Below are 195,062 nucleotides of genomic sequence, written 5' to 3'. Positions count from 1 at the left end.
GGAACACCCCCACCGACAAGCCCGTGAACACCGGCACCCACTCCGACCGGTCCGCACTGATCACCTGATCCACACCAAGATCATCGATCACACCGAGACAGCGTTACGGGACAACCTTTAGACCGGCGCGCACCCTTCGTCATCTGAGTCCGGAATCGGGTCATGAGTCTGAATACCAGTACGACCTGGTAATACTCTGTTCCGGCAGGTCACCGCAGCTGAGCGGCCGCGCATGGGGATCAGCTCCAAGGGCTGCAGCGACCCAACAGCCTTGGTTGCAGCCGAGCGGGGTCTACCCGATCGCGCCGGTGCCATGGGCTTGGCCTGTGCGGCCCCGGGAGCGGGTCTCGACCCTTTCCGAGCCTCGCACCACGATCACTGAGGTATCGCCGCGCCTCCGGTCTTCGGGGTGCTGTGTGGCAGTTGGTTTGCCAGCACGCGGAAGTAGGGCTTGTCCGCCCACGCCCGGCGGTCGCCGATGACGTAGAGCCTGCGTTTGGCGCGGCTGACGGCGACGTTGAGGAGGTTGGGTTTGCTCGCGGCCCACTGGCGGGCGCCCTCCCGCCGCGGGTCGCTGCCTAGGACCAGGATGACGATGTCGGCCTGCTTGCCTTGGGCCCGACCGGAGATCATGACCATCTGGGATGCGGCTCACGTGTCACACCGGGTTCCTCGAAGCTCAGTCCGGCAGCGAAGCCAGGTTGGTTGTAGCCGGAGCCTGCTGCCGCCCAATTCCGCGGTGAGGGCCGTGGTCGGCAGGCACCTCGACGGCGCCAGGGCGGCACTGGGCAGGAAGTACCTCGGCGAGCCCGCGATCGCCGTGCTGCTCGAACTGCTCCGGCAGGCTGTCACGGCGGTGTATCAGGTTCTCGATACGCCCGCGATACCCGGAATCCCGATGCCGCGCCGCCTGACCGCGCAGGTCCTGTGCCGCGCTCAATCCTCGGGACTAGCACTTCTCAGTGGTCAGTGAGGCGGACATGTCGCGCTTGGGCCACGGGCCTGCCGGGCCGCTGGTGACCTTGATCCTGCCGACCTTGCCCCAGATGCCGCGGTAGCCGTACCAGGGCTGGTCTTTGACGTTGAGCAGGGTGGTCGACGTGTCCCAGGCGAAGCCCTTGCCTGTGTGGTCGGTTCCCTGGTACCACGAGATGGGATGGTCGCCTTCGTCCGGATAGGACCCGTGGGAGCCCTTCGCGCTGAACACCTCGGCGCGGTTGCCGGACTTGGGCATGTCTTCCCACGGGGTGGAGCAGGCCGGGGCGCCGTGCTTCGCGAAGGCGACGCCGACCGGCCGGTCGCCCTCGACCTGGACCGCGACGCGCTCCCAGTCACCTTCGTGGCTGAGGCGGAATTCGTTGTAGGGGTAGAAGAACCAGTACAGGTACGCGCTGGCACGGCCGTCCTTCGGCGGGACGTACTCCCAGTACGCCGGGGCGTTCACCCGCTTGTCGGCGTCGGGGGTGTTGCCGGGCCTGGCCTCCTCGGGTGAGTCCAGGTAGAAGCCCCTCCCGCCGTTCTCGCCCTGTTCCGCGGGCGCGTTGGAGTGGAACGTCCGGCCGTCGTCGAGGTGCTTGCAGGGGTTGCGGATTCCCGAGCGGACCGCTTCCTTGTGCGGGTAACCCTCGCCCCGGCCGAGCCTGGTCTCGTCGAGGTCGGTGGCGACCGGCTCGTCGCCCTCCTCGCAGATGTCCCCGTGGTCGAACCGCAGCACCGACTCGCGGATGTAGTCCGAAGCGCTGCTGGGAAAGTTCTCCTCCTCGGGGTGCAGCCACACCGTCGGCGCGAAGCGCAGCGCCATCTCCTGCGTGCCGGGCGGGCTCGCCGGTGGTGTGCCGAGCTGCGGCGGGGTCCACAGGCGACTGACCTGGGTGCTGATCCCGGTCCGCTTTCCACCTTCCACCAAGGCGAGTGTCTTGCCTTCCGCGCCCCGGCCGAGTTCCAAGCTGCTCCCGGCGCCGATGTCGCGCACGCTGTCGAGGTCGCGTTCGTCGGTCCGCGCCCATTCGGCCCCGTCGTAACGCCATTGGGTGTGCGCGGACTGCTCACCGCACCGCGGCCCGCTCAGTCCGCCGTAGGTGCAGGACCAGGTCCACGCGGTTGTCCGCAGGGTCCCGTCCGACGCCCACCAGAGGTGGTCGCGGCCACTGTTCCAGTCGTCGTCGGCGATCTCCGGCGTCGTCTGCCGCAACTCCTGGTCGCTGGTCCGCACCTGCTCGGCCGGGCTGGCGGGGTCGAACCAGAACACCTCGGCCACCGCGGTCATCGCACCGGTCGACCCCGTGGTGGCGTAGGCGAACAGCGGCCCGCCCCACCAGCCGCGCGGGGTGAACGCGGTGTCCGCCACCTGGCCGACCTTGCCCGCGATCGTCTTCTTGCCGGTGGCCGGTTCGATGATGACCAGTTCGCTCTCGTCGCGGGCGCCGGTCGCGGTGATCTGGAACGTCACCAGCCGGTCACCGGCACCGGCGATCGACGTGGCGCCCTTGTCCAGTTCCAGCGGCCCCTGGGCCTTGAGGGTGGCGAGGTCGAACACCTTCAGCTCGGTCGCGCCGTAGTCCGCCGAGGCGTACACCTTCCCGGCCGCGACCGCGACGTCGTGGCAGGCACAGGCGGCTTTGGCGATCGCGCCGGTCCGCGCGTCGATCGAGACCACCTGGCCGCCCGCGAGGGCCACGAACCGCGAACCGTCCGGGACCCATTCCGCTTGCCCGCCCGCGTCAGCGTCGAGTTCGGCGACCTCGGCGCCTGCGCGCATCAGCCGGAGCTTGCCCTTCTCGGCGTAGGCGAAGAAGGGGGCGCCGGTCTCCGCGGGCTTGCTGTCCACAGAGTTCGGTGGAGGCGGAGGCGGTGGGTCCGGCTGGCAACCAGCCACCAACGCCAACGTCAGGACAAGGAAACGCGTGATCCACCCCATGCTCCGGCAGTCTAGGCAGACGGGCGCCGCCACCACGGAGGTTTCGCGGTGGTGGCCCCCGATCGAGGTGGAGAACAGGGCTTTCGATCCCTGGCCGCGCGGCCGGTCTCAGCGGTGCCCCGCCGGGTGGTCCGGCGGGGCACCGGGGTCAGCCGGTGACCGAGTTGAGCAGCGCCAGGTAGCCGTCGCGGTATCCCGCGCCGTTGGGGTGGAACGACTCCGCGAGCTGGAACAGCGAGAACGAGTTGACCCACGGCGAGGCGCCGCAGGCGCCGTGGCCTGCGAAGTGGGCACGGGCGTCGACGTAGCGGAAGCCCGCGGCGGCCGCCCGCTCGGCGATGACCTCGTGCAGGGCGTCCGCGCCCCGGTTCAGCGCCGCGCGCTTGGTGGAGGTCATGCACCGGCCCGCGGGCTCGACCAGCCGCGGGTACCCGAGCACCACGACGGTGGCGTCCGGGGCGCGGTCGCGGATCGTGGCGTAGGTGGCGTCGAGCTTGCGGGGCAGCGTGGTGCGCGCGTCCGCGATGCCGGTGTCGACGGCGCCGACGCAGCTTTCCGTGCTGCCGAGCACGCAGGTCACCATCGTGTTGGCGAAGCCGACGTCGTTGCCGCCGATGGTGATGGTGACCAGGTCGGTCCCGGCGTCGAGGGCGTCGAACTGGCCGGTCATGCTCTGCGTGGTCGCACCTCCGCAGGCGGCGTAGCGGAAGGACGAGACGTCGTGGCTGTTCGCCCAGAGCTGGGCGTAGCCGCGCGAGCTGCGGAAGCACGAGCCCGAGGTGTACGGGGGCGCTCCCGTCCCGGACGAGTACGAATCGCCGAGGGCGACGTAGTCGACGGGGGCCGCGGCCTGGGCCGAGGGTGCGATGAGCACGAGCGCGGTGATGGCGGACAGCGCCGCCCACAGGGTCTTGGTGCGCAAGTCGGTCCTTTCTCGAAGGACGGATCGAACATCCGCGCCGAAGTTACGCATGGGTATTGAGAAGCGACATGGGGTGATATTCTCGTTACCACCCAGTAACCTCGACTGGTTCCAGGACGCCGACGATGCCGATGCCGCGCCGCAGCGACGCCCGCCGCAACCGGGCGGCCATCATCCGGGCGGCCGCCGAGGTGGTCGGCAGGGGCAGGCCGCTGCCATCGGCGCGCGAGATCGCCCGGCTGACCGGGCTGGGGCTGGCGACGGTCTACCGGCACTTCCCGGACCGCAGGGGCCTGCTGCTCGCGATCACCGAAGAGCACATGGCGGTGTTGCGCCGAGCGGCCGGGCGGTCCGACCCGCCCGAACTCGCCGACCTCCTGGGCGCTGTGATGGCCTACCAGGCGAGGATGCGCGGCGTGGCCGACGAGCTGCGCCGGTGCCCTGCCGCCGACCAGCACCACCACGTGCGGATGCTGCTGGACACCCTGCGCGAGCCCTTCGCCCGCTCCCACGCGGCGGGACACCTCAACGCGAACGTGGTCCTGGACGACATCCCGGTCGTCCTGGCAATGTTCCAGACCGCGGTCGACCACCTCCAAGACCCGCGAGCACTCCAGCGCGTGGTCATGGTCCTGCTCGGCGGCCTGTTCCACACGGTTCCCCCGGAGCCGCCGCGGCTCGTCCCCATGGCCTAGGGATCGCTGATGCCCGGTCAGATGCTCCGCAACACCGAGACGACCACGCCGAGGATCACCGCGCCGTCGCCGTCGATGGGGCTGTAGGCGGGGTTGCGCGGTTCGAGGTGGACGCGGCCGTTGCGGCGGCGGAACACCTTGACGGTCGCCTCACCGTCGATCATCGCGGCGACGATCTGGCCGGTGTGGGCCTCGGGCTGGCTGCGGACGACGACGATGTCGCCGTCGCAGATGGCGGCCTCGACCATGGAGTCGCCGCGCACGCGCAGGCCGAAGACGCGGCCACGGCCGGTCAGCCCGCTCGGCAGGCGCAGGACGTCGTCGACGTGCTCGTCCGCGGTGATCGGGACGCCCGCGGCGATGTCGCCCATCACGGGGACGGCGACGGAGTCGTCGGACTCCTCAGTGGACGACGGACGCAGGAACAGGCGGACGTCGATCGGGCGGGTGACGGCCCGGCCGCGCCGGATGAACCCGCGCTCCTCCAGGCTCGCCAGGTGCTTGGAGACCGACGACGTCGACCGCAGGCCCACGGCGTCGCCGATCTCGCGGGTGCTCGGCGAGTACCCGTGCTCGACCACCCAGTCCCGCACCACGGCCAGGATCTCCCGCTGGCGCGGCGGGAGGGTGGAGGTGTCGAGGTCGTCCTCGTGGAAGCTCACCGACGGATCGTAGCGGTCCGCGCCCGCGCTCGTGGATCAGCGGGCATCCCGCGGGTCACTCCCGCTCGGTGTCCTGACAGGACGGCGGGAGTGCCACCCATGGGGCTGGAGTGGTGATGCCAGGTCAGCGCAAGCTGAGCAGGAGCACGGAGCTGTTCACTTGCCGACGCGAGCAGGACGGCGATCCAAGACCAAGAAGCGCCGACTCGGCGGGTTTCCTCTGCTCCCGGTGTTGTCGCGGGAAAGGCGCGGCTCGTTCTCGGCCTCCGCGGGTGCGCCAGGAGCGGGCCGACAACCACCGGGGCGATCGTCAGCTCTGGCAACCGCAGCCCGCCGCGGACTTCGCCTCGGCCACCGTGGTGGACGGGTCGGTCGCGGCCTCATCGGGGGTGCAGCACGCATCGACACCACAGCAGGAGTTGGCAGCGGGCTCCGGCGCGCGGTGGGAGTTCGCCGCGGCGGCGGACTGCGAAGCCGCAGACTGCGAGGCTGCGGCCGCGGGCTTGGCCGCGCGCACGATCACCGAGTGCATACCGTCGGCCACCTGGTGCGTCGGCGTGATCTCGACGTCGGTGAAGCCCGCCGATTCCAGGCCGGTCCGGTACTCCTCGAAGCTCAGGGCGCCCGCGACGCACCCCACATAGGACCCGCGCTCGGCGCGGTCCGCCGATGTCAGGCCGTTGTCCGCCACCACATCGGACACCCCGACCCGGCCGCCGGGCGTCAGGACCCGGAACATCTCGGTGAACACGGCGGACTTGTCCACCGACAGGTTGATCACGCAGTTCGAGATGACCACGTCGACCGTGCCCGCGGGCAGCGGGATCGCCTCGATCGTCCCTTTCAGGAACTCGACGTTGCCCACTCCGGCCTTCGCCTTGTTCTCCAGCGCGAGCGCGAGCATCTCCTCGGTCATGTCCACCCCGTAGGCCTTGCCCGTCGGCCCCACCCGCCGTGCCGAGAGCAGCACGTCGATCCCGCCGCCGGACCCGAGGTCGAGCACCCGCTCCCCCGCCCGCAACTCGGCCACCGCGGTCGGGTTCCCACACCCCAGTGATGCCGCGACCGCCTGGGCGGGCAGCCCTTCGCGCTCGTCGACCCCGTAAAGCCCGGCGCCGAACGCACCGTCCACCTCGACCTGGTCCGACCCGCAACACCCGCTCCCACCGGCCGCCACCGCCATCGCCGCGGCCGCGTACCGGCCGCGGACCTCCTCGCGCAGCGCACTCGCCTGGTCCGACATCGCACTCCCTTTCATTCAGTCCCATCGATAGAGTAGACCTCTACATCGATGGGAGTCAATGAAGCTCAGAGACGTTCGTGCGGCAGCGGTGGCAGGTCGCGGCTGCCGGGTCCGCCAAGTGCGCCCGGGTGTTCTCCGCCTCGGCGAACTCCGCTGAGCACAGCGCCAGGGCGCGTTTCCACCGGCCGCGGGCAGGTCGCCTCGGGCGAGGTGGGTCTCGGCGAGGCCGATGAGGGCGTCGCACCTCCAAGCGCAGGCACCGCGCGAGCGTCCTACATCGGATGAAATGTGATCTCGCAAGAGTGGGATTGACCGCACGTCGCTGCCCGCCCGGAGGCGATCGGCGTGTTCGGCGGTCTCAACCGCGACGGGGACGGGTACATTTCCCGGCAGGAATAACTGCCAATCCTGGCAGGAGTTCCCCTCCTCCGACGACCCGGCGCGCCGAGCTGCCTCTGCCTCGGCCGCAGCTGACCCTCGACAAGATAACCGTCGAATGCGGAGTTTGTTTAGGCAATCCTTAGCAATGGCCGGGTTGCGATCTTCGGAAAGCGGTGCGAAGGTCCGTCCTATCGGCATCGATACCGAGGAGGACGAGTCGTGACGACAACGGAAATGCCCGCGGTGAATGAGTGCACGGTCACCAAATGCTCCTACAACCACGACGGTTGCCACGCCTACGCGATCACCGTCAGCGGCATGAACGGCTCCGCCGACTGCGGCACGTTCGTCCCGCTGCAGGAGAAGGGCGGCCTGCCGAAGGTGGTCGCCCAGGTGGGGGCCTGCTCCCGCGCCGACTGCGAGTTCAACTCCGAACTGGAGTGCACCGCCTCCGGCGTCCGGATCGGCCCCGGCGAGGGCAGCCACGCGGCCAACTGCCGGACCTACCAGCCGACCTGAGGTCGGGAGTCCAAGAAGGACCACAGTTCGGTGGTCGCGTCGTTGGGGCGGCCGGGCCAGAAATGGCCGTCGCGGTCGGGGCCGCCGGTGTCGACCTGGTCGACGACGACATCAGGAGCCGTGGTGAAGCCCGTGCCGATCGAGGCCGGAAGCAGATGATCGAACGCGGCCACGGTTCGCGCGTCGATCTCGCCGGCCACCGTGAGCACCACTGCTTTCGTCGTAGTACAGCAGATCACCGTGATCTGCCGACCCGAGATGCTCACAGCGACACTCAACCATCGGATCGGGGAACGCGCGGCGCGGTCGCCGTCGCCGAAGGCGTGGTGCGGATCGTCAGGGCGTCCTGGTCGGTCGTGGTGGTGAGGCCGTGGAGGCCGGACAGCGCGAGGACGCGGGCGGGTGCGCCGGTCTCGGTGACGAGGACGGTCAGCGCGCGGCCCGCGGCGGTCGCGGTGGTGGCGGCGGCCAGCAGGAGCGCGATGCCCGAGCTGCTCAGGTAGCCCACGTCGGTGAGGTCGACGTCGACCGGGCGGGCGTCGTCGGCGCCGATCGCGGCGAGCAGGGCGGGCCGGAGGGTGGCGACGGTGTCGGCGGCGAGGTCGCCGCACAGGCGCAGCACCTGGAGCGGGGCGTCCGGCGCGGAGACCTCAACCAGGCCGACGGGGACGGGCGGGAGGGTGAACGCGGGTGCGCCCGCGGGCTCGGCGGGGTCGAAGTCGAGGTCGAAGGCGACAGTGGTGCCGTCGTCGTCGTGGGTGACGGTCGCGTTCCGCGCGATCGCGCGGATGATCTGGAGCCCGCGGCCGCGGTGACCGGGGTCGGCGAGGGGCGGGCGCCACCGCCCGCTGTCGGAGACCCGGGCGTGGATGCCGGTGGAGGTCACCGCGACCCGGTAGGTGAAGTCGCCCGCCTGCCGCGCGTAGGCGTGGTCAATGGCGTTGGCGGCGGCCTCGCCGAGCACGAGTTGGAGGTCGTCGAGCACCGGGGCGGTGATGGCGGTGGCGACGGCCCAGGCGGCGACGTCCCGCCGCATCGCGGCGAGGTCGCGGGCCTGGGCGGGGACGGTCCTGGTGAGCGGGCCGGGCAGACGCCTGGCGACGACCAGGGCGACGTCGTCGCTCTGGCCCCCGCTCAGCAGGGAAGCGGTGACGTCGTCGGCGAGAGCCGCGGGGGGCAGCGCGTGGGCCTTGCCCGCGACGTCGAGCAGGTGCTCCAGGCTGTGGTCGATGGGCGTGCCGCGGTGTTCGACGAGACCGTCGGTGTAGAGCAGGATCGAGGCCCCGGGCGGGAGTTCGGTGCTCGCCTCGCGGTAGGGCGCTCGGCCGGGCGCGCCGAGGACGGAGCCCGCGCCGCCTTCCAGGAAGCGGGGGGCGTCGGCGTCGACGACCAGCGGTGGGGGATGTCCGGCGAGCGCCCAGCGCAGCAGGCCGCTGTCCTGGTCGAGGATCAGGCAAGCGCAGGTGCTGCCCGCCGCGCCGGGGGTGCGGTGGGCGAAGGCGTCGAGCCGTTCCAGGGCCGCGGCCGGGGAGTGGCCGTCGAGCAGGTACCCGGCCAGGGCGCTGCGCAGCTGGCCCATGACCGCCGCGGCGGTGGGGCCCTTGCCGACGACATCGCCGACCGACAGCGCGACGGCGGAGCCGGTGAGCGGGAGGACCTCGTACCAGTCGCCGCCGATCTGGGCGTGGCTGGTGGCGGGCAGGTAGCGGGCGGCGATGGCGAGGTGCTCCAGGACGGGCAGCTCGCGGGGCAGCAGGCTGCGCTGCAGCGTCGCGGAGATCTCGTGCTCGCGGCGGGCCAGCAGCGCGCGCTCGGCCTCGGCGCGCCGCCGTTCGGTCACGTCGCGCCCGATGGCCTGCACGCCGGTCGGCGTGGCCTGCACGCTGACCTCGACCGACACCACCGACCCGTCGGCGCGCAGCATCTCCCACACCTCGGTCGCCGCCGCGGTCGCGGTCTCCGCGCCCAACCGCGCCAGCCGGTCGCGCTGCTCGCCCGCGAACCGCTCGGCCACGCCGGTGCCGACCAGCTCGGCCCGGCTCAGGCCCAGCAGGGCGCAGGCGGCCGGGTTGACCTCGGTGAAGCGCAGGTCGTGGTCGAGCACCCAGATCGCGTCGGTGGCCCGCTCGACGAGCAGGCGGTGCCGCTGCTCGCTCTCGCGCAGCGCCCGGTCCGCGTGCGCGCGGTGCAGCGACTCCCAGCACCGGTTGACCACGACCGAGACCAGGTCGACCTCCTCGGGCGTCCAGTGCCGCACCGACGCCTGGTGCACGGCCATCGCGGCGGCGAACCGCCCGCCGCGCAGCAGGGGCAGGCAGATCACCGCCCGGATGCCGGTGGCCCGGTAGGTGGCGATGTCGTCGGCGGTCAGGCGCGGGTCGTCGGCGCTGTCGGCCACCACCCACGGCTCGCCCGCGCGCATGGCGAGCAGCGCGCCGTCGCCGAAGGCCCGCATGGCGAAGCGGCCGGGCAGCGGCGGCAGACCGGTGGCGTGGTCGCCGCTCATCACGAAGTGGTCCTCGTCGTCCTCGGTCCGCGCGTAGGCGCAGCGGTCGACGTCGAGATGCTCGCCCAGCAGCCGGGTGGCCAACGCCATGATCTCCTCGGCGCCGTCGAGCCGCTGCAGGTCGCGTTCGAGGCCGGTCAGGAACCGGTGGCGCTCCTCCACCGCGCGCTGCGCGGTGACATCCACCGCCACGCCCCGCAGCGCGCGCCGGACGCCATCGGCGTCGCGCTCCACGTGCACCTGGTCGCGCAGCCACCGGGTCCGCCCGTCCGCGGTGATGACGCGGTAGGTGGTCTCGAAGTCCCCGGCCGTGACCGCGCGGCGCTCGTCCAGCACGCGCTCGCGGTCGTCGGGGTGCAGCAGCGAGCCGAAGAAGTCCGGCTCGGCCAGCCAGCGGCCGGTGGGGTGGCCCAACAGGGACTCGGCGTACCGGGAGACGAAGGTGAGCCGGACTCCGGACGCGTCCGCCTCCCACACCACGGCCGCGACGGCGTCGATGAGCCCCTCGGGGGGCGTCGAGCCGCCGCTCGGAGCTCCAGTCACGATCCAGCCTCCCTCACAACCATTTCCCGATCCCGGCGACGGCAAACGTCCGAGAACTCTAACGCTTCCGCCATAGGATACGGCGGTGGCATCCCAGTTCGTGTCGCCTCTGTCGAGGACACGTATGACGTGCTCGACAAATCACCTCCGCACCCGCAGAACCGGCGACGAAAGCAACAATGCCAACGTGAGAATCTCGTCGCGGTCACCGATACGAACGGTGATGATCCTGAGGAGATGTCCGGCACAGGTCGCAGCATCACCAGCAGTCCCCATTCGCCTGGTTCATAGAGCCAGATCCAACGCCGTTCGCACCGCTTCCACCGCGTTGAGGCCGTGGCCTGCGGACGCAGTCAGGCGGCGCCCGGACCGGCCGAGGCCGCTACCGGGCACCGCCGACGTCACGGGCGACCTGAGTCCATCCATGCCCGATTCGCAACTCCGCCATCTCGTCTGTGCTTGCGGCACCGAGCAGCCGCGTCGCCCTGTCCCGTGGTGCCAAGGGAAGACGGGAGAGCGTCATGGCCTCTATGTTGTCATCATGCTGGCACTCTCGTTGACCCCAGTTCCGAGAGTTGGCGAGATGGAACCAGGAGGTCGAGCGTCGATGATGCGGGCAGTGCGGAACGGCGAGATCCTCGCCGAAGCTCCGCGAACCGTATGGGTGAAGGGCAATCACCACTTCCCGCCGGATTCGGTTCGCCGAGAATTCTTCACCGGGAGTCCCTCGAGGTCGGTGTGCCCGTGGAAGGGCTTGACCCGTCACTACGCGGTGACGGTGGCCGGGGAGGTCAACGCGGACGCGGCCTGGTGCTACCCGCACCCCAGCCCGCCGGCGCGGCGCATCAAGGGACACGTGGCGTTCTGGTACGGCGTGCGGGTCGAAGGCGAGCCGGTAGGCCTGCGCGACCGTCTGCCCGCCTGGCTGGGCGGCACGAAGTGAACCGGGCTTCCGACACCTCGCGCTCCGTCAAGGCCGATCGGCTGCCGGTATGGCGGATGGGACTCACGGGCGGGTTCGTGGGCATCCTGTGCTGCGTCGGCCCCACTGTGCTGGCCCTGCTGGGCATCGTCAGCGCGGGGACGGCGTTCGCCTGGGCCACCGACCTCTACGACAACCACGCCTGGTGGTTCCGTCTCGGCGGGCTCGCGGTCCTGATCCTGCTGGTGTGGCTGTCGCTGCGGCGCCGCGACCAGTGCAGCGTCGCCGGAATGCGGCGCTGGCGGTGGCGCCTGCTCGGCGTGCTCGCCATCGCCGTCGGCACCTACGTCGCCCTGTACGCGCTCACCACGTGGCTGGGCACCTTCGCATGAGCGAGCATGCCGAGATCAAGTTCTACTGGCGGCCCGGCTGCCCCTACTGCCGCGCACTGCGCGGGCCCCTGCGCCGCAGCGGGCTCCCGCTGCGGGAGATCAACATTTGGGACGACCCCCGAGCGGCGGCCCGAGTGCGCTCGGTCGCTGACGGCAACGAGACGGTGCCGACGGTGTTCGTCGGCTCGCACGCGATGGTCAATCCCAGCATGGGGCAGGTGATGGCCGCGGTCCGAGACCACGCCCCTGGCCTGGCGGCATCGGCTGAACCGATGGCGCCTCGGTGGCAGCCCGTTGCGGCGGCGCTCCTCATCGCGGCGCTGTGGGCGGCCTTGGCGGTGGTCACCCCGACGACGACCTACCACCTCGCGCCTCTGCTGGTCGTCAGCGCTGCGCCGGTGACCCACCGCCTGCTGACTGGTATTCCGGTGCCTCCCCGTCGGACAGCGGTTCTGGCCGCGCTCGGAATGGTGATCGCCTCAGCCACCACGGCTGTGCTGGCGGCCCTGGGACTCTTGGCCGGAACCGACCTCCGCGGCGGCGACGAGCCGGTCCCGGAAACCGTGATCTTGATTGCGCTGGGCGCGGTGGCCGGGTGGTGGCTGGCCCGCCGTGGCAGCCGGAGGACACGGTCCTGACCGGACACGGCCGTCCACTCAGGAGTCGAGACAAACCGCGCGTCCTCGATGGCGCAGTGGAAGGTCGGTCTGGACCACTACCAGCGACGATGCCCAAAAGATCACGAAGTGCTGCTGGAGTAGTAGCCCCCGAAAGCGGCCAGGGCGGCGGCGATGCCCACGGCCAGGGCGAGCGTCCGTCCAGCGGTGTTGCGCACGGTTGGTCCTTCCCGCGCCCGGCCGGGTCGTGCTCGCAGGGTGGCCGGACGTCGAGATCCGCAGGGGGAGATCGAGCCGGCCCCTCAGCCGGCGACTCATCGTGCGCGGGGACGACCTGCTCACAACCGACGATCGGCGGGAGTTCCTCCGGCGTGGAGGCAGGTCGGCGATGTGTCCTACTGGGCGAGGCGTCCTACTGGACGGTGGAGGCGGTGACCGACGGGTCGGCCGCACCGAGGAAGAAGATTCCTTTGTAGCCCGCCGTCTCGAAGCCGGCGCTGGGGTTGCGGCGAAGCGTGGAGGACTCCACCGCCATCGTGCCGCTGCGGTCGTTGCTGACGAAGAAGACCGCGCCACCGCCCTCGTTGGCCTTGTTGTCCTCCAGGACGCTCCCGGCGATCCGAACGGTGAACGTGTTGCCGTCGGCGTAGATCGCGCCACCACTGCCGCCGCCGGGCGTGCCGGGACGAGCGGGGTTGGCGCCCCGGCCCACCGCGGAGTTGTTGCGCAGCACGCTGTTCAGCACCACCCACGACACGCCGATGCTGCCCAACGCCCCACCGTTCGCGCACGTGCCGCCGTCGAACGTGCTGCCGACCACGAACACCGGCCGGTTGTCGGACTGGCTGAGTACGCGCATCCCCGCACCGCCCAGGTCCGGCCCGTTCTGGTCGCACTTGTTGCGCAGGAAGGTGGAGTTCACCACCTTCACCCGCCCACCGCGCGCGAACACCGCGCCACCGCCCTCCGCGAGGCCGGCGGAGTCGCCGTCCGCCAGCGTGATGTTCTGGATGGTCAGTCGCGGGTGGTCCTGATCCTGGCAGTGGGACGTGGTGATGCCCCGCAGCGCGTCGCACGTGTTCTGGTAGAGGACGCGGCGCTGACCGGCGCCGCTGAGGGTGACCAGTCCCCCGCCGTCCAGCACGACCTCCGGCGCCGCGTCGTTGCGCACCTGCGCGGTCGACGTCATGGTGACGGTGACCGGGTCGGGGCCGCAGTCGAAGGTGATGATCCCGCCGCCCGCCACGGCCGCCACCACCGCTTGGGACGTGCAGCTCGCGGGTGTGCCGTCGCCGATCACCCGGGTCGGCCGGGACGTGTCCACGGCGGCGGCCTCCGGCGGCACTGGCGCTCGACCGGCCGGGTTGCCCGCCTGCGCGGCGGTGGCTTGCGTGCGCGAGGGCGTGGTGGTGGTGGTGGGAGCCGCAGTGGTGGGCACCGGAGTGGTGGTCGTGGCGGACGTGACCGTGGTGGTGGTGACGGTAGTCGTCGTCGGGGCCGGTGCGGCCGGTTCCGCGACCGGGGGTGACGAGCATGCGGTCAACAGCAGGAGCACAACGCCCAACACGCCACGGAACATGCGGAGGACCCTAACCGGTGAGGTCCGGGTGGTCGACACCCGCTCGGCTTCGGTCCGAACGCGTCGGTGAACGCCCCACCTCCGCGTTCCACCCGCGGTCCAAGCTGGCTGCCCAGATCTCATCACGCTCCCGCGCCACCGCGCCCAGTCCTCGGCGCCGCCCTGCAACTCGCCGAATCCGACTGCCCGGCCGAGGCCACCCAGCACATCAGCTTCGACGTCACGTGGTCGCGGGGCGGGCGTCGAGATCACGCTCAAAAGCAGAACTCCCGTGTGCCGCCGGAGGCTCCGGCGACACACGGGAACTGTGCTCAGCGCACGGAGTCGACGTGCTCGACTCCCGCGGTGCGGTACGCGCCGATCCTGGAGGTCACCTGGGCGGGGCTCACCACCTCGTTCTCGGCGAAGTACACCCAGTCGACCCGTTCCTGGTAGGCGCGGTCACCGGGCTGGCCGACCAGGCCCCCGGAGATGAACCACAGGTTGAAGTTGATCGACATCGGTGTCTCCGGGTAGTACCGGTCGCCGTGGTCGGCGAACAGGGTCCCGTCCACGTAGTAGCGCACCCGGCCGCCCGCCACCTGGATCACCAGGTCGTGCCAGCCGCTGAAGCTGGTGCGCCGCTCGGTGTGGATGTTGTCGGCGACCCACGGCTCGTTCTGGTAGGTCTCCCACGTGGTCGCGTACAGGATGTTCGCAGGCTCGCCCCAGCCGCCGTTGGGCAGGTACTCGAAGTCGAGCTCCCCGTAGTCCGGGGCCATCGGGGCGTCGAGCGGGGTGATGGTGAAGAACGTCTGCACCACGTGGTCCCCGTCGATGCCCCGCACCGGCGCGTCGGTGAAGAACACCCGTGCGGCGTAGGTGCCCTCGAAGAACTTGCGCTGGTGGTACATCTCGGTCTGCCGCGCGCTCGACCCGTTGTTCGACGACTCCAGCTGCATGACCTTGCTGCCGCCGACCGTCGGGAACGTGACGAGGGCCGGGTCCCACACCGCGCCGGGCACGCCGGGACCGCCACCGCCGGACCGCACGGTCCACCCGCGCTGGCCGATCCTCGGGTCGCTCGACGAGGTGTAGGAGAAGTCGTCGAAGAGGACCTCGCCGGTCGGGTCCGGCGGGTCGGGTGGTCCGTCGTCACCGGGGCTGGTGCCCCAGACCGTCGTCCCCCTGACTTGGACGGTCACCTTGGACGAAGGGGCGTAGGTGGTTCGGTTCACGTACGAGTAATCGTCGGCCTGGTTGATCGGGCCCCAGTTGCCGCGGTAGAAGCGCAGCTGCATGTCACCGGTGTTCTGGCCCGGCGAGAGCGTTCCCGAGGTGAACCCGACCTCCAGGTACCGGTCCGCGGTGGGCACCGGGGTGCCGAGCTGCCGGAACGTGCCGGTGATGGTACTGCAGCCGCGCACCGCCCACGAGCACGCGAAGCGGTAGCCGACGTCCGGGGTGTCGCCGCGGAAGTAGTACCGCAGTGTCACCTCGGAGAGCCGGATGGTGGTCGTGCCGGTGTTCGTGATGGTGAGCCAGGGCTCCACCTGGCTGGTGGTGGCACCCGTGGCGCTAGTCCGGTAGTTGGCGGTGAGCGAGTCCGCGGCGGCGGAGGCCGGCGTCGTGACGATCGTGACGAGTGTGGCAGCCGCCGCGATGGCGGCGAGGGATCTTCTGGACATTTCCTACTCCTGTACGTGCAGGGCCGGTACGGGTGGGGAGTGCCTCCTCTCAGGTCGTCGTGGTCAGGGACCGGCAGGCGACGGACAGCGCCGCCAGCCGGGGTTCGTGCGCCACGAGCGCGGTGCGGAACGCCGTCCAGTCGGGCCGGGCCGACCACAGCGCGTCGGCCAGTGCGCAGAGCCGGGGGAAGGCCAGGTACTCGACGTCCTCGGCGCGCGGTGCCTGCTCCGTCCACAGTTGACACTGGCTGCCCAGCACGGCCGGGACGTCCGGCACCCGCTGGTGGTACACATCGGACATGGTCACCACGCCGCCCGGCTGGCCGGGCCGCTCGCCGGGGTCCGTCGATTGTGGATAGTCGAGGTAGGTCGACCGGTACGGGGTGAGCACCACCCGGTGGCCGCGCTCGAGTGGGTCGTCGGCGGTGTCCTGCCACGGCATCACGACCACGCGGGGGTCGAGCGGGGGACCGTCGCCGTCCCAGCACACCGGCACCCGGCCATGTGCGAGCAGGAACTCGCCGACCCGGCCGAGGAACCAGCTCCGGAGTGCCCGCGGCCCGGCCAGCCCCTCCGCGGCGACCCGCTCGAGGGCGACTTGGCTGGCGGCCCACTCGGTCCACGGCACCTCGTCGCCGCCGATGTGCACGTGCTCGCCGGGGAAGACGTCCATCACCTCGCCGAGCACCGTGCGGCAGAACTCCAGGGCCTCCTCGGAAACTCCGAACACCGACTCGGAGATGCCCCACTGCGTCCACACCGGCAGACGCAGTTCCGGCCGGTTGCCGAGGTGTGGGTAGGCGGCGATCGCGGCGCGGGCGTGGCCTGGCATCTCGATCTCCGGCACGATCCGCACCCCGCGTTCCTCCGCGTAGTCCACCAGTCCGCGCAACTCGGCGGTCGTGTACGCGCCGCCGTGCGGCACGCCGTCGAACCGGTCGCTGCCCGCCGGGCCGAGCTGGGTCTGCGACCGCATCCCGCCGATCTCGGTCAGCGCGGGGTAGGCGGTGACCGGCATCCGCCAACCCTGGTCGTCGGTCAGGTGCAGGTGCAGGACGGTGAGCTTGTGCAGTGCGAGCAGGTCGACGAACCGGCGCAGGAACCGCACCGGCTGGAAGTGCCTGGCGACGTCGAGCATCGCGCCGCGCCACGGCACGCGCGGCGAGTCGGTGACGTCGACGCACGGCAGGGACCACCGGACACCGGCCACGGGTGCCTCGCCCAACGCCTCGACGGGCAGCAGCTGCCGGATCGTCTGCACCCCGTGCCGCAGCCCGGCGAGGCGGCGGGCGCGCAGCACCACGGCCTGTTCGCCGACGGTCAGCGCGTACCCCTCGTCGCCGAGACCGACCAGCTGGTCGTCGAGCGCGAGGAGCACGGTTCCGTTGGAGGACAGTGGGAGTGGCAGGCCAGTGGCGGGACGGAGGTAGCGCCGCAGCAGCCGGGCGGCGGGTTCGGCGCCCGGGGTGGCGCGCAGCGCGGTGTCCGGGCCGAACACGAACCGGCCCGCGCGCTGGACGAGGCGGGTGGGTCTTGGCAGGATCACGCGAACGCCTCCGGTTCAGCCCTTGACCGCGCCGCCGGTGATCCCGGCGGTCACCTTTCCTTGCAGCACCATGAAGATCGCCAGTACGGGCAGCATGAACAGGGTCGACGCGGCCATGGTCGCGCCCCAGTCGGTGCCGAACGTGTTGCTGAACGAGGACAGCCAGACCGGCAGGGTGCGGTCGTCCTGGTTCTTGATGATCAGCAGGTTGGCGAAGGCGAACTCGTTCCACGCGGTGATGAACCCGAACAGCGACGTGGCCAGCAGACCCGGTGCGAGCAGGGGGAGCACCACCCGCCGGAACGCCGCGGGCCGGTCGCACCCGTCCACCAGGGCGGCCTCCTCCAGTTCGACCGGCACGGCCGCGAGGAAGTTCCGCAGGGTGACGATCGTGAACGGCAGCGTGATCATGAAGTAGACGAGCGTCAGGATGAACAGCGTGTCGAGCATCCCCGTGTCCCGCGCGATGACGTACATCGGGATCAGCAGCGCCTCCCACGGCGTCATCTGCGCGATGAACACCATCAGGAAGAAGCCGCGCCTGCCCTTCCAGCGCAGCCGGGCGACCGCGTAGGCGGCGAGCAACGCCACCACCAGCGACAGCAGGACGGCGCCCCCGGCGACCAGCAGGCTGTTGCGCCAGAACGACCAGAACCCCTGTGCCTGCACGGCGGTGCCGAAGTGCTCGAAGGTCAGCGCGGACGGCCAGAACGTCGGTGTCTCCGCCTGGATCTCCCGCGCGGGCTTGAACGCGGTCAGCACCATCCAGTACACGGGGAACACCGACACCACGAACACGAGCAGTGCCAGCAGGTTGCGGGTGACTCGGCCAGTCATGTCGCGGCCTCCTGGCGGAACATGTACCGGAAGTAGAACAGCAGCACGAGCGCCAGCAGCAGAACCATCAGCATGGAGACCACGGCGCCGAGGTCGTAGCGGTGCAGTGACTGCGCGACCTGGTAGGCGTAGACCGGCAGCGTGGTCGTCGCCCGGCCGGGGCCGCCCTCGCTGATCACCCAGATCTGCACGAACGCCTTGCCGACCCAGATCACCTCGAGACAGGTGATGAGGCCGAACATCGGCGCCAGCACGGGGAAGGTGATCGAGCGGAAGGACCGGAGCGCGCCCGCGCCGTCGATGCGGGCCGCTTCGTACAGCTCGTGGGGGACCGTGGTCATCGCTGCGTACAGGGTCAGCGCGGCGAAGGGCACCGACTGCCACACGATCAGCACCACGAGGATCGCGAAGGTCTGCGGTCCGTCCGCGAACCAGGTGTGCCCCCGGAACTGCTCGAAGCCCAGCGACACCAGCGCCCAGTTCACCACGCCGAGCTCGGACTGGAACATCCACTGGAACACCGTGGTCGCGGCGATCATCGGCGTGGCCCAGGTGAGCACCAGCCCGCCGAGCACGACCAGCCGCATCACCCGGCCCAGCCGCACGACCAGCAGGGCGACCAGGGTGGACAGCACCATGATCAGCCCCACGTTGATCGCGGTGAACAACCCGGTGCGGCGGGCGACCGACCAGAACTCGGGGTCGGTGAGCACCGTGGTGTAGTTGGCGAACCCCGCGAAGCTCGCGCCGCCGCGGATCAGCTCCGCCAGCCCGAACTGCTGGAAGGAGATGATCACATTGCGCAGCAACGGGTACGCGAGCAGGTAGGCGGTCGCCAGCAGGGTCGGCGCGATCAGCAGGTACGGCCAGACGGCCCGGCGGCGGGTGCTGGTCCGCCGCCCCGGATTTTCCCGGGTTGGTCGCGTCCCGGCTGAGGTGCGGTACCGAGGTGGATGATGGTCGAGTGCCGTCACGTTCCCCTGAGACACCTGTTGGTCAGCGCTGGACTGTGCACGACGCTCCACGGGGCGGTCCTAGTTCGCGGTGTTGAGCGCCGCGGTGATCACCGTGTCCGCGTCCGCGGCGGCGGCTTTCGGATCGGCGCCCGTGAGCACCTTGGTCAGGAACTCCTTGATCGGGTTGCGTGCCTCGACGGCCGTCCAGTTCGGTGAGTTCGGCGTGGCGTGGCCGTTGGCCGCGCCGGCGGCCATCGCGGCGGCGCCGGGGTCGTCCTGGACGGCACTCGCGAGCGAGGTCCGGTTCGGCACGTAGTTCATGGTGCGGGCCAGTTCGGTCTGCCGGCGTTCGCCTGCCAGTTCCTTCACCACCGCGTAGGCGCCGTCCTGCCGGGGTGAGGCCACCGGCACGATCAGGTCGGAGCCACCGGTGAACACCGCGCCCGGCTCGCCCGCGGTCTTGCCGGGGATGGGGAAGAAGCCGAGCTTGCCATCGAGTTCCGGGTTGGCGGTGGTGACGAGCTTCGCCGCGCCGGGGACGGCGATGAACTGCGCGACGTCGCCGCGGGCGAACACGTCGGTCTGCTGCGGCTTGGCCTCGTCGGAGTCCTTCGGTCCCTTGCCCAGTGCCTGCAGTTGCCGGTAGAAGTCCGCGCCCGCCAGTGCTTCCGGGGTGTTGAGCGCGCCCACCCACTGGTCCCCGTCGCGGACGGCGAGGTCGCCACCCTCGTCCCAGACGAAGCCCGCGAGCACGTACCAGTTCTGGCCGGGCAGGTAGATGCCCTGGGTGCCGCCCTGGTTGAGCGCGGCCGTCGCCCGCAGCCACTCGGCACGAGTGGCCGGGGGCGTGATCCCCTTGGCCGCGAAGAGGTCCGTGCGGTAGATGACGACCCGGTTGGCCGCGTAGAACGGGATGCCGAACTGCTTGCCCCCGACCGCGCCCGGCTCGGCAAGCCCTGGCAGCCAGTCGTCGCCGTTCAGTTCGCCGACTTTGTCCGACAGGTCGGTGACCCCTCCGCTCGCCGCGTACTGCGCCACCTGGGTGTTGCCGACCTCGATCACGTCCGGCGGGTCGGTGCTCGCGAGCGCGCCGATGACCTTCTCGGTGATGCCGTCCCATTCCTGGATCTGGACGGTCAGCGCGTACTCGGGGTGGTCCCGCTCGAACTCCGCCTCGAAGTCGGCCACGAACTCGTCGGTCGCGGTGTCCTTCATGAGCCACACGGTCAGGTTCTCCGGCTCACCCGGGGCGGTGCCCTGGTCGGAGCCGCACGCGGCAACGGCGGGGAGGGTCAGGGCCAAGGCGAGCAGGGCAGTGGCGGCGCGGTGCGGCACGGGTCACCTCACGGGTGGTCGGGATATGACCAATTGGTAAGGTCCAGCGGTCGAAATCCAAAATGGCATAGACCAATCATGAAGTCAACCACCAGGTCGAACCATGTATTTTTGCAGATGTCCGTACCGGACTGGTCAATCCGACGAGCGTCCTCTGGTCAGGTTGTCATACTGTCGACATGGCCGGAGCGATCCTCAAGCGCGAGCGCGTGCGCGACTACCTGCTCGAGATGATCGAGACGCACCCGCCGGGCGCCCCGCTGCCCGCGGAGCGAATCCTCTGTCAGCGCCTGTCGGTGTCCCGGCCCACCCTGCGCTCGGCGGTCGACGAACTGGTGAACAACGGAATGCTCGTGCGCCAGCACGGCCGCGGGACCTTCGTCGCCTCGGCCAAGATCACCCAGGAACTGGTGTCGGACGACCGCGCGATGGTCCTGCCCCCGGCGGCAGGCACGTGGACGAGCAAGGTGCTGGAGTTCGCGACGATCGCGGCGGGCGCGCGCGTGGGCAGACGGCTGGGGATGTCACCCGCGGCCGAGATCTTCTACGTCGCGCGGCAGCGGTTCGTCAACGGTGCGCCCATGGCCATCGAGTACCTGCACGTCCCCGTGGCGGCGGCGCCACGGCTCTCCTTGGCGGACCTGGAGTCCGGCTGTCTGTACGAGCGCCTGAAAGAGCACGGGGTGCAGGTGCACGACGCGATCCAGTCCGTGGAGCCGACCGTCACCAACGACGCCGAATCCGAGTTGCTCGGCGTGCCGGTGCTCTCGCCCGCGCTGCTGTTCGAGCGGCTCACCAACGACGACACCGGCCGCCCCATCGAGTACGTGCACTCCCTCTACCGCGGAGACCGCTACCGCATCGTGTCCCGCCTCGCCCTCGGCCCAACCGCCACGACCTCGGGCTCAGCCGCCGCGGACGCGCACCACCCGGGCATCCCACCGGGAGACCTCACCGCCAGGGGCCTCGTCCGGTCGGCCACCGTCGGTGACATCCAGTGAAACGCGGGTAGGGGCCTACTCCTGCTCTGCGGTCGAGTTGAAGGCCGCTCAGCTGGTGGGGCTGCCGAACCTGATCCGGTTGCCGTCGGGGTCGGTCACGACGAACTCGCGCAGGCCGTAGTCCTGCTCGGCGATCTCGCCCACGCCCGCGGTGCCGCGGTCGCGTAGCTGCTTCCACAGCTTCACCGCGTCGGCGACGTGGACGAAGCACTGGCCGGGCGTCGGGGCGCTCTCGTGGGTGAAGTGCAGCTCGACCCCGCTGTTGCGCAGCAGCAGGTAGCCGTCGTGTCGCTCGGACTCGGTGAACCCGGCGGCGGTGTAGAACGCGGCGGTGCGGTCCAGGTCGGCGCTGGGCAGGATCGGGATCGCCGCCACGGCCGTTCCCGGTGTGGTGCGGCTACCGGTGAGCCTGCGCGCCAACGCGCCGAGCGGGGTGAACCGCAGCTGCCGCAGCGCGGCGACGGGACCGGCTCGCCCGGCGGCCCAGAGAGCGCAGCCGACGCAGATGAACACCCCGGGAGTGCTGCCCAGCTCGACGACCTCGCTGGTGGGGAGTTGGCGGCCGCAGCAGCCGCAGTGTCCATGATGGGATGTTCGGGTGTTCTCGGCGGCGGTCACGGCGGTCTCCTCGGGTTACAGGTACTGGAAGGTCCAGTCTGGCGTCCGCGCGCGGGAGCCCGGGTTCCACTGCGTGATCGTGGTGGAACCCGAGGTCTCCAGTTCTCCTCCAATTACCGTGATCGTCACCCTGGATACATATGGTGATGCGCGGTGTGAACTACCGGAGGGGGAAGACCGGGATGGTTCGATCGACGTTGCCGGGGCGGCGTGGCACACGGGCGGTGGACCCGGCGGGGGAGCCCGTGCTCTCGGTGGGGCGCACGGCGTGGTTCCGAAGACCCGCGTTCGTGCGGCGCTTCGGCGTCTCCGCCGCACTCGCCGTGCTGGGGCTGGTCGTGCTGCTGCTCGGGGGTGCGCTGACCCCGCCGGTCGAGTCGCTCCTGGTGGTCACCGGCCGGACCGGGTCCAAGGCTGACTTCTTCGCCGACCCCGAGGTCCGGCGGCTCCTGCTGCGCCACAACGTCGAGGTCCGCGCGACCCGCACCGGGTCGATCGAGTCGGCCACCACGGCGGTGCGCGGGGAGCTGGACTTCGTGTTCGTCTCCGGGCAGACCGCGGCGGAGCTGGCCAAGGACGACCACTTCGAGGTGACCTACCGCCCGTTCACCACCCCGCTGGTGCTGGCCACCTACCGGCCGCACGCCGAGTTGCTGGCCGCCGCCGGGATCGCCGAGCCCCGGGGTGACGGGGCCGGGATCTACTACACCTTGGAAATGAAGCGGTTCCTGGCGCTCTACCCGGGGACCACCTGGGCGGACCTCAGCGCCGAGTGGCCGGACCGGGAGCCGGTGACGGCCAACAAGATCGTCCTCGCCCAGACGACCAACATCTGCGACTCCTACGGCGCCGCCGCCTACGTGGGCCTGCTGGCCTGGGCGATGACCGGCGAGGTGGCGCAGGACCCGGCCGACGCTGACCGGCTCGGCGATAAGCTCGGCCCGATGTTCCGGGCGCAGGGCGACTCCCTGGTCAGCCCGACCGACGTCTACTTCTCCCCAGAAGGACCGGGCGTCGCGCCGATCGTGGTGATGTACGAGCACCAGTTCCTCGCCAAGCAGGTGGCCACCATTGAGGCCAAGGGCGGGCTGGACGACTTCCGCGTGCTGCTGTACCCGGATTCGGGCGTGCTGACCGAGCCGGAGTTCGTCGCCTACACCGAAGCGGGCCGGGTGCTCGGCGACCTGATCGCCGACGACCCCGAACTGGAGCGCCGGTCCCTGGAGCTGGGCTACCGCGTCCTGGACTCCGACGACAACGACAGCGACAAGCTGGACACCTACCTGGGCGAGCGCGGCCTGTCCCTCTTCCCGTTCGGCCTCTCGGCGACGCTGCCCGAGCCGGACCTGCACAACCGCATGGTCCGCAGGGTGCGGCCGTGCTGAGGCGGTGGGCGCTGGCCGCCGCGGCGGCCGTGGTGCTGTGCTCCTGCACCGCCCCCGCCCCGTCGGTGACCCTGAGCGTGCTGGCCAGCCCCGAGCTGGCCGACCTCGAACCGCTGCTGGAGGAGCTGCGCGAGGACACCGGCGTGCGGCTGCGGCTGCGGTACGAGGACACCCTGGCCGCGACCCGGGAGCTGGCGGGCGCGCACGACTACGACCTCGCCTGGCTGTCGACCGACCGCTATCTGCGCATCGGCCTCGGCGGCAAGCCCGAGGGCCCGCGTCCGCAGAGCACGTCGACCATGACATCGCCGGTCGTCGTCGGGCTCACCCGCGCCGCGGCGGAACGGCTCGGCGACCAGCTGTCCTGGGCCGACCTGGCCGACGCCGCCGCGGCAGGCCGCTTCCGGTTTGGCATGGCCGACCCGCACCAGGCCGACAGCGGGCTGGCCGCGCTGGTCGGGGTGGCCAGCGCCGCGGCTGCCACCGGCGGCGCGCTGCGGCCGGAGGACGTGACCTGCGACCGGCTCAGCGGGTTCTTCAGCGGGCACGAGCTGTCCGCGCCCAGCTCGGCGGAGCTGACCGCCCGGGTGCCCGGCCGCATCGGCGAACTGGACGGGGTCGTCGACCACGAGTCCGCGCTGGTGGCGCTCAACGCCCGGCTGCCCGAGCCGCTGACCCTGGTGTACCCGACCGACGGGATCGTGCAGTCGACCTACCCCCTGCTGCTGTTCGAGCCCTCCCAGCAGGCCGCCTACGACACCGTCGTGGCCTGGCTGCGGGAGCCGGGGGTGCAGCAGCGCATCGCCGAGACCACCGCGCGCCGCCCGGTCACCGCCGATGTCGCGGCGCCCCCCGGTCTGCCGCCGACCACCGGGACATCGCTGTACTTCCCGGACTCGCCCGAGGTCATCGAGATCCTGCTGGCCCACTACTCCGCCGAGGGCGTCCGGCCGCCGGAGCACACGGTCTTCGTGCTGGACTACTCCGGCTCGATGCGCGGGCAGCGGATCGCGGAACTGCGCGCGGCCTTCGCCGAGCTGACCGGGACGGCCGACGCTTCCTTCGTGCGGTTCCGGGTGGGCGAGCGGGTGACCGTGCTGCGCTTCGGCGGCACCGTGCTGGCCGAGCGCGCGGTCACCGTGACGGGCCAGGCGGACGTCACCGCGCTGGACGAGTTGCTGACCACCGAGTCCTTCGCCGACAAGACAGCGGTGTGGACAGCGGTGAACAGAGCCTACGACCTGGCCGCCCAGTCCTTCGAGCGCGACCCCGACCGACCGGTGTCGGTGGTCCTGGTGACGGACGGGGCGAACAACGCGGGCATCCCCGCGTCCGCGTTCATCGAGCGCTTCACCGCGCGCGGGCCGAAGGTGCCGCTGTTCGCGGTGCGCGCGGGCGACGCGGACGCGGCCGAGCTGTCCGAGGTCGCCGCGGCGACCGGCGGTCGCGTGGTCGACGCGGGCGGCGACCGGCTCACCGAGGCACTGGAGGTGCTGCGTGGCTGTGTTTGACGCCGACTGGTGGGGCGTGTGGTGGCCGTGGATGCTGGTGTGGCTGGCCGTCCTGGCCTGTTCCGCCACCGCGATCGCCACCCTCGTCGGCGGCTGGCTGGCCAACCGGGGCCGCGAGTCCGTCCGGGACGTGCCCAGCGCGCCGCTGTACCTGGACAAGGCCGAGGTCATGGCGATGTACCTGACCTACGGCGGCGCGCTGAGCCAGGAGATCGAACAGACGATCCGCCGCACCGACGACGCGAACCTCTCCGGCGAGCTGCCCACGCTCAAGGCCACCATCGGCGGCAGCAAGTCCGAGGAGGTCATCCGCCGCTACGTGGAGGACGCCGAGCCGCTGTCGGTGATCCGGGTGGTGCGGGAAGCGCTGGAGAACGCGCACGCGGTCGTCCGCGTCCAGCTGACCGACCTGGAGGTCACCGACAACCGCGCGCTGGCCGCCGCCGCCCGCCGCCGCGACATCAGGGGCGGGGTTCGACTGCACACCCTCGACACCGAGTTCGTGCTGCTGCGCGGCAAGTTCCGCCGCGTGCCCGCCGCCGACGGCCACATCGGCTTCACCGCCCCGTACGGCTCGCCCGCCTCGGGTGAGGGGCCGATGGTGCGGTTCGAGTGCAAGGAGGACGGCATGCTGCTGACGGTGCCGTCGGCTCCGTTCAAGGCCCGCTGCCTGTGCCGCGTCGACGAGTGGGACAGCGCAGCGCAGGTCTTGTCGGTCCGACCGATCGCGTTCTACCTCTGAAGCCGTCCCACCGAAAGGCTGAGGACGAACCTGGTCACTGCGGTGTGCTCTGCGAGGCCGGGTTGCGCAGCCCGCTCAACCACACCTGCACGCCCAGTTCGTTCAACCGGCGGACGACAGACCAGAACTGATCACCATGGAAGGCCCGCTCGCACTCCCCCACCACCACCGCATCGAACTCCCGACCCGGATGCTCCGCAGCCGTGAGCGGCGTAGAGCCAGCCTGGCGCTCCGGCCACGACCACCACAGCCACCCGAACAGAGCAGTCCGGCCAGCCGCACCACCGAAGCGGACGCCCCTGAGCATCGAAGAACTTCACATGCTTGAACATCCGATCTGCGGCATGAGCGGACGTTCGGGGGTTGTCTCCGCCGTCTGCCGACCCGTCGGCCGACGAGGTAGAACGCGCGAGACGCAATATGGCCCATGTGAGGATCGCGAAGCTCCCTCGGGCAGCGAGTGTTAGAAATTCAAGGACTGACCCGCACGCCAGCGTTCCAGACTTGGATGAACTGGTCGTAAATAATCAAACCAGTCGGGATCGCTGCTGTGTTCGATGCGGAAGGTGGGGCGAAGCTCATAGAGGGTCAGCACACCCGGGCACCGCGCGAATGAGTTGGTCACCGGCGACGAGATCATCTACTGCATCATCGCGAGTTTGGGCCAGCCCCCGAACGGGGTGCAGATCGTAGATCGACATAACGAAATCGTGTTGTCGATCATTGCTCGACAAGCTGGTCCTACTCCGTTCAGGTGCGAGCGATCGCCAGAACACATGCGGCGGTAACGGCGCGCCGTGCTCCTTCGATTTCCGGTTCAGGTCTGGGATCACCGCGCGAGGGGACTCAATATGTTCGAGCGTCGTGAGCTGACCGGCCGTCGTGCCGTTCCACTGTTGATCATATTGACGCTGGTGGTGGCGGGGCTCGTGCCCGCGAGCCGCCCGGTGCTGTCGAAACCGGAGTCGACTGCGGGCAGTGAAGCGATCGCTGTTCCTGAGCATCCGGAAGGCGCGGGTTTCAACCCGAACCAGATCAAAGATCTGGCGGCTGGTGATCCGAGCGCCCAGGTGGAGCTGATCAACGCTCCCGAGGCGTCGAGTTCGGGTGACGCGCGGTTGTCGTATCCGCTGTCGGTGCCGCCTGGCCGCGCTGGCCTGGAGCCGGATGTGGCGTTGCACTACAGCAGCGGCACTGGCAATGGGTGGGTCGGAGTCGGCTGGGATGTGCCGTCGTCGTCGATCACGCTGGACACTCGGTGGGGGGTGCCGCGCTACGACGGGGCGCTGGAGACCGAGACCTACTTGTTGAACGGCGAGCAGCTGACGCCGGTCGCGCACCGCGGCGAGCTGCTGCCGCGCACCGCGGAGAAGGTGTTCCACACCCGCGTGGAGGGCAGTTTCGCGAAGATCGTGCGGCACGGCGACACCCCGGCGAGCTACTGGTGGGAGGTCACCGACAAGGAAGGCACGGTGTCGACGTTCGGCAACGGTCCGATGTCGACATTGACCGACGCGAGCGGCAACGTGGGGATGTGGGCGTTGCGCGACGTACGTGACCTCAACGGCAATCTGATGCGGTTCCACCACACGTCGGTGTCCGACGGCGGGGTCGCGAACTCGACGGTGCCCGGCTCGAACTTGTACCTGCAGCGGATCACCTACACCGGGCACGGCACGGCCGAGGGTCGCTATTCGGTGTCGTTCGTGCGTGACCGTGACCGTGCGGAGAGCCGCCGGCCGGACGTGCAGATCGACGCGCGGCTGGGGTTCAAGCGGGTGACGGCGGATCTGTTGCGCCGGGTCGAGGTCAAGTTGGACGACACGTTGATCCGGGCGTACGAGTTGAACTACCGGACGGGCGCGTTCCACAAGACGTTGCTGGAGTCGGTGTCGCAGTTCGACGCGGACAACCGGTTGTTCACGACGCACTCGTTCGACTACTTCGACGACATCCGCGGCGCGGACGGCGGCTACGACGCGTTCGCGGCCTCGAGCGGGTGGACCGTGCCGGGTGACGGGCTGTCGGCCGGGATCGTCAACGGCGACGCGAGCGCAATCGCCGCGAACTCGACGGACAGCGCGGGCGGGCACCTGTACGTGGGGTACAGCCCGAACCCCTTGTCGCAGACCAAGACGGGCTCGGCCGGTGTCAAGGTGGGCCACAACTCCGGCTCGTCGGAGGGGCTGCTGGCGCTCGCCGACGTCGACGGCGACAACCTGCCGGACAAGGTGTTCCGCGCCGGCGGCGGCGTGCAGTACCGTAAGAACCTGTCCGGCCCCGGCGGCGAGCCGCGGTTCTCCGACACCGCGGTCCCGCTGACGAACCTCCCCGGTATCTCCTCGGACGAGTCGAGCGCCAACACGGTCGGCGTCGAATCGTACTTTGGCGTCGCCGCGCAGCTCGACTACGTGTCGACGACGACCACGTCGGACCGCTACTTCTCCGATGTCAACGGTGACGGGATCACCGACCTGGTGAACAACGGGGGTGTGCTGTTCGGCCGGTTGGACGCGAACGGCAACCCGGCGTACACGCTGAACAGCGCCGACACCCCGGCGCCGATCGGCCCGGGCGCGGTCAACGGCCCGGTGGTGGGTGACGGGACGGCGGAGTTCGAGCGGCAGGTCGACGCGTTCCCGCTGCTGGACGGCGTGCGGCGGTGGGTGGCCCCGTACGACGGCACGGTCGCGGTCGACGGTCGGGTGCGGCTGGTGGAGGACACCAGCGCGGCGCGGACCGCGTATCGCAAGGCCGACGGGGTGCGGGTCGCGATCCAGCACGAGGACGCCGAACTGTGGGCGCAGCGGATCGGCCCGGACGATTACCTCGAGTTCGCCCCGACCGGGGTCGGCTCGATCGCGGTGCAACGCGGCGACGCGGTGTACTTCCGGGTCCAGTCCGTTCTCGACGGACGGTTCGACCAGGTCGCGTGGGACCCGCGGGTCACCTACACCTCGATCCCGGCGTCCACGGACGTCAACGGTCTCGACAACCAGCGCTTCCTGGCGTCGCGTGACTTCACGCTCGCCGGCCGCGCGTCGCAGGTGGCGGCTCCGCTCACCGGCACGGTGCGCCTCACCGGCGACGTGGCGAAGACCGCGGCGACGACCGACGACGTGCGCGTGGTGATCACTCGGGGCGGCGCCGAGGTGTTCGCGCAGACCCTCGCCGCAGGCTCCACCGGCACGACGCCGCTGGACATCGACATCCCGGTGAACGCCGGCGACCAGTTGTCGTGGGCGTTGCGGGTCGACTCGCCGATCGACGCCGCCGCGTTGCGCTGGACGCCGCGGGCCCACTACACCGCGGCCGCAGGCGACGTGCCCGTCACCGACCCGGCCGGGAACCCGACGATCGCGATCAGCCCGCCCTATGAGCTCGACGTGTATCCCGCGACGACCCTGACGGCGCCGCAGCAGGCGTGGACCGCGCCCGCGGCTGGCACGGTGACGGTACAGCCGGCCCTCACTGTCGCCCCGGCGGCAGGCGCGGCGGACGCGACGGTCGTGGTCACCGTCAAGAAGCGCGGCGCGCTGCTCGCTAAGCGGACCGTGCCGGTGACCGCGGGTGGAGCCGCCGCGATCCCCGCGTTCGCCGTCGCCGTGACCGCGGGCGACGAGCTGTTCGTCGACTTCGCGACGCGCGACGCGGCCGTGTTCTCACGGGTCACCGCGCAGTCGGCGACGATCGACGGTGGCGCGGCCCCGACCGCGTTCCATGCCGCCGCACCGCACGGTGCGTTCGCGCAGCCGTACCGCGGCTGGGGCGCGATCGGCTACGACGGCAACCGCTCGCGCGCCACATCGCCGATCGCGCAGTCCGACCTAGTGATCGACCAGGACTTCGTCGACTCGCTGCCGGGTGCGCCGACCGAGGCCGACATTCCCGGCTTCAGGGCCGATCCGTCGGTGGCGACGCCGCGGATCGTCGTGTTTGCGCCGATGCCGGCTGAGAACCGGTGGGCAGGGGCGGACGCGAACACCTGGGTCGCCGCGAGCGGCGCCTCAAGCTCCCGTCTGGGCGCGGACACCATCGACGTCGTCAGCGACGCGGACTTTGCCGGCGCGTCGTCGGTGCCGCGTCGTGGTCGCACGGAGCAGATCTCCACGACCCTCGGGGTCGGCCCGCTCGGCGGCAGCCTCGCGACCGGCGACACCGAGTCGACGCTCGACTTCCTCGACCTCAACGGCGACCGGTTCCCCGACGTGGTCGGTTCCGGCGGGGTGCAGTACTCCGACCCCAACGGCGGCCTCGGCAACACCCGCGGCAGCGTCGGCGGCTCGGTGCGCGAGTCGGACTCGACCGCGTACTCGGTGTCGGCGAGCGGTGGCTCTCCGGCTCGAACCAGCGGCAACGCGCGCGGCCAGGACATGCCGACCGGCCACGGCTCGGCGAACACCAGCCGCGCGGGCCTGGAGATGCCCGGGCTCGGGTTCGGCGGCAACCTGGGTGGTGGCGAGTCCGAGGCGCGGCACGACCTGATCGACATCAACGGTGACGGCTTGCCGGACAAGGTGTTCGACAACGGCGACGCCGCGCTGAACCTGGGCTACTCGTTCGCCGGGCGTGAGCCGTGGCCCGGTGGCCCGCTGAACACCGGCGAGACCGAGAACGCCGGCGTCAATCTCGGCTTCAACACCGACTTCTACGGCTTCGCGGGCGGCGTGTCTGCGTCGACGGGCTCATCGGAGGCCGAGGCGTCGCTGATGGACGTCACGGGTGACGGCCTGATGGACCGGGTGTTCGCCGGGTCGCCGGTGACCGTCGCGATCAACACCGGCAACGGGTTCGCAGCGCCGTCGCCGTTCCGTGGGTCGCTCGACGGGCTCAACGCCGACGCCAACGCGAACTTCGGCGGCGGTGTCTACTTCACCTTCGGCATCCCGGTCGGGGCCGGTGCCATCATCTTCAACCCCGGCGCGGACACCTCGACCGGTGTCGGCCGCACCGAGCTGGCGTTGCGCGACGTCAACGGCGACGGTTACACCGACCACGTCCGCTCCGGCGACGACGGCGAGCTCGTGGTCGCGGAAAACCGCACGGGCCGAACGAACCTGCTCAAGACCGTCGACCGTCCACTCGGCGGCCGCATCGACCTCGACTACACCCGCGACGGCAACACCTACGACCAGCCCGAGTCCCGCTGGGTGCTGTCCAAAGCGGCCCTGTTCGACGGCCACGTCGGCGACGGCCAGGACACCCAGCTCACCACGTTCCGCTACGAGAACGGCCGCTACGACCGCTTCGAGCGCGAGTTCTACGGCTACGGCCGCGTCGCGACCGAGGTCCGCGACGCCGGAGCGGGCGACGCGCTCTACCGGACGCTGACGGCCGAGTACCGCACCGACAGCTACTACACCAAGGGTCTCACGACCAGATCGCTCACCACCGACGGAGCGGGCCGGCCGTTCACCGAGACCGTCAGCACCTATGCGCTGCGTGACGTCGCGACCGGCGCGCCCGCCGACTTGGCGAGCGCTGTCGCCACGGTGTTCCCACATCTTGTCCGCACTGTGGAGAACTTCTACGAGGGTCAGGCGACGCCGGGCAAGACGACGTCGAAGGACATGGCCTACGACGAGTTCGGCAACGTCAGTCGGCTGTTCGACGCGGCCGACGCCGGCACGGCGGACGATCTGGAGTCGCTGACCGGCTACTCGGGCGTCGACCCGGCGTGTCGTGCGCGGCACATCGTCGGCCTACCGACAACTCTGCGGGAGATCGCTACCGGCACGGGCACGCTGCTCCGGCGCCGCGAGGCCGTCGTCGACTGTGCGACGGCGAACCTGGCGCAGGTGCGTGAGCACCTCGCGGACGGTGCCGCGGGCACGGTCGCGGTCACCGACCTCGAGTACTTCCCCGACGGCAACCTGCGGTCGGTCACCGACCCCGTGACCAAGCACGGCCAGCGCTATCGCGTCGACTACGGCTACGACCAGGTCGTCGGCGTCCATGTGGAGTCGATCACCGACAGCTTCGGCTACCGCTCCACCTCCACTCACGACCTGCGGTTCGGCAAGCAGAACGACGTCACCGACAAGAACGGCCAGCGCATGGTGACCGCGTTCGACGCGGTCGGCCGGGTCGATTCGATGGCCGGACCGTACGAGCTGCAGGAAGACCGGCTCACGATCGACTTCGAGTACCACCCTGAAGCCACGGTTCCCTACGCGGTAACGCGCAACGTCGACCGCGCGGCCGACGGCGTGCGCGCCGACACCATCGACACCGTCACGTTCGTCGACGGCACGAAGCGCGCGCTGCAGACGAAGAAGGACGCCACCGTCGTGGCCACCGCGGGCGACACCCCGCAGTCGGTCATGACGGTGTCGGGCCGCAACAAGGTCGACTTCCTGGGCCGTGTCGTCGAGGAGTTCTATCCGGTCACCGAGCCCAAAGGTGGCGGCAACACGACGTTCAACGGCTCGTTCGACACGGTTGCGCCGACGCGGACGACCTTCGACGTCCTCGACCGCCCGACCCGGACGGTGCTGCCCGACGCCTCCGCGACCGAGCTGGCGCACGGCTTCGGCCAGGACCGCTCCGGCACGACCCGGTTCGAGACCGTCACCACCGACGCCAACGGAAAGCAACGCCGCACCTACCAAGACGTGCGGACGCTCACGACGGCGGTGAAGGAGTTCAACCCGGCCGGCGGGCAGCCGGTGATCTGGACCAGCTACGGCTACGACGCGCTCGGCCAGATCACCACGGCGGTCGACGACCGCGGCAACACCACGGCCTCGGCCTACGACAACCTCGGCCGTCGCACGATCATCGACAGCCCGGACGCCGGCCGCACCGAGACCCGCTACGACCTCGCGGGCAACATCACCTCGAAGATCACCTCGAAGCTACGCGCGGCGAGCAGGCAGGTCGAGTACGACTACCAGTTCAACCGGCTCGCCGCGATCCGCTACCCGACCTTCACGGCCAACAACGTCACCTACACCTACGGCGAGCCTGGCGCGGCCGACAACGGCGCCGACCGCGTCGTGCGGGTTGTCGACGGGGCGGGCACGGAGACCCGCGCGTACGGGCCGTTCGGCGAGCTGACCCGCGAGACCCGCACGGTGCCGGAGTCTGTGCTCAACGGCCCGGCCCGCACGTACACGACGTCCTACCGGTTCGACTCGTTCAACCGGGTGCTCACCATGACCTATCCGGACAGCGAGGTCCTGACCTACCGGTACGACACCGGTGGCCTCGCCGACCGGGCGACCGGGCGCAAGGGCACGTTCAACTACACCTACCTCGCCCGCCAGGACTACGACAAGTTCGGCCAACGCCTGCTCACCGACACCGGCACCGGCGTGCGCACCACCTACGCCTACGACGCCGAGGACCGTCAGCTCGCGAACCTGCGGGCCCAGCTCCCCGACGGGCACGCGTTCCAGAACCTCACCTACGACTACGACGACGTCGGCAACATCCTGTCGCTGCACAACGACGTCGCACTGCCGCACGGCAAGCCGATCGGCGGTCCCAGCACGCAGACGTACGGCTACGACGACCTGTACCGGCTCACATCGGCGCGCGGCGAGTACACCTACGCCGACAACAAGCTCGACCGGTACACGCTCGACTTGTCCTACGACTCGATCCACAACATCACCGGCAAGGACCAGCAGCACGAGATCGTCGTCAACCCGGCCGCGCCCGCCTCGGCGCAGTCGGCGGGCTTCGGCGAGGAGAGCCAGACCGCCAAGCCGACCGTCACCAGCGACCCGGCGACGACCGAGGACGTCTCGGACCCGTCGCGGCCGGTCGAGCCCGTCCCGTACCACGAGCAGTACCCGCCGCTCGGCGTCATCGAGGAGCCGGACACCGAGCCCTTGACGATGCCGGTCCCGATCGTGGACGACGGTCCGCCGCCGGTCGAACCGGCCGGTACCGAGTCGCAGCCCGCGTACGATAACGTCCCCTTCTCGACCCAGGCGAGCACCCAGGAGAACGTCCAGCCGCAGCGCAAGACCAGCTACGACTACGACTACGACTACGGCACCGCCGGCAGCACCAAACCGCACGCGCCCAGCCGGATCGGCCCGATCAACCAGGGCTACGACGCCAACGGCAACCTGATCGACACCGTCAACACCATGCCACCCGCCCCAGGCAAGCGGCGTCAGCTGGTGTGGGACGAGGAGAACCGCCTGGCCTGCAACCAGGACCACAACCGCAACCAGGTCATTCCGCAGGACCCCAGCACCTGCACCAGTCCCGGACAGCCCGCGACCGTCCGCTACTACTACGACGACGAGGGCACGCGCGTCGTCAAGATCGCCGGCTCGCAGCACATCTACCCCAACCAGCACTTCAGCGAGCGCAACGGCACCGGGTTCAAGCACATCTACGTCGGCGAGACGCGGATGCTGACCAAGACGGTCAAACCCGACACCACCTACGAGAACCACGTCTTCTACTTCCACAACGACCACCTCGGCTCCTCCGGCTACGTCACCAACGAGTTCGCCGCACTCACCGAGCACCTGGAGTACTTCGCCTCCGGCGAGACCTGGGTCAACGAGCACCCCGGCCAGCCGACCCCCGTGCCCTACCAGTACGGCGGCAAGGAACTCGACGAGGAAACCGGCCTGCTCTACTACGGTGCCCGCTACTACAACCCCCGCACCAGCATCTGGCAGTCACCGGACCCGGCACTGCCCGAGTACCTCGACGGCGAGCCCAACGGCGGCGTCCTCTCCTCGGTGAACCTCGCCTCGTACACCTACGCCAACAACAACCCGGTCAAGGTGACCGACCCCGACGGCCGGGTCGGCGTGGTGGGCTGTGTCGTCGGCGGGGCCGTTGGCGGGCTCGTGGGCGGCGGCATCCAAGCCGGAGTCAACTGGTGGAACGGCAAACCGGTGACGAGCGGCGTCGGCGCCGCCGCCGCCGGTGGTGCGGTGGGTGGCTGCGTGACCGCCGCCACCGCGGGCGCGAGCGTGATCTTCGGGCTTGCTGTCGGCGGAGCCGCCGGCGGTGGAACCGAAGCGGCCATCAACGGCGACAATGTTGCTCGTGGCGCCGCGATCGGCGCCGTCAGCAGCGTGGTCGGTGGCAAGGCCGGCGATTGGGCCGCGCGGCAGGCTCTTCTTCGCAGCCGCGCCGCCGCGGTCGCCGCGGGCGCCGGAGCGCCGGAGAAGTTCTCCTCCAAGACGCTCGCCGCCAGGCTCACGGCGGCAAACGCTATCCGGCCCGCGGGACGGGTAGACGCGCACCACATCGTGGCCGGTGGCGCCCAAGCGCCTGGACGATCCGCGGCGTTGGCCCGGACCGTCCTGAGTAAGTACGGCATCCGTATCGATGACGCCGCGAACGGTGTGTTTCTGACTAATGGTGTACACCACAGAGTGCATACACCTGCCTACTATCAGGCCGTGAACCGAGCGCTCGGCCAAGCCAGGAGCAAGCAGCAAGCTTTGCAGGTGCTGAACAACATCAGGCATCGACTTCAGACGACCGGCACGTATCCATGACCGCGGAGATCGTGACGGTGTACGAGCCCCGGGTGCAGCCCGGCTACGAATGGGTGGCCCCGGAGCTCGACACCGATCACGAAGTGTTCTGGAGCCTCGACGGAACACCCCTGGGCGCGACCTGGCGGCGGCTGCCCGTCGTCAGGTTCGCGTCCGAGGGCCGCGACGGCGGGTCCGTCGAGGCAGACCTGCCGTGGCTGGGCACGCACGTCCTCGTGCTCCGGCCACGCGCCGTCGACGTGCTCGGCCCTGTCCTCGTCGAGCACGGCGAGCTGTTGCCGCTGGCATGCCAGGACGCGGACCTGTGGCTGTTCAACGTGCTGACCGTCGTCGACGCACTCGACGAGGAGAGGTCCGACCTGGTCCGATTCGACGAGGGCAACGTCATGGAAGTGCGGTCATGCGCGTTCGTCGCCGATCGTGTCGTCGGCCTGCCGGTGTTCAAGGTGCCGCAGCTACTCCGGTGGTCGCTCTACTTCGGCCAAGACTTCGCTCGGCTGATCACCCGCTCAGGTCTCACCGGCCTCGGCCTCGCGCAAGTGTGGTCGGACTCCGGCTGACGCGGTCGGATCTTCGTAGCGAGCGCGACCTGATCTCAGAACCGGGCGGCGCCATTTGGGTTGGCAGCAGCGATCGCCCGACCGACAGCTGCGCCGCACGAGCATCGATCACGTCGGTCACCGGCAGGCCAGCCCAGGCAGGCAGGCTTTGGAATCCCGGCTGCACGACCAAGGTCGGAGCCGATGACTGGCCCTGCTGGCATGCCAGTGTAGGTGCCGCCGCCAAGAAAACTGCCTCTAGCGCTGCGATGTCCAGGGACGTTGTCCTGGGGTGAGTTGATCTCGGCCTGTCGTTGAGACAGGTGAAGGCCTCTGGTTGTGAGGTGGAGCTGTCTAGGAACCGCTTCACGAACCGGAGGCCTTCGTGTCCCACGTTAATGCCCAGTTGACTCCGCGCTCGTTTGCGTCTTGCTCGGCTTGTCATCGAGTCGGGTTGGACGTACTCGGCGGCGGCGAAGATGTTCATGGTCTCGCCGAGGACGGCAGCTAAGAGCGTGTCCAACGTGGTGGCTGCTCGTTGGTTGATCATGGTTGAGGGTCGTTGGTCGTGGATAGTTCCGCCGGGGCTGTGGGAGCTGGCGAAGCCCGCTGCTGCCGCCCTCCGGTGTGCGTCCGCAGGGCGGTGGGACGCAGAACATCGCTGATGAGGCGGTGTTCGCCGCGATCGTCTACGTGCTGGTCTCAGGATGCGCGTGGCGGGCGCTGCCGCCGTGTTTCGGGGCGGCGAGGTCGACGGTGCACCGCCGCTTCACCATCTGGGCGCGGGCCGGGGTGTTCGTCCGCCTGCACCGGGAAATCCTGGAGAGATTGCGCGAATCCGGGTTGTTGGACCTGTCGAGGGTGCTGCTGGACTCCGCCCACATCCGGGCTAAAAAAGGGGCGAACACACAGGTCCGAGCCCCGTGGACAGAGGTAAACCCGGCACCAAGATGCACATCTTGTCCGACCGGACCGGAATGCCCCTCGTCACCGCTGTCTCACGTGGCAACACCCACGACGCCAACGGCCTGAACCCGATGCTCGCCGCCCTGCTCGCCCGGCACGACCCCGACCGGGGACGGCACTGGAAACCGCGGAAACTCCACCCGGACAAGGCCTACGACACCACCGACCTGCGCCGGTGGCTGCGGCGGCACAGGATCCGGGACCGCATCGCCCGCAAAGGCGTCGACTCCTCCCACCACCTGGGCCGATACCGCTGGGTCATCGAACGCACCATCGCCTGGATGCTCGGCTGCCGCCGCCTCTCACCCCGCTACGAACGCAACCCCCGCAACCACCTGGCCTTCATCGACCTCGCCGCCAGCCTCACCTGCTGGAAACGACACCTCAGGACTCAACCATGATCAACCAACGAGCAGCCACCACGTTGGACACGCTCTTAGTGACGAGGCGGCATTGAAGGCCACGGCCAGGCCGCCGTCGTGGGGGGGCACATCGTCGCGACCGCTGGCGCCGACGTAACCGGACTCGATGACTCCGCCGCCACGTTCTGCTGGTCGGTCGGCAGTGGGATCGCACATGCGCGGGACTGGGCGGTTCTCGCCGCGCTCGGGCGTACCGAGGGCGAGTCAGTAGATGGCGTCACTCCTGTGACGTTGAGAGCAACTGAACAGTTCGTCACCACGCTGGCGCAGGCTGCTGCGCTCATGATCAACGAGGGTTGGCGGCTGTACGACTCTCGCGGCGAGAACCACATCTCGACGCTTGGAGTACTGCATTAGCTCCGTCGTCAGATCCACCGGTGGCCGCGGCCAGCGGCAACAGCAATGCGGCAGGATTCGGTTTGTGCGCGCCGATCACGTTGCCCGAAGATCCACATCCTCTATTCGGCAAGAGCGGACATTGAGACGCGCGGATCGCGGCAGAAGAGTGCGTCCCGCTGACGAAGGAACGTCGTTGCAGGTGTGGGCCGGTCGGTCCTAATCGCGCGGTGGAACTCGACCCGGGATACTTCGGTCATCTGTACGAAGGCTTGCTCGCTCACGATGACGGTGTCTGCAGGCGTCGGGCGTATGAAGCCGGGCCGGTGTGCGGGCGCGAGCGCCACAGCACCTTACGACGCCACCGTGGCCACGACCTCGACGCCGTACTTCACCTTCCGTGGCGGGCCCGCTTCAGACCACTGCCGAACGTGGAAGTCTGGGCAGCCCCTGGCGCGGGCGGGACGGGTGAGCGAGACTGCTTCGATGGTTTCCGAATACGTCCAGAGCGACCAATTCCGCGGTGCTCGCATCCACCTGTGCAACCTCGCCGGCCTCGAGATCCGCGATTGCGAGGTGAACGGTCTGAAGATCGTCGACTGCTACGGCAGCGACGTCTACCTCGGTGGCTACTTCGAGCGCCTCGTCGTCAACGACGTCGACGTGACCGCCTATGTCGAGGCCGAGCTCGACCGCCGGCACCCCGCGCGGGTGCTGGCGCGGGATGCGGCTTCTCCCGAGGACTACCGGGCTGCTTGGGACGCCATCGAGGCTTTGTGGGGCGCGACGCTCGACCGGGCGAGGCTGTTGCCCGAGGCCACACTGCACGAGCAGGTCGACGGCGAGTGGTCATTCGTCGAGACACAACGGCATCTGCTGTTCGCCTGCGACGCCTGGCTCGGCAACGCGGTGCTCGAGGAGAAAGCGCCGTACCACCCGTTGGGTTTCCCCGCCGGGGGGACGCCGCCCGAGGAGGCGGTGAAGCTCGGCCTCACCCTCGAAGCCACCCCGACGCTCGAGGAGGTGCTCGCGCCGCGGCTCGCCCGCATGGCCGCGATGCGGCGTGTCGTCGACGGGCTCACCGCGGCCGAGCTCGACCGGGTATGCGATCGCAAGCCAGCGGACATGTATCCCGAGCAGGAGTACGTCGTGCGCCGCTGCCTCAAGGTGGTGCTGAAGGAAGAAGCCGAGCACCACCGATACGCCGTGCGCGACCTAGCGGTGCTCGAGGCAGGTGTGCCTGAACGGCACTAGTTCCCGCGTGGACCCCGACCAAGTGGCGACGCGGTGTAGCCGCGAATGACCGCACGCTCATCGGCATGAGCGGACCTTCTCTGCGGCTGCTCCATGAGCAATGGGAGCACCGGCTGGGAGCAAATTGGGAGCCAATAGACACACATAACAGCACTGAACCGCGCTCAACCAACCTGAACGGACACCCTGTGACCTACGGAAGTTGCGTTCCTCAGGTCACAGGATCGCGTGATCTACTCTGACACAGTAGGGCTCTCCGCCACCTGCACTCGGTCATAGTCGCCAGCTGACGCAAGGCCACCCTCATGGCCTCCCAATGCCTCGCAGGCAACCCAGCATCACCGCGAGAGCTGGACATGCGCAGAAGCTCGGCCACTCCAAGCTGACCACCTTCACCGCTCAGGACGCTCAAAGAACCGCACCACGGCAAGAGTAGATGTTCGGTCCAGCGGATTGAGGCGACATATCTGCGTTCGGCGCGGCGTTTATCGCTCGCTGCCTGAGCGGACCGGCTTACCACTCGCGGTGGGTGTATCGGCCGCGAACCTGCACGACAGTCAGGCGCTCAAGCCCATGCTGATGGGCCGCTCATGGCGTGGCCCACGGCGCTTCCGGCCCGCGAAGCTCGACGCGGACAATGCCTATGACATCGACCTCCTCCGGCGATGGCTACGCCACCGCGGCACGATCCCACGCATCGCACATAAAAGGCATCGAGTCCTCCGACCGCCTCGGCCGACACCGATGGGTCATCGAGCGGCGGACGATCCGGACCAGGCGGGTCTCGGCGTCAGGAGGCGGGGCGGCGTCCCAGAGGCAGCGGGCGAGGTAGCCGACCGGGACGACCTCGCCGACACGGGCGGGCAGGACACCGAGGAGGATGCGTTGCTCGCGGGACTGGAGCAGGATCGGGCCGTCGTCGCCTGCCAGTTCGACCGGGCCGAGGATCGACGCGCGGTCGGCCGCCGGTCCCGAGGGGATCGGGCACTTCTATCCTTAATGGACTCAGAGGACGCCTTCGCGGATCGCGTAGGCCACCACATGGGCACGGTTGCGCAAACCCAGGCGGTTCAGCAGCCCGCGGACGATGTTCTTGACGGTGCGTTCGGAGTAGCGCAGACCGCGGGCGATCTCCGCGGTGTCGTAGCCGTCGGCAAGCATGTGCAGCAACTCCCGCTCGCGCGGCGACAGCGTCACCGCGTCGTCTTCGGCCACCCGGGCGGGCGGTCCGTCCTCCGCGCCCGGGATGACCGCGGCGATGACGGCGGTCGCCAGGGCGGCGGGCGTGGCGGCACGGCGGGCCACCACCCAGGCGACGCGGTGCCGGGCGAGGTCGGCCACGTCGACCCGGTCGGCCACCAGGACGATCGGGGCCGCCGACAATCGGGCCGCCCGGCCGAGGGCGGCCGTGTCCCCCGTGTCGGAGACAACCATCAGCACGTCGGCTTCGTTCGCCTTTTCCTCGGCCACGACGGACATCCGGGGGTCGTCCCGGAACAAGTGGGCGATCCCCGGCAGCATGAGCTTGTCGGCCGAACACACGGCGATCACTGTGGTTCCCACGGCCCCCTACAATCGCATGAGGACCGTCGCGGGCCCGCCGATACTTTCTCTCTACAATGGACAGAATCACATCAAGTGACACGAAGATGTGTCGATGTTCGTTTTTCGTTGGTTCACCGGCGATACACACCGCGAGCGCGTCACGAACCAGGCTGTGGCGGAAGGCCAGGCAGTCGCCCACCGCGTGGAGCAGGCGGGCGGTGAGCGCTTCGTCCAAGGCTTCGACCGCGTCGAGCAACGGCAGCCCGCTCACCTCGGCGAGGTCCTCGACGGTGAACTCGTCACGGAGCCGGGCGGCGTGTGCCAGGACGAACCGAAGCCGCCGCGGGACGAACGCCCGCCGGACGGCGGCGAACAGCGCGCGCCGCTCATGCGCCGGAAACCGGGTCGCGATCTCGGCGAGCCGGGGGTTTCCCGCCGCGACGGACGGCAGGCAGGCTCGCGGCAGCGCGTCGACGGCGAGCACGTGCGCGCCCGCCCGCACCGCGACCCGTCGCGCGCGGCCCCCGGCGCTGTCGGGTCGGACCGGCCGCGCGGCCCCGATCAGCAAAACCGGCGTGCCGCGGGCCAGCGCGACAAGCCGCTCCCACACTCCCGCGGCGCTCCGGTCGGCCGCGTGCAGGTCGTCCACCAGTACCACGACCGGTGATCCCTGCCCGTCGACAGCCGCCACAACCCGGTCCCCGAGCGTGTCTGGATCGCCACAGCGGACCGGGACGGTCTTGATGTCCGCCGCGGCCGTGTCGACGAGGACCGCTTGGAGCAGAGCGGACTTCCCTATCCCGGCCTCGCCCTCCACCCATACCACGCCGCCCTCGCCCGTTGTCAGGGCGGCGAGGCGTGCGCGCAGGAGCGTGTGTTCGGTCTCACGGCCGTCGAGGTCCGGGGCGGGGGCGGCGAGGAGGTCGCGGAGGGAGCGCAGGGGGTGGGCGGCGCCGATGCCGAAGGTGCTGGTCAGCGCGGTATCCGTGGTGCGGTGGGCGCGGAGGGCCGCGGGGGTGTCGCCGGTGGCGTGGAGGGCGCGCATGAGGAGGGCGCAGAGGGATTCGCGCGACGGGTGGGCGGCGGCGAGGGCGGTGAGGGAGGGGACGGCCTCGGACGCGCGGCCCGCGCGCAAGAGCAGTGCGGCGTGCTCCTCCTCGGCGGCGAGACGGGTCTCGGCGAGGCGGTCGCGGAGCCGGGCGGCGGCGGGACCGGGAACCCCGTTCAGGGCGGGGCCCCGCCAGCGGGCAAGAGCGTCGGCCAGGCGGTCCGCGGCGGCATCCGGCTCCGGGTCGGCCAGGGCGGCGGCGCGGACCCCGGCGAAGCGGGTGGTGTCCAGGTGGGCCGGGTCGAGGCGGAGCGCGTAGCCGCCGCCTTCGGAGACCAGGAGGCCGTCCGTCGACCAGCGGCGGCGGGCAGGGTCGACAGCGCGGCGCAGGCCGCAGATGTGGCTGTGGAGAACGGCCTCGGCGGTGGCGGGCGGGGCGTCGCCCCACACGGCCGCCACGATCTCCGCCCGCGGCACCGTGCGGCCCTCGTGCGCGGCCAGCAGGGCGAACACCGCGCGCCTGCGGGCAGGTCCGAGGTCCAGCTCGACGCCGTCGCGCCACGCGCGGAGCGGACCGAGGAACTGGACCCGGAGGGTGTCGCCGTCCATCGTCTCCTCCCGTTCTCCTACGTGCACGTAACCGCGCGGCCCGCGGTTCGCCGTCCGGCGGAAGATCCCGTGCAGGCGGTCGGATGACCATGGGGTGACCGGACGCGAGGAGGCCGACGATGGACGGTGTGCGGGTGGGGGTGCACGCGACGGACCCGGTGTCGCTGGCCGGGCTGGCCGGGACGCTGGGCGGGCGCGCCGGGCTGGTCTTGGCGGCCCGGCCGCCGCAGGACTGCGACATCGTCGTGCTGGCGGTGGACCGGCCCACGCCTGCGGCGCTCGCCGTGCTGCGGCGCTGGCGCGCCGAGTCGGACGCGCTGGTGGTGCTGGTGGCCGACGAGCCGAATGAGGCCGACCCCCGCACCCTGCTGGAATGCCGGGTGCGGGGGGTGCTGGCCCGCCGCGACGCCACGGCCGATCGGCTCGCCGGGTGCGTCCGCGCGGTGGCGGGCGGCGGGGCGGTGATGCCCGCGGACCTGCTCGGCGAACTGCTGCGCCATGCCGAGCGGCTGCCGCCCGCCGGGTCGCCCGGCCTGAGCCCGCGTGAGGCGGACGTCCTGCGGCTCATCGCCGAGGGTTGGGACACCGACACCGTCGCCGGACGTCTCGACTGCTCCGAACGCGCGGTCCAGAACACCGTCTACGCCCTCACCACCAGGCTGGGCCTGCGCAACCGCGTCCACGCGGTCGCCTACGCCCTTCGCGAAGGTCTGCTCTGACGCCGCCCCACCTCCCGGCGCAGCGCGTTCAGCAGCGGCGGGGCCAGGTCGGCGAGGACTGCCTCGCGCACGGCGTCGTCCCGGAAGGCGAGGACGGGACGCTCGACCAGGATGCCCGCCGCGAGGGCGTCGCCCAAGGCGGTGACGCGGCCTGCGACCCTGACAAGACCCGCTCTTGTCGGACGATCCATCAGCGCGACCCAGCGGAGGATGTCACGAGTCGCACGGGGAAGGCAGGCGAGCAGCTCGTCCACCTCGGACGGCGGAGGCGGTGGACTGACGGCGGAGAGCTCGGTGGCAGCCAGGGGGTCAACGGCGGCGCGAGGGCCGGTGGTAGTCAGAGGATCGGCGGTGGTCGCGCGGGCGGCGGCCGGAGCGCCGGGGGCGGCCGAGGGTTCGGCGGTGGTCGCGTGGTCGGAGGTGGGGACGGGGCGGGCGCGGACGAGGAACGGACGGGTGTCGGCGAGGGTGCGGGTGAGGGCGGCGCGCAGGTCCGGGCCTGGGGGGACGCCGAGGTCGGCGTGGAGGTCGCGGCGGGCCGCGTGGTAGGCGGTCAGCGCGTCGGCGCGGTGGCCTGCCCGGCGCAGGGCGGTGACCAGGGCGGCGCGGGTTCCCTCGTGCAGGGGGTCGGCGGCGGCCAAGGCGCGCAGGTCGGCGATGGCACGGACGTGGTCGCCCACCGCGCTGAGGGCTTGGGCGTGGTGCAGGCGCGCCTGGTGGTGCAGGGCGGTCAACCGGCTGCGTTCGGCGTCGGCGAAGGGACCGGGAATCCCCGCGTACGGTGCGCCGCGCCACAGGTCCAGCGCCGGGCTGAGCAGCCGCAGGACGGTCTCCGGGTCGCTCCGGGTCGCGGCCTCGGCGCAGGTGCGGGCGAACCGGACCGCGTCGAGGGCGCCGGGTTCGACGGCAAGGGTGTAGCCCGAGCCGGTGGTGGCCAGCAGGTGCGCGTGGGCGCCCAGGCACCGGCGCAGACCGCAGATGTAGGTGTGGACGCTGCCGTCCGCGCTCGGGGGCGCGGAGGCACCCCACAAAGCGGTCCGGATGCGCGCCCGGGGAACCACCCGGCCTTCCGCGGCCGCCAGCACCCCGAGCACCGCCCGCTGCCGCGGCGGCCCGACCCTGACTCCCCCGCCCGCCACCACCAACCGCACCGGCCCCAACACCTCGACGCGCACCGGAACCTCGCTCCCCCGCCAGGCGACACGAAACCCACCCGCACACCGTCCACGTACGAGAAGCCGAACCGGTTCGCCCACGAACGCGCGCACCGTTCACACGCGGGCAACCCGCTGCGGGCAGGGCGACGACCGTCCCCGAGCGGCACAGAGCGGGGAACAGCAGCAAAGACGTCAGGTCGCCGAGGATGGTCAACACCGGTTCGTCCGCCATGCCGCAGCCGCGATGACGCCGAAATGGCCGAAGACTGGTTCAGAGAAGCTCAGGCAAGGCGCGGACGACGGCCAGGACGATGGGTGGGACGGAGTGGCCGCCATCAGGGGCGGGGTCGATCAGGCTGGCGTCAGCCAGTTCGGGGACGGCCGGGTGGCGCGGGTCCACGACCGGGTTCGACGCCAAGGCGTGCAGGAGGGCGCGTGCGGCTGGGCTCAGGGTGCGGAAGTAGTGGGCGAACTCGTCGGCCACGCGGAGGTCGCCCGCGGTGAGGGTGGTGCGGCGGCGGGTGTCGTCGCGGAGTTGGGAGAGGAGGTGGGCGACCGCGCGGCGGGGTCGGGTGGCCAGGCGGTTGCCCGCGACGCGCAGGGACAGCGGGTGGTTGCCGCACCGGGCGGCCACCTCGGCGGTGGCGTCAGGGTCGGCCGCGGCACGGGTGGCGCCGACGATGCCTGCGAACAGGCGGACCGCCGCGTCGTCCGACAGCGGGCCGACACGGACCCGGGCGACCGGGTCCATGCGGGTCAGGGTGCGTCTGGCGGTCACTACGACCAGGCAGTTCGTGACGTCGGGAAGCAGTGGACGGACCTGGTCCTCGTCAAAGGCGTCGTCGAGTACCAACAAGATTTGCTTGTCAGCAAAGACGGAACGATAGATCTCAAATACCTCATCAATACTATGTGGACTATCCTTTACGGACATATCTTGGACAGCGGACACGAGCGCGCGCGCCGCGACCGACGGGGGCAGCGGGTCCGGACCGGAGCCGCGCAGGTCGACGAAGGCGACACCGTCGGGGAAACGGGAGGACAGCAGGGCGCAGGCACGCACGGCCAAGGTCGTCTTGCCCGCCCCCGGCACACCGTGCACCACCGCGACCGGCGCACCGGAGGTCCCGGCGAGCGAGGACAGCACCGACAACTCGGCGTCGCGGTCGACGAAGTCGGTGATGGCCACCGGCGGTTCCAAACCCGACAGCGGGGCGGGCGCGAGCGGGGCCGGGGGCAGCACGCCCTCGGCAGGCAGGCGGGCGGCGGCCCGGAAAGCGGCGCGCTCGTCCTCGTCCAGCGCGAGACCGGAGACCAGCGCGTCCACGGTGCGCCGCTGCGGTCGGCGGACCCGCCCGCCCTCGACGTCGCTGATGGCCCGCACGCTCACGCCCGCGCGCGCGCTCAACTGCTCCTGGGTGAGACCGGCGCGTTTGCGGTGCACCGCCAGCAACGCGTCCAAACCGACGGATGGCCGATCGCGACTCACCCGTTCGACCACGTCCCGATAGGGCTGGACGGCGGCATCGATGAGTCGGACACGGAAGCGGCTCCTCTCGGTCAAGCCGGGCGAGCGGCGTTTCAGCCACTGGCACAGCCACCAAGTTGATCCCCGTTCACCTTCTCCGTGTGACAGTGTCCCTCGTCACTCCGGCCGCCGGGAGGGCGGCGCGGAGCTGGCGGATGGCGCAGTGCGTGCGGGATTTGACCGTGCCGCACGGGATACCGAGGTCGGCGGCGGCTTCGGTGTGGGTGGCCCCGCGCAGGTACACGTGCTCGACGACCTGGCGGTGCTCGCGCGAGAGCGTGCCGAGGGCCTGCCCCACGACGACGGCGGCGACCACGGCGTCGGCGTGGTCGCGGGCGGCGGGTTCGACACCGGGGGCCTCGGCGACCTCGGGCGGCCGCGAACGCCGGGCCCGCACCCGGTCCACCACGATGTTGCGCACGACCGTGAGCAGCCAGGACCGCACCGAGCCGGGGCCGGAGACCAACGCGTCGGCGTGGCGCCAGGCGCGCAGCAGGGCCTCCTGGACGACGTCCTCGGCGGCCGCGTGGTCGCCGGTGAGCCGCACGGCGTAGGCCAGCATCGCCGGGGCGTTCTCCTTGTAGAGGCGGGAGACCACGGTGTCGGGGGCGGGCTGGCGTCCTGCCACGACGGACCTCCTCTGCGGGCCGAGTCCGGCGTCTCGATCCGCGGTGCCGCGGTTTGAACCGGTACGGAAGGCCAGTCTCTTCGCGGCGGGGCGGAGGGACCACGCGCAACAGGCGGCAGAAATCCGCCGCGGGAACGCCGGTTCAGCGGTCGGCGGGCAGGCCGAGCCGGGTGGCGGCCTCGCGGGCCAGCGCCCGCATGTCCGGGTGGTGGTGGCGGTCGGCGATGGACAGGGCGCGGACCAGGTGCTCGCGGGAGGAGTCCGGGTCGCCGACGGCGTCGCCGAGTTCGGCGAGTTTGAGCCGGATGCCCACCTCGCGCAGCGGGGCGAAGGGGTGCTCGAGGGCGGCGTGCAGCCACCGGCTCGCGCCCGCGTGGTCGCCCAGGGCCAGCAGGACGGTGCCCCGGTCCGTGTAGAGGTCGGTGTGGGCCGCGGTGACGGTGTCCTCGGTGAGGTGGGTCTCGGCCTCGTCCAGGGCGTCCAGGGCCTCCCGCCACCGGCTCCCGGCGCTGTAGGCGCCCGCCAGCCGGATGAGGGTGAGGGCGAAGTTGCGCTGGTCGGTGCCGCCGGGCACCACGGTGGCGCGGCGGCCATCGGCTTCGCGCGCCAGGACGGCCGCGGCCTCGTCGACCTGGCCCACGCGCAGAAGCAACTGGGTCCCGTAGGCGCGGGTGACCAGTTCGCCGGTGCGGTGGCCTGCCTCGCGGAACAGGGCGACGGCCTTGTCGACACGGTCGACGGCGGTGGCGATGTCGTTGGTGAACCGGTCGATGTCGGCGCGGTAGTAGTGCGCCCACGCCTGTTCGACGAGGTCGCCAGACGCCTCGGCGGCGCGCAGCGCCCGCTCGTGCATGACCAGCGCCTCGTCGGGGCGGGCCAGCAGGATGAGCAGGGTCCAGCACAGGAAGTTCGCCTGCACGGCCTCCTCGCGCGGGCTGCCGAGTGCGGTGGCCGCCTCGACGCCGAGGGAGAAGACCTCGTGCCACAGTTCGCCGCTGCCGCGCCCGTCGGAGTACCAGTGCATGGCGTTGGCCGTGTCGAGGACGAGGCGGTGCCTGCCGCGCCGGGCCGCGGTGCGCAGCGCGCCGACCCAGTTCCCGGTCTCGCGGCCCAACCAGGCACTCGCCTCGTCCCAGTCGGCGAAGCGGTCGTCCGGTTCCGGCGCGTGGCCGGGGTCGAACCACCGCGCGGCCGAGACGGCGGTGGGCAGCAGCCAGTCGGCGGCCGCGTCGCCGACCCGGTCGGCGGTGTCCGGGCCGTCGTGGGCGTGCAGGCTCTCCCGGGAGTACAGGCGCAGCAGGTCGTGGAAGGCGTAGCGGCCGGGGTCGGCGGCTACGGCGACGAGGCTGTTGTCCACCAGGTCCTCCAGCAGGGCCTCGGTGACGTCCACCGGCCGGTCCGCGAGGACCGCGGCGAGGTCGGCGGCGACGTCCTGGCCGGGCATGAGCGACAGCCGCCGGAACACCTCGGCGGCGTCGGGGTCGAGGTGGCGGTAGGACATGTCGAAGGCGGCGCGCACCCGCTCGTCGCCCGCGCTGAGCGCGGAGAGCCGGTTGTCCGCGTCGGCGAGGTCCCCGGCCATGCGCGCCAACGGCCACCGCCGCCCCGCCACCCGGTTCCCGGCGATGCGCACCGCGAGCGGCACCCCGCCGCACAGCGCGACGACGCGCCGCGCGGCCTCGGGTTCGGCGGCGACCCGCTCGGCCCCGGCGATCGCGCGCAGCAGGTCCAGGGCGTCGTCCTCGGCCAGCAGCGGCACCTCCAGGCGGTCGGCGGCCTCCAGGCCCGCCAGGGTGTTGCGGCTGGTCACCAGCAGCATGGAGCCCGGGGAGCCGGTCAGCAGCGGGCGGACCTGGACTTCCGCGGCCGGATTGTCGAGCAGCACCAGCACAGAGCGTTCGCGCAGCGTCGAGCGGTACAGCGAGAGCCTGCCCGCCTCGTCCGGCGGCACGGCGCCGGGCTCGTGGCCAAGGGCGGCCAACAACCGCGACGCCACCGTCGAGACGTCGGGCGGCCGCGCGTCCATGCCGCGCAGGTCGGCGAACACCGACCCGTCGGGGAAGCGCCCGGCCAGGTCCCGGGCGACCCGCACGGCCAGACTCGTCTTCCCCACACCCGGCGGACCGTGCACGACGACGACGCGCGGCACCGAACCGCGCAGGCACTCCTCCGCGATGCGGGTCAGGGCCGCGACCTCGGTGGCGCGGCCGGTCAGGTCGGGGACGGCGGGCGGTAGGGACTCGGCGGCGGCCGCGCGGGGCGGGGGTGGCGCGTCGGTGCCGCGGCGGGCTTTGTCGGCGAGGACGGCGGTCTCGGCCGCCACCAGGTCGAGCCCGCCCGCGAGCAGGTCGAGGGTCCGGCGCTGCGGGTGGCGGGCCCGGCCGCGCTCCATGTCGCGGATGGCGCGGACGCTGACCCCGGTCCGCTGGGCCAGTTCGTGCTGGGTGAGGGAGGCGCGCATCCGGAAGAACCTGAGGTAGTCGCCGAACGTCGTGCCAGCCATGCCCCGCCCCCTCGGTCAACACCTCCGGCGGGAGCCGATTGTGTCACCGGGTGGCGGCACCCGCAGGATCACGGTCCGGGGAGTGGGAGGGGTTGCGTGGGGTTTCCCCGTCGCGCGGTGAAGCCCCCCGGGAACGGGCCCGCCTGCCGTGGGGGCGGGCGGGACCAGGACGGGGGACCGGGGGGCTTCGACCGGGGGCGGCCGTCCGGCCGCTCCCTCCTGTACACGTATGGAGGCGGTGTCCGGTTCACGGTGTCAGACCGAGTACAGCACCAGAACGAGCGCGATGCCGGGTCGGGCGTCGAGGCCGGTGTCAGGCCGGACGGGATGCGCCGGTCACCGGGGAGGTCGCCAGGCCGTGCCTGCTGCGGCACCCGGTCCTGGCCAGCAGCCGGGTGATGTGCTTCTCCACGGTCGTCACGCTGATGTGGACAGTCGCGGCGATCTGCCGGTTGGTCTTGCCCTCCCGCACCAGTTCGACGATGCGCTGCTCCACCTCGGTGACGACGGCCCGGCGGGCGCGCGGGACCGGGACCCCGGAGTCCTCCAGGACCCGTTTGGCCCGGGTGGAGATCCACCGGACGCCGAGGGCCTTGGCCGCGGCCAGTGCCGCGTCGGCCCACGGCCGGGACTGGTCGCCGGTCTCGGCCAGCGTCAGACAGGCGACGGCCTGGTCGAACCGGTCGCCCCGGCGGCGCGCCAACCGCTCGGCGACCCGCAGTGGCAGCGGGTTGCGGTCCCGCAGACCGGTGGCGAGCAGCAGCGTCTCCCGCAGGCACGCCGTCCCGCTGCCGCGTTCGGCGGCGGCCTCGGCGACCGCGGCGGAGCAGGCCGCGTCGGGGGCGAGCACGGCCAGGCGGCGCAGCAGCCGGGAGCCGCCTGGCTCGTCACCGGAGCCTGCGTGCCGCCGGTACGCCCCCCACCCGGCGGCGAAGGCGCGGGCCGGGTCGTCTCTCGACAGGCCGCAGACGACCCAAGCGCGACCCAGCGGGAACGGCCCGTCGACGGGGACACCGGCCAGCCACGCCGACGCCTGCCGGTCCTCCCCCCGCCAGCTGGAGACCTCCGCGGCGACAAGCCGCGCCACCACCAGCGCGTCGATGTCCGCGCCGTCGAGTTCCAACCGCCGCACCGCGCCGACGGCGGTGGTCCAGTCGCCTGCGGCGTAGGCGGTGAGGGCGCGGTGGTGCCAGTGCGCCGGGCCGTCGAGCGGGGCGCCGTAGCGGGAACCCAACGCCGCCCGGAGAGCGGGGACCGGGTTGCGACAGGAGAACGCCGTCGCGGCCTCGTCATCGACTGTCCCGGCGGGCTCGGCGAAGGACGCGGCGACACGGGCAGGGTCCACCGGGACACCGGCGTGCCAGTCGCGGGCGAACTCCAGCGGCGCGGCCGCGACACCGGCCGCGGTGAGCGCGGCCGCGACAGGCCCCGGCACGGGTTGTCCTGTGTGGACGGAGGCCAGGGCGGCGGCGCGGGCCAGGACAGCGGCGCCCTCGTGGTCGAGGTCAGTCCCAGCGGCGGACACCGCGGTGGTGGTGAAGGCGGCCAGCGCCCGGTAGTCGCCCGCGCGGAGGAGCAGTGCGACGACCTCCGAGCGGAGTCGGTCGCGGTCGGGACCGGGCGGGGTGTGCCACCAGGCGGCTTGGCTCACGCGCGGGTCGTCGCCTGCCGTGCGGGCCAGGGGTGCGGACAGGTCGGGCTGGGGTGTGGCGGCTGTGCCCGCGGCGACGGCGTGGTCGGCCGCGCGCTCGCGGTCGCCTCGCTTCACCAGTTCGCAGGCCAGTGCGCCTCGGAGGGTGTCCGCGGTCCCCGACACCGCCGGGACAGCGCACCGCAGTGTGCCCCTGCCGTCGACGCGCAGCACACCCGCGGTCACCAAGGCGTCGGCGGCGGCGCCGTAGTCGACCACGCTCCCGCCTGTCACCGCGGCCAGCGCCGGGAGGTCGCCGATGGCGACGCCGACGTGGTCGTCAGCCAAGGCGACCAGTTCCCGGCCCGCCTGCCCGTACCGCTCCACGAGGGCCGCGGGCCAGCGGCCCTCGTGGAGCGCGACGGGCTGGTGCGGGTCCCGGAGCACCAGCACACCGTGCACCTTGGCCAGCCGTCCCCGGCCGCGCAGGTCGGCGACGGCGGCCAGCACAGCGGCGGGATTCCCGTACAGCGGGCCCAGGTCCCGGCGCAGGACCTCGGCCACACCCGGGTCGACCGGGCCGCCCGCGGCTCGGCGCACCAGGCTCGCGGTCGCGGCGTCGTCCAGCGGGGCCAGGTCCACCACCTGGTCGGCGGCGGCGCGGAGGCCGCGGGCCGTCCCCGGCGGGCAGGAGGCCACGACGAGGTGGCCTGCCCGGTGGACGGCGGTCAGCGCGGGCACCGGGTCGGCGATCAGGTGCGCGTCGTCCACGAGCACCGCGACCGGAGTAAGCGCCCGGACCCGGGCGAACAGCGACCCGATGGCGCTCAGCAGCACGTGCCGCTGCCAGGGCAGCGCGGGCGGGCCCGCGGCGGCGAGCCGGGCGACCGAGGCGAGCGTGTCCGCCACCGGGCCCGCCGTCGCCGTCTCCGCCCGCAGCGCGGCCAGCAGCGCGCCGACCCCGAGCGGGTCCGCCGCGCGGTCGCCCGCGGACACGGCGAGCACCGGCACCCCCGCCTTGCGCAGGGCCGACCCGGCCGCGACCAGCACCGCCGACCGTCCGCTGCCCGGCTCCCCCAGCACCAACCGGACGGCGGGCTCCCGCCCGTCCCACCGCAGTGCCGCCAAGTGCTCCCGCCGCCCGACCAACTCCCCCCGTTGACCGGCCATGCCCGCCACTCCCCTCCGCCGGGACCGCTCACCCGGGTTCGCCCCGCCCGCGGGGACTCCTGAGGTGGACACGTAGCCGGGCGGGGATCGGTTCTCGTGACGCGCGAGCGTTAACAAAGCGGTCCACGGATTGGACTGGCGGCGAAGCGGACAGACCTGTCGGGCTACTGTCTGCCGCGGATGATCGGCGCGGCGGACAGGAGGTCGCGAGGTGGCCGACGCCCTTTCGACGCCGGTGACACTGGTGACCGGCCCCGCCGGGACGGGCCGCACGACGCTGTTGGCGGAAGTGGCCGAGCGGACCGCCGGGACCGGCGGGTTCGTGGCGGGCATGCGGTTCGCCCGCACCGGGGAAGCACTTCCCGCCCGGTTCGAGCTGGTGGACGGACAGGCGCGCGTCCGGACGGCGGGCCCGGCGGGGGCAGTGGGCCCGTGGACGCCGGTCGGGCCGGTGGCGGGGGCGCGACACGATCCGGAGGTCGCCGCGCGGGGCGCGGCGGTGGCGGCGGGGCCGTTGCTGCGGGCCGGTCGCGGGGTGGTGCTGGTGGACGACGTCCACTGGGCCGACGCGGACTCCGTCGCCGTGCTGGCGGCGTTGGCGCGAGAGGTGGCGGGCAGCGGGGTGCGGTGCGTGTGCGCCGCGCGGACGCCCGCGCCGGTGGCGACCCCCCGCGTCCGGGCGCTGGTGGCGCGGTTGCGGGCGGAGGGGCTGCTGGAGTCGGTCCGGTTGGGTCCGCTGCCGCGGCGGACGGTGGCGCGGCTGCTCGCCGAGGAATTGCGGGCGACGCCGGAGCCCGCGCTGGTCGACCAGGTCCTCGCGGTGACCCGGGGGGTGCCCGCCGCGGTCCGGGCTGTGGTCAACGCGGTGCGGGAAAGCGACTCCCTGCGGGTGGTCGACCGGTGGGCTTACCTGACCGGGCCGCTCCCCCGCCGGGCCGGGCACCTGGCGGAGGCGGTGCGCGACCTCGGTCCCGGGGCGTGGGCGGCGGCGAAGGCGCTCGCGGTCGTGCACCCGCTGGGCCCCGGGGTGCCCGACCTGGTCGCGGAGGACGGTCTGGACCTCCTGGTCAGCGCCGGGGTCGCGCACCGGGGCCTGGGCGGGCGCTCGTGGCGGTTCACCATCCCGGTCGTCGGCGACGCCGTTGCCGCTGCGGCGGGGCCGTTCGAGCGGGCGGGCAACGCCGCCGCGGCGGTGTCGGCCGTCTGGTCGGGCGCCGCGCGCTGCGACCCCGGCGCGATGGCCGCGCTGAGCGCCTGGGCGGGTCCACTGCTCGATCCCGAGCGGGCCGCGCGGGAGCTGCTTGACCACGCCGATGACCGGCCCGAAGCGCTCGCCGCGGCCTTCGGCCTGGCGCGAGAACCGCGGACGCGGGTCGCCGCGGGCTTGCGGCTCACCGCCGCGCGCCACGCCGACGGCGACCACGCCGAAAGCCTCCGCCTGGCCTCGGCGCTCCTGGGCGGGGGCGGCCTGGCCTCGGACGACGCGCTCCTGTCGCGCATCACCATTGTCGAGTCGTTGTTCGCGCTCGGGGACACCGCGGCCGTGGCCGGGGTCGCCTCGTCCACGTGGGAGTGGCCGGACGCCGCCGACCCCGGTCCCGAGGTCGCCGCCCGCGCCCTCGCGCTGCTGGACCGCTGGACCGAGGTCGGCGCGCTCTCCGAGGACACCGGCCTGCTCGGCACGGCGGGGCTGTGGTGCGGCCTCCCCGGCCCGCCGCCGTCACGCACCGCCCTCCTCGTCGCGGGCGAGCCCGCGCCCCGGGCCCCGGTGGCCCGAGGCCCTGGGCTGCACGACGAGGTCATGGCGGCCGCCGCGCGCGGGGAGGCCGACCGTGCCGTCGACCTCGCACGGCGGGTCGCGGCCGAGGGCGGGCACCGGTACGGGCTCGGATGCACAGCCGCGCTGCACACCGCTGTGTCGCTACTGGTCGCCCAGGGGAGGCTGACCACCGCGCGCGCCCTGTTGGACTCCGGCGGGCCCGCGCCGCTGGGACACCTGCGCGACCTCGGCGAAGCGGTGGTGGCGGCCGCTCTCGGTGACTGGACGCGGGCAACGGCGCGGTTGCGGACCGCCTTGTCCTTTGCGGACAAGGGTGTCCTGGTGGGGTTGGAGCTGTGCTGGTCGGAGTTGGCCGCTGTGGCGGTGGCGACCGGGAACCGGGCAGTGGCCGCGCAGGCGCTGCGGGGGGTCGAGCGGGTCGCGACCGCGCTGGCGACCGGACGCGCGGAACTGCACCTGTCGATGGCCCGTGCGACGGTCTCGGGCGACCGCGCCGCGGGCGACGCCTGTCTGCGCGTGGCCCGGGAACGGGGGCAACCCGCCGAACTCGCGGCCGTGGTCCGCAGGCTGGTCGAGCACGGCGGGGCCGATCCCAGGCTCCTGCTGGAGTCCTACGACCTGCTGGGCGGCACGGGGGCGTTGCTGCACCGCTCCTGGACGCGCACCCTGATGCGGGAGCGCGGTGTGCCGGTGCCCGGACGGCGGGAGACCGCGGCCGAGAACGAGCTGCTGCTGGCCCGGTTGACCGCGGGCGGCCTGAGCAACAGGGATCTGGCCGCCGTCCTGCGCACCAGCACCAAGAGCGTCGAGGGCGGCCTGAGCAGGCTGTTCACCCGCACCGGCTACCGTTCCCGCATCGAGCTCTCCACGGCCATCCTGACCGGCGAGTACCGGCCGAAGCCTTAACTGGACGGGAATCCCCCGCCAACGCGCAGTCGATCCCCGCGTACCCGGCGACGCGTGGAAACCTTTGCGGTACAAGAGTTTCCGAGGGGATTTCCGGTCCGCCCGCCGTGGCGGAAGATCAGCGGCGGCCTTGGCGGCGTCAAGCCTTCGCAGGAGAATCCGACACGACCTGGAACATCGTGAAAGGACTGCCATGTCAGGATTCCGCAAGCGCGTGGTCGCGGCCCTCACCGCGCTGGTCGCCGTCCCCGCGCTGGTCGCCGTCCCCGCCCTGCTCGGCGGGGCCCTCGTCCCCGCGGGAGCCTCCGCCGAGGCGTGGGGAGGGCTCCCGCTCTGCGTCGCCAACCGGTGCTACAGGTAGCCGACCGATGACGGGACCGCCCCTCGCCGCCAACGGCGCTCAGGCCGAGGGGACGGTCCCGGAAACCGTGGTGCCGCGGCCGGGGGCCGACTGGATTCGGGCCGTGCCGCCCACCGCGGTCGCCCGGGTGCCCAGGTGGTGCAGGCCCGAACCGGGCGGCAGGTCGGCGAAGCCGGGGCCGTCGTCGGACACGGCGAACCGCAAGCCGCCCGGGACCGCGTGCAGGGTCACGGTGATCGCGGCTCCCGGGGCGTGCTTGTGGGCGTTGTTCACCGCCTCCATGCAGATGAAGTAGACGGCCGACTCCACGACTGGCGCGCAGCGGGGCACGCCGGGTCCGATGTCAAGGGCGACGTGGTCGTGCTGGGCCAGCTCGGCGGTCAACGCCGCGGCCAAGCCGTCGGACACCAGCGCCAGCGGCAGGACGCCCGCGGCGGTGCGGGCGACCAACTCCTCCGCGGTGTCCAATTTGGACTCCAGGTTGGCGAGCACGGCGGCGGCCCGCTCCGGTTCGCCTGCTTCGAGGGAGTGCTCGACCAGGGCCGCGACGAGTTTCAACGAGACCAGGTGGTGCTGCGCGCCGTCGTGCAGGTCGCGTTCCAAGCCGCGGCGCTCACTGTCCATCTCGGCCGCCGCCCGCCAGCGCAGGTCGGCGAGGTCACGGGCGGCGGTGTCCCCGGCCCGGCGCGCCGCGTCGGCTTCGGCGCGCAACCGCGCCTCGGCGACCACCGGCCCCAGCACCGCCGTCAGCGCGGCGACCGGGCCCGCGTCGGCGGGCACGAGCGACAGGACCCCCTGCACCTCACCGCCGTGGTCGACCGACACCGCCCACCCCGGACCGTCCTCGCCCCAGCCGTGCCACCGGTCGGCGACTTTGATCCAGCAGCCCCGCGCGCCCACGGCCCGGCCGATCCCCTCGGCCAGGACGGCCAGGTCGGCGACGGAACCGGACGGACGGGGCGCACCGAGCCAGGCCACGACCGCCGCGACCGCCCGTTCTCCCCGTTCCCTGGCCCGCACCTCTCGACCGTACCCGCCGCCGTTCAGCCGCGGAGGGCGGCGAGAACACCCTCACAGGTGCGGGTGAGGGTCTCGGCGGCCGAGCGCGCCGACGCCGCGGTGGCCGGGTGGGAGGCCAGGGCGCGCCAGTGGTCGGCGGCGGCGCGGGCGACAGCGCGCAGGCGCTCGTCCGGAGAGCCGCCGGGCACGCCGAGACGGGTCCTGGGGTCGGTGCCGTGCACCCCGAGCAGGCGCAGGGCCGCGGGGAGGTCGTCGCGCAACGGGACGGCGCCGCGCTCGATGTCGTCCAGCAGGTCCAGTTCGGCGAGGTCGTGGGCGCCCGAGCGGACCCGGTCGGCCGACCAGCGCAGGGCGTGGTCGGCGGGCAGGTCGCGCAGGAGGGCGGCGACGGCGGTCAGGGCCCGGCGGGCGGCCCCGGCGTCGGCGCGGGCCAGCAGCGCGCGACCCAGGCTCTCCCGGACGGCGGTGAGCCCGGACGCCACTGCCAGCGCGGCGGGCAGCCCGCTCGGCCCGTCGGCGGCGCGGGCGGCCTCCAGCGCCACGGCCACGTCCGGGGCGGGCAGGCGGGGCAGCGAGTACGGCGGCGGGGACAGCAGCGAGTCGCGTTCGTCCGCGCGCAGCGTCGCCGCCACCAAGGCCAGCGCCGGACGCAGGCCCGCAGGGTCGACCACGACCACCCGGTACCCCGACGACGCCAACGCCGACCGGCACCAGGACGGCAGCGGCGACGGGCACAGCACCGCGTCGACCGACCACCGCGGCGCGGACGGGAGCTCGGCGGCCAGGGCGGCGTCCACCGGTCCGGGGACCGCCAGCACCGACAACCCTCGCAGCACGTCGGCGGGCAGACGGACGACGGGGGTGCCGAACGCGTCGACCGCGGCGCCGTCGCCGTGGGCGAACCACGTCGTCCGCTCCACCGGCGGCAGGTCGACGCCGAGCAGGGCGGCGACCACGGTCGTCGTGCCCGGCCCGGCGAGGACGGCCAGCCGGGGCGGGCGGTCGAGGCGTTCGGCGACGGCCGCCCAGCGGTCCCTGGTGTCCTGGTCGGCGGCGGCCCGCCAGCCCTCGTCCACCAGGGCGCGCACGCTGTCCAGCAGCGACGCCTCCCCGGCGTGGTCCGGCGGGGCCCCGATGCGCTCGGGGAGGGTGACCGTCACCGAGACCGACCCGTCCTGGCCTGCGGCGCACTCCACGGCGCCGCCCAACACTGCGATCCGGTCGGCGTCGTCGGAGAGGGCGGCGGCCGTCTCCGCCGGGCCCTCCGGGCGCACCGCGGTGAGCAGGACCCGCAGGGTCGTGTCCGTGCGGGCGAAGTCGACGGTGACCGGCGGGCCGCCCGCGCGGTCGGCGACCAGGCCGAGGACGGCCGCCACCGCGTGGTACAGCCCGGACTCGACCTCCCAGCCCAACCGCCTGCCCAGGTCGCCCCGGAGGCGGACCGGTCCCGGCAGGGTCGCCGCCAGCTCCTCCAGCGCGGCACGGGGTCCCCGGTCCGGCAGCATCGCCGGGTACACCCCGCGCACCACCGCCCGGAAGGTCTCGATCAGCTCGTCCAGCGACGCCCGCAGGCAGTCCGCCTGCCGCTCCGGGGCGGGACTGTCGAGCGCCGACCGCAGTCCGGCCACGGCGGTCCGGACGTCGGCGAAGCCGCGGCCCGCCACGGCGGTGATCGCGCCGACGAGCCTACGGCGCTCCAGGTCCCTGGCCTCCGCCAGCCGGGTGCGGGCGGCGGCGAGGTCGGCGGCGAGGGCCTCGGCGCGGGCGGCGGCCCGGTCGCGGGCGGAGCGCGCCTCGTCGAGCCGGACCGCCAGGTCGAGCCAGCCCGCGGTCTCCCGCAGCGCGGCCCGGTCGCCGCCGCCGAGCCTGCCCGTCTTCGCCACCGCCACCGTGCCGCCGCCTGGCAGGGTCGCCACGGCGGCCGCCGGGTCGGCGGGGTCGGGCGGGTCCGCGCGCGGCGGCCACGCCGCGACCGGCACCGGACCGGCCGGTCCCGGCGCGCGGTAGATCGCCTCCCCGCCGACCATCTCGGACAGGTTGCGCACCAGGGCCGACACCAGCAGCGGCGCCGGCGCGGTGGCGGCCACCTCGTGCGGGGGCCTGCCCCGGCCGCGGCGCGCGCGCACCGCTAGCCGCCGATCCGGCGCGACCGCAGGTAGGCCAGCACGGCGAGGACGCGGCGGTGGTGGACGGTGGGGTCGCCGGAGATGTCAAGTTTGGTGAAGATCGAGGCGATGTGCTTCTCCACCGCCTTGGCGGAGACGAACAGCTCGCCCGCGATGCCGTTGTTGGTGCGGCCCTCGGCCATCAGCCGCAGCACGTCCGACTCGCGCTCGGTCAGCGCCGCCAGCGGGTCGTCGGCGGCGGACTGGCCCTTCACCAGGCGCTTGGCGAGCACCGGCTCGATCACGATCTCGCCCGCGGCGATGCGCTCCAAGGTGTCGCCGAGCACCCGCACGCCCGCGACCTGCTCCTTGAGCCGGTAGCCGATCCGCTCGGTGCCGATCTCCAAGACCCGCATGAGGTAGTGGGTCTCGGCGTAGTGCGACAGCAGCAGCAGGCCGATGTCCGGGTGCGACGCGCGCAGACGCTCGGCGGTGACCAGCCCGCCGTCGGGCTCGGGTGGCATCCGGATGTCGAGCACGGCGATGTCGACCGGCTCGGTCGCGACCAGACCCAGCAGCTTGTCGCCGTCGGGCACGCAGCCGACGACCTCGTGCCCTGCGGCCTCCAGGAGCAGCACCAGGCCCTCGCGGAACAGGGCGCCGTCCTCGGCGATGGCTACCCGCACCGGACCACCGCCCAGCGCCTGCTGGGGACGTCGCCGTGGGCGGTGACGCTGACCCGGACGAGCCTCCGCCCGCCGCGCAACCGCACCGACACGGCCGTGCGGGGGCACAGCGACCGCAGGTGGTCGGCGACCAGCAGGGCGGCGCGCCGGTGGTCGCGGCCCGCCAACCCGCGGGCGTCGACGGTGAGGGCGATGTCGCGGCGTTCGGCGACCGAGCGCAGGGCGGCCTCCATCCCGGCGCCGGTCAGGACCGGCGGGTACAGGGCCTCCCCCAGCGTGCGCAGATCGTCGAGGACACCGCGTACGGTGTCCTGGGCGGCGTCGAGTTGTCGACGGCCTGCCGGGTCGGTGAGGTTCACGTCGAGCAACCCTAGTTCCAACGCCAGGGCGGACACCCGCAGCGCGGGCCCGTCGTGCAGCAGGCGCTCCCATTCCCGCCGCAGTTCGGCGGTCTCCCGGTCGGGCGCCCGCAACCGGCGGGAGCGCGCGCCGAAGCGGGCACGCCACGCACGCACCAGTCCGGTCACCCGGCGATGATCCCAAGAACGGGCGGCACGGTGACAAGGTGGAATCCCCCAAGTTAGGGGTAGGGATATCCCTACCCCCGGGTGATCTGCCTACCATCGGCCCGTTCGGCGTCTTTCTCCCACGGAGGCATTCCTGATGCGGTACGGCCTTGGCATCGACCTGGGGACCACGTTCACTGCGGCCGCGGTGTCCGGGCCCGCGGGGACCAAGATGGCCGTGCTCGGTCGGGACGTGGTGACCCCCTCGGTCGTGTTCGCCACCCCGGGCGGGCGACTGCTGACCGGTGAGGCGGCCGAGGCCGCGGGCGAGCGGGAGCCGGTACGGGTGGCCCGCGGCCACAAGCGCCGCTTGGGCGACCCGACGCCGCTGGTCGTCGGCGGCGCGGCCTTCTCGCCCGCGGCGCTGCTGGCCGCGCAGTTGCGCGACGTGCTCGGCGTGGTCGGCGCCACCGAGGGCGCCGCGCCTGACGAGGTCGTACTGACCTGCCCGGCGGTGTGGGGCCCCTACCGGCGCGAGCACTTCGCCGAGGTGCCGCAACTGGCCGGGGTGCGGGACGTGCGGGTGGTGACCGAGCCGGAGGCCGCGGCGATGCACTACGCGGTGGAGCGGCGTCTCGGCGAGGGCGAGCTGATCGCCGTCTACGACCTCGGCGGCGGCACGTTCGACTCGACGGTGCTGCGCGCCCGCGCCGACGGCATGGAGATCCTCGGCACCCCGGAGGGCGTCGAGCGGCTCGGCGGGATGGACTTCGACGACGCCCTGCTGAGCAACGTCGACGAGCGGCTCGGCGGCGCGATCGGCGCCCTCGACCCCGCCGACCCGGCGGCGGCGGCGGTGCTGGCGGAGATCAGGGCCCTGTGCGTGCGCGCCAAGGAGGAGCTGTCCACCGAGCCGGACGTGCGGCTGCGGGTCCCGCTGCCCTCGGGGCCGCGCGAGGTCGTGGTCACCCGGCTGGAGTTCAACGACATGATCCGGCCGTCGGTCGCCCTGACCACCGAGGCGTTGGAGCGCACGGTCACCTCGGCGGGGCTGACGCCGCGGGACCTGTCCGCGGTGCTGCTGGCGGGCGGGTCGTCGCGCATTCCGCTGGTGGCGCAGATGGTGTCGGAAACCTTCGGCAGGCCGGTGCGGGTGAGCCTGCACCCCAAGTTCACCGTGGCGCTGGGCGCGGCGATGGCCGCCACCACCCGGCCCGCGACGGCCACCCCGCCCGGGGGGCTGCCCGCCGCGGGACCGGCCACCCCGCCCGGCGGCGAGGTCGTGCCCGCCGCGCCCGCCGTCCCCGCCAGGCGCAAGTGGCTGGTGCCCGCGGCCGCGGCCGCCGTGGTCGCGGCCGCGGCCGCCACCGTGGTCGCCCTGCTGCCCGGCGACGACACCCCGGCCGCGGCGGCGATGCCGGGGACGGCGGCCACAACGACCACCGCGAACACCAACAAGCGCATGTCCAGCACGGAGACGCGCATCTTCGACGAGCAGGACGTCCCGCCCTTCGGCAGCTACATCGCCTCGGACGAGAACTGGGCGGGCACCCGCCTGGGCCCCACCAGGGCGGGCGCCCACAGCGCGATCACGGTGGCCCCCGGCGACCTCGGCGACGGCGAGAACGGCCTCACCGCGACCTGGACCGGGGCGGGTTCGGGCCAGCTGTACTTCCAGGACCCCGGCAGCAAGCTGGACCTGACCCCGGTCGTGGAGAGCGGCGGCGCGATGGTCTTCGACGTCGTCGTCCGCACGCCGCCGCGGGCGCGGACCGCCATCGGGGTGCACTGCACCTACCCGTGCGCGGGCGAGGTGGAGGGCACCGCCCTGTTCAAGGGCCTGCCGGTGGGCAGGCGCACGACTGTGCGCATCCCGTTGTCGTGCTTCGTCCAAGCCGGTCTGGATCCGACCAAAGTGGACACGCTGCTGCTCGTCCGCACGGAAGGCGCCTTCGACGCCACCTTCGGCATGGTCCGCTGGCTTCCCGGCCAGGCCGACAACCCGGAGTCCGCCAAGTGCACCGACCTGGTCTGAACGGCTGGTCCGTCCACAGGGGATTACCCCCGCTCAGCCGGACCGCGTCTTTCAAAAGCGTCCACTGAGGATGGGGGGACATGAGAGTTCTCGTCGTGGGGGCCAGCGGGTTCATCGGTAGGCACATTGTGGCCCACTTGCGCGAATACGGGCACACCGTGACCGCCGTCGCCCGCACCGCCCGGCCAGGCGTCGACCACACCGTGGACGCGTCGGCGGTCTCGGCGCAGACCTGGCGCCCCCTGCTCACAGGCCACGACGGCGTCGTGTTCGCCGCGGGTTACGACGACAGCGGCAAACCGCCCCGCCGCCCGTCCTACCGGCGCTACCACCAGGGCAACGTGGCGTCGGTGGTCGCCCTGATGGGTGCCGCCCGCGCCGAGGGCGTCTCCGCCGCGGTCGTCCTCGGCTCCTACTTCACGCACTTCCACCGGCAGATGCCGGAGCTGCGCCTCGCCGACCGGCACCCGTACGTCCGCAGCCGCGAGGAACAGGCCGTACGGGCCCGCGCCGCGGCCGGTCCCGACCTGCCGGTCACGGTCCTCGACCTGCCGTTCGTCTTCGGGCGCGTCGGGAACCACCTGCCGATCTGGTCGCCCGGCCTCATCGACTACGCCCGGTCCTCGGCGCCCTTGTTCGCCCCGAAGGGCGGCACCGCGGGCGTCACGGCGACCCACGTCGCCGAGCAGACCCTCCGCCACCTCCAGGACCCGGCGGGCACCGACATCGCCTTGGCGGAGGCCAATCTCACTTGGAAGGCCCTGCTGGCGCAGATAGCGGCGGCGACGGGAAACCCGCGCCGGGTGCGGCACCTGCCCGCGCCGCTGGTCTGGACCCTCCTGACGCTGGCCTCGGCGACCCACCGCCTCACCGGCCGGGAACCGGGCCTGACCGCGTCGGCCATGCCCGACCTCCTGTTGCGCGACCTCTTCATCACCCCGGCCGTTCCTCGCGACCTCGGCGATGTCATCACCGACATGGCGGCCACACCCTGAGGCCACCTCGGCGGTGCGGACGGGTCAGGCCAGGGGGGCGACGGCCTCGAACACCGCCGACCGCGGCGGCAGCTGCCGGTCGAGGCGGGTGGGGGCGTGCAGCCAGTGGCCGGTCGCGGCGCCGGGGGACGCGGACGGCAGCGGCAGCAGGGCCGGGGCGCGCAGGTGCGTCGCCCAGGAGGGCAGCTCGGCGGAGACGGAGTCCTCACCGGTGCTGAAGAGGAAGACCGCCTGGCCGCCGAGGACCAGGACCGGGCAGCCGCGACCGGCGCACAGCACCCGCAGGCGGACGGCCCCGGCCAGCGGGAGGGGGACGGCGACGGCCTCGACGCCGGAGCCGAGGTCCAGGAAGACGGCCTCGCCCGCGGTGGTGACGGGCCAGCCGAGGACGCCCGCGTAGCGGTCGACGTCGGCGAGGAGGGCGTGCAGGCGCTCCGAGCCCGGGATGGTGTCCGACTTCGCGCGGGTGGTGGTGGTGGTGGCCATGTCCGTCTCCTGTCAGGCTGTTCCTCTGTCTCTACAACCACCACGGCCCCGGCTCCCCGGCGGGTTCACCGCTTCCGTGTCACCGCCGCAGGGGGACGACGTCCTCCGGGAGGAGCAGGCACAGGTCGGTGACCGTCGGCGCGGCGATCGAGCGGGTGCGGCGGGCGTGGGCGGTGACGGCGGCGTCCAGGACCTGGCGGGCGTAGCGGCCGTTGCCGAAGGACTCCCCGCGCACGGCCGAGGCGAAGTGGCTGCGCAGGGCCGCGACCGTCGGACCGCTGCACTCGTAGCCCGCGGTGGTGGCGTGCTGGCTGACGATGGTGACCAGCTGGTCGGTGGTGTAGTCGGCGAAGTGGACGCGGTGGGAGAAGCGCGACGACAGGCCCGGGTTGGCGGCCAGGAAGCCGTCCATCTCGCGCTCGTAGCCCGCGGCGATCACCACGACCTCGTCGCGGTGGTCCTCCATCAGCTTCACCAGGGTGTCGATGGCCTCGCGGCCGAAGTCGTGGCCGCTGCCGCCGGAACTGGACAGCGTGTAGGCCTCGTCGATGAACAGCACGCCGCCGCGGGCGCGGTCGAACGCCTCGGTGGTGCGCCGGGCGGTGTGCCCGACGTACTCCCCCACCAAGTCGGCCCGGCTGACCTCGGTGACCTGGCCCTGGGCCAGCACGCCGAGGGCGGTGAGCAGCGAGCCGTACAGCCGGGCGACGGTCGTCTTGCCGGTGCCCGGCGGCCCCGCGAAGATCAGATGCCTGCTCAGCGACGGCACCGGCAGTCCGGCCGCCTGCCGCTGGCGGGCGGAGGCCAGCAGGTCCACCATGGCGGCGACCTCGGTCTTGACGTCGTCGAGTCCCACCAGCGCGCGCAGCCGGTCCATCAGCTCCTCGACGCGTTCCTCGTCCACCCGGCCTGCCCCCGCCCCGACCGAGGACCCCGGCAGCGGGCCGAGGTCCTCGGGCAGCAGCTGGGTCAACGCCACTTGGTCGACCCGGGCGACCTCGGCCAGCCGGTACGCCTGGCGGCCGATCATCTCCTCGAACACCTTGCGCGCGGTGCGGCCGTTGCCGAAGGCGGCGTCGCGCGGGAGTTCGGTGAAGTAGGTGTGCAGGGCGTCACGGGTCTCGAATTCCAGGCGGTACTGGTGGCCGGCGCACAGACCCTCCACAATGGTCACCAGTTCCGCCGAGGAGTAGTCGGTGAACTCGATCGTGCGGGAGAAGCGCGACGACAGGCCGGGGTTGGCGGCCAGGAACGCGCGCATGTCGTTGGTGTAGCCCGCGACGATGACCACGACGTCGTCGCGGTGGTCCTCCATCAGCTTGACCAGGGTGTCGATGGCCTCGCGGCCGAAGTCCGGGCCGTTGCCGCCGCCGCCTTGGGCGAGGGTGTAGGCCTCGTCGAGGAACAGGACGCCGCCGAGGGCGGCCTCGAACCGCTCGGTGGTCTTGAGTGCCGTGCCGCCGATGACGGAGGCGACGAGGTCGGCGCGGGCGACCTCGACCAACTGCCCGGTGCGGAGCACGCCGAGGGCGGCCAGGATGCGGCCGTAGAGCCGGGCGACCGTGGTCTTGCCAGTGCCCGGGGAGCCCGCGAACACCAGGTGCCTGCCCAGCGGCGGCGAGGGCAGTCCGGCGGCGGCGCGGCGCTCGGCCATCTGGTGCAGCCGCACCAGGGTCTCCACCTCGCGTTTGACGCCCCCCAGACCGGTGAGGGCGGCCAGATCCGCCAGCAGGGCGTCCAAAGTGGCGTCCGAGGGGCGGTTGACAGCGGGGTGGGACTCCGCTTCCGCGGGCGCTTGCTTCTCCGGTTCCCGAATGGGCACCAGAGCGCCCGGACCGCCACCGGGAAGGTTGAGGTCGCGTCCCCGGTTGCGTTCCACTCGGCAGTCGCGCACCTCGACGGATTCGGCCGAGGTGGACGCGACGCCGTCGCCGAGGTTGTCGGCGACCTCGCTGCCGGTGATCCCGCCGGTAGCGCCGGTCTCCCACACCGCACCCGCGGCGCACTCGCGCACCGTGGTCCCCTCGACGGTCAGCCGCGCCCCGCCGCGGGCGGTCAGCCCGGCGCCAGCGGCGCCGGTCACCCGGGACTCGGCCACCCGCGCCGACGCCCTGTCCTCGGCGACCACGCCCCCACCCGCCCCGCCGCGCAGGTCGCAGCGGGTCAGGGTGACCGACGCGCCCGCCGCGAGGACGGCGTCGTGACCGGCCCCGGAGATCTCGCAGTCGGCCAACTCCGCCGAGGAGTCCTCCAGCACGTGCACGGCGTGCCCGCCGGAATCCTCGATCCGGGTCCGTTCGATCCGGGCGACGGCGCCTTGGACGAGCACCACGGCCTGGGCCGCGGTGCGCTCGATCCGGCAGTCCAGCAACACCGGGCGCGACCCGCCCGCGGCCAACACCGCCGCACCGTCCACATCGGACAGCACGGTGTGCTCCAGCGTGATGCTGCTGCCGTTCTCCAGGACGACAGCGGTGCCGGACACGCCATCGACGCGGCACCCGGTGAGCGTTCCGTCCGCGCCGTCGGCGATCAGGACCGCGCTCTGTGCCTCGGCGACCCGGCAGTCGACCAGGCGCGGCGCGGCGCGGTCCCTGGCGACCAGGGCGGTGGTGGCCACGCCGACCAGCTCGCAGCCCTCCAGCTCCGCGCGCCCGTCCTCGAACACGAGCACACCGGCCCCGCCGGGGTTCGCCACCCGGGTCTGCCGGGCCCGCAGGTCGCCGCCGCCGCGAACCACCACGGCCACCTGCGAGTCGGCCCGCACCGCGCACTCCTCGACCCGCAGCGTCCCGCCCCGCACCTCGACGGCCTTCTCGCCGCCGCGGTGGACGAAGACGATGCCGGACACCACGGCGTGCTCCGCGGCCAGCCGCAGCACGGGTGCGCCCGCGGCCTCCACCCGGACCTCGCCCGCCGCCCCGGCGCCGGACAGGGTGACCTCCCGGTCCAGCACGACCGACTCGGCGTACACGCCGGGCCGCACGGCGATCACGTCCCCGTCGGCCGCGGCGGCGACGGCGTCGCCGATGGTGCGGAAGCAGTCGGGCTCGGTGGGCGAGACGCCCAGCACCGAGCGCAGCGCGGTCATCCGGCCAGCCACAGCGGGCCCTCCTCGCGGTCGGGGACCAGCGCCGCGCGGACGCGGTGGCGGTCCAGGTGGGTGAGCGGGGCGGGCCCGGCGGCGCGCGCGGCGTGCTCGGCCAGGGCGTCGTCGGGCCGCACGAGGTGCCGGTCGAGGTAGTAGCCCGCGGCGTCGGACCACACCCAGGAGCCGTCGGAGCGCAGGTCGGCGGGCACCGGGCCGCCGGAGGCGGAGAGCAGGTCGGGCAGGACGCCGGGCAGGGGCGCGACGACCTCGCCGCCGCCGAGGAAGTCCAGCAGCCGCTGCCGCTCCTCCACGTCGACGACCAGTTCGCGGGTCGGGGAGAAGTACGGCCCGCCTTCCGGGGTCGCGCCGTCGAAGGTGCGCGCCACCCGGACCGGGACGACCGGGGCCGCCGTCCACAGCAGCGCGGCGGCGGCGAGCGCGGCCTCGTGGTAGCCGGGCAGGGGCGTGCCCGGCCCGAACACCTCGACCCGGGGCGAGGCCTCCCCCGCCCCGGCCAGCGCCCGCTGCACGGTCGCGGCGACGGCGGGCAGGTCGGCGTCCGGGGCGGTCTGGACCAGGTAGACGGCGTCCGCGCCGTCACGAACGGCCCGCCAGCACGCGGTGACGGGGAGGTCGGCCACCGCGGCGGCCGCGGCCCGGTCGGCTGGGGTGTGCCCGTCGGGCCCGGGGCCGAACCGCCCCTCCGGCGCGCGGTCCTCCCCCGGCTGGGCGACGACCGCGAGGGCGTCGAACAGCCGCGACAAGGTGTCGGCATCGTCCGCGGCGAGCGCGGCCCTGGCGACGGCCAGCCAGCCGTCGGGGACGGCGCCCGCCAGGGCCAGCAGGGTGGTGTGCGGGTCGGTCATCGCGGTCCCTCCGGTCACGGATGCGGCGCTCTCACCGCCCACACGGGCCGCGCCGGGCCCGGGGTTCACCCTCATGCCCCCACCGGCTCCCACCAGGGCGCGACGCTGTCGGCGGCCTCGGTGACACGCGGTGGGCAGACCTGGCGAAGCCGGTCCAGGGCGGTCTCGGCAGGCGCTGACGACTCGGCGGCCAGCACCAGCCCCGGCTCGACGGCCAGCACCCGCAGACGGGTGTGGGCGGGCAGGACGGCGACCCCGGCCCCGGCCACCAGCCCGTCGACGCGGCGGGCGCTGGTGGTCCAGATGAGGGCGGCGGGCCCGTCCGGCGCGGTGGCGTCCACCATCACGGGCAAGGGCAACGACACCGTCTCGCCCACGACACACCGTGTCGCGGGGAGCCGCCGCGCCACCACGCCGCGCAGAGTGGGCAGCCTGCGCAGACCGGCCGCCAGACAGGTGTGGAAGACCGTGTCGTACTCGTCCTCCGGGTCGGCGGCGAACACCCTCGCGACAGTGAGTTCGGTGAGAAGCGCGGCCTGGTCCCCGCCACCGCCCCGCAACCCGGGGCGCTCGGCCAGCAACCCGGCCACGACCCGCGACGCGGCGTCGAACCGGGCGCCGAGCGCGGCCCGCACCCGCCGCCGGTCCTCCGGTGTGCTGCGCGCGTCCACGGGCACCTCCGGCCGCGCCGCGGACAGCACGGGCCCGGCGGGCTCGGCCGCGGGGATCGCGGCGGGAGGGCCGCCCACGGGTGCGGCGGCGACCGGTCCGGTCGTGGGAAGCGCGGTTGTCGACCCCGTGGCAGGCAGCGCGACGCTGTGCAGGGCCCTCCCGGAACCCGGCGTCCGCACCGCGACCGGCGCGAACCGCTCCCGCTGGGCCTGTGTCCCGACCAGCTCCGACGTGATCAGGGCGGGCATGGGGGAAGCGGACTGGGGGACGGACCGGGTGAGCGGTTCAGGGGCGGGCGAAGCAGCGGGCGGCGGGGCCGCTTGCGCGCGGGCGGCGGCACTGTGCAGGGCTGGGCTCGGGAGTGGGGATGGCGGCGGGGCCGGAAGTGGGGGCGGGGCCGAGGAAGGCGAGGGAGTCGGGTGCGGTGAGGGGGGTGTGGTGGTCAGGGGGACACGGGTGATCGCGACCGTGGGAACGTGGGATGTCGCTTCGCCGGGGTTTTCGTGAGACGGGGTGGCGGGTTCGGCCGCGCGCGGAGGCGGGGAGGTGCTGAGGGGGTGGCGGGTGATACGGGTCCTGTCCCAAGTGGACGCGAAGCGTTCCTCGCCGAACAGGGGGTCGGCCGAGGGGGGTCCGGGCGGGTGGAGGGCGCGGGTGGCGTTGACGACGGCCAGAGTCGAGGGCGGGAGCGGGGGCGCGGCGGGCAGCACGCGGCCCGACGGGGTGACCACCACGCGCGCCTGGCCGGAGGCGGCCGGGATGGGGGCCGGGGGTGGGGTGACGACGTCGCCCACGGACAGTCGTCGGGCGGCCGCGAGCGCCGTCGGACTGGTCGGGAGGATGCGCAGAACGGCTTTGGTCTCAGGTGGGAGGTTCTCGGTCAACGCCGTCAGCGCATCGACCACGGTGGGCGGGACGTCGGTGGTGGCGACGAGGACCAGGTCGGCGGTGGGACCCGCTGGGGTGTCCCACCGCGGGTCGGGGATCAGGGTTTCCGGGCGGGCCAGGAGGCCGCGCGGGATTACGTCGACCACCCAGTCCTCGGTCAACCGGTAGGTCCCGGGCCGGCCGCTCGGGGGGAGTTGGGCCGGGGCGGTCCAGAGGAGCGGGGTGGACGGGGTGTCGGGACGGTAGAGGCTTTCCACCGCGAAGGGCGGCCAGGGCCCTGCGTGGAGGGAGTGGCGGACGCGCAAGGGTGCGCGGAGGGTGTCGGCGAGGACGCGCGGCAGGCCGGTGCGACCGTGGTCGACCAGGATCGCGGCGGCGCGGATGTCGCCGGGGAGGGCGGACAGGAGGGCCGCCGCCGCGGCGGGTCCGGGCGGCGGGTCGTCGGGGTGCCCCAGGACGACGAGGAGGTGTTCGGGGTCGGGCGGGAGGTCGTGGAGGGGGTCGTCCGGTCGGGCGGGGGCGTCGGGGTGGCGGAGCCAGAGCCCGGCGGGGACGGACTCGGTGTGCGGGTGGGCGGGCAGGCCCGCCTCCCACCACGGCTCCGGCCGCCGCTGCCCGCCGCGGCGGTATTCCCCGCCGGGCAGGAAGGACACCCAACTGCCGTCGACCACGACCGTGCCGTCCCGCAGAAGCCGAGGCGCGCCGTCGGCTGCGGTGACCGCCACCCCGAGCCGGTCGGCCAGCAGACAGGCGGGCGGCACGGACCCGTCCGCCCCGACCGCGCCCATCCCGTCAGCCACCAGCAGCAACGGCCCGTCGACGACGTCGGCGAGGTCGGCGACCAACCACGGGTCCACAGCGGCCAACGCCACCGCGGCCGAGCCGCCGACCAGCACCGGGATCTCCCCGCCACCAGCGGGCAGCCGAGCTTCGTCACCGGGCGACAGCCGATCCAGGTCGCAGGCAGGCGGTCGACCCGGACCGCCTGCCGACGGCCGGACCTCCCCGGCACCGGCAAGGACGCGGATGGTCTCCTCATCCACCGCACCCACCACCAGAACGGGCCCCACCCGTCGCACCAGCGTCTGCCCGTCGCCGGTCCATGCCGGGGCTTCCGCGGTGTCAGTGGGCGACTGGGACTCCCCGCCATCGAACGGCACCCGGGTATCCGCGGTGTCCGCGGGCACCTCGATCCCCCCGGCGCCGGCAGGCGGCCGGGACTCCTCACCGCGAGTCGGCACGCGGGCGTCCGGGTCGCCGGTGGGGGTGGGGGTTCTCGGGGTGAGGGTTCTCGGGATGAGGCCGGGTAGCCGGGTTCTCGGGATGGTGGGCGGCGGGTGGGCGGGTTCGTGGCGGGTGGGGTCCGCTGTCAAGGCGGGCCGGGCTCCTCGTGGTGTGGTCGTGTCGTTCACCGGGTCCCCCTTTCCGGGTCCTCCCCGAGGCACGGCCCGCCTGCCGTGCCGGGTTCACCCGCGGCGGATCTCGGCGTTCACCTCGCTCAGCAGCTTGCCGTCGGGCTGGAACCGGATTCGCCGGGGTTCGTGGGCGTCGGGGCCGATGACGAGGGCGACGACGGGTCGGCCGAGGGCGGTCGCCAGGTCCGCGGCGAGGGCAGCGGTGACCCCCTCCCCCATGACCAGGAGGTGGTCGCGGACGGCGATCAGGCGGGCGCGGGTGCCGCGGACCGCTGTCTCCCCGTCCGCGGCGAGGTCGTCGCGCATGCGCTGGATGTCAGCTCTGCGGTTGTTCATGGCCGCGTCCAGCGCGGCGCCTGCGCGACTCGCGTCCGCGGTGGAGCGGACGGGCGTGTCCCCGACCGTGGCGGCGGACCGGTGCTCGACGTCGACGGAGGTGTTCCGGGTGTCCGCCACCGGGCGGGGTCCGAAGTCGAGGCGCGGCATCGGGCCGCGGAAGACGCGTGGAGCGCGGGTGGGCGGGGCCGCCGAGGAGATGCCCACCAGTTCGGCCGGGGTGCGCAGATTCATCCCCAGCGCGTCGGCGATCTCACGGGCCACCGAGCGGGCGCGCTCCGGACCGTGCCGGTAGACGGACTCGGCGACGACGGCGTGCACGTCCGGGCCGAGGCCCGCGGTGGCCAGGCCGCGGGCGCTGAAGGCGTTGAGCACGATCTCATGGGCAGCCCGGTGGACGTCAGTGAGTCGCGCCTCGGCGGCACGCCGCATCAGGAGGCGGGCGTCCCGCGCCGCCTGCCGAACGCGGTCCGCGGTCCACGGCCGGGCCACCTCGACCAGGACCGACTCGCGGCGGTCCGGGGCGCTCAGGCCGATCGTGGCCGGGGTGTCGGAGCGGCCGCCGGGGACCGTCCGGATCACGACGCCGTCCGGGTCGGCCAGGGTGGCCGGGTCCGCGCCGAGCAGGAGCGCGCGGTCGTGCTGGTTGCGCAGTTCGACACGCACCGCGTCGGCGACGACGTCCGCGCGGCGGGCCGAGTCCTCCACCGCTTTGTCGCCCTTGGCGTTGCTGTAGCCGGTGACGACGACGGTCGAGCGGACGCCGTCGGCCCGGTGTTCGCGGGTGAGCGCCTCGAAGAGCTCCCCGGCGAAGCGGCGAAGCGTGGCGGAAACGTAGAGCGAGGGCTGCCCGTCGAAGACGGGGAACGTGTTCTCCCTCAGCATGCCGACCTTGGGCATATGCGGTTCGGTGACCTCCGCCATCCAGGCGTCCGCGCCCGGGTCGGGCATGGCGCCGATCCCGGTCACGAAGTCCGCGACGAACCGGAACCCGTCCCGGCTGGAGCGGTAAGGGCTGCCCAGGGTGTCGACGCCGACCTGGAAACCGGCCTTGACCTTGTCCGGCCGGACCTCGTAGGTGGCGTACTTGCGGAAGACGGCGGGTGGGTCGCTGAGCAGCACACCGTCCACTTTGGCGAGCCTGCCCGTGCCGCCCGGCCCGGCGGCCAACCCGAACACGAGGTCGGGCATGCCCAGGCGCTTCAGCCCGACGAACGCCGAGGTCCCGGTCGCCTTGACCGCCCCGCGCACCGCGTCGGTCGCGGGCGTCGGCACGACCAGGACCACGACCTCGACCTTCGTGAACTCGGTGAAGCCGGGCGCGGCGAAAGCGAGCAGCTCGTCCAGGACGGCCCGCTGGTCGGCGTCGACGCCCTCCGGGACCGCCAAGGTCTCCTCAGCGGGAGCCACCGAGGGAGCCACCGGGGTGGACGGCGCGTCGACCAGGGTGTCGAACCCGAAGTCGAACCCGAGGTGCTCGGGGTCGGTCGGCGACTCCGGCACCGCGAGGCCCGGCTCGCCACCCGTCTCGGCAAGGGTCGACTCGGGGGCGAAGTCCGCCAGCAAAGCGTCCACACCCGACTCGGAGAAGACGTCATCGGGCTCCGGTTCGCTTGACCGCGTGCTGTCCGTGTCGGACCAGGCGGGTCCGACCACGAGGTCGTCCGCCGCCAGGCCCTCCAGCGACAGCTCGTTGATCCCCGGCACATCCGAGGGCGCGTAGTGCGAGCCGGAGTCGTCGGAGACGCCACCCTCGGAATACACCGACGAGGCGTCGTCGACATAGCGGACCGCGTCGGCGGCGCCGTCGTCGTCCTCCGCGAACGCGTACTCGGACTGGGAGTAGACCGAATCGGTGTCGGTGTCTTCCTGGTAGAACGTGACGTCCTCCGCGGACGGACCGAGGTCGTCGCTGCGCATCACGCGGCCCGGACGGAAGGTTCCGTGTCCCCCTCCCGCGGGGAGCAGGGCGATGTCGAGCGCGGTGGCGATCTCCTCGGCCGCGGTGTGGGCGCGGCCCGGGCCGTGGCGGTGCAGGATGCCCGTGACGACGGAGTGGATGTCCGGGCCGAGGCCGCTGCCGCGGATGCCCCTGCTGGTGAAGGTGTTCAGGATGATCGACATCGCCGCCTGTTCGGTCTCCTCGACCACATGAGACGGTTCTGTCGACAACAAAAGGCCGGATTCCTCAGCGGCGCGGGCGATCCGTTCCGGGGTCCACGAGCGGCGCGTCTCGACCAGGACCGGTTCGGGGCTCCCGGTCAGGCCCAGTCTGCGCAGCACGCGGGAACCGGTGCCGCTGCGCGCCGACGAGGTGTCGATCAGGACGGCGTCCGGGTCGGGCAGCGAGGACGGGTCGGCTCCCTGGAGCAGCGCACGGGTGTGCTGGTTGCGCAGTTCGACGCGCAGCGCCTCGGCGACCGCGGTGGTGTCCGCCTCCGACTGGCCGGTGACACGGACAGGACCGGGTGTCTCGCCTGACCGGTGGGCGTGGGCGAGAGTGCTGAACAGGTTGCCCGCGAAGTCCCGCAGGCGCGAGGACGTCCGCGGTGACAGTCGGCCGTCGGACACGGGGAATTCGCCGGTGATCGGAGCGTCGAGATCACTGTGGACAGATCGGGCAGGGGTCTGCCCCTGGGAGAAGGCTCCGGCGGCTGCGAGGAAGTCCGCGGCGAAGCGGACGCCGTCGCGGGCGGGGCGGTAGTCGCTGTCGATGTTCTGGACGCCGACCTGGTGCGCCCGCCGGAGCATGTCCGCGTCGACTGTGAACGGACCGGACACCTCGTAGGCGTCGGTCAGCCCGTGCAGGGCGAGGCCGTCCAGCGCGGTCAGCGCCGCCCTCCCGGGTGCCCCCTCGGCGAGTTCGAAGACCAGGTCGAACTGGTTCGCGCGGTGCAGGCGGAGCAGGGCGCGCGGGCCGGGGACGCTGGACCCGGCCGCGGGGACGGGCTCCAGGACGACCAGGACCGAGAGCTCGACCGGACCGGCCTCCGGGGTGGTGAAGGCGAGGAGTGCGTCGAGGACGTCCTGCTGCCCGTCGGCGACCGTGACCGCCTCGCCGATCCCCGCAACGGTCGCCCGCGCATCGGCGACGACCGGGACGGACGGTGTGTCGAACCCGAAGTCGAACCCAAAGTCGAACCCGGGGTTGCCCCCCTCGTCCGCGGCGTCGGAGACCTCCGAGGCCGCGTCCGACCAGGCGGGCTCGACAACGAGCCCCTCAGCGGCCACGTCCTCCAGCGACAGCCCGTTGACACCGGCGACGTCCGAGGGGGCGTAGTGCGAGCCGGAATCCTCCGACACCCCGTCCTCGTCGGAGTACACCGACGACCCGCCGTCCTCGGCGTACTGGACGGTCTCGCCGCCGTTGTCCGACCCCTCCTCCGAGGACGGGTACCCGATCTCGGAACGGAGTGATTCGGTATCGGCGTCTTCCCGGTACACCACCGTGTCTTCTGTGGACTCGCCAGCGTTCTCCGAGAGGTCGTCGCGCCGCGGGAGCGGGCCGAGGTCGTCGCGGCGTGCGACGCGGGGCGCGGCGGCGGCGATGTCGGCGGCGATCCTCGCGGCCTCGGCCCGCGCCGCCTCGTAGCCCTGGCGGGACACGACGTGCTCGGCGATGACGGAGTGGATGTCCGGCCCGAGGCCCGAACTCCTCAGGCGGTGCAGGTCGAACACGCTCTCGATGATCGACGTCGCCTGTCGCTCCGCCGCGTCCACGACAGGAGCGGGCTCCGCGGCCAGCAGGAGGGCGGCCTCGTGCGCGGTGTGCCGGAGCCGTGCCGGGTTCCAGGGGCGGTGGACGCCGACCCGGACGGCCGGTTCCACGACCGGGAACCCGAGCCTGCGCAGCATCCGGGACCGGGTGTCCCGTCCGGACGGGCCCTCGACCACGACCCGGTCGGGGTCGGGCAGCGTGGCCGCGCCCGCGCCGTGGAACACCGCGCGGGTGTGCTGGTGGCGCAGTCCGGTCCGCACCGCCTCCGCGACCGCCTGGTCGTTCACCCGGACGGTGGCGGGCGCGCCGCCCGCCCGGTGGTCGAGGGTGAGGGTCTCGAACAGCCGGGCGGTGAACTCGGCCACCTCCGGCGACGCCCCGCCGCGGGGGGCCGGGAAGACGTGCTCCGACGGCAGGTGCCGGTCGTGGTGGACCATCCAGGAGTCGCCGGGCTGGACGGCCGCCATGAAGTCCGCGGCGAACCCCGCGCTGTCGCGGCCCGCGACCTGCTCCACCACGACCCGGTGGCCCCGGCCGACCGCCGCGGGGTCGAGGGGGAACGGCCCGAAGGTCTGGTGCGCCCGCAGCAGCCTGCCGAGGGTGAGGCCGTCCACCGCGGTCACCCCGTGCCCGTCGGTGTGCTCCAACACCAGGTCGAGCTGGCCCGCCCGGTGCAGTCGGACGAGCGCGCGGGGACCGTCCGCGGTCGGGGCGACGATGACCGACACCCCGACCTCGTCGGTGCCCGAGGCGAATTCCCGCAGCGCCGTCAGCACCTTCTGCCGGTCGGCGTCGCCCTCGACCGGGGCGGGAGCCGCGTCGGACCCGGCGTGGTCCGCGGGCGCGTGGTCCGAGGCGGTGCGCTCGGCGGGCGCGGGCTCAGCGGGCGCGTGTTCGGAGTGGAGGCTGCCGGTGTCCGACCAGGCGGGCTCGACGACGAGCCCGTCGGTCAGCACGTCCTCAAGGGACAGCTGGTTGCCCTCGGGCAGGTCGGCGTGCCGCGACCACACCGAGTCCGAGTCGTCGGAGTACACCGAATCCGAGTCGTCGTCCCCGGGGTCGGTGGTGACCGCCTCGCCGATCCCGGGCACGGTCGCGATTGGCTCGACGGGCCCCACCGGGGCGGGCGACGGGGTGTCGAAACCGAAGTCGAACCCGGGGTCGGCGGGGGCGGGCTCCGCTCGGACCGGGCGCGTCGGCGCAACGCCGTCGGAGTCACTGTCGGAATCGTCGGAGTCGCTGTCGGAGTCGTCGTGGACGACGAGCGTTTCCGCGGTCTGCCCGTCCCCGCGGTCGAGGAGCGCTTCCAACCCGAAGTGGTCGGAGTCGCCCTCGGAGGAGTCCGACCAGTCCGACGACGAATCGGCGTCGTCGTCGGAGAGGTCCGGGGACGAGTCGGGCTCCTCCCGGTACACGGTGTACTCGTCGTCCGAGAGGTCCGACTCGGGGTCCTGCCGGTGCACGGAGGTCTCGTCGTCGGAGTACACAGAGGACTGGTCCGCGTCGCTGCCCGGGGGGTGCACGACGATGGCGGGCGGCTCGACCATCGGGCTGGTGAAGGCGGGCGCGGGGGGCGGGGCCAGGCCCAGGTCGGCGGCGATCCTGGCGGCCAGGTCCTCCGCGCCGCGGGCGCCGTTGCGGTGGGCGTCGTCGGCGAGGGCGGCGCGGATGTCGTCGCGGGCCGGGGAGGCGGCCAAAGCGGCGGGGTCGAAGGCGGTGCGGGCGGCGGCGTCGGCGGCGGACATCGCCGTGTTCCGCGCGTCCGGGGAGAGGGCGTCCAGCGCGGACTCGGCGACGTCGGCGTAGGCGCGCAGGTTGGCCTGGGTCCAGGTCAGCGGCGCGCGCCCGGGGACGCCCACCGCGCCCACGGCGGCGGCCACGTCCGCCGGGGTGAACGGCAGGCCGGGGTCGACGACGTAGTCCGACGGGCGCATTCCCCCGGGCAGTCCCGCGACGAAGTCCACGACCTCGGCCAGCGGCACTCCGGGTCCGATGTGGAGCGTCCGGCCCCGGGCGTCGGCGTCGACGGGGACGGTCGGCGGGGTGGCGGGCACGCCGGTGGCGGGGTCGTAGATGACCGCGCCGTCGGGGGTGGACGCCGTGCTCAGGCCGCCGCCGGGAGTCCTGGCACGGTGCCACCAGATCTCGCCCACGGTCAGCAGGCCCTCGCGCAGGGCGTCGGCCTCCCACACCCGGACGGTGATGTCGCCGGTGGAGCGGACCCGGGTGACGGACTTGGCCCCCCGGTTGCGGCCGGGCAGCTTGTCCTTGACCCTGCTGGCGGTGTGGGCGATCCAGTTGGAGTGGTGTTTGCGGGTCCGGACGTAGATGTCGGCGTCCACGGTGAACAGGTACGAGCGGCCCTTCTGCCCCAGGGCTTCACTGGTGGCGTGCAGGCCCGCGGTCGCGGTGGTCTGGGTGGTGCCCGCTTCGGCCGCCCCGGAGGGCGCGCCGCCGACCATGGCGGGGGCGGGTAGGGAGGACCCGCCAGCGGTGCCGCCCAGGACACCCGGGACCTGGCCGGAGAGGACGGTGGTGTCCGTCCTGGTCTCGCCGTGCAGGCGGAAGTCCTCGATCTCGCGTTCGAGCTCGATCTCGGGGTCGGAGTCCGGGTCGGCGAGGTTTTCCGGGCTGGGCGCGAGCAGGGTGAAGGACCCGGGCCGGAAGTCGGCGGAGACCGCGATGTCGAAGAGGGAGTCGTAGGTGGCGTGCTTGCGGCTGACGATGCCGTCGATCTGGTAGTCGTCGCCGGTGAACAGGGTGTAGGCACCGTCGTGCAGGGAGCTGCCCGCGGTGATGGTGTGCAGGGCCGTCGCGCCGACGCCGCCGCGGCGGGTGTGCTCGGACGGGCGGCGGGCGGCGTTGTCCACCGCGGCGGTGTCCACCCGTCCGGTGACGACCGGGGCGTCGGACAGCGCGGTCAGAGCGGCGGCGCGCACGGCCTTGGCGGTGGTGGCGCCCATCGACTCGACGTGCCACGCCGCGTCCGGGGCCAGGACCGCCGACCGCGGCGGGCGGGTCGCGACGACGTCGGTCACCGGGGGGTGCGCGGGGGCCGACAGCGGCGGGGACACCGAGGCGTCCGGGGCGACCAGGTGGACGGTGCCCGCGAGGCGGACCGGGGCGCCCGTGCGGTCGGCGTCCCACAGCCGGATGACCGAGGCGGTGGCGGCGTCGGCCCCGGGTGTGGACCGGCGGTAGCGGGCGATCTCGAGGTGGTACTCGACCGCGCGGGGTTCCCGGCCCAGTTTGTCGATCTTGAGCTTCTGGCTGGGCTTGACGCCGCCGCTGGTGGGGTCCGTGACGATCCTGCCGACCACCTTGGCCAATCCCGGCAGCCAGCCGAGGAAGCCGGTCAGCGCGCCCCCGCCGCGCTTGTCCGCGGACGCGTCGCCGGGGGGCTGGCCCGCCGACTGCTCGGCGCCCGACGGGGAGCCGGTCGCGTCCTGTGCCGCGGGCGGCGGGGTCCCGGTGGAGTCGCTGCTCATCACATCGGTCTGGAAGCCCGCGCGGAACTGGCTCGTCGTGCCCTTCTCGCGGTGGTGGGACACGTTCGCGAACGCGGTCGTCGCCTGCGTGTCCGGGGGCAGCGCGCTCGCGGGCAAGGCGGGCGGGGTCCCTCCGGCGCGGGGGACCGCGGTGACCCGGACCTCCACCACGTCCTCGTACCGGAGCCCGCTGTCGGGCACCGAGAGCAGTGCCTCGTCCCCGGCGAGCGCGTCGCGCAGCTGCACGTGCCCGTAGGGGGTGGAGAGCAGCTGCTTGACCTGCGTCAGCACCTCCCGCTGCCAGTCGCCCTTGACCCCGAGCCCCTCGAGGCGGGTGGCGACGTCGGTCAGCGGCGCGGTTCCGTCGAGCTCGGAGTGGATGACGGTGGTGCTGCTGTAGGAGTTGTAGCCGCCGGTCAGCAGGGTCAGCGCGGGCACGACCGGCGGGTCCGCGGCGGCGGCCTGGCTGGCCAGCGCCTCGGTCAGCTCGCCGGGGACCGGCTTGCCGAGGGAGGTGAACAGGTCGACGGCGTTGGCGACCGGCATCTCGACCAGCAGGCCGTCGGGCACGTCCACCACCACCGGGAGCGCGTCGAACCCCTTGGTGCGCACCGCGTTGCGGATGGCCATGTCGGCCTCGTAGGTGTAGCGGGCGTCGACCGCGACCCAAGCGGTCGGGCCCTCGTACTCGTACTCCTGCTTGCTGCCCGCCCCCCACTGCGCGGTGGTGGTCTTCGTGCGCCGCTTGCCCGCGCCCGCGGTGAGGCGCAGCCGGGTCCCCCAGGGGGAGACGCGGCGGGGGATGACGTCGAGGTTCCCCTCGAAGTCGACACCCTTGCCCTTGCCCAGCCCCGCCGCGACGGCCCGGTTGGAGACCTGGTTGCGCTGGAGGGTGCCCTCCGCGCGGACATCGACCAGGCGTGGCGACGACAGCGTGACGGTGGCGCCCAGGACGCCGGTCAGGCTGGTGATCCTGCCCGAGCTCTGCATCGGCGCGGTCATGCCCGGCTGCCCGTTCAACCCGAGCGCGGCGACACCGCGGCTGCCCGCCTCGCCGACGAACGCGCGGACGGTCTTGCCCGCCGTGGTGTCCGCCTTGCTCAGGTCGGACATCTTGTAGCGGTAGACGGTCGTGGAGCTGGTGCCGTCGCTGTTGGCCGCGGTCTGCTCGATGGCGCGCTGCCCCCACGACGGCCACATCCCCGCGCCCCGGGGAGACTTGCGGACGGGTGCTGACGGGTCCGCCGACGCGACGTCGGCGGCGTGCACCGACTTGGCGAGGGCGATGTGCACGCCCTCGACGGTGTCCGGGGTGATCCGCACGTGCTCGACGGCGGCGAAGTCGCCGAACAGGGCCGGGTCGACCGGCACGGCGCCGTCGGGCAGGGCGGGCGGCGTGCCCAGGTGTATGCCGGGGACCATGCCGCTGGCCGGGATGTCGGCGTCCGCCCAGGCGAGCTTGTCGGCGGGGACGGCCAGCCGCACGGCGGCGTCCACCGAAAAGGTCGCCAGGTCGGCGGTCGGGGCGAGCGGCGCGCTGCCGGACACCACCCGGCTGACGTCGGCGGGGGCCGGGCCGGTGAGCCGGTCGGCGGCCTTGGGGCCGAGGGTCATCATGCCGCCGAGGAACGCCCGCTGGAACCAGTTCGGCACGGTCGTGGTCCGGTGGACCGCCACCACGGTCACGTCCGCGTCGAACCGCTGGTTGTCTCCGGTGTGGACGGTGCCGCGGCCGTCGAGCCCGCTCGTCGACACCGTCGTGGTCCGGTTGTTCTCCCAGGCGAACGCGCCCAGGAGCCGGGGTCCGGAGCCGGATGCGGTGGGCGCGCCCTTGACGGCCTGCGCGTCGCCCGCCTCGCCGGGACCAGTGGCGGGCGCGGCGGGCGCCGGGCCGTCGGCCCCGGTGTGCCGGGCCTCGAACCCCGCGCCCGCGCGAAGCGCGCGGGTGCCCCGCGCCGAGCGCCTGGGCTGGGTGGCGGTCTGGTCGGACACCGCGAGCAGGGCGTGCCCCGAAGGCGTGGTGCCGGCCGGGGACTGGGGCAGGAGGTGGATGTCGACGGTGTGGACGCGGCCGTCCTCGACCCACATGGCCTGCTCGCCGCCGTAGAAGGCCGCGTAGGCGGCGCGCTTGGCCCCCGGGCCGGTGAGCACGTCCTTGACGGCGTCCCGGCCCGCCTGGCCGAGTCCCAGGTTCTCCCCGACCAGGCGGGCGATCCGGTCGGCCCCGGGCACGGAGACCACCTCGTCGGTGCCCAACCGGTAGGGGGCGTTGCCCGGCGTCCTGGTGGTCGCGACGGCCAGGTGCGGGGGCAGTGGAAGGCCGAGCGAGCGGGCGAGTTCCAGCGGCACGGTGACCGGGGCCGTCAGGGTGCCGGTCAGCGGGTGCGCACCGCCCTCCACGTCGAGCTTGATCGGGCGCTCGATCCGGTAGACCACGTCCGCGAGCGCGGCGAAGCGCTCGGTCGCGTGGTCCTTCCGATGCCGGTGCCCGCTGGTCAGACCGCTGGCGAAGTCGACGAACAGACCGAAGAAGAAGCCGAAGCGCGCCAGGGACCGGCCCGCGTACAGGCCCGCGCCCGCGTTGGCGTCGCTGCCCTTGTCGACCGCCGAGGTGCCGACGTGCTCGGTGACGGTGCCCTCGATGCGGGAGGTGGCGGTGCCGACCAAGGTCACCTGAGCGGCCCCGTTGTCGGTGACGACCACTTCGCGTCCGCCGATCCTCGTGCCCTTGGCCAGGCCGCCCGGCGGGGCCAGCAGCGTCGTCTTGGCGCCGAGCAAGGCGGTGAGCGCGGCCCGGTCGTCGCCGGTGAGGCTGTCCACGGCGGTGAGGCCGCGCGGCACCTGGACCGTGCCCACGTCCAGGTCGACCAGGCCCGCGGCGGGCAGCGCGGCCGTCCGCGGCCCGGTGGCCTGGGTCTGCGGGACGAGCAGGCCCACAGCCAGGTCCGAGGTGGCGGGCGGGCGGCCCGCCACCTCGGCGGTGACGGTGAGACGGGTCGAGACCTGGGTGTGCTCGGCGATGGCCAGGTCGATCTCGATCGCCGAGGAGACGCTGGCCTGGGCGCGTCGTGCGGTCGCCCCGACGTAGGCGGAGGGCCGCAGGATCACGTCCGGGGTGACGACCGCGGCGGCGGCGAACAGCGGCAGCCGCACCGGCAGGCTGGAGGACTCCGCCTCGACCGCCGGGATGCGGGTGAGGACCGTCGTGGCGGTGAAGCCGCCGCGGTCGGCCGTGCGGGCGCCCGACGCGGCCTCTTTGGTGCGGCTGTCGCCCGGCCGGTGGAGGCCGCCGGTGAGGAGGACCTCCACGACGCCGGACGGGGTGGTGACCGGCACGGTCAGGCCCTGGTTGGCGATGACGGCCAAGTCGTCGGCGGTCAGGTTGTCCACCGCCTCCTCCACGGCGGCGCGCGGGGTGGCGGGGTCGACCAGGCCCGCGACGGCGTCGACCAGCGCGGCGCGGGGGCCGATGTCGCGGATCTGGACCGTCGCCCCGACCGGGAGGGCGGTGAGCAGGGTCAGCGCCCGCTCGTTCTCGCCCTGCTCGGCGGCCTCCGCCGCGGTCTCGGCGTGCTCCTCGGCCTCCTCGCCCGCGTGCCGGGCGCGGTCGCCCGCGGCGTCGGCGTCGGCGCGGGCGGTGGCGGCGTCCGCGCGGGCCGTCCCCGCCGCGGCGGTGGCCGAGGCGACCTCGGCGTCGGCGGTGGCGGCGTCGAGGTCGGCAGCGGTCTTGGCGGCCGCGTCGGTGTCGCGGGTCGCCGTGGCGGGCGCGAGACCGGCCACGGCAGTGGTGCGGTCACCGCGGTCGACGCCCAGTTGGTTCTCCACCGTGACACGTTCGCGGAGCAGCGCGTCGCGTTCGGCCGCGAGGGTCGCGTCGGGGGCCGGGGCGGTCGACGTCGACACGCCCGCAGGCGACAGCAGGGTTCCGATCGCGCCGAGGCGGGCGTCGATGCCCAGCAGGCGGTCGCGGCCGGAGTCGATCGCCCCGTCCAGCCGCCGGATGGTGTTTTCCAGATTCAGCAGGGCGGTGGCCGACGCGGCGGCGGTGGTGGCCGCGAGGCCCGCGAGGTGGCGCTTGGCGGCGGCGTCCACGACCGCCGCCTTGGTCCGGGCGAGCGCCTGGTCGGCCTCGCGCGCGGCGGTGTTGGCCGCGTCGAGGGCGGTCTTGGCCTCGGCGCGGGCGGTGCGGGCGTGCCCAGCGGCGGTGGTGACGTCGGCCAGCGCGGTCCGCGCGCGTCGGAGGGCGTCCTCGGCAGCGCTCCGCGACGCCATGACCACCGCGAGCCGGTCCCGGACCTGGTCTCGCGCCGTGCGGGCCGCGGCGCGGGTGAGGCGGGCGTCGGCGCGGGCGGTGTCGGCGCGGGCGCGCCCGTCCTGGCTGACGGTCAGCGCCGCCGCGGTCTGGACCGCCGTCTCGCGCAGCGGGCCGAGGGCGTCCACCGCGGCCGGCTCCGCCGGGGTGCCCACGACCGCGGCCGCGTGTGCCTCGGCGGCGGTCACCGCGTCTCGGGCGGCCTGGTCGGCGGCCTCGGCGGCCGTCACGTCGTTGTCGGCCTGGGTGTAGGCGGCCTCGGTGTCGGTCAGCGCGGTCTCGGCCCCGGCGAGGGCGGTCTCCGCGGCCTGCAGGGCGGCTTCGGTGCCGTCGGCGGCCGTCGTCGTGCCCAGCACCGCGCCCTCGGCCGTGCGGACGTGCTTCTCGGCGGACTCCAAGGCCCTCTCCGCCTGGCGCTCCCGGAAACGGGCCCCGCCTTCCGCGGCGGCGGCGGCGTCCCGGTCGCCCGCGGCGGCCTCGGCGTCGCTCGCCGCCCGCTGGACGTCGGGGTCGCCTGCCAGGTCGACGACAGGGGCGGTGGGCGTCGAGCCGGACGCGGCAGGCGAGGCGCCCGGGGCCAGGACGGTCAACGGGATCGACGGCGGGGCGGGAGCCGGGGCCGCGGGAGCGGCGGCGGCGGGCGTGCCCGCCGCTCCCGCGGCGAAGGCACGCCGCCGGAACATGCCGCCGAGGTCGAACCGGGCCGCCGCCGGAGCGGGGTCGACCGGCGACGAGATCACCGGTGACCCAGTCGTCCGTGAGCCGGCAGGCTGGGGACTGGCCGACTGGGGCGCGATCGTCCGGGAGTCGGTGGTGGAGCCGGTCGACTGAGCGGCCGCCCCGGTGGGGGGCGTCCGGGGAACGGTGGTCGGAGGCGCGCTTGTTCCGGGGGTGGTCGTGTGCGGGGTGGTGGCCTGGGTCAGGTGTTCGGTGCGGGTTTGTCCGAGGTCGGCGGCGATCCGCCGGGCCAGGGTGGACGCGGGGGTCGACGGGTCCCTGCGGACGGCGGCGGCCAGCACCGACCGGACGTCGTCACGCAGTCCGGTGTCCATCGCCTGGACGTCGAAGGCGAACATCATGGCGGTCGCGACGCGGGCCTCGTGGTGCTCGCGCGTCCCCGGCCCCTCGGTGTCCAGCTCAGCGCGTGCCTGTTGCGCCTCGGTCTTCAGCCTGCCTGCCGTCCACGAGCGACTGTCCTGAGCAGACGTCACGGAAGTCGGGGTGACCGTCGCCGGACTGCCCGACGGCTGACCGTCGCCCTGGAACGACTCCTGCCCGGGGCTCCCGGTGGTCGACGGCTGGCCGTTCCCGGTCCGTTCGGGCGCCGTGCCGCCGGTCTGCTCCGGCCCGGTCCGCTCCACCCCGACCGGGTTGCGACCCGTCTGGTCCTGCCCGGGTTCATCCTGGCCGGCCCGGCCCTGCCCGACCTGATCCGACACTGGCTGATCCGACGCGGGCTGATCCGACACAGGCTGGTCGCGCACCGTCTGGTCGCGCACAGGCTGATCCGGTGCCGTCTGGTCGAGCACGGTCTGGTTCTGGCCGGTCAGGCCGGACTCGGTGGCGGTCGGGCCCGTCTCGACCGGGCTCGGCCGGGTCTGGTCCGATCCGGTGGGGTCCTGCCCGGGGGCACCGGACCCGTCCTGGCTGCGGACGTCCCCGCCGGTCGGCGACTGGCCGCCGGGTTCCTGCCCGACAGGGGTGTGCGCCACCGGGTCCTGGACGAGCGGGTTTCGGGGTCCCTGCTCCTGTCCGACAGGGGTGGTCGGGGTCAGGCCGGGAAGCTGGTCGCCGGAGCCGGGACGGTCGAGTGGCTGGGGCGTCGGGCGGAGCGGTTCCCCGGCGGGAGGGGTCCCGCCGCCCGCGCGGTCGAGCGGCTGGGGGGCCGGGTCACCGCCCAGGCGCACGGGCACGAGCGGCTCCGGCCCCCAGGACTCGCCGGGGTCCTGGGCGAAGGGGTCGAAGCCGTCCTCGTAGACGACCCGGTCGCCGGGGGACCCGTCGAAGCCGCCATCGGAGCGGCCGTCACCGTCCACATCGGAGAAGAAGCTGGACCGGTCGTCCCAGGACGGGGCTTCGCTGACGGTGTCGTCGTCGCGGCCGGGGTTCAGGGTGAGCAGCGGAACCCAGTCCGCGTCGGAGTCCAGGGGCAGGTTGTCGCCCTCGCCGGGGCCATCGCCGGTGCCGCCCTGCGGCTGGGGCCCCGCCCCGGGACCGGCGATCTGGGTCTGCTGGTGGGCCAGCAGGGCCTTGCCCAGCTCGGTCCCGATCGCCCCGGCCAGCGTCGAGATGGCGCCCGAGGTGGCCGAGGCCCACTTGAACTCCCACTCCCCGGTCTTGATGGCCGTCCAGATCGCCTCGGCGAACACCTCCTGGGCCGCGCCGACCCCCATGTCGGCGACCATGTCGGTGAGCACGTCGTTCAGCGGGCGGCCGTTGACGAGGACCTTGCCCCACAGGGTGTCCAGACCGCGAGCGCCCACGACGGCCAGCAGCTTCCCGGCCGCCCCCACCGGCAGGGCGATGACGCCGCCGACGACGCCGATGGCGACCGCGTCGACGAGCTTGGCGGTGTCGTACTCGGTGCGGGTGCCCATGGCGAACTGGATGCCCTGGGTCACCACGTCCATCAGCGCCTGGAAGGCCACGCCGAACACGACCGCCTCGGCGGCGTTCAGCACGAGCCTGCCCAGCATCGTCTTGAGCATGGTCCTGACGACGGTGATCCGCGCCGCCAGCCAGGCCATGGAGCCGCCCGCGGTCCAGTAGGCCATGGCGACCGCCCAGGCGATCTCGGCGAGCAGGGTGACCAGCGTCAGGACCGAGATGAGCTTGACGTACTCGACGTCCAGCGCGAGGTTGCGCAGGAACGCCGCCAACTGGCGGAACTGGGCGGCGGAGGCGGCGATGTGGTTGCCCTGGCCGAGGACGAACGGGCTCATCCTGGTGATGAACGCCCGTTCGGCCTCGCCCTCGAACCCGGAGGCGGTGACGGCCTCGACGGCCCGCCGCAAGGCGGGGGCAAGGACGTGTTCGAGGTCGTCGGCGGCCCTGTCCCACTCCTGGGCCAACGCGCGCAGCTTGTCCTCGTCCGCGTCCGGCCACTCCTCGCCGGTGAGGACCAGGAACAGTGTCCGGACCTCGTCCGGGAGCATCATCGCCATTGCCGGTCCCGCCTCGGGGTGTCGTCAGTTAACCGGTGGCCGCGGTGTCGGCCTCGTCCGAGGTGTCGCCCAGGACGCGGGCGGTCTCCACGGTCTTGCCGCCGACCTCGCCGACGACTTCGCTGAGCAGCTTCACGAACGCCACGCCGTCCTCGGCGGTGGGCACGTAGCCGGTGGCGAACGCCTCGCCCATCTCGCCGGTGCCGCCCGCGTCCTTGTACTGCTCGACCGCGGCCAGCAGCCGCAGACAGATGCCGCGGGTGAGGGCGGACACCTCGTCGATGGTGAGCCCGCCCCGGCGCAGCGCGTCCGGGTCGGCGCTGATCCACTCGGTCACCGCGACCACCCGGCCGGGTCGTCGACGGCGGCGAACAGGGCGTCGAGGTCGGGGCCGCTGTCGCGCAGGGCCGCCAGGTCCATGCCCGCGGGCACCATGCCCGCGGCCAGCGCCGCGGTCTCGGCGGCGGCCTTGTCCTGGGCGCGGCTGACCACGTCGACCAGGCGGGCGCACAGCTCCTTCGGGGAGGTGTCGCGCCAGCGGCGGCCGTTGAGCCGCAGGGCGGTCAGCCTGCCCTGATTGTCTACTGTGGCCTCGACGGTGCGGTCGTCGCTGGTGGCGCTGGCCTCCACGGCCCGCATGCGCTCCAGGGTCTGCTCGATCCTGTCCCGCTGGACGCGCAGGTCGGCCAGCGCGTCGGCCATCTTGTTGTGCAACGGGGTGGACATCTTGGCTGTTCTCCTTCGGTCATGTCGCCGAGGCGGTCGTCCCCTTGGTCTTGGTGTCCTCCGCGCCCCGGCCTCGGCCTGCCGCGGAGCGCACGTGCACGTGGGTGGGGGCCAGCGGCTCGTCGGCGCCGACGTCGTCGGCGTCGGGCCGCCCGACCACCCCGGCGCCCGCGGTGCACGTGGTGCCCCAGACCTCCTCGTCCTCGGACAACCAGGTCTGGCGTTCGCGCTCCTCGTCCTTGCCGCCCTGTCCGCCGCCGAGGCCACCCCCCAGCGGGGGGAAGAACGGCGGGAACCCGGACCCTCTTCCGTCATCACGGGCGCCCTCGGTCACCGGGTTCACTCCCGGCCCGGAGCCGGTCCCGCCGCCGCCGGACCAGTCCGCCCAGCCTTCGGGCGAGCCGGAGCCGAACGGGTCGGCGTTCGCACCGGAGCCGAACGGGTCGGCGCCCGCACCGCCTCCACCCGACCCGCCCGGCAGGCCGAGGGCGTCGGCGCCGAGCCCGTCGGCCAGGCCGGAGGCCAGGTCGGGCAGTCCGGCGCCCGCGCCCCCGCCGCCGGGGCCCGCGATGAGCCCGGGGCTCTCGTGGCGGTTCGGCAGCGGTGCGGGGCCGGTGTCGGGCAGCGGACCCGGCGGGGTCCACCCGTCGTCGGGGTCGAGCAGGCCGGGCGGTTCGGGCAGGTCGATGGGTCCGCCGGGCGCGTTGTCGCCAGGCAGGCGCGGACGGTCCTTCTTCGGGTCGGGTCTGCGCACGGGCAGCGGCAGCGGCGGGAGGGTGCCGGGGCCCTCGGGGAGGCCACCGGGCAGTTCGCCACCCGGTCCGTCCAGATTCGGGAGGCCGCCTCCGCCGCCCCCACCGCCACCGCCGTTGCCCCCGGGGAGCTTGACCTCAGGGTCCCTGAAGTCCGGGATGCCGTCGCCGTCCTTGTCCTCCGGCCTGCGCACCGTCACGACGTTCTGCGGGGATGCGAGCACCGGGTCCTTTTCGGGAGGGCCGGGCAGGTCTTCCTTGTCGGGCGGGCCGGGCAAATCTTCCTTGTCCGGCGGACCGGGCAGGTCCTCCTTGTCCGGCGGGCCGGGCAGATCGTCCTTGTCGGACGGGCCGCCGTCGCCACCGGGCGGGTCGGGGAGCGGGGTGCCGATGGTGGGCGGCTGGTTGGTCTTCAGGTCCCCCAGGGAACGACCCGCCTTGCGGTAGTCCGCGCCGAGCGTGGCCAGCAACGACCGCGCCTTCGGGTCGAGGCTGTCCAGTTCGGACAGGACGAACTTGCTGATGTTGTTGTTGACCTGCGCCCACAGGTCCGGCGCGCGCAGACTGCCCTGGAGGCGGTCCATCCCGGCGGGCAGCGGTGTCTGCCCCGGGTAGGCGTCGGAGGCGTACAGGGTCATCTTCTGCTCGATGTACTTGACGGCCTCCTCCTGGCTGAGGTCGTCGAGCCGGTACCCGTCGAGAAGGTCGAGGTGCCCGTACCCGCGCCCGCGCGGGCCGCGGTCGTGATTCTCGGACTTGAACAGCTTGGACAGGCGCAGGTAGTCCACGACGTTGTTGATGACGGCGGCGACCGCCTCCCTGGGCCTGTCCCGCAGGGCGGTGTTGTGCTCCCACCACGCGTACGCCATCCCCTGGCCGAAGGTCCGCAGGGAGTCGTGGGCGAGTTTGATCCCGTCCGGTGTGGTCGGTTTGCGATCGAGGAGGATCTGGGACTGGATGTCCCTCATGCTGAAGGAGAGCCGTTCGAGGTTGGCCTGGATGGCGAAGGCGGCCTTGCCCCGGAACGCGCTGTCGTCGGACCTGAGTCCGGCCACCACCTTGTCGATGTAGCCCTGGTTGCGGTCGAGCCACCGCAGGTACTGCCCGACGACGGCGTGGTTGCGCGCCAGCAGCGGCGCGTCCATGAACCCGGTCTTGGCCGAGACCATCGGGTCGGTGAGGTTCTCCAGCGCCAGCCAGGAGGTGTTCCAGGAGTCGAGCAGGGCGTGGTTCCACCTGATCTTGAAGTAGAACGTGCCCCACGCCTGGTAGTAGTAGGAGAAGTTCGGGTCGTTGTCGGGCAGGAGGGCGAACCACTGGTCCGTGGAACCGGGTTTCCTGGCGTTCTCGGCCAGGCCGCGCAGGTCGGCGCCCTGGCCGGTGACGACGGCGACGACCTGCTCGAAGGTGGCCGCCGAGAAGTCGCCGTTCTCGGGGAGCGGGGGTGGCGCCATGGTGGTTTCCCTCCTGGTCCGGGAGCTACTTGCCGGTCTTGTCGTCCTTCGTCGGGGTTTCCGTCTCGCCGGACCCGCCGGTGCCGAACAGGTCGGTCGGGCCGTTGCTGGTGGTCAGCCCGCCGCCCGCGTTGAAGTCCGGGTACTCGGCGACGAACTTGTTCACGTCGTAGGTGGCGAGGTCATCGATGTCCTTGAAGACGCCCTTCGCGGCCACCAGGGCGTTGCGGAACTTCACGATCGCCTGGCGCAGCAGCTCGTTCTGGTTCATCACCGACAGGCCGAACGCCTGCCCCTCGGTGAGCAGGTCCACCGCGGGCTGCCACTTCTGGTTGCGCGGCACCAGGGTGAAGGTGTCGTCGAGGAACACGTCACCGCCGTTGACGGCGTAGGTGAGCAGCGTGTCCTCCATGTGGTCGAGCATCTTGACGAGCTGGTCGTACTTGTCCTCATCGAAGACGATCTTCTGTGCCACGGGTCGCTCCTGCGGGTGCTGGCCGGTGGCCGCGGGCCGGGCGGGCCCGCGGCCACCGGGGAGGGCGGTTGGTCAGCTGTACATGACCCGGGCGCCTTGGCGGTCGCCCTGGTTGAAGATGTCGGCGACGTTGATCGAGCTGAGGGTGCTGGCGTTGAGCTTCTGGCTCATCTGCCGGTACGCCTCGTTCCAGCCCGCCTGCGCCTCCAGCCACGGCAGGGTCGCGGAGCTGTCGACGGCGGCGGCGCTGTGCTTGAGGACGTTGTTCAGCTCCTCGATGATGTCGCCGGTGATGCGCACCTGCATCAGCAGTTGCTCGTTCACTTCGAGGTAGCCGTTGTTGTTGATGTCGAAGGAGGTCATGGCAAGTCCTTTCCGGACAGGGGAGAAGTGCTCAGCTGGAGGTCGCGGTCGAGGTCTCGGTCTCGATGTTGCGGTTGAGCTGCATCAGCGACCTGGCCTTCTCGTTGAGCATCTGCATGTCGCCGACGACCTTGTTGAACGCCGTGGTCCAGTCGCCCAGCGCCTGGCCGAGCCGCAGGCCCGAGGTGGAGCGGTTGACGTTGGGCAGTTGGCCTGCGATCATCGCGACGTTGCTGTTGACGGACTGCATCTTGCCCAGGGCGGTGTCGGTGCCGGAGATGATGGCGAGGAGCATGGCGTCGTCGTAGGCGTTGCGCCCGGGTGTGCTCATGGCGTTACCTCTCGTTGTTGTCTGTCCTTGGTAGACAGTCTTATGTGGATGGCTGGGACCGGTCGAGAAGCGGCCCGGTGGGCAGCAGGTCGAGCAGGTCGGCCGGGACGGGTGCGGCGGAGTCGGCGGGCAGACCCAGCGCGGCGGCCGCGTCGGCACTGCCCACCGGGTACTTCGCGCCCGCCTCGGTGACCAGGTACAGGCCCGCGCCGGGGACGCCGGGGGCAGGCCGGGTGCGGGCGAGCACGCCCGCACCGGGGCCCACGGCGACGACGTCGGCGGTGCCCGCGTCGCGGATGGCGGCGGGCGGGTCGCCCACGGGGGCGCGGCCGGGACCGGTGGCGACGGTCAGCACGGCCGACTCCCCCGCCCACCGCACGCAGGGCGCGCCGTCGGCGGCCACCGGCCGCGGCGGCGCGGGCGGCCACTGGGCCTGCCAGTCGGGGGCGGGCAGCACGGTCTGGGCGGCCAGCTCGGCCGGGGAGACCCGCAGCCTGGGCGCGTCCGGGCCCGCCGGGTCGGCGGCCAGCAGGGCCGCCGCGGTCTCGGTGACCGGGACCAGGCCGCCTGCGGTCACCGCGTAGGTGGTCGGCCCGACGGCGTCGGGCACGGTCACGATCTGGCCGAGCACGGTGGGCAGGCCGCCGACCACGGGGCCGTTGCCGCCCCGGGCCAGCGGCGGCGCGCCCAGGTCCGGGCCCGCGGCCAGGGCGTTGAGCCACACCGGGTCGACCGAGGTCGCCGCGGCGGGGTCGAACCCGAGGGCGCGCGGCACCCAGGCGGCGGCGACCCGGAACCGGCGGTCCCGCCAGGCGAGGTGGGTCTCGTCCCCGGCGCGGACCAGCAGGGCCTGCCCGTCCGGGACGACCGCCGCGCCGGGCAGGTCCCCGACGGTCAGCCCGACCCGGCCGCCGGGCTGGGCGCACACCGTCCACGCCGGGGCGGCGCCCGCGGCGGGCAGGGTGTCCGGGGCGCCGAGGATGCCCGCGGGGGCGCCCTTGGGCAGCCCGGCGAGCTCGTCGCCGCCGACCCGGACGACCTTGGGCGCCTCGCCCAGCAGCAGCCGGGCCGAGGCGTAGTTGAGGACCGGGTGCAGCGTGCCGTCGACGTAGAGGTAGCGGTTGCCGGTGTCGCTGTCGACGACCAGCACCCCGGGGGCGGTCCAGTCGGCCCCGCCCTTCCCGGTCAGCAGCCCGAAGACGACCACGCCCGCGGCGACCAGGGCGCCGATGGCGGCGCCGCCGAGGACGCCGCCGGTGGTGCGGCGCAGGGGCCGGTCGGGGGCGTCCGGGTCGGTGCGCAGGAGGGCGGCGGTGAGCCTGCCCGCCAGGAAGGAGTGGGCCTCGACCTGTTCACGTCGTCCGTACACGGTGGTCCTCCTCTCGCGGGTTGTCTGCTGTGCGCACGGTTGGCGGTGCGGCCGGGGTTCAACCGAAGAGCGCGGCGGCCGCGCCGTAGGCGCCGGTGACCGACAGGACGAGGGGCACGACGGCCAGCGCGCAGAACCAGTGGGCGATGTCGCCCAGGCGGCCCCAGCGCGGGACGAGCCTGCGGCCGGGCAGCACCCGGGCGGCGGCCAGCGCCGCGCAGGCCGCCGCGACCAGGCAGGCCAGCGCGCTGATCCGGACGGCGTCGCCGTGTCCGGCCCAGACCGCCACCAGCGCCGACAGCGCGAGGAGGGCGGGCAGGAGGGCGGCGAGCCGGTGCCGGGTGCCGGGCAGTTCGCGGGCTTGCAGCAGCAGCGCGACGGCGGCGGCGGAGGTGAGCGCGGCGGTGTCCCACGCCGGGTGGACGGCGACGGCGGTGAGCGCGGCGGCCAGGACGCCGCCGAGCGCGCCGAGGAAGGCGGTGAGGTGGGTGTCGGCCCGGTTCGCCCGGTCGACGGCCTCGGTGCTGGGGACCGGGTCGAGGTCCTGCTGGAACTCTCCCGGGGTGGTGGGCACCGGCTCCACGGCCAGCCCGGCGAGCCGGGCCGCCGCCGCGGGCGCGGCCCGGGTCAGCAGGAGGGCGAGCGCAACGAGCACGGCCGCGCCGCCGGTCGGTCCCAAGGGCAGGCTGAGCAGTCCGCCCACGGCGGTGAGGACGCCCGCGACCGCCGCGCCGGTGAAGCCGTCCACGCCGGTCAGGACGCGGGCGGCGGCCGCGGTCACGGCGAGGGCCGTCCCGGTGGCGAGCACGCCGGGCCCGGTGAACCAGGCGCCCGGGTCCTGGGACCCCCAGGGCACGGCCAGTCCCGCGACGGCGGCCCCGAGGGCGGCCGCCGCACCCGCCGCCGCCGCGGCCCCGGTCTCGCCCGCCGCCGCGGCGAACCGGGCCGCGGCCAGCAGCGCCAGCGCCACCGCGCCCGCGCCCAGCGCCACGCCCGTGCCGGACGCCGCCGTCGCCGCGACCAGCACCGCCAGCACCGCGCACAACCCCGCGACGGCGAGGCAGGCGCGCTTGGTCAGCGCCGGACGCCAGGTGTCCTCCCGCCTGGACAGTCCGGTGTGGACGCCGTCGACGAGGTCGTCGAAGTCCACCAGCGGGAGCTGCTCGTCGCGGGGCCGCAGGTGCAGCAGGTCGCCGTCGTAGAGTCCGGCGGCGGCGGTGCCCTGGTCCTCGTCGAGCGGCGGTTCGCCCAGGCGCTGGAGGACCCAGCCGCCGTGGGCCAGGCCGCTGGTGGCCAGGGCCGGGTCGAGGTGGCCGAGCACGGTCGGCATGAGGTCGGCGACGGGAACGTGGGCGGGCACGGCCAGCTCCACCCGCGACGACGGGCCGCAGATGGTGAGCCTGCACATCTCGCCGGAGCCCGCCCCCGGCGCGGTGGGTGTGGTGACCATGCCCGCACCACGGCCGGACGGGCCCGACGGGTTCAAGTGAACCTTCCGACCGGGTCTCGGACGTGCTGCGCGGTAGGCGCCACACGGAGAGGAGCCGCCGAGATGACCACGACGTTGTTCCGCAGGCAGGGTCGGGAGCAGCCGCCGGAGATGCCCTCGGGCGAGTTGTCGCTGCAAGAGCCGCCGGTGCTGCCGGAGACGGCGGGCGGCGGGATGGGCGGGATGATGGCGACGCTGCCGATGATGCTGGGCAGCGGCGTGATGATGCTGGTCTTCATCGGGCCGTCCAACCCGGTCATGGGCATGGGCATGATGGGGGGGATGACGCTGCTCGGCGTGCTCATGTTCTTCTTCCAGGGCAACAAGGGAGAGCGCAAGCAGCGCATGCGCGGCGAGCGCCGCGACTACCTGCGCTACCTGGGCCAGACCCGGGCGCAGGTCCGCGCGGTCGCCGACCGGCAGCGCACCGCGCTGGCGTGGCGGCACCCGGACCCGGCCGGGCTGTGGTCGGTGGCCATGACCGCCCGGTTGTGGGAGCGCCGCGCCGCGCACGCGGACTTCGCCGAGGTGCGCGTCGGGGTCGGCCCGCAGCGCCTGGCGTTGACGATGACGCCGTTGAACACCAAGCCGGTGTCGGACCTGGAGCCGCTGTCGGCGCGCGCGCTGCGCCGGTTCATCAACGCCTACACCGCCGTCGCCAACCAGCCGACCGCGCTGTACCTGCGGGGTTTCGCGCACATCCGCTGCTTCGGCGACGAGGAGGCCGCCCGCGGGATGGTGCGCGCGGTGCTGTCCCAGCTTTGCGTCTTCCACTCCCCCGAGGACCTGCGGATCGCGGTGTGCGCGAGCCCGGAGCGGGTCGCGGACTGGGACTGGGTGAAGTGGCTGCCGCACGCCCAGCACCCCGTCGAGCAGGACGGCGCCGGGCAGGCCCGGCTGCTGGCCGACGGCGTCGACGGGCTCACCGAGCTGCTGGCCGCTGAACTTGACCAGCGCGGCCGGTTCGAGGCCGGGGCCTCTCCCAACCGCGACGAGCCCTACGTGGTGGTCGTGCTCGACGGTGTGGTCCCGCCGCCGGAGTCGCGGTTGGAGGGTGGCGGCTACCGCAACGCCGTCGTCGTCGTGGTCGCCGAGGAGGACGCCCCCGGCGGCAAGGGCAGGCTGCGGCTGGAGGTCTCGCCGCAGGAGGTGCGGATGGTGCGCACCGACCGCACCGGCAAGGCCGTGCACACCCCCCTGGGGACGCCCGACCTGCTCAGCGCGACCCGGGCGGCGGCGCTGGCCCGGGTGGTCTCGCCGTACCGGCTCAGCGGCGGCAACGACATCGCCGAGCCGATGGTGGCCGACTTCGACCTGCCCCGGCTGCTCGGCGTGTCCGATGTGGACGAAGCCGACCCGGCGGCGCTGTGGCGCACCGCGCTCGGACCGGACCGCTTCCGCATCCCGCTGGGCGTCGCCGAGGACGGCAGCACCGTCGAACTCGACATCAAGGAGTCGGCACAGGGCGGCATGGGCCCGCACGGGCTGCTGATCGGCGCGACCGGCTCGGGCAAGAGCGAGTTGCTGCGCACGTTGGTCCTGGGCCTGGCGATGACCCACTCGCCGGAGATCCTGAACTTCGTCCTCGTCGACTTCAAGGGCGGCGCGACCTTCCTGGGACTGGACCGGCTGCCGCACACCTCGGCGGTGATCACCAACCTGGCCGACGAGGCCCCCCTGGTGACCCGCATGCAGGACGCCCTGCACGGGGAGATGGTCCGCAGGCAGGAACTCCTGCGCTCGGCGGGCAACTACAGCTCCCTTTTGGACTATGAGAAGGCCAGGCTGTCCGGGGTGCAGCTGGAGCCGCTGCCGACGCTGTTCCTCATCGTCGACGAGTTCAGCGAGCTGCTGGCCACCAACCCCGACTTCGCCGAGCTCTTCGTCATGATCGGCAGGCTCGGCCGCTCGCTGGGCGTGCACCTGCTGCTGGCCAGCCAGCGCGTCGACGACGGCCGCATGCACAAGCTGGAGAGCCACCTGTCCTACCGGATCGGCCTGCGCACCTTCTCGGCGATGGAGAGCCGCTCGGTGATCGGCGTGCCCGACGCCTACCAGCTGCCCAGCGCGCCCGGCAACGGGTACCTGCGCAGCGACGTGGCCACCCTGGTGCGGTTCAAGGCCGCCTACGTCTCCGGCCCGCACCGGCGGCGCACCCGCGAACAGCGCCAGGAGGAGGTGCGCAGGCAGGTCGTGGCGTTCGGGGCGGGCCGCGCGCCGATGCCCGACGCGGCGACCCCGGCCCCGGTCGGCGAGGTCGCCGAGTCGGCGGGCACGGTGATGGACGTCGTGGTCGACAAGCTCGTCGGGCAGGGACCGCCCGCGCACCAGGTCTGGCTGCCGCCGCTGGGCGCGCCACCGTCGCTGGACCAGGTGCTGCCGCCGCTGGAGGACATCCCGGGGCTGGGGCTGTCGGCGGCGGGCTGGCCGGGCCGGGGGTCGCTGGCGGTGCCGGTGGGCGTGGTGGACAAGCCGTTCGAGCAGATGCGCGACCTGCACGTGGTCGACCTGTCCGGGGCGGGCGGGCACGTCGGCGTGGCGGGCGCGCCGCAGTCGGGCAAGAGCACGTTGCTGCGGACCCTGATCACCGGGCTCGCCCTCACCCACACCCCGTCCGAGGTGCAGTTCTACTGCCTGGACTTCGGCGGCGGCACGCTGACCGCCCTGGAGGGGCTGCCGCACGTCGGCGGCGTGGCCACCCGCATGCAGGCCGAGCGGGTCGCCCGCACGGTCGCCGAGGTGCAGGGCGTGGTCAGCAGGCGTGAGCGGGTGTTCACCGAGCACGGCGTGGAGAGCATGGGCGTCTACCGAGCCCGTCGGGCAGCAGGCGAGTTCGCCGACGACCCGCACGGCGACGTGTTCCTGGTGGTCGACGGCTGGGCGCAGTTGCGCGCCGACTTCGAGCAGCACGACCACACGCTGCGCCAGCTCGCCCAGCAGGGCCTGTCCTACGGCGTGCACCTGGTGCTCACCTCGACCCGCTGGTCCGACATCCACAGTGGACTCCGCGACCAGCTCGGCACCCGGTTGGAGCTGCGGCTGGGCGACGCCATCGACTCCGTCATCGACATGCGCAAGGCCGCCCTGGTGCCCAGTTCCCCGGGCCGGGGCCTCACCCCCGACAAGCTGAACTTCCTGGCCGCGGTGCCCAGGGCCGACGGCCGCGACGGGGTGGACGGCCTCGCCGAGGCGACCAGGGAGCTGGTCACCTCCGTCGCCGAGAGCTGGGGCGGCCCGGTCGCCCCGCCGGTGCGGATGCTGCCCGCCCTGCTGCCCGCGGGCGAGCTGCCCGCGCCGCTGCCCGGTCCGCGGATCGCGCTGGGCTCAGGGGAGTTGGACCTGAAGCCGGTGTGGCACGACTTCGCCGACCGCCCGCACCTGACCGTCGTCGGCGACAGCGGCAGCGGCAAGACCGCCGCGCTGCGGCTGATCGCCGCGGCCATCCCCGGGGTGTACACCCCGGAGCAGGCCAGGATCGTGGTGATCGACCCGCGCCGCACGCTCGTGGAGAGCGTCCCCGAGGAGTACCGGGCCGGGATGGCGGTGTCGGCGGCGGTGGCCGAGGGGGTCGTGCGCCCGCTGGCCGCCGAGCTCAAGCAGCGCGTGCCCGGCGCGGACATCACCCCGAGCAGGCTGCGCAAGCGGGACTGGTGGAGCGGCCCGGAGTACTTCGTCCTGGTCGACGACTACGACCTGCTGGTGGGCGCGCTCGGCGGTCCGCTGGACTCGCTGGTCGAACTGCTGCCGCAGGCGGGCGACATCGGCCTGCACGTGGTGGTCGCCCGCGCCGCGGCGGGCTCCAGCCGCACGGCGATGGACTCGGTGATCCGCAGGCTCCAGGAGTCCAACACCCCGGAGTTGGCGCTGTCGATGCCGCCCAACGAGATGCCGCTGCTCAACGGTTCCCGGGGCCGCCAGCTCCCGCCCGGCCGGGCGGTCCTGGTCACCCGGCGCGACGCCGTCGGCCTCCAGGTCGGGTGGACGGAGGAGGTGCTGTGACCGCGCCGCTGTCCGCCGGACCGGCGGCGCGGCTGGTGGCCGGGCTGGCCGTGCTGCTGCTCGCCGCGGGCCCGGCGGCCGCCACGGCCCAGCCCGCCGCGCCGGACACCTCCGCCCGGCAGGACGCGCCCGTCCCGCCGGACACCGGGGGTGCTGGCGGGACGACCGGCGAGTGCGCGCCCGCGGAAGCGGTGCGGGCGGGGGCCGAGCCGTGGGCGCAGCTGCGGCTGGCGCCGTCCAGGGCCTGGCCCCTGACCCGGGGCGCGGTGACCGTCGCCGTGGTCGGGACCGGGGTGAGCGCGGCGGCACCCGCCCTGGCCGGGGCCGTGCTGCCCGGCACCGACCTCGCGGGCGGGCGCGGGGACACCGACTGCGCGGGCCACGGCACGTTCCTGGCCGGCTTGATCGCGGCCCGTCCCGCCGCGGGCACCCCGTTCGCCGGGGTCGCGCCCGCCGCCCGGGTGCTGCCCGTGCGGGTGGCCGACGACCCGGCGAGGGCGGACCCGGACCGGGTCGCCGCGGGCATCCGGGCCGCCGTCGACGGCGGGGCGCGGGTGGTCGCCGTCGGCGTGGTCACCGGAGTGTCGACCCCGGACCTGCGGGCGGCGGTGGCCGACGCGGTCCGGCGCGACGTGGTCGTGGTGGCCGCCGCCGGGGTCCGCGAGGCGGGCCGACTGGCCTTCCCCGCGGCGCTGCCCGGCGTGGTCGCCGTGGCCCCGATCGGCCCCGACGGGCCCACGGGCGGTCCGCTGGGGGCCGCGCCGCTGCTCGCCGCGCCCGCCGAGCAGGTGACGGGCCCCGGTCCGACCGGACCCGGCCACCGCACGGCGTCGGGGCCGGAGCTGGCGGTGGCGTTCACCGCGGGCGCGGCGGCGCTGGTGCGCGACTACCGGCCGGGACTGAGCGCCGCCGAGACCGTCGCGCGCCTGCGCGACACCGCCGACCGGCCCGCCGCGGGCGTCCCCGACCCCCGGGTGGGATTCGGGGTGCTCGACCCGGTGGCGGCGGTGACCGCGGTGGCGGGACCGGCCCGGCCGGTGCGCCCGGCCACCGCCGCGCCGCTGGCGGTGCCGTCCCCGCCCGCGCCGGACCCCGCGCCCGTGCTGCGGGCGCTGTGGTTCGCCGCGGCGCTGCTGGCGGCGGGCGCGGTGGCCGCCGGGGCCGCGGCCGCGCGCCGCCGGGGTGGGGATGCCCCTACCTCGGGGGTGGGAGGTCCCCGCCGCGATCGGCGGGACATCCCCGCCGGATGGGGGGACAAGCCCACCGACACGGACCCCGGAAAACGAGAGGCTTCTGCCATCAGGGAAACAGCTCGATGACAGGGGAATCGGATGTCCACTTTCGACAGCATCGTCCACACCCACCGCGCCGCCCTGCTCGCCTACGCCACCCGCCTCTGCGGCGGTGACCGCCACCGCGCCGAGGACGTCGTGCAGGAGACCTGGGTGCGCGCTTGGCGCAACCGGGACCGGTTGATCGAGGAGCGCGGCTCGGTGCGCGGCTGGCTGATCCGGGTGACCCACAACGTCGCCATGGACCAGCACCGCCACCGCGCCGCCCGGCCCACCGAGGTCGAGATGCCCGAGACCGACGCCACCTTCCAGCCGCAGGCCGACGACCAGGTCCTCGACCGCATGCTCGTCGACGCCGCCCTGCGCACGCTGCCCGCGCAGCACCGCCGCACCCTGGTCGAGGTCTACTTCGCCGACCGCACCGCCGCCTCCGCCGCCGAGGTGCTGGAGGTGCCGACGGGCACTGTCAAGAGCCGCGTCCACAACGCCCTGCGCAACTTGCGCGAACTGCCCCTTCTCCGCACCGCGTGACAACGGAAAGGGCAGATCGCGGCCGGCCAGGAAACGCGCCGTGCCCCTGCCCGATTGCCAAGACGTGAGCAAGCATGCGATTTCCGGGAAGGATCGGCGATGGACCTGAACTTCTACCGGTTCGACCTGTCCTGGACCGTCGACCACCCGCTCGGCGAGGTCTTCGACGCCTTGGTCGACCTGGAGGCCTACCCGCTGTGGTGGCCGGAGTACCGCGAGGTCCGCCGGGTCGACGCCGACACGGTGGCGGTCGCGATCCGCTCGTCCCTGCCCTACACCCTCCACCTCACCAACAGGTTCCTGGTCCACGACCGGGAGGGCGGCCGCTTCCGCCTCGCCATGGACGGCGACCTCGCCGGGTGGATCGACTTCGCGCTGACCGGCGCGGACGGCGGCGGGACCCGGGTGCGCATCACCCAGGAGTGCACGGCCGAGAAGCGGCTGCTGCGGGTGTTCGCGCTCGTCGGCCGCCGGGCGTTCATCCACAACCACGCGCTGATGATGCGGCGCGGCCGGGTGGGGCTGTCGGCGCTGCTGGCCTCCCGCCGCCGCTGAGATGGCCGAGCCTCTGGGGCCGGACTCGCTGACCTGGCGCTACTTCGGCGACTGGCGCAACATGCTCGTGGTGCTGTGGACGGGGTCCATGCAGAACATGCACCCGGGTCTGGGCATCGGCGTCGAGCAGCACTCCCAATTCTTCGGGGACCGCTGGAAGCGCGTCTTCCGCTCCTTCTACCCGATCCTCGGCGTGGTCTACGACGGCGCGACAGCGCACGAGACCGGCAGGTGGATTCGCGGCTACCACCACACGGTCAAGGGCACCGACCACTCGGGGCAGCCCTACCACGCCCTGTCCCCCGAGGTTTTCTACTGGGCGCACGCGGTGTTCTTCATGACGACCATCCGCTTCGGCGACCGGTTCATGGGCGGCGTGCCCGAAGATGACCGCAGGCGGTTGTTCGCCGAACACGTCCAGTGGTACCGGCTCTACGGCATGACCATGCGCCCCGTCCCCGGCTCGTGGGAGGAGTTCCAGGCCTACTGGGACCGCACCTGCGCCGAGGTGCTGGAGGACAACAAGGCCACCCGGGACGTGCTCAACCTGCGCGGCCTGCCGAGACCCTCGTTCATGAGGGTGCTGCCGGGTCCAGTGTGGACGCCGCTGTGGGCGGTGGCCGCCCGAGGGTTCACCTGGCTGACCATCGGCCTCTACGATCCCGTGGTGCGGCGGCGCCTCGGCCTGCGCTGGTCGGCCCGGGACGAGCGCCTGCACCGGCTGCTCGGCCGCGTCGTGCACCTGGCGTTCTCCGCGCTCCCGCACGACCTGAGGTTCCACCCCCGCGCGCGGGCGGGGTGGCGGCGATCGCGGGGCCTGGCGGTCCCGGTGGTCGAGTCCCCGGCCCGCCACCTGCCCTGACGCGGTCCGCGGGGGAGGTGCCCGAACTTAACGCGAACCGGTCCCGGGGAGATTGTCCCGGCGGTGGGCGTGCGTCAAGGTCGGCCCATGACCTACATCTTGAACGGCCGCACCGCCGTCGTGACCGGCGCCGCCAGCGGCATCGGGGCCGAGATCGCCGTCGTCCTCGCCCGGGCGGGCGCGCACGTCGCCCTGCTGTCGCGCCGGGCCAACCGCATCGCCGACCTCGCGGACAAGATCGAGGCCGACGGCGGCAGAGCCGTCGCCGTGGCCGCGGACGTCACCGGCGACCTGTCCGCGGCGGTCGAGGCCGTGCACGCCGCCCTGGGGCGGGTCGACCTCGTGGTGAACAACGCGGGCGTGCTGTCCTCCGGCCCCTTCGCCGACAGCGACCCGGCCGACTGGGACCGCATGATCGACACCAACTTCAAGGGCCTGTGCGCGGTGAGCAAGGCATTCACCCCCGACCTGGTGGCCGCAGGCGCCGAAGGCGCCGCCGACCTGGTGAACATCTCCTCGGCCGGGGCCCACGCCGTCCACCCCGGCTTCGGCGTCTACTCCGCCACCAAGGCCGCCGCCTCACACCTGTCCGCGGGCCTGCGCACCGAACTCGGCCCGCTGGGCGTGCGCGTCACCACCGTCGAACCCGGCCTGGTCGCCACCGAACTCCTCAGCGAGTACACCGGCAACCCCGACCTCCCCGCCGAGGCCCTGGCCGCCCACATTCCCTGCCTTGTCCCGGCTGACGTCGCCGACCTGGTGGCCTACGCCGCCAGCAGGCCCAAGCACGTCAACCTCAAGCAGCTGGTCGTGATGTCCACCCACCAGCCCGCCTGACACCGCGGGAGCGCTGTCGGCCGCCCGCCCGCGCGTCACAGGTCCTCCTCGCGCGCGGGCAGGGGCCGTCCCGCGGGCGGGAACACGTACTCCCTCGGTTCTTCGTCGTCGGGCCCGACCACCATCGCGACGACATCGCACTCGAGCGCCGCGGCCAGGTCCGCCGCCCGTGCCGCGCTGACCCACCCCAGGACCCGCACACCGCGGGGGGTCCGCACGACCGTCGCGGCGGTGTCCCCCAGGACGCTCGTCCCCCCGGTCTCGACCTCCGCCCGGACGCGCCCGTTGTCCGCGGACCGCCTCAGGAGGGCCGCCCCGAAGGAGTCCGCCACCGGCGGCGTCATCCGCGCCGGGGCTACCGGCGCGCCGTCGGCGTCGACGACGAGCGCGTGCACGCCCGCCGGGGCGACCTCGGCCAGCGCGGAGTGGCCGGTGGGGAACGCCGGCGCGGAGTCCACCTGGTTGACCCGCTCCCGCTCCGTCTGGACGTTGACCAGCCCGACCCACGCGCGCGGATCGCGGAACCGGTCCCCCGGCGTGACGACCGTCCCCAAGGCGGCCTCCTGCTCGGCGGTCGCCGGTTCGACGACCTCGGTCACCGCGCGCGCCCCGGGCGGCCGCAATGGCACAGTGCCGTGCCCGTCGTCCGGCGGGGCGGGCTCGACGTCAGACCACCCGAGCAGGGCAGCGATGTCGACGGTGTCCCAGTCCCCCTCCGTGTCGAGGCCCGCCCCCGGCACGTCCGCCGTCCACTCGTCGGACGGGGGCGTCTCCGACCCGCCCCATTCGGCGAGCGCCGCGGTCAACGCCGCGTCGCTCCGGGACTCGAAGCCCCACAGGGAGCCGAACCCCTCCGCGGCCCACTCCGCGCCGTCCCCGCCGACCGGCGAGTGCGTCAGCGCCGCGTCCTGGTCCGCTTCCGGGGTCGGTGGTCCGTCGCCGGTCGCCGGGGCGGGCGGGGCCGCGGACCCCGCCGGGGTGGACGGGACCGGCCGAGTGGGGCCTTCCCGCAGGCGGGCGGGGCCCGCGTCGCCGGTGTCGCCGGTGTCGCCGGTGTCGCCGGTGTCGCCGGTGTCGTCGCGTTTGCGTTTGCCCAGGGCGGATTCGGGCTGGCGGGTGTCACCGTGCTGTGTCTCGGGGACCTCGGCAGGCGTCTGGTCGTGGTCGCTGGAGCGGGCGTCGGCCTCGTCCGCCCGGAGCGGGGGGACGCGCGCCTCGACGATGAAGAGGCGCGACCAGTCGTCGCCGTCGCGCAGCTCGGGTACGGGCAGCCTGCGGAGCCGGACAGCGCGGTGGTCGACCGGCCGCCCCTGCCGCGTCGACTCCTCCGCGGCGCGGGTCATCGCGTCCCAGAGGACCCGCCCGACCAGCGGCAGGTGGAAGGACCCCAGCGCGGCCACCGACCCCGCCAGGACGATCTCGGGCACCGGGTGGCCGTGAACGCTCCGCCACGCCGCGACCCGCACGATGTCGCGGGCGAACACCTCCAGTGCCGCGACCTGCCCCGCGTCGAGCGCGCCGGACGGGTCGATCGCCAACCGCACCGTGTCGACACGCTCGGCAGGAGACGGCGCTGGTGTCAGCGCGGTCACCGCCTCCTCGGGCACGTCGCCCACCGGAGCCGGATCATCCATATCGGACTCTGTCACGGGTCCAATCGCGACGACCCTGTCATCGCGCTGCCAGTCCATCGTTTCCGGTGTCCGAGGGGAGCGTCCCACCGTACTGGCGCCGCCAGCCGATCCGCCCTCCGACAGCGGGGTCAGCGCGGCGGCCCACTCCGCCAATCCCTCTTCCAAGAGCCGCTCGCCCTCGGTCGGAAACCCCCAGAGAGCGCCGAATCCGCCCTCGAACGAGTCCGTGTCCTGCCCGGTCCGCGCCTGCGGCCCGGGTGGTTCCGTGCCGTCCCGCGCGGAGTTGTCGTCCTCAGCGGTCTCCGCGGGAGGTTCTCCGGCAGGGGTGGACCCGTCCACGAGCCAGTCGTCGACCAGGAAGGGTTCCGCCGACTCGTCGTCGTGCGGTGTCCGCTCCTCCCCGGTCGCATCCGGGCCGACCAGGTCGGCAATCCACTGGTCGAGCGAGCCTGTCGGCGACGGGATCGGCTCGCGGGGGTCCGCGCTGCCTGATGGCCCGTCGGGCTGGTGGTCGCCTGCTGTTTCCAGAGCGGCTGCCTCCAGGGCGGTCGGGGCAGAACCGGCCATCCCGGGAAGAAGCACGTCCAGCGGCAACGCGAGGACCAGCGGGCCGAGGTCGACCGGAGCCAGCGCGGCGTCCACCACGGCCGCGAAGAGGGTGTGCGCGTCCCGGAATGGGGCCGGGAACTTGCCGGTCACCAGCCGGATGGGCGCACGGTCGCCTGGCCGCAGCACCATGGTGTTCACGCCGTCGTTGTAGACGAGCGCGAGCGTGCCGCCCGGAGCACGCGACGAGGCCGCGAACACGAGCGCGGCGCCGCCCGCGGGCATGCCGTGCCGCAGCCGGTCGAGCGCAGGCGATCCGTCCACCGACCGCAGACCGTGGGACAACGCCCGGACCGAGGGCAGGTCGGGACCGGCCTCCTCGGCGAACGTGCCGACGAGACGCCGCCGCCCGAACAGGGCGTCGAACGGCGCCAGGACCGAGTCGACCTCGTTGACCCACGCGCCGAACCCGCTGCCCACGACCGGGTTGAGCAGGTTCAGGAGGGCGGCGTCGAGCCCAGGGGGCCGCGCGGGCTCGGCGGCCAGCCGCTGCCGCGCCTCCCGCGACGGCGGGACCCGGAACTCGGTCAACCACGTGCCGTCCGGCCAGGAGACCCCCGGCAGCGGGCGCGTCCCGGGCAGGTCGAGGAGCCCTCGGTCTCGGTCCAGCATGACGGCGTAAATCGGCTTGCCCCGGAGAGTCCACATACCGGGCGGCGCGAGACTGGAGCCGATGGGATCGAACACCGTCGGGGAGCCGTCGTGGTTGACCATCACCCGGACGGTCCCACGGTCCCTGGTGGAGGTGATCAGGATCGCGACCGAGTTCGGCCCGGCGGCCACCAGCCGGGCCGCGACGCGCGCGACCCCCTCCGTGCCCTGCCCCGCGTGCCACCACCCGGCGGCCACCGCCCGCCACGCTGGACCGGAGCCGTCGTGCGACCCACCCGGGAGGCGGGGGTGGCCCAGGTAGGTGTCCACGATCGCGGTGACGACACCGACCGGCGAGACGCGCGACCAGCGTCCGATCACGCCGAGCCAGTCCAGACCGGGTTCCGGGAAGACCCGGCCCGCCAAGGCGGTCCGGAAGGCGTGCTCCGTCGCCGCGGAGGGGGCCGCGGCCGCGTCGTCGAAGCCGCCCGCGCCCGGCGGGGCGAACGCCGCCGGGCCCAGGCGCGCGGCCGCCGCGGAGTCGTGCGGGTCGCCGGTCGGGACCCACGCGGGCCTCTCGTGGGCGGGCCTGCCGTCGTCGTCGGGGAGCGGGTGGACGAAGACGTCGGTGGCGTTGTCCAGCGCGGCGTAGACCTCGCGGTCGCCCAGGGGACGGCCGGTGCGGGTGTCCTCGACCGATATCCCCGTGGCCGCGGGCACCACCCGCCAGTCGTGCACCGTCCCGTCGGCTTCCACGAGCACCCGGACGACCTCGCCCGCCCGTACCCGCGCGGTCACCACCGCCACGGCGTCGCGCGGGTCCACCCGGGTGGTGACGTCGACCGGGGCCGACGTCCCCTCCGGGACGGGCGGGGTCCCCGGCGGCAGCTCGACCAGCCCCACCAGGCGCTCCGCTGTCGCGGCCAGGGTGACGACGGGGTCGCCGGTCCGGGCGTCGAGGACCACGCCGACACGCCGGTTGACGTCCCCCGGTCGGGTCGTGACCGTCCACTCGTGGACCTCTCGGTCCACTGTGGTCACTCGCAGCCGCACGTCCGGCCCACCAGCGGCGACCCGCGACACCACCGCGTTGACATCGCTCAGCCCGACGACGCGGCCGTAGGTGGCGGGGGCTTGCCGGACCGGCGACGGGGGCGGGTCGCCCGCGTCGTCCTCCACCTCCACCTCCGCATCCGGGGAGGGGTCCCTCCGCGGGGGCACGAGCAGCTCGACGGGCAGCGGCAGGACGAGCTCGCCGATCTCGACCGGGGCCAGCGCGGCGTCGACCGCGGTCACGAACAAGGGCTCTTCGCCACGGAACACCACCGGATACCCGCCGGTCAGCGGAACAGGTCCGCGGTCCCCCCGGCGCAGCATCACGGGCGTCCCGCCGTCGTTGTGGACGAGCACCAGCGTGCCACCCACCCCGCCAGGGGAGGCCGCGAACACCAGCGCCGCGGCCCCGGCGGGCAGGCTGTCCACCAGCCGGGCCAGCGGCGGGCGCCCGTCGCCGTCGACCCGGCGCAGGCCGTGGGAGAGGGCCCGGACCGACGGCAGGTCCGGGCCTGCCTCGTCCGCGAACGTGCCGACGACGCGCCGCCTGCCGAACAGCGCGTCGAAGGGCGCCAGGACCGAGTCGACCTCGTTGACCCACCCGTCGAACCCGCTCCCCAGAAGCGGGTTGAGCAGTTCGAGCAGTGCGGCGTCCACACCCCGTGGCGGGCCGTCGGCGGCCGCGAGCCGCTCCCGCGCGGCCGCCGACGGCAGGGCGCGGACCTCGGTCAACCAGGTCCCGTCCGGCCAGGAGACCCCCGGCAAGGGGTGCGCCCGGGGCAGTCCGAGGACCACCTGGTCGCGATCGAGCATGACGGCGTGGATCGGGTGGTCCCCGAACGCCCAGTTGCCGACGAGCACGGCGGCGGCGCGCAGGTGGACTCCCGCCAGGGTGAACACGACCGGGGAGCCGTCGTGGTTGACCATGACCCGGATGATCGTGGGGGCGGTGCCGCGCCCGTCGCCACCCGGGCCCAGGACGACCGCGACCGAGTTCGGCCCGGCGGCCACCAGCCGGGCCGCGACGCGCGCGACCCCCTCCCTGCCCCGCCCCGCGTGCCACCACCCGGCGGCCACCGCCCGCCACAGGGGGCTGGAGCCGTCGTACGGCGCGCCGGGGAGATGGGGGTTGCCGAAGTAGGTGTCGACGACCGCCGTGGCGACACCCACCGGCGACACCCGTGACCACCGTGCGATGTGCCCGAGCCAGTCCATGTGCGGTTCGGGGAAGACCTGGCCCGCCACCGCCGCCTGGAGCACCCGGTCCGCCTCGGCCGACGGGAGCACGGCCCCCTCGCCGAACCCCCTCTGGTGCGGGAGGGCGAACGCCGTGTGGCCGAGGCGGGCGGCCGCGGCCGGGTCGTCCGGGTCGCCGGTCGGCACCCACGCGGGCCGCTCGGCGGCGGGGACGCCGTCCTCGCCCGGCGCCGGGTGGAGGAAGACAGCGGTCGCGTCCTCCAGGGTGGACAGGACCTCCCGCTCGGACAGCGGCACGCCGGTGCGGGCGTTCTCGACCCAGACACCGGTGGACGTCGGCAGCACCCGCCACTGCCGGACCCCGCCGCCCGTCTCGACCAGCACCCGGACCACCTCGCCACCGCGCACCCGCGTGGTGACCTCCCGCAGGGCGTCGCGCGGGTGCACCCAGGCCTCGACGTCGACCGGGGCCACCGTCCCCTCCGGGACGGGCGGGGTCCCCGGCGGCAGCTCGACCAGCTCCACCAGGCGCTCCGCCGTCGCGGCGAGGTCGGCGACCTCGCCGCCCGTGCGGGTGTCGCGGACCACGCCTGCGCGCCGGTTCACGTACCCGGGTCGGGAGGTGACCGTCCACTCGTGGATCTGCCGGTCCACCGTGGTCGCCCGCAGCCGCACGTCCGGCCCGCCGCCCGCGACCCGCGACACCACCGCGTTGACGGCGCTCAACCCGGGGACACGGCCGCGCGCGGCGGGAGTCCACCCCACCGGGGCGTCGACCGGGCCACTGCCCGCCGGACCCGCGGCCGCGGGGTCCGGCGGACCGGCCCCGAAGGCGTCGGCGACGTGGCCGGGACGCGGCGCGAGGGGCCGCACGTCCGGGGCGGGGACGGTGGAGCCGACCGGCAGGTGGCCGCCGTCGGCGTCCAGGGTGATGGTGTAGAGGCGCTCCCAACCCGCGATCATGCCGAGGGTGGCGGACTTCGCGTCGGAGCCGCCCGCCGCGGTGTCGGTGGGGGTGACCTCGGCGACGAGCCCGGTCTGGCCGTCGACGAGGAGCACCCTGCCCCCGTGGTTGACGAGGTTGGCGATGTGGCCGCCCCGGGGGTCGCCCGGGGTGAGGCCCGCGAAGACGGCCTCCGCGCCGTGGCCCGCCTCCAGGAGCCGGGTGACGAGCGCGGGCAGGGCGGTGGGGCCGTCTCCGACCAGCTCCCAGTCAAAGCCGGTGGCCTCGGCGATGGCGGTGGTCTGGCCCCGGGGGTGGCGGGCGGTGGGGGCCGCGCCGGGAGCGCGGGCGGGCACCCGGCCCGCGACCCTCGGGTGGCCGCGGAAGGTCTGGTGGACGGCCAGGGCGGCGTCCGGGCAGTTGACCGAGCGGCCGTCGGCGGCGGCGCCGTTGATCAGGGGGGCCCAGACCGCCGGGTCGGTGAACCGGGTCCCGGGGGTGACGACCGCCAGCAGGGCGTCGGTCTCGGCCTCGGTGGGCGCGATCAGCTGTTCGGGGGCCTCCGCGCGCTCGACGGAGCCGGGGTGGCCTGCCTCCAGGGGGTCGTCGATGTCGTCGTACTTGCGTTTGCCGGAAGTGGAAGTGGACTCGGACCCGGTCGCCTCGGGGGCCGTGCGGTCGACCGGGGCGCTCTGCCCCGGGGTCGACCCGGTCGCGGTCGCCGCGCGGTCGGCGGGCGCGACGGGGGTGGTCGCCCTCTGCTCCGGGGTCGACGCGGTGGGCGTGGTCGACGGCGAGGACGGTGTGGCGGAAGGGGAGGCGGGCGACGAGGAGGGCGGGGTCGGCGCGGGGGCCGCGCCGGTTGGCGGCGCCGTGTGGACGGACCGGACAGGCGGCGGCCCCTGGCTGAGCCCTGAAGGTCCGGAGACCGGGGCGGTCGGATCACCGTGGAGCGGTCCGCCGTCCACTCCCAGCCGGGTGACGTCGTGCGCCGAGTTCGGGGAAAGTGGTTCCTGGGAGGGTGTTTCCTGGAGTCGGGTGTCCGTCGGCCGAGCACCGGAGTGCCGGGCCTCGTCTGCGTGGCGCGAACCGCCCCTTGGGTGTCCTGTGCGTACTGGACGGTTCGCGGTCGGCTCCACCGGGTGGGCGGCAGGCGCGGCAGTGCCTGCCCGCGCGCCCGGAGGGGTGTCGGCGGACGGGAGCAGCGGTGCCAGGCCGTCGCGGGGCGGCGGCGCGGCGCGGCCGGGGTCTTGGTCGCGCTCTCCGCCGCCGGGCTTCTCCACGCCTTCCCGGGAGACCGGACCGTCCACCGGGACGTCCTTCCCCGTGGCGTGCTTCTTCAGCGCCTCGCCGAGGGCGCCGCCGCCGAGGACGCCGACGGTGGAGACCGCGCCGGAGACGGCGGACCAGCCGTTGAACTCCCACTCGCCGGTGGTGGCCTTGACGACGAACGCCTCGGCGAGGACCTCGGTGCCCGCGCCCGCGGCGGTCTCGAACCCGCCCTCGATGACCTCCTCGCGGACGCGCCCGCCCGGCCCCTCCCTGCCGTAAGCCTTGGTCAGGGCTGAGTTGACCGACTCGCCCAGGACACCGCCGAAGCCGCCGACGACCGGGGCGAGCGCGGCCGACATGCCGCCGACCATCGCCGCTGTGGCGGTCTTCCCCCAGTCCACCCCGGTGCGCTCGCCGGTGGCGAACTGGACACCCTGGGCGGCGAGGTCGGTGCCGACCTGGTTGAGGGTGCCGAACACGGCCGCGTCGACGAACTGGGCGAGCACCCGGCCCCACACGGTGGCCAGCACGGCCCGGACCTGGGCGTAGCGGCCTGCCAGCCAGCCCAGCACCGACCAGCCGAGGAACGGGGCCACCGCCGCCGCCCAGGCGATCTCGGCGGCCAGCACCACCAGGTTGAGGACGGAGACCAGCTTGGCGTACTCCACTTCCAGCGCCAGGTCGTCCAAGAACTCCGCCAGAGCGAGGAACCGCTCCTTGGCGGCGCCCAGGTGGTCCTGTGCGCCGACGAACGGCGCCACCCGCCGCGCGAACGCGGTCTCGGCGTCGCCCGCGAACCCCTGGGAGGCGTCCGCGACCAGGGTCCGCAGCAAGGGGGCGACCACGTCGCCGAGGTCGGAGCCCGCCCCGGCCCACGCCGCGGCCAGCACCCGGAGGTGGTCCTCGTTCGCGTCGGGCCACACCTCGCCGGTCAGGACCAGGAACAGCGTCCTGACGTCGTCGGACACCATCATCGCCACGACGCCGAACCTCCCGATCGCCCCTGATTGGCCACACGGGGACCACGGACAGCGCGACGGCGCGGGTTCACCCCTGAACCGGAGCGCGATCACCACCCGTGCACGGCAGGACAGACCAGCGGACGGAGAACACATGCCCGGCTACTTCGACGACGACCCCCTCGACGACTCCGGCGTGCCCACCTGGGTCGCCGCGCTCGGCGACCAGGCGCACGACCCCAACCACCTCGTGCACGTCGTGCGCGACCTGGAGCCCGCCGAGGCGCTGGAGTTGCTGGGCGCGGCCCCCGCGTCGGTCCGCAGGGGGGTGGTGCCCGACGAGCGCGGCGGACACCACTCCCTGGCGCGGGCGGCCCTGCACCCGTGGGACCCCACCGCCGCCTTGGTGGCCGCCCGCGTGGGCGACTGGACCTTCGTCTACGACGACCTCGGCGAGACCCTGTTCCTGTGGCAGGTCTGCGACCGGCCGCCGTTGAACGCGACAGCGGAGCTGTCCCGGCGCGGCGAGGTCGCGGCGACGGCCAACGTCACCCTCGACGGGCGGTCGCAGTTCGCCTACGCCGTCGGCGGGGACATCGTGTTCCACGCCGAGTCCCACGAACTCGCCGAGGACGCCGGGTCCGGCCCCGCCGAGGTGCGCGCCGCCGTCCGGGACGTCACCGGGGGACACCACCTCGGGCTCCCCATGCGGGCGTTGTGCGCGCTGGCCGGTCTGCCCCGGACGTTGGCGGAGGTCAGGGCACTCCCGCTGCTGGTCGGGGCCGTGGACCACTGACCGCCGGTCAGCCGCGCTGGCGGACCGCCTCGGCCACCGTCTCGGCGATGCCGTCGTCGACCGACTTCGGTTCGTCGGTGTCGATGAACAGCTCGCGCAGCATCAGGTCAGGCAGGCGGGCGGGGTCCAAACCAGACTCCTTCCCCGCCAACCGGTTGCGGAGCTTCCCCACCCGGAGGGCGGCACTGACCACGAAGGTCGGCAGTGACGAGACCGGGCGCGGCTTCCCCGCGGCGGCGGCGAGCCTGCCGACCATGTCGCGCCAGGTCATGTTCTCGTCCACGACGGGGATGTCCGCGCCGGAGGCCGCCAGCAGCGCGGCCACCGCCGCGGCGGCGACACCGGCGGCGGTGGTCGCGGCGCTGCCGCCGACCGGGGCGACCAGGCGGGAGTCCGAGCCCGCCCACTTCACCAGTCCGGTCGCCCAGGTCGGGTACCGGTCCTCGGCCTTGCCGAACACGAACGGCACTTCGATCACCGCCACCGGCAGGTCCGGCCCCGCGGCGGCGCGCCCCTGCACCGCCTGGGCGACCCTGCTGCGGATGTAGGGGTGGATGTCCGCCAACCGCCACGACGGGTGGGCGCGGTTGAAGTGGGTGAAGTACGAGCCCAGCACGACGGCCCTTGTCAGGCCCTCCGCGCGGGCCGCCGTGAGCAGCTCCACGACCGGGGTGACGTTGCCCGCGTGGAAGAACGGGTACGCCGGGCCGGGCGGCACCTCGCGGTCGTCGACTCCCGCGGCGAAGACGACACCGTCGTGGCCGCTGAGCAGGGGTCGCCACGTCTCCGCCGTCGTCGCGGCCGCGTCCACCGCGTGGTCGACCCCGGCGCGGGCGCTCCGGGCGACCGCGGTCACCTCGTGACCGCCGTCACGCAACTGCCCCACGATGTGCTGGCCGATCAGTCCACTCGCCCCTACCACCAGTGCCTTCATGCGCCGGATGATCCCCGTCGACGACGGCCCGGCACCACACCCACCCCTAATTGGCGGGTGTCCACCCACGACCCGTGAACCCCCGGTCGAGACCGCGCCGTGTACGGCACGTGCGACGGCCGACGGCAGGGGGTGGTCAGCGATGGCCATGATGGTCCCTGACGAGGCGCGGACCCTGTTCCGCGTCCTCACCGGCGAGGAGTGGCCCGACGCGAACGAGGACCACCTGCGGCTGCTCGCCGAGGCGTGGGAGGCCGCGGGCCTCGGCCTCGGCGACCAGGTGTCCCCGCTGCTGCGGCAGCTCACCGCCACCGTGCGCGCCGACTTCGCGGGCGACGCCGAGAAGGCGTTCGTCGACCGGGTCGCGCCCTTCGTCGAGGGCGGCGACCAGCTCACCGCGGCCCGGGACCGGTTCACCGCCATCGCGGCGTTCCTGCGGAACCTGGCGTTGGACGTGGAGTACGTCAAGCTCGTCTCGGTGATCAGCCTCGTGCTGCTGGTCGCGGAGATCGCGTGGGCCTCGGCCATGGCCCCGTGGACCGGCGGCGCGTCCCTGGGCTGGCTGTCCGGCCGGATCGCGGCCGTGCGCTCGATGCTGCACACCCTCCTGGGCAGGCTGCTCTCCAACATCCTCGAAGTCTCCACCGTCATGATGTCGACCCAGCTCCTGCCGGACCTGCTGGCCCAGACCGCCCAGTTCGCCGGCGGCCACCGCACCGGGTGGGACCATGCCAAGACCCGGGACGCGGCGGGCATGGCCGCTCTGGCGTCCATCCTGATGCTCCCCGCGGGCCCAGCCCTGCACCACCTGACCAAGGCCATCGGCAATGCCGCCGACACCCTGCTCGACACCGTCACCGCCATGGGCAAAGGCCACCGTGCCGTCATCGACGACATCATCGAGACCGCGTTCGAGGGCGGTTTCGAGGGCTTCGTCGAAGCGCTGTACTCGGCGATCACGACGGGCAAGTTCGAGCTCAACCCGTTCTCCGTGGTGTCCGGCGTGCTCAACGCGGCCGCTGTGGTCGTCAGCACCCGCTTCGCCACCTTCGTCAAGAACTACCTCGCGGGCCTGCGCACCCCGACTGGCCCCGGCCCCGACACCACCGGCCTGGACACTCCCCCGCCCCAACCTCCCACGACCGTCCTGCCGGGCCCCGCCCCGCGCCCAGGCCCGCACAGTCCTCCCGAAAACCCCTCCGGCAAGCACGGGAGCCCCGACACCGACCAGTCCCCCACCACACAGCCGACCGTCACGCTCCCACCCCACACCCCCGGCCAGACGGACACACAGCCCCACCAGCCCCCCGCCCGCACGGACCTCCCACCCGCCTACCAGCCGCCCGCCCACACGGGTCCCCCGCCCGCCTACCAGCGGGACTGGCACCCGGTCGGCGCCGACCGACCGCCCGCCTACGAGGCCGAGCGGCCGTCCGTGCCGCGGACGGACCTGCCGCCCACCCGCACCGATCCCCCACCCGTCCACCAGGCGGACCCTCCGCCGACCCACCGGCCAGACCCGCTCCCCCGGCAGGAACAGCCGCTCCCGCACCAGACCGACACCCCGCCTCCGTCCCGAGGCGACAACCCGCCCCTCCACGAGGGGACCCGACCACCGATCGACCACTCGGGTACTCAGCCCCTCCACGACTCCGAAACCGCACTCGGCACACTGCCCGAAACGCCGCCCGTCCGGGAAAGCCCCGTCACGGGCGAATCCACAGTGGAGGAGACGGGCAATGGACCGTCCACAGAGAACTCATCGGCCGCCCGGGAGGAACATCCAGCGCGCCCGGAGTTCGGCCCGCGCACCGGAGACGAGTCCTCGGCGCCCACACTGTCGGGCGGCCGCGAACCCGTCGCGCCGACCATCGACCGGTCCGGCACTGACACCACAACCGGCTCCGGAACACCACTAACGGGAAGCCACCACACACCGACAGACCTCACCGCGCCAACCGAGACCACCCCGTCTGAAACAACCGTGCCCGGAACAACCACGCCTGGGACAACCACGCCTGGGACCACGGCAGTCGTCACCAGGGGATCCGGTCATCCCGTCCACTCCCCGCCCCGCAGGCCCGCCACCCCGCAGGGCGCCGCCGTCCCCGGCCGCCTGCCACTGGCGAAGCCCGCCCGGACCGACGCCGCCTTCGACGACCTCACCACCCCGGTCAACGACCCGCCACCGACGCGAACGCACCGCGCCGACCTACCGGCCACTGCTCAAGCGACCGCGGTCGCAGGTCACCCCGAGACCACGCCGAGGCAGGCCCCGCCTCCCCCTCGGACCTCTCAGCAAGTCCTCCGCGACGCTCCCGCGCACCAGAAAGGCCGCATCCGGCAGATGCCCGGCGTCACAGAGGTCGAACGGTCCGCGTTCGAGGTCCGACGCGCGGAAGTCGACGGACAGACCATCACCGAGGTCACCGTCGTCCTCGACATCGACAGCCCCGAGCGCGACCAGATCCTCCGCGACGCCCAGAATGGTGTCGAAATCTACTTCACCAACGGCGCCCGGCTCCCCAACGGCGATCTCCTGCGCGTCCTCCTCGTCCCCGCGGCCCCGGGCGGCAAGGCCCACCACACGGTCCGCGCCACCGACGGTCCGGTGACCCAGACCCGCTGGCGGGCAGGGCTCGCGCCCGCCGTCTACGCCCACGAAGTGGGCCACATGCTCGGCCTCCCCGACGAGAACAGCAGCCGGATCTCGGTCGCCGACAGCCTCATGGGCCACGGTCCCACCACCACGACGCTGCCCGACCGCTACCTCCAGGTCCTCGCCCTGCACATCGGCGATGTCCCGGTCCACCGCGCCGGGTCCGGCACGCCGACGGGGTCCGTCACCTCGGAGGTCGTCGGGAGCCACCCGGAGCCCGCGCTGCCGCTCACCTCCGCCGAGGCGCTCGACGCTGTCGTCGCCGTCCTGGACGGCGACGACGTGGACCCGGCGGCGCTCACCGACGCCCTCACCCAGGCGATGGTCACGCCCGGCGCCGAGCGGGTGGCCGACCTGATCGCCGAACCGCTGACGCGCGCGGTGGACGAGCGGCGCCTGTCCCACGACGCGATGGAGGACGCGCTCCGGATCACCGGCCGCACGACCACCCTGTCCTTCACCGACCTCCCCCCGGCGTCCGCTCCGGCCCATCCCGTCCCGACCGCGGCCGTCGAGGGCGTCATCACCTTGGTGGAGGGCGGGCCCGTGGACGTGGAGGCGTTGTTCGGCACCCTCAACCGGCTGACGGGACTGCCCGGATGGGAGCAGGGCACCCCCAGGATCGCCGACGCCCTCTACGGCGCTTCGGATTCCGGTCGTCTGTCCCAAGAGGACTACGACAACGCCATGCGGATCATCCAGTGGACGAACACCTTCCGAGCCACGCCCGATCCCGACGCGCGCATCACCTCCACCGCCGTGCCACCGGGCGGGGAGGCCGCCGACCTGGCCCCGGTCCGCGCCGCCGCCGCGAACCTCCACGCCTTCCTGCACGACAGCGACTTCGACTCCGCCGTGACCGTCCTCGCCGAACTGGGCCGCGACATGCAGGCGGTCTGGGCGGTCGAGAAGGCATACCAGGCCCGGTTCGCGTCGACGCTGCGCGGCGACCTCCTGCGTCTGCGCCCCAGCCAGGACGCCTACGTCGACCACCTGCTCGGGCACAGCGACGACGACCCGGTGTCCCGGGAGCTGGCGGACGCCTGGTACGCGGAACTGGAGCGGTTGACGTTCGCCCACCACTCGGGCGGGCCGGAGGTCCCGATCCCGTTCGACTACGCCGAAGACGGCTGCTACATCCGCGCGCACCTGATGGCGATGGCGCTGCAACGGCTCGGCGCGGCCCCCCGCAAGGTCTTCGTGGCCCGTACCGACCCCCTGCTGTCCCCGTTCGTCGGGCCGGACAACACCCCCGTGCCCACGGTGAGGTGGAGGTACCACGTGGCGCCGGTCGTCCTGGTCTGGAACGGCGACGAAGCCGAGAACATGGTGTTCGACCCGTCGCTGCAGGCCGGTCCGCTGACTGTGCCGGAGTGGCTGACCCGGACCGGCTTGAAGCCGGAGAGCGCCGACATCCGCCAGGACGACCACTTGGCGGCGGTGTCCGCCGCCCTGCACAAGCACAAGACCGACAACCCCGGCAAGTGGTCGGACGGCTTTCCGACCGGCGGAATGGTGGTGCTGACCAGTGTCGAAGCGATCCACTATGGGGACCTGGTGAACTCCCGCCCCGCCGACTTCCAGGACGCCGACGCCCGCACCCGCAGGCGGCACCTCGACTCGCTGCACGAGTACTCGATCAAGGCGGCGCGGCGGCGGGCGGACGCCCGACTGGTCGAGATCCTGGGGATGGGCCTGACCACGGGTGGTCCCGCCGCGCCGTGGACCCGGCAGCAGGCCTTCGGACACCTGCTGCGGACCGAACCGGTCGGCGTGCGCGGACTGTTCGACCGCAACCCGAAAGCCCTCGGCCTGCTGGCCGACGTCGTCCCGACCGACATGCTGTCCACCCTGTCCACCCCTGCCCGCGCCAAGCCCGCGCCGGTCGTCGTGCCCGCCCACCGCGGACCGCGGACCGGCCCGCCCGACGTCACCGACCTGCCGACACCGGTCATCGACCAGTTCGACACCCAACTCCCCGAACCACCCCACATCCCCGGACCACCCACCACCCAACCAGCCGAACTCCCAGCCAACGTCCCCATCCAGCTACCAGCCGACGTCCCAGCCCAGCTACCAGCCGACGTCCCAGCCCAACTCCCAACCTCCACACTCAACCAACCAACCACACCCACCACCGACCAACTCGACACCCAACTCCCCGAACCACCCCACATCCCCGGACCACCCACCACCCAACCAGCCGAACTCCCAGCCGACGTCCCAGCCCTGACCCCCCACAAACCATCCGCGCTCGCGGACGTGCCCACACCCGTCATCGACCAACTCGATCCCGAGCTCCCCGGGCCACCGTCGTTCGCCCTCGACGACCTGCTCGACCTGCCGCCCATCGATCTCGGCTTCCTGGACCTCCCCCAGTCGGACGGGCGGGCGCGCAGCCCGCGATCCGTCGAACCCACGCCGCTCAACCTGCCGCCCACCCTTCCGTCGATTCCCGGGTTGTTCGGCGGACCGTTCTCCCACACCGGCCCGACGGGCCGGGACCACCTCAGTCTCGCCGACTGGAACCCCGGCGCGCTTTTCCCGTCGAGCCGTTCCGGGACCCCCCGAGCGCGGCCCTCCAGAGCCGCCGCCCCGGCTGGGCGCGACGGCTGGGGGGCGCTCGTCGACGCGCCCGCCCACCAGCGCGGCCGGATCCGGCAGATGCCAGGGGCCGGGGAGGTCGAGCGCTCGGCGTTCGAGGTCCGGCGGGGCGAGGTCGGTGGGCAGGCCACCACCGAGATCACCATCGTTCTCGACATCGACAGCCCGGACCGCGCCCAGATCCTCCGCGACGCGCAGGACGGGGTCGACGCCTACTTCCCCCACAGCGCCCGACTGTCCAATGGCGACCTTTTGCGCGTTCGGCTCACCCTGGGCGACAACGCCCACCACAAAATCCACGTCTCGAACGGGCCCGTGACCCAGACGCGCTGGCGGGCCGGGCTTCCCCCTGCGGCCTACGCCCACGAAGTGGGCCACATGCTCGGCCTCCCGGACGAGAACTCCGGCACCAGGGGCAGGCTTGCCCTCCCGGACGACCTGATGGGCGACGCCGCCAACCCTCCCCCCGCCACCATCCCCAACCGCTACCTCCGCGTGCTCGAGCTCCACATCGGCGAGATTCCCCCGCACACCGGCGACGAGCCGGGCGCGCCGACGGGGGCGATCACCCCCGAGGTCGTGGGGAACCACCCGGAACCCGCGCTGCCCGCGTCGTCGGACGCCGTCGCGGCGGCCGTCGCCATCCTGGAGAGCCCCGCGGTCGACACGACCGCGTTGACCGACGCCGTCACCCGGGCGGTGGCGCTGGCGGGCGGCGGGCGGGTGGCCGACCTGATCGCCGACCCGCTGGTCCGCGCGGTGGACGAGCGGCGTCTGCCCGTGGGCGCGATGGAAACGGTGCTGCGGATCGCCGGCCGGACTTCCGTGATGAAGTTCGCCCGCGGCGTGCCCCCCGCGCCGACCGCCACTCCCACCACCCCGACCGCCGCGGTCACCGACATCGTCACCCTGGTCGACGGCCACGGCGCCGACACGAAGGCGTTGTTCGGCAAGCTCCACCGGTTGACGAGCCTGCCTGGCTGGCGGCAGGGCACCCACCGGATCGCCGGGGCGCTGTACCGGGCGGTCGAGTCCGGACGGTTGACGCAGGACGACTACCAGAACGCGCTGGGAGTCATCCAGTGGGCGCACACCTTCCCGGCGTCCCCTGATCCCGACACCCGGATCACGTCCACCGCCGTCCCTCCCGGGGTGTACCCGTCCGACCTGGACTCGGTAGGGGCCACCGCCGAGCACCTCCACGACCTCCTTGGCGGCGACGGCGACGGTTACGCGGACTTCGACTCCGCTGTCGCCGTCCTCGCCGAGCTGGGCCGCGACATGCAGTCGATCTGGGCGGTCGCGGACTCCTACCAAGTCCAGTTCGACTCGGAACTGCTCGACACGCTCGTCCGGCTCCAGCCGCGGCAGGAGGACTACATCCGGCACCTGCTCGGGGCCACCCATGACGAACCGGTGTCGTTGGAGCAGGCACGGGTCTGGTACGCGGAACTGGCGCGGCTGACGTTCGACCACCACGTGGGCGGCCCGGCGATTCCCGTCCCGTTCGACTACCCCCGAGACGGCTGCTACATCCGCGCGCACCTGATGGCGATGGCGCTGCAACGGCTCGGCGCGTCCCCGCGCAAGGTCTTCGTGGCCCGGAAGACCCCGCCCCTGTCCCCCTTGGTGGGACCCGGGCGCACCCCCGTCGAGGACGTCAACTGGAGCTACCACGTCGCACCCGTCGTCCTGGTCCGGGACGGGGACGTCGTCGAGGAGATGGTGTTCGACCCGTCCCTGGACGCGGGTGTGCTCACCGTGGACGAGTGGACCGCCCGGACCGGTGTGCCCCCGGCGACCGTCGTCCTCGCCAAGAGCGGCACGGTGTCCGAGGTCTCGGAGTTCCTGCGCGCGGACAAGGCCCGCAACCCCCGCCTGTGGAAGGGCAACCACCCGGTCAAGGGCGCGCTGGTGGTGTTGACCGGCGTCGAGGCGGTGCACTTCCAGGACCTGATCGGCGCCGCGCCGAAGAGCTTCGAGGAAGCCGACCTCCGCACCCGGGACGAGGACATCGACGACCTGCTCGAGCACTCCGTCGCGGCGGCACGGCGCCGGGCGGACAGCAGGCTGGTCGAGATCACGGGGATGGCGTTGACGATCGGCGGCTCACACTCCCCCGGGGCCCAGTGGCAGGCCCTCGAGCACCTGATTCGAACCGAACCGGTCGGGGTGCGCGGCGTGTTCGACCGCAACCCGCACGCCTACCACCTCCTCTCCGACCTCGTCCCCGCGACGCTGCTGCCCTTCCTGACCGACATCAACGACACCGCGACGGAGCCGGTGCCCGTCCACCTGCTGGATTCCCGGCACCCGGCCCCCCTGGCCGGGGACGCCGACCAGAGGCAGCACCAGCGGACCTCCTCCGAGACGCCCGACTCCCCGACCGGGGACGGCGACCAGCGGCACCCCGCCGCGATCGACCCCGCCCTGCTCGACGAGATCATGCGCGACAGCACCACGCTCGACGAGACCATGCGCGACGCGCCCGCGGTCGACCCCGCACTGATCGACCCCACGCTGATGGACACCGCCCTGGGCGCGCTCCTGCCGTCGCTGGACGCCACCCGGTCCACCCCGTGGCCCGTCGGTCCCGGCCCGGCCGGGCCCGCGACGGTGGACCGCGACCGCGCGGACGCGGAGGCAGCCGCGATCCTCGCCGCGCTGGGCGCCCCGACCACGCGGGGCACGGGACATGACCGGAGCGTCCTCGCCGACGCGCCCGCGCACCAGCGGGGCCGCGTCCGCCAGTTGCCTGGAGTCCCGGAAGTCGAGCGGTCGGCGTTCGAGGTCCGACGGGGGGTGGCCGACGGGCGGACGATCACCGAGGTCACCGTCGTCCTCGCCATCGAGGCCGATCCCGCCACCCGGGACCGGGTCCTGCGGGACGCCCGGCTCGGAGTCGACACGTACGTCAACCGGCCCGGCGCCGAACTGCCCGGTGGCGACCTGCTGCGGGTGCGGCTCGTGGCCGCCGGGCCAGGTGACCGACCGCACCACACGATCCGCGTCACCGACGGCCCTGTGACCCGGACCCACTGGCGGACCGGGCTGCCGCCCGCCGTCTACGCCCACGAGGTCGGCCACATGCTCGGCCTCCCCGACGAGAACTCCGCGGTCGAGGGCCGCTTGTCCATTCCGGACAGCCTGATGGGGCACGGTCCGAACACCGCGTCGCCGACGTTCCCCGGCCGCTACTTCCAAGTGCTCGCCCTGCACATCGGCGACGTCCCCGTCCACGACCTCCGGTCGCCCGGGGAGCCGAGCCGGACGGTGACGCCGGAGGTCGTCGGGGACCACCCGGAGCCCGCCGTGCCGACCCCGTTGGACACCGCGGTCGCGGCGGTCGTCGCCCTGCTGAACGGGCCCGCGGTCGCCCCGGCCGTGCTGGAGACCGCGCTGGCCCAGGCCATGGCCCTGCCCGGAGCCGAGCAGGTGGCCGACCGGATCGCCGAGCCGTTGAACCGGGCCCGGTTGGACCGGCGCCTGCCGGAGCGCGGGTTCAACCGCGCCCTGGAGGTCACCGGGCGGACCGGGCGGCTGGCGTTCGCGGTGGCGCCCGCCGTCCCGCGGGACGGCGGCAGCAGCCGGGTCGCGGTCGACGAGACCGTGACCCTGGTGGACGGTCCGCAGATCGCCAAGCGGGACCTGTTCAGCAGGCTGCACCGGTTGACGAGCCTGCCCGGCTGGCAGCAGGAGTCCTCCCGGCTCGTCGGGCCGCTCCTGAGGGCCCTCGGGGAGCGGCGGCTGACGCAGACGGACTACGAGCAGGCGCTGCAGGTCCTGGGGTGGATGGTCACCTTCCCGGCGGTGCCCACCCCGAACAGCGAGATCGTCTCGACCGCGGTGGCGCCGGGAGAGGACGCCTCGACGCTGCCCGCCGTCCAGAACACGGCCGCGACCCTCGGCGGACTCATCGACCGGGGCGACTACGACACGGCCGTGGCGGTGCTGACCACGCTCAACCGGGACATGCAGGCGATCTGGGCCGTGCAGCGGGCCTATGCCGGCCGTTTCGCAACGCGCGCGGGCGAGGTGGCGCGGCAGCTCGAGGCCGACCTCGTCGGCCGGTGGCCCGAGCACGCCGACTACCTCCGCCACCTGCTCGGGCACGTCCACGACGAGCCGGTGTCGCTCGCGCAGGCGGCGGCCTGGTACGGGCGGTTGTCGGAACTGACCTACGACCACCACTCCGGCGAGAAGGTCCGCATTCCGTTCGACTACCCGGAGGAGGGCTGCTACGCACGGGCGCACCTGATGGCGCTGGCGTTGCAGCGGCTCGGCGCCGCCCCGCGCAAGGTGTTCGCCATCCGCCTCTCCCCCCAGTTGGCGCCGCTCGTGGGGCCCGACTTCACAGCCCTGCCCATCACGTGGGGATACCACGTCGCACCCGTCGTGGCGGTCGAGGTCGGCGGCGCGAGCGTCACCATGGTGTTCGACCCCGCCCTCCAGGCGGGTCTGCTGACCGTCGACGAGTGGCTCGCCCGGCTGTCTGTCGGCCCGGCGGACAGCGTCTCCACCGTGGACGGACCAGTGGACCGGGTTCGCGAGGTGCTCCTCGCCGCCAGGGCGGCCTCCCCGGAGAGCTGGGTCGCGGGCTACCCGGTCACGGGCACGCTCCTGGTGTACACCGACCCCGCGGCGGTCGGCTACGACGACCTGCTCGGTGTCACGGCGACGACCTTCGACCAGGCCGACAGCCGGTTCCGCCTGCTGGACGGGGATCTCCTGCACGGTCTCTCCGCGGAGGCGGCGAGTCGGCGGCGAGTGGGCGCGCGACTGCTCCAGATCATGGTCATGGGGATGGGGATGGACAGCGCCGACCCGACCGAGGCGCAGCGGCGAGCCCTGGTGGAGTTGATCCGCGACGAACCGGCGGGCGTGCGGGGGATGTTCGTCCGGGACCAGCTCGCCGCCACACTGCTGCTGGACCTGGTGCCCGCGGAACTGCTGTCCGCCGTCGACGCGACGCTGTCCGCGCCCGCGGGCCCGGGGGCGCCCGATCCCGCCCTCCTCGTCGGGGGGATGCCCGCGCTCGGCGGTGTCGAACTGGAGGGGACCGGGCTGCCCGCGGGGTTCGAGCGGCTGGCGGACGGCATGCCGGGCTACGACGACGTGGTCACCGCGCTGAGCGGGCTGGGGATCGGCGGTTCGGCCACCATCGTGGCCTACCCCCTCGACGGCGGGCCCGCCCTGCGATGGCATCTGGACAACACGGCGGAAGGCGTCACAGCTCGCGACCCCCATACGGGGTTCGGGTGGCTCCTCTCGGTGCGCCCGCTCGCCCTCCCCGCGTCCTTCCAGGTCTACGCGAGACTTGCCGCGGGCGGCGCCGGGTCGAGTTCGGCGGTCTGACCGGCGCCGCGGACAAGAAAAGGCCGGGACCCGTCGCGGGTCCCGGCCGTGGTGACAGGGCCGGTCAGGCCCAGCCGGTGTCCGTCGCGCGCTCGCGCGACCGGCTTGGGGCGCTCGCCGGGCTCCCCAGGGTGCGAGCGGTACCGGCGGGTCGGGCGGAGCCGCCGGTCAGGCGGGACAGGTCGACGCCCGAACGGGTTCCGGGCAGGGCGGCAGCGGTCGCGGGGGCGGGGTCGGGGTCGGGGTCGTCGTCGACGAGGTAGTAGGCGCCGGGGCTGCCGTCGGGGGTGAAGTAGAGGCCGGTGATGACCCCGCGGGCGCCGAGGTCGCCGCGGACGTGGGTGACCCACGCGCGCAGTTTCCCGATGCCCTGGGTGCCGTGCTCGCGGGCGTGGTCCTCCAGCAGCTTCTTGTCGTCTTCCAGGCGCTGGGCCAGCAGGGCGGACTGGCGCTGCGACCACCCGGCTGGCTTGATGGCTCCGTTCACGGCTCTCCCTCGGTTGCGGACACGGGTCTCACACGGGGCACGGCCCGCGCGGGGCCGCGCGTTCACGCCTCCTTGGCGGCGGTCGCGAAGTGGACGCCGGTGGTGAGCCGGTCGACACCGTGGTCGGCCATCCAGGTCCCGACCCCGAGGCGGACGGCGTCCGCGTCCGCCTCGTCCATGCGCATCACGACGTTGCCGAAACCGCTGCCGACCATGAGGCTCCACCAGTCGTCCGGGCTGGTCAGGCGGGTCACGTAGTCGCGGTGGGTGAAACACGCTCCGGGGACGCCCGCGGCCGCGACCGTCTCGCGCAGTGTGGTCATGTCGGCGGTCCTGGTCCACGGCGTCTCCACCACCAGCCCGGGGACGCGCGTCTGGACGGCGTCGACGAAGACGCCCGCGGCCGGGGCGAACACCGACTGGCCCATGACCGCAAGGACCAGCCGCCCGCCCGGCCTGACCAGCCCCCAAAGCCGGGCGACGGCGGCGGTGACGTCCGCGGCGAAGAAGACACCCAGGCTGCACGCCACCGCGTCGAACGTCTCCGGCGCGTAGGGCGGGTCGTCCAGGTCGGCGACCTCGAAGACGGTGTTGCCCAACCCCGCCTCCACCGCCCCGGCGCGGGCCAGGGCCAGCATCGGCTCGGCGGTGTCGGCCCCGACGACCGCGCCCGCCATCCGTGCGGCGCGCAGGGCGACGCCCCCCGGCCCGCAGGCCATGTCCAGCACCCGGTCCCCGGGGTGCAGGCCCATCAGGCCGACCACGTCGTCCAGGCAGAACGGCGCGATGCCCTCACGGACGGCGAGGTAGTTCGCGGCCGCGTAGCCGTAGGTCGCGCGCGGGTCGAAGACGCTCACAGCGGTGTTCTCCTATTCGGAGCGGCGGGCCATCTCGGTGGGGTAGCGCTCGCCCGCGGCGGCGGGCACGCTGTCCTCTAGGACCTGGAACACCACCGGATCCAACTCCAGGTGGGCGGCGCGGGCGTTCTCCTCCAGCCGCCCGACCGACCTGGTGCCCGGGATGGGGACAGCGCCCCGGTGATGCAGCCACGCCAGGGCCAACTGCGCCGGGGTGATGCCGAGACCGCGCGCCAGGGGTTCCAGCGTGCGGACGATCGTCAGATTGCGGGCGGCGTTGTCCGGGGCGAAGCGGGGCATGCGCCTGCGGATGTCGTCGGCGGCCAGCCCGTCGCGCGAGGTCACCCGGCCGGTGAGGAAGCCGCGCCCGAGCGGGGAGAACGCCACGACGGCGATGCCCAGCGCCCGGCACAGCGGCACGACCTCGGCCTCGATGTCGCGCGACCACAGCGACCACTCGCTCTGCACGGCGGCGACGGGGTGGACGGCGTGGGCGCGGCGGATCGTGTCCGGTCCGACCTCGGAGAGCCCGATGGCGCGGACCTTCCCTGCGGCGACCAGCCCGGCCATCGCCCCCACGGTCTCCTCGACCGGCACGGCGGGGTCGACGCGGTGCAGGTAGTACAGGTCCAGGTGGTCGACACCCAACCGCCGCAGGGACGCCTCGGCCGCCTGCCTGACGTACTCGGGGTCGCCACGCAGCCCCCAGGCCGACGGTGGGTCCCCTGCTTCACGCACCACCGCGAACTTCGTCGCCACCACGGCTTCGTCGCGCCGACCGGCGACGGCCTTGCCGACGAGTTCTTCGTTGACGAACGGACCGTACATGTCCGCAGTGTCCAAAAGAGACACACTAAGGTCGAGCGCCCTGTGGATGACCCGGATCGAATCGCGTTCGTCGGAACGCCCGTAGAACTCACTCATCCCCATGCAGCCCAGACCTTGTGAACCTACTGCTAGTCCATTTAGGACAATCATGCACTTCCCTTCCCCGTGTCGACCTTGCTAGGCTCCCGGCGACTCCGAGCGGCAGAGAGGCGGACACCGTGTCCACACGAGCAAGGGTGGCCGTGATCGGCGGGGGGATCGCCGGTCTGACCACGGCCCTGCACCTGCTCCAGTCCGGGTGGGACTGCCAGGTCTACGAAGCGGCCCCCGCCCCGCACCCGGAAGGCGCTGGCCTGCACGTGGCCCCGAACGGTGTCCGCGTGTTGCGGCGGCTGGGCGTCGACCTGGAGCCGGTGGCCACCGCCACGCGGGCGCTCGCCATCCGCGACTGGCGACGGGGCGGGGTCGTCGGCCTGCTGCCGCTGACCGGACGGCTGGACACGCCCTACTACACGCTGCACCGGGCGGACCTGCACCGCGCGCTGTTGGACCGGCTGCCCGAGCACGTGGTGCGCTACGGCGCGCGGCTGACCAGCCTCGCCGAGGACGACGCCGGGGTGGCGTACACGCTCGCGGACGGGACGGCGCACCGGGCGGAGCTGCTGGTCGGCGCGGACGGCATCCACTCGGCCGTGCGGACCCGGCTGTGCGGGGACGCGCCCGTCTACACCGGCAACATCATGTACCGGGGCCTGCTGCCCGCCGAGGCCTGCCCGGACGCCGTCGACCCCGCCCACGCCACGATCTGGGCGGGTCCGGAACGCCACTTCGTCGCCTACCCGGTCAGCGGGGGCAGGCAGTACTACTTCAGTGCCAGCGCCGACCACCAGCCGTGGGAGAGCGGGGACTGGTCGGCGACCGTCGACCCGGCGTTCGTCGCCAAGCACTACGAGGGCTGGGACGACACGGTGACGGCGTTCCTGTCCCGGGTGCCCCACATGACGCAATGGGCCCTGTACGACCGGCCGTTGAGCGCCGGGTGGCCGGGGCGGCGGACCACCCTGGTCGGCGACGCCGCGCACGCGATGCCCCCGTTCCTGGCCCAGGGCGCGAACATGGCGATGGAGGACGCCGCCGTGCTGGTCGCCAGCCTCGACCGCGACCCCGACCCCGTCGCCGCCCTGCGCCGCTACGAGGCCGCCCGGCAGGCCCGGGTCGCCGCGGTCCACCGGTTGACGGCCGACCGCGGCGGCACATTCCGCCTGCCCGACGGCCCGGCCCAGCGGGCCAGGGACGAGGCCTTGCGTGCCGGGTCGATGCGCCGCGACTTCGACTGGATCTTCGAGTACGACACCGAGACCGCCCTGGGCTGACGCCCGGCTCACCGGACCTCGACCGTCAGCGACGTGTACCCGTGGAACCCGAGGTTGGTGTTGTGCACAGGCGGGACATCAGCGCACACGCGCAACCCCGGGAACCGGGTGTACAGCTCACGCAGCGCCATCGACGTCTGCAGCCGCACCAGGGCCGCCCCGATGCAGTTGTGCGGCCCCTTGCCGAAGGACAGGTGCGGGTTGGGCGCCCTGGTGAGGTCCAGCCCACCCGGGTCGGTGAAGCGCGCCGGGTCGCGGTTGGCAGCGCCCACGTGGAGCAGCACCGGTTGCCCTTCGAGGATCTTGTTGCCCTTGAAGGAGAAGTCCTCGGCGGCCAACCGGCCGATGTACTGCACGGGCGTGCTGTGCCGGAGGAACTCCTCGACCGCGCGGTTGCGGGCGCGGTCGCTCTCCAACACCAGGTGCCGCTGCTGCGGGTGCTCGTCCAATGCGGACACCGCGTTGCCGATGAGGTAGCGCATGGGTTCCAGCCCGGCGAACATCAGCAGCATGGCCTGCGCGCAGGCCTCCTCGACCTCGAACCGGAACCCCTCGGTCTCCTCGACGGCCATCCTGGCGACCATGGCGGGCAGGTGGGTCTCCAACGCGAGGCGGGCGTGGTCGCGCAGGTAGCCCGCGAAGGCGTGCACGGCCTTCTGCCCTTGGCGCACGTCGTCGGCGGTGAGGGTGCTGGCGCCGAAGAGGTAGGCGATGTCGTCGGACCACTGCGCCAGCACCTCGTGGTCGGCGGCGGGCGCGCCGAGCAGCCGGGTGATCACGAAGGCGGGCAGCGGGCGGGCGAACTCGGCGATGAGGTCGTGCCTGCCAGTCCAGTCCGTCAGGAGCTCGTCGATCGACCGGCGGACGACCGGCACGAGCACGTCCCGGGAGAACAGGTCGCACACCCGGTTCATGTGCTTGCGCCGCACGGTGTGGGCGTGCCCGTCGAAGAACGCGACCCAGTTCTCCAGGACGGGCACGATGTCGGCGAACTCGTCGCGCTCGGCCTCGGGCAGCGCCTTGATGGGGAGGGTGGCCCGGTTGTTGGTCAGACGCGGGTCGACCAGCAGGTCGGCCGCGTCCTGGTAGCCGAAAACCACCCAGGAGCCGCCGTACATCGCGGAGTGGTGCACCGGGTCGTCGCGGAGCATCCGCGCGTAGGCGGGATACGGGTCGGCGAGGAGGTCGGGGTTGCTCAGGGAGAACGACGCCGGGGAGGCCAGATTGGACATGCCTGTTCCTTGTGCGGCACCACTGCGCCGCGTCCGTCGGGCGCGGCGGTCTGTCGGTTCTTCTCAGGCCGCGCCCGGTCCGGGGACCGCGCGGGAGAGGAGGCGGAGCGCGCTGGCGTAGCCGACGTCGTGGTTGCCGATCTGGCCCGCGGTCAGCCGCGCCACGTCCTCCGGCAGTCGCACCGGGGTGCCCGCCGCCTCAGCGAGCAGGCTGATGTGGCAGCAGGTGTCGAAGATGGTGAACCACCACACCGCCGCCTCCAGCGTCTCGGCCACGGCGACCAGGCCGTGGTTGCGGAGGATGACGCCCTTGCCCGTGCCGAGCGCGGCCGCGATGCGCTTGCCCTCCTCGCGGTCGAACACGATGCCGGTGAAGTCCTCGAACAGCGCGTGGTCCTCGAAGAAGGCGGTGTGGTCCTGGGTGATGGGCTCCAGCAGCCTGCCCAGGCTGGAGTACGCCCTTCCATAGGTGGAGTGCAGGTGGATCACGGCCTTCACGTCCGGGCGGGCGGCGTGGACCTCGGCGTGGATGGCGAAGGCGGGCAGGTTGACGATGCCCTCACCCTCGACGGTCCCCCCGGTGGGGCCGTCCACCCGGATCAACCGGTCGGGTGTCATGTGCGCGAAGGGGACGCTGATCGGGTTGGTCCAGTAGGTGTCGGCGTGGCCGGGGTCGGCCGCGGTGGCGATCCCGGCGATGCCCTCGTCGAAGCCCTGCGCGGCGAAGTGCCAGAAGGCCGCGGTCAGGCGGGTCTTCAGGTAGGCGCGCTCCTCGTCGACAGAGCCGAAGACCGGCCTGGGCGCGAACTGGTCGTCGGCGGGACCGGGGGTCGTGGTGCTCACAGCCGTCCTCTCGTCAGTGCTCACGCGTCGCCTGTCGCTTTCTTCCACTCGGTGAGGACAGTCCGGATGTCGCCCCGGTACTGCCTTTCCGCTTTCATGTATCGGCCCTTCTGGCCGAAGGACCACCCCAGGACGGTGAAGGCGTCCGCGGCGTGCACGGGGATGTCGCCGAAGAACGCGGCGATGCGCTCCGGCAGGGCGGGCAGGCTGTCGGCGGGGAAGTCCAGGACGGAGAAGCCCGCGTCGAACCCGCTCCCGTCGGCGGGGTCGACGGCCAGCGCCACGCAGTAGTCGCGGGAGATGTTTTTGACAACGACGTCCGCGGTCTCGTCGGGCACCGGTTCCGACCCGGCCATGTCCACGTAGCGGTCGAGGTCGGGCCGGGTGAGCCCGCCGGGCACGTCGAAGTCGAGGACGACCGTCCCCAGGCGCCAGTCGACGGCGGCGAAACTGATCAGCCGCAAGTCCTCGGCCACGTAACCGCCTTCGCGCGCGGCCAGACCCCTCGGGACACCGGGAGCGGTGAGGATCTCCCCGGCGGGGCGGCGGTGGCCGAAGTAGAACCAGGTCTTGGTGAGGCCGAAGTCGGAGTCGAACGAGCACGAGTGCAGCGTGGCGCCGTCATACAGCTCCGCCCACGCCCACGCCAGCGGCAGCAGCGGGTGGTCGGCCGGGACGAGTCCCCTGTCGACAGCGACCGCCGTGGTGTCGATGTGGCTGGTCGGGAAGAGGCGGTAGGACAGCGGGTCGCCGGGCCGGTCGGTCGTGCGCCACAGGACGGTCCCGTCGCGGAAGTGCCCCGGGAACGCGCTGAACGCCGCCGCGGCGGTCTCGGGGACCACGGGCGCGCCGACGGCGGCGGTGGCCGAGGTCAGGTCGCGGACGAAGGCGTCCTCGTCGAATCCGGTCATGGGTCTTCCTTTCGGCAGCACGCGTCCGCGCCGGGCCCTGGGATCGCGTCGGAGGTGGAAGCGGCAGGGAGCGGGCCCTCCCGGGGACAGCCGTGTCCCTCGATCCCGTATCGCAGTGTGCGCGGGCGTGTTAGTCGTACTGGCCGCCCGGACGGCAAGAGTGCCCTTTCCTCTTCTCCCGCGGCAGGACAAAGGGCAGTTTGTGGCCAGTCGTACTCCGGTGTTGTTAGATGACCGCAAGCAGGTCGGCGTCACGGAGGAGGGCCCGCGATGACCAGGTACCGGGGCAAAGTCGTGATCGTCACCGGCGCGGCGGGCGCCATCGGGGTCGCCGTCGCCCGGCGGCTCGGCGGTGAGGGCGCCCGGCTCGTGCTCGTCGGCAGTGGCCGGACCCCGCTGGCGGAGGCCGAGGCCGCGGCCGGAGACGCCGAGGTCGCCACCGTCGAGGCCGACGTCGCCACCGCGGCGGGCGCGCGCGCCTACGTCGAGGCCGCCACCACCCGGTTCGGCCGGGTCGACGTGCTGGTCACCCTCGCCGCGGTCGAGGGCGACCTCGCGCCGCTGACCGACCAGGACGACGACGTCTTCGACCACGTCCTGCTCACCAACACCCGGTCTGTCTACTTGGGAATCAAACACGCCGCCCCCGTGATGATCGCGCAGGGCGGCGGGGTGATCGTCACCATGTCGTCGGCCACCGGTGTGATGGGAATGCCGCTGTTCGGGCCATATGTGGCGAGCAAGCACGCCGTGCTCGGCCTGACCAAGAGCGCGGCCTCCGAGCTCGGTCCGCACAACGTGCGGGTCGCGGCGGTGATGCCGGGCCCGATCGAGTCCCCGATGATGGACCGAGTGGAGCGGGGCGTCGCCCCCGTGCTCGGCTCGACGGAGGCGGTGCGGGAGGCCTACACCGCGATGGCCGCGAACCGGCGCTATGGCACGGTGGACGAGGTCGCCGCCGCGGTCGCCTTCGTCGGCAGCGACGACGCCGCCCACATGCACGGCACGTACCTGCGCGTCGACGGCGGCATGGCGGCCCTGTCCGCCTGAGTCACAACCCGATGCCGCGCTCGGCCAGCCACGGGCGCGGGTCGACTTTGCGATGACCGTCCACCCAGACCTCGAAGTGCAGGTGCGGCCCGGTGGACTGGCCGCGATTGCCCATCGTCGCGATGACATCCCCCGCCTGCACGCGGGCACCCGCGCCCGCGAGTATCTCGTGCACGTGTCCATAGACGGTGACTGTCCCGTCGTCGTGCCGGACCCGCACCCACAGCCCGAACCCGGTCGCGGGCCCGGCCTCCACGACGGTCCCGGCGGCGACTGAGCGGATCGGCGTGCCCACGGCGTTGGCGATGTCGACGCCGAGGTGGGTCGTCCCCCACCGCGCGCCGAAAGCGGAGGTGAAACGGCCCTCCGCGGGCAGGACGAACGCCGGGCGGCGCGTGTCGATGGACGCCGACGCCCGTCCTCCGACGTAGATGTGCGCCGTCCTCTCCCCGGACGTGCCGCCGTCGCGCTGCGGAACGACCGGCGCGGCCCGCACGGGCACGGTTTCGCGACCTGTGTCCTGGACCTCCCCGGGCACCCCCGCGAACGCGACTCCCACCCCGAGCACCGCCAACAGCACGGCCCCGGCCACCACCCCGCGCGGGCAGATGTCGTCCTCGGTTCTCACGGCGGTTCCCATCGTCGGTGGACGTTCACCGCGTGCACGGCGTCGCGCGGGCCCGGGTTCAACCGACCGGCTTCGCGATCCGCGGTGAACCCCTCCGGCCGCCCCGGCCGTGCTCGGGTTGTCGGACCACGAACCACCAGAGAGGACATCGAGATGAACCGAGTCAGCACTTGGGGCAAGCGCATCTTCGCGACGACGGCCGGTGTCGCGGCGGTCGCGGGTCTGCTCGTGACCGCGGGCGGCACCGCCTCCGCGGCCACGGCCAGGACCCAGTACGTCGGGCTGTGCGTCGACAGCCACATCAAGGCCACGGCCTCCATCCAGTTCGCCAGCGGGTTCTCCTCGTGGATCGTGACGCCCGGCTCGTGCTGGCGCTCCCAGGTCGTCCCCGGCACCACCATGCGACTGCGGGTGTCGTCCTACGACGGCAGGCAGGCCTCCCTCACCTCCTGGCAGAGCTTCCCGGCGAACGTGCACCCCTGCGGCCGCGGGTGGACCAGCAACGGCACTCCCCGGGGCGGGTTCGAGCAGCTCTCCGCCAGCCAGGTCGCCCTCTGCCACGCGCGCTGAGCGCACCGGACACAGGGGGGCTCGTCAACCGGCGAGGCCGCCCAACCCGGCAGTTCTCCGGCGACTGGCACAAACGTGGAGCGGGGTAGCGGGCGCTTCCGCCATCCCGCTCCACGGTGTCCAGGCGACTTCACTGACATGAACCCGTCCGGCCCACCCACCGTGTACGTGACGTAAGAAATTCCGGGAAGGAGCACCGTGGACACCATGGACACCTCAGGTGTCGGGGACACTGTGGACACCGAGGACGGTTCTCCACAGACCTGGCACGTCCTGGTCGACCCCGCATGGCTCCCCGGCTCTGACACCGACTCTCCACCACCGGAGCGGGTGGTGGGCGGATGGCCCCTGCGCGACGGGGTCCCAGGCAAGTTCCGCGCCAACCCCGCCCACGAGCCCGGCACCGACAGCCCAAGCGACCCCATCGACGCGGTGCTGCGCCTGATCCAGCGGGGCGAGGCAGAACCCGGTCAACTGCGGCCACTGCTGCGGGAGACCGTCTTCGAGGTCGCGGTCCATCCCGAGGGACACCTGCTGGTGACCGGCGCTCCCAACGGGGTCCCGTGCGTGGTGGCCGCGACCGCCCGCGTCCACCAGGACCGGACCGGCCTGGCCCACTGGCACCCCGCCGACCTCGGGGACCTGGCGGACGTCTTCGCCGACAGGGTCGGCCTGCTGCTCAACCCGGGCGCTCTGGCGGGCATCCGCCTCGAGGCGGACTTCCTCATCGACACGGCCCGCATGGGTGAGGACGAGGTCGTCGCGATCCGCTCGGCGGCCGGGTAGCCCGCCATGGCCATGATGATCCCTGACGATGTCAGGACCCTGTTCCAGATCCTCACCGGCGAGGAGTGGCCCGACGCGAACGAGGACCACCTCCGGGCGCTGGCCGCCGCGTGGGAGGAGGCGGGAACCTCGATCGGCGGTCTGCACGGCGCCCTGCGGAAGCTCGTGACGGCGGTGCGGGAAGGGTTCGACGGCGAGGCGGAGACGGCGTTCGCCGACCGGGTCGCGCCGTTCGTGGACAACGGGCACATGGCCGCCGCCGAGGAGCGCTTCCTCGCCCTAGCCGTGTTCCTGCGCAACCTCGCGCTGGACGTGGAGTACGTCAAGCTGGTCTCGGTGATCACGCTGGTCACCCTCGCCGCCGAGATCGCGTGGGCGACGGCGATGGCGTACTTCTCCGGGGGCGCCACCATGGCCTGGCTCGCCGGGCGCGTCGCCGCCGTCCGCACCATTCTCGACAGCCTCCTCGGCCGCCTGCTGGCCAACTTCGCCCAGGCCGCGGCTTTCGGCGTCGTCTTCCAGGTCGGCGTCGACGCGCTGGCCCAGTCGATCCAGTTCATCCGGGGCGACCGCGACTCCTGGAACACCCAGTACACCGTCAACGCCATCGGCGTGGGTCTGACCGGCGCGGTCATCGCCGCCCCGATCATGGCTGCGGGCAGGCAGGCCACCAAGTCGATCACCTCGGTCCTCGACACCGCACTCGGCCCGGCCGCGTGGCACAAGAAGGTGGTCGACGCCGTCGTGGACACCACCGTCGAGGGCGTCCAGGAGACCGCGGCGGAGACCCTGTACCAGGGCATCACCACCGGCGAGTGGACGGTCAACCCGTACTCCTTCACCTCCGGGGCCGTCTCCGGTCTGGCGGGCATCGGCGGCACCGCCTTCGGCTTCCACCTCCTCGGGAAGTTCCCCCGCTCCCCCCTGTCCGACCGGCCCCCGGCCTACACCGACGACCGCCCACCCGCCTACACCGAAACCATCCCAGGGCCCCACCTGCCACCCGCGGTCCCCCCGATCCGCCCAGGCGAGAACCCGCCCGGCTACACCGAGACCGACCCGTCTTCGTCTATTGTGGACAACAATCTCCCCGTGGACAGCCAGACCGCCACACTTCCAGGGGAACACGACGTCACCATGCCCGTCGGACACGAGTCGACCGCGGTCCCGGTCTTCGCCCAGCCCATCGCACAGCCGAAAAACACCGTCGCGGACCCCTCGCCCACCGGACACCCGAAGAACCCCGCCACACCCCGCGGCGGGGAGTCCCACACCAGCCGACCCTCGACCACCGCGGACCCCGCCACCCCGACACACACCACCCCAATCCAGCACACCCCCGTCCAGCACACCCAGTCCGACCCCGGAACGACCTCGCCACACCGGCAGGACACCGGCCAAACCGCGGAAAACCCCACCCCCACGGCGGCACCCGCCGCCACCAAACCCGCCACCACCCCGACGCAGCCACCGTTCCAGACAGCCCTCACCACCACTTCTCACCCCACACCGACCCCATCCACCCCCCAGGCAACCACCCCCACGACACCTGCCCCCTCCACAGCAACCTCCACAGCGACGTCCCCCTCGTCCACTTCGGCCTCCTCCACGTCACCCCCCACGTCCGCGACCGTCGCCGCCAGCGCGTCCACGGCCACCTCCACCCCGAACACCGTCGCGTCCCCCTCCACCGCGTCCCCCTCCGCCGCGTCCTCATCCACCACGCCCTCATCCACCGCCACGAGCCAGTCCACCGCCTCAACCGCCGCCAAGGGCGGAATCCCGTCGACGGTCCCCACCGCCACCGCCACGACCTCGCCAACCACCCCGTCCCCGAGCCTGGACACCACCCGCCAGGCGACCGCGCAAGCACAGGCAGGCGCCTCCAGCGGTGTCCGCGGTCCTGCCGCGCCACGGACCGGGGCAGGCGCCCGACGTGGCGCGAAGCGCCCACGGCCGGACGACCCGGAGAACGGGACCCCGGACGGCGGCGAGCGGACCTCCGCCCCGGAGCCGGAACGGTTGCTGCCGCCCACCGGGCCAGAAACCGGCGCCCTCCTGGCCCGTGTCCCCCAGGGCAAGCGCTTCACCGACCCCCGGGCCTGGCACGACAAAGTCAACGGCGCCCCCGGGCAGCCGGGCCGCGACACCAACTGCGTCGACGTCGCCCTCGCCGTGCACCAGACCTACGCCCTGGGCAAGCCCCGGGTCGCGGGGCGGGCCGTGCCCAGGTCCGGCACGCCCACCCGGCGCAACCCGACGGGCCAGCTCACGAAGGCCGCCGAGACGCTGGGCCACGACTGGGAACTCATCGGCGACGGCCGCACCGGTCTGGCCGCCCTGATCACCCGGCTGGGCGCCGCGGGCCACGGGGCCTCGGCGCTGGTCACCGGTGTCACGCCGGGCGACCCCGACGGCGCCCACACGGCCAACCTCGTCAACCACGACGGCGTCGTCCTGCTCGTCGACGCCCAGAACGGTCTCGCCGCGGAGGTCACCCCCGACGACGTCCCCGCGGTGCCGAACCCCGCCGAGCCGGACTTCCTGAGCCGGGCGGCGGGGTGGGAGCGCCTGCACACCATCGCCTTCGACCCGACCGGCCGCCACATCTCCCTCGGCACGACGGTCCCGGGAGGACCGTCCACAAGGACCTTCCCGGCCGGGTACGTCACGGACTCCGCGGGAGCCCCGCCCGCGGCCACATCGCAGCAGGCGCAGGTGACGGGCCACGGCCTCACCGGTCTGCTGGCAGTCGCCCGGCACGTGGCCGGACGGGGGTTCGGAGCGCGGGTGCTGGTGACCGGACGCGGGATGGGCGGTGAGCCGCGCGAGTGGATCGCGGTGCGGGTGCGGGGTCGGGAAGGCGTCGTGTTCCTCGACCCGGAGACCTACGCGGAAGTGGACGTGACGGCGGCGGCCGTGGGCCTGGGCGAGGTGCGGATGTCCCTGCTTCCACCCGCCGTCCGCGCGGTGCCCGGCCTCACGGTTCCGGGGACGACCGCGTTCACCGAGACCTCGCACACCCCCGGGGCGTCCGCCGGGGCCGCCGTGGTCATGGCGCTCCCGCCCAACGGGGGGCGGTTGCGGTTCCCCCAGCCCGACCCGGCGTGGCTGGGCGCGGTGAACGCCGTCAACGACCGTAGCGGGAACGCCAACGCGGGGGACTCGGCGTGGGCGTTCCACGACATCTGGTTCGAGTGGCCGCGAGCCGCGGGCAGACCCCACCCTCGGGGGACGGGCGCGCCGTCGGAGCGGGCCGAACGGTACCCGCTCGGGTACGCGGGCCGGGGCGCGACGGGCATGGGCGAGGTCGCCTGGCAGGTGCTCACAGCCGGGCACGGCGCGGCCGCGGTCGTCGTCCACACCGACGGCGGCGGACGCGACCATGCCTGGAACGTCGTCAACCACAACAACACCGTCTACTGGGTCAACGCCCAGACCGGGACCGTGGACGTCCTCGACCCCACGACGGGGACGAGTCCCGGCTCCGACACCGGCGCGCTCGGCCACATCTGGGCGCTGCTGGTCGACGACACCAACAAGCCCGTGCCGTTCGGCACGGACCAGCCGGACGACACCACCCCCACGACCGGCCGGACAATCCCGCGGGCACACGGCCTGCTCGGCACGGACCCCTCGATCCCGCTGGTCGTGCCGGTGCCGGGCAACGGCGGCCCGTCATCGTCCGCGCCCCCTCCCGCCAGGCCGCCGCAGGCTCCCGAGCCCCCGCCCGTCATGGTCAACGGACAGCAGACGCGGGTCGAACTCCAGTGGACCGAGATCCGCACGACCACGCGGGACCTCCACGCCATCGACCTCTCCGGAAGCCAGTGGGTCGGGGACAGGGTCCAGTGGATCACCCCGCTCGCCGAACGCGTGCTCGAGGAACGCGGCAAGGGATCGCTGGACAAATCCCCGGCGGAGAAGGACAACATCCTCCAGATGGAGGTCCAGGCGCCGTGGGTGGACGCGCTCGACCCGGGCCGGACCCGGCCGCTGCGGCTCTACCTGGAGAAGGGGCCCGACGGCCGCTACCTGGTCGCCACCACCGGCCACGGCACGGTCGAGATGACGGCTGAGCAGCTCGCGGCCTACCTGCTCGCCCACCCCGGCTTCGCCGCGGCGACCGGAGGCCCCGTCCGCCCGCCCCTGGTCGTGATCACCCGCGAACCCCCGAAGCCCGCAGCGGCCGCCCCGGCGGCCAGCCCGGCGGGCGTCGACGCCATGGACGTCGACAGCACGCCCTCCACCGCGACCCCGGACGACGCCGCGAGCATCGTGTCTCCCGACGTCGAGCCGAACGTGGCGCTCATCGACGCGCTGAGCGGGAACGGGTCCAAATGGGACGCCTACCACTACTCCGGCGAAGTGGGGATGCGCGTGGAGGGGGTGCTGGTGTTCCGCGGGGACACCTGGGAGGGGATTCTCCAGCGGAGGGTGCGCCGCGACGAAGTCGAGCGCGTCACCACCGGGTCGACCCTCGCGTTCCCATCCGGTGACGGGCCGTGGTCCCAGGAGGCCCTGACGGACCTCGCGGCGGCACTCGACACGAGCCCGACGCACCCCGGGCTGCCGGGTGGCGCGAGGCCGCTGTACGTGATCATCCCCGGGGACGGCCACACCGTCCGGATCACCACGACCGACGGCCGGACCGTCGAGGTGGACGGCTCCTGGTTCTACGGCGCGATCTTCAACCACCCCGCGTTCGACGAGGTCAAGTCCGGGAGCAGGCCGCTGGTCGTGCTGACGCCTTCCGGGGCCGACGGAACGGGGCTGGGCAAGGTCGCCGCCGACTTCGTGAAGGACATGCGCGAGGTCTTCCACATGCCCATCCACATCCAGGTGGGTGCGAAGCCCCCGGCGGAGGCCCTGGCGGACCCGACCACCGAATTTCGCGCCGTCGCCGGGTGGCAGGGCGGCGGGCTCCGCTTCGCCAAGGCGTCCGACTCCGACTCGATCACCCGTGCCGTCGCGCTCCGGTCGCCCGGCGACGAGAAGTTCATCCGCTTCCTCCCCCAGTGGACCGCGGCAACCGACCCCACCAAGTTGGGCACCACCGCCGTCTCGGCGCACCACCTCGCGGACACGCCCTTCAAGGAGACGGAAAACCCGCCGGTCTTCGTCTTCGTCCGCAGGAAGGACGGGAAATACCTGATTCAGGACCGCGACAAGGTCGAGTACGCGGTCGACGCGGACGAACTGTTCGCGGAACTGCGCGACGCGGGCCTGTTCAACCAGGTCTTCGACGACCACGACACCAGCCCGACGGACAAGCCCGGCGGCCACGAACCGGCCATCCTGTTCATCCCCGTCGACGAGTACGCGCCGGACGACAGCGCGGCGGCCGACGGTGAGGTGTCCGACGACGAGATGTCCGACTACGAACTCTCCGCGGGACCCGGCGGCGGGGACGAATCGGCGTACATCGGCGTCATGACCAGCAGGGGCGGTTTCGCCGACGCCGAGAAGCTCAGGAGCGCGGTGAAGGGCGCGGGCTACCACCGGACGGTCTTCTGGCCGTCCGGGTGGTTCCAGATCGTGCCCGGCGGCACGCTGGTGAGCGCCACGGGGGCGTTCCCGTCGCTGAAACCGCCGAGGATCACCGTCGACGACGTTCTGCGGTACCCGGCCGAGAGCGCGAAGCGCGGAACGATCGGGGAGTACCTGCCGACGCAGGACTTCGACACGGTGTCGTTCCCCCACGCGAGTTGGGCCAACACCCGCAACAGCCACCGGTTCTACGTCGTGCAGCACGAGCGGAAGCTCGACGACGGCCAGGTGCTGGTCCAGCAGGTCCTCGCCCTCAGCCCGGTCCACGAGGAGCGGCGGTGGCACGCCGGGGCGCACGGGCACCCCAGCGGTCTGGGAGCGAGCCTGATCGCGCCGGGCGGCAAGGCGGGCGACCGGGTCGAGCTGTCCGGCCCGTCGGCCGTGGAGGCCTTCTCCAGCGAGACCTACCGGAAGGCGCACCCGGGCGCCGCCGCGCCGCTTCTGCTGGAGGTCTGCTCGAGCAACAAGCCGGTCAAGGGCGCGGGCACGCCCTCGCAGGCCGACCGGCTGCACGGGATGTGGAACGTGCGCCACTCGGACAAGCCGGTGCCGAAGACGGCGGGCGCCTCGGAAGTCCTCATGGTCTGGGACCAGAGCCACACCTACGAGGTCGACGCGGGCGGCACGCTGGACACGGTCAAGCCGCCCGGCGCTCCCCGGGACCACCCGATCTGGCTGGGCAACCTGGCGGCCGACGCCGTCCCCGGCGCGCGGGCGCGGTTCAACCCGGACCCCGCGGGCACGTCGCTGGCGGACGTCAAGGAGTTCGCGGCCACCGTCACCCTCGCCGCGCAGGCGGCCGCTTGGCGGACCATGCGGGGCACCCCCCTGCCCGCCATCACCCTCACCTTCCCCGCGGGCCCGGTCTCCCAGACCAGGCAGACCGTCCTCGGCGCGCTGTTCCACCGGGTCTTCCTCAGCGAAGCGGCGAAGCTGGCGCGCTACGGCCTGCCGTTCGACCCCGCCAGCGTGTCGGTCACGGCGGTGCAGTCCCCCGACGTCCCCGCCGACGAGGTGGCGATCACCGTCGACGTCACCCCCGTCCACACCGACGCGCACACCGTCCAGCACGGCGACATGTACGACGTCGCCGCCCTGTTCGGCCAGCCGGGCGAGGACGACCCGCCGCCGATGGCGGTGACGGGCAAGGTCCCGTCGAGGGCGCGGCTGCGGGAGTGGATCAAGGAGCCCGCCAGCCCCGACGCGGACGACGCGGGCACGACCGGCGCGGGTCCGGCGGGCGCGGGTCCGGCGGGCGCGAGCCAGTCGGCACCCGGCGGGCAACCCGCACCCGGCGGGCAAACGCGTGGAAAGGCCCTTTCCGGGAGTTCCACCACGGGCGCGCCCCCGGGCCCGGCGCCGCGCCCGACCACCGCGCCCGGCGACCCGGTCGGCATCCCGTCGGAGTTGGGCCGCCGTGGACCCGAGGCCCAGGGTGCGGCGCCGGTCCAGGCGCCGCCCGCCCCGACGGTCCCCGGGCTCTCGGTGCCGGGCTGGACCGAGTTCACCGAGTCCCCGCGCGACCCGGGACCGGACGCGGCGCTCGGGGTGACGATGGCGTTGCCCACCAACGGCGGACACCTGCGGTTCGCCCAACCCGAACCAGGATGGGTGCACGCGGTGAACGCCGGAGCCGCGGGCCGCGACGCCAACGCCGGGGACGCGGCGTGGGCGTTCCACGACACGTGGTTCGGCAGGCCGCGGGCGGCGGGGAGACCGCACCCGGCGGACACCGACCCGCCGTCCCGGCGCGCCGCGCGCCATCCGCTCGCCTACGTGGGAGCGGGACCGGCGGGCATGGGCGCGCTGGCCCGCCACCTGCTCGACGCGGGCCACGGCGCGGCCGCGGTCGTGACCCACATCGGCGAGAGCCGCCGCCCGCAAGCCTGGAACCTGGTGAACCACAACGGCACCGTGCACTGGGTCAACGCCCAGACCGGGGCCCTGGAGACCCTAGACCCGGCGACCGGGGTCGGGCAGCGCTCCGGCGCGCGCGCGACCGGCGAGGTCTGGGCACTCGCGGTCGACGGCGCCCACACCCCGCTGCCGGTGGGCCCGCCCCTCGCCGACCTGATGGACATCGACACCGGGCCCACCGGTCGGGACGCCCCGGCGGGGCCGGTGTCGGATTCGCACGACCGGACCCAGCCGCTGTCCAGAATGGATGACGCCGCCCGGTTCCCCGCGGCATGGGGCAAGGGGAAGGCGCCGGTGGAGCGGTTGCGGCAGCAGGCCGCCCGGATCGTGTCGTCGGCGGTCGGGTCCGCCGGGGCCGCCGACACAGTGGTCTCGGCGATGGTGGAGCTGGTCGCCTACCGCCTGCACCAGATCGAGAGCGGGCACCTCCCCGCGGACCACACCGCCGAGGCGCTGGCCGCCGTCCTCGTCGCCGAGCACAACGCCGCGACCACGCCTGTCGATCAGCCCGCGGCCCTGTCCAGCGGCCGGCCCGCGCCGGTCGCCGAGGCGCCCGCGGTCACCGTCGGCGGGCAGCAGGTGGTCGTCGACCCCGTGTGGACCAGGATCGCCAACACCGAGGGCGCCGACCACGGGTTCGACCTCACCGGGGACCAGTGGGCGGCGGATGCCGTGCACTGGATCACCCCGCACGCCGAGGGCGTGGTGGAGCAGCGCGAGAGCGGGCCGGTGAGCGCGCCCGCCGACGCCAAGACCCAGACGGAGGTCCGGGCGCCGTGGGCGCGCGGGCCTGGGGCGGACGGGACCCGGCCGGTCCGGCTCTTCCTGCGGGTGGCCGCGGACGGGCGGTTCGAGGTCGCCACCCGCGGCCACGGGACCGTCCTGATGACACCCGAACAGCTCGCCGGGTACATCGCCGCCAGTCCCGAATTCGCCGCGGCGACCGCGGGCGCGGTGCGACCCGCCGTCATCGTCGTCACCCGCACCGGCGCCAACCCGCCCGCGGACAACAAGCACAACACCAGGCTCATCACCGCCCTCGACCAGCGCCTCGGCCCGTCGGAGGCCTACCACTACTCCGGCGACGTCGCCATGCGCCCCGAGGGTGTGCTGGTGTTCAGCCAGTACTCGTGGATGCTTGTCGAGCACCGTCCACTCCCGACAGGGTCGGTCGAGTCGGTCGTCGGGGACGACATCATGGCGTTCCCGACGGACCGTCCCGGCTGGACGCGGCCGGAGCTGGACGCCTTGGCGGACAGCCTGAGTGGCGACGCGGAACCGGACGGCCCCTGGGGCGACGGCAAACCGTTCTACATCGTCGTCCCCGAGGGCTTCGCCGGGGTCGACGGCGAATGGTTCTACCGCGCCCTGCGCGACCACCGCCTGCTCGCCGGGCTGGGCAGGTCGGGCCGCCCGATCGTCTTCCTGTCCCCGTCCGACGGACCGCGGCCGGGCAAGGTCGCGATGGACTTCGCGAAGAAGTTGCGAGAGGGCTTCTCCATGCCCGTCTACCTGCAGACCGGGCCGGAAAGCCCCGCCGAGGCAGTGGCGAGAGCGGGTTCCAGTGGCAGTTCCCCGAACGGCGGTTTCGAGAAGATCGAAAGCTGGCAGGCGGGCGGGATCGCCGCCAGAGTGGCCGAAGACGAAGACGGTTTTCCCCGGTCGTTCGTGCTCCGCTCCCCTGGCGACGACACGTTCGCGCGCCACATCGCCCGGTGGTCGAAGGCAGGCACCAAGGAGAGCCTGGGCAGTATCGCCGTCGACGGGACAGCGCCCGTGGACACGCCGTGGAAAGACGCCGCTGTCCCGCCGGTCTTCTTCTTCGTCCGCAGGGTGAACGGCGAGTACCTCGTCCAGGACCACGACGGCAGGACACACCTCGTGGACGCGAAGGGGTTGGTCGCCACCCTGCGCGCCAAGGGCGCGTTCAAGACCATGCTGTCGGAGCACGGCGGGAACGCCACCACGTCCGCGGCCGGTCACGAGCCGTCCGTGGTGTTCGTCCCCGTCGACTACATGTTCCACGACGACCCCGCCGCTTCCGACGTTCCGATGTCCGACGATTCGATGTCTGACGGCCAGTTGTCCGATGACGATGACTTGTCCGGCGGCGACTCGTCCGACGACGGCGGCGGGACCACCGACGGCGTATCCGCCGACGGCATGTCGGCCGTCGCCATGGCCAGCGCGGGCGGCCTGCCCGCCGCCGACGTCCGGGAGATCGCCAACGGGATCAAGGCCGAGGGCTTCTACCGCACCACGCACTGGCCCGAGGGGTGGTTCCGGACCATGCCCGACGGCACGGTGGCGAGCCTGACCGGGGCCTTCGCCACCCAGGGGCCCCCGAAGCTCACCGCGGACGACGTGGTCCGCCACCCGTACACCAGCGCCGCCACAGGGGTCTTCGGCGAGTTCACGCCCTCCCAGGACTTCGACTCGGTGGTGTTCGCCCACTCCGCGTGGGCGGCCACCAAGAACAGCAACCGGTACTACATGGTCACGACGTCGACGTGGAAGGACGGCAGCGGCGTCGAGCGGAGCACCAGCATTCCCGTGCTCAGCCCGATCGCGGGAGGCAAGTGGTGGTACATCGGGGCGCACGGCGCGCGCGACGGCTACAGCGTGACCATGAAAGCCCCCGACGGCGAGGCGGGCGACCGCGTCGACGTGCCCGGCGAGGAGGGCGCCGCGATCTTCTACGGCAGCGCCCTCTACCAAAGGGAGCACCCGCTGGAGGGGCCGTCGCTGGTGATGGAGATGTGCGCCGTCGACCAGGCGTCCTCTCGTCCGGGCGCCCCCACATCGGCCTACCTGATCCAGCAGGGCTGGAACACCGACAACCCGGACAAGCCCGTGAAGAAGTCGGTCGGCGCCTCGGCCGACCTCATCGTGCAGCCCGAGACCCAGACCTACTCCGTCGTCGACGGCGGGACGCTCAACGAGATCCGGCCGGGTGGCGGGACCGACGCCACGATCCCCCTGGCGGCCTTGGCGGCCAACCAGGTCCCTGGCAGCCGGGTGCGGTTCGGCCAGGGGACCGCCGACCTGCCCTCATCCGATGTCGCCGCGCTGCTGGCACTGGCCCAGCGCACGGCCCTGGTGGCCGCGTGGCGGACCATGCGCGGCACCCCGGGGCCCTCGGTCACCGTCACGTTCCCCTCGGCGGGACACGCGTCGCAGGAGCGGGTGGACGCCCTCATGACGGTCTTCACCGCGGGTCTGCGAGCCGAGGCCGAGCGGATGGCGCGGCACGACCTGCCGTTCGATCCGGCGGCGATCCCGGTCCGCTTCCAGTCCCGGACCGAAGGCGTCCCGACCGACGAGGTCGCTCTCGACGTCGCGGTGACCCCGATCCCCGGCGACCTGCACACCGTCTGGCACGGGACGACAGTCGAGATCGCCGCCCTGTTCGGCACGCCGGGCGAAGATGTGCCGCCGCCGATGGCAGTGGCGGGACGGAAACCGCCCGTCCTGCGGATGAGGCACGGCCGTCCCGACGCCGGGACCAGGTCATCCACAACAGGCACAGCGGCGTCCGCGCTGGTGGACGGCCGTCGCGGGCGGGCGGACCTGACCCCGGCCGTGGAGCAGGCGTTCACCGAGAAGCCCGCCGCACCCGACCCGGACCAGGCGGTGCCGATCACCACCGCCGTCCGCCCCGGGCAGCGGTTCACCCACCCGGACCGGTTCGCGCGCCTGGTCAACCCCCAGGCACCGAAAAACCGGCACCGGGTCAACCAGGGCGACGCCGCCGTGGCCTTCGCCGACACCTGGTTCGGCACGCCCCGCGCGGCGGGCACCCCGACGGACCCCGACTCCCCCGGCAGGCGGATGCTGGCGCACGGCCTCCGTTTCGCGGGCACGGGCCGCACGGCGCTGCGCGAGGTGGTCGCCGCGGTCCGCCGCGCCGGTCCGGGCGCGGCCGCGATCCTGGTCAACTACCCCGAGAACGGCTTGGCCGCCCGCGGGCACGGTGCCGCGTGGAACGTGGTGAACCACGACGGGACTGTGTTGGTGGTCAACCCGAGGACGGGCCAGATCGTGTCAGCGGGGGGTGAGGAGGCGTCGGCCGCGGTCATGCCCGGTCGTGTCCACGCCGTGGTGGTCGGTCCGGACGGCGCGCGAGTCGGCGGCGCGGACATCCCCTCCGCCTTGGGCCGCCGCGGCGCACCCGCCGCGGAGCGGGCCCGCTCCGGGGACGAGGAGACAGCCGCGTCCCTGCGGCGCTGGTCGGCCGAGACCGTCCGCGTCCGCGCCGAACTGACCGCCGGGCGCCCCAGCGACCTGGACGGCGTCCGACTGACCCCCGCGCGGGAAGCCGTCCTGGCGTCCGGCCCGAACCTCACAGCCACCGACGCCGCCACCACCGCGACCCGGCTGGGCCTGCCGGTCGTCGCCCTCGTCGTCGGGCCGGACGCGGAGGAACCCCGGGAGTACTGGTTCCCCCCGAAGGGACGCCCGCTACCGAGAAAAGTCGAAGAACTCTAGGCCGTGTCCGCGGGAGCGGCGGGACCGAGCTTGAACCGCACGGCCCCGCCGCTGCCAAGGCTTTCCGCTTCAGTCGGGCAACAGGGCCAGTTCGGCCGACGCGCGTTCGCGGTCCTCCCGGTGGGCGGGGTCGTCGAAGAGGCCGACTGCCAGAGACAGGCAGGTCCGGGCTTGTCCGTGGTCCCCGGCGTTGCGCCACGCGACGCCCTCGGCCAGGGCCAGCTCGGCCACGCTGCGGTAACCCGGCTGCTCCGCGGCGACCAGCGTCGCCGCGCCGCGGTAGTGGCGGGCCGCCTCCGCCCAGCGACCCACGCCCGCGAGGCAGTCCCCGACGTGCATCAGCGCCAGCGCCCGCACCTTCTTCTCCGCCTCCTCGTTCGTCTGGCCCTGGCGGTCGACCACCTCGCGCAGCAACGCACTGTGGACTTCCAGCGCCTCCTCGAACCGGCCCACCGTTTGCAGCGCACCGCCGTAGGAGAGCGACGACCAGAACCTGTACGCGAAGAAGTCGTAGTCCGCCGACATCTTGTAAGCCCACAGGGCCAGCGGCAACCCTTCCTCGACCCTGCCGGACAGCACCAGGAGGAACCCGACGGCCGAGGACGCGATGGTCGCCCTGAGGCGGTTGCCGGTCTCCTCTGCGAGCGCCAGTGCCTCGCGCAGCGTGGCCAAACCACGTGCGGCGTCGGTGCGGCTCCAGAACAGCGACGATCCCACGTGCGTCAACAGCAGGATCTCCGCGTCAGAGTCGCCGAGTGCGCGGGCCGCACGGACGCCGTTCCAGAAGACCTCGTCCCAGCGGTGCCGCGACTCACGACCGATGTAGTAGTAGTGCACGCCCTTGGTGAAGTCGACCACCTCGCGGTGCCAGCCCAGGTCCGCGGCCTCGGCTTGGACCGCCAGCCAGTTGGTCGCGCCGTGGTCGAGCCACTCCCGCGCCTCGTCGTGTGCCTGGAAAGGGCTGTCGGCAGGCACCGTCGACGGACCGGGGAAGAACAGGTTCCCCGCAGCAGCGCCCTTGGTCAGGATATGGGTGTAAAGGCGGCGGCGGAGATCGTCCCGGACCTGTCCGTCCTCTTCCGAGGCCAGGCGTTCCCGGGCGAAAAGGCGGATGAGGTCGTGGAACTGCAAGCCGTTGACCCCGGAGGTGACGGTGAGCAGGGACGCCTCCACCAGCTCGTCCAGGGCCGGGTCGACCTGGTCCGCGGGCATGCCCGCGGCGACGGCGGCGAGGTCGTCGTCGAAGTGGGACCCGGGGATGAGCGCGAGTCGGCGGAACATCGTCTGCGCTGTGGTGGACAACCGCCGCAGCGACACTTCGAACACCGACCGCAGCCGCAGGTCACCGATCGCCAGGGAGTCCAGCCGCCGGTGTTCGTCGCGCAACCGCCGGGCGAGCTGGGCGAACGAGCCCGGCCCACGGGTCGCCACCAGGTTGCCGACGATCCGCACCGCCAACGGCAGGCCGCCGCACAACGCCACGACCTCCTCCGCCTCCTCCGCCTCCCCGCGCACCACCTCGGCGCCGACGACGGCAGCCAGGAAGTCGACCGCGCTCTCGTCGGACAACACGTCCAGGGTCAGCCACCGCGCCGCCTCCAACCCGGCCAGCACCCGACGGCAGGTCACGATCGTCAGGCAGCCCGCCCCTCCACCCAACAACGGCCTGACCTGCGCTTCGTCGGCGGCGTTGTCCAGGATGACGAGCATCCGCCGGTCCCGCAGCAGCGTGCGGAACAGCGAACCGCGGTCGTGTTCGCCCGCCGGGACCCGGCTGGTCGGCACCCCCAGCGCGGTCAGCATCCGCTCCAGCACGGACGCGGGAGGCAGCGGATGGTCGTCGACACCGCGCAAGTCGAGCGCCAGGCACCCGTCCGGGAACCGGGCGGCCAGCCGTTCGGCGGCCACGACGACCAGCGAGGTCTTCCCCACCCCGGGAGGCCCGACCACCACCACCACTCCGCCTGCCTCGGCCTCGTGGGCCAGCCACCCCAGCTCGGCCTCCCTGCCCACCAGCACCGGCACGACGGGCAACCCGTTCAGCACGGCCCCGCCCCCCGTCCGGGGCGAGCGCCTGCGCCCTTCCCTCGCCAACAGGACGAACGCCTCCCGCGAGTGCCCGACCAGTCCGAGCGCGTCCGCCAGCACCTCCGCCGACCGCTCCTGCGCCGCGACGGACCTGCCCCGCTCCAGGTTACGCAACGCCCGCACGCTCATCCCTGACGTCTCGGCCAACTCCGCCTGCGTCAACCCCTGTGCCGTCCGGTACCGGAGCAGACACTGCCCGAACGACCGGTTGACGGCCACATCAGACAGACCAGTCACCGCACGTTCCCCTTCCGCCGCTTCATTTCGAGATCAAGTCAAGTCCACTTTAACAACCGCAGGTGCTGATGGGGTTCGTCAACGAGCAGTGCAACTCAGGGTTGAGGAGGAGTTATTCGCGTCCGGCGGCAGGCGGCCGTCGAAGGCGATTGAAAGCATTCAGTGGGGGCTTCCAGCGCATGATCCAGCGTTCGCGGCCTGTGCCGATCGGGTCCAGGCTCATCACCGCGAGACAGGCGCACTTTGAGCACGGCCTGCTCGTCGCTGGAGGGGAAGCCGACCTTGCTGGGCACCGGCCTCTTCGGCCTCTATCTGGCCTGGCGACGGCTTCACGCGTTTCCGCAGGTCGGCCTGGCTTCCTCACGAGATCGACGGGCGCGGCAGGTACTCGGGCGAGGCCGGGCCTCAGGGCAGGTGTCGAAGTACGGCCCGCGGTTGACACCGCCACCATCCACAGTGGACATTACCGAGCGGACCCAGCCGAGCCCGTTGGCATTGTAGTTCCAGATCTACGGGCCACCCGATGATCCGCCGCCGAAATCACAACCAATCTTCGAACGGTCGTCCCAGATGCTGCTGTCGGTGGCAACGCCCCAGCAGGCCACATCTGGTTCCCGCCGTCGCGGTTGCTCGGGTACCCGAAGATCGACACGTCGAACTCGGTGCCGCCGTTGTAGGCCAGACCGTGCCCGCCGACGGCGTTGACGACCGCCGTGTCACCCGGCAGCCGCACCGGCGCCAGTGAGCCGCTGGTGCTCAGGTCGGAACCGGCCACACGCGCCTGGATTCGCTTGAGCAAATAGCTCCGTGTCGTTTCGGCGGGTCCAGGCTTAGTTTCGGGCGGTGGCAAACGAACTGATGATTCCGCTCCTGCCCTGTCGAGACATCGATGAGATGGCGTCCTTCTACGAGATGCTCGGCTTCTCGCCCACCTATCGGCAGACGCGGCCGAACCCGTACATCGCCTTGCAGCGCGAGGACATCAACCTGCACTTCTACGGAATGGATGGCCACGTTCCGGAGCAGTCGCACAGCACGTGCCTGATCATCGTGCAGGACACCGGGCCGTTGTTCGAGGCGTTCGCGGCGGGGATGCGCGCTGTGCACGGGAAGGTGCTCATCTCCGGCATACCGCGCATGACCAGGCCTCGGCTGCGCAACGACCGGTACACCGGGTTCACCGTCGTCGATCCGGGTGGCAACTGGATCCGGATCAACAAGTCCGCCCAGGAACCCGAGGCGCGCACCAAGCTCGCGAAAGCCATGGAGAACGCGGCACGGCTGGCGGACGCGAAGGGCGACGAACAGCAAGCGTTGAGAATCCTCGAAGGCGCGCTCAAGCGGACCGACGGCTCCGAACCGGAACTGCGGGACGCTCAGGCATACCGCGACGAGCTGGTCGAGCGAATCGCCGGGTCTGGGCCTCGTCCGGGCGCTTGAGGGCGCAGGCTCGCGGTGGATGGTGGGGCGGTGCGTGTTGTTGCACCACCCCACCGCCTCTGTCACCAGGCGCTGGATGAACCGCCTTAAGGTGTGTCTGGGCCGAGTGGGGAGAAGACCTTCCGTTGCAGGAAGTCTCGTCTGTCGGTGTCGAAGGAGGCTCCCAGTTGTCCGCCTGGGGACCAGGGGTCTTCGACGTGGACGTTGTGCCAGTACTGGTATTCGAGTTGGGCCATTCTGCGGCCTGCCCACGAGTCGACCGGCAGGTTGTAGAGCGCCTTGGCCTCGGGTGAGTTGAACACGCGGCCGATCTTCTCCTGGCCGTAGTTGCCGAACACGAGGTAGACGGTGGCGATTCCGGCGTGGACGGCGTGGCCGACGGTTCCCTTGGCGTACCCCGGGTGGCGGCGTAGGCGCCCAGTCGGGATTCGGGGTTGGGGACCAGCAGGCCGCGGTCGATGCGGTCGAGGGTGCGGGGTAGGTACAGGTCGGTGGTGTCGACGAGGTCCGGGATGTCCTGGACGCGGCCGAGCCAGCCCGTCCGGTTGTCGCCGTAGCGGCCGTTGACGCGACCCAGGTCTGGCAGTGGCTCCCCGGCCGGAGGCGGTGGGGGGGACCCGCTGCGGTGCGGCGGTCGGCGCGGGCCGGGTCTGGCCGCCGTCCGGGTCGACGAAACGCACCGGGTTGTTGGTGAACGTGTACAGGGCCAGGTTCGACGGGGTGTACACGCCGCCGTTGGGGTCGCCGTCCAGGTAGGACGACAGGATCGGGTCGGGCGACCCCGTACGGGCATGGTGGTCCCTTCGACCTCGGCGCACTGCCACCGACATCGACGTACCAGGAAGCCCGTTACCGGACGCGCCGCACCGCCGCGGTGTTCACCCGGAACGCGCAGCGGCGGCGGGGGAACACCGACTGACAGTAGAGAGGCCGCACCCACTCGGCGGTTGAACCGAAGATGAGTTCATGAAGCCGATCCTTGTTCTACTCGGTTGCGGGGCCGGGCCGCCGGGCAGCAGGGTGGTCCGGTGTCGACCATCCGGGAAGCGCGGGAGGGCGACTGGCCCCACATCTGGCCGGTCCTCCGCGACGTCATCACCGAGCAGCGCACCGTTCCCTACGATCCCGCCCTGTCCGAAAGTGCGGCAAGACAGTCCTGGCTCATTCCTCCACCTGGCCGAGTCGTGGTGGCCACCGAAGGGGACCGGGTGCTCGGAACGGCGAACATGTACGCGAACCGGCCGGGACCCGGGGACCACGTCGCGTCCGGGACGCTGATGGTGGCGGCGCACGCGCGCGGGCGCGGGGTGGGGCGGGCGCTCACCGAGGACCTGGTCGGATGGGCGCAGCGCAGCGGGTTCGCGGCGGTGCAGTTCAACGCTGTGGTGGAGACCAACGTGGCGGCGGTGCGGCTGTACGAGAGCCTGGGGTTCGTCACGCTCGGAACCGCGCCGGGGGCGTTCCGGCACCCCGAGCACGGGCCGGTGGGCCTGCGGGTCATGTGGCTGAACCTGCGGCCATCCTCTGTGGAGTGATCCGGAGGCGGTCCTGGTGAGCGAGAAGCGGGCTAAGGGCACTACCAGCGACTTAAAGCCTCGTAGGCGCCTGAACGATGACTCCGGTGACTGACCAGATCTATCACGCTGGCCGCGACCGGTACCGACGTCCTCAAAGGCCATTCCACCGGCCACTTCACCGCGCTCACGGCGACCCTGCGGGACGTCGGGCAGCTGCGCGACGAGTTCGGCATGGCGATCATCCCACCCGTCCTCAACCAGCATCAACACCTCACCGGAGGCGCCGCCATAATCGCCACCTACAAGCACGTATTCGCCTGCCGAATCTGTGACCGGCCAGGCGAGTTACCTACGCTCCGCCACTAGTCTCGCCGCTTCCGTTCGGCAAGAAGATTTTTGCCCTCTGAGCCCACGTCTCCATTTACCACGATAGCCGCCGCGCGGAGACCGCCGATCGGGTGTTTCTGAGGTGCAGGGATCATCCATTTCTTCGGTCGGAAACTAGGCCAATCGGTCCTTACGCATCGTGTCGTGGTTGATTGGAATGTGCGGGAGGGTGAACCAGGGGGGAGCGGAGATGCATCAATCGACCACAAATCGGAGGCGTCGTGGGGCCGGTGAGCATGTCCGTGCGTCGGTGATGCGGCGGGTTGGCGGGCCGGAGGTGTTCGCCGTGCGGGACGTCCCCATGCCGGGACCGGGAGCGGGGACGAGCGTGGTCGACGTGGCGTTCGCAGGCGTGAACTTCGACGATGTGGAGCGGCGGGGCGGGGTTTCAGCCGTGCCGGACCTGCCCGCGGTGCTGGGGGTGGACGTGGTGGGGCGCAGGCAGTGCGACGGGCGGCGGGTGGTGGCGCTGATGCGCCATGGCGGCGGTTACGCCCAGGTGGTCGTGGCCGACGACGCGCACGTGGTCGAGGTCCCCGACGACATCGGCGACGAGCAGGCGCTCGGGCTCTTCGAGCAGGGCGCGACCGCGTACGGCGCGCTCGTCCTCGCGGGGCGGCTGCGGGCCGGGGACGCGGTCGTGGTGTCCTCGGCGGCGGGCGGGGTGGGGCACCTGGCGGTGCAGCTGGCGGTGGCGCTGGGCGCGGGCCCGGTGATCGGGGTCGCCTCGACCGCCGCCAAGCGCGAGTTCGTCCTGGGGCTCGGGGCCGACCACGCGGTGGGGCCCGAGGACGTCGGCGCGCGGGTGCGGGCGCTGACCGGCGGGCGCGGCGCCGACCTGGTGGTCGACGCGACCGGCGGCGACACGACGCGGATGCTGCTGCGCGGGCTGGCCCCGTTCGGCAGGCTGGTCAGCTACGGCTGGCGCGCGGCGGGCCCGGACCGCGGCGTGGTCGGGGTGACGACGGCCGAGCTGGTCGACTCCTCGATCGGGTGCGCGGGCTTCTGGATGCGGCACGTCGTCGACGACCGCCCGCTGCTGGAGGGCATCGCCGAAGAGCTCTTCGCCTTGGCCCGCAAGGGGGCGCTGCGCGCCCACATCGGCCTGGTGGTCCCGCTGGACCGGGTCGGTGACGCGCACGCGGCGGTCGAGGGCCGGGCCAGCACCGGCAAGGTGATCATCGACGTGCGGCGGGAGGGGTAGGGCGTGTTATCCCGGTACTGCCGGTCGGCGCTCGTCGTCCCGGCGACCACGCCCTGGCGCTTCGGCCCCTGCCACAGCTCCGGCACCGACATGTGCGTGGTGGACCTGGAGGACTCCGTCCCCCCGCACCGCAAGGAGGAGGCCAGGGCGTACGCCCCGGCGTTCTTCACCGACCCCACCGCGCCGCGCTGCGGGCTGCGGGTCAACGCGATCACCGAGCCCGACGGCCTGCGGGACCTGCTGGCGCTGCCGGACTTCCCGGTGCGGCCGAGCTTCCTGCACCTGCCGAAGGTGGAGTCCCCGCGCGACGTGGAGATCGTCCACCAGGTGCTCGGCGACGACCCGCCGGAGCTGTGGGCGGTGATCGAGACCCCGCGCGGCGTGCAGAACCTCGCCGACATCACCCGGTCGTCCCCCCTGCGCGGCCTGGTCTTCGGCGCGGCGGACTACGCCGCCGCGCTGGGCATCCCGCTGGACTGGGGGCCGCTGTCGGCGGCCCGGTCCATGGTCGTCAACGCGGCGCGGGCCGCGGGCCTGGTCGCCGTCGACTCGCCCACCTTCGAGCTGGGCGACGTGGCGCTGGTGCGGGCCGAGGCGGTGCTGGCCCGGCAGCTGGGGTTCAGCGGCAAGATCGCCGTGCACCCGCGCCAGGTGCCGGTGATCACCGAGGCGTTCTCCCCCGACACCGACCAGCTCGACCACGCGCGCCGGGTGCTCGCCGCGGGCGGCAACGGCGTGGCCACCGTCGACGGGCTCATGGTCGGCAAACCGTTCTTCGAGGAGTCCCGGCGGCTGCTCCACGAGTTCGGCCCGCCCCAGCACCAGTCCCTGCCCTACCCCGACTGAGGAGTCCGATGACCGAGGCGGTCGTCCGGGAGATCACCGGACCGAGGACCTACCGCAACAGCACGGCCCTGGTGGACAACGCCGACCCCGTCTGGCAGGCGGCGGCCGACAACGGGCTGATCAACATCGTGGTCGACCACGAATCGAACAACCGGCTGGTGGTCGCCGAGACCGGCCACGCGTTCGCCAACATGTGCTCCTGCTCCTACCTGGGCCTCAACCGGCACCCCGCGGTGCTCGACGGCGTGGTCGACGCCGTGCGGGAGACCGGCACGATCGAGCTGATGACGTCCACGACGCGCATCCGCCCGACCATCCAGCGCCGGATGGAGGAGGAGCTGGGCGAGCTGTTCGGCGCGCACATCCTGCTGAGCACGACGTGCAGCACGGTCACCGCCGGGCTGCTGCCGCTGCTGGCCTCCGGGCACCTGGCCGAGGGCGGGCCGCGGGTGATGATCTTCGACCGGCACGCGCACTTCTCCATGGCGTACGTGAAGGCCACCTGCGCGCAGGAGAGCATGGTGCTCACCAGCGGCCACAACGACATCGACTTCATCGCCGACGCCTGCCGCAAGTACCCGAGCGTGGCCTACGTCGCCGACGGGGCTTACTCGATGGGTGGCGCCGCGGCGCTGGAGCAACTGCTGGAGCTGCAGGACCGCTACGGCCTGTACCTGTACTTCGACGACTCCCACTCGCTGTCGATCATGGGTGAGCGCGGCGAGGGCTTCGTCCGGTCCCGCACCGCGCCCGGCCCGCTGACCACCATCGTGGCCAGCCTCGGCAAGGGCTTCGGCAGCGGCGGCGGCATCGCGATGCTGCACAGCGCCGCGCAGGCGGAGTTCCTCGCCCGGCACGGCGGACCGCTCGGCTGGTCGCAGAACCTGTCGGTGCCCACCATCGGCGCCGCGCTGGGCAGCGCCTCGGTGCACCGCTCCGCTGAGCTGGGGCGGCTGCAGGCCCGGCTGCGGGAGAACCTGGCGCTCTTCGACGAGCTGCTGCCCAGCAAGTGGGCGGGCAACGGCTTGCCGGTGCGGCGCATCGACGTCGGCGGCCCCGACCGGGCCGTGCGGCTGTCCGCCGAGCTGTACCGGCGCGGCTACTACAGCTCGGCGGTGTTCTTCCCGATCGTGCCGCGGGGCGAGGCCGGTCTGCGGGTGATGGTCCGCGCGGACATGGACCGCGACGGGCTGACCGCCTTCGCCGGCCACGTCACCGAGCTGACCACGACCGGACTCGACGGTCCCGAAACGTCCACCGCAGAACGAAAGCGGTCTTGATGAGCGACACCGAGGACCAGGTGCCGGTCGGCTACCGGCGAGTCGGCGAGCGGCGGTTCCGGGAGGTCGTCGGGTTCTGCTACGAGGACCTGATCGTCGGCGCGGTCATCGAGCACCGGCCGGGGCGCACCGTGACGGAGATGGACAACGTCCTGATGTCCATGCTCAGCATGAACGCCGCCCCGCTGCACATCGACGCCGCGTACAGCGAGAAGGGGGTGTGGGGCAGGCCGCTGGTGTCGAGCCTGGTGACGCTGAGCCTCGTCGCCGGGATGGCCGCGCGCGGCACCAGCGGCAAGACGCTGGCCAACCTCGGCTGGGACAACATCCGGCTGCCCTCCCCCGTCTTCGTCGGCGACACGCTGTACTCGGAGAGCGAGATCACCGGCAAGCGGCTGTCCAAGAGCAGGCCGGGCGAGGGGATCGCGCACTGCCGCACCACCGGGATCAAATCGACCGGTGAGGTGGTGCTGGTCTTCGAGCGCAGCTTCCTGGTCCCGACCCGGGACGCCGACGGCGCCGACGCGGCGGGGTACTGACGCCGGTGACCACCGTCGAGACCGCCGCGGACATGCGGCGCTTCCAGGTGCTCGTCGCGGGCACCGCCAGTTCGTCGTTCGGCAGCTTCCTCAACATGGTGGCGCTGCACCTGTTCGTCTACGAGGCGACCGGCAGCGCGTTCGCCACCGGCGTGTTCCTGGTCGTGCGCATGGCCTGCGGGGTGGTGGCGGGCGGTTTCGGCGGGATCGTCGCCGCCCGGCTGCCGCGCCGGGCGGTGATGGTCACCTGCGACCTGGTGCAGGCGCTGGTGCTGGTGGTGTTCGCGCTGCTGCCCGCCGAGGCCCGGGTGCACATGCTGCCGGTGGTGGCGGTGTCGATCGGGCTGCTGACCACGACCAGCGGGGTGATGCTGCGCAGCAGCGTGCCCGACCTGGTCGGCCCGGAGAACCGGCTGCGCGCCAACGGGCTGCTGGTGACCGGGCGGGCGGTGTCGATGGCGCTCGGGTTCGCCTGCGGCGCGCTGCTGGTGTCGGCGGTCGGGTACCAGGTGGCGTTCCTGATCGACGCGGCGACGTTCGTGGTGTCGGCGGTGGTGCTGCTGGGCAGTGGGCTGCGGTTCCCCCGCGGCGGCGGGGAGCCCGCGCCGCGCGCCGGGTTTCCCGGGCGGGCGGCGGTCACCGCCCTGATCGCGGTGCCCGCGGTGCTGGGCATCGTGCTGATCCGGCTGGTCGACGGGTTCGGCTCGGCCTCGCACCAGGTCGGCGTCCCGGTGCACGCCACCCAGACGCACGCGGCGGACCCGGCGGCGTTCGTCGGCTGGTTCTGGGCGGCGTGGGCGGTCGGGCTGTTCCTCGCCCACCGGGTGGCGGGCCGGGTCTACCGGGACGACCCGCGGCGCAGCGAGCGGGGCTTCCTGGTGGGGACGACGGTGATGTCGGTCGGGTTCATCGTCGCCTTCACCGACGTCGCCTATCCGTTGGTGCTGCTGGTCCTGCTGCTGGCGGGCCTGGCCGATGGGGTCGCCGAGATCAGCTACAGCACGCGGGTGCAGGCCGAGCCCGAACCCGGCCGCGGCCGGTTCTTCGGGCTGGTCGCGATGGCCGAGAACGCGGGCTTCGGGGTGGGCGTGCTGGTGGCGGGCGGGCTGCTGGACGTGTGGCGGCCACTGCCCGTGGTGGGGCTCATGCACGGGGTGGTGGCCGTGGTCGCCGCGGTCTCCCTCGTCGCCGCCATCGCGCGCCCACGGGCGGGCGCGCGCGAGCCGGTGCCGAGCAGCACCACGATCGAGGGGGACTAGTGCGCCACGACCGGCGGATCGCGATCATCGGCATGGCGGCCCGGTTCCCCGAGGCCGACACGCTCGACCAGTACTGGCGCAACCTGCTGTCCGGCCGGATCAGCACCCGCCGGGCCAACCGGGCCGAGTTGCTGGCCGAGGGGCTGCCCGCCGCGTTCGTCGACGACCCGGACCTGGTGCCGGTGACCGCGCCGCTGGACGACATCGCCGGGTTCGACGCCGCGCTGTTCGGGGTCAGCTCCGCCGAGGCGGAGCTGATGGACCCGCAGCAGCGACTGTTCCTGCAGATCTGCCACGAGGCGCTGGAGCACGCCGGGCGCACGGGCGCCGAGGGACGGGTCGGGGTGTACGCGGGCGGCGGGATGAACCTGTACTCGCTGCGCACCTACGCCCGGGAGCGGCTGGGCGACACCGACGCGGGCGACCAGCTCGCCGCGCTGCAGGTGGTGATGGGCAACGAGCCCGACTTCCTGCCGTCGCGGGTGGCCTACCGGCTGGGGCTCACCGGGCCCGCCGTGGCGGTGCGCACCGCGTGCTCGACGTCGCTGGTCGCCATCCACACCGCGATCACCGCGCTACTCGTGGGCGACGCGGACATGGCGCTGGCGGGCGCGGCGGCGCTGCACGTGCCGCGCCTGGCCGGGTACCGGTACCAGGACGGCTCGATCCTCTCCCGCGACGGCGAGTGCAGGCCGTTCGACGCCGACGCCGACGGGACCGTGGGCGGCAACGGCGTCGCCGCGGTCGTGCTGAAGCCGCTGGACGCGGCACTGGCCGACGGCGACACCGTGCACGCGGTGATCATCGGCTCGGCGGTCAACAACGACGGCGCCGCCAAGATGAGCTACACCGCCCCCGGCCTGGCCGGACAGGTCGCCGTGCTGCGCGCCGCGCTGGCCTCCGGCGGCATCGACCCGGCGACCGTGGGGTACGTGGAGGCGCACGGCACCGGGACCGCGCTGGGCGACCCGATCGAGGTCGACGCGCTCCGCGAGGTGTACGGGGACCGGGCGGACCCGCTGGTGCTCGGCTCGGTGAAGGCCAACATCGGGCACCTGGACAGCTGCGCGGGCATGTCCGGCCTGCTCAAGGCCGTCTTGGCGGTGCGGCACGCGACCGTGCCGCCGCAGCCGAACCTGCGAACCCCGAACCCCGCGCTGGGCCTGGGCCACGGACCGTTCGAGGTGCCCACCGAGGCCAGGGCGTGGCCGGTGGCGGGCGTGCGCCGCGCCGGGGTGACGGCGCTGGGGGTCGGCGGCACCAACGCCCACGTGATCATCGAACAGGCCCCGCCCGCTCCCGTGCCCGGTGCGCCCGCGCCGTGGGTGGTGCCGCTCTCCGCGCACGACACCACCGCGCTGGCCCAGCTCGCCGAGCGGGTGGCCGACGCGCTGGACAGCGAGGACCTGGACCCTGCCGCGGTGCTGAGCACCCTCGGCGGCGGCAGGCGGCGGTACCGGCACCGCCTGGTCGCCTGGGGCGAGGAACCCGCGGCGGCGCTGCGCGCGGGCGGGTCGGTGTCCGGCACGGCGGGCGACCCGGGTCCGCTGGTGTTCGCGTTCGCCGGTCAGGGCCTGGACTGCACCGGCGCGGCGCGCGCCTTGATGGCGTACCCGGCCGCCGCGGACATGCTGCGCCGCTGCGCCGAGCAGCACCGGCGCGGCCACGGCGCCGACCTGCTCGGGCCGCTGCTGGCCGACGCCCACGAGTGGACCACCGCCGAGCTGCAACCGGCGCTGCTGGCGCTGCAACTGGCCCAGGTCGCGCTGCTGGAGCACCTTGGGGTGCGGCCTGACCTGGTGGTCGGGCACAGCGCGGGCGAGTACGCCGCCCTGTGCGCGGCGGGCGCGCTGTCGGTGGAGGACGCCGTCCGGCTGGCCGGGGCGCGCGGCGCCCTGCTCCAGGACACCGCCGCGGGCGCCCTGCTGGCGGTGTTCGACGACGTGCCCGCGCTGCCCGGCCTGGCGGTCGCGGTGCGCAACGGCCCCGGCCACACCGTCTTCGGCGGGCCGGTCGAGGCGGTGCTGGCCGCGCAGGGGGTGCTGACCGCGCGCGGGGTCGACTGGTCGCGCGTGCCGGGCGACCGGGCCTTCCACACCTCGCTGGTCGACCCCGCGCTGGACGCGCTGACCTCGGTCGCGGCCGGGCTCGGGTGGCGAGCGCTGCGGCTGCCGCTGGTGACCGGCGTCGGCGGGGCGGTGCTGCACCCCGGCACCGTGCTGGGCGCCGGGCACGTGCGCGCCCACACCCGCTCCGCCGTCGACTTCCGCGCCTGCGTCGACCGGCTGGCCGCCGACGGCGCGCGCACGTTCGTCGAGCTGGGCCCCTCCGGCGCGCTCAGCGCGCTGGGCAGGCAGTGGCCCGCGACGGCCTGGCTGCCGCTGACCCGCCGCGGCGCCGACTCCCCCGTGCCCGGCCTGGCGGCGCTGTTCTGCCGCGGCGTCGAGGTCGACTGGGCCGCGCTGCACCCCGGGCCGCGGGTGCCGCTGCCCACCTACCCGTTCCAGCAGGTCCGCTACTGGGCGGGCCCCGCCCGCGCCGAGGAGGCCCCCGTGTCCGGTGGTGACGAGCAGGTCCGGGAGCTCGTGCTGCACAAGGTGCGCGAGCTGGCCGCGCACTACCTGGGCGACAAGCCCGACCTCATCGCCACGGACACCTCGTTCGTCGACATGGGGGCGGACTCGCTGCTGATGGTGAACCTGGCGCGGGAGCTGCACGCCGCGTTCGGGGTCCGGGTGCCCATGCGCGAGCTGTTCGCCGACGCCGACACGCCGGACCGGCTGACCGCGGTCATCGTCGACCGGATGCCCGCGCGCCGCGCCGTGCCTGCCGCACCCGCCGAGCGCGCCCTCCCCTCCCCCGCCCTCCCCTCCCTCGCCCTCCCGGCGCCCGCCCTCCCGGCGCCCGCCGAATCGCGCGTGGCCACGTCCACCGCTCACACCGCGCCGGCTGCGCCCGTGACGCCCACGGCGCCGGTCGCGCGGGTGGCTCCTCTCACGCCCCTCGCACCGCTCGCCCCCGCCCCGGTGGGCGGGTCCGGGGCGGAAGCGGTCGTCCGCGAGCAGCTGTCGGTGATGGCGAAGTTCGCGCAGGTGATGTCCGAGCAGGTCGCGCTGCTCGGCGCGGCCCCCGCCGCGCAAGCACTCCCGCAGGTGGCTCCCGTGCCGCAGGTAGCTCCCGCGCCTCAAGTGGTCCCCGCGCCTCAGGTAGCTCCCGTGCCACAGGTAGCTCCCGTGCCGCAGGTGGCAGCGCGGCCGGTCGAGCCCGTCGCGGTGCCGGTCGAGGCGACCAAGCCGGACTTCAGCCTGTACTTCTTCGGCGACTACCCGCACGACGTCTCGGGCGACAAGTACGCCGCCATCCTGGCCGCCGCGCGCTTCGCCGACCATACCGGCATGCACGCGGTCTGGCTGCCGGAGCGGCACTTCGACTCCTTCGGCGGCGTCTTCCCCAACCCGTCGGTGCTCGCCGCGGCCATCGCCGCGCAGACGGAGCGGGTGCGCATCCACTCCGGCAGCGTGGTGCTCCCGCTGCACGACCCGATCCGGGTGGCCGAGGAGTGGTCCATGGTGGACAACCTCTCCCGCGGCCGGGTGTCGCTGGGGGTGGCCAGCGGGTGGCACGCGCGCGACTTCGTGCTGGCGCCACAGGTGTACGGCCGCCACCGCGAGGCGATGTACGAGGGGATCGACACGATCCGCGCCTTGTGGCGCGGCGACGCGGTCACCCGGCCCGCGGGCAACGGCGACCCGGTGCCGGTGCGGCTGTTCCCGCGCCCGGTGCAGGCCGAGCCGGACTTCTACACCGCGATCCTCGGCAACCCCGACAGCTACCGGCAGGCCGGGGCGGCCGGGCTCGGGGTGATCACCAACCTGATGGCGCAGAGCGTCGAGCAGCTCGCCGAGAACCTGGTGCTCTACCGGCAGGCGCGGGCCGCGCACGGCCACGACGCGTCGACCGGGCGGGTGGTGGCGCTGCTGCACACCTACCTCGGCGACGACACCGCGCGGGTCCGGGCGGAGGCGTTCGGGCCGTTCTGCTCGTACCTGCGCTCGTCGCTGGCGCTGTTCGGGCAGGTGACCAACAGCCTCGGGTTCAGCATCGACCTGGAGAACACCCCGGCCGACGACCTGGAGTTCCTGCTCACCCGCGCCTACGACCGCTACTGCGTCGACCGGGCGCTGATCGGCAGCCCGGCCGACGTCGAGCCGATCGTGCGGCGGCTGGCCGCCCTCGGGGTGGACGAGGTGGCCTGCTTCGTCGACTTCGGACTGCCGCCGGAGGCGGTCACCGCGGGGCTGCCCGCGATCAGCGACCTGCGCTCGGCGTTCACCGGGTCGGGCGCGGCCACCGAACAGTCCACTGAGGACCACGGCGACCTGACCACCGCCGAGCGCCAGATCTGGTACCTGGAGGAGGCGTTCCCGGGTCGCCCGACGCACAACGAGACGTTGGTCGTGCGGCTCGACGGCGACCTCGACGTCCCCGCGCTGCGCGCCGGGTTCACCGCGGTCGTGGCCCGGCACCCGGCGCTGCGCACCCTGTTCACCGACGTCGACGGCGAACCCCGGCGGGTCGTCGCCCCGTCCCGGTCGATCGCGCTGCCGGTGACCGAGGAGCTCGGCGCCGACGCCGAGGTGGTCGCGGCGCGGATCGCCGCGGAGGAGACCGACCGGCCGTTCGACCTGGCCCGCGGCCCGCTGTTCGAGCCGCGCTTGGTGCGGCTGGGCGCGCGGCGGCACCTGCTGGTCCTGCGCATGCACCACCTGGTCATCGACACCTGGTCGGCCGGGATCATGTCCGAGGAGATCTCCGCCTGCTACCGGGCCGCGCTCGCGGGCGGCACCCCAGAGCTGCCCGAGCCCGGTCCGCGCAGGCCCCCCACCGCCGTGTCGCCCGAGGCCCTGCGCCACTGGACGGACCTGCTGGCCGACGTGCCCGCCGAGCTGGCGCTCCCCGTGGACCGGCCGCGTCCGGCGCAGCCGACCGGTCGGGGGGCGACCGTCCCGGTCGAGTTCGACGCCACGACCACCACCGCCGTGCGGGACCTGGCCCGGCAGGTGCGCGCCACCCCGTTCATGGTGGTCCTGGCGGCGTTCGCGGTGGCGCTGCGCAAGCTCACCGGCCAAGGCGACATCGTGGTGGGCACGCCGTTCGCGCACCGCCCGGCGGGGACCGAGCGCACGATCGGCTTCTTCGTGCACACGCTGCCGCTGCGGGTGCGCGTCAGCGACGACACCGCTTTCGCCGACCTGGTGCTGGTGGTGCGCGACCAGGTGCTGGGCGCCCAAGAGCACCAGGAGGTGCCGCTGCCGGACATCGTGCGGGCCCTGGGCGGGCCGTCGGACCCGCTGCGCAACCCGCTGTTCGACGTGCTGGTGCGGATCAACAACGAGGCGCCGTTCGCGCTGGACCTGCCCGGCGTCGAGACCGGCCTGACCGACGCGGTGATCGACCGCACGGTCACCGACCTGGCGTTGCTGCTGACCACGCTGGGCGGCACCATCCGCGGGAAGCTGAACTACGCCGTCGACCTCTTCGACGCCGCGACCGCCGAGCGGGTCGTGGCCGCGCTGCGGACCGTGCTGGCCGCGAGTGTGGCCGACCCGGGCCGCTCGGTCGGCGACCTCATCGCCGTGACCGGGGCCGAGGCCGGGGAGCTGCTCGCGTGGGAGGACGGCGGGCCGCGGCTGCGCCCGCCGTCGGCGCTGCACAGCGGCATCGCGGAAGCGGACGGGATCGCGGTCGTCGACGAGACCGGGGCCGTGAGCCGGGCCGAGCTGTTCCAGCGCGCCGCCGCGGTGACCGCCGCGGTCGGCACCGGGCCGGAGCCGGTCGGCGTGCACCTGCCGCGCAGCGCCGACGCCGTCGCCGCGCAGCTCGGCGTCGCGCGATCCGGCCGCGCGTACGTGCCGCTGGACCCGGCGCAGCCGCCCGCCCGGCTGGCCCTGATGGTCGCCGAGGCCGGGATGTCCGCCGTGGTCACGCGCCGGGCCCTGGCCGCGGACCTGCCCGCCGGGGTGCCGCTGGTCTTCATCGACGACCTGCCGCGGGCCGGGGCCGTCGAGGTGATCGAGCCGGACCCCGAGGAGATCGCCTACGTGCTGTTCACCTCCGGGTCGACCGGCGCGCCGAAGGGCTGCGCCATCGAGCACCGCGCGATCTCCAACACGATCGACTGGTACACCGCAGGCTTGGGGATCACCGCGCAGGACCGGCTGTCGTGGTTCTGCTCGCCCGGGTTCGACATGTCGGTCACCGAGGTGTGGCCCGCGCTGCGCACCGGGGCCGCGCTGCACGTCGTCCCGTCGGAGCTGCGGCTGGACCCGGCCGGGCTGCGCGACTGGCTGGTGGTCAACCGGATCACCGTCGCGCTGCTGCCGACGCCGATGGGCGAGCTCCTGCTGGAGCAGGAGTGGCCCGCGTCCGCGCTGCGCCACATGCTCATCGGCGGCGACCGGCTGCGCAGGCGACCGAGCGCGGCGACGCCGTTCGCGGTGTGGAACATCTACGGGCCGACCGAGACCGCGGTCATGGTGAGCTGGACGCGGGTGCAGCCGGAGGGCGACGGTCCCCCGTCGATCGGCAGGCCGACGCCGGGCGTGCGGCTGCTCGTGCTGGACGAGGCGGGCCGCCGGGTGCCCGCGGGGGTGGCCGGTGAGCTGTACGTGGAGGGCACCCAGGTCAGCCGCGGCTACCTGTCGGCCGAGCAAACCGCGAGCCGGTTTGTCGAGCACCCCGAGCACGGCAGGCTGTACCGCACCGGCGACATCGTGCGCAGGCGGCCGGACGGCGAGCTGGACTTCCTGCACCGCAACGACGCCCAGGTGCAGATCCGCGGGTTCCGGGTGGAGCCGGGCGAGGTCGAGCACCAGCTGCGCGCGCTGCCCGGGGTGCGGGACGCGGCGGTCACGGTGCTGGAGGACAGCTCGCTGGCGGCGTACGTCGTGACGGCCGAGCCGGTCGCGGCGCTGCGCACCGCGCTGGCGGCGCGGATGCCGGACTACATGGTGCCGACGTCGTGGATGGCGCTGCCCGCCCTGCCGCTGACCGCCAGCGGCAAGCTCAACCGCTCCGCCCTGCCCCCGATCTCGGCGAGCCCCGAGGCCGCCGAGCCGGTGACCGAGGTCGAGCGGCGGTTGCGCGCCATCTGGTGCGCCGAGCTGGGACTGCCGTCGGTGGGCGTGACCGCCACGTTCTTCGAGCTGGGCGGCCACTCCCTGGCCGCGATGCGCATGGTGAACCGGCTGCGCGCCGAGTTCGGCCCGGTCATCGGCGTGCTGGACTTCCTGCGCACCCCGACCATCCGCGGCCTGGCCGCCCGCCTCGCACCGCCGGTCCAGGTGGAGCGGACCGCCCCGGCCAGCACCGGCCAGCTGCACGGCTACCGCCTGACCAAGGCCAGCGCCGCACCGAACGTGCTGACCATGGCGATGCGCTTCCCCCTGCCGGGTCCCGTCGACCGCGGCGCCATGACCGCCGCCCTGTCCGCGCTGGTCGCCCGCCACCCGGCGCTGCGCACCCGCTACCGCGTGGAGGGCGGCGCGCTGCGGCAGGAGGTGCTGACCGCACAGCCGGTCACCTTGCCGATCGTCCCCGTCGACGGCCCCGTCCCTGCCGAGACCGCCCAGCACTGGGCGGGCCTGCCCTTCGACCTCGACGCCGACCCCCCGTTCCGCGCGGTCCTGTTCACCGGCCCGAACAGCGGCGAGCTGCTGCTGTCCATGCACCACTCGCTGTGCGACGGCTGGTCGATGGCCACCATGATCACCGAACTCGGCGCCCTCTACCGCGCCGCGCTGACCGGCGCGGACGCGGCTCTCCCCGCCCCGGCCGCCGACTACCTGGACTTCACCGAGTGGGAACGGGAGCACCTGGCGGAGAAGTCCACTCAGGACATGGTGGCGTCGTGGGCAGCGCGCGTCCGGGACACCGGCGCCCACCCGCTGCTGCTGCCCACCAGCCGCCCCCGAGGTACGCACCTCAGCGGCCTGGGCTCTTCCGCCACCGGCGTCCTACCGCCCGACCTCGTCGCCAAGGTGACGGCCACCGCCGCCACCTTGGACACCACCCCGTTCGCCGTCCTCCTGGCCGCCTTCGCCGCCCTCTGCCACGAACTCACCGGCGCCCCCGTGATCACCCCCCAGACCAGCGCCGCCAACCGCCCCGAATCCCGCTTCGAGTCCACCGTCGGCGTCTTCACCCACACCAGCTGGCTCCTGATCCCCGTCGCAGACGCCCCCACCTTCACCGACCTCATCGCCCGCGCCACCACGGCCCTCTGGGACCGCCTGTCCACCCAGTCCATCCCCACCGCCCTGCTCAACACCGCCGCGGGCGGCCCCTTCGAGGGCACCCCACCCCGCGTCCTGTTCGGCCTGTACAGCACCCCGCTGCCCGCGCTGACCCTGCCCGATCTCCCGCCATCGCACCCGGTCGACGTCGAGTTCCCGGTAGCCCGCGCCGACCAGGGCTGGGCCCTCTCCCCCACCCCCGACGGCGGCCTGTCGCTGTACGTCGAATACTCCACCGACTTGTTCGACGAGGACACCGTCGCCGCCTGGATAACCCGCTACGTGAGATTGCTCTTCACGTGCCTCGAGTCTCCCGACACCCGCACCTGGGCCACAGGCCCCGCCTAGCCCGTCAGCTGGGCGCGGTACTCATGGGATACCAACGTTTCAGAGACGCGAGTTCAGAGTGGGTGGTCCCCTGTGAAATCTCCTGAAAACAGGCTCCCAGAAGGGCACACCGCCCAACCCGGGTCACAGGCCAAACCGGGCTAGCGTGTGCCCCCCCGGGAGGGGACTACAGCCAGGACGGGAGGTGCAGGATGTTGCCGCCCCAGCTGGTCGGGGTCGCCATGCCGACGATGGCGGCGTGCACCTGGGCCGGGGTGGCGGTCGGGAACAGCTGGAGGTAGCGGGCGGCGGCGCCCGCCGCGTAGGCGCTGGCCTGGCCGGTGCCGTTCAGGGTCGCCACCGACGTGTCGCTGGAGGTGAACGCCGAGAGCACGCCCATGCCCGTGGCGTAGACGTCCACGCTCGCGCCGTAGTTGGAGAACGGGGCCCGGGTGTCGGCGGCGGCGGCGGTGAGAGCGCCGACGGTGATGGCCCCGGGAACCCGGGCGGGCGAGTAGGCGACGGCGTTGGCGTTGCTGTTGCCCGCGCCCACCACCACGGTCATGCCCGCGGCGATGAGCTGGTTGACCGCGGCGTCGATCGCGGCGTTGGCGAACCCCGCCTGCGGGAACAGGACCACGGCGGGCGCGACGGCGTTGGCCTGCACCCAGGACAGGCAGGGCAGCGGCGTGCTCCCGCCGCTGAACCGCAGGCCCCAGACGGTGGCGTCCTTCGCCACCCCGTGGGTGGTCCCGGCCACGATGGCGGCCATGTGCGTGCCGAGGCCGAAGGGGTCCTGCGCGATGGGGTCGTTGTCCACGCAGTCCCAGCCGTTGAGGGCCTGGCCCCCGAACTCCTGGTGGGTGATCCGGAGGCCGGAGTCGATGACGTAGACGTTCACCCCGGTGCCCTCCGAGGCGTAGCTGTAGGAGTTGCTCAGCGGGAACGCCGTCTGGTCGAGCCGGTCGAGCCCGGCAGGCGCGGGCGACTGGGTGGTGAGCACCCGCGCGGTCCCCGCCGCGGGTGCGGCCGCGGTGACCGCGAGCACGAGCACGGCGAGACCTGTCGTAAATCGGCGCACTGAAGCCTCCGGTGAATTCCCGTCGGGCTCCCAGAGGGCACGGTGCCCAGCCCGCGGCACAGGGTAAGGCGGACCCCTGACACCGGGGATAGACCAGACGTGGGACCGGCGAACGGACCAACGGCGCCCGGCCGGGTCCGCCGAGCACCGTCACGCGGCGGCGCGTCGGGTCAGGCGGCGCCGGGGTCGGCCCGGCGGGCGGAAATCGAGGTCGGGGGGCGAAGTCGGCGACCTCGAGGATGAGGGGGGCGATGTTGGTGTGCCCGTTTCGTTTCCGATGTGGACGATCTCGCCGGTCAAGTCCTCTGTGGTCATGGTGCGGATGATGGCGTCCACCGCGTCGTCGTGATGACCACGAGCGGGCGGCAGTCGATCGTCCGCGCTGCCGCTGAGGCCGACATCCCGTTTGCGATGAGGTTCCGCATTCGGCGACCGGTGCGTGACCGTTGCGCATGGAAAGTGTGTTCGATGCCGGAGCACGTCAAGCGGAGTCGCCGTCTGCCTTGGTAGTCTCGGCTCTATCGTTGGCAGAACTGCCGCGGAACCCGACGGTATGGCACGGCTCGGTGTGCTTTCAGGTTGTCGAACGGAGTGGACAGAAGTGGTTGCCGTGATCCGGAAATTCTCGGTCGACAAGTCGGCGGAAGCTGTCATCGCCTACCTCGAAGACTTCTCCAGGACCGTGGAGTGGGACCCTGGCACGGTGTCGTGCGACCGAATCGACTCCGGCCCGGTACGGATCGGCTCGACGTGGCGCAACGTGTCCAAGTTCCTCGGCCAAGAAACCCGACTGACATACGAACTCGTAACCCGCCAGCCGAACCGCCTAGTGTTCGAGGGCAAGAACAAGACCGCGACGACCTCTGACGACATCACTGTCGTCCCCGGTGCCACACCCGGCAGCAGCGATATCACCTACCGAGCCGTGGTCACCTTCAACGGTGCCGCCAAGCTGGCAACCCCACTGGCGAAGCTGGCGTTCGAGGCCCTCGGCAGGGAGACCGAAGCGAGCCTGATCCGGACCCTCGGCGACAACAAGCGGTAGACAGCAAAGCAGGCGCCGATGCGGACAGCCAGGCGGGCGACTGGTCACCCCGGTGAGCCGCCACTGGCCGTGGACGGACTTGATCTGGGGCCGCCGGAGTCGCCACGGGGCCGTCGAGCCCACTCGGTCACGGAGGGGCCTCCAGCCAGGCACCAGATGGCGATGACGGGGTCGCAGATGGCGCAGCCTAGGGACGAGTGCTCAGCGAAGGGCAGAATGGGCGCGCCCTTGAGGTGGTGCACCACGTCCCACGCGGTGTGCAGCAGCCACGCGAGGCCGATGAACTGCCAGGATTCCAGACCCCGGTAGGCGAGATAGGTCATCGTCGCGGTGAACGCCAGCTCGATGGGGCCGAGGCCGCCGCTGAGGTACGCCGCGCCCGCACCGGCGACCATGACCGCGTTCAGGCGGCGCCTGGCGGGCTCTGGGACCAGCGACATCACCAGGACGTAACCGAGGCCTATCAGCAGTGGAACGACGATTGTCATCGTGACGTGCAGCCTTTCTTGGGTCGCGGCGGTTCGGCGAGGACGCTATGAGGTCGGCTGGCGCGACGAGAGTGGCGAGAACGACACATGTCGACGGTTTCTGGCCACACCCGGTAGTAATGGTGCGGTGCACGTCGTTTCTGTGGTGGCGCTTGACGGGGTGGTGGCGTTCGACCTGTCGACGCCGATCGAGGTGTTCGGTCGAACGCGGGTGGGCGGCGAGGCCGGGTACGAGGTTCGGGTCTGCTCGATCGGCGGCGACATCGACGCAGGCGCGTTCCGGCTGAGAGCGCCGTGGGGGTTGGATGCCGTGGCAGCCGCTGAAACCGTCATCGTCCCCGGCGTCGCCGATCTGCGGGGCGAGCTCCCCGCCGAGGTGCTCGACGCGCTGCGCGCCGCGGCGGACGCGGGCGCGCGGATAGCCTCCATCTGCGCGGGCGCGTTCGTCCTGGCCGCGGCAGGACTCCTCGACGGGCTTCGAGCGACCACCCACTGGGCCGCGGCCGCCGAGTTGGCCCGGCGCTACCCGGCGATCGATGTCGACCCGGCCGTCCTGTTCGTCGACAACGGCCAGGTGCTCACCTCGGCGGGGGCCGCCGCGGGCATCGATCTCTGCCTGCACCTCGTGCGCGCCGACCACGGCGCCGCCGTCGCCGCGCGCACCGCCCGGACCTGCGTGGCGGCGCTGGAGCGCCACGGCGGCCAGGCTCAGTTCATCGACCACGCACCGCCGCTGCCCGACGGCACATCCCTGGCCTCGCTGCTGGAGTGGCTGGCGCGCAACTCCGCCGAGCCGCTGACCCTCGCCGACATCGCCAAGCACGCCGCCATGAGCACCCGGTCGCTGACCCGCCGGTTCCGCGGGCAGACCGGGACGACGCCGCTGCGCTGGCTCACCCGCCACCGCGTCAGCCGAGCCCAGCACCTGCTGGAGACGACCGACACCCCGGTCGAGCGGGTCGGCGCGCTCGTCGGCTTTCCCTCCGCCACGACGTTCCGCGAGCGCTTCCGCGACGTGGTCGGAGTCAGCCCGCAGGACTACCGACGCACGTTCCGTGCCTCCACACGGACATGACCGCCTCGGCGCACCGCACTTTCGCCGCGCCCCGGATCACCCCCGATGCGGCGAGAGGGATCGGGGGCGTCGCCGCCATCGGCGCTGCCGCGCCGCAACCACCACTGGTTTCCGTGCAGCGGAATGGACGCTGGTGCCCGGGCCGGTTTGAGTACGGCCATTCGGGGGACAACGTTTTGATCTTTCCTGCCGCAGGAGTAACGTGGCTATCTGCACCCCGGACCTCGGTGACGTGACATTGCCCGCGACAATCGCGGAAAGCAGATCACGAACCGAGGTCTTTTGGTGTGCGCGAACATGACCTCAGTCCCGCTGGCGCGCCGCGTCCCGTGCGGGTCATCGCTCAAATTGGTTTCAGGAATGGCGACATGAGTATTCAGCAGAGACAGGTCCGCCGGGGAATGGCCGCCGCACTGGCAGGAGCCCTCGCGGTGCCGGTTTTGTGGGCAGTCGTCCCCTCGACCGCCTACGCCGCCATCAACTGCGTCGTGAGCGCGGGCGTCACCCAGACCGACACGGTCGTGACCGGGACTCCCGGCAACGACACGATCGACTGCGGCGGCACCGACCCCGGCAAAACGATCAACGGCAACGGCGGCAACGACACCATCACCGGCTCGGCCTACGACGACACGATCGACGGTGGCGACGGCAACGACACCATCACCGGCGGCCTCGGCGCGGACACCCTCTCCGGCGGGCTCGGCATCGACACGATCTCCGGCAGCGCGGGCAACGACACCCTCATCGGCTCGTCCAACGACGGCAGCCAGGACAGCCTCGACGGCAGCGACGGCATCGACACCTGCCAGGGCCCCGCGCCCGACCCCGACATCCACGCGAGCTGCGAGAACACGGCCCTCCCGCCGGTGACCGGCCCGGGCTCGGGCATGGAAAACGCGACCGCGCTGTGCCTGGCGACCGGCGGCGTGTTGTACCTGGACGTGAACCCGGTGGTCTACACCTGCGTGTTCAACCCGCTCGACTTCAGCAACCGCCGCGCCAAGGAGGCCCGCAAGATCTGCACCGGAGCGGGCGGAACCTTCGTGAGCCTGCTCCCCCTGAACTACAGCTGCCTCTTCCCAAGCAGGCACTAGCCACCTCGGTCCACCTGTCCGCCCCGATCGACCAAGGGCGATGAGAACGGCCGCGCCTCGATGAGAGCGCGGCCGTTCGGCTTTCCCCAGCCAGAGCCGCCACACCGCTTGCGCCGTCACCGTCGTCCGCGGACGTCGCGTCCTCGTCCTCACGGCCGGTCCCTTCCGGCGGCGGGCGTTCGCCGATGGACTGCTCGGCTGCGCCGTGCTCCGCGCTGCCGTCCCCAGCGGCCGGGCTGGCGACGGCGGTGCCACCGGGTCGCGGGAGCCGACCTGGCGGTGGGGTGCAGGACGCCTCCGGCGGAGGAGTCCGCGCCCTGGGTGACGTGCGCGAAGATCGCCGTACTCGTCCTTGGCGTACCGACGGCCTTACCCACGTGCTCCCAGCCACCGCGTCCCCTCCGTGCGGCGTCAGGCGGGGCGGCGGAGGGCGGGGTGGTCCTCCAGGGTGTCCAGCCAGGTGGTGATGGCGGTCGCCGTGTGCCGGGCGTGGGTGGTCATCATCGAGAAGTGGTCGCCGGGGACTTCGAGCCGGTCGTGTGGCTGGGGCCAGTGGGCGGGGCCGAGGAGGTCGTGGGGGCGGAGGGTGAGGGTGGGGGTGGTGACGGGGGTGGGCAGCCAGCCCGTGAAGAGGGTGAGGTAGCGGCCCGCGGCGGTCAGGTGGGTGCTGTCCAGGCCGTCGAGCATTCCCGTGCGGGTCCGCATGAGGGTGGCCAGTTCGTGTTGGACGCCGGTGTCGGGGCCGAGCGCGTAGGTGTCGATGAGGACCAGGGCCGCCGGTGGGTGGCCCGCCTGCTCCAGGTGCGCGGTGACCGCGTGCGCCAGCCAGCCGCCCGCGGAGTAGCCGACCAGGACGGGCGGGGAGTCGGTGGTGGCCAGAACCGTGTCGGCGTAGAGGGCGACGCAGGCCGCCAGGGTGGCCGGGACGGGTTCGCCTGCGCCGAAGCCGCGCAGGGCGACCGCGTGGACATCGCGGGTCCCGGCCAGTGCGCGGGCCAGCTGGTCGTACTGGTGCGCGGTCGAGGCGGGCAGCATCGACGGGAAGCAGACCAGCCGGGGCGCGGGCCCGGCGGCCAGGGCGACGACCTCGGCGGGCTCGTCGGCCCGTTCGAACCCGTCGCGGAGTCGGGCGGCGGCGCTCAGCAGCGCCATGCCCTCGTCAAGGCGGCCGGTGGCGCTCGCCTGCCGGAACATCGCGGCGACGCCGAGGTCTTCCGCGGCCTGCCCCGCGGTGTCGGCCTGGAGCAGGGTGGCGAGCGCGGCCGGGGTGGGGTGGTCGTACAGCGCGGCGGCGGGCAGGCCGATGCCGGTCGCGGCGCGGAGCCGGTCGCGCAGTTCGACGGTGGTGAGGGAGTCGAAGCCGAGGTCGGTGAGGTCCGCGTCGGCCGGGACGCGCTCGGCGTGGCCGAGCACGGCGGCGACCTGCTCCCGCACGAGGTCCAGCAGCTCCCCCGGGGCCCGGTGCACGAGTGTTCCGCCCGCGCCCGCGGTGCGATGGGCCGGCGTTCCGGCTCGATCCACGGCGCGGTGGGCGAGCGTCCCGACCGAGTCGGCGGGGTGGTGATCGGAGATTCCGAACGGGTCCGCGGCCCGATAGGCGGGCGCCCCAGCCAAGCCTGCGGTGTGATCAGCAGACATCCCGGCCGACTCCACGGCGCGATAGGCGGGCGCCCCAGCCGAACCCGCGGTGTGATGGGCGGACGTCCCGACCGAGTTCGCGGCGCGGTGGGCGACCGTCGGGGCAGGGTCCCCGATGCGGGGTCCGAGCAGTTCGGCGAGCAGAGGGCTGGGGCGGGCGGAGGTGAACCCGGTGGCGAAGCGGTCCCAGTGGATGTCGGCGACAGTCGTGGTGGTGGCGTCGGCGCCGAGGGCGCGGTGCAGCGCGGTGAGCGCGGCGTCGGGTGGCATGGGGGTGAGGCCGCGTCGACGGAGCTGGTCGCCGGTGCCGCTCGCGGTGGCCATGCCGGGTCCGGCCCACGGGCCCCAGGCGATGGACGTCGCGGGCAGGCCCTGGGCGCGGCGCTGGTGGGCGAGGGCGTCCAGGAAGGCGTTGGCGGCCGCGTAGGCGCCCTGCCCGCCACCGCCCCACACACCGGCGCCGGAGGCGAACAGCACGAATGCGGAGAGGTCGCGCGTCAGCTCGTGGAGGTTCACCGCGCCTGCCACCTTGGCGGCCATGACCTGGGCCAGGCCGTCGGGCGTCAGGTCGACCAGCAGGGCCGGGTCACCGACGCCCGCCGCGTGCACGACCGCGGTGAGCGGGCGCGGGATCTCGGCGATCACCGCGGCGAGCGCGTCCCGGTCGGCGACGTCGCACGCGGCGACGGTGACCTCGGCGCCACGGGCGCGGAGGTCGGCGACCAGCCGGTGGGCCCCGTCGGCCTCGGCTCCGCTCCGACTGCACACCACGACGTGGCGGGCGCCGCGCTCAGCCACCCAGCGGGCGAACCGCGCGCCGAGGCCCCCCGTGCCGCCGGTGACGAGCACGGTGTCCCAGTCGGGCTCCCGCGCGGCGGTGGCAGGGAGGACGGCGGGGACCAGGCGACGGCCGAGCGCCACGCCGTCGCGGAGCGCTACCTGGTCCTCGCCGGGGCTGCCGGTGAGCAGACCGACCAGCTGCCGGGCAGCGACAGTGGCGGCCAGATCGACTCTCGACTCACCCACGAGTGGGCCGACCTGCCGCTGGGGGGTGGGTGCGGCGGGGAGGTCCACGAGGCCGCCCCAGAGTTGGGGGTGTTCGAGTGCGGCGACGCGGCCGATGCCCCAGAGCATCGCGCCCGCGGTGCTGGTGATGGGGTCGGACGGGGCGGTGGTCACCGCGCCGCGGGTGGCGCACCACAGGCGGGCGCTGGTACCGCGGGCGACCAGGGCTTGGATGAGGCTGACCAGGCCGCTGACGGCGGTGGGGGCGTCGTCGGCGAGGTCGAGCAGGGACAGCACGCCGGTGATGTCAGTGGGGATGTGCTCGGCGAGCTCCCGCGGGTCGGCGTGGGTGTCGTTCCACTCCAGCACGGTCGTTCGGGCGTCCAGTGCGCTGTGAATGGCGCTCACCCAGGGGTTCCCGGTGTGGCCCTCGGGGATGACGAGCAGCCAAGGGCCGTGCGGAGCGGGGGCCGGTACGGGCACCTGGACCCAGGAGACCTCGTACAGCCAAGAGTCCACGTCCGATCCGTCGAGCCAGTACCGGTCGCGGGTGAAGGCGTAGGTCGGCAGGTCCACGTGGCGGGCGCCAGTGAGCGCTGAGGTCCAAGTCACGTCCGAGCCGGTCACATGGACGTGGGCGAGGGCGGTCAGGAAGCTGGTCTCCTCGTCGACGTCCTTGCGCAGCACGGGGAACGACGGGACCGCCAGCACGCCCGACAGCACCGCGGGGCCCAGCTCGAGGGCGGTGTCGATCCCCTCGGTGGCGTCCGCGAACCGCACGGTGTCCCGGACGTTGCGCACCCAGCGCTCGGGGTCGTCCGACACCGCCTCCGCGACAGCGCGGAACTCCGCCAGGACGGGGTCCATCAGGGGCGAGTGGAACGCGTGCGAGGTGCGGAGCCTTGTCGAGCGGCGCCCGCCCAGGCGCTCCACCACGTCGGTGACTGCCGCGTCCTCCCCCGAGATCACCACGGAGTCGCGGGCGTTCACAGCGGCCAGCGCCACGCGGTCGTCGAGCAGGGGAAGGACCTCGTCCTCGGTCGCTTGGACGGCGACCATCGACCCACCCGACGGCAGAGCTTCCATCAACGACGCCCGCGCCGACACCAGACGACACGCCGCTTCCAAACCCAACTCACCGGTCACGTGAGCAGCGGCGATCTCCCCCACCGAATGCCCCACCACAACATCCGGACGAACCCCGAACGACTCCACGAGCCGGTACAGGGCCACCTCGACCGCGAACAACGCGGGCTGCGCCCACCCAGTCCGATCAAGCAAACCCTGATCCCCACCCCACATCACCCCACGCAACCCAGCATCAAGATACGCACACACCTCATCAAAAGCCTCGGCAAACACCGGGAAACGCCCATAAAGCCCGCTCCCCATACCCAACCGCTGCGCACCCTGACCCGGAAACACCACACCCAAACGACCCGACGACACCACACCCCGCGCCACCTCAACACCATCCAACAACACCACCCGATGCCGGAACGACGAACGAGAGAGCAACGACCAGCCGACGTCCCCAGGCGAGGCGTCCACCGCCCGAAGCCGCTCCACCTGACCATCCACAGAGGACACCGACTTCGCCGAAACCACCCACGGCACCACCCCGGAACGCCCACCCGAAGCCACCTGGACCTCAGGCCCCGCTTCAAGGATCACGTGCGCATTCGTCCCGCTCACCCCGAACGACGACACACCCGCCCGACGCGGCCGATCACCCGACCACTCCCGCGCCTCGACCAACAACTCCACCCGACCCGCCGACCAGTCCACATGCGACGACGGCCGATCGATGTTCAGCGTCCGCGGCAGCACACCATGCCGCATCGCCTGCACCATCTTGATCACACCAGCGACACCCGCGGCAGCTTGCGTATGACCCAGGTTCGACTTCACCGAACCCAACCACAGCGGCACATCCCGATCCTGCCCATACGTCGCCAGCAACGCCTGCGCCTCAATCGGATCACCGAGAGTCGTCCCGGTCCCGTGCGCCTCCACCACATCCACATCCGACGGCGAGAGCCCGGCGCTCGCCAACGCCTGACGGATCACCCGCTGCTGCGCGGGGCCGTTCGGCGCGGTCAAGCCGTTCGACGCGCCGTCCTGGTTCACCGCCGAACCCCGCACCACCGCCAACACCCGGTGGCCGTTGCGCCGCGCGTCCGACAACCGCTCCAACACCACCACACCGACACCCTCACCCCACCCGGTGCCGTCGGCGGCGTCGGCGAACGGCTTGCAGCGGCCGTCGGCGGCCATGCCGCGCTGGCGGGAGAACTCCGCGAACACCCCTGGCGTGGCCATCACGGTCACGCCACCGGCCAGGGCCAGCGAGCACTCTCCCGACCGCAGCGACTGCATCGCCCAGTGCATCGCCACCAGCGACGACGAGCACGCCGTGTCGACCGTGACGGCCGGGCCCTCGAAGCCGAAGGTGTAGGCGACGCGGCCCGACGCGACGCTCCCCGCGCTGCCGTTGCCGATGAAGCCCCGCAAGTCCTCCGGCACCGACCGCAGCCGGGTGGCGTAGTCGGAGTACATGACCCCCGCGAACACCCCGGTCCGGGAACCCCGCAGCGACACGGGATCGATGCCCGCGCGCTCGACCGCCTCCCAGGAGGTCTCCAGCAGCAGCCGCTGCTGCGGGTCCATCGCCAACGCCTCACGCGGGCTGATCCCGAAGAACCCGGCGTCGAACTCGGCCGCGTCGTAGAGGAACCCGCCGCGGCGCGGGTAGGTGTCGTCGGGGTCCGGGTCCCAGCCGCGGTCGGCGGGGAAGCCCGACACCGCGTCGACATCGGAGGCGACCACGTCCCACAGGGCGGCCGGGGAGTCGACGCCCCCCGGGTACCGGCACGCCATGCCGACGATCACGATTGGGTCGTCACCGGCAGGCGCGGCCGTGGGCGCCTGCTCGACCTCGTGCCCGTCGAACAGCGCGCCGAGCAGGTGGGTGGTGAGCGCGTCCGGGGTGGGGTGGTCGAACACGAGCGTCGCGGGCAATCGCCGCCCGGTGGCCGCGGCCAGCCGGTTGCGCAGCTCGACGGCGGTCAGCGAGTCGAAGCCGAGTTCGGTGAACACCCGGTCGGCGGGGACGTCGGCGGGGTCGGCGTGCCCGAGCACGGCCGCCACATGGGCGCGCACGACCACCAGCAGCTCGCGCGCGCGGTCCGGGGGTGCGAGGGCGGACAGGCGGCGCGGCAGGTCGGCGGACTCGGGCGCGGCCCCGGAGGTCGGCCTGCTGGTGGACGGGCGGACCAAGCCCCGGAACAGCGGCGGCACGGCGGTGATCCGGCTGAGCGCGAGCCGCGCGGCCACCACCAGGCCGTCCCCCGCCGCGTGCCGGGCGGCGTCGAACAGGGCGAGCCCGTGCTCGACGGTCAGCGGCGCGACGCCCGCCCCGGACATCCGGTTCTCGTCGGCGCTGCTCAGGTGGGCGGTCATGCCGCTGCGCCGCTCCCAGAACCCCCACGCCACCGACACGGCGGGCAGGCCGTCGGCGCGCCGCCGCCGGGCGAGGGCGTCGAGGAACGCGTTGGCGGCGGCGTAGTTGCCCTGTCCCGGGGCGCCGAGGACCCCGGCCATGGAGGAGAACAGGACGAACGCGGTCAAGTCACGATCACGGGTCAACTCGTCCAGCACAACCGCGGCATCCACCTTCGGACGCAACACCGCCGACACCCGCTCCGAGGTCAGCGAGCCGATCACCCCGTCATCCAGCACACCGGCCGCGTGCACGACACCGGTCAGCGGACGGTCGACGGGGATACCCGCGAGCACCGCGGCCATGGCCGCCCGGTCGGACGCGTCAGCCGCGGCGATCGCCACGTCAGCGCCCAGCTCGACCAGCTCGCGGCGCAGGTCGTCGGCGCCGGGCGAGTCCGTGCCGCGACGGGAGACCAGCAGCAGGTTCCGGACGCCGTGGCCGGTCACCAGGTGCCGGGCCACCTCCGCGCCGAGCCCGCCGGTGCCGCCGGTGATCAGCACGGTGCCGTGCGGCGGGAAACCGGGCCCGGGCTCACCGCCCGCGGCCCGGCGCAGGCGCGGCGCCAGCACGCGCCCGGCCCGCACCGCGACCTGCGGTTCGCCCGAGGTGATCGCGCCGAGCAGCGCGGGCACCGACGCGGGGTGCTCGTCGATGTCGGCGAGCACGATCTGGTCGGGGTTCTCCGCCTGCGCCGAGCGCACCAGGCCCCACCCGGCCGCGGCGGCGAGGTCGGTGACCTGGTCGCCGTCCGCCGAGACCGCGCCGCGCGTGAGCACCACCAGCCGGGCGCCCGCCGGTCGGGGCTCGGCCAACCACCGCTGGAGCAGGTCGAGCACCTGGGCGGTGAGCGCGTGCGTCGCCTCGGCGAGGTCGCCGGGGGCACTCGTGACGGCGGCGAGCACGAGGTCGGCGTCGGGCGCGAGCGGCAGCCGGTCCGCGAGCCCGAAGGCGTCCGGGCCGAGCAGCGCGACCCGCGGTGGCCGGGGGCCGGTGCCGACGGCGGTCCAGTCGACCGTGAACAGCCCGTCGGGGGCGCCCGCGGCCGAAAGGGGACGCGTGGTCAGCGACGCGACGGTGGCCACGGGACGCCCGGCGCCGTCGGCGAGGCGCACCCGCGTCCCGTCCGGCCGGTGCGCGATGTGGGCGCGGAGCCGGGTCGCGCCGGTGGCGTGCACCACGACGTCGTTCCAGGCGAACGGCAGCACGGGGGTGGTCGGGGTGCCCGCGACGAGCAGCACGGGGTGCAGCGCGGCGTCGAGCAGGGCGGGGTGCAGGCCGAAGCCGTCGGCGGCGCCTGCCTCGTCGGGCAGCGCCAGCTCGGCGAACACCTCATCGCCGCGCCGCCACACGGCCCGCACGCCCCGGAACGCCGGGCCGTAGCCGTAGCCCGCGGCGGCGAACCGCTCGTACATGCCGTCGGTGTCGACGGGTTCGGCCCCGGCCGGGGGCCAGCTCTCCGGTTCGGCGGCGGGCTGGGCGCCGGTGGCGAGGGTTCCGGTGGCGTGGCGCTGCCAGTCCCGGTCGTCGGCGCGGGTGTGGATCTCGACCGGGTGGGCGCCGGACCGGTCGGCCGGGCCGACCACGACCCGGACCGCGACCCCGCCCCGCTCGGGCAGGGCGAGGGGGTGTTCCAGGGTGAGCTCCTCGACACGGTCGCAGCCGACCTCGTCACCAGCCCGGACCGCCAGTTCCATGAAACCCGTGCCGGGGAACAACACCGTGCCGTTCACCGCGTGATCAGCCAGCCACGGGTGCGACGACAGCGAGATCCTGCCGGTCAGCACCACTGCGCCGTCGCCGGGCAGCTCCACCGCGGCGCCCAGCAGAGGGTGGTCGGCCGCGAGCTGGCCGACATCGGCGACGTTCGCGTCGGCGCGGCCGTCGATCCAGTACCTGCGGTGCTCGAACGGGTAGGTCGGCACGGAGGCACGCGGGCCGGGGCCGACGATCGGGGCCCAGTCGACGGTGAGGCCGTGGACGTGCCCGTCGGCGAGGCAGCGCAGCACCCGCTGGGGCCCGTCCTCCCCCCGCCGCAGGGAAGCGACCGTTGCCGCCGCGCCGATCTCCTCCACCGCCGGGAGCATGATCGGGTGCGGGCTGCTCTCGACGAAAATGGCGTGCCCGTCGGCGATCGCGGCCCGCACAGCCTCTTCGAACCGGACGGTCTGCCGCAGGTTCTCCACCCAATAGGTGGCGTCCATCGGCCGATCCAGCAGCCCCCCGGTCAAGGTGGAATACACCGGAACCCGCGCAGGCTCTGGAGAAACCTCGGCCAACAACCCCAACAACGGCTCACGCAACAACTCCACCTGCACAGAATGCGACGCGTAATCCACCGCGACCCGCTTCACCCGCACACCATCGGACTCACACGAAACGATCAACTCATCCAACGCGGCGTCCTCCCCCGACACCACCACCGAACCCGGACCATTCACCGCGGCGACCGACAAACCCTCCCACCGCGACAACCGATCAGCGATGCCCTCCGCCCCCAGTGACACCGACACCATGCCGCCCAGACCCGACAACCGCTCCCCGATCAGCTTGCTGCGCAACGCCACGACACGAGCCGCGTCCCGCAACGACAGAACCCCGGCCACGTGAGCGGCGGCGATCTCCCCTTGCGAATGGCCCACCACCGCCACCGGCTCCACACCATGCGCACGCCACCACTGCGCCAACGACACCATCACCGCCCACAACACAGGCTGCACCACATCAACCCGCCGAAGAGCTTCCTCATCACCCAGAACAGACAACAGATCCCACTCCACAAACTCCGACAAAGCCACACCACACCGCGCCATCGACTCCGCGAAAACAGGAGAAGACCCAACCAAGCCCAACCCCATGCCCACCCACTGCGAACCCTGACCAGGAAACACGAACACCGCACCCGAACCCACAGCAGACCCCGCCACCACCTCCGCGTGCGGCTCACCCCGACCCAGAGCCGCCAACCCGACACCGTCGAGCACCACCGCGCGATGCTCGAACAGCGCCCGCCCCGCCAACGTCCGCGCCACCCCGGTCGCGTCGGGGTGGGTGTCCAGGTAGTCCGCCAGCCGGGTCGCCTGGGCGCGCAGAGCGGTCGCCGACCGGGCGGAAAGGAGCAACGGCGCGCCGTCGTCGCCAGTGGTCGGGTCGTCTTCCACGGGGGCCTGCTCCAGCACCACGTGCGCGTTGGTGCCGCTGACGCCGAACGAGGACACCCCGGCGCGGCGCGGGCGGTCGGATGACGGCCACTCCCGCGCCTCGGTCAGCAGCTCCACCCGACCCGCCGACCAGTCCACGTGCGATGACGGCGCGTCCACGTGCAGGGTCCTCGGCAGGGCCCCGTGCCGCATCGCCTGCACCATCTTGATCACCCCGGCCACCCCGGCCGCGGCTTGGGTGTGGCCCAGGTTCGACTTGACCGAACCGAGCCACAACGGGACGTCCCGGTCCTGCCCGTACGTCGCCAGCAGCGCCTGCGCCTCGATCGGGTCGCCCAAGGTCGTGCCGGTCCCGTGCGCCTCCACGGCGTCCACATCGGACACGGACAGCCCGGCGTTCGCCAGTGCCTGGCGGATGACCCGCTGCTGCGCCGGACCATTGGGCGCCGTCAGGCCGTTGGACGCGCCGTCCTGGTTCACCGCGGTGCCCCGCACCACGGCGAAGACCCGGTGCCCGTGGCGTCGGGCGTCGGAGAGGCGTTCCAGCACGAGCATGCCGACGCCCTCGCCCCACCCGGTGCCGTCCGCCGACTCCGCGAACGACTTGCACCGCCCGTCGGCGGCGAGCCCGCGCTGGCGGGAGAACTCGACGAACACCCCCGGCGTGGCCATCACCGCCACGCCGCCCGCCAAGGCGAGCGAGGACTCCCCCGACCGCAGCGACTGCATGGCCCAGTGCAGGGCCACCAGCGACGACGAACACGCCGTGTCCACGGTGATCGCGGGGCCCTCGAACCCGAAGGTGTACGCGATGCGTCCGGAGTGGACGCTGCCGGAGTTGCCGTTGCCGACGAAGCCCTCGACCTCTTCGGGCACGGCGGACAACCGGGTCGCGTAGTCGTGGTACATCACCCCGGCGAACACGCCGGTCCGGCTGCCCCGCAGGTGGGCAGGGTCGATGCCGCCGTGCTCCAGCGCCTCCCAGGACACCTCCAGCAGGAGCCGCTGCTGCGGGTCCATCGCCAGCGCCTCGCGCGGGCTGATCCCGAAGAACCCGGCGTCGAAGTCCGCCGCGGTGTGCAGGAAACCTCCCTGCTGGGTGTAGGACCGCCCCGACCGCTCCGGGTCGGGGTCGTAGAGCGCGTCGAGGTCCCAGCCCCGGTCGGCGGGGAACCCGGACACGGCGTCGCCGCCGGTGGCGACCAGGTCCCACAGGGCGTCCGGGGAGTCGACGCCACCCGGGTACCGGCACGCCATGCCGACAATGACGATCGGGTCGTCGTCACCGGGGGCGGTCTGGGGGGAGGTGGTCTCGGTTGCGGCGGCGCCGCCCAGCTCCGCGAGCACGTGCCGGGCGAGCGCGCCGACGGTCGGGAAGTCGAAGACCAGCGTCGCGGGCAGCCGCAGCCCGATGGCCGCGGCCAGCCGGTTGCGCAGCTCGACGGCGGTCAGCGAGTCGAAGCCCAGGTCGGTGAACGGGCGCTCGACCTCGACGTCGCGCGCGCCCGCGTGGCCGAGCACGGCGGCCACCTGCGCCCGCACCAGGTCGACCACCTGCGGCAGCTCGGTGGGGCGGGCCGCGGGCTCCGCCACTGCCGCGGCCGCCCGCCTGCGGGGGGACCGCGCCAGGCCGCGCAGCATGGGCGGCAGGTGGTCGGGGTGCGCCGCCGCGAGGTCCAGCCGCACCGGCACCACCACCGGTCCGCGCGCGCCGAGTGCCGCGTCGAGGAGCGCCAGCCCGTGCGGCACGGACATCGGGGCGATCCCGGCGGCGGCCAGCCGCTCGCGGTCGACATCGGAGAGGCGGGCGGTCATCGAGCCGGTCTGGTCCCAGAAGCCCCAGGCGAGGGAGAGGGCGGGCAGGCCGTCGGCCCTTCGCCGCTGCGCGAGGGCGTCGAGGAAGAGGTTGCCCGCCGCGTAGTTGCCCTGACCGGCGGCTCCGAACACCCCGGCCATGGAGGAGAACAGGACGAACGCGGTCAAGTCACGATCACGGGTCAACTCGTCCAGCACAACCGCGGCATCCACCTTCGGACGCAACACCGCCGACACCCGCTCCGGAGTCAACGAGCCCACCACACCGTCATCCAGCACACCAGCCGCGTGCACGACACCGGTCAGCGGACGGTCGACGGGGATACCCGCGAGCACCGCGGCGAGCGCGTCCCGGTCGGCGATGTCGCAGGCGGCGATCCGGACCGCCGCCCCCAGGCCGGTCAGCTCGGCCTCCAGCGCCGCGGCGCCGTCGGCGTCAGGGCCCCGCCGGGAGACCAGCAGCAGGTTCCGGACGCCGTGCCCGGTCACCAGGTGCCGGGCGACGACCCGGCCCAGGCCGCCCGTGCCGCCGGTGACCAGCACGGTGCCGTCCGGGTGGAAGCGAACCGGGTCGCCCGCCGCGGGCTCGGCCCTGGCCAGGCGCGGGGCGAGGACCCGACCCGCCCGCACGGCCAGCTGCGGCTCGTCGCCGGTGACCGCGCGGGCGAGGCGGCGGTGGGACTCCTCGGCGTCGTCCACGTCGGCAATGGTGATCCGGCCGGGGTTCTCCGACTGCGCCGACCGGACGATGCCGGTGGCCGCCGCGGCGGCGAGGTCGGTGGGCTCGTCACCGTCGACGGCCACCACCGCGCCGCGGGTGAGCACCACCAGCCGCGACTCGGCGAACCGCGGCTCGGCCAGCCATTCCCGCAGCAACCGCAGGACACGCGCGGCGAGCTCGTGCGTCGAGGCGGCCGGATCGCCCGATCCGCCGGTGACGGGGGCGAACACCACCGCGGGCGGGTCCACGAGATCGGCCAGCTCCGCCACGTGCTCGGCGGTCGGACCGCCGAGGACCACCGGGGGAAGCGGCGCGGCGAGCAGGTGGGCGGACGTGAGCACGGCGGTGGTCGGGGGCGCGGCGCTGTCCGACGACGGCTGAGGCAGCCAGCGCACCTCGAACAGGCCGTCGGGGGCCGTGGTCGGGGCGGTCATGGGGCGCATGGCCAGTGCGGCGATCTCGGCCACCGGGTGCCCGGCCTCGTCGGCCAGTTCGACGCCGACTTCGCCCGCGCGCCGGGTCAGGTGGACCCGCAGGCGGGCCGCGCCCACCGCCCGCACCGTGACGCCGCTCCACGCGAACGGCAGCACCGGCGTGGTGGGCTCGTCCTGGTCGACGACGGTCACCGCGAGCGGGTGCAGCGCGGCGTCGAGGAGCGCGGGGTGCACGCGGTAGCGCCCGGCGGAATGGCGCTGCGCCTCGGGTAGCGCCACCTCGGCGAACAGCTCGTCGCCGCGCTGCCAGACCGCCTGGACGCCCTGGAAGGCCGGTCCGTAGGTGTAGCCGTGGTCGGTGAAGCGGTCGTAGAGCCGGTCCACCGGGATCGGCTCGGCGTCCGGGGGCGGCCAGTGGCCGCTGAGCGAGCCCGTGCCCGGAACCGGGTCGGCCGCGGACAGGACGCCCTGGGCGTGGCGGACCCACCCGGCCAGGGCGTCCTCGGCCCGGGAGTGCACCTCCACGGCGCGGGCGCCGTCGTCACCCGGCGCGGCGACGAGCACCTGCACGGTGACCCCGCCGCGTTCGGGGATGACCAGCGGCGCTTCGAGGGTCAGCTCATCGATCCGGTCGCAGCCGACCTCCTCACCCGCGCGGAGGGCCAGCTCCACGAACGCCGTGCCGGGGAGCAGCGCGGTGCCGCTGACGACGTGGTCGGCCAGCCAGGGCTGCGCGGACGGCGCGAGCCTGCCGGTGAGCACGGTGCCGCTGTCGGGGGCCAGCTCGATCGCGGCACCGAGCAGCGGGTGCTCGACGTCCACCCAGAACCGCCTGCGGTCGAACGCGTAGGTGGGCAGCTCGACGTCCGGCGCACCGGTCCCGGCGAAGGCCGCGGCCCAGTCGACCCCGGTTCCGGTGACGTGGAGCTGGGCGAGTGCGGTGAGGAAGCTGGTCTCCTCGCCGCTGTCCTTGCGCAGCACCGGGAACGACGGCACCGACATCACGCCGGACAAGATTCCCGGCCCAAGCTCCAGACCGACCGCGATCCCCTCAACCGCGTCCGCGAACCGCACCGTGTCCCGAACATTGCGCACCCAACGCTCAGGATCATCCGACACCGACGCCGCGACAGCCCGAAACTCCTCAACCATCGGGTCCATCAACGGCGAATGGAAAGCATGCGACACCCGCAACCGCGTCGACCGCCGCTCCCCGAGCGCCGCCACGACCCCAGCGACCGCAGCATCCTCACCCGCGATCACCACCGAGTCACGAGCATTCACCGCCGCCAGCGACACACCCTCATCAAGCAGCGGCACAACCTCATCCTCGGTCGCCTGCACAGCAACCATCGACCCGCCCGACGGCAGAGCCTCCATCAACGACGCCCGCGCCGACACCAAACGACACGCCGCCTCCAAACCCAACTCACCAATCACATGAGCAGCGGCAATCTCCCCCACCGAATGCCCCACCACAACATCCGGACGAACACCAAACGACTCCACAAGCCGAAACAACGCCACCTCGACCGCGAACAACGCGGGCTGCGCCCACCCAGTCCGATCAAGCAAACCCTGATCCCCACCCCACATCACCCCACGCAACCCAGCATCAAAATGCGCACACACCTCATCAAAAGCCTCGGCGAACACCGGGAAACGCCCATACAACCCCCGACCCATACCCAACCGCTGCGCACCCTGACCCGGGAACACCACACCCAACCGACCCGACGACACCACACCCCGCGCCACCTCAACACCATCCAACAACACCACCCGGTGCGCGAACGCCGAACGGCCCACCAGAGCCGCACCGACATCGGCCGCTGAGGCATCCACGCCCCGGAGCCTGCCGACCTGCGCGTCCAGCGAGGTGGTCGACTTCGCCGACACCACCCACGGCACCACCCCACGGAACTCCGTGGGCTCCCCCTCCGACACCCCCTCCTCATCGGGCGCCTGCTCCACGATCACGTGCGCGTTTGTCCCGCTGATCCCGAACGACGACACCCCAGCCCGGCGCGGTCGGTCGACCGTCCAGTCCCGCGTCTCGGTCAGCACCTCGACCCGGCCGGCCGACCAGTCCACATGCGACGAGGGATCATCCACGTTCAAGGTCCGGGGCAGCACTCCGTGCCGGATCGCCTGCACCATCTTGATCACGCCTGCGACACCCGCGGCGGCCTGCGTGTGACCCAGGTTCGACTTCACCGAACCGAGCCACAACGGAGCGTCCCGGTCCTGCCCGTAGGTCGCCAGCAGCGCCTGCGCCTCGATCGGGTCACCCAGGGTCGTCCCGGTCCCGTGCGCCTCCACCGCGTCCACATCGGACGCGGCGAGCCGCGCGCCGGCCAGCGCCGCCCGGATGACCCGCTGCTGCGCCGGACCGTTCGGCGCTGCCAGGCCGTTCGACGCGCCGTCCTGGTTCACCGCGGAACCCCGCACCACCGCCAGCACCCGGTGGCCGTTGCGCCGCGCGTCCGACAGCCGCTCCAGCAGGAGCATCCCGGCGCCCTCGCCCCAGCCGGTGCCGTCGGCGGCGTCCGCGAACGACTTGCACCGCCCGTCGGCGGCGAGGCCGCGCTGCCGGGAGAACTCCACGAACACGCCCGGGGTGGCCATGACCGTGACCCCGCCCGCCAGCGCGAGCGAGCACTCGCCGGTCCGCAGGGCGTGCCCGGCCAGGTGCATGGCCACCAGCGAGGACGAGCACGCCGTGTCGACCGTGATCGCGGGGCCCTCGAACCCGAAGGTGTACGACACCCGCCCCGACAGCACGCTGGTGGCGTTGCCGGTCAGCACGTGGCCCTCGACGTCGGCCGGGGCGCGGGAGACCAGGGAGGCGTAGTCCTGGCCGATCGACCCGACGAAGACGCCGGTGCGGCTGCCCGCCAGCGCGACCGGGTCGATGCCCGCGCGCTCGACCGCCTCCCAGGAGGTCTCCAGCAGCAGCCGCTGCTGCGGGTCCATCGCCAGCGCCTCACGCGGGCTGATCCCGAAGAACCCGGCGTCGAACTCGGCCGCGTCGTGCAGGAACGCGCCGCGGCGGGTGTAGGAGGTCCCGGCGTGACCGGGGTCGGGGTGGTAGAGCGCGTCCAGGTCCCACCCCCGGTCGACCGGGAAGTCCGACACCACGTCCTCGCCCGCGGCCACCACCCGCCACAGGTCTTGCGGGGACTCCACGCCACCCGGGAAGCGGCAGGCCATCCCGATGATGGCGATCGGCTCCCTTGCCGCCGACTCCACCTCGTCCAGCCTGCGGCGCGTCTCCCGCAGGTTGGCGGTCGCCCGCTTGAGGTATTCGAGCAGCTTGGCGTCGTCCGACATCGGTCTTCGCTCCCGGTCAGTGGTCTAGCTCGTCGTCGAGCAGCGCGAACAGGTCCTCGGCGCTGGCCCCGTCCAGGTCGTCGGGCGCGGTGGCGGCGGGCTCGCCGTCCAGCGCCCAGAGCAGCTCGCGCAGCCGGGTCGCCATGCGGGCGCGGGCGCGGCCCGCCGGGTCCGCGGTGGCGATCAGGGCGGCGAGCCGGTCGATCTCGGCGGTCCCGTCGTCCGAGCCGGGCTCCTCGGGGGTGAGTCCCTGGAGGAGGAACTCGGCGAGCGCCGCGGGCGTGGGGTGGTCGAACACCATGGTCGCGGGCAGCCGCAGCCCCGTCGCCGCGGTGAGCCGGTTGCGCAGCTCGACCGCGGTCAGCGAGTCGAACCCGATCTCCTTGAACGGGCGGTCGGCCGCCACGCCGCCCGCGCCGTCGTGGCGGAGCACGGTGGCCACCGCGCGGCGGATCTCGTCGAGCACGACCCCCGCGCGCTCGGGGCGCTCCAGGCCGGCCAGCCGCTCGGCGAGGCCGGTGCCGTCACCGGTCCCGGCGTCCCCGGCGTTCTCGGCGGAGGCGGGCAGCAGCTCGCCGATCAGCGGGCTGGGACGAGCCGAGGTGAACCCGACGGCGAACCGCTCCCAGTCGACGTCGGCGACGGTCACGCAGGTCTCGCCGCCCTCGACCGCCTGCCGCAGCGCGGTCATGGCCAGCTGGGGGTCCATGGGGGCGAAGCCGCGCTTGCGCAGGTACTCGTCGGCGGTGTCGTCGGTGGCCATCCCGGCCTCGGCCCAGGCGCCCCAGGCGATGGAGGTCGCTGGCAGCCCCTGCGCGGCGCGGCGCCCCGCCAGCGCGTCGAGGTAGGCGTTGGCCGCCGCGTACGCGCCCTGCCCGCCGCTGCCCCACACGCCCGCGCCGGAGGCGAACAGCACGAACGCCGCCGGGCGCAGGTCGGCGGTCAGCTCGTGGAGGTTGCGCGCGCCCTCGACCTTGCCGGACACCACCGCGCTCACCTCGGCCACGCCGATGTCGGCCAGCGCCCCCACGTCACCGACGCCCGCGGCGTGCACGACCGCGGACAGGGGGAACTCGTCGGGGATTCCGGCCAGCACGCGGGACAGCGCCTCGCGGTCGGCGGCGTCGCAGGCGGCGACGGTGGCCTTGGCGCCGAGCGCGCTCAGCTCGCCGACCAGCTCCGGCACGCCGTCGGCGTCGGGGCCGCGGCGGCTGCACAGCAGCACGTGCGGGGCGCCGCGCTCCGCGGCCCACCGGGCGACCGTGGCGCCCAGCGCGCCGGTCCCCCCGGTGACCAGCACGGTGCCCGCCAGCCACCCGGTGTCGCCCCCGGCCTGCGGTGGCGCGGCGCGGGTCAGGCGGCGCGCGTACACCCCGGACGGGCGGACGGCGAGCTGGTCGTCGTCCCCGGAGCCGGTGAGCGCGCGGGCCAGCCGCTGACCGAGCCCCGGGCCGGGGTCGGCGGGCAGGTCGAGCAGCCCGCCCCAGGTGCTCGGGTGCTCCAGGGCGGCCGCGCGACCCAGCCCCCACACCATCGCGCCGGTCGTGGTGCCCGCGGGGTCGTCGGCGTCGACCGCGACGGCCTCCCGGGTGAGCCACCACTGCGGCGCGGTGATCCCCGCGTCCAGCAGCGCCTGCGACAGCACCAGTGACGCGGCCAGCCCGGCGGGTACGGCGGGGTGCCCGGCCAGCGGCTGCTCGGCCAGGCTCAGCAGGGACAGCACGCCCGCCGGTGCGCGGTCGCCCGCGGCGAGGCGTTCGGCCAGGGCGTGCCGGTCGAGCGCGTCGCAGGCGACCACCAGCCGGTCCAGGTCCGCGCCCGCGCCGGTCAGCGCGTCGGCGACCGCCCGCACCCACTGGTCGTCGGTGTGGCAGGCGGGGAGCACCAGCAGCCACCGGCCGTCGAGCGCGGGCACCGGGTGGAGCCGGGCGGGCGTCCAGGCCACCCGGTACCGCCAGGCGTCCACGGCGGACTCCTCGCGCCGCTGTCGCCGCCACGAGGACAGCACGGGGAGCAGCGCTTCCAGCGACGCGCCGACCGGTGAGCCGTCCGGGACGCCGATGTGGGTGGCGAGCGCGCCGGTGTCCCGCCGCTCGACCAGGTCCCAGAACGCCGACTCCACCTCGTCGGCCGCCCGCCGGTCGGGCTCCGGCGCGTCGAGCCAGAACCGCTGCCGGTCGAAGGCGTAGGTGGGCAGCTCGACCGGCTTGCCGCCGGGCAGGACGCGGTCCCACGCGGGGTTCAGGCCGTGCGCGTGCGCCGCGCCGAGGAACCGCAGCACCTGCGCGGGGCCGTCCTCCCCCCGGCGGAGGGTGCCGAAGACCGCGGCACGGCGGCCCGCGTCCTCGGCGGTGTCCTGGACCGGGGCGACCATCACCGGGTGCGGGCTGATCTCGATGAACGTGTCGTGGCCCGCGGCGAGCAGGGCCTCGATCGCGGCCTGGAACCGCACGGGCCGCCGCAGGTTCTCCACCCAGTACCCGGCGTCCAGCGGGAGGTCGCCGAGTTCGGCGCCGAGGACGGTGGAGAACACCGGGACGGCCGCGGGGGCCGGGCGGACGGGGGCGAACGCGGCGAGCAGGTCGTCGCGGAGGGGCTCGACGTAGGCGGAGTGCGAGGCGAAGGCGGACCCGATCCGCTTGGCCCGCACGCCGTCGGCCTCGCAGGAGGCGACGAACGCGTCCAGCGACTCGTTGTCGCCCGCGATCACCACCGCGGCCGGACCGTTGACCGCGGCGACCGACAGCCGCGGTCCCCAGGCGGCGATCCGGTCGAGCACCCGCGCCTCCGGCAGGGTCACCGTGGCCAGCCCGCCCCGGCCGTCGAGCCGGTCGCCGCACAACCGGCTGCGGAGCACGACGACGCGGGTGGCGTCGGACAGCGACAGCGCGCCCGCGACGTGAGCGGCCGCGACCTCTCCCTGGGAGTGGCCCACCACTGCGGCGGGCTCCACGCCGTGCGCGCGCCACACGTCGGCGAGCGAGACCATCAGCGCGAACAGCACCGGCTGCAGCACGTCCACCCGGTCGATCGGGGGCGCGTCGGGTTCACCGCGCATCACGGCGAACAGGTCCCAGTCGACGAACTCGGCCAGCGCGTCGGCGCAGCGCCGCATCGACTCGGCGAACACCGGGGAACACCGCAGCAGCTCCAGCCCCATGCCGTGCCACTGCGCCCCCTGGCCGGGGAACACGAACACCGGCGACGCCCCCGCGCCGCTGCCGGTCACCAGCTCCGGGTGCGGCTCACCGCGCCGCAGCGCGTCCAGCGCGCCGCGGTCGCCGCCGGTCACCACCGCCCGGTGCTCGAACCGCCTGCGGCGGAGCAGCGTGGCGGCGACGTCGGCCGCCGCCAGGTCCGGGTGCGCGTCGAGGTGCTCGGCCAGGCGCGCGGCCTGGGCGCGCAGCGCCGCGGGCGTGCGGGCCGACAGCGGCCACGCGACCGGTCCCGCTCCGGCGGGCTCGGGCGTCTGGGCCTGCGGGGCCTGTTCGAGCACGACGTGGGCGTTGGTGCCGCTGATCCCGAAGGAGGAGACACCGGCGCGGCGCGGCCTGCCCGTCTCCGGCCACGGCCGGGTCTCGGTGAGCAGCCGGACCGCCCCGGCTGACCAGTCCACGTGGGGTGAGGGCCGCTCGGCGTGCAGGGTGGGCGGCAGCACGCCGTGGCGCATGGCCTGCACCATCTTGATCATCCCGGCGACGCCCGCGGCGGCCTGCGTGTGCCCGATGTTGGACTTCACCGAGCCCAGCCAGAGCGGTTCGCCCCGGTCCTGGCCGTAGGTGGCGAGCAGGGCGTGCGCCTCGATGGGGTCGCCGAGCGCCGTGCCGGTGCCGTGCGCCTCGACGGCGTCCACGTCGGATGGTCGGAGGCGGGCGGCGGCCAGCGCCGAGCGGATCACCCGCTGCTGCGCGGTGCCGTTGGGGGCGGTCAGGCCGTTGGAGGCGCCGTCTTGGTTGACCGCGGTGCCGCGGACGACGGCGAGCACCGGGTGCCCGTTGCGGCGGGCGTCGGAGAGCCGCTCCAGCACCAGCATGCCCGCGCCCTCGGCCCAGCCCGCCCCGTCGGCGGTCTCGGCGAACGCCTTGCTCCGCCCGTCCGGGGACAGCGCGCCCTGGCGGGACAGCTCGACGAACACCGCGGGCGTGGCCATCACGCTCACCCCGCCCGCGAGGGCGAGGGAGCACTCGCCGGACCGCAGGGACTGGGCGGCGAGGTGCAGGGCGACCAGCGATGACGAGCACGCGGTGTCCACGGTGACCGCCGGGCCCTCGAAACCGAAGGTGTAGGCGATGCGGCCGGAAGCGATGCTGCCCGCGCTGCCGTTGCCGACGAAGCCCTCCAGGTCCTCCGGCACGTCGGTGAGCCGCGCGCCGTAGTCGTGGTACATGACGCCCGCGAACACGCCGGTGCGGCTGCCCCGCAGGGCGGCCGGGTCGAGCCCGGCGCGTTCGACCGCCTCCCAGGAGGTCTCCAGCAGCAGCCGCTGCTGCGGGTCCATCGCCAACGCCTCACGCGGGCTGATCCCGAAGAACTCCGCGTCGAACTCGGCCGCGTCGTGCAGGAAGCCACCGTGGCGGGTGTAGGACGTGCCGGGCTTGCTCGCGTCCGGGTCGTACAGGGCGGCCAGGTCCCAGCCGCGGTCGGTGGGGAAGCCCGCGATCACGTCGGTGCCTGCGGCCACCAGCCGCCACAGGGCGTCCGGGGTGTCGGCGCCGCCGGGGTAGCGGCAGGCCATGCCGACGATGGCGATCGGCTCGTCGGGCGCGGTCGCGGCGGCCTGCGGCTGGTCGTTCGCCGGTGAGCCGAACAAGGTAACGAGCAGGAAGTCGGTGAGGGCTTCCGCGGAGGGGTGGTCGAACACCGCGGTCGCGGGCAGGGGCAGGCCGGTGGCGGTGGCGAGCCGGTTGCGCAGCTCCACCGAGGTCAGCGAGTCGAAGCCGAGGTCGAAGAAGGCCCGGGTCGGGTCGAGACGGTCGGCGCCCTGGTGCCCGAGCACCCCGGCGACTTGGCCGAGGACCAGCTCGAGCAGCACTTCGCGGCGCCGCGGCCCGGTCCCGGCGGCGAGCCGTCGCACGAGGTCGCCGTCGCCGCCCGCACGGGCCCGCCTGACCCGGCTGGGGACGAGTCCGCGCAGCACCGGCGGGACCTCCCCGGCGGCGCGCAGGGCCGCGAGGTCGAGCCGGACCGGGAGGACGACCGGCTCGCCGGTGGCGAGGGCGGCGTCGAACAGGTCCAGCCCCTGCTCGGTGGGCAGCGGCGGCAGACCGGCGGCGGCCAGTCGGTCCACATCGGACTCGCTGAGCGCGCCTGCCATGCCGGTGGCCCACGGTCCCCAGGCGAGCGCGACGGCGGGCAGCCCGTGGGCGCGCCGGTGCCGCACGAGGGCGTCGAGGAAGGCGTTGGCCGCCGCGTAGTTGCCCTGCCCCGCCGACCCGAACGTGCCCGCGACGGAGGAGAACGCGACGAGCACCGCGTCCCGCGCCACCTCGTGCAGGTTCCAGGCGCCGTCCACCTTGGGGCGCAGCACGCGGTCGACCCGCTCGGCCGTCAGCGCGCCGACGACACCGTCATCGAGCACGCCCGCCGCGTGCACCACCACCGACACCGGGTGCTCGGCCACCACGGCGGCCAGCGCCTCCCGGTCGGCCACGTCGCACGCCACGACCCGCGCGTCCGCGCCGAGCTCGCCCAGCTCCGCCACCAGGTCGCCGCCCCCGCCGCCGCGGGACAGCAGCACCAGCCGCCGCACGCCGTGCGCCGCGACCAGGTGCCGCGCGACCGCGGCGCCGAGACCGCCGGTGCCGCCGGTGATGAGCACGGTGCCCCCGGGCTCCCACGGCAGCGCCGCGCCCGCGCCGCTCAGGCGGGTGAGCCGGGGGGCGCTCACGCGCCCGCCCCGGACGCGCAGCTCGGGCTCGGCGGTGTCGACGACGCGCCCCAGCACGTCACGGGAGGCGGGGTCGTCGTCGAGGTCGACGATGCCGAAGCGCCCGGGGTGCTCGGTCGCGGCCGACCGCACGAGCCCCGCCGCGGCGGCCGCGGCCGGGTCGGTGCCGTCGAGGGCGCCCCGGGTGAGGAACACCAGCCGGGTGTGGCCGGGCAGCGCCAGGTGCTCGCGCAGGCGGTCCAGGACGGCGGCGGTCATCCGGTGGGCGGCGGTGGGGACGTGCTCTCCCGGCTCGGTGATCACCTCGTGCACGACCACGCCGAAGGGCTGCTCAGCGGTTTCTCCAGGCACGGCCACGCCGGGGTCGGTGGTGGCAGGCTCGAACGGAACCCAGTCGATGTGGAACAGGTCGTCGGCGGTCGAGCGGCTGGTGGTGAGCGGGCGCACGACCAGGGCGTCGATCGACGCCACGGGGCCGCTGGGGTCGGTGAGCGCGATGGCGACGGTGTCGTCGGCCGTCCGGGTGAGCCGGACGCGCACGGCCGATGCCCCCGAGGCGTGCAGCGTCACCCCGCGCCAGGCGAACGGGACCGCGGCGGGCGGCAGGCCGAGGTCGATCACCCCGAGCGCGTGCAGCGCGGCGTCGAGCAGCGCGGGGTGCAGGCCGTAGCGGGCGGCGTCGCGGAGGTGGTCGGGCAGGGCGACCTCGGCGTAGACCTCGGCGCGGTCCCCGTCGCCGCGCCGCCAGAGCGACCGCAGCCCCCGGAACGCGGGCCCGTAGTCGAGCCCGGCGGCGGCGAGCCGGTCGTAGCACCCGTCCAGGTCGACCGGCTCAGCCCCGGCGGGCGGCCACTCGCCCGGCGCGCCGTTGCCCGTGGTTGCGGTGGCGTGGTCGGTTCGGCCGGGGTTCTCAGCGCCCGTGGAGGGCCGGGTGCCCAGTGCGGTGGGCTCGGCCGGGGCGGTGAGGGTCCCGGTGGCGTGCTCGGTCCAGGGGTGCTCTTCCGCGCCCTCAAGCCGGGAGTGGATGCGCAGGTCACGGCGCCCGGCCGCGTCCGGGGCGTCGACGCGCACCTGGACTTGGACGCCCCGGTGGTCGGGCAGGGCGAGGGGGGCGGTGATGGTGAGGTCGGCGACTCGTCCGGCCGCGACCTCGTCGCCCGCTCGGACGGCGAGTTCGAGCAGGGCGGTGCCGGGCAGCAGGGTGGACCCGCCGACCGTGTGGTCGGCCAGCCACGGGTGCGAGCGGAGCGACAGCCTGCCGGTGAGCAGCACCCCGCCACCGTCGGGCAGGTCCACGACGCCGCCCGCCAGTGGGTGTTCGGCGGGCACCAGGCCGATGGCGGTCGCGTCGGCGAGCCCGACGGTGGTGGCGGGCCAGTACCAGTCCCGTTCGAAGGCGTAGGTCGGCAGGTCCACCAGCCGACCACCGGTGAGGGCGGGCGCCCAGTCCACGTCGAACCCGCTCACGTGCAGGTGGGCGAGCGCGGTGAGGAAGCCGCTCTGCTCGTCCGCGTCCTTGCGCAGCACCGGGAACGCGGGCACGGCCATGACACCGGACAGTGTCCCGGTCCCCAGCTCGATGGCAGCGCTGATCCCCTCGACGGCATCGGCGAAGCGCACGGTGTCCCGGACATTGCGCACCCAGCGCTCAGGATCATCCGACACCGACGCCGCGACAGCCCGGAACTCCTCGATCATCGGGTCCATCAACGGCGAATGGAAGGCATGTGACACCCGGAGTTTGGTCGACCGCCGCTCCCCCAACGCCGCCACAACCCCAGCGACCGCAGCATCCTCACCCGCGATCACCACCGAGTCACGGGCGTTGACCGCCGCCAGCGAGACGCGCTCATCGAGCAGCGGCACAACCTCATCCTCGGTCGCCTGCACAGCAACCATCGACCCGCCCGACGGCAGAGCCTCCATCAACAACGCCCGCGCCGACACCAAACGACACGCCGCCTCCAAACCCAACTCACCAATCACATGAGCAGCGGCAATCTCCCCCACCGAATGCCCCACCACAACATCCGGACGAACACCAAACGACTCCACCAAGCGGTAAAGGGCCACCTCAACGGCGAACAACGCGGGCTGCGCCCACCCAGTCCGGTCCAGCAAACCCTGATCCCCACCCCACATCACCTCACGAAGACCAGGGGCAAGGTACGCGCACACCTCATCAAAAGCCTTGGCGAACACCGGGAACCGCTCATAAAGCCCGCGCCCCATGCCCAGCCGCTGCGCACCCTGCCCGGGGAACACCACACCCAACCGACCCGGCAAGGCCACTCCCCGTGTCACCTCGACACCGTCCAGCAGCACCACCCGGTGCGTGAACGAGGAACGGGAGAGCAGCGAGAATCCCACGTCGACCGGCGCGGCGCCCACACCCCGCAGCCGCTCAAGCTGACCGTCCACAGCAGACGGCGACTTCGCCGACACCACCCACGGCACCACCCCGGCAGGCTCACCGGGCACCACATCGCCCGCGGGGCCCGCTTCCAGGATCACGTGCGCGTTCGTCCCGCTCACCCCGAACGACGACACCCCCGCCCGGCGCGGGCCCCCCGCGGCAGGCCACGTCGCCTCCGCGGTGGCCAGCCGGATGTCGCCCGCACTCCAGTCCACATGGGACGAGGGCTCGTCCACGTGCAGCGTGCGCGGCAGCACACCGTGCCGCATCGCCTGCACCATCTTGATCACACCAGCGACACCCGCCGCGGCCTGCGTATGACCCAGGTTCGACTTCACCGAACCGAGCCACAACGGAACATCCCGATCCTGCCCATACGTCGCCAACAACGCCTGCGCCTCAATCGGATCGCCCAGCGCCGTCCCGGTGCCGTGCCCCTCGACGACTTGGACGTCCCCCGACGACAGCCCGGCGCCTGCCAGCGCCTGGCGGATGACCCGCTGCTGGGAGGGGCCGTTCGGCGCGGTCAGGCCGTTCGACGCGCCGTCGGAGTTCACCGCCGAACCGCGCAGCAGGGCCAGCACCCGGTGACCGTTGCGCCGGGCGTCGGACAGGCGCTCCAGCACCACGACGCCGACGCCCTCTGACCACGCGACCCCGTCGGCCGCGTCGGAGTACGCCTTGCACCGCCCGTCCGCGGCGAGGCCGCGCTGGCGGGAGAACTCGACGAACGCGCCGGGGGTGGACATCACGGTGACCCCGCCCGCCAGCGCCAGCGAGCACTCCCCCGACCGCAGCGCCTGGGCGGCGAGGTGCATGGCGACCAGCGACGACGAGCACGCGGTGTCGATGGTGACCGCGGGGCCCTCCAGGCCGAGCGCGTAGGCGACCCGCCCGGACGCCACGCTCGGCGCGCTGCCGCTGCCGCGCAGGCCGTCGCCGTCGGCGCCGGGCAGCAGGCCGCTGTAGTCGCTGTACATGACGCCCGCGAACACGCCGGTCGCGCTGCCGCGCAGCGTCGCCGGGTCGATGCCCGCGCGCTCGACCGCCTCCCACGACACCTCCAGCAACAGCCGCTGCTGCGCGTCGGTGGCCAGCGCCTCGCGGGGGCTCATGCCGAAGAAGGCCGCGTCGAACCGGCCCGCGTCGTGCAGGAAGCCGCCGCGGACGACGTGGGTGCGGCCCGGCTCGTCGGGGTCGGGGTGGAACAGCAGGTCGGTGTCCCAGCCACGGTTGGCCGGGAAGCCGGTGGTGGCGTCACCGCCGTCGCGGACGAACCGCCACAGGTCCTCCGGGGACTCGATGCCGCCCGGGTAGCGGCAGGCCATGCCGACGAGGACGATCGGGTCGTCGGTCACAGGACGGGCCGCGGTCACCGGGGCGGTGGGGGTCTCGGCGCCGAGCAGGTGGTCGGCGAGGGCGGCGGTGGTCGGGTAGTCGAAGACCAGCGTGGCCGGGAGCCGCAGCCCGGTGGCCGCGGTGAGCCGGTTGCGCAGCTCGACCGCGGTCAGCGAGTCGAAGCCCAAGTCCGTGAACGGCCGGTCGGCGTCCACGGTGCCCGGGGTGGCGTGCCCGAGCGCGGCGGCGACCTGGGCGCGGACGAGGTCCAGCGCCTGGGCGCGGGTGAGCCCGGCGGGCACGGCCGCGACGGGCGCGCGGCGGGGGCGGGGTCGCACCAGGCCGCGCAGCAGGTGGGGGACCTCGGCCGCGCCGCGGAGGGCGGCGAGGTCGAGCCGGACCGGCAGCACCACCGGGTCGGCCGCGCCGGTGGCCGCGTCGAACAGGTCCGCGCCCTGGCGCGGATCGATCGGCAGCATCCCGGAGCGCGCGATCCGCCGCACCGCCGGGTCGGCGAGGCCGCCGACCATGCCGATCTCGCCGACCCAGGGGCCCCAGGCGAGCGACACGGCGGGCAGGCCCCGGTCCCGGCGGTGGCGCACGAGCGCGTCCAGGAACGCGTTGCCCGCCGCGTAGTTCCCCTGCCCCGCCGACCCGAACACGCCTGCCGCCGAGGAGAAGAGCACCAGCTCGGCGTTCCCGGCCAGTTCGTGCAGGTGCCAGGCGGCGTCCACCTTCGGCCGCAGCACGGCGGCGACCCGGTCCGGGGTCAGCGACCCGATGACGCCGTCGTCGACCACTCCGGCCGCGTGGACGACCACGGACACCGGGTGCTCGGCCAGCAGCGCCGACAGCGCGTCCCGGTCGGCCACGTCGCAGGCGGCGACGTGGACGTCGGCGCCCGCGTCCCGCAGCTCGGCGAGCAGGTCATCGGCCCCGGCGCCGCGCCGGGACGCCAGCACGAGCCCGCGCACCCCGTGCGCCAGGACGAGGTGCCGGGCGATCACCGCGCCGAGACCGCCGGTGCCGCCGGTGATCAGGACGGTGCCCGCGGCGGCCCAGTCGGGCCGGGGCGCGGTGGCGGCGACGCGGGTCAGCCGGGGAACCAGCACGGACTCACCGCGCACGAGGACTTCGGGCTCGTCGGTGGCGAGGGCGCGCGCCACCGCCTGCCCGTCGGCGTCGTCGAGTTCGACCACGCCGAAGCGGCCGGGGTGCTCGGACTCCGCCGATCGCACCAGTCCCCGCACGGCCGCCGCGGGGAGGTCCCCGGCGCGGATCAGGAACACCAGGCGGGCCCGCTCGTCGACGAGCCAGTCCTGGATCGTCCGCAGCGCGCGCGTGGTGAGGTCGTGCGTCGAGTCGATGACCCGGTCGGGGTCGCCCGTGACGCTGACGACCACGACGTCCGGGTCCTCGGTGCCCGCGGCGCCGAGGGCGGCGGTCAGGCCGTGCGCGTCGGTCCCGAGCATGGCCACGGCCCTGGGGGCGGCACCGGTCGACTGAGCGGGCACCCATTCCACGCCGAACAGCGGGTCGGTGGCCGGGCCCAGGCCGTCGGCCGACCGGAGCGCGAGGGTCTCGACGGTGATGACCGGCGCGCCTGCCGGGTCGGTGACGGTGATGCTCGCGGCGTGGTCACCGGAGCGGGTGATCCGCACGCGCGCGGCGGTGGCGCCGCGCTGGTGCAGCGTCACGCCCGACCAGGAGAACGGCAGTCCGCTCATCCCGGTGAGGGCGACGGTGTGCAGGCAAGCGTCGAGGAGGGCCGGGTGCAGGCCGAACCGGGCGGCGTCGCGGACGTGGTCCGGGAGCGCGGCCTCGGCGTGGACCTCGTCGCCGCGCCGCCAAGCCGCCCGCAGGCCCCGGAAGGCGGGCCCGTAGTCCCAGCCCGCGTCCGCGAGGCCGGGGTAGAGCCCGGTCAGGTCGACGGCGTCGGCGTCGGCGGGTGGCCAGTGCGCCTCGGACTCCTCCGGTGCGCGCGGGTCGGGGACGACCGTGCCGGAGGCGTGCGCGGTCCAGTCGAGGCCGTCGAGCCGCGAGTGGACCCCGACGGCCCGGCGCCCGGTGTCGTCGGCGGCGCCGACGCGCACCTGGACTTCCACGGTCCCGCGCTCGGGGAGTGCCAGCGGCGCGGCGATGGTCAGCTCCTCGACGGTCGCGCAGCCGACCTCGTCCGCCGCGCCGAGGGCCAGCTCCAGCAGGGCGGTGCCGGGGACGATGACCCGCCCGCGCACGACGTGGTCGGCGAGCCAGGGGTGCGAGCGCGCCGACAGCCTGCTGGTGCACACGACGCCGTCCTCGCCCGCGAGGTCCACGGCGGGTCCGAGCAGCGGGTGGGTGACGCTCGGCCAGTACCGCTCGCGGTCGAAGGCGTAGGTGGGCAGGTCCACGCGCCCGCCACCGGCCAGCGCTGGGGTCCAGTCCACGTCGACACCGGTCACGTGCAGGTTCGCCAGTGCGGTGAGGAAGCTGGTCTCCTCGCCGCTGTCCTTGCGCAGCACGGGGAACGACGGCACGGCCATCACGCCCGACAAGACTCCCGGACCCAGTTCCAGGCCGACCGCGATCCCCTCAACCGCGTCCGCGAACCGCACCGTGTCCCGGATATTCCGAACCCAACGCTCAGGATCATCCGACACCAACGCCGCGACAGCCCGAAACTCCTCAACCATCGGGTCCATCAACGGCGAATGGAAAGCATGCGACACCCGGAGCCTGGTCAACCGCCGCCCACCCAACGCCGCCACAACCCCAGCAACCGCAGCATCCTCACCAGCGATCACCACCGAGTCACGAGCATTTACCGCAGCCAACGAAACCCGCTCAGTCAACAGAGGTGTGACCTCATCCTCGGTCGCCTGCACAGCGACCATCGATCCGCCCGACGGCAACGCCTCCATCAACGACGCCCGCGCAGACACCAAACGACACGCAGCCTCCAAACCCAGTTCACCGGTCACGTGAGCAGCAGTGATCTCCCCCACCGAATGCCCCACCACAACATCCGGGCGAACCCCGAACGACTCCACGAGCCGGTACAGGGCCACCTCGACCGCGAACAACGCGGGCTGCGCCCACCCGGTCTGGTCCAGGAGACTCGCATCCTCACCCCACATCACCCCACGCAACCCAGCATCAAGATGCGCACACACCTCATCAAAAGCCTTGGCGAAAACCGGAAAGCGGTCGTACAATCCCCGACCCATACCCAACCGCTGCGCACCCTGACCCGGAAACACCACACCCAAACGACCCGACGACACCACACCCCGCGCCACCTCGACACCATCCAACAACACCACCCGGTGCCGGAACGACGAACGGGAGAGCAACGACCAGCCGACATCCACCGGCGACGAGTCCACCGCCCGAAGCCGCTCCACCTGAACATCCACAGAGGACACCGACTTCGCCGAAACCACCCACGGCACCACCCCGCGCGCCTCTTCCGGAACAACCTCGACCTCAGAGCCCGCTTCAAGGATCACGTGCGCATTCGTTCCACTCACCCCGAACGACGACACACCCGCCCGACGCGGCCGATCACCCGACCACTCCCGCGCCTCGGCCAACAACTCCACCCGACCGGCGGACCAGTCGACCTGCGAGGAAGGCTGATCAACGTGCAGCGTGCGCGGCAGCACACCATGCCGCATCGCCTGCACCATCTTGATCACGCCGGCGACACCCGCGGCAGCTTGCGTATGACCCAGGTTCGACTTCACCGAGCCGAGCCACAGCGGCACGTCCCGATCCTGGCCGTACGTCGCCAGCAAGGCTTGCGCCTCGATCGGGTCGCCCAGCCGCGTCCCCGTCCCGTGCGCCTCGACGGCGTCCACATCGGACGCCGCGAGCCGCGCGTTGGCCAGCGCCGCCCGGATCACCCGTTGCTGCGCGGGGCCGTTCGGCGCGGTCAACCCGTTGGACGCGCCGTCCTGGTTGACGGCCGAACCCCGCACCACCGCCAGCACCCGGTGGCCGTTGCGCTCCGCGTCCGAGAGCCGCTCCAGGACGAGCACACCCGCGCCCTCACCCCAAGCGGTGCCGTCCGCCCCGTCGGCGAACGCCTTGCACCGCCCGTCGGGGGCGAGGCCGCGCTGCCGGGAGAACTCCACGAACACGCCCGGGGTGACCATCACCGACACCCCGCCCGCGAGCGCGAGCGAGCACTCGCCGCCGCGCAGCGCGACCGCCGCCAGGTGGATCGCCACCAGCGACGACGAGCACGCGGTGTCGATGGTGACCGCGGGGCCCTCGAACCCGAACGTGTAGGCGATCCGCCCGGACAGCACGCTGCCCGCGTTGCCGGTGAGCACGTGCCCCTCGGTCTCCGGGGAGGCGGCGGCGAGCCCGGCGTACTCCTGGCCGTTCGAGCCGACGAACACCCCGGTGCCGCTGCCCCGCAGCGCGTCGGCGTCGATCCCGGCGCTCTCCACGGCCTCCCAGGAGGTTTCGAGCAGCAGCCGCTGCTGCGGGTCCATGGCCGTGGCCTCGCGCGGGCTGATGCCGAAGAAGCCCGCGTCGAACTCGGTGGCGGCGGACAGGAACCCGCCGCGCCGCGCGTAGCTGGTCCCCGGGTGGTCGG

General features: G+C 73.3%; 98 protein-coding genes and 3 pseudogenes (1 of these 101 only partly in view). 47 read left to right on the top strand and 54 right to left on the bottom strand.

Annotation, left to right across the window (positions count from 1 at the left end; genetic code table 11):
- Positions 1-375: 375 nt before the first annotated feature.
- Positions 376-633 (bottom strand): hypothetical protein, encoded by a 258-nt coding sequence (locus ACTG9Q_RS27880; protein WP_455575887.1) that lies wholly within the window; start codon positions 631-633, stop codon positions 376-378.
- Between the two features lie 106 nt (positions 634-739).
- On the opposite strand from ACTG9Q_RS27880, the gene ACTG9Q_RS27875 reads away from it, so the two are divergent.
- Positions 740-973 carry a hypothetical protein gene (locus tag ACTG9Q_RS27875; RefSeq protein WP_455575886.1) on the top strand — a complete coding sequence of 78 codons (234 nt, stop codon included), beginning with the start codon at positions 740-742 and terminating at the stop codon, positions 971-973.
- Here ACTG9Q_RS27875 and ACTG9Q_RS27870 read toward each other — a convergent pair.
- Entirely contained in the window at positions 950-2,827 is a 1,878-nt protein-coding gene (locus tag ACTG9Q_RS27870; RefSeq protein ID WP_455575885.1) for a hypothetical protein, read from the bottom strand. The two genes, ACTG9Q_RS27875 and ACTG9Q_RS27870, sit on opposite strands and share 24 nt — an antisense overlap.
- A 238-nt stretch (positions 2,828-3,065) precedes the next feature.
- A complete protein-coding gene (locus tag ACTG9Q_RS27865; RefSeq protein ID WP_455575884.1) occupies positions 3,066-3,839 on the bottom strand; it encodes an SGNH/GDSL hydrolase family protein in 774 nt (257 codons plus the stop codon).
- 125 nt (positions 3,840-3,964) lie between these two features.
- Between ACTG9Q_RS27865 and ACTG9Q_RS27860 the strand changes: the two genes are divergently transcribed.
- Positions 3,965-4,534, top strand: coding sequence for a TetR/AcrR family transcriptional regulator (locus ACTG9Q_RS27860; RefSeq protein WP_455575883.1), 570 nt, complete (start codon positions 3,965-3,967; stop codon positions 4,532-4,534).
- A 17-nt stretch (positions 4,535-4,551) separates the two neighbouring features.
- On the opposite strand, the gene lexA is transcribed toward ACTG9Q_RS27860, so the two are convergent.
- Together lexA and arsM are read right to left on the bottom strand one after the other, a co-directional pair.
- Entirely contained in the window at positions 4,552-5,196 is a 645-nt protein-coding gene (gene lexA / locus ACTG9Q_RS27855; RefSeq protein ID WP_455575882.1) for a transcriptional repressor LexA, read from the bottom strand.
- Positions 5,197-5,506: 310 nt separating this feature from the next.
- Positions 5,507-6,439 carry an arsenite methyltransferase gene (gene arsM, locus ACTG9Q_RS27850; RefSeq protein ID WP_455575881.1) on the bottom strand — a complete coding sequence of 311 codons (933 nt, stop codon included), beginning with the start codon at positions 6,437-6,439 and terminating at the stop codon, positions 5,507-5,509.
- Positions 6,440-7,039: 600 nt separating this feature from the next.
- Between arsM and ACTG9Q_RS27845 the strand changes: the two genes are divergently transcribed.
- Positions 7,040-7,339 carry a DUF1540 domain-containing protein gene (locus ACTG9Q_RS27845; RefSeq protein ID WP_455575880.1) on the top strand — a complete coding sequence of 100 codons (300 nt, stop codon included), beginning with the start codon at positions 7,040-7,042 and terminating at the stop codon, positions 7,337-7,339.
- On the opposite strand, the gene ACTG9Q_RS27840 is transcribed toward ACTG9Q_RS27845, so the two are convergent.
- Together ACTG9Q_RS27840 and ACTG9Q_RS27835 are read right to left on the bottom strand one after the other, a co-directional pair.
- Positions 7,324-7,605, bottom strand: a complete 282-nt coding sequence (locus ACTG9Q_RS27840; RefSeq protein WP_455575879.1) for a hypothetical protein — start codon at positions 7,603-7,605, stop codon at positions 7,324-7,326. The two genes, ACTG9Q_RS27845 and ACTG9Q_RS27840, sit on opposite strands and share 16 nt — an antisense overlap.
- Positions 7,606-7,613: 8 nt before the next feature.
- The gene (locus ACTG9Q_RS27835) at positions 7,614-10,388 is read right to left on the bottom strand and encodes a SpoIIE family protein phosphatase (RefSeq protein ID WP_455575878.1); all 2,775 of its coding nucleotides are present in this window, start codon (positions 10,386-10,388) and stop codon (positions 7,614-7,616) included.
- A gap of 124 nt (positions 10,389-10,512) precedes the next feature.
- On the opposite strand from ACTG9Q_RS27835, the gene ACTG9Q_RS27830 reads away from it, so the two are divergent.
- From ACTG9Q_RS27830 to ACTG9Q_RS27820, 3 genes are read left to right on the top strand one after another with little or no spacing between them, the layout of a single operon-like run.
- Positions 10,513-11,331: a DUF427 domain-containing protein gene (locus ACTG9Q_RS27830; protein ID WP_455575893.1), complete on the top strand. Its 819-nt coding sequence runs from the start codon at positions 10,513-10,515 to the stop codon at positions 11,329-11,331.
- 56 nt (positions 11,332-11,387) lie between these two features.
- Positions 11,388-11,702, top strand: coding sequence for a hypothetical protein (locus tag ACTG9Q_RS27825; RefSeq protein ID WP_455575877.1), 315 nt, complete (start codon positions 11,388-11,390; stop codon positions 11,700-11,702).
- Complete coding sequence (locus ACTG9Q_RS27820) at positions 11,699-12,340, top strand: glutaredoxin domain-containing protein (RefSeq protein WP_455575876.1); 642 nt, start codon at positions 11,699-11,701, stop codon at positions 12,338-12,340. Before ACTG9Q_RS27825 ends, ACTG9Q_RS27820 begins: the two co-directional genes overlap by 4 nt.
- A 391-nt stretch (positions 12,341-12,731) precedes the next feature.
- Here the strand turns inward: ACTG9Q_RS27820 and ACTG9Q_RS27815 are convergent, their stop codons facing one another.
- The 6 genes from ACTG9Q_RS27815 to ACTG9Q_RS27790 form a co-directional block, all read right to left on the bottom strand.
- Positions 12,732-13,757: a hypothetical protein gene (locus ACTG9Q_RS27815; RefSeq protein ID WP_455575875.1), complete on the bottom strand. Its 1,026-nt coding sequence runs from the start codon at positions 13,755-13,757 to the stop codon at positions 12,732-12,734.
- A 452-nt stretch (positions 13,758-14,209) separates the two neighbouring features.
- Positions 14,210-15,565: a cellulose binding domain-containing protein gene (locus ACTG9Q_RS27810; RefSeq protein WP_455575874.1), complete on the bottom strand. Its 1,356-nt coding sequence runs from the start codon at positions 15,563-15,565 to the stop codon at positions 14,210-14,212.
- A 49-nt stretch (positions 15,566-15,614) separates the two neighbouring features.
- Positions 15,615-17,111 carry a beta-N-acetylhexosaminidase gene (locus tag ACTG9Q_RS27805; protein WP_455575873.1) on the bottom strand — a complete coding sequence of 499 codons (1,497 nt, stop codon included), beginning with the start codon at positions 17,109-17,111 and terminating at the stop codon, positions 15,615-15,617.
- 15 nt (positions 17,112-17,126) lie between these two features.
- Positions 17,127-17,948, bottom strand: a complete 822-nt coding sequence (locus ACTG9Q_RS27800; RefSeq protein WP_455575872.1) for a carbohydrate ABC transporter permease — start codon at positions 17,946-17,948, stop codon at positions 17,127-17,129.
- A complete protein-coding gene (locus ACTG9Q_RS27795; protein WP_455575871.1) occupies positions 17,945-18,922 on the bottom strand; it encodes a carbohydrate ABC transporter permease in 978 nt (325 codons plus the stop codon). The genes ACTG9Q_RS27800 and ACTG9Q_RS27795 overlap by 4 nt, the downstream gene beginning before the upstream one ends.
- 60 nt (positions 18,923-18,982) lie before the next feature.
- The gene (locus ACTG9Q_RS27790; RefSeq protein ID WP_455575870.1) at positions 18,983-20,239 is read right to left on the bottom strand and encodes an extracellular solute-binding protein; all 1,257 of its coding nucleotides are present in this window, start codon (positions 20,237-20,239) and stop codon (positions 18,983-18,985) included.
- Positions 20,240-20,418: 179 nt separating this feature from the next.
- On the opposite strand from ACTG9Q_RS27790, the gene ACTG9Q_RS27785 reads away from it, so the two are divergent.
- Positions 20,419-21,240 carry a GntR family transcriptional regulator gene (locus ACTG9Q_RS27785; protein ID WP_455575869.1) on the top strand — a complete coding sequence of 274 codons (822 nt, stop codon included), beginning with the start codon at positions 20,419-20,421 and terminating at the stop codon, positions 21,238-21,240.
- A 48-nt stretch (positions 21,241-21,288) separates the two neighbouring features.
- On the opposite strand, the gene ACTG9Q_RS27780 is transcribed toward ACTG9Q_RS27785, so the two are convergent.
- Positions 21,289-21,858, bottom strand: coding sequence for a bleomycin resistance protein (locus tag ACTG9Q_RS27780; protein ID WP_455575868.1), 570 nt, complete (start codon positions 21,856-21,858; stop codon positions 21,289-21,291).
- A 245-nt stretch (positions 21,859-22,103) separates the two neighbouring features.
- On the opposite strand from ACTG9Q_RS27780, the gene ACTG9Q_RS27775 reads away from it, so the two are divergent.
- The 3 genes from ACTG9Q_RS27775 to ACTG9Q_RS27765 are packed head-to-tail and all read left to right on the top strand — an operon-like array spanning position 22,104 to position 25,496.
- A complete protein-coding gene (locus ACTG9Q_RS27775) occupies positions 22,104-23,243 on the top strand; it encodes a hypothetical protein (protein ID WP_455575867.1) in 1,140 nt (379 codons plus the stop codon).
- The gene (locus ACTG9Q_RS27770) at positions 23,237-24,754 is read left to right on the top strand and encodes a vWA domain-containing protein (protein WP_455575866.1); all 1,518 of its coding nucleotides are present in this window, start codon (positions 23,237-23,239) and stop codon (positions 24,752-24,754) included. The genes ACTG9Q_RS27775 and ACTG9Q_RS27770 overlap by 7 nt, the downstream gene beginning before the upstream one ends.
- Positions 24,741-25,496, top strand: coding sequence for a hypothetical protein (locus tag ACTG9Q_RS27765; RefSeq protein ID WP_455575865.1), 756 nt, complete (start codon positions 24,741-24,743; stop codon positions 25,494-25,496). Before ACTG9Q_RS27770 ends, ACTG9Q_RS27765 begins: the two co-directional genes overlap by 14 nt.
- A gap of 34 nt (positions 25,497-25,530) precedes the next feature.
- On the opposite strand, the gene ACTG9Q_RS27760 is transcribed toward ACTG9Q_RS27765, so the two are convergent.
- A complete protein-coding gene (locus tag ACTG9Q_RS27760; RefSeq protein ID WP_455575864.1) occupies positions 25,531-25,803 on the bottom strand; it encodes a hypothetical protein in 273 nt (90 codons plus the stop codon).
- A 544-nt stretch (positions 25,804-26,347) separates the two neighbouring features.
- Between ACTG9Q_RS27760 and ACTG9Q_RS27755 the strand changes: the two genes are divergently transcribed.
- From ACTG9Q_RS27755 to ACTG9Q_RS27725, 7 genes and pseudogenes are all read left to right on the top strand, one after another.
- Positions 26,348-34,978: a SpvB/TcaC N-terminal domain-containing protein gene (locus ACTG9Q_RS27755; protein ID WP_455575863.1), complete on the top strand. Its 8,631-nt coding sequence runs from the start codon at positions 26,348-26,350 to the stop codon at positions 34,976-34,978.
- Positions 34,975-35,538 (top strand): imm11 family protein, encoded by a 564-nt coding sequence (locus tag ACTG9Q_RS27750; RefSeq protein WP_455575862.1) that lies wholly within the window; start codon positions 34,975-34,977, stop codon positions 35,536-35,538. The genes ACTG9Q_RS27755 and ACTG9Q_RS27750 overlap by 4 nt, the downstream gene beginning before the upstream one ends.
- Before the next feature lie 364 nt (positions 35,539-35,902).
- Positions 35,903-36,029 (top strand): annotated as a pseudogene (locus ACTG9Q_RS27745) (helix-turn-helix domain-containing protein); the annotation flags it as partial.
- 97 nt (positions 36,030-36,126) lie between these two features.
- Positions 36,127-36,884, top strand: a protein-coding gene (locus tag ACTG9Q_RS27740) for an IS5 family transposase (protein ID WP_455575892.1) whose coding sequence is annotated in 2 segments (ribosomal slippage) — positions 36,127-36,414 and positions 36,417-36,884 — 756 coding nt in all. Because the reading frame shifts where the segments join, the coding sequence is not laid out codon by codon here.
- Positions 36,885-36,962: 78 nt separating this feature from the next.
- On the top strand, positions 36,963-37,262 hold the full coding sequence (locus ACTG9Q_RS27735; RefSeq protein WP_455575861.1) for a hypothetical protein: 300 nt from the start codon (positions 36,963-36,965) through the stop codon (positions 37,260-37,262).
- Between the two features lie 465 nt (positions 37,263-37,727).
- Positions 37,728-38,495 carry a DinB family protein gene (locus ACTG9Q_RS27730; protein WP_455575860.1) on the top strand — a complete coding sequence of 256 codons (768 nt, stop codon included), beginning with the start codon at positions 37,728-37,730 and terminating at the stop codon, positions 38,493-38,495.
- 495 nt (positions 38,496-38,990) lie between these two features.
- A pseudogene (locus ACTG9Q_RS27725) lies at positions 38,991-39,255 on the top strand (transposase); the annotation flags it as partial.
- A 245-nt stretch (positions 39,256-39,500) separates the two neighbouring features.
- Here the strand turns inward: ACTG9Q_RS27725 and ACTG9Q_RS27720 are convergent.
- Entirely contained in the window at positions 39,501-40,058 is a 558-nt protein-coding gene (locus tag ACTG9Q_RS27720; RefSeq protein ID WP_455575859.1) for a LuxR C-terminal-related transcriptional regulator, read from the bottom strand.
- Positions 40,059-40,152: 94 nt separating this feature from the next.
- On the opposite strand from ACTG9Q_RS27720, the gene ACTG9Q_RS27715 reads away from it, so the two are divergent.
- The gene (locus tag ACTG9Q_RS27715) at positions 40,153-40,707 is read left to right on the top strand and encodes a hypothetical protein (RefSeq protein WP_455575858.1); all 555 of its coding nucleotides are present in this window, start codon (positions 40,153-40,155) and stop codon (positions 40,705-40,707) included.
- Positions 40,708-41,025: 318 nt separating this feature from the next.
- Here the strand turns inward: ACTG9Q_RS27715 and ACTG9Q_RS27710 are convergent.
- Positions 41,026-41,697 (bottom strand): annotated as a pseudogene (locus ACTG9Q_RS27710) (AfsR/SARP family transcriptional regulator); the annotation flags it as partial.
- A 119-nt stretch (positions 41,698-41,816) separates the two neighbouring features.
- Between ACTG9Q_RS27710 and ACTG9Q_RS27705 the strand changes: the two are divergent.
- On the top strand, positions 41,817-42,416 hold the full coding sequence (locus ACTG9Q_RS27705; RefSeq protein ID WP_455575857.1) for a LuxR C-terminal-related transcriptional regulator: 600 nt from the start codon (positions 41,817-41,819) through the stop codon (positions 42,414-42,416).
- Here the strand turns inward: ACTG9Q_RS27705 and ACTG9Q_RS27700 are convergent.
- From ACTG9Q_RS27700 to ACTG9Q_RS27680, 5 genes are all read right to left on the bottom strand, one after another.
- Positions 42,389-43,591 carry an AfsR/SARP family transcriptional regulator gene (locus tag ACTG9Q_RS27700; protein WP_455575856.1) on the bottom strand — a complete coding sequence of 401 codons (1,203 nt, stop codon included), beginning with the start codon at positions 43,589-43,591 and terminating at the stop codon, positions 42,389-42,391. The genes ACTG9Q_RS27705 and ACTG9Q_RS27700 overlap by 28 nt on opposite strands.
- Before the next feature lie 253 nt (positions 43,592-43,844).
- The gene (locus ACTG9Q_RS27695) at positions 43,845-45,035 is read right to left on the bottom strand and encodes a helix-turn-helix domain-containing protein (RefSeq protein WP_455575855.1); all 1,191 of its coding nucleotides are present in this window, start codon (positions 45,033-45,035) and stop codon (positions 43,845-43,847) included.
- Between the two features lie 154 nt (positions 45,036-45,189).
- Positions 45,190-45,729, bottom strand: a complete 540-nt coding sequence (locus ACTG9Q_RS27690) for a sigma-70 family RNA polymerase sigma factor (RefSeq protein WP_455575854.1) — start codon at positions 45,727-45,729, stop codon at positions 45,190-45,192.
- A 142-nt stretch (positions 45,730-45,871) separates the two neighbouring features.
- Positions 45,872-48,232 carry an ATP-binding protein gene (locus ACTG9Q_RS27685; protein WP_455575853.1) on the bottom strand — a complete coding sequence of 787 codons (2,361 nt, stop codon included), beginning with the start codon at positions 48,230-48,232 and terminating at the stop codon, positions 45,872-45,874.
- 313 nt (positions 48,233-48,545) lie between these two features.
- Positions 48,546-51,032, bottom strand: a complete 2,487-nt coding sequence (locus tag ACTG9Q_RS27680; protein WP_455575852.1) for a LuxR C-terminal-related transcriptional regulator — start codon at positions 51,030-51,032, stop codon at positions 48,546-48,548.
- Between the two features lie 211 nt (positions 51,033-51,243).
- Between ACTG9Q_RS27680 and ACTG9Q_RS27675 the strand changes: the two genes are divergently transcribed.
- Positions 51,244-53,718, top strand: a complete 2,475-nt coding sequence (locus ACTG9Q_RS27675) for an AAA family ATPase (protein WP_455575851.1) — start codon at positions 51,244-51,246, stop codon at positions 53,716-53,718.
- A 193-nt stretch (positions 53,719-53,911) separates the two neighbouring features.
- Positions 53,912-54,079 (top strand): hypothetical protein, encoded by a 168-nt coding sequence (locus ACTG9Q_RS27670; RefSeq protein WP_455575850.1) that lies wholly within the window; start codon positions 53,912-53,914, stop codon positions 54,077-54,079.
- A 39-nt stretch (positions 54,080-54,118) separates the two neighbouring features.
- Here ACTG9Q_RS27670 and ACTG9Q_RS27665 read toward each other — a convergent pair whose 3' ends face one another.
- From ACTG9Q_RS27665 to ACTG9Q_RS27650, 4 genes are read right to left on the bottom strand one after another with little or no spacing between them, the layout of a single operon-like run.
- Entirely contained in the window at positions 54,119-55,099 is a 981-nt protein-coding gene (locus ACTG9Q_RS27665; RefSeq protein WP_455575849.1) for a sensor histidine kinase, read from the bottom strand.
- Between the two features lie 23 nt (positions 55,100-55,122).
- Positions 55,123-57,225, bottom strand: a complete 2,103-nt coding sequence (locus ACTG9Q_RS27660) for a hypothetical protein (protein WP_455575848.1) — start codon at positions 57,223-57,225, stop codon at positions 55,123-55,125.
- A 2-nt stretch (positions 57,226-57,227) separates the two neighbouring features.
- A complete protein-coding gene (locus ACTG9Q_RS27655; RefSeq protein WP_455575847.1) occupies positions 57,228-57,890 on the bottom strand; it encodes a response regulator transcription factor in 663 nt (220 codons plus the stop codon).
- Entirely contained in the window at positions 57,881-58,417 is a 537-nt protein-coding gene (locus tag ACTG9Q_RS27650) for a histidine kinase (RefSeq protein WP_455575846.1), read from the bottom strand. Before ACTG9Q_RS27650 ends, ACTG9Q_RS27655 begins: the two co-directional genes overlap by 10 nt.
- 136 nt (positions 58,418-58,553) lie before the next feature.
- Here ACTG9Q_RS27650 and ACTG9Q_RS27645 point away from each other — a divergent pair, with 136 nt between their 5' ends.
- Together ACTG9Q_RS27645 and ACTG9Q_RS27640 are read left to right on the top strand one after the other, a co-directional pair.
- Positions 58,554-60,431, top strand: coding sequence for an Hsp70 family protein (locus ACTG9Q_RS27645; RefSeq protein ID WP_455575845.1), 1,878 nt, complete (start codon positions 58,554-58,556; stop codon positions 60,429-60,431).
- An 80-nt stretch (positions 60,432-60,511) separates the two neighbouring features.
- The gene (locus ACTG9Q_RS27640; protein WP_455575844.1) at positions 60,512-61,426 is read left to right on the top strand and encodes an NAD-dependent epimerase/dehydratase family protein; all 915 of its coding nucleotides are present in this window, start codon (positions 60,512-60,514) and stop codon (positions 61,424-61,426) included.
- Positions 61,427-61,450: 24 nt separating this feature from the next.
- On the opposite strand, the gene ACTG9Q_RS27635 is transcribed toward ACTG9Q_RS27640, so the two are convergent.
- From ACTG9Q_RS27635 to eccD, 13 genes are all read right to left on the bottom strand, one after another.
- Positions 61,451-61,912: a hypothetical protein gene (locus tag ACTG9Q_RS27635; protein ID WP_455575843.1), complete on the bottom strand. Its 462-nt coding sequence runs from the start codon at positions 61,910-61,912 to the stop codon at positions 61,451-61,453.
- Positions 61,913-61,991: 79 nt separating this feature from the next.
- On the bottom strand, positions 61,992-65,015 hold the full coding sequence (locus ACTG9Q_RS27630) for an AAA family ATPase (RefSeq protein ID WP_455575842.1): 3,024 nt from the start codon (positions 65,013-65,015) through the stop codon (positions 61,992-61,994).
- A complete protein-coding gene (locus tag ACTG9Q_RS27625) occupies positions 65,000-65,869 on the bottom strand; it encodes a hypothetical protein (protein WP_455575841.1) in 870 nt (289 codons plus the stop codon). Before ACTG9Q_RS27625 ends, ACTG9Q_RS27630 begins: the two co-directional genes overlap by 16 nt.
- 71 nt (positions 65,870-65,940) lie before the next feature.
- The gene (locus tag ACTG9Q_RS27620; RefSeq protein ID WP_455575840.1) at positions 65,941-68,802 is read right to left on the bottom strand and encodes a hypothetical protein; all 2,862 of its coding nucleotides are present in this window, start codon (positions 68,800-68,802) and stop codon (positions 65,941-65,943) included.
- 93 nt (positions 68,803-68,895) lie between these two features.
- Positions 68,896-83,862, bottom strand: a complete 14,967-nt coding sequence (locus ACTG9Q_RS27615) for a WXG100-like domain-containing protein (protein ID WP_455575839.1) — start codon at positions 83,860-83,862, stop codon at positions 68,896-68,898.
- A gap of 28 nt (positions 83,863-83,890) precedes the next feature.
- Positions 83,891-84,199, bottom strand: coding sequence for a hypothetical protein (locus tag ACTG9Q_RS27610; protein WP_455575838.1), 309 nt, complete (start codon positions 84,197-84,199; stop codon positions 83,891-83,893).
- Entirely contained in the window at positions 84,196-84,588 is a 393-nt protein-coding gene (locus tag ACTG9Q_RS27605; protein ID WP_455575837.1) for a YbaB/EbfC family nucleoid-associated protein, read from the bottom strand. Before ACTG9Q_RS27605 ends, ACTG9Q_RS27610 begins: the two co-directional genes overlap by 4 nt.
- Positions 84,589-84,607: 19 nt before the next feature.
- Positions 84,608-86,794 carry a hypothetical protein gene (locus ACTG9Q_RS27600; RefSeq protein ID WP_455575836.1) on the bottom strand — a complete coding sequence of 729 codons (2,187 nt, stop codon included), beginning with the start codon at positions 86,792-86,794 and terminating at the stop codon, positions 84,608-84,610.
- 25 nt (positions 86,795-86,819) lie between these two features.
- Positions 86,820-87,269, bottom strand: a complete 450-nt coding sequence (locus tag ACTG9Q_RS27595) for a hypothetical protein (protein WP_455575835.1) — start codon at positions 87,267-87,269, stop codon at positions 86,820-86,822.
- A gap of 72 nt (positions 87,270-87,341) precedes the next feature.
- Entirely contained in the window at positions 87,342-87,632 is a 291-nt protein-coding gene (locus tag ACTG9Q_RS27590) for a hypothetical protein (protein ID WP_455575834.1), read from the bottom strand.
- 31 nt (positions 87,633-87,663) lie between these two features.
- Positions 87,664-87,963 (bottom strand): hypothetical protein, encoded by a 300-nt coding sequence (locus tag ACTG9Q_RS27585; protein WP_455575833.1) that lies wholly within the window; start codon positions 87,961-87,963, stop codon positions 87,664-87,666.
- A gap of 40 nt (positions 87,964-88,003) precedes the next feature.
- A complete protein-coding gene (eccB, locus tag ACTG9Q_RS27580) occupies positions 88,004-89,332 on the bottom strand; it encodes a type VII secretion protein EccB (protein WP_455575832.1) in 1,329 nt (442 codons plus the stop codon).
- A gap of 58 nt (positions 89,333-89,390) precedes the next feature.
- On the bottom strand, positions 89,391-90,782 hold the full coding sequence (gene eccD, locus ACTG9Q_RS27575; protein ID WP_455575831.1) for a type VII secretion integral membrane protein EccD: 1,392 nt from the start codon (positions 90,780-90,782) through the stop codon (positions 89,391-89,393).
- 102 nt (positions 90,783-90,884) lie between these two features.
- Here eccD and eccCa point away from each other — a divergent pair, with 102 nt between their 5' ends.
- From eccCa to ACTG9Q_RS27545, 6 genes are all read left to right on the top strand, one after another.
- Positions 90,885-94,820 carry a type VII secretion protein EccCa gene (gene eccCa, locus ACTG9Q_RS27570; RefSeq protein ID WP_455575830.1) on the top strand — a complete coding sequence of 1,312 codons (3,936 nt, stop codon included), beginning with the start codon at positions 90,885-90,887 and terminating at the stop codon, positions 94,818-94,820.
- Entirely contained in the window at positions 94,817-96,139 is a 1,323-nt protein-coding gene (locus ACTG9Q_RS27565) for a S8 family serine peptidase (protein WP_455575829.1), read from the top strand. The genes eccCa and ACTG9Q_RS27565 overlap by 4 nt, the downstream gene beginning before the upstream one ends.
- Before the next feature lie 12 nt (positions 96,140-96,151).
- A complete protein-coding gene (locus ACTG9Q_RS27560) occupies positions 96,152-96,643 on the top strand; it encodes a sigma-70 family RNA polymerase sigma factor (protein WP_455575828.1) in 492 nt (163 codons plus the stop codon).
- 99 nt (positions 96,644-96,742) lie between these two features.
- The gene (locus tag ACTG9Q_RS27555; protein ID WP_455575827.1) at positions 96,743-97,198 is read left to right on the top strand and encodes an SRPBCC family protein; all 456 of its coding nucleotides are present in this window, start codon (positions 96,743-96,745) and stop codon (positions 97,196-97,198) included.
- 1 nt (position 97,199) lies between these two features.
- Positions 97,200-98,060 carry an oxygenase MpaB family protein gene (locus ACTG9Q_RS27550; RefSeq protein WP_455575826.1) on the top strand — a complete coding sequence of 287 codons (861 nt, stop codon included), beginning with the start codon at positions 97,200-97,202 and terminating at the stop codon, positions 98,058-98,060.
- An 87-nt stretch (positions 98,061-98,147) separates the two neighbouring features.
- Entirely contained in the window at positions 98,148-98,897 is a 750-nt protein-coding gene (locus ACTG9Q_RS27545) for an SDR family oxidoreductase (RefSeq protein ID WP_455575825.1), read from the top strand.
- A gap of 35 nt (positions 98,898-98,932) precedes the next feature.
- Here ACTG9Q_RS27545 and ACTG9Q_RS27540 read toward each other — a convergent pair whose 3' ends face one another.
- Entirely contained in the window at positions 98,933-107,167 is an 8,235-nt protein-coding gene (locus ACTG9Q_RS27540) for a toxin glutamine deamidase domain-containing protein (protein ID WP_455575891.1), read from the bottom strand.
- Between the two features lie 139 nt (positions 107,168-107,306).
- On the opposite strand from ACTG9Q_RS27540, the gene ACTG9Q_RS27535 reads away from it, so the two are divergent.
- Positions 107,307-107,948 carry a DUF6461 domain-containing protein gene (locus ACTG9Q_RS27535; protein WP_455575824.1) on the top strand — a complete coding sequence of 214 codons (642 nt, stop codon included), beginning with the start codon at positions 107,307-107,309 and terminating at the stop codon, positions 107,946-107,948.
- A gap of 7 nt (positions 107,949-107,955) precedes the next feature.
- On the opposite strand, the gene ACTG9Q_RS27530 is transcribed toward ACTG9Q_RS27535, so the two are convergent.
- A complete protein-coding gene (locus tag ACTG9Q_RS27530) occupies positions 107,956-108,882 on the bottom strand; it encodes an NAD-dependent epimerase/dehydratase family protein (RefSeq protein WP_455575823.1) in 927 nt (308 codons plus the stop codon).
- Between the two features lie 142 nt (positions 108,883-109,024).
- Here ACTG9Q_RS27530 and ACTG9Q_RS27525 point away from each other — a divergent pair, with 142 nt between their 5' ends.
- Entirely contained in the window at positions 109,025-119,500 is a 10,476-nt protein-coding gene (locus tag ACTG9Q_RS27525) for a protein-glutamine glutaminase family protein (protein ID WP_455575822.1), read from the top strand.
- A 64-nt stretch (positions 119,501-119,564) separates the two neighbouring features.
- Here ACTG9Q_RS27525 and ACTG9Q_RS27520 read toward each other — a convergent pair whose 3' ends face one another.
- The 3 genes from ACTG9Q_RS27520 to ACTG9Q_RS27510 all read right to left on the bottom strand — a co-directional run bounded on the left by ACTG9Q_RS27520 (position 119,565) and on the right by ACTG9Q_RS27510 (position 121,822).
- Complete coding sequence (locus ACTG9Q_RS27520; protein WP_455575821.1) at positions 119,565-119,987, bottom strand: hypothetical protein; 423 nt, start codon at positions 119,985-119,987, stop codon at positions 119,565-119,567.
- 62 nt (positions 119,988-120,049) lie between these two features.
- Complete coding sequence (locus ACTG9Q_RS27515; RefSeq protein WP_455575820.1) at positions 120,050-120,844, bottom strand: class I SAM-dependent methyltransferase; 795 nt, start codon at positions 120,842-120,844, stop codon at positions 120,050-120,052.
- 12 nt (positions 120,845-120,856) lie between these two features.
- On the bottom strand, positions 120,857-121,822 hold the full coding sequence (locus ACTG9Q_RS27510) for an aldo/keto reductase (protein ID WP_455575819.1): 966 nt from the start codon (positions 121,820-121,822) through the stop codon (positions 120,857-120,859).
- A gap of 68 nt (positions 121,823-121,890) precedes the next feature.
- Here ACTG9Q_RS27510 and ACTG9Q_RS27505 point away from each other — a divergent pair, with 68 nt between their 5' ends.
- Positions 121,891-123,045: an FAD-dependent oxidoreductase gene (locus ACTG9Q_RS27505; RefSeq protein ID WP_455575818.1), complete on the top strand. Its 1,155-nt coding sequence runs from the start codon at positions 121,891-121,893 to the stop codon at positions 123,043-123,045.
- An 8-nt stretch (positions 123,046-123,053) separates the two neighbouring features.
- Here the strand turns inward: ACTG9Q_RS27505 and ACTG9Q_RS27500 are convergent, their stop codons facing one another.
- From ACTG9Q_RS27500 to ACTG9Q_RS27490, 3 genes are all read right to left on the bottom strand, one after another.
- A complete protein-coding gene (locus ACTG9Q_RS27500; RefSeq protein WP_455575817.1) occupies positions 123,054-124,277 on the bottom strand; it encodes a cytochrome P450 in 1,224 nt (407 codons plus the stop codon).
- A gap of 63 nt (positions 124,278-124,340) precedes the next feature.
- Entirely contained in the window at positions 124,341-125,120 is a 780-nt protein-coding gene (locus ACTG9Q_RS27495) for a class II aldolase/adducin family protein (RefSeq protein ID WP_455575816.1), read from the bottom strand.
- Positions 125,121-125,140: 20 nt separating this feature from the next.
- Positions 125,141-126,031, bottom strand: coding sequence for an aromatic prenyltransferase (locus ACTG9Q_RS27490; protein ID WP_455575815.1), 891 nt, complete (start codon positions 126,029-126,031; stop codon positions 125,141-125,143).
- Positions 126,032-126,301: 270 nt separating this feature from the next.
- On the opposite strand from ACTG9Q_RS27490, the gene ACTG9Q_RS27485 reads away from it, so the two are divergent.
- The gene (locus ACTG9Q_RS27485; protein WP_455575814.1) at positions 126,302-127,081 is read left to right on the top strand and encodes an SDR family NAD(P)-dependent oxidoreductase; all 780 of its coding nucleotides are present in this window, start codon (positions 126,302-126,304) and stop codon (positions 127,079-127,081) included.
- Position 127,082: 1 nt separating this feature from the next.
- Here the strand turns inward: ACTG9Q_RS27485 and ACTG9Q_RS27480 are convergent, their stop codons facing one another.
- Positions 127,083-127,709 carry a M23 family metallopeptidase gene (locus tag ACTG9Q_RS27480; protein WP_455575813.1) on the bottom strand — a complete coding sequence of 209 codons (627 nt, stop codon included), beginning with the start codon at positions 127,707-127,709 and terminating at the stop codon, positions 127,083-127,085.
- A gap of 153 nt (positions 127,710-127,862) precedes the next feature.
- Between ACTG9Q_RS27480 and ACTG9Q_RS27475 the strand changes: the two genes are divergently transcribed.
- The 3 genes from ACTG9Q_RS27475 (at position 127,863) to ACTG9Q_RS27465 (ending at position 141,020) form a co-directional block, all read left to right on the top strand.
- A complete protein-coding gene (locus tag ACTG9Q_RS27475) occupies positions 127,863-128,279 on the top strand; it encodes a hypothetical protein (RefSeq protein WP_455575812.1) in 417 nt (138 codons plus the stop codon).
- A 207-nt stretch (positions 128,280-128,486) separates the two neighbouring features.
- The gene (locus tag ACTG9Q_RS27470) at positions 128,487-129,065 is read left to right on the top strand and encodes a type VII secretion system-associated protein (RefSeq protein WP_455575890.1); all 579 of its coding nucleotides are present in this window, start codon (positions 128,487-128,489) and stop codon (positions 129,063-129,065) included.
- Positions 129,066-129,080: 15 nt separating this feature from the next.
- Complete coding sequence (locus ACTG9Q_RS27465; protein ID WP_455575811.1) at positions 129,081-141,020, top strand: toxin glutamine deamidase domain-containing protein; 11,940 nt, start codon at positions 129,081-129,083, stop codon at positions 141,018-141,020.
- A 69-nt stretch (positions 141,021-141,089) separates the two neighbouring features.
- Here the strand turns inward: ACTG9Q_RS27465 and ACTG9Q_RS27460 are convergent, their stop codons facing one another.
- Positions 141,090-143,327 carry an NB-ARC domain-containing protein gene (locus ACTG9Q_RS27460; RefSeq protein ID WP_455575889.1) on the bottom strand — a complete coding sequence of 746 codons (2,238 nt, stop codon included), beginning with the start codon at positions 143,325-143,327 and terminating at the stop codon, positions 141,090-141,092.
- Positions 143,328-144,188: 861 nt separating this feature from the next.
- Here ACTG9Q_RS27460 and ACTG9Q_RS27455 point away from each other — a divergent pair.
- Positions 144,189-144,785, top strand: coding sequence for a hypothetical protein (locus tag ACTG9Q_RS27455; protein WP_455575810.1), 597 nt, complete (start codon positions 144,189-144,191; stop codon positions 144,783-144,785).
- Positions 144,786-144,871: 86 nt separating this feature from the next.
- Here the strand turns inward: ACTG9Q_RS27455 and ACTG9Q_RS27450 are convergent, their stop codons facing one another.
- Positions 144,872-145,123 (bottom strand): hypothetical protein, encoded by a 252-nt coding sequence (locus ACTG9Q_RS27450; protein WP_455575809.1) that lies wholly within the window; start codon positions 145,121-145,123, stop codon positions 144,872-144,874.
- 690 nt (positions 145,124-145,813) lie between these two features.
- Between ACTG9Q_RS27450 and ACTG9Q_RS27445 the strand changes: the two genes are divergently transcribed.
- The 7 genes from ACTG9Q_RS27445 to ACTG9Q_RS27415 all read left to right on the top strand — a co-directional run bounded on the left by ACTG9Q_RS27445 (position 145,814) and on the right by ACTG9Q_RS27415 (position 160,459).
- Positions 145,814-146,320 (top strand): N-acetyltransferase family protein, encoded by a 507-nt coding sequence (locus ACTG9Q_RS27445; protein ID WP_455575808.1) that lies wholly within the window; start codon positions 145,814-145,816, stop codon positions 146,318-146,320.
- Between the two features lie 655 nt (positions 146,321-146,975).
- Positions 146,976-147,893, top strand: coding sequence for a quinone oxidoreductase family protein (locus ACTG9Q_RS27440; RefSeq protein WP_455575807.1), 918 nt, complete (start codon positions 146,976-146,978; stop codon positions 147,891-147,893).
- A 3-nt stretch (positions 147,894-147,896) separates the two neighbouring features.
- On the top strand, positions 147,897-148,739 hold the full coding sequence (locus ACTG9Q_RS27435) for an HpcH/HpaI aldolase/citrate lyase family protein (RefSeq protein WP_455575806.1): 843 nt from the start codon (positions 147,897-147,899) through the stop codon (positions 148,737-148,739).
- An 8-nt stretch (positions 148,740-148,747) separates the two neighbouring features.
- On the top strand, positions 148,748-150,019 hold the full coding sequence (locus tag ACTG9Q_RS27430; RefSeq protein ID WP_455575805.1) for an aminotransferase class I/II-fold pyridoxal phosphate-dependent enzyme: 1,272 nt from the start codon (positions 148,748-148,750) through the stop codon (positions 150,017-150,019).
- Positions 150,019-150,558, top strand: a complete 540-nt coding sequence (locus tag ACTG9Q_RS27425; RefSeq protein WP_455575804.1) for a MaoC family dehydratase — start codon at positions 150,019-150,021, stop codon at positions 150,556-150,558. Before ACTG9Q_RS27430 ends, ACTG9Q_RS27425 begins: the two co-directional genes overlap by 1 nt.
- 5 nt (positions 150,559-150,563) lie before the next feature.
- Positions 150,564-151,817, top strand: a complete 1,254-nt coding sequence (locus tag ACTG9Q_RS27420; RefSeq protein ID WP_455575803.1) for an MFS transporter — start codon at positions 150,564-150,566, stop codon at positions 151,815-151,817.
- Positions 151,817-160,459, top strand: a complete 8,643-nt coding sequence (locus ACTG9Q_RS27415; RefSeq protein ID WP_455575802.1) for a MupA/Atu3671 family FMN-dependent luciferase-like monooxygenase — start codon at positions 151,817-151,819, stop codon at positions 160,457-160,459. Before ACTG9Q_RS27420 ends, ACTG9Q_RS27415 begins: the two co-directional genes overlap by 1 nt.
- Before the next feature lie 166 nt (positions 160,460-160,625).
- On the opposite strand, the gene ACTG9Q_RS27410 is transcribed toward ACTG9Q_RS27415, so the two are convergent.
- Positions 160,626-161,492, bottom strand: a complete 867-nt coding sequence (locus tag ACTG9Q_RS27410; protein WP_455575801.1) for a S8 family peptidase — start codon at positions 161,490-161,492, stop codon at positions 160,626-160,628.
- Positions 161,493-162,120: 628 nt separating this feature from the next.
- Between ACTG9Q_RS27410 and ACTG9Q_RS27405 the strand changes: the two genes are divergently transcribed.
- Positions 162,121-162,564, top strand: coding sequence for an SRPBCC family protein (locus tag ACTG9Q_RS27405; protein ID WP_455575800.1), 444 nt, complete (start codon positions 162,121-162,123; stop codon positions 162,562-162,564).
- Between the two features lie 44 nt (positions 162,565-162,608).
- On the opposite strand, the gene ACTG9Q_RS27400 is transcribed toward ACTG9Q_RS27405, so the two are convergent.
- Positions 162,609-163,052, bottom strand: a complete 444-nt coding sequence (locus tag ACTG9Q_RS27400; protein ID WP_455575799.1) for a DUF6010 family protein — start codon at positions 163,050-163,052, stop codon at positions 162,609-162,611.
- 127 nt (positions 163,053-163,179) lie between these two features.
- On the opposite strand from ACTG9Q_RS27400, the gene ACTG9Q_RS27395 reads away from it, so the two are divergent.
- Positions 163,180-164,127, top strand: a complete 948-nt coding sequence (locus ACTG9Q_RS27395; protein ID WP_455575798.1) for a GlxA family transcriptional regulator — start codon at positions 163,180-163,182, stop codon at positions 164,125-164,127.
- 368 nt (positions 164,128-164,495) lie between these two features.
- Positions 164,496-165,224 carry a calcium-binding protein gene (locus tag ACTG9Q_RS27390; protein ID WP_455575797.1) on the top strand — a complete coding sequence of 243 codons (729 nt, stop codon included), beginning with the start codon at positions 164,496-164,498 and terminating at the stop codon, positions 165,222-165,224.
- Between the two features lie 411 nt (positions 165,225-165,635).
- Here ACTG9Q_RS27390 and ACTG9Q_RS27385 read toward each other — a convergent pair whose 3' ends face one another.
- Both ACTG9Q_RS27385 and ACTG9Q_RS27380 read right to left on the bottom strand, forming a co-directional pair.
- Complete coding sequence (locus tag ACTG9Q_RS27385; protein WP_455575796.1) at positions 165,636-180,833, bottom strand: SDR family NAD(P)-dependent oxidoreductase; 15,198 nt, start codon at positions 180,831-180,833, stop codon at positions 165,636-165,638.
- Positions 180,834-180,849: 16 nt separating this feature from the next.
- Positions 180,850-195,062: the 3' portion of a type I polyketide synthase gene (locus tag ACTG9Q_RS27380; RefSeq protein ID WP_455575795.1), read on the bottom strand. The gene runs 271 nt beyond the window's last position; 14,213 of the gene's 14,484 nt are visible here — the last part of the coding sequence; the start codon falls outside the window, past its right edge; the stop codon is at positions 180,850-180,852.

This window comes from Actinokineospora lacus (assembly GCF_053813445.1).
The sequence above is the reverse complement of the archived record's forward strand: the minus strand, read 5'-3'. Positions and strand labels throughout refer to the sequence as shown.

Excerpts from the sequence above, each read along its gene's own strand:
- ACTG9Q_RS27880 (WP_455575887.1), bottom strand. The coding sequence starts at position 633 with ATGATCTCCGGTCGGGCCCAAGGCAAGCAGGCCGACATCGTCATCCTG.
- ACTG9Q_RS27860 (WP_455575883.1), top strand. The coding sequence starts at position 3,965 with ATGCCGATGCCGCGCCGCAGCGACGCCCGCCGCAACCGGGCGGCCATC.
- arsM (WP_455575881.1), bottom strand. The coding sequence starts at position 6,439 with ATGTCGGACCAGGCGAGTGCGCTGCGCGAGGAGGTCCGCGGCCGGTAC.
- ACTG9Q_RS27830 (WP_455575893.1), top strand. The coding sequence starts at position 10,513 with ATGACGTGCTCGACAAATCACCTCCGCACCCGCAGAACCGGCGACGAA.
- ACTG9Q_RS27825 (WP_455575877.1), top strand. The coding sequence starts at position 11,388 with ATGGGACTCACGGGCGGGTTCGTGGGCATCCTGTGCTGCGTCGGCCCC.
- ACTG9Q_RS27820 (WP_455575876.1), top strand. The coding sequence starts at position 11,699 with ATGAGCGAGCATGCCGAGATCAAGTTCTACTGGCGGCCCGGCTGCCCC.
- ACTG9Q_RS27810 (WP_455575874.1), bottom strand. The coding sequence starts at position 15,565 with ATGTCCAGAAGATCCCTCGCCGCCATCGCGGCGGCTGCCACACTCGTC.
- ACTG9Q_RS27800 (WP_455575872.1), bottom strand. The coding sequence starts at position 17,948 with ATGACTGGCCGAGTCACCCGCAACCTGCTGGCACTGCTCGTGTTCGTG.
- ACTG9Q_RS27785 (WP_455575869.1), top strand. The coding sequence starts at position 20,419 with ATGGCCGGAGCGATCCTCAAGCGCGAGCGCGTGCGCGACTACCTGCTC.
- ACTG9Q_RS27760 (WP_455575864.1), bottom strand. The coding sequence starts at position 25,803 with ATGCTCAGGGGCGTCCGCTTCGGTGGTGCGGCTGGCCGGACTGCTCTG.
- ACTG9Q_RS27755 (WP_455575863.1), top strand. The coding sequence starts at position 26,348 with ATGTTCGAGCGTCGTGAGCTGACCGGCCGTCGTGCCGTTCCACTGTTG.
- ACTG9Q_RS27750 (WP_455575862.1), top strand. The coding sequence starts at position 34,975 with ATGACCGCGGAGATCGTGACGGTGTACGAGCCCCGGGTGCAGCCCGGC.
- ACTG9Q_RS27730 (WP_455575860.1), top strand. The coding sequence starts at position 37,728 with ATGGTTTCCGAATACGTCCAGAGCGACCAATTCCGCGGTGCTCGCATC.
- ACTG9Q_RS27715 (WP_455575858.1), top strand. The coding sequence starts at position 40,153 with ATGTTCGTTTTTCGTTGGTTCACCGGCGATACACACCGCGAGCGCGTC.
- ACTG9Q_RS27705 (WP_455575857.1), top strand. The coding sequence starts at position 41,817 with ATGGACGGTGTGCGGGTGGGGGTGCACGCGACGGACCCGGTGTCGCTG.
- ACTG9Q_RS27685 (WP_455575853.1), bottom strand. The coding sequence starts at position 48,232 with ATGGCTGGCACGACGTTCGGCGACTACCTCAGGTTCTTCCGGATGCGC.
- ACTG9Q_RS27680 (WP_455575852.1), bottom strand. The coding sequence starts at position 51,032 with ATGGCCGGTCAACGGGGGGAGTTGGTCGGGCGGCGGGAGCACTTGGCG.
- ACTG9Q_RS27670 (WP_455575850.1), top strand. The coding sequence starts at position 53,912 with ATGTCAGGATTCCGCAAGCGCGTGGTCGCGGCCCTCACCGCGCTGGTC.
- ACTG9Q_RS27645 (WP_455575845.1), top strand. The coding sequence starts at position 58,554 with ATGCGGTACGGCCTTGGCATCGACCTGGGGACCACGTTCACTGCGGCC.
- ACTG9Q_RS27640 (WP_455575844.1), top strand. The coding sequence starts at position 60,512 with ATGAGAGTTCTCGTCGTGGGGGCCAGCGGGTTCATCGGTAGGCACATT.
- ACTG9Q_RS27635 (WP_455575843.1), bottom strand. The coding sequence starts at position 61,912 with ATGGCCACCACCACCACCACCCGCGCGAAGTCGGACACCATCCCGGGC.
- ACTG9Q_RS27625 (WP_455575841.1), bottom strand. The coding sequence starts at position 65,869 with ATGACCGACCCGCACACCACCCTGCTGGCCCTGGCGGGCGCCGTCCCC.
- ACTG9Q_RS27615 (WP_455575839.1), bottom strand. The coding sequence starts at position 83,862 with ATGGCGATGATGCTCCCGGACGAGGTCCGGACACTGTTCCTGGTCCTC.
- ACTG9Q_RS27605 (WP_455575837.1), bottom strand. The coding sequence starts at position 84,588 with ATGTCCACCCCGTTGCACAACAAGATGGCCGACGCGCTGGCCGACCTG.
- ACTG9Q_RS27600 (WP_455575836.1), bottom strand. The coding sequence starts at position 86,794 with ATGGCGCCACCCCCGCTCCCCGAGAACGGCGACTTCTCGGCGGCCACC.
- ACTG9Q_RS27590 (WP_455575834.1), bottom strand. The coding sequence starts at position 87,632 with ATGACCTCCTTCGACATCAACAACAACGGCTACCTCGAAGTGAACGAG.
- ACTG9Q_RS27585 (WP_455575833.1), bottom strand. The coding sequence starts at position 87,963 with ATGAGCACACCCGGGCGCAACGCCTACGACGACGCCATGCTCCTCGCC.
- eccD (WP_455575831.1), bottom strand. The coding sequence starts at position 90,782 with ATGGTCACCACACCCACCGCGCCGGGGGCGGGCTCCGGCGAGATGTGC.
- eccCa (WP_455575830.1), top strand. The coding sequence starts at position 90,885 with ATGACCACGACGTTGTTCCGCAGGCAGGGTCGGGAGCAGCCGCCGGAG.
- ACTG9Q_RS27560 (WP_455575828.1), top strand. The coding sequence starts at position 96,152 with ATGTCCACTTTCGACAGCATCGTCCACACCCACCGCGCCGCCCTGCTC.
- ACTG9Q_RS27555 (WP_455575827.1), top strand. The coding sequence starts at position 96,743 with ATGGACCTGAACTTCTACCGGTTCGACCTGTCCTGGACCGTCGACCAC.
- ACTG9Q_RS27550 (WP_455575826.1), top strand. The coding sequence starts at position 97,200 with ATGGCCGAGCCTCTGGGGCCGGACTCGCTGACCTGGCGCTACTTCGGC.
- ACTG9Q_RS27545 (WP_455575825.1), top strand. The coding sequence starts at position 98,148 with ATGACCTACATCTTGAACGGCCGCACCGCCGTCGTGACCGGCGCCGCC.
- ACTG9Q_RS27540 (WP_455575891.1), bottom strand. The coding sequence starts at position 107,167 with ATGATGGTGTCCGACGACGTCAGGACGCTGTTCCTGGTCCTGACCGGC.
- ACTG9Q_RS27535 (WP_455575824.1), top strand. The coding sequence starts at position 107,307 with ATGCCCGGCTACTTCGACGACGACCCCCTCGACGACTCCGGCGTGCCC.
- ACTG9Q_RS27530 (WP_455575823.1), bottom strand. The coding sequence starts at position 108,882 with ATGAAGGCACTGGTGGTAGGGGCGAGTGGACTGATCGGCCAGCACATC.
- ACTG9Q_RS27525 (WP_455575822.1), top strand. The coding sequence starts at position 109,025 with ATGGCCATGATGGTCCCTGACGAGGCGCGGACCCTGTTCCGCGTCCTC.
- ACTG9Q_RS27510 (WP_455575819.1), bottom strand. The coding sequence starts at position 121,822 with ATGATTGTCCTAAATGGACTAGCAGTAGGTTCACAAGGTCTGGGCTGC.
- ACTG9Q_RS27500 (WP_455575817.1), bottom strand. The coding sequence starts at position 124,277 with ATGTCCAATCTGGCCTCCCCGGCGTCGTTCTCCCTGAGCAACCCCGAC.
- ACTG9Q_RS27490 (WP_455575815.1), bottom strand. The coding sequence starts at position 126,031 with ATGACCGGATTCGACGAGGACGCCTTCGTCCGCGACCTGACCTCGGCC.
- ACTG9Q_RS27485 (WP_455575814.1), top strand. The coding sequence starts at position 126,302 with ATGACCAGGTACCGGGGCAAAGTCGTGATCGTCACCGGCGCGGCGGGC.
- ACTG9Q_RS27475 (WP_455575812.1), top strand. The coding sequence starts at position 127,863 with ATGAACCGAGTCAGCACTTGGGGCAAGCGCATCTTCGCGACGACGGCC.
- ACTG9Q_RS27470 (WP_455575890.1), top strand. The coding sequence starts at position 128,487 with ATGGACACCTCAGGTGTCGGGGACACTGTGGACACCGAGGACGGTTCT.
- ACTG9Q_RS27465 (WP_455575811.1), top strand. The coding sequence starts at position 129,081 with ATGATCCCTGACGATGTCAGGACCCTGTTCCAGATCCTCACCGGCGAG.
- ACTG9Q_RS27430 (WP_455575805.1), top strand. The coding sequence starts at position 148,748 with ATGACCGAGGCGGTCGTCCGGGAGATCACCGGACCGAGGACCTACCGC.
- ACTG9Q_RS27425 (WP_455575804.1), top strand. The coding sequence starts at position 150,019 with ATGAGCGACACCGAGGACCAGGTGCCGGTCGGCTACCGGCGAGTCGGC.
- ACTG9Q_RS27400 (WP_455575799.1), bottom strand. The coding sequence starts at position 163,052 with ATGACAATCGTCGTTCCACTGCTGATAGGCCTCGGTTACGTCCTGGTG.
- ACTG9Q_RS27390 (WP_455575797.1), top strand. The coding sequence starts at position 164,496 with ATGAGTATTCAGCAGAGACAGGTCCGCCGGGGAATGGCCGCCGCACTG.
- ACTG9Q_RS27385 (WP_455575796.1), bottom strand. The coding sequence starts at position 180,833 with ATGTCGGACGACGCCAAGCTGCTCGAATACCTCAAGCGGGCGACCGCC.